Source organism: Pseudomonas sp. Marseille-Q5117, assembly GCF_946901175.1.
GTDB lineage: Bacteria > Pseudomonadota > Gammaproteobacteria > Pseudomonadales > Pseudomonadaceae > Aquipseudomonas > Aquipseudomonas iranensis.
On the sequence record NZ_CAMPPP010000017.1, the window covers coordinates 1 to 172,132 of the forward strand.

At 61.2% G+C, this 172,132-nt stretch carries 141 protein-coding genes and 5 pseudogenes; 69 read left to right on the forward strand and 77 right to left on the reverse strand.

The genetic code is table 11. The features are described 5' to 3' along the window. Positions 1 to 206: 206 nt before the first annotated feature. Positions 207 to 1,481, reverse strand: coding sequence for a lipid IV(A) 3-deoxy-D-manno-octulosonic acid transferase (gene waaA, locus OC605_RS22620; protein ID WP_262139597.1), 1,275 nt, complete (start codon positions 1,479 to 1,481; stop codon positions 207 to 209). Positions 1,482 to 1,492: 11 nt separating this feature from the next. Then, on the reverse strand, positions 1,493 to 2,389 hold the full coding sequence (locus OC605_RS22625) for a LysR family transcriptional regulator (RefSeq protein ID WP_133337229.1): 897 nt from the start codon (positions 2,387 to 2,389) through the stop codon (positions 1,493 to 1,495). A gap of 108 nt (positions 2,390 to 2,497) precedes the next feature. Between OC605_RS22625 and OC605_RS22630 the strand changes: the two genes are divergently transcribed. From OC605_RS22630 to OC605_RS22645, 4 genes are all read left to right on the forward strand, one after another. Beyond that, entirely contained in the window at positions 2,498 to 2,830 is a 333-nt protein-coding gene (locus tag OC605_RS22630) for a DMT family transporter (protein WP_016771980.1), read from the forward strand. 117 nt (positions 2,831 to 2,947) lie between these two features. Beyond that, positions 2,948 to 4,123, forward strand: a complete 1,176-nt coding sequence (locus tag OC605_RS22635; RefSeq protein ID WP_262139600.1) for an NAD(P)/FAD-dependent oxidoreductase — start codon at positions 2,948 to 2,950, stop codon at positions 4,121 to 4,123. Further along, positions 4,120 to 4,932, forward strand: a complete 813-nt coding sequence (locus OC605_RS22640) for an aldo/keto reductase (RefSeq protein ID WP_217879207.1) — start codon at positions 4,120 to 4,122, stop codon at positions 4,930 to 4,932. Before OC605_RS22635 ends, OC605_RS22640 begins: the two co-directional genes overlap by 4 nt. A 32-nt stretch (positions 4,933 to 4,964) precedes the next feature. Next, a complete protein-coding gene (locus OC605_RS22645; RefSeq protein ID WP_024011335.1) occupies positions 4,965 to 5,933 on the forward strand; it encodes a hypothetical protein in 969 nt (322 codons plus the stop codon). A gap of 78 nt (positions 5,934 to 6,011) precedes the next feature. On the opposite strand, the gene hldE is transcribed toward OC605_RS22645, so the two are convergent. The 3 genes from hldE to OC605_RS22660 form a co-directional block, all read right to left on the reverse strand. Continuing rightward, on the reverse strand, positions 6,012 to 7,433 hold the full coding sequence (gene hldE, locus OC605_RS22650) for a bifunctional D-glycero-beta-D-manno-heptose-7-phosphate kinase/D-glycero-beta-D-manno-heptose 1-phosphate adenylyltransferase HldE (protein WP_016771983.1): 1,422 nt from the start codon (positions 7,431 to 7,433) through the stop codon (positions 6,012 to 6,014). A 99-nt stretch (positions 7,434 to 7,532) separates the two neighbouring features. Next, positions 7,533 to 9,338 (reverse strand): lipid A export permease/ATP-binding protein MsbA, encoded by a 1,806-nt coding sequence (gene msbA / locus OC605_RS22655; RefSeq protein ID WP_016771984.1) that lies wholly within the window; start codon positions 9,336 to 9,338, stop codon positions 7,533 to 7,535. A gap of 15 nt (positions 9,339 to 9,353) precedes the next feature. Then, positions 9,354 to 10,526 (reverse strand): O-antigen ligase family protein, encoded by a 1,173-nt coding sequence (locus OC605_RS22660; protein WP_262139604.1) that lies wholly within the window; start codon positions 10,524 to 10,526, stop codon positions 9,354 to 9,356. A gap of 150 nt (positions 10,527 to 10,676) precedes the next feature. On the opposite strand from OC605_RS22660, the gene OC605_RS22665 reads away from it, so the two are divergent. Beyond that, positions 10,677 to 11,243, forward strand: coding sequence for a lipopolysaccharide kinase InaA family protein (locus tag OC605_RS22665; RefSeq protein WP_016771986.1), 567 nt, complete (start codon positions 10,677 to 10,679; stop codon positions 11,241 to 11,243). Here the strand turns inward: OC605_RS22665 and OC605_RS22670 are convergent. The 19 genes from OC605_RS22670 to OC605_RS22755 form a co-directional block, all read right to left on the reverse strand. Beyond that, the gene (locus OC605_RS22670; protein WP_186567555.1) at positions 11,238 to 12,332 is read right to left on the reverse strand and encodes a glycosyltransferase; all 1,095 of its coding nucleotides are present in this window, start codon (positions 12,330 to 12,332) and stop codon (positions 11,238 to 11,240) included. The two genes, OC605_RS22665 and OC605_RS22670, sit on opposite strands and share 6 nt — an antisense overlap. A 54-nt stretch (positions 12,333 to 12,386) precedes the next feature. Beyond that, positions 12,387 to 13,148, reverse strand: coding sequence for a glycosyltransferase family 2 protein (locus tag OC605_RS22675; protein ID WP_262139608.1), 762 nt, complete (start codon positions 13,146 to 13,148; stop codon positions 12,387 to 12,389). A gap of 54 nt (positions 13,149 to 13,202) precedes the next feature. Further along, positions 13,203 to 14,159, reverse strand: a complete 957-nt coding sequence (locus OC605_RS22680; RefSeq protein WP_262139610.1) for a glycosyltransferase — start codon at positions 14,157 to 14,159, stop codon at positions 13,203 to 13,205. 81 nt (positions 14,160 to 14,240) lie between these two features. After that, the gene (locus tag OC605_RS22685; RefSeq protein WP_262139612.1) at positions 14,241 to 15,641 is read right to left on the reverse strand and encodes a PIG-L family deacetylase; all 1,401 of its coding nucleotides are present in this window, start codon (positions 15,639 to 15,641) and stop codon (positions 14,241 to 14,243) included. Positions 15,642 to 15,649: 8 nt separating this feature from the next. After that, on the reverse strand, positions 15,650 to 16,546 hold the full coding sequence (locus tag OC605_RS22690; RefSeq protein WP_262139614.1) for an antimicrobial resistance protein Mig-14: 897 nt from the start codon (positions 16,544 to 16,546) through the stop codon (positions 15,650 to 15,652). Beyond that, positions 16,546 to 17,676: a glycosyltransferase gene (locus tag OC605_RS22695; protein WP_262139616.1), complete on the reverse strand. Its 1,131-nt coding sequence runs from the start codon at positions 17,674 to 17,676 to the stop codon at positions 16,546 to 16,548. The genes OC605_RS22690 and OC605_RS22695 overlap by 1 nt, the downstream gene beginning before the upstream one ends. Then, a complete protein-coding gene (locus tag OC605_RS22700; protein WP_007967355.1) occupies positions 17,660 to 19,417 on the reverse strand; it encodes a carbamoyltransferase in 1,758 nt (585 codons plus the stop codon). Before OC605_RS22700 ends, OC605_RS22695 begins: the two co-directional genes overlap by 17 nt. 225 nt (positions 19,418 to 19,642) lie before the next feature. Continuing rightward, entirely contained in the window at positions 19,643 to 20,191 is a 549-nt protein-coding gene (locus OC605_RS28230) for a DUF3800 domain-containing protein (RefSeq protein ID WP_410056016.1), read from the reverse strand. Beyond that, positions 20,146 to 20,541, reverse strand: coding sequence for a DUF3800 domain-containing protein (locus OC605_RS28235; protein WP_410056017.1), 396 nt, complete (start codon positions 20,539 to 20,541; stop codon positions 20,146 to 20,148). Before OC605_RS28235 ends, OC605_RS28230 begins: the two co-directional genes overlap by 46 nt. After that, positions 20,501 to 20,830: a YceK/YidQ family lipoprotein gene (locus OC605_RS22710; protein WP_371915143.1), complete on the reverse strand. Its 330-nt coding sequence runs from the start codon at positions 20,828 to 20,830 to the stop codon at positions 20,501 to 20,503. Before OC605_RS22710 ends, OC605_RS28235 begins: the two co-directional genes overlap by 41 nt. Before the next feature lie 180 nt (positions 20,831 to 21,010). Continuing rightward, positions 21,011 to 22,462 (reverse strand): lipopolysaccharide kinase InaA family protein, encoded by a 1,452-nt coding sequence (locus OC605_RS22715; protein WP_262139619.1) that lies wholly within the window; start codon positions 22,460 to 22,462, stop codon positions 21,011 to 21,013. Continuing rightward, the gene (locus tag OC605_RS22720) at positions 22,462 to 23,214 is read right to left on the reverse strand and encodes a lipopolysaccharide kinase InaA family protein (protein ID WP_262139621.1); all 753 of its coding nucleotides are present in this window, start codon (positions 23,212 to 23,214) and stop codon (positions 22,462 to 22,464) included. Before OC605_RS22720 ends, OC605_RS22715 begins: the two co-directional genes overlap by 1 nt. Further along, a complete protein-coding gene (locus OC605_RS22725; RefSeq protein ID WP_262139623.1) occupies positions 23,211 to 23,945 on the reverse strand; it encodes a lipopolysaccharide kinase InaA family protein in 735 nt (244 codons plus the stop codon). Before OC605_RS22725 ends, OC605_RS22720 begins: the two co-directional genes overlap by 4 nt. Continuing rightward, a complete protein-coding gene (gene rfaP, locus OC605_RS22730) occupies positions 23,945 to 24,751 on the reverse strand; it encodes a lipopolysaccharide core heptose(I) kinase RfaP (RefSeq protein ID WP_016771998.1) in 807 nt (268 codons plus the stop codon). Before rfaP ends, OC605_RS22725 begins: the two co-directional genes overlap by 1 nt. After that, on the reverse strand, positions 24,751 to 25,872 hold the full coding sequence (locus tag OC605_RS22735; protein ID WP_073471643.1) for a glycosyltransferase family 4 protein: 1,122 nt from the start codon (positions 25,870 to 25,872) through the stop codon (positions 24,751 to 24,753). Before OC605_RS22735 ends, rfaP begins: the two co-directional genes overlap by 1 nt. Further along, positions 25,872 to 26,933, reverse strand: coding sequence for a lipopolysaccharide heptosyltransferase I (waaC, locus tag OC605_RS22740; protein WP_262139626.1), 1,062 nt, complete (start codon positions 26,931 to 26,933; stop codon positions 25,872 to 25,874). The genes OC605_RS22735 and waaC overlap by 1 nt, the downstream gene beginning before the upstream one ends. A 1-nt stretch (position 26,934) precedes the next feature. Next, on the reverse strand, positions 26,935 to 27,969 hold the full coding sequence (gene waaF / locus OC605_RS22745) for a lipopolysaccharide heptosyltransferase II (protein ID WP_186567453.1): 1,035 nt from the start codon (positions 27,967 to 27,969) through the stop codon (positions 26,935 to 26,937). Positions 27,970 to 28,299: 330 nt separating this feature from the next. Further along, complete coding sequence (gene glnE / locus OC605_RS22750; RefSeq protein ID WP_262139629.1) at positions 28,300 to 31,239, reverse strand: bifunctional [glutamate--ammonia ligase]-adenylyl-L-tyrosine phosphorylase/[glutamate--ammonia-ligase] adenylyltransferase; 2,940 nt, start codon at positions 31,237 to 31,239, stop codon at positions 28,300 to 28,302. After that, positions 31,236 to 31,361 (reverse strand): hypothetical protein, encoded by a 126-nt coding sequence (locus OC605_RS22755; RefSeq protein ID WP_256205860.1) that lies wholly within the window; start codon positions 31,359 to 31,361, stop codon positions 31,236 to 31,238. The genes glnE and OC605_RS22755 overlap by 4 nt, the downstream gene beginning before the upstream one ends. 262 nt (positions 31,362 to 31,623) lie before the next feature. On the opposite strand from OC605_RS22755, the gene aceE reads away from it, so the two are divergent. From aceE to msrA, 5 genes are all read left to right on the forward strand, one after another. Beyond that, a complete protein-coding gene (gene aceE / locus OC605_RS22760) occupies positions 31,624 to 34,269 on the forward strand; it encodes a pyruvate dehydrogenase (acetyl-transferring), homodimeric type (protein WP_024011316.1) in 2,646 nt (881 codons plus the stop codon). 11 nt (positions 34,270 to 34,280) lie between these two features. Further along, entirely contained in the window at positions 34,281 to 36,251 is a 1,971-nt protein-coding gene (aceF, locus tag OC605_RS22765; RefSeq protein WP_262139632.1) for a dihydrolipoyllysine-residue acetyltransferase, read from the forward strand. Between the two features lie 277 nt (positions 36,252 to 36,528). After that, complete coding sequence (locus OC605_RS22770; RefSeq protein ID WP_262139634.1) at positions 36,529 to 37,926, forward strand: alkaline phosphatase D family protein; 1,398 nt, start codon at positions 36,529 to 36,531, stop codon at positions 37,924 to 37,926. Between the two features lie 254 nt (positions 37,927 to 38,180). Further along, positions 38,181 to 40,877, forward strand: a complete 2,697-nt coding sequence (locus tag OC605_RS22775) for a putative bifunctional diguanylate cyclase/phosphodiesterase (protein ID WP_056787453.1) — start codon at positions 38,181 to 38,183, stop codon at positions 40,875 to 40,877. A gap of 195 nt (positions 40,878 to 41,072) precedes the next feature. Continuing rightward, the gene (gene msrA, locus OC605_RS22780) at positions 41,073 to 41,738 is read left to right on the forward strand and encodes a peptide-methionine (S)-S-oxide reductase MsrA (protein WP_186567464.1); all 666 of its coding nucleotides are present in this window, start codon (positions 41,073 to 41,075) and stop codon (positions 41,736 to 41,738) included. 124 nt (positions 41,739 to 41,862) lie between these two features. On the opposite strand, the gene OC605_RS22785 is transcribed toward msrA, so the two are convergent. After that, positions 41,863 to 42,702 (reverse strand): 23S rRNA (adenine(2030)-N(6))-methyltransferase RlmJ, encoded by an 840-nt coding sequence (locus tag OC605_RS22785; protein ID WP_262139638.1) that lies wholly within the window; start codon positions 42,700 to 42,702, stop codon positions 41,863 to 41,865. A gap of 408 nt (positions 42,703 to 43,110) precedes the next feature. Between OC605_RS22785 and OC605_RS22790 the strand changes: the two genes are divergently transcribed. Then, positions 43,111 to 43,524 carry a hypothetical protein gene (locus OC605_RS22790; RefSeq protein WP_186567466.1) on the forward strand — a complete coding sequence of 138 codons (414 nt, stop codon included), beginning with the start codon at positions 43,111 to 43,113 and terminating at the stop codon, positions 43,522 to 43,524. 94 nt (positions 43,525 to 43,618) lie between these two features. Here OC605_RS22790 and OC605_RS22795 read toward each other — a convergent pair whose 3' ends face one another. The 4 genes from OC605_RS22795 to putP form a co-directional block, all read right to left on the reverse strand. Further along, on the reverse strand, positions 43,619 to 43,939 hold the full coding sequence (locus OC605_RS22795) for a hypothetical protein (RefSeq protein ID WP_101156523.1): 321 nt from the start codon (positions 43,937 to 43,939) through the stop codon (positions 43,619 to 43,621). Between the two features lie 326 nt (positions 43,940 to 44,265). Next, a complete protein-coding gene (locus OC605_RS22800) occupies positions 44,266 to 44,964 on the reverse strand; it encodes a DUF4123 domain-containing protein (RefSeq protein ID WP_410056018.1) in 699 nt (232 codons plus the stop codon). Between the two features lie 4 nt (positions 44,965 to 44,968). Next, positions 44,969 to 46,984, reverse strand: coding sequence for a type VI secretion system tip protein TssI/VgrG (tssI, locus tag OC605_RS22805; RefSeq protein WP_262139641.1), 2,016 nt, complete (start codon positions 46,982 to 46,984; stop codon positions 44,969 to 44,971). 350 nt (positions 46,985 to 47,334) lie between these two features. After that, on the reverse strand, positions 47,335 to 48,819 hold the full coding sequence (gene putP / locus OC605_RS22810) for a sodium/proline symporter PutP (RefSeq protein ID WP_262139643.1): 1,485 nt from the start codon (positions 48,817 to 48,819) through the stop codon (positions 47,335 to 47,337). Between the two features lie 458 nt (positions 48,820 to 49,277). On the opposite strand from putP, the gene putA reads away from it, so the two are divergent. Both putA and OC605_RS22820 read left to right on the forward strand, forming a co-directional pair. Continuing rightward, on the forward strand, positions 49,278 to 53,231 hold the full coding sequence (putA, locus tag OC605_RS22815; protein WP_262139645.1) for a trifunctional transcriptional regulator/proline dehydrogenase/L-glutamate gamma-semialdehyde dehydrogenase: 3,954 nt from the start codon (positions 49,278 to 49,280) through the stop codon (positions 53,229 to 53,231). Between the two features lie 260 nt (positions 53,232 to 53,491). Continuing rightward, complete coding sequence (locus OC605_RS22820) at positions 53,492 to 55,294, forward strand: acyl-CoA dehydrogenase (protein WP_262139647.1); 1,803 nt, start codon at positions 53,492 to 53,494, stop codon at positions 55,292 to 55,294. 141 nt (positions 55,295 to 55,435) lie between these two features. Here the strand turns inward: OC605_RS22820 and OC605_RS28240 are convergent, their stop codons facing one another. From OC605_RS28240 to OC605_RS22835, 4 genes and pseudogenes are all read right to left on the reverse strand, one after another. Beyond that, on the reverse strand, positions 55,436 to 56,281 hold the full coding sequence (locus OC605_RS28240; RefSeq protein ID WP_410056019.1) for a methyl-accepting chemotaxis protein: 846 nt from the start codon (positions 56,279 to 56,281) through the stop codon (positions 55,436 to 55,438). A gap of 21 nt (positions 56,282 to 56,302) precedes the next feature. Next, a pseudogene (locus OC605_RS28245) lies at positions 56,303 to 57,373 on the reverse strand (cache domain-containing protein); the annotation flags it as partial. A gap of 99 nt (positions 57,374 to 57,472) precedes the next feature. Next, positions 57,473 to 57,775, reverse strand: coding sequence for a cell division protein ZapA (locus tag OC605_RS22830; RefSeq protein WP_039756738.1), 303 nt, complete (start codon positions 57,773 to 57,775; stop codon positions 57,473 to 57,475). Continuing rightward, complete coding sequence (locus OC605_RS22835; RefSeq protein ID WP_016772015.1) at positions 57,772 to 58,002, reverse strand: hypothetical protein; 231 nt, start codon at positions 58,000 to 58,002, stop codon at positions 57,772 to 57,774. The genes OC605_RS22830 and OC605_RS22835 overlap by 4 nt, the downstream gene beginning before the upstream one ends. Before the next feature lie 342 nt (positions 58,003 to 58,344). On the opposite strand from OC605_RS22835, the pseudogene OC605_RS28250 reads away from it, so the two are divergent. From OC605_RS28250 to selO, 5 genes and pseudogenes are all read left to right on the forward strand, one after another. Beyond that, a pseudogene (locus OC605_RS28250) lies at positions 58,345 to 59,001 on the forward strand (MCP four helix bundle domain-containing protein); the annotation flags it as partial. A gap of 303 nt (positions 59,002 to 59,304) precedes the next feature. Further along, positions 59,305 to 59,904: pseudogene (locus OC605_RS28255) on the forward strand (methyl-accepting chemotaxis protein); the annotation flags it as partial. A 294-nt stretch (positions 59,905 to 60,198) separates the two neighbouring features. Beyond that, the gene (locus tag OC605_RS22845) at positions 60,199 to 61,941 is read left to right on the forward strand and encodes a potassium/proton antiporter (protein WP_024011302.1); all 1,743 of its coding nucleotides are present in this window, start codon (positions 60,199 to 60,201) and stop codon (positions 61,939 to 61,941) included. A gap of 34 nt (positions 61,942 to 61,975) precedes the next feature. Further along, entirely contained in the window at positions 61,976 to 65,329 is a 3,354-nt protein-coding gene (mscK, locus tag OC605_RS22850) for a mechanosensitive channel MscK (RefSeq protein ID WP_076565278.1), read from the forward strand. A 48-nt stretch (positions 65,330 to 65,377) separates the two neighbouring features. Then, positions 65,378 to 66,841 (forward strand): protein adenylyltransferase SelO, encoded by a 1,464-nt coding sequence (gene selO / locus OC605_RS22855; RefSeq protein ID WP_262139653.1) that lies wholly within the window; start codon positions 65,378 to 65,380, stop codon positions 66,839 to 66,841. 5 nt (positions 66,842 to 66,846) lie between these two features. Here the strand turns inward: selO and OC605_RS22860 are convergent, their stop codons facing one another. Both OC605_RS22860 and OC605_RS22865 read right to left on the reverse strand, forming a co-directional pair. Then, complete coding sequence (locus tag OC605_RS22860; protein ID WP_041477600.1) at positions 66,847 to 67,209, reverse strand: type II toxin-antitoxin system PemK/MazF family toxin; 363 nt, start codon at positions 67,207 to 67,209, stop codon at positions 66,847 to 66,849. Further along, positions 67,209 to 67,478: a hypothetical protein gene (locus OC605_RS22865; RefSeq protein WP_008077592.1), complete on the reverse strand. Its 270-nt coding sequence runs from the start codon at positions 67,476 to 67,478 to the stop codon at positions 67,209 to 67,211. Before OC605_RS22865 ends, OC605_RS22860 begins: the two co-directional genes overlap by 1 nt. A gap of 236 nt (positions 67,479 to 67,714) precedes the next feature. Here OC605_RS22865 and trxC point away from each other — a divergent pair, with 236 nt between their 5' ends. Next, positions 67,715 to 68,149, forward strand: coding sequence for a thioredoxin TrxC (gene trxC, locus OC605_RS22870; RefSeq protein WP_207807687.1), 435 nt, complete (start codon positions 67,715 to 67,717; stop codon positions 68,147 to 68,149). A 130-nt stretch (positions 68,150 to 68,279) separates the two neighbouring features. Here the strand turns inward: trxC and OC605_RS22875 are convergent, their stop codons facing one another. Beyond that, a complete protein-coding gene (locus OC605_RS22875; RefSeq protein ID WP_262139658.1) occupies positions 68,280 to 69,050 on the reverse strand; it encodes a ParA family protein in 771 nt (256 codons plus the stop codon). A 356-nt stretch (positions 69,051 to 69,406) separates the two neighbouring features. Between OC605_RS22875 and OC605_RS22880 the strand changes: the two genes are divergently transcribed. The 22 genes from OC605_RS22880 (at position 69,407) to OC605_RS22985 (ending at position 88,555) form a co-directional block, all read left to right on the forward strand. Continuing rightward, complete coding sequence (locus OC605_RS22880) at positions 69,407 to 70,132, forward strand: beta-ketoacyl synthase chain length factor (protein ID WP_130899559.1); 726 nt, start codon at positions 69,407 to 69,409, stop codon at positions 70,130 to 70,132. Then, positions 70,108 to 70,920, forward strand: coding sequence for a lysophospholipid acyltransferase family protein (locus OC605_RS22885; RefSeq protein ID WP_041477597.1), 813 nt, complete (start codon positions 70,108 to 70,110; stop codon positions 70,918 to 70,920). Before OC605_RS22880 ends, OC605_RS22885 begins: the two co-directional genes overlap by 25 nt. After that, positions 70,898 to 71,173 carry a phosphopantetheine-binding protein gene (locus OC605_RS22890; protein ID WP_039756723.1) on the forward strand — a complete coding sequence of 92 codons (276 nt, stop codon included), beginning with the start codon at positions 70,898 to 70,900 and terminating at the stop codon, positions 71,171 to 71,173. Before OC605_RS22885 ends, OC605_RS22890 begins: the two co-directional genes overlap by 23 nt. 9 nt (positions 71,174 to 71,182) lie before the next feature. Beyond that, on the forward strand, positions 71,183 to 71,437 hold the full coding sequence (locus tag OC605_RS22895; protein WP_016772026.1) for an acyl carrier protein: 255 nt from the start codon (positions 71,183 to 71,185) through the stop codon (positions 71,435 to 71,437). Continuing rightward, a complete protein-coding gene (locus tag OC605_RS22900) occupies positions 71,434 to 71,979 on the forward strand; it encodes a hypothetical protein (RefSeq protein WP_186567490.1) in 546 nt (181 codons plus the stop codon). The genes OC605_RS22895 and OC605_RS22900 overlap by 4 nt, the downstream gene beginning before the upstream one ends. Next, positions 71,976 to 73,655, forward strand: a complete 1,680-nt coding sequence (locus tag OC605_RS22905) for an acyl-CoA synthetase family protein (RefSeq protein WP_262139663.1) — start codon at positions 71,976 to 71,978, stop codon at positions 73,653 to 73,655. Before OC605_RS22900 ends, OC605_RS22905 begins: the two co-directional genes overlap by 4 nt. After that, positions 73,648 to 74,382, forward strand: coding sequence for a glycosyltransferase family 2 protein (locus OC605_RS22910; protein WP_262139665.1), 735 nt, complete (start codon positions 73,648 to 73,650; stop codon positions 74,380 to 74,382). Before OC605_RS22905 ends, OC605_RS22910 begins: the two co-directional genes overlap by 8 nt. Continuing rightward, positions 74,379 to 75,326, forward strand: a complete 948-nt coding sequence (locus OC605_RS22915; RefSeq protein WP_262139667.1) for a glycosyl transferase — start codon at positions 74,379 to 74,381, stop codon at positions 75,324 to 75,326. The genes OC605_RS22910 and OC605_RS22915 overlap by 4 nt, the downstream gene beginning before the upstream one ends. Beyond that, positions 75,307 to 76,851 carry a histidine ammonia-lyase gene (gene hutH, locus OC605_RS22920; RefSeq protein ID WP_262139669.1) on the forward strand — a complete coding sequence of 515 codons (1,545 nt, stop codon included), beginning with the start codon at positions 75,307 to 75,309 and terminating at the stop codon, positions 76,849 to 76,851. The genes OC605_RS22915 and hutH (OC605_RS22920) overlap by 20 nt, the downstream gene beginning before the upstream one ends. Then, complete coding sequence (locus OC605_RS22925; RefSeq protein WP_039756713.1) at positions 76,844 to 77,269, forward strand: acyl-CoA thioesterase; 426 nt, start codon at positions 76,844 to 76,846, stop codon at positions 77,267 to 77,269. The genes hutH (OC605_RS22920) and OC605_RS22925 overlap by 8 nt, the downstream gene beginning before the upstream one ends. Next, positions 77,266 to 77,868 carry an outer membrane lipoprotein carrier protein LolA gene (locus OC605_RS22930; protein ID WP_262139671.1) on the forward strand — a complete coding sequence of 201 codons (603 nt, stop codon included), beginning with the start codon at positions 77,266 to 77,268 and terminating at the stop codon, positions 77,866 to 77,868. The genes OC605_RS22925 and OC605_RS22930 overlap by 4 nt, the downstream gene beginning before the upstream one ends. Next, entirely contained in the window at positions 77,852 to 80,182 is a 2,331-nt protein-coding gene (locus OC605_RS22935) for an MMPL family transporter (RefSeq protein WP_262139673.1), read from the forward strand. Before OC605_RS22930 ends, OC605_RS22935 begins: the two co-directional genes overlap by 17 nt. Beyond that, complete coding sequence (locus OC605_RS22940; protein ID WP_262139675.1) at positions 80,179 to 81,342, forward strand: sodium:proton antiporter; 1,164 nt, start codon at positions 80,179 to 80,181, stop codon at positions 81,340 to 81,342. Before OC605_RS22935 ends, OC605_RS22940 begins: the two co-directional genes overlap by 4 nt. Beyond that, the gene (locus OC605_RS22945; RefSeq protein ID WP_262139677.1) at positions 81,329 to 82,576 is read left to right on the forward strand and encodes an NAD(P)/FAD-dependent oxidoreductase; all 1,248 of its coding nucleotides are present in this window, start codon (positions 81,329 to 81,331) and stop codon (positions 82,574 to 82,576) included. The genes OC605_RS22940 and OC605_RS22945 overlap by 14 nt, the downstream gene beginning before the upstream one ends. After that, on the forward strand, positions 82,573 to 83,298 hold the full coding sequence (locus OC605_RS22950; protein ID WP_262139679.1) for a class I SAM-dependent methyltransferase: 726 nt from the start codon (positions 82,573 to 82,575) through the stop codon (positions 83,296 to 83,298). Before OC605_RS22945 ends, OC605_RS22950 begins: the two co-directional genes overlap by 4 nt. Continuing rightward, complete coding sequence (locus tag OC605_RS22955; protein WP_262139681.1) at positions 83,298 to 83,909, forward strand: hypothetical protein; 612 nt, start codon at positions 83,298 to 83,300, stop codon at positions 83,907 to 83,909. Before OC605_RS22950 ends, OC605_RS22955 begins: the two co-directional genes overlap by 1 nt. Beyond that, positions 83,906 to 85,102, forward strand: a complete 1,197-nt coding sequence (locus OC605_RS22960; RefSeq protein ID WP_262139683.1) for a beta-ketoacyl-[acyl-carrier-protein] synthase family protein — start codon at positions 83,906 to 83,908, stop codon at positions 85,100 to 85,102. Before OC605_RS22955 ends, OC605_RS22960 begins: the two co-directional genes overlap by 4 nt. After that, positions 85,099 to 85,563: a hotdog family protein gene (locus OC605_RS22965; protein WP_073471610.1), complete on the forward strand. Its 465-nt coding sequence runs from the start codon at positions 85,099 to 85,101 to the stop codon at positions 85,561 to 85,563. The genes OC605_RS22960 and OC605_RS22965 overlap by 4 nt, the downstream gene beginning before the upstream one ends. Continuing rightward, positions 85,556 to 86,284: a 3-oxoacyl-ACP reductase FabG gene (gene fabG, locus OC605_RS22970; protein ID WP_016772040.1), complete on the forward strand. Its 729-nt coding sequence runs from the start codon at positions 85,556 to 85,558 to the stop codon at positions 86,282 to 86,284. The genes OC605_RS22965 and fabG overlap by 8 nt, the downstream gene beginning before the upstream one ends. Then, positions 86,284 to 87,510 (forward strand): beta-ketoacyl-ACP synthase, encoded by a 1,227-nt coding sequence (locus tag OC605_RS22975; protein ID WP_024011280.1) that lies wholly within the window; start codon positions 86,284 to 86,286, stop codon positions 87,508 to 87,510. The genes fabG and OC605_RS22975 overlap by 1 nt, the downstream gene beginning before the upstream one ends. A 29-nt stretch (positions 87,511 to 87,539) precedes the next feature. After that, positions 87,540 to 87,983, forward strand: coding sequence for an excinuclease (locus tag OC605_RS22980; RefSeq protein ID WP_262139687.1), 444 nt, complete (start codon positions 87,540 to 87,542; stop codon positions 87,981 to 87,983). 134 nt (positions 87,984 to 88,117) lie between these two features. Next, positions 88,118 to 88,555 (forward strand): excinuclease, encoded by a 438-nt coding sequence (locus OC605_RS22985; RefSeq protein ID WP_262139688.1) that lies wholly within the window; start codon positions 88,118 to 88,120, stop codon positions 88,553 to 88,555. Between the two features lie 145 nt (positions 88,556 to 88,700). Here OC605_RS22985 and OC605_RS22990 read toward each other — a convergent pair whose 3' ends face one another. Further along, entirely contained in the window at positions 88,701 to 89,603 is a 903-nt protein-coding gene (locus OC605_RS22990) for a LysR family transcriptional regulator (RefSeq protein ID WP_262139690.1), read from the reverse strand. A 118-nt stretch (positions 89,604 to 89,721) separates the two neighbouring features. On the opposite strand from OC605_RS22990, the gene OC605_RS22995 reads away from it, so the two are divergent. Continuing rightward, positions 89,722 to 90,996: an MFS transporter gene (locus OC605_RS22995; RefSeq protein ID WP_262139692.1), complete on the forward strand. Its 1,275-nt coding sequence runs from the start codon at positions 89,722 to 89,724 to the stop codon at positions 90,994 to 90,996. 176 nt (positions 90,997 to 91,172) lie between these two features. On the opposite strand, the gene hemE is transcribed toward OC605_RS22995, so the two are convergent. The 11 genes and pseudogenes from hemE to OC605_RS23050 form a co-directional block, all read right to left on the reverse strand. Further along, positions 91,173 to 92,240: a uroporphyrinogen decarboxylase gene (gene hemE / locus OC605_RS23000; RefSeq protein WP_016772044.1), complete on the reverse strand. Its 1,068-nt coding sequence runs from the start codon at positions 92,238 to 92,240 to the stop codon at positions 91,173 to 91,175. A 253-nt stretch (positions 92,241 to 92,493) separates the two neighbouring features. After that, a complete protein-coding gene (locus tag OC605_RS23005; protein ID WP_007909438.1) occupies positions 92,494 to 93,912 on the reverse strand; it encodes an FAD-dependent oxidoreductase in 1,419 nt (472 codons plus the stop codon). Between the two features lie 33 nt (positions 93,913 to 93,945). After that, positions 93,946 to 98,391 (reverse strand): glutamate synthase large subunit, encoded by a 4,446-nt coding sequence (gene gltB / locus OC605_RS23010; protein WP_262139694.1) that lies wholly within the window; start codon positions 98,389 to 98,391, stop codon positions 93,946 to 93,948. A gap of 350 nt (positions 98,392 to 98,741) precedes the next feature. Continuing rightward, positions 98,742 to 100,329, reverse strand: a pseudogene (locus OC605_RS23015) (AAA family ATPase). Positions 100,330 to 100,339: 10 nt separating this feature from the next. Beyond that, positions 100,340 to 101,440, reverse strand: a complete 1,101-nt coding sequence (gene aroB / locus OC605_RS23020; protein ID WP_024011271.1) for a 3-dehydroquinate synthase — start codon at positions 101,438 to 101,440, stop codon at positions 100,340 to 100,342. A gap of 152 nt (positions 101,441 to 101,592) precedes the next feature. Next, on the reverse strand, positions 101,593 to 102,111 hold the full coding sequence (gene aroK, locus OC605_RS23025) for a shikimate kinase AroK (protein ID WP_024011270.1): 519 nt from the start codon (positions 102,109 to 102,111) through the stop codon (positions 101,593 to 101,595). A 4-nt stretch (positions 102,112 to 102,115) separates the two neighbouring features. Continuing rightward, complete coding sequence (pilQ, locus tag OC605_RS23030) at positions 102,116 to 104,194, reverse strand: type IV pilus secretin PilQ (protein ID WP_122611068.1); 2,079 nt, start codon at positions 104,192 to 104,194, stop codon at positions 102,116 to 102,118. Between the two features lie 13 nt (positions 104,195 to 104,207). Next, entirely contained in the window at positions 104,208 to 104,732 is a 525-nt protein-coding gene (locus OC605_RS23035) for a pilus assembly protein PilP (RefSeq protein ID WP_160768498.1), read from the reverse strand. Continuing rightward, positions 104,729 to 105,352 (reverse strand): type 4a pilus biogenesis protein PilO, encoded by a 624-nt coding sequence (gene pilO, locus OC605_RS23040; RefSeq protein WP_137215140.1) that lies wholly within the window; start codon positions 105,350 to 105,352, stop codon positions 104,729 to 104,731. Before pilO ends, OC605_RS23035 begins: the two co-directional genes overlap by 4 nt. Then, entirely contained in the window at positions 105,349 to 105,915 is a 567-nt protein-coding gene (locus OC605_RS23045) for a PilN domain-containing protein (RefSeq protein ID WP_056787334.1), read from the reverse strand. Before OC605_RS23045 ends, pilO begins: the two co-directional genes overlap by 4 nt. Beyond that, a complete protein-coding gene (locus OC605_RS23050) occupies positions 105,915 to 106,979 on the reverse strand; it encodes a pilus assembly protein PilM (protein WP_024011266.1) in 1,065 nt (354 codons plus the stop codon). The genes OC605_RS23045 and OC605_RS23050 overlap by 1 nt, the downstream gene beginning before the upstream one ends. Before the next feature lie 219 nt (positions 106,980 to 107,198). Here OC605_RS23050 and OC605_RS23055 point away from each other — a divergent pair, with 219 nt between their 5' ends. Further along, the gene (locus OC605_RS23055; RefSeq protein WP_410056020.1) at positions 107,199 to 109,643 is read left to right on the forward strand and encodes a penicillin-binding protein 1A; all 2,445 of its coding nucleotides are present in this window, start codon (positions 107,199 to 107,201) and stop codon (positions 109,641 to 109,643) included. 319 nt (positions 109,644 to 109,962) lie between these two features. Here the strand turns inward: OC605_RS23055 and OC605_RS23060 are convergent, their stop codons facing one another. From OC605_RS23060 to rpmE, 3 genes are all read right to left on the reverse strand, one after another. Next, positions 109,963 to 111,231 carry a malic enzyme-like NAD(P)-binding protein gene (locus tag OC605_RS23060; RefSeq protein ID WP_016772053.1) on the reverse strand — a complete coding sequence of 423 codons (1,269 nt, stop codon included), beginning with the start codon at positions 111,229 to 111,231 and terminating at the stop codon, positions 109,963 to 109,965. 184 nt (positions 111,232 to 111,415) lie between these two features. Further along, entirely contained in the window at positions 111,416 to 112,198 is a 783-nt protein-coding gene (locus OC605_RS23065) for a thermonuclease family protein (protein ID WP_262139702.1), read from the reverse strand. A gap of 41 nt (positions 112,199 to 112,239) precedes the next feature. Continuing rightward, on the reverse strand, positions 112,240 to 112,461 hold the full coding sequence (gene rpmE, locus OC605_RS23070) for a 50S ribosomal protein L31 (protein WP_016772055.1): 222 nt from the start codon (positions 112,459 to 112,461) through the stop codon (positions 112,240 to 112,242). A 284-nt stretch (positions 112,462 to 112,745) separates the two neighbouring features. Between rpmE and OC605_RS23075 the strand changes: the two genes are divergently transcribed. Continuing rightward, entirely contained in the window at positions 112,746 to 114,965 is a 2,220-nt protein-coding gene (locus tag OC605_RS23075) for a primosomal protein N' (protein ID WP_262139703.1), read from the forward strand. Between the two features lie 118 nt (positions 114,966 to 115,083). Here the strand turns inward: OC605_RS23075 and OC605_RS23080 are convergent, their stop codons facing one another. Next, positions 115,084 to 115,206 carry a hypothetical protein gene (locus OC605_RS23080; RefSeq protein ID WP_016772057.1) on the reverse strand — a complete coding sequence of 41 codons (123 nt, stop codon included), beginning with the start codon at positions 115,204 to 115,206 and terminating at the stop codon, positions 115,084 to 115,086. Between OC605_RS23080 and argS the strand changes: the two genes are divergently transcribed. From argS to OC605_RS23125, 9 genes are all read left to right on the forward strand, one after another. Then, on the forward strand, positions 115,205 to 116,941 hold the full coding sequence (gene argS, locus OC605_RS23085) for an arginine--tRNA ligase (RefSeq protein WP_024011262.1): 1,737 nt from the start codon (positions 115,205 to 115,207) through the stop codon (positions 116,939 to 116,941). The two genes, OC605_RS23080 and argS, sit on opposite strands and share 2 nt — an antisense overlap. Before the next feature lies 1 nt (position 116,942). Continuing rightward, positions 116,943 to 117,653 (forward strand): SPOR domain-containing protein, encoded by a 711-nt coding sequence (locus OC605_RS23090; protein WP_016772059.1) that lies wholly within the window; start codon positions 116,943 to 116,945, stop codon positions 117,651 to 117,653. Between the two features lie 290 nt (positions 117,654 to 117,943). After that, positions 117,944 to 118,474, forward strand: coding sequence for an ATP-dependent protease subunit HslV (gene hslV, locus OC605_RS23095; protein WP_007968352.1), 531 nt, complete (start codon positions 117,944 to 117,946; stop codon positions 118,472 to 118,474). Between the two features lie 55 nt (positions 118,475 to 118,529). Continuing rightward, on the forward strand, positions 118,530 to 119,867 hold the full coding sequence (gene hslU / locus OC605_RS23100; RefSeq protein WP_122693250.1) for an ATP-dependent protease ATPase subunit HslU: 1,338 nt from the start codon (positions 118,530 to 118,532) through the stop codon (positions 119,865 to 119,867). A 153-nt stretch (positions 119,868 to 120,020) separates the two neighbouring features. Beyond that, the gene (locus OC605_RS23105; protein WP_133337328.1) at positions 120,021 to 120,398 is read left to right on the forward strand and encodes a gamma-butyrobetaine hydroxylase-like domain-containing protein; all 378 of its coding nucleotides are present in this window, start codon (positions 120,021 to 120,023) and stop codon (positions 120,396 to 120,398) included. Positions 120,399 to 120,655: 257 nt separating this feature from the next. Beyond that, a complete protein-coding gene (phaC, locus tag OC605_RS23110) occupies positions 120,656 to 122,335 on the forward strand; it encodes a class II poly(R)-hydroxyalkanoic acid synthase (protein WP_262139707.1) in 1,680 nt (559 codons plus the stop codon). Between the two features lie 94 nt (positions 122,336 to 122,429). After that, positions 122,430 to 123,284: a poly(3-hydroxyalkanoate) depolymerase gene (phaZ, locus tag OC605_RS23115; RefSeq protein ID WP_016772063.1), complete on the forward strand. Its 855-nt coding sequence runs from the start codon at positions 122,430 to 122,432 to the stop codon at positions 123,282 to 123,284. A 138-nt stretch (positions 123,285 to 123,422) separates the two neighbouring features. Beyond that, on the forward strand, positions 123,423 to 125,105 hold the full coding sequence (gene phaC, locus OC605_RS23120; RefSeq protein WP_056787316.1) for a class II poly(R)-hydroxyalkanoic acid synthase: 1,683 nt from the start codon (positions 123,423 to 123,425) through the stop codon (positions 125,103 to 125,105). A 30-nt stretch (positions 125,106 to 125,135) separates the two neighbouring features. Next, positions 125,136 to 125,756 (forward strand): TetR/AcrR family transcriptional regulator, encoded by a 621-nt coding sequence (locus OC605_RS23125; protein ID WP_024011259.1) that lies wholly within the window; start codon positions 125,136 to 125,138, stop codon positions 125,754 to 125,756. A gap of 254 nt (positions 125,757 to 126,010) precedes the next feature. Here the strand turns inward: OC605_RS23125 and OC605_RS23130 are convergent, their stop codons facing one another. The 3 genes from OC605_RS23130 to OC605_RS23140 all read right to left on the reverse strand — a co-directional run bounded on the left by OC605_RS23130 (position 126,011) and on the right by OC605_RS23140 (position 127,855). Next, positions 126,011 to 126,916, reverse strand: coding sequence for a phasin family protein (locus OC605_RS23130; protein ID WP_186567539.1), 906 nt, complete (start codon positions 126,914 to 126,916; stop codon positions 126,011 to 126,013). 10 nt (positions 126,917 to 126,926) lie between these two features. Then, positions 126,927 to 127,349, reverse strand: a complete 423-nt coding sequence (locus OC605_RS23135; protein ID WP_016772067.1) for a phasin family protein — start codon at positions 127,347 to 127,349, stop codon at positions 126,927 to 126,929. 230 nt (positions 127,350 to 127,579) lie between these two features. After that, the gene (locus OC605_RS23140) at positions 127,580 to 127,855 is read right to left on the reverse strand and encodes a polyhydroxyalkanoic acid system family protein (protein ID WP_016772068.1); all 276 of its coding nucleotides are present in this window, start codon (positions 127,853 to 127,855) and stop codon (positions 127,580 to 127,582) included. 154 nt (positions 127,856 to 128,009) lie between these two features. On the opposite strand from OC605_RS23140, the gene ubiE reads away from it, so the two are divergent. The 11 genes and pseudogenes from ubiE (at position 128,010) to OC605_RS28265 (ending at position 136,227) form a co-directional block, all read left to right on the forward strand. Further along, entirely contained in the window at positions 128,010 to 128,780 is a 771-nt protein-coding gene (ubiE, locus tag OC605_RS23145; protein ID WP_016772069.1) for a bifunctional demethylmenaquinone methyltransferase/2-methoxy-6-polyprenyl-1,4-benzoquinol methylase UbiE, read from the forward strand. Next, positions 128,780 to 129,403: an SCP2 domain-containing protein gene (locus OC605_RS23150; RefSeq protein ID WP_016772070.1), complete on the forward strand. Its 624-nt coding sequence runs from the start codon at positions 128,780 to 128,782 to the stop codon at positions 129,401 to 129,403. The genes ubiE and OC605_RS23150 overlap by 1 nt, the downstream gene beginning before the upstream one ends. After that, positions 129,400 to 131,004, forward strand: a complete 1,605-nt coding sequence (gene ubiB / locus OC605_RS23155) for a ubiquinone biosynthesis regulatory protein kinase UbiB (protein ID WP_110602570.1) — start codon at positions 129,400 to 129,402, stop codon at positions 131,002 to 131,004. Before OC605_RS23150 ends, ubiB begins: the two co-directional genes overlap by 4 nt. 121 nt (positions 131,005 to 131,125) lie before the next feature. Next, the gene (gene hisI / locus OC605_RS23160) at positions 131,126 to 131,527 is read left to right on the forward strand and encodes a phosphoribosyl-AMP cyclohydrolase (RefSeq protein ID WP_262139714.1); all 402 of its coding nucleotides are present in this window, start codon (positions 131,126 to 131,128) and stop codon (positions 131,525 to 131,527) included. Continuing rightward, on the forward strand, positions 131,520 to 131,852 hold the full coding sequence (locus OC605_RS23165; RefSeq protein WP_007909355.1) for a phosphoribosyl-ATP diphosphatase: 333 nt from the start codon (positions 131,520 to 131,522) through the stop codon (positions 131,850 to 131,852). The genes hisI and OC605_RS23165 overlap by 8 nt, the downstream gene beginning before the upstream one ends. Before the next feature lie 25 nt (positions 131,853 to 131,877). After that, complete coding sequence (locus tag OC605_RS23170; RefSeq protein ID WP_073471591.1) at positions 131,878 to 132,159, forward strand: twin-arginine translocase TatA/TatE family subunit; 282 nt, start codon at positions 131,878 to 131,880, stop codon at positions 132,157 to 132,159. Positions 132,160 to 132,169: 10 nt separating this feature from the next. Beyond that, a complete protein-coding gene (tatB, locus tag OC605_RS23175) occupies positions 132,170 to 132,613 on the forward strand; it encodes a Sec-independent protein translocase protein TatB (RefSeq protein ID WP_262139718.1) in 444 nt (147 codons plus the stop codon). Next, positions 132,610 to 133,401, forward strand: coding sequence for a twin-arginine translocase subunit TatC (tatC, locus tag OC605_RS23180; RefSeq protein WP_016772075.1), 792 nt, complete (start codon positions 132,610 to 132,612; stop codon positions 133,399 to 133,401). The genes tatB and tatC overlap by 4 nt, the downstream gene beginning before the upstream one ends. Then, positions 133,398 to 134,105, forward strand: a complete 708-nt coding sequence (locus OC605_RS23185) for a 16S rRNA (uracil(1498)-N(3))-methyltransferase (RefSeq protein ID WP_262139721.1) — start codon at positions 133,398 to 133,400, stop codon at positions 134,103 to 134,105. The genes tatC and OC605_RS23185 overlap by 4 nt, the downstream gene beginning before the upstream one ends. A gap of 322 nt (positions 134,106 to 134,427) precedes the next feature. Next, positions 134,428 to 135,372, forward strand: a pseudogene (locus OC605_RS28260) (methyl-accepting chemotaxis protein); the annotation flags it as partial. A 141-nt stretch (positions 135,373 to 135,513) separates the two neighbouring features. Next, the gene (locus tag OC605_RS28265; RefSeq protein WP_371262571.1) at positions 135,514 to 136,227 is read left to right on the forward strand and encodes a methyl-accepting chemotaxis protein; all 714 of its coding nucleotides are present in this window, start codon (positions 135,514 to 135,516) and stop codon (positions 136,225 to 136,227) included. Positions 136,228 to 136,482: 255 nt separating this feature from the next. Here OC605_RS28265 and mdoH read toward each other — a convergent pair whose 3' ends face one another. The 15 genes from mdoH to hutC all read right to left on the reverse strand — a co-directional run bounded on the left by mdoH (position 136,483) and on the right by hutC (position 156,212). Next, positions 136,483 to 139,053, reverse strand: coding sequence for a glucans biosynthesis glucosyltransferase MdoH (gene mdoH / locus OC605_RS23195; protein WP_186568633.1), 2,571 nt, complete (start codon positions 139,051 to 139,053; stop codon positions 136,483 to 136,485). Next, positions 139,046 to 140,827 carry a glucan biosynthesis protein G gene (locus OC605_RS23200; RefSeq protein WP_160768503.1) on the reverse strand — a complete coding sequence of 594 codons (1,782 nt, stop codon included), beginning with the start codon at positions 140,825 to 140,827 and terminating at the stop codon, positions 139,046 to 139,048. The genes mdoH and OC605_RS23200 overlap by 8 nt, the downstream gene beginning before the upstream one ends. A 350-nt stretch (positions 140,828 to 141,177) precedes the next feature. Beyond that, on the reverse strand, positions 141,178 to 141,615 hold the full coding sequence (dtd, locus tag OC605_RS23205; RefSeq protein ID WP_122601419.1) for a D-aminoacyl-tRNA deacylase: 438 nt from the start codon (positions 141,613 to 141,615) through the stop codon (positions 141,178 to 141,180). After that, a complete protein-coding gene (gene pip, locus OC605_RS23210) occupies positions 141,612 to 142,583 on the reverse strand; it encodes a prolyl aminopeptidase (protein WP_024011249.1) in 972 nt (323 codons plus the stop codon). The genes dtd and pip overlap by 4 nt, the downstream gene beginning before the upstream one ends. 267 nt (positions 142,584 to 142,850) lie before the next feature. Further along, entirely contained in the window at positions 142,851 to 143,654 is an 804-nt protein-coding gene (gene hutG / locus OC605_RS23215) for an N-formylglutamate deformylase (RefSeq protein ID WP_186568629.1), read from the reverse strand. A 10-nt stretch (positions 143,655 to 143,664) separates the two neighbouring features. Beyond that, positions 143,665 to 144,870: an imidazolonepropionase gene (hutI, locus tag OC605_RS23220; protein WP_262139727.1), complete on the reverse strand. Its 1,206-nt coding sequence runs from the start codon at positions 144,868 to 144,870 to the stop codon at positions 143,665 to 143,667. A 131-nt stretch (positions 144,871 to 145,001) separates the two neighbouring features. Further along, positions 145,002 to 146,534 carry a histidine ammonia-lyase gene (gene hutH, locus OC605_RS23225; RefSeq protein ID WP_262139729.1) on the reverse strand — a complete coding sequence of 511 codons (1,533 nt, stop codon included), beginning with the start codon at positions 146,532 to 146,534 and terminating at the stop codon, positions 145,002 to 145,004. A 116-nt stretch (positions 146,535 to 146,650) separates the two neighbouring features. Then, positions 146,651 to 148,174, reverse strand: a complete 1,524-nt coding sequence (hutH, locus tag OC605_RS23230) for a histidine ammonia-lyase (RefSeq protein WP_262139730.1) — start codon at positions 148,172 to 148,174, stop codon at positions 146,651 to 146,653. Positions 148,175 to 148,358: 184 nt separating this feature from the next. Next, positions 148,359 to 149,189, reverse strand: a complete 831-nt coding sequence (locus OC605_RS23235; RefSeq protein ID WP_042608737.1) for a glycine betaine/L-proline ABC transporter ATP-binding protein — start codon at positions 149,187 to 149,189, stop codon at positions 148,359 to 148,361. Continuing rightward, entirely contained in the window at positions 149,186 to 150,037 is an 852-nt protein-coding gene (locus tag OC605_RS23240; protein WP_016772087.1) for an ABC transporter permease, read from the reverse strand. Before OC605_RS23240 ends, OC605_RS23235 begins: the two co-directional genes overlap by 4 nt. 68 nt (positions 150,038 to 150,105) lie before the next feature. Beyond that, positions 150,106 to 151,074 carry an ABC transporter substrate-binding protein gene (locus OC605_RS23245; protein ID WP_133337353.1) on the reverse strand — a complete coding sequence of 323 codons (969 nt, stop codon included), beginning with the start codon at positions 151,072 to 151,074 and terminating at the stop codon, positions 150,106 to 150,108. 71 nt (positions 151,075 to 151,145) lie between these two features. Then, a complete protein-coding gene (locus tag OC605_RS23250) occupies positions 151,146 to 152,618 on the reverse strand; it encodes a purine-cytosine permease family protein (RefSeq protein ID WP_262139733.1) in 1,473 nt (490 codons plus the stop codon). A 149-nt stretch (positions 152,619 to 152,767) separates the two neighbouring features. Beyond that, positions 152,768 to 154,456 (reverse strand): urocanate hydratase, encoded by a 1,689-nt coding sequence (gene hutU, locus OC605_RS23255; protein ID WP_016772090.1) that lies wholly within the window; start codon positions 154,454 to 154,456, stop codon positions 152,768 to 152,770. Between the two features lie 476 nt (positions 154,457 to 154,932). Beyond that, the gene (locus OC605_RS23260) at positions 154,933 to 155,505 is read right to left on the reverse strand and encodes a HutD family protein (RefSeq protein WP_262139735.1); all 573 of its coding nucleotides are present in this window, start codon (positions 155,503 to 155,505) and stop codon (positions 154,933 to 154,935) included. Beyond that, positions 155,502 to 156,212, reverse strand: a complete 711-nt coding sequence (hutC, locus tag OC605_RS23265) for a histidine utilization repressor (protein ID WP_162999786.1) — start codon at positions 156,210 to 156,212, stop codon at positions 155,502 to 155,504. The genes OC605_RS23260 and hutC overlap by 4 nt, the downstream gene beginning before the upstream one ends. Positions 156,213 to 156,358: 146 nt before the next feature. Between hutC and OC605_RS23270 the strand changes: the two genes are divergently transcribed. Next, positions 156,359 to 157,723: a formimidoylglutamate deiminase gene (locus tag OC605_RS23270; protein ID WP_130927682.1), complete on the forward strand. Its 1,365-nt coding sequence runs from the start codon at positions 156,359 to 156,361 to the stop codon at positions 157,721 to 157,723. Between the two features lie 121 nt (positions 157,724 to 157,844). On the opposite strand, the gene OC605_RS23275 is transcribed toward OC605_RS23270, so the two are convergent. Continuing rightward, positions 157,845 to 158,414 (reverse strand): lipocalin family protein, encoded by a 570-nt coding sequence (locus OC605_RS23275; protein ID WP_016772094.1) that lies wholly within the window; start codon positions 158,412 to 158,414, stop codon positions 157,845 to 157,847. A gap of 29 nt (positions 158,415 to 158,443) precedes the next feature. Beyond that, positions 158,444 to 158,698, reverse strand: coding sequence for a hypothetical protein (locus OC605_RS23280; protein ID WP_016772095.1), 255 nt, complete (start codon positions 158,696 to 158,698; stop codon positions 158,444 to 158,446). Positions 158,699 to 158,980: 282 nt separating this feature from the next. Here OC605_RS23280 and OC605_RS23285 point away from each other — a divergent pair, with 282 nt between their 5' ends. From OC605_RS23285 to OC605_RS23295, 3 genes are all read left to right on the forward strand, one after another. Further along, a complete protein-coding gene (locus OC605_RS23285) occupies positions 158,981 to 160,873 on the forward strand; it encodes a methyl-accepting chemotaxis protein (RefSeq protein WP_262139739.1) in 1,893 nt (630 codons plus the stop codon). Between the two features lie 221 nt (positions 160,874 to 161,094). Then, a complete protein-coding gene (locus OC605_RS23290; RefSeq protein ID WP_101156736.1) occupies positions 161,095 to 161,367 on the forward strand; it encodes a type II toxin-antitoxin system Phd/YefM family antitoxin in 273 nt (90 codons plus the stop codon). Next, positions 161,364 to 161,696 (forward strand): type II toxin-antitoxin system RelE/ParE family toxin, encoded by a 333-nt coding sequence (locus OC605_RS23295; protein ID WP_262139742.1) that lies wholly within the window; start codon positions 161,364 to 161,366, stop codon positions 161,694 to 161,696. The genes OC605_RS23290 and OC605_RS23295 overlap by 4 nt, the downstream gene beginning before the upstream one ends. 1 nt (position 161,697) lies before the next feature. On the opposite strand, the gene OC605_RS23300 is transcribed toward OC605_RS23295, so the two are convergent. The 5 genes from OC605_RS23300 to OC605_RS23320 form a co-directional block, all read right to left on the reverse strand. After that, positions 161,698 to 162,300 carry a DUF924 family protein gene (locus tag OC605_RS23300; protein WP_262139744.1) on the reverse strand — a complete coding sequence of 201 codons (603 nt, stop codon included), beginning with the start codon at positions 162,298 to 162,300 and terminating at the stop codon, positions 161,698 to 161,700. Positions 162,301 to 162,303: 3 nt separating this feature from the next. Then, positions 162,304 to 163,314, reverse strand: a complete 1,011-nt coding sequence (locus tag OC605_RS23305) for a class 1 fructose-bisphosphatase (protein WP_039756611.1) — start codon at positions 163,312 to 163,314, stop codon at positions 162,304 to 162,306. A 292-nt stretch (positions 163,315 to 163,606) separates the two neighbouring features. Next, positions 163,607 to 164,971: a DUF3999 domain-containing protein gene (locus OC605_RS23310; RefSeq protein ID WP_262139746.1), complete on the reverse strand. Its 1,365-nt coding sequence runs from the start codon at positions 164,969 to 164,971 to the stop codon at positions 163,607 to 163,609. Then, complete coding sequence (locus tag OC605_RS23315; protein WP_262139748.1) at positions 164,968 to 168,549, reverse strand: DUF2339 domain-containing protein; 3,582 nt, start codon at positions 168,547 to 168,549, stop codon at positions 164,968 to 164,970. The genes OC605_RS23310 and OC605_RS23315 overlap by 4 nt, the downstream gene beginning before the upstream one ends. A gap of 251 nt (positions 168,550 to 168,800) precedes the next feature. After that, positions 168,801 to 171,251, reverse strand: a complete 2,451-nt coding sequence (locus OC605_RS23320) for a glycogen/starch/alpha-glucan phosphorylase (protein WP_016772100.1) — start codon at positions 171,249 to 171,251, stop codon at positions 168,801 to 168,803. A 259-nt stretch (positions 171,252 to 171,510) separates the two neighbouring features. Here OC605_RS23320 and OC605_RS23325 point away from each other — a divergent pair, with 259 nt between their 5' ends. Next, positions 171,511 to 171,948, forward strand: a complete 438-nt coding sequence (locus tag OC605_RS23325; RefSeq protein ID WP_262139750.1) for a YkgJ family cysteine cluster protein — start codon at positions 171,511 to 171,513, stop codon at positions 171,946 to 171,948. Positions 171,949 to 172,132: the final 184 nt, after the last annotated feature.

The window sequence follows — 172,132 nt, forward strand, 5'->3', positions numbered from 1 at the left end:
GCCGCGCCAGCCCATCCAGCCAAAGGCACGGCCATGAAAAATCTGGAATTAATCCACTGTGGCGAGGGGATTTATCCCCGTCCGGCTGCGCAGCAGTCGTAAATCCTGCTTGCCAGATCTGACTGAATCACCGCGCTGAATGGTTTTGGGGCTGCTTCGCAACCCAGCGGGGATAAATCCCCTCACCACAGTCATATTCCAAGCGACTATTGGATCAGCCGCGCCAAGCCATCCAGCAGCCGCTGCAATGCGCCCTGATTGCGCCGCATCACCGCCAGCCCGGCCTCGGCCATGCGCTGCGCATCACGCGGCAGTTCGAACAAGCGCTGCACCTCGACTGCGAGGCCTTCGGCATCATCCACTTCGGCCAACGCCCCGGCTTCGCGCAGTTGCGCGGCGATGTCGAGGAAGTTGAACAGGTGTGGGCCGCTGAGTACCGGTTTCGCCAGCGCGGCGGGTTCGAGCAGGTTGTGCCCGCCATTCGGCACCAGACTGCCGCCGACAAATGCGCTGTCGGCCAGGGCATAGAGAAACAGCAACTCGCCCATGGTGTCGCCAAGCAGCACGCGCGTCTGCGCATCGACATTGGCCCCGGTCGAGCGACGTACCGTGGCGAAATCTTCGCGCTGGCACAGGTCGAACACCGAATTGAAGCGCTCCGGATGACGCGGCACCAGAATCAATAATGCATCCGGATGATTGGCCAACAGGCGACGATGGGCGTCGAGCACCACTTCGTCTTCGCCTTCGTGAGTGCTCGCGGCGATCCACACGGGACGATCCTGTGCCTGCCACTGGCTACGCAGATCGGCTGCACGCTGCAACAGTTGCGGGTCGATAGTCAGGTCGAACTTGATCGAACCGGTGACGTCAACGGTTTCCGAACGCGCGCCGAGATCGCGGAAGCGCTGGGCCTCGGCTTCGGTCTGCACCGCCAACAGGCTCATCTCGGCAAGCATAGGCGCGGTGAGTTTGCTGAAGCGGCCATAGCCTTTGGCGGAACGCTGCGACAACCGCCCATTGGCCAGCGCCACCGGAATCCCGCGCTTGGCACACTGATGAATGTGGTTGGGCCACAGCTCGGTTTCCATGATCACCGCCAGTTTCGGCTGCACGTGATCCAGAAAACGTGCCGCCGCACAAGGCAAGTCATACGGCAGATAGCAGTGTTGAATGCGCGCCTCGTTGGCGAACAGTGCCTGAATCCGCTCCGAACCGGTCGGGGTCATGCAGGTCACGGTGATCGGCAGCGCCGGATAGCGTTCCAGCAGCGCGCGGATCATCGGCGCGGCGGCAATGCTTTCGCCCACCGACACCGCGTGCACCCAGATGCCGCCGGGCTGCAAGGTCGGCATGCCAAGAGTAAAGCGCTCGCCAATGCGCTTGGCATACGCCGGCGCCTTGCGCGCGCGCAGCCACAGCCGAATCGCCACCAATGGCAGCCCCAGGTAAAACAGCGCGGTGTAGAGAGTTCTATTCATGGCGGCGGAGTTTATCGGCTTTTGTCGCCGATCGCCCGCAAGTGTACGGCAAAACGTTCCGCCAGCCAGCGCGCGGCGGGGCCGAGCGGTTCGTCGCGGCGCCAGACCAGTTCCACCACAAGCGCCGGCGGCGTCCATTCACTGTCGAGCTCAATCATTTGGCCCTGATACGCCGAGTACTGCACAACGTGGCGCGGTAACCAGGCCCAGCCGAGATCCCGCACCAGCCATTCGGACATCACGTAAAAACTGTCGGCGCGCCACACCTGCGGGCTGGCCGGCTCGTTGCCGGGGTAGACGCTGGTCTGCGTCGACATCAGCAGTTGCCGGTGCTGCGCCAGTTGCTCGCACGTCACGTAAGCCTGCTGCGCCAGCGGATGATTGACGCCGCATACCGTGAGCATTTCGACGCGGCCAAGCACGCGGCGTTCAAGGGCTTCGGGGATTTCATCGTGATAGAACAGCAGGCCGAGATCAGCGCGACGCTCGACCAGTTTGCGCGCGACTTCGCCTTGGGCGGCGCTGGTCAGTTGCACTTCCAGGCTGGGAAACTGCTCGGCCAGTTCGCCGAAACTTTCCACCAGCGCCTGATACGGCATCGCCTCGTCCTGAGCCACCCGCAACTGCGCCTCCTGACCGCGCAGCATCGCCATGGCCCTGCCGTTGAGGCGCTCGCACTGGCGCAACACTTCGCGGGCCTCTTCCAGCAATGCCGCGCCCGCCTCGGTGAGCATCGGCTGCCGACCGCTGCTGCGTTCGAACAGGCTCACGCCCAAATCCTCTTCGAGCATCGCAACGGCGCTGCTGATCGCCGATTGCGCCTTGCGTTGTCGGCGCGCCACGGCGGAGAAAGACCGCTGTTCAGCGACATCGACAAATACCCGCAGCTGATCGAGATTCCATTGCATGCTTGCTACCAACCCATCTATAGAACAGATAGGTAATGACTTTACCCCATCTGAGCAATCCCTAAAATGTCGCCTCAGCAAGCAACGATTTATTTGAGGATCGAAACCATGAACGCCTACGTCTATCTGGCCATCGCCATCTGCGCCGAAGTGATCGCCACCGTTTCGATGAAAGCGGTCAAGGGCTTCAGCACTCCTCTACCGCTGATTCTGGTGATTGTCGGCTACGGGATTGCATTCTGGATGCTGACGCTGGTGGTGCGCACCGTACCGGTGGGCGTTGCCTACGCGGTCTGGGCGGGGATGGGCATTGTCATGGTCAGCGTCGCCGCTCTGTTCATTTACGGGCAGAAGCTCGACGTACCGGCGATGCTGGGGATGGCGTTGATCGTGCTGGGGGTCGTCGTGATTCAGCTGTTTTCGAAAACTGCCGGGCATTAAAAAGCAGCAGCAAGCTTCAAGCGGCAAGCCGCAAGCATTGCTGATTTGCTGGTCCGGGTTGCAGCTTGCAGCTTGAAGCTTGAAACTTGCGGCTTCTTCAAGCTCCGAGGTCGCTGCATGCCATCCGTTATTTCCACCGACGTTCTGATTGTCGGCGCTGGTGTCGCTGGCCTCTGGCTGAATGCGCGCCTGCGCCGTCAGGGTTTTTCGACCGTGCTGGTGGAAAGCGCCAGCCTCGGTGGCGGGCAGAGCGTGAAGTCCCAGGGCATCATCCACGGCGGCGCCAAGTACGCGCTGCACGGCGCACTGACTGGCGCTTCTGAAGCGATCGCCGACATGCCGCGACGCTGGCGCGAAGCGCTGGCCGGGACTGGTGAGCTGGATCTGTCCGGCGTACGTCTGCTGTCCGAAGCGCATTACCTGTGGTCGCCAGGCACTTTGGCCGGCAATCTGACCAGTTTCTTCGCCAGCAAAGCCGTGCGTGGCCGGGTCGATCAGGTCAAAGGCGACGAACTGCCGCCGGCTTTGCAAGACAAGCGTTTCAAGGGCAAGGTCTACCGTCTCGCCGAACTGGTAGTGGATGTACCGAGCCTGATCCAGCGCCTCGCCGACCTGGCGGGCGACGGTTTGCTCGCCGGTCAGGTTATCGAACCACTGCTGGAAGCCGGCGTGCTGGTCGGCCTGAAAGTCGACGGCCGTGAGATCCGCGCCCAGCGCATCGTCCTCAGCGCCGGCGCCGGTACTGCCGAACTGCTCGAAGCCTTGGGCCTGAGCCGTCCGGCCATGCAGCGCCGCCCCCTGCACATGATCCTCGCCAAAGGCCCCGGCTTGAAACCGCTGTACGCGCACTGCCTGGGCGGCGGCACCAAGCCGCGCATCACCGTGACCACGCATCCGGCGGCTGATGGTCAGTGGGTCTGGTACATGGGCGGTGACATCGCCGAAAGCGAAGGCGTGGCTCGCGAGCCGGCCGAACAGATTGCCACCGCACAGAAGGAAATCGCCCAGCTGCTGCCGTGGATCGACCTCAGCACCACGCGATGGGCGACCCTGCGCGTCGATCGCGCTGAGCCGCTGCAAACCGGCCTGACCCGCCCGGACAACGCGTTCCTCGCCGAGGAAGGTCGCTTGCTCGTCGGCTGGCCGACCAAACTGGCACTGGCGCCGGACTTCGCCGACCGCGTCATCGCTTCGTTGCAACGCGACGGCATCCAGCCGCAGGCGACTGAACCGCTGCCGCCGCTGCCGAAACCGCCGCTCGGTGTACCCGCGTGGGAGCAACTGCTGCCATGACCATCGCCACTCTGCACGAACTGCATCGCCCGCTGGGCAGCACCGGCCTGTCGGTGTCGCCGCTGGGTCTGGGCACGGTCAAACTCGGCCGCGATCAAGGGGTGAAATACCCCAACGGCTTTCAGATTCCCGGCGACGACGAGGCGCGCATGCTGCTGCGCCAGGCGCGGGATCTGGGCATCAACCTGATCGACACCGCGCCGGCCTATGGTCGCAGCGAAGAACGCCTCGGCCCGCTGCTGCGCGGTCAGCGACAGGATTGGGTGATTGTCAGCAAGGTCGGCGAAGAGTTTGCCGATGGCCTGTCGCGCCACGACTTCAGCGCTGCGCACACGCGAATGTCGGTCGAGCGCAGCCTGCAACGTCTGGAAACGGATTTCATCGATCTGGTCCTCGTGCACTCGGACGGCAACGACATGGCCATCCTCGAGCACGAAGAGGTCTACGCCACCCTCGCGGCGCTGAAGGCCGAGGGCAAGATTCGCGGCTTCGGTTTTTCCGGGAAAACCGTCGAAGGTGGGCTGAAAGCGCTGGAGCAAGGCGACTGCGCGATGGTCACCTACAATCTGAACGAACAAAACGAAAAGGCAGTCATTGACTATGCTGCTGCCCACGGCAAAGCGATTCTGGTGAAAAAAGCCCTGGCCAGCGGTCATGTCTGTCTGAGTCCGGGAGTCGATCCGGTGCGCGCCAGCTTCGAGTTGCTGTTCACTCAGCCCGGCGTCGCCAGTGCTATTGTCGGCACAATCAATCCGCTGCACCTCGCCCATAACGTAGCGACCGTTGCCCAGGTCCTGCGTAGTCACTGACGCCGCCCCGCGGCCTTAAGCCAGGAGCCGATATGCCGCGCACGCTCATCCGCAAGAACCCGAGCAACTTCAAGACGCTGCCGCTGTTCGTCGAAGCCACGCCCGAAGGCCTGAGCTATCAGAGCGTCGGCATGCCGCTGAACTTCGCCCAGACCCTGCAACGGCGTAAACCGGTCAGCGTTGCCGACAGCGAGCGCTTCGCACTGGAACTGGCCAACCTCGGCGTGTCCGTGCGCCTGACCCTGCATTGGCAGAACCGCGATTACTGGGTGCTGGTGCGCCAGCGTCGCCAGGATCGCGGCGACGTGGTACTGAAGCTGATTTCCGGCTACGTGCCGGCCCATGAGCTGAATATTCCGCTGCACACGGCGATTCAGGAAATTGCCGAAGAGTGCCTGCTGGAAACCCCGGAAGGCTGGCTCGGCGGGCGTTTCAATGACACCTGGCTGCCCGCGCCCTACTCCGCCGCGCTGCATTACCGCGAAGCGCTGCCGTTTCGCCTGACACCGCTGTCCGGTTCGGCACGGCCGGTGCGCTGCGCCAACCTGCAATTGCTGGAGCGGCCACGGGCGTACGTGCATTTGCCAACGGCGTCCCTGCAATTGATCTATGACCTGCGCCTGGACGTACCCAAGGAAGCCAAATCCCTGAGCCTGTTTCATGTCGACGAGCGCCTGGAAGGCGATCAACTGGTGGCGCGGCTCGATCGCAAACGGCCTGACCTGTATTTGATGCCATTGCACGACGGTCAGCCGCTGCCTGAGTTGTATACCCTGAAAAAGGATCAGCTGTATCCGGCGAGTACGCGCGGTCTGTATCTGGCTGAAAGCTTTGCCCGCCAGGATGGCTGGCTGGTGCGCGATGAGCGGATTCGCTGGAAGGACTGGTTGCGCCAACAGGGCCTGACGCCAGCGGAGAAGGCCACTGGACTGGCACGCCTGCGCGGCAAGGCCAGGCAGCTGCTGAAGAAAATCGTACCGCGCAAGAAAGTGAATTCCTGAAAAGCAAAAAGATCGCAGCCTGCGCCAGCGCCTGCACAATTCTGTTCAGGCGCTGGCGCAGGCTGCGATCTCTTGAGCTTATTGGCCGCGGATCTTTTCCACGATTGCTGTGGTCGAGCTGTTTTCCACCAGCCCCAGCACTTTCACCGTGCCGCCGTAAGCAGTGACGATATCGGCGCCGACCACCTGATCGATGCCGTAATCGCCACCCTTGACCAACACATCCGGTTTGACCTCGCGCAGCAGGTTTTCCGGCGTGCCTTCAGAGAAGCTGATCACCCAATCCACAGCGCCGAGACCGGCGAGTACCGCCATGCGGCGATCCACGCTGTTGATCGGCCGGCCCGGGCCTTTCAGGCGGCTGACCGAGGCGTCATCGTTGACCGCCACGATCAGACGGTCGCCCTGAGCGCGGGCCTGTTCCAGATAGGTGACATGGCCGGCATGCAGGATATCGAAGCAGCCGTTGGTGAAAACAATCCGCTCGTTGTGCGCACGGGCATCGTCAACCGCCAGCAGCAGCTGCTCAAGTCCCAGCACGCCTCGCTCCGAACCTTCTTCGCGCTGAATGGCGCGGCGCAGTTCCGGGGCGCTGATCGCTGCTGTACCCAACTTGCCGACGACGATGCCTGCTGCCAGATTGGCCAGCGCCACTGCGTGCGGCAGTTCTTCGCCTGCGGCGATGGCCGCGGCCAAGGTCGAAATCACCGTATCGCCGGCACCGGTCACGTCGAACACTTCGCGGGCGCGGGCCGGCAGGTGCAACGCCGGATGGTCCGGGCGCAACAAGGTCATGCCGTGTTCGCCGCGGGTCACCAGCAGTGCGCCGAGGTCGAGGTCCTGCATCAGCACGGCACCCTTGCTCACCAGTTCGTGCTCATCGGCGCAACCACCAACGATGGTTTCGAACTCGCTGAGGTTCGGCGTGATCAGGCTGGCACCGCGGTAGATCGAAAAATCCTTGCCCTTGGGATCGGCCAGCACCGGAATGCCTTTGGCACGAGCGGCCTGGATCAGCGTCTGATGATTCTTCAGTGCGCCTTTGCCGTAATCCGACAGCACCAGCACTTTGATGCCTTCCAGCAGCTCGTCGACCTGCGCGGCCAGTGCCAGCGCATCGGTGGCGAACACCTCTTCGAAATCGATACGCAGCAGTTGCTGGTGCCGGCTCATGACCCGCAGCTTGACGATGGTCGGTTGATGGGCGATGCGCTGAAACAGGGCTCGTACGCCCGCTCCCTTGAGACTGTTGCTCAGGCTGTCGGCGGCTTCGTCATCGCCGGTCACGCCCACCAGCGATGCCGGCGCACCCAGCGCGGCAATGTTCAGCGCAACGTTGGCGGCACCGCCCGGGCGATCTTCGATCTGCTCGACCTTGACCACCGGAACCGGCGCCTCAGGAGAAATCCGTGAGGTTCCGCCATGCCAGTAACGGTCGAGCATGACATCGCCGACCACCAAGACAGGGGCTTGATCGAATCGCGGCATCGACAATTTCATGGAGCAACCCACATACAAAATGAACAGGGGCGCGATATTAACAGGATCGCGCGCACCGGGAATACACGAGGGTGAGGCTGGCTCACCCTGGTCTGCAGATCACGCAATGTCTTCGGCCGGGGCATCCAGGCCCATCGCATGCAGACGCGCGTAGTAACCATTGTGGGCAAGCAGTTGGGCATGAGTGCCGCGCTCGACGATCTCGCCCTGATCCATGACCAGAATCAGATCGGCCTTTTCGATGGTCGACAAACGGTGGGCAATGACCAGCGTGGTGCGGCCCTTCATGACATGGTCGAGTGCCGCCTGAATGTGCCGCTCGGATTCGGTATCGAGGGCCGACGTCGCTTCGTCGAGGATCAGCAGTGGGGCGTTTTTCAACAGCGCCCGGGCAATCGCCAGACGCTGACGCTGGCCACCAGACAACAGCACACCGTTCTCGCCGACCTGGGTATCCAGGCCTTGAGGCATCTGCGCGATGAAGTCCATGGCAAATGCATCACGGGCGGCCTTTTCGATGTCCTCGCGAGGCGCGCCTGCGAGATCGCCGTAAGCGATGTTGTTGGCGATGGTGTCGTTGAACAGCGTCACGTGCTGGGTCACTTGCGCTACATGGCGGCGCAGATTGCGCAGGCGATAATCTTCGATCTCGACATCATCGAGCAGAATTTCGCCGGTCTCGTGGTGATAGAAGCGCGGAATGAGACTGGCCAGCGTCGATTTGCCGCTGCCGGAACGCCCGACCAATGCGATCATCTGACCTGGCGACGCGGTGAAGCTGATGTTTTTCAGCACTTCCCGTTCGGTGCCCGGGTAAGTGAAGCTGAGGTTGTTCACCGCCAGGTGGCCACTGACCCGATCACGCTCGATCGTGCCGGTATCGATTTCCGGTTCAACGTCGAGTTGCTCGAAAATGCTTTCAGCACCGGCCACACCTTTCTGGATGGTCGAGCTGACTTCGGACAATTGCCGGATCGGTTTGGGCAGCAAACCCGCTGCCGTGATGTACGCGACCAGATCACCGGCCGTTGCATCACCGCGCAGAAACAATACCAGGAACATCAGGACGGCCATGGCGGTGTAGATCACCAGCTGCAGCATCGGCGTATACACCGCGCCAGTCTTGGTCATGCGCAACTGTTTGTCGGTGTTGCTCTGGCTGGCCGCGGCAAAACGCTGCTGCTCATAAGCCTCGCCACCAAAACTGCGCACCACGCGATAGCCTTGAATGGTTTCCGAAGCCACATGGGTGACGTCGCCCATGGCCACTTGAATCTTCTTGCTCTGCTTGCGGAATTTCTTGCTGGTGTTGCCGACCATGAACGCGATCACGGGCAGGATCGCCAGCATCACCAGAGTCAGTTTCCAGTTCATCCAGAGCAGATAGGCGAACAGGAAAACCACGGTCAGGCCTTCGCGGATCACCACTTTGATGGCATCTGTGGCGGCGCCGGTGACCATGGTCACGTTGAAGGTGATGCGCGAGATCAGATGACCCGAGTTGTGGGTATCGAAATAGCGGTTGGGCAGTACCAACAGTTTGTTGAACAATTCGATACGCAGGTCATGCACCAGCCCCAACGAAACCCTCGCCAGGTAATAGTTGCCGAGAAACGAGCCAAGGCCCTGCCACGCTGCGATCAAAATGATCAGCAACGGCACAGCCATCAACAGCTGCACGTCTCGCAGATAAGGCACATTGGGAAAGAGCACCGCTTCGGGATTGCTCAGGCCATCGACAAAATACTTGAGAATCCCGGCCAGCATCGGTTGCGTGGAAGCAAAGATCACGAAGCCCACGATACTCAGCAGGAAAAGACCGATATAGGGTTTTACGTACCCCAACAGCCGAAAGTAGATTTTCAGGCTGGATTCCTGTTCCGCTTTGGGCGGTGCGTCAGTCATCGTAGAGCTCACTGGTTAAGAAGAACGCGAAATTTTATCACAAGCGCCGCCATTGGCCCGCGCCCATACCAAAACGCTGGCAAGCCCCAACGGCAGCCAGCTGATGAACCACTCGGCGCGCGGGGTGCCGGTGAGGCTGGCAGCGTCGAACTGCATCGCCAGTGTCGAGAACAGCCAGATACCGATGATCCCCCGGGCATACAGCGTTTCCCGAACTTTCCACGCCTGGAAAATCACGCCGAACCAGACGGCAGACCATAACAGCAGTCCCGGCAGACCCAGCACGATCGCGACATGGGTGAACAGGTTGTGGGCGTGATCGAAGGTCATTCCAGACCAGAGCACCCGATAGTCCCCACCCAGACCCAGCCCGCCCCAGGGGTGCTTGGCGATCATATCCAGAGAAGCCATCAGAATCTGCGGGCGATACGAGACCCCGCGCGCCAGCACCAACGGCTCGAACAGCCACAGCGCCGCAATCGCCACCACCAGTGCCACGGCTGCGACGATTCGGCTGTGCCGGTCACGGCACCAGATCGGCATGGCCAGGATGGTCAGAAACAGCGCCAACGCCGCACCGCGGCTCTGACTCATCAGGACAAAAACAACCAGCACCGTCAACGCCAGCGCCCAGATCCCTTGCCGCATCAGATCACGCGGCGCCCACAGGGCCAGCCACACGGCCGCGAGGCCGATGACATAGCCGCCGAGGATCGGATGCGCCAGCTCACCCAGACCTTCCACCCGCGCAGACCAGGCGTTGCCGTCAATGATGTAGAACCTGACAATCGCCACCAGCGCCGTCACCGCCAATCCCAGACCGCCCCACTGCATCAGGCGAATCAACCGCTCGGGGCGTCCGCTGGCAAACACCGGAAAAACCAGCAGGAACACCACGATGTACAACAGACGCTTGGCCTCGCGGCCCGTTTCCGGTGCGTTTGTCCATGCCAGACTGATCAGCGACCAGACCAGCAATCCGAGGAACGGCAGGTAGATCCAGCGTTGCTCGTAAAGCACTTCCCTGACGCGGTGCCGCGCAGACCAGCCCAGCACTAGCGCCGGCAACCAGACGAGAGCAACCAGCCCCTGCTGGTAAACCTTGTTAGTGGGCGCTACGGCAATGGCCAGTAAAAACCACAAGAGCCCCGTCGCCATCCATAGTTGCGCCCAACGTGTTTCCTGCATCAATCTGCTCCTGACAAGGGTTCGCCCATGCGACGCGGCATGGTTAAAATCGAAACTTTTCGGCATCATTGCCTGCTACAACACCCCGCACTTTCGACAAGGCTTCCTACGATGCGATGCTCCCGGCTCTCCCAAGCCGCTCTAGACCAAATGATCGACGCTGCCAAAGTGCTGGAAGCGGACAGCTACGGGCCGAAAGTCTACCTGCTGCAAGATGGAAAAATTCTCAAACTGTTCCGTCGCAAGCGGTTTTTTTCATCCGCTCTGCTGCGCCCCTATTCGAAGCGGTTCATCGACAATGCCGTCGAGCTGCAAAAACTCGGCGTACCGACCTTACAGATCCTGCAGTTCTTTCGCCTTGAAAAACCAGGCATGACCGCCGTGCTGTATGAGCCTCTGCCAGGGCAGACGCTGCGTCAGATCGCCAGCAAACAAGGGTTCGAGTGGAAGCAGGCATTGCCGGACCTCGCCGCCCTGATACGCAGCCTGCATCGCTCGGGCATCTATTTCCGCTCCCTGCATCTTGGCAACATCGTGGTCACGCCAGACAACCGCATGGGCCTGATCGATGTTGCCGACATGCGCTTTACCCGCGGACCGTTGCCAAAGCGCTTGATCAAACGCAACCTGCAACACTTCGCACGCTATATTGCGCGCGAAAAGCTGAACGACAGCTTTCCGATGCAGGCACTTGAGCGCGCGGTGTTGTCGTCATGAAAACAATGCGCGGGCAGCCTGGCTGAAGCTCGACCAGGCCTCGTCCGGAGCGAGCATCCGGTACTGCTCGGCATTGATCGCTTGAGATGAGGCACTGAAGGCGCGGTCGATGGCCTCGGCCCAGGCTTTCGTGTCATTGACCGGCGCATACCAGCCGGCGCTGCCCAGCTGTTCGCTGAACACCTCCAGATCGCTGCACAGCACCGGTACGCCGGCCATCACCGCTTCCTGCATGACCAGACCCAGGCCCTCCTCCAGCGAAGGGATGGCCACCCAGTCGAACGCACGATAAAGCTGCGCTGCTTCGTTCAGATGGCCGGTCAGCAAGACCTTCTCGTGCAAGCCAAGCGCGTCGATGCGCTGTTCCAGCGCCGCGCGTTTGGAGCCTTCGCCAACAATGACCAGGCGCAAGTCCGGGCGGGTGTCGAGTGCTGCGGCAAAGGCATCCAGCAGATAGCCGAAACCTTTTTCCGAGACCAGCCGCCCTACGGCGCCCAATACTGGCGCATCGCCTTGCGGCAAACCCAACCGTGTCCGGGCTTGCTCGCGGGTGAGCAGGTCAGCGCGAAAAGCCTCAGGATCGAACGCACTTCGCAGCGCGGTGACAGGCATCCGCAGATCGCGGGCCAGTGAATCGGCAAGGGTGCTGGAAACGGCAACCAATGTCAGCCGGGACGCAGGAATTGCCTGAAAGAGTGCCTGGTCGCCGGCATTCAAACGCGCCGAACCGTGGAAGATCACTACCGCGCGGATATGCGGCAGTTTCTTGAGGACCGGTAACAACGTGCGTGCGACACCCATGCCGTCCAGCAGCAGCAATCGAGCGTCACTGTCCACGAGCGCCTGGCGAAACCTCGCCCGCATCACGGGTTTGGCCAAACGCCAGAAATGCCGCCCCTTCAGGCGGGCTGACGATAACTGCCACTCCCGGACCTCACCGACATCCACGCCGCACTCGGCTCCCTGCCCCTGGAGGAGCCAGGTTTTGACCACCGCCGACGGCGCAGCCTGAGAGAGTATCTGCTGATGCACTTTATGGATTGATGCGAACGGAGCGCCACCGGCCCACATGATATTGAGAATATTCATCGGGCAGAAAGCCGTTGCACGGATTTGCGGGGACAAGCTGCGCGGTACTCGTACTCAGTTGATGAACCAGCCAATGCAGACTCCCAGCAACAGAAACAAGGCAAATTTGATCTGTTCGCGGCGATTGCGGCGCGCTTTGCGTTCACGCTCGACATCCGTTTGCACATGCAGACCGAAACCGGTGTGCATGACCGCGTCTGCCTCGAGTATCAAGGCGTCCCTGTTCAGTTGTGAGTAGCGCTGTGACAAGGCCTTCTCGCCACCATGACCGGCGAAAGGCGCACACAACCGATAGTCCTCGAGTCGACGCAACCCAGGGTTCAGCGAGAACCCCTGCCACTCCGGCTTGTCGGAAATCAGCGGATAACACGCGACGCCATCGACAATCTCGCGCGCGCCCAAATGGATGTAAGGACTGTGAACCCGCAGATCGTGATTATAGCTGCGCAACCAGATCTGCAGAATTTCCGGCCGGGCCTGCAGAACGGTCATCGAGTCTTCCACGAACCCTGGACGGTAGAACTCCCAGTCGTCTTCGCAATGAAAGATATAGGGTGTGCTGACCTGCCCGTAGGCCAGGTCGATCGATGCCAACTGGCCCAGCTTCGGACGATTGACGAAGATCGTGCAATGTTCTTTCCAATGAGCAGGCAGAATCCCGGCAACGCCTTCGTCGCCGGCATCTTCGGTGATGAACACTTCCCGAATGGGTGCCGTGTTGTACCGGTCGAAGCTATCGAGAGTGGTCTTGAGCAGATCAAGTCGACCGCAGCTGGTAACCACCAATGTAATCTGGCTTTCTTTGGAAAATTGCACCGAAATCTCGTTAATCAGAAGTCGCCAGCAATATCACTGGCTATATGACACTTGTCAAATGCCCACTTTCAGGCGGATTTTTTCCAGCAGACTCAGCGGCGCCCGCTCACGCAGCGGTGGCTCAAGCTCTTCAACGATGCGCTGACCGATCCGCGCGAAGCTGAACTGCTCCACCGCCAGTTCGCGACCGTTGTCAGCGATGCGTTGCGCCAGTTGCGGATCCTCGCGCAGCGTGGCCAGCTTTTCCTGCAACTGCGCGATCGTCTGATAGAACACCACGTTATGCATGTCCTGCAAACCCAGCGCTGCGTTTTCGGCGGCGCCTTGATCATAGGCCAGCAGAACGCAGCCGCAAGCCATCGCCTCGAAGTTCTTGATCATGAACTCGCCCATGCCAACGTCCGCGCTGACAAAAAAGCGGATACGGTTGAGCGTTTCCAGGTATTCAGCCCCGGACTTGGTCCGCGTCACCAGCAGCGGCTCGACCTGGCCCAATTCATCCAGCAGTGCCTTGCGGCCGCTGTAGGCCACACTGTTGGTACTGCCGACGAAGGCAAGTTCGATATCCCGCTCGCGCCCCAGGTCCTGCAATTGCGTCTGATCGTAGCCCTTGGGCACGAACACGGCGTCGAAGCCCTCCGAGCGCAGGCGCTCGGCCACCACGAAACCGGAACTGATCACCCGTGCCCACGGCAAACGCCGATAGTGCGCACTGAACTTGCCGGTGTACTTGCAGGGGATGTAATTCTGATAGGCGTCGTGCTCCAGAATCACCAGATTGGGGATGGTGCGAATAAATCCGACCTGCCGGATCTCCTGCTTGAAGCGCAGGAAAAACACGATGCGGTCATAGCGGGAAACGTCTACTTCGCGGCGAAAGTATCGACGCAGATTGCGCTGCTCGTCACCGCTCAACCAGCGCAGATCGCACTCACAATGGGCGGCGACACCCTCGTACAACCGATCGAGAATGGCCCGTTGATCTTTCTGCACCAGAAATAGAACTTTCATTGTCTTCCTTGCCGCAACAGCAACCCGAGCAAACCTGAACATGCCCGCCCGCAAGAAAGTCTTGCGCGGGCGCCTGTGTCGTTACAAACGCCAGAACAGTTCATGTCGCCGAACCGCCTTGCGGAAAAATTCGTTTTCGCCATAAGGCGAACCGGAGCGCCCAGCCAGTAATCGCTGCAGGCTGCGACGCAAGCGACGCTTGAACGGCGCAGGCGGCTGCAAGTCATGCATCATGCCCAGGGCCATGGCTTTGTCACGCTGCTGCTCTGCGGACAACGCCAGGCATACAGGCTGCACCGGCACGCCAGCATCAAAGGCTGGCGGCAGAGCCACGCCATCACCACTATTACCCATCGGCCACCGGTCGTTATCGTGCAGGTGGTTGGCATAACCGAGCAGCGTCGGCTGCCAGTCCAGACCTTTCAACACTTCAAGCACAGCCTGCTGCGCGCAGATGTGGTCAGGATGCGGGTCGAGCGCCGGATGCGGCAGCACGATGACGTCCGGACGAGCGCGCAGCATCGTTTCGCGCAGATCGGCCAGCAGATTGTTCCAAGTCGGCGCGCCATCGGCGTCCCCCGGGAGCACAAATGGATTGAATTGACGGAACAGGCGGGTATCGCTCAAGTCCGCTTCGCGCGAGCCCACAGGTAGATCCGGCCTGTCACGCATCGCGGCCAGTTGCAGGCAGAAATACCCGAACTGCACGCAGCGTTCCTGAGGGACACCGGCCCATTGCGGCACGGTGAGGCTGTCCCAGGCGCGCAAACGTCCCTTCAGCCGCGCGGCTTCGACCTTGCTCATGCCCATCTGCTGATAGTGTTCGGCCTCGATTTCACCAGCAGTCAGGGTAACGATCCAGGCTTCATCGGCCTGACTGTACAAGCCGAACGCCGCCAGCTCCGCATCATCCGCGTGAGGGGCAATGACCATGACCCGCTGACGACGGTAATCGGCGTGTCCCAGCGCCCACAGCACCGGCTCGCCCGACACTCGACAGAAACGGCCGCGCAGACGCAATACTCCTTCGGACAATGCTTGCGCCTGACCGCTGAGGTTCAGATAGCGCAGGCCGCCGACACCGCGTTCAAAAGTCTGCACGTCAGGATTGCCGCCGCCCGACAACTCGACGCGAGGATCAAGAAAACGTCCCAGCCAGGTACTTTTGACCCGCACAGCCAGGATCAGCATGGCGTCATCGCCCAGCATCACCCCTTCGTCCAGACGCAGCTGCTCGCCGTTCAGATGCACCTTCGGCTGCGGCGTGTACGGCGGGAAGCTGTATTGGTAATCGTCGCTCGGGGCGTAGAACAGATGATCGGCAAACCACGCTTCATGGGCGATCCAGCCGCCGATCAGCAACACCGGCGCCAGCCACCAGGCGACCAGCACGCTCAGCGCGATGATGGCGATCAAAGCGACCAGCACAGTCACGCGTTTATTGCGTCGATGGCGCTTGAGCAATTGCTGTTTGCGGCTCATGGTCTGACTCATACGGTGAAGACCGGCACAGGGTTGCACCAGCGATCCTTGTATTCACGGTCAGCGCGACCGAACGAAAACCGCAACGGCTTGCCGAGTGCCCGTGCATGTTCCCAGGCGCTTTGCGTATTGAGAAAGCTCAGCACGCTGCCGGGGCTGAACTCGCGGGTCTCGGGATCAACGCCGCCATTCACATATTCGACACTGATCCATTCCGGCGCCTCGACGCGGTAGACCAGTTGAATCGCAATCGGCGCATCGTTGAGGAAAATGACCGAGCCGATCAACAGCTCGCGCAGCAACTCGATGACCTCGGCCATGCGCGCCGCACCGGTGGCCGGAAAACCCCAACGGCGCTGGAACAGATCGCAGTACATCGCTGCCAGTTCAACGCTGGAAAACTCGCTGACCGCTCGCACCACACCGCCCGCTTCTTCCAGCAGGCGCAATTCGCGACGCTGGTTGTAGCGAAACTTTTTCGACAGTTCTTCCGGTGTGCGGGCCATGGCCAGTTGTTCAGCCTGCAACTTCAGGCCACTGAAACGGCTTTCGTTGAGCGCCGACAAATAGCGCGCCCGATGACGCAGCGGTGCCTGAGCATCTACGGCGGCAGGCAGAATCAGCTCGGCATTGCCGAGGTCGAACAGGCCTTTCTTGCCGTTGCGTTTGAGCACGTCCTTGGACAGCGCCAGATCGCGACCCCAGGTAGCGATGGCGGCTTTGATGTCGCCCTGCGGCTGCCAGGCCAGATAACGCACCGGGATCCCGGCCAGGTCCGCCAAGCGCTCGATGACCAGCGGATGCGTTGCGACACTGCCGCCATAACGCTGCCAGGCAGTGGCATAGGTCGAGGCGTCAACGGGCGACCAGCCACGTTCGCGCCAGCCTTGAAATCGGTTGAGCATCAGCCCCTCGTTGCCAGATCGGTAACTGGCGGCAGGCGCCAGAAGGTCTCGCGCACTGCACGGTCGGAGAAACGCTCATGCAGTCGCTCGAGCATCATCTGTGCACATTGACGACGCTGCGGCTCATCCATCGCGGCCAGGTGTTGCAGCCCTTGAGCCAGATGTTCGGCATCGCCGAGTGGAAACAGAATGCCCACACCCTCCACCACTTCCTTCGCCCCGCCGCAGGCGGTGGCCAGCAACGGTAAGCCGGCGGCCATGGCCTCCAGCAGCACCATGCCGAACGGCTCGTGATCGGAGCTCAGGGCAAATACATCGAAGGCGCGAAAGTAGTCACGCGCATCAGGCACCTGACCGAGAAACAACACTCGATCGGCAATCCCCAGCTCGCGCGCCAGAGCCTTGAGATCCTGCTCCAGACGGCCGCTGCCGAGAATGGCCAGCTGACTGTTGTCCGGCAGGCCCGGCAGCGCCTGGGCAAACCCGCGCAGCAACGTGGCCTGATCCTTGTCCGGGTGCAGGCGACCGACGTTGCCGACGATCCAGGCATCCGGCGACAGCCCGAGGATCTGACGCGCTTGCTCGGCCGCTACTTGACTGGCTTGCAGCGCCGGCACATCGATGCGGTTGTACAACGTCTGGATTCGGCTTGCCGGCCACTTCGGCAGGCAGCGACGCATGTCGTCGCGCACCGCATCCGACACCCCGAGCAGGCTCAGGCGCTTGCGGAAAATATGTGCGAAGAGCTTGCGCGTGCCACGCTGGTAATCGCCGAATGCGTGGTGCACACCAATCACCGGCAGCGAGGTGCCAAGCAAGGCGATATAGATCGGCTTGAAGCGATGGGCGATGCAAAGACTGAAATTGCGTGAGGCGACGATCTTGCGCAGATCGCCGATAGCCCCCAGTTTCAGGCCACGAATGGCTTTGGAGCTGTACTCCATGAACAACACTTCATCGGAAGCGCACGCTGCGGCCACCTCGCTATCGGCGGCCCCGGTGAGAAACACCGTGGTCACCCGATAGCCGGTGCCGGCGAACAGGCTGGCGTACTGCCGCGCGCAGTCCAGGAACGGCCCGTCATAGCCGTGACAGAACTGCAGCACATGGCGTTCAGCCGAGCGAGTCATAAGCGTTCGCGCCCTCTTTGACCACCAGAATGTCTTCCATGATCAGATATTGCAGGTCAGAGCCGAAAAACATGTTCAGCGCGTCGGTCGGCGAGCAGATCATCGGCTCGCCACGACGGTTGAGCGAAGTGTTAAGCGAGACGCCATTGCCGGTGAGGTTTTCCAGCGCCTTCATCATGTCGTAGTAGCGCGGATTGTATTCGCGCTTGAGCACTTGAGCCCGGGAAGTACCGTCTTCATGGACAACTTCCGGCACGCGGGTTTTCCATTCTTCGGCGACTTCGAAGGTGAAAGTCATGAATGGTGCCGGGTGGTCGATCTTGATCATCTGCGGCGCGACGGTGTCGAGCATCGACGGGCAGAAAGGCCTCCAGCGCTCGCGGAACTTGATCTGGTGGTTGATGCGGTCGGCGACACCGGCCACGCTCGGGCAGCCGATGATCGAACGGCCACCCAGCGCCCGCGGGCCGAATTCCATGCGGCCCTGGAACCAGGCTACCGGGTTGCCATCGACCATGATTTTGGCGATCTGCTCGGGCATGTTGTCGAGCTTGCGCCAGGTCGGCTTGTTCTCGTGACGGGCGCAGGCGGCAATCACGTCCTCGTTGCTGTACGACGGGCCGAGGTAGACGTGTTCCATCTTCTCGACCGGTACGCCACGGGCGTGCGACACGTAAGCAGCAGCGCCGACCGCGGTGCCGGCATCGCCGGACGCAGGCTGTACGAACAGCTCTTTGATGTCGTCGCGCGCGATGATTTTCTGGTTCAGCTTGACGTTCAAGGCACAGCCACCGGCGAAAGCCAGTTTGCCGGTTTCCTTGAGCACGTCGCCCAGGTAGTAGTCGATCATCTGCAACGCCAGCTTCTCGAACAGCGCTTGCATGCTCGCGGCGTAGTGGATGTAAGGCTCGTCGGCGATGTCGCCTTCGCGCTTCGGACCCAGCCACTCGATCAGCTTCGGCGAGAAGTAGAAGCCTTTGCCCTTTTCTTTATAACGACGCAGGCCGATGACGTTGGCGTAGTCGGTGTTGATCACCAGCTCGCCGTTCTCGAACGAGGCCAGACGCGAGAAATCATATTTGCTGGCGTCGCCGTACGGCGCCATGCCCATGACCTTGAACTCGCCGTCGAGCATCTCGAAACCGAGGAATTCAGTGATCGCACCGTACAAACCACCGAGGGAATCCGGGTCGAAGAATTCCTTGATCTTGTGAATCTTGCCGTTTTCGCCATAACCGAAAAAGGTCGTGGCGTATTCACCTTTACCGTCGATGCCGAGGATCGCGGTTTTCTCTTTGAAACCCGAGCAGTGATAAGCACTGGAGGCGTGGGCCAGGTGATGCTCGACCGGCTCAATCTTGATTTTCTTCGGATCGAAGCCTAGTTGCTCGAGGCACCAGACGATCTTGTTGCGATAGCGCTTGTAGCGACGGTTGCCCATCAGGATCGCATCGAGAGCACGATCCGGGGCGTACCAGTAGCGCTTGGCGTAATGCCAGCGGGCCTTGCCGAACAGGCTGATCGGGGCGAATGGAATCGCCACCACGTCAACGTCGGAAGGTTTGATACCGGCTTGCTCGAGGCAGAATTTCGCCGATTCGTAGGGCATGCGGTTCTTTGCATGTTTATCGCGTACGAAGCGCTCTTCCTCAGCCGCCGCGACCAGCTTGCCGTCGATGTACAAGGCTGCGGAAGGATCATGGCTAAGGGCGCCGGACAGGCCAAGAATCGTCAATGCCACAGGGGTCTAGCCTCTTTAGTCTGCATGCAGGCGCGATGCGCCTTGAAAATTGATGTGCCCTCGCACAGGGCGAGTGGCAGCTAAAGGGCGGGATTATAGCGTAAAAGCGCCCGCAAGCCTCTAGCAGGAACAGGCAGTCGCCACGTTGACACGCTTTGGACGTCGCAATAGACTCCAACGCAAATGGACTGGGGGATCCCGGTCGGCGCTAATGCCTCGGTGAGATCACCGGGGCTTTTCGCTTTCTGGAGGCGGGAAAATCTTCAAGCCCCAATTCTCGAAGCCTTCTCCAGCGTTTGTGCGCCCACCGCTGCAATAAAACTTGCGCTTGAGCACTTCGAACGCGCGGTTTTCCTGACCCGCTCTCAAGACACTCATACCAATGGGTCTCGCAACGAGGTCAGCCAGCTGTAAGCCGGTGGAATTGACTTGTTTTGTGGCAAAGACGATGTCGAACGGCAGTTGCACCCCCAACCGGTTCGCACCACCGCACATTCTGCGAAACTCTAACTCCAGCTCGTTATCTTCCCGCTTTCCTCGACGCTCAAAAATCACGTGCGTCGATGCATGGTCCTGGCCCTTCTCAAGTAAAAAATCGTAGAGAGTTTCCAGACAGAAGCCGAGCGCCAGGTGATACGGATTCTCCAGAGAACCCTGCTTTTCGCGAAGTGGAGCTTTGTCGATGACACAGCTGATCAAGACAAAATTGCTGGCCTCAATGATGCCGGTCAATTCGGCAAGAAACGCATGCTTATGCGCCTTTGAGGTAAACATACTAGAGAAAGCGCCTTTTCTTTTCTAATCTCAAGCTCATGCAGCCCGATCAGATCATGTCCCATGTGATTGAACTTGAACTTCTGAACGGCTGGGATGACCTTTTCGCAATAGTGGCGCTTATGAAAGACACAGAAAGCAAGTACGAAAATCGGATAGTAAGGGTCCAACCGCTGCATTCCGTGATCACCGCTTTCATCAATATAAATGACGAAGTCACTGTATCTCGCGTCGGTGTGTTGAGGCTCTACGCCTTCAAGAACCTCGCGCACCTCGCCCCGGTTTTCAAAAAGACAAAACTGCACAAAGTCACCCGCGATTGGGACGCCAATAGATACTGAGATTGCCATCCTCGATTTGCCGGTAAATCGTATAGGGCAAGGAAACGGTATCGAACACGGCGGACAGCGGAAGATCGAGTAACACAAAGGGCGCCAGCATGCCCGTAGGATCAGGCGGCGCATTCAGAGTGCAAAAATCGAAGGCCAGACCACTGTAGATGCGCGGAATCGATTGGCAGTAGGTCTTCTTTTTGCGCAGGTCACGGGCAGCATCGGCGTCGCCCTGTAAAACGGTCGAGACACTGCCACAGCCTGAGAGCACCACAGAAATTACGCCCAGCATCAGAATTTTTTTCATGCTCAAGATTCGCCCTCCGAGATCGTCAGGCAAATTAGCATCGAGCCCGAGCAGGGCACAGTTCATGGCTTCTGGAGAAGTTGTAGGACAGATCGCTGTATTTTGTCCGCTACTGCCCACAGACTCCGTTTCGCAGTGGACCGGGTCCTTTGCAAGAACCAGTCTGCTCGTGAGAAGGAATCACCCCGCGCTGGAGACTCCTTTCGGCAGCCGCTCATCAATGACCCGATACAACGCGCTACTTTCAGGCCAGTTGCGCATGAACCGCGCGCGATCGCGGGCGTAGGCCGGGGCGAAACTGCCAACCGAGGCGTGCTGACACATCGAGTCGAGATCGATCAGCGCCCAGCGATCCGTCTGCCAGAACAGGTTGTGGCCTTTGAAGTCGCCATGACTGATGCGCTCGGCGATCAATCGGGCAAACAATTGATCAAGCGCCAGCAACTCGGCTTCCGGCGCCTGGCCATTTTCCACGTACGGCGCAAAGCGCTCGATGATGTCCGGTCCCGGCAGGAATTCGGTCACCAGATAGGCACTGCGACGCAGCCACAAAAAACGCTTTTCCAGTACCGCCAGCGGTTTCGGCGTGGCAATGCCAAGGAACGCCAGGCGATTGCCTTCACGCCACGAATGCCAGGCCCGGCTCGGGCGCCAGAAGCGTTTGAGCCAATGGGCAAAATTCTTGATGTTGTAGCGCTTGATAACCAGAGCCCGCCCGGCCACTTCGACTTTGCCGACGCTGGCCGCGCCGCCGGTCTTGTACAGGTGCCCCTGATCAAGCAAGGCGTCAGCCTGCTCAAGCACCGGCAGCATGGCCGCTTCTTCTTCACGGCGAACGGCGCGCAGGGCAAATGCGCCGCGCTGCACGGCGAACAACGTGCAGTCGCGGCCAACCTTGATCACGTAATCCCTGAGTCGCCAGTTGCGCACCTTGTCGATCTGTTTTTGCAACGCCTCCAGCGGCAACGCATGCTCGCTGTTGCTCAGCAGGTAATACACCAGCAGTTCTTCGGTGAACGGTTCGAGTGATTTTGGCAACTGGGCGAAAAACACGCCGAGATTTTCCAGCACTTTCTGCCGGGACAAGGGCTGCCCCGCCGTTTCCGCACGAACGCCGGCGCCATCGATCAGGTACAACTGACCGCCGTGGCGCAGCAGATTGTCCAGGTGCAGATCTTCCTGCCAGAGTCCTTTGCCGTGCATCCGACCGATCGCATCCAGCGCTTCGGCCAGAACGGCGGTCTGCTCATCGGCCAGTGCCGGCAGAGACTCGACCTCGGCCCAGGCATCACCGAGGCTCTCGGCACCCTCGAGAAATTCGAACAGCAGCCAGCCACCCTCGCCGTCCTTCAGTCCATCGGCCAACAGCAGCGGCGTGGTCAGGTTTTGCGCAGCGAGCAGGCGCACACCGTCCAGCTCCCGCTGGAAATGCCGCGCAGCTTTGCTGCCGACCAATAACTTGGCCAGCACCGGCCGACCGCGCCAGACACCTGCGCCAACGTAACGCTGCCCGGGCAACACCCGCAGCAGGCTCAGCAACTGCAGATCCGCAGCACCGGCGGCGTCCGCCAGGGTCACGGTCAGTGGCAGTGCGGGTGCGCGCCCGGAGCGGGCCAGCTCGGACAATTGCATCAGCGGGTCTCCTTGTGGCTGCGCCGCGCTGTCAGTCGGGTCAGCCAGCTGTCGAGCAACGAGCTGTCAGTCGGCTGGTCGAGATAAGCCGCAAGCAATTGGCGCAAGTCGGCCTCGCTCCACTGCGGCGCGCGACGTTGCAACGGTTCCAGATCCTTGACCCGATCACGCATGCCGAACAGCAACGGCCGGGTTTTCTCCAGATCGATCAGTTGCGCCTCATAGCCGTCGCCGGTGGCGCGCAGGAAAATATGTTTGGGATAGAAACAGCCATGCACCTGACGTGCACCGTGCAGCCGCCGCGCCAGCAGTCCGCACGCCTTGAGAATCGCCGAATGCTGCGCGGCACTGAGCTGCGTCCAGCGCGCCAGCAGCGAATCCAGGTCGCTCCAGCCATCCAGGGCGCGGGTGAGCAGAATGGCGCGCACATCCCCGGCGACCTTGCGCTCACCGAAAAACGCCGCCTGCAACGCCGGAATGCCCAACTTGCGGTAACGGCTGATGTTGCGAAATTCGCGGGCAAAGCTCGGTTCGCCAAACGGCGCCTGCAAGGTCCGCGTCAGGTAATTGCTCTGGCGCTTGAGGTAATAGCCCTGGCCTTCAAGATCCAGGCGGAACACGCTGCTCCAGCCGCCTCCGGCAGTGTTGGGCTCATCCACAGCTTCAAGCTGTTTGGCCCACAGTGCGTCGAAATTGCCGAGACCATGGCGCTCCAGCAGTGCACGGTCCTGTTCGGCAAGAAAATCAGTCATTCGCGCCCCTCAAAAAATCTCACCACGTGGCGAATCCGTTTCTTGTCGGCGACATCAAGCCGATCACACTGGCGATATTGCTTGTAGAAGCGCAGGCGCTGGGTGTTGGACAGGTGATATTTGGCCAGCTTGTCGAGACAGGCCAAATCTTTGGTGATCCGGTACTTGAGCCAGAAGCCGCGCCAGAATTCGCCGTTGGGGCAGTCGATGAGGAAGATGCGCGCCTGATCGTCGATCAACAGGTTGCGCCACTTCAAATCGTTATGGGTGAACCGATGGTCGTGCATCGTGCGGGTGTATCCGGCCAATTGTCGGCTGACACCGTCAACCCAGGCGCGATCCTTGAGCCGGGGATCCTTGCGCTCGGCCAGCGCCGAGAGGTCTTCGGTATTGGGCAGCTCACGGGTGATCATCGCGCCCCGATCGTAGGCCGCGCCCCGCCGCTCCAGCCCCCAGGCCACCACCTCGGCAGTGGGGATGCCCCACTTGGCGAAGCGCTTGAGGTTCTGCCATTCCATTTTTACCCGCGGCTTGCCGAGGTAACGGCGCAGGCCCTTACCGGCGCCGACGTAGCGTTTGACGTAGTAATTGACGCCGTCGCGCTGCACCCGAACCACCTCCGACAGCGGATCGCGGGTCAGGCGTTCGCCCTGTAACGCAAATACCGCTTCGAGGCTGCCGAAGTCCTCGGCGAGTTCGCTGTACTGCGGTTCAAGTGTCCAGCCCGCCATCAGAGCGCATCCCCGTAACGCTGTTTGCGCGCGTAGAGCTTGTCGGCCTTGCCTTGCAGCCAGCTCAGCAGTGGCGCCTCTTCTGCCAGAATCTGCCGCAGCGGTTGCTGGAAATAGCCCTTGAGGAAACGCAGTTTGTCGCGGCGGGTCAGGCCAATGTCCAACGCCGAGAAGTACAGCGCCGCCAGATCCTTGTTGCGCCAGCGCTGAGTGATTTTCGCGCGGGTTTGGGCACGGTGCAGATCGATCACCGAGAGTTTGAAATCCTGCGGTGTGACCGGTTTGTCGGTGTGCAGCAGAAAATGGCAGATGTAGCAGTCGCGGTGATTGACCCCGGCGCGGTGCATCATCCCGGTCATCCGCGCGACTTCGGCAATCAGTGCGCGCTTGAGTGTTGGCTCCGGCGGCTGCTTGACCCAGTCAATGCTGAAGTCTTCAAGGCTGATGGTCGGCGCGAGTTCTTCGGTGACGATGAACGAATGCTGATCCGCCGGGTTGCGGCCCTTCTCGCCGTAGGCGACGGCGGTCATGGTCGGCACGCCGACTTCCTGAAGGCGCTGGATGGCCTTCCACTCTTGCCCGGCGCCGAGCACCGGCAGCTTGGCAGTCAGCAGATTCTTGAAGATTTCGCCCCAACCGATGCCACGGTGGATCTTGACGAAAAAACCATGGCCGTCGACTTCCGTGCGCAATGTCCGGCGCGCTTCCAGCTCGCGGTATACCTCGCCCTGCAAGCCTTCGACTGCGGCGAACGGGTCGCGTCCGGCCCAAAGGCTTTTGAACGGTTCAGCCAGCATCAACTTCATTAAGCGTGCTCCGCCAGAATCACATCCGCCGCGTGCTGCGGCATGCTGTAGAGGTCGGCCGTCTCGGCGAAGGCCAGACCGTTGCGGCTCCAGGCCGCACGTGCAGCGTCGTTGCTCAACATCTCGGTCAGGTATTGCGTCAGCTGCGCCTGCTCGAACGGCTCGTCCAGCACTCGCCCGGCATCGGCCTCGGCAATGTAATGGGCGTAACCGCAGACCGCGCTGACCAACACCGGCAAACCGGCCACCAGCGCTTCAAGCAGCACGGTGCCGGTGTTTTCGTTGTAGGCCGGGTGAATCAACAGGTCGGCGCCGAGCAGGAAACGCGGGATATCGCTGCGCCCTTTGAGGAAGGTCACATTGTCGCCCAGGCCCAGCGTCGCACTCTGCATCTGGAACAATTTGGGGTCATCCTGGCCGATTACAAACAGCCGGGTGCGTTTTCTCAACTCGGCCGGCAGCGCGGCCAGTGCCTTGAGGCTGCGATCGACACCCTTGGTCTTGAAGCCGGAGCCGATCTGCACCAGCAGCAACTCGTCGTCCTTGAGATTGAATTCAGCGCGGAAACCGGCGCGAATCTCATCGGCATTCGCCGGCCGCCGACGATCCTGAGCAATGCCCGGCGGCAGCAGGTGGAAACGCTCGAGCGGCGTGTCGTAATACTTGATGAACAGCGGCTGCTGCACTTCGGAAATCATCAGCACTTCGGTCTTCGCGTCCTTGGCGAACACCGCGCGCTCGTACTCGGCGAAGTGGCGATAGCGACCCCAGCGGCGATACAGCGAGTTGCGCAGGTTCTGCGCCTTGTCTTCGAAGCAGCCGTCGGCGGCGTAGTAGACGTCAAGGCCCGGCATCTTGTTGAAGCCGATCAAGCGATCGACCGGGCGCTTGGCCAGATCCGCTGCCATCCATGCGCTGAGCTTTTCATTGCGACGATGGTTGAAGAATGCCTTGACCGGCGCCACCAGCACTTCGAAACCCGGCGGCACGTCGCCTTCCCAGATCAGCGTGTAGACGCGAATCTGATGGCCGCGCTTCTGGCATTCGAGGGCGATGCGCATGAAATCGCGCTGCAAGCCGCCGAACGGGAAATATTTGTACAGGACGAATGCCAATTGCATCAACGCAGCTCCTCAGCCATTAACAACGTGCTCAGTCGGCTGGCGACACGCTCGGGGTTTACACGCGTGAAGCACAGTGGCTGTTCACGCTTGAGGTCAAACTGACGGGCATCCTGCGCGGTCGGTTGATAGGTACATTTTTTCTGCATGCAGGGCGCGCACGGGAAGTCGCTGGCCAGATGAATCTGCAGCTTGCCGTAGGCGCCGGTGAGGCCCGGGTTGGTCGGGCCGAACAACGAAATCGTCGGTACATCCAGCGCAGCGGCCAGATGGCCGAGCCCGGTGTCCACCGCCACGCAGGCTTGCGCGCCGGCGAGGACTTTGCCGACGCCGGCCAGATTGAGCTTCGGCAGCACTTCGGCGTGTTTGAAGCCGGCAGCGATGCGCTCGGCGCGGGCCTTTTCCTGCGGGTTGCCCCACGGCAGCTTCACGCCAACGCCGAGGTAGCCGACCCGCTCGGTCAGCTCGCGCCAGTAGATTTCCGGCCAGTGCTTGGTGTCCCAAGTGGTGCCGTGGAGGAACACCACGTAAGCGTTCTTGCGTGGCAACTCGACCAGTCGCTCGACGTTGAGGCCGTAATCGCCGAGGCCTTTGGGCAAGTCGTAACCCAGAGCGATGGCGAATAACTGGCGTACGCGCTCGACGGCGTGCTGGCCTCGGGCGACAGCGAGTTTGCGATCGTAGAAGCGCGCAACCATCGGCTCGCGCGCGGAGGTTTTATCGAGGCCGGCCACCGGGGCTTTGACGTAGCGGGTCAGCCAGGCACTTTTCAGCAGGCCTTGAGCGTCGATCACCAGATCGTATTTATTAGCGCGCACGCTTTGCTTGAAGCGTTTCCACTCGCCGCTGGTGATGGTTTTCCACAAATTCTTGCGCCAGCGGCGGATCGCCACCGGAATCACTTTATCGACCGCCGGATGCCAGCTCGGAATCTCGGCGAAGCCCTCTTCCACCACCCAGTCGAACTTGATGCCCGGGATCGCCCGTGCGGCGTCGGTCAGCGCTGGCAACGCGTGAATCACGTCGCCCAGCGATGAAGTCTTGATCAACAATACCCGCAAGTTAATGAACCTCGACCACGGAGCCCTGCAACTTCTGCAAGGCATCGTTGACCGCGTCCGGCATCAGCTGGCGCAGGCAGTTGTAATGGCCGAACCGGCAAGTTCGATCGAAGCACGGGCTGCATTCGATGCCCAGGCGCACGATCTCGACCTGCTCGGCCAGCGGCGGGGTGAAGCCCGGCGAGGTCGAGCCGTATACCGCGACCAGCGGACGATTCAATGCCGCAGCGACGTGCATCAGGCCGGAGTCATTGGACACAACGGAATCGGCGCATGAGAGCAGGTCAATGGCCTCGGCCAGCGAGGTGCCGCCGCTGAGGTTGACCGATTCTTCGCGCAGCCCCGGGATCAGCCGGGCGCGAATGTCTTCGCCGACCGCGTGATCGTTTTTCGAGCCGAACAGCCATACCTGCCAGCCTTCGCGGATGCGCGCTTCGGCGACCTTGGCGTAGTGCTCGGACGGCCAGCGCTTGGATTCGCCGAACTCGGCGCCGGGGCACAGGGCCAGGACCGGGCGATCAAGGGTCAGGCCGAATTTGGCCAGTGCCGCTTCGCGGGTCACCGGGTCGATTTGCAGACTCGGGCGTGGGTACGGCTTCGGCAGCTCGGCGTTCGCTTCGTAGGCCAGCGCCATGAAGCGCTCGATCATCAGCGGGTAACGTTCTTTGTCGAGAGTGCGCACATCGTTGAGCAGGCCATAGCGGAATTCGCCGCGCCAACCGGTGCGTTTCGGGATGCCGGCAAAAAACGGCACCAGTGCCGATTTCAGCGAGTTGGGCAGCAGGATCGCCTGATCGTACTGACCGCGCAGGGTCTTGCCGATGCGTCGGCGCGTCGCCAGTTCCAGCGCGCCGTGGCCGAGCGGGAAGCTCAAAGCCTTGCGCACTTCGGGCATGCGCTCGAGGATCGGCCGGCTCCACTCGGGCGCCAGCACGTCGATTGCGCATTGCGGGTGGCGCTGCTTGAGACACTGAAACAGTGTCTGCGCCATCACCATGTCACCGACCCAACTGGGCCCAACGATCAGAATATTCATGTGGTTTCCAAAAACGAGCCGGGGAGGCATTTACGCCTCCCCGCCTCGATAATTCTACAAACACTGTAGATCTACTGTGGGAGCGGGCTTGCCCGCGATGGGGTCTTCACATTCAACACTATTGTCGTCTGATACTCCGCTATCGCTGGCAAGCCAGCTCCCACAGGGTTTTGCATCTGTTTCAACATCTGCATTTCAGCGCAGATCACTGCGGGAGCGAGCCTGCTCGCGAATGGGCCAGTACATTCAAAACAAATGCCGACTGACACTCCGCCTTCGCGAGCAGGCTCGCTCCCACCTTTTGAATCTCATTGTCTTCATTGGCGCTTTTCAGCTTAGCCCCATCTCTTTCCATATCCGCAAAACCTGCCGGCGTTCGTCGGCAAACTGGTCGCCCGGTATTACCCCGGCGTCCTTCTGCAAGGCCTGCCGGTGGGCGGCGGAGCGGTAGGCCTTGTAGGCCTCGCGCAACAGACTGGCATCTTCGGCGGGCATCAGCCCTTCGTGTTCCAGCTCTTCCAGAATGCGGATGTTATCGGTCCAGCGCAGCAGCGGTGGATGGCTGTGCGACCACGCCAGGGCCGCGTATTGCACCATAAATTCAATATCGACGATACCTCCGGCGTCCTGCTTGAGGTCGAACGGCACGCCCGCGTCGAACGCATTCGCCGCCGTGCCGGCTGCGGTGCTGCGGGTGCCGAGGTTGTCGCGCATCTTGGCGCGCATCTCGCTGACTTCCTGTTGCAGTTTGGCCAGATCCCTAGGTTTGCCCAATACCTGCGCGCGGACTTTCTCGAAGGCCTGGCCAACATCCTGACTGCCCACCAGCACCCGCGCGCGCACCAGGGCCTGATGCTCCCAGGTCCAGGCTTCGTTTTCCTGATAGCGGGCGAACGCGCCGAGAGAACTCACCAGCAGCCCGGAAGCACCGGACGGCCGCAGGCGCATATCCACTTCATACAGCTGGCCGGAGTTGGTCTGCGCCGTGAGCAGGTGGATGATCCGCTGCCCCAGGCGCGTGAAGAACTGCGCGCCGTCGATGGATTTCGGCCCGTCGGTTTCCGCCTGCGGATCGCCGTCATGGATGAACACCAGATCCAGATCCGAACCATGCCCCAATTCGATACCGCCGACTTTGCCATAACCGACAATGATGAAGCCAGGATCGCACAGAGTGCCGTCGGTGCGCAGCGGCGTGCCGTACTTGGCCACAGTCTGCCGCCAGGCCAGCGCCAGCACCTGTTCGAGAATCGCCTCGGCCAGCCAGGTCAGGTAATCGCTGACTTTCATCAGTGGCAGGCTGCCTGCAATTTCCGAAGCGGCGACGCGCAAGCGGTGCGCCAGTTTGAAATGGCGCAGGGCTTCCATTTGCTGCTCGAGGTCGTCTTCGGGAATTCGCGTCAGACGTTCGCGCAACTCGGCCGCCAGTTCCGGCGCCAGCGGCGGCTTGAACAGCCGGCCCTCGTTGAGCAATTCGTCGAGCAGCAGCGGGAAGCGCGTGATCTGCTCGGCAATCCACGGGCTCGCCGCACACAGGGTCAGCAGGCGGCGCAGCGCGCCGGGGTTTTCCGTGAGCAAAACCAGATACGCCGAACGCCGCGCCACCGCTTCCACCAGTGGCAGCACGCGCTCGAGCACCAGATCGGGATTGTCATGCTCCACCGCTTGCGCGAGCAGTCGCGGAATGAACGCATCCAGACGTTCGCGTCCCAGCCGCTGCATCGCGCGCAGTTGCGGACTGCCGCGCAAACCGGCCAGCGCTTTCAGGGCTTTGCCGGCATCGACGAAACCGCCTTCCTGCAACTGCCGGCACGCGGCCTCTTCGTCCTGTTCTTCCTCCCACAGCGGCAGCCACTCACCACCGACCACCACTTCGCTTTCGCTGCCCTCTTCCTCATCGGGATCGGCGATCACCTGGGCGAAATGCCAGGCCACGCGCCCGCGCCAGTACATCAGTTGTTCATGGAACGCCGACCAATCGGCGAAGCCCAGCATGAAGGCGATCCGCGCCTGATCCTGAGCGCTGTCCGGCAGCATCTGCGTCTGACGGTCGGCAATCGCTTGAATGGCATGCTCGGTGTAACGCAGAAACTCGTAACCCTCGCGTAACTCACTGACCACCGCCGGCGGCAGATAGCCTTGCCCTTCCAGCGTGCTCAGCACCTTTAATAGAGGACGCTGTTGCAGGCTCAGATCGCGGCCACCGTGGATCAACTGAAAAGCCTGCGCGATGAACTCGACCTCGCGGATGCCGCCGGAGCCGAGCTTGATGTTGTCGGCCATGCCCTTGCGCCGCACTTCCTGCTGGATCAACTGCTTCATGGTGCGCAGCGCTTCGATCGCCGAGAAGTCCAGATAGCGCCGATAAACGAACGGCCGCAGCATATCGAGCAACTGCGTGCCGGCAACCTGATCGCCAGCCACCACCCGCGCCTTGATCATCGCGTAGCGTTCCCAGTCGCGGCCCTGATCCTGGTAATACTGCTCCAGCGCGTTGAAGCTGAGCACCAGCGCACCAGACGATCCATATGGACGCAGGCGCATGTCGACGCGGAAGACGAAGCCGTCGACCGTCATGGGATCCAGCGCCTTGATAAGACGCTGGCCGAGGCGGATGAAGAATTCCTGATTATCCAGCGAGCGTTTCACGCCGACGGTTTCGCCGCCTTCGGGGTAGGCGAAGATCAGGTCGATGTCGGAAGACAGATTCAGCTCGACCGCGCCGAGCTTGCCCATGCCGAGAATGACCATCTGCTGCGGCTCACCGCTGCGCCGGCCGGTAGGCGTGCCAAATTGCTCGCAATGACGGCTGTACAGCCATTGATAAGCCTGATCGATAGTGGCGTCGGCCATGTCCGAGAGGTCACGGCAGGTCTGTACCAGATCGGCCTGACGGGTCAGGTCGCGCCAGATGATCCGCACCTGATGGCGTGCGCGCTGGCGACGCAAGGCGCGGCCGAGTTCGTCCTCGCTCTGCGCGGCGTTCACAGCGGCGGCGATCTGTGCGCACAGCTCGCCGGGCGCAAACGCTCGATCAAGTTCGCCGGACGCCACCAGCGACAACAACATCAAAGGGTCACGAATGCTCTGTTCAATGACAAATTCGCTGGCGGCGCTGACGCGGGCGAATTGCGCCCAGCGCTCCGGCGTCCAGTTCGACAGGCCGTGATCGTCTTCAAGGGCGGCGACAGACGTACGGAACGACTGCTCGGATCGGCTGACCAACGGCAGGAGAATGGCGGGCAGTTCGGCAAGCACGGGCAGGGTCATGGTCTATCCTTGATCGGCGTATTGAGGGCCGCTTGTAGGGAATGATGAAAACCCGCTACGTGAAGGACTGTCGAACAAAAGTTAGAAATAGCTGAAATTTCTTCTTCTTTGGCATCCAGCATCAAACTTTCACCTTATTCGGATGGAAATCGACCCGCCTTAACGATTATTCTCACAACGCAGTCGGAGGCCACAGGCCTTTCATCTGTAGTTTTACTACTCGTCTATACATTCGAAAGGCTGAAATGCCGGAAGATTTGTAGTAAAACTACACGCCGCCGGAACAACCTGTCGGCAATCCAAGAATTTTAAATCGTCTGCCCACAAGGCCAGTCGCAAACTCAGGCAACCGATTCTGGAAGCCTTTCCGCCCTGGAGCAAGCCATGCAAGACCTCGATCCCGTCGAAACCCAGGAATGGCTGGACGCCCTGGAATCGGTTCTCGACAAAGAAGGCGAAGACCGTGCTCACTATCTGATGACCCGTATGGGCGAACTCGCGACCCGCAGCGGCTCGCAGCTCCCTTACGCGATCACCACGCCTTACCGCAACACGATCCCCGTTACCCACGAAGCACGCATGCCTGGCGACCTGTTCATGGAACGCCGCATTCGCTCGCTGGTACGCTGGAACGCGATGGCCATGGTAATGCGCACGAACCTGCGAGATTCGGACCTGGGTGGTCACATCTCCAGCTTCGCTTCCAGTGCGACCCTGTATGACATCGGCTTCAACTATTTCTTCCAGGCCCCGACCGACGAACACGGCGGCGACCTGATCTACTTCCAGGGCCACACCTCGCCGGGCGTTTACGCCCGCGCATTCATGGAAGGCCGCATCACCGAAGACCAGATGAACAACTTCCGTCAGGAAGTCGATGGTCAAGGCCTGTCGTCCTATCCGCACCCTTGGCTGATGCCTGACTTCTGGCAGTTCCCGACCGTATCGATGGGTCTGGGTCCGATCCAGGCGATCTACCAGGCGCGCTTCATGAAGTACCTGGAGCACCGCGGTTTCATCCAGCCGGGCAAACAGAAGGTCTGGTGCTTCCTGGGCGACGGCGAGTGCGACGAGCCGGAATCCCTGGGCGCGATCTCCCTGGCCGGCCGCGAGAAGCTGGACAACCTGATTTTCGTCATCAACTGCAACCTGCAGCGCCTCGACGGCCCGGTTCGCGGCAACGGCAAGATCATCCAGGAACTCGAAGGCGTGTTCCGCGGTGCTCAGTGGAACGTGACCAAAGTCATCTGGGGCCGTTTCTGGGACCCGCTGCTGGCCAAAGACGTCGACGGTATCCTGCAACGCCGCATGGACGAAGTCATCGACGGCGAATACCAGAACTACAAAGCCAAAGACGGCGCGTTCGTTCGCGAGCATTTCTTCAACACGCCTGAACTCAAGGCGATGGTGGCCGATCTGTCCGACGACGAGATCTGGAAACTCAACCGTGGCGGCCACGACCCGTACAAGGTCTACGCGGCGTACCACGAAGCGGTCAACCACAAGGAACAACCGACCGTCATCCTCGCCAAGACCATCAAGGGTTATGGCACCGGTGCCGGCGAAGCGAAGAACACTGCGCACAACACCAAGAAAGTCGACGTCGACAGCCTGAAGCTGTTCCGCGACCGCTTCGACATTCCGGTCAAGGACGAAGAGCTGGAGAACCTGCCGTTCTTCAAGCCAGAGCCAAACAGCGCCGAAGCCCGCTACCTCGCCGAGCGCCGTGCCGCACTGGGCGGTTTCGTGCCGCAGCGCCGCGCGCAGAGCTTCAGCGTACCGACCCCGGATCTGGACACCCTGAAAGCTATCCTCGATGGATCGGGCGACCGTGAAATTTCCACCACCATGGCTTTCGTGCGGATCCTCGCGCAACTGGTCAAGGACAAGGAAATCGGCCCGCGCATCGTCCCGATCATCCCGGACGAAGCCCGCACCTTCGGTATGGAAGGCATGTTCCGTCAGCTGGGTATCTACTCCTCCGTCGGCCAGCTCTACGAGCCAGTCGATAAGGACCAGGTGATGTTCTACAAGGAAGACCAGAAAGGTCAGATCCTTGAAGAAGGCATCAACGAAGCCGGTGCCATGAGCTCGTTCATCGCTGCCGGTACTTCGTACTCCAGCCACAACCAGCCGATGCTGCCGTTCTACATCTTCTACTCGATGTTCGGCTTCCAGCGTATCGGCGACCTGGCCTGGGCCGCTGGCGACAGCCGTACCCGTGGCTTCCTGATCGGCGGCACCGCCGGCCGCACCACCCTGAACGGTGAAGGTCTGCAACACGAAGACGGTCACAGCCACCTGCTGGCCGCGACCATCCCGAACTGCCGCACCTACGATCCGACCTACGGCTACGAGCTGGCGGTGATCATTCAGGACGGCATGAAGAAGATGACCGAAGAGCAACAGGACATCTTCTACTACATCACCGTGATGAACGAGTCGTACCAGCAGCCAGCCATGCCGGCCGGTGCCGAAGAAGGCATCAAGAAAGGCATGTACCTGCTCGAGGAAGACACTCGTGATGCGGCGCACCACGTTCAACTGATGGGCTCCGGCACCATCCTGCGCGAAGTACGTGAAGCGGCGAAGATCCTGCGTGAAGAGTTCAACATCGGCGCTGACGTGTGGAGCGTTACCAGCTTCAACGAACTGCGTCGCGACGGCCTCGCTGTAGAGCGCAGCAACCGTCTCAAGCCTGGCCAGAAGCCTAAGCTGAGCTACGTCGAAGAGTGCCTGAACGGCCGTAAAGGTCCGGTCATTGCTTCTACCGACTACATGAAGCTGTTCGCCGAGCAGATCCGTCAGTGGGTACCGTCCAAGGAATTCAAAGTCCTGGGCACCGACGGTTTCGGCCGCAGCGACAGCCGCAAGAAACTGCGTCATTTCTTCGAAGTCGACCGTCATTTCGTGGTGTTGGCAGCCCTGGAAGCACTGGCTGACCGTGGTGATATCGAACCCAAGGTTGTGGCTGAAGCCATCGCCAAGTTCGGCATCGACCCGGAAAAACGCAACCCACTGGACTGCTGAGGAGACATTTTGTGAGCGAACTCATTCGCGTACCTGACATCGGCAGCGGTGAAGGTGAAGTAATTGAACTGTTTGTGAAGGTCGGCGACCGCATCGAAGCCGACCAGAGCATCCTGACCCTGGAATCGGACAAGGCCAGCATGGAAGTGCCGGCCCCGAAAGCCGGCGTCATCAAGAGCCTGAAAGTGAAGCTGGGCGACCGTCTGAAAGAAGGCGACGAACTGCTCGAGCTGGAAGTCGAGGGCGCCGCTGAAGCGGCCCCTGCGCCTGCCGCCGCGCCTGCTGCGAAAGCCGAAGAGAAACCGGCTGCGGCCCCTGCTGCTGCCGCGCCTGCCGCTGCTCCTGCTGCCGCTTCGGTACAGCAAGTGCACGTGCCGGACATCGGTTCGTCGGGCAAGGCACAGATCATCGAGATTCAGGTCAAGGTCGGCGACAGCGTCGAAGCTGATCAATCGCTGATCACCCTGGAATCCGACAAGGCGAGCATGGAAATCCCGTCGCCTGCCGCCGGCGTGGTCAAGGCCATCAGCGTCAAGCTCAACGACGAAGTCGGCACTGGCGACCTGATTCTGGATCTGGAAGTGGCGGGTGCTGCGGCCCCGGCTGCGGCCGCTCCGGCTCAGGCTGCTGCGCCTGCCGCTGCCGCTGCGCCAGCCCCGTCGGCGGCTCCGGCTGCACCGGCCGCTGACAGCGTTCAGGACATCCACGTCCCGGACATCGGTTCGGCGGGCAAGGCAAAAATCATCGAAGTACTGGTCAAGGCCGGCGATACCGTCGAAGCCGACCAGTCGCTGATCACCCTGGAATCCGACAAGGCGAGCATGGAAATTCCATCGCCTGCCGCTGGCGTGGTCGAAAGCGTTTCGATCAAGCTGGATGACGAAGTCGGTACCGGCGACCTGATCCTCAAGCTGAAAGTCAAAGGCGCGGCTCCTGCGGCTGCCCCGGCTCCAGCTGCCGCAGCTCCGAGCGCTCCGGCACCTGCCGCTGCTGCTCCGGCTGCCGCTGCACCTGCTGCCGCTCCAGCCGCAGCGCCGGCTGCTACACCAGCGAAACCGGGCGCCAAAGTTCACGCCGGCCCTGCCGTGCGTCAACTGGCTCGTGAGTTCGGCGTCGAGCTGAGCGCCGTTGGCGCCAGCGGTCCGCACGGTCGCATCCTCAAGGAAGACGTGCAGGTTTACGTCAAGGCGATGATGCAGAAGGCCAAGGAAGCACCGGCCGCTGCTGGCGGCGCGACCGGTGGCGCGGGCATCCCGCCGATCCCGGTGGTCGATTTCAGCCGTTTCGGCGAAATCGAAGAAGTGCCGATGACCCGCCTGATGCAGGTCGGCGCTGCCAACCTGCATCGCAGCTGGCTCAACGTGCCACACGTGACGCAATTCGACTCGGCGGACATCACCGAGCTGGAAGCCTTCCGTGTTGCGCAGAAAGCCGTGGCCGAGAAGGCTGGCGTCAAGCTGACCATCCTGCCGCTGTTGCTCAAGACTTGCGCGCACCTGCTCAAGGAGCTGCCGGACTTCAACAGTTCGCTGGCACCAAGCGGCAAGGCGATCATCCGCAAGAAATACGTGAACATCGGCTTCGCCGTCGACACTCCGGATGGCCTGCTGGTGCCGGTGATCAAGAACGTCGACCAGAAGAGCCTGCTGCAACTGGCAGCCGAAGCGGCTTCGCTGGCTGAAAAAGCCCGCACCAAGAAGCTGTCCTCGGACGAGATGCAGGGTGCCTGCTTCACCATTTCCAGCCTCGGTCATATTGGCGGCACCGGCTTCACGCCGATCGTCAACGCGCCGGAAGTGGCGATCCTCGGTGTGTCCAAGGCTACCATCCAGCCAGTCTGGGACGGCAAAGCCTTCCAGCCGAAGCTGATGCTGCCACTGTCGTTGTCCTACGATCACCGCGTGATCAACGGCGCTGCTGCTGCACGCTTCACTCAGCGTCTGGGCAGTCTGTTGGGCGACATCCGCACCATCCTGCTGTAACCCAAGCGGCCCTCCGGCGACGGAGGGCCGCTTGCTGCACCCTTTCGAGCGCCACACGCTCGTACCTCAACCCCGTCAATTGACGGGGCTTTTTTTTGCCTGAAATAAACCGGATCGCGCCTCTTTCCTACAACCTGCGCTGACATCGGCCACAGGTCTGGTCCACTTAACGCCAATATTTTCTGTCGCCGCGCAACTAACCTCTGCTCAGGAAAGTTGAACCAACGCATAACACTTATTTATTTCTTATTACTCCAACTTTCGAATGGAATCGATCATGTTCAAACCAACCATCGGCCCCATCGTGGGCCATGCTACAACTAGTGAAGTACGAATCTTTATTCGCGGCGAACAACAGGACCGAAAAAGAGTGTTTGCCGGAGTACGTGCGCGTAAAGCCGGCGCGGAGAAATGGTCTAACAGTGTATTTGCACTTCTGAATGCGGCCAATGACATGTCGGGCGTACTGGTATTACAGGATCTGGACGCCGACTGTGAATACGAATATCAAGCCGGCTGGTTAAGCCCGATGAATCCGGTACACACCATCGACACAGTGGTGGAGTTTCCACTGCAATGGCCGCGACAGCTCTACCGCTTTCGTACCCGCACCGCGCAAGCCAGCCAGCCCCGGGGCTTTATCGTCGGATCTTGCCGTTATCTGCGGATCACCGCGGGCATTGCTTCGTTGCCGCAACTGGGCGATCGCATCTTCGGTTCGATCAGCCAACTCATCGAAAACAGCCAGTTACCGGTCAGCGCGGTGATCATGACCGGGGACCAGGTTTATGTAGATGACTTGAATATCATTGCGCCGGATCGCGAAGCGAAAGACATCCTGAAAAAGTATCGAACGGCATTCTCGCAACCGAATATTCAACGATTGATGTCCAATACATCGACTTACATGATGCTCGACGATCATGAAATAGAAGATAACTGGCCCGCCAATGCCAAAGAAGCGGACAAGCATTTATATCGCAATGCGTTGGCCGCTTATGAACTTTATCAAGCCAGTCACAGCCCGGTTTATGCATGTAACAACAATGGCCAGATCGATCGTCAGACCCTGCGGCATTACTGGTATCAGTTTGGCGACAGCGATATCGCCTGGTTCGTGACTGACAGTCGCACCCGACGCAACCTGTCGCAGGAGGACCGACGCATACTCGACGTCGAGCAGGAGGAGGCATTGCTGCAATGGCTTATCCACAGCCCGGCGCGGGTAAAGTTTGTGGTCACCAGTGTGATGTTCTATCCCGATCGCAAGCTCAACGGTGACGATGCCTGGAAAGCTTTTCCCGAGCAGCGTCTGCGCCTGCTGGAAACCATCCGCACTCACCGGATCAAGAACGTGGTGTTCGTCTCCGGCGACGTCCATGGCTCGCTGACCAGTCGCTTGAGTCACAGCGAGGACATCGATTTCGAGGTGCACACCATCGTGTCCTCGCCGCTGCACAACAGCAAATTGCTGCCGTATGCCAAGGCGTCGACATTCATCCTCGATCAACCGCTGGTGCGCACGGCGGCCGGGGATTATCGGCACGAGCTGACCAGTGCCGTGGTGAGCGAGGACAACTTTGCTCATGTGGTCGTCGAAGCTGACCGGATTCTGGTCAATTACCATGATCGCGATGGCAAGAAGTTACAGTCGATCAGTATGAAATTGCGTTGAAACACCAAAAGATCGCAGCCTTCGGCAGCTCCTGCATGGCTACGCGGCGCCTGCAAGAGTTGTTCAAGGCTGCGATCTTCTGCTCATTTCAGTTGTGCACTGGAGAAATGTTCACTGCAGCCGACATATTCTTATAGCACTTGGCCTTCATCTCTCTTGTCAGTCGGTGCCGCAATGATGCAACCTTGCCGCAGCCAACAGACAAGAGGGCGAGAGCCCGGCGCATTCAGCATATTTCCAAGCGAGTTTCCTTCATGAAGAGCCAGCCCGATGCCGCCAGCCGTATGGCGGCCGAGGTAGTGACGCAGTTGCCTGTGCCCTCGCGGCTCGGCATGCTGCGTTTCGAGCGCTTGAATGAAGCCAGTTGGGCGATGCTGTTCCTTGATCCCAACTGCGAACGCCAGTTCGGCCAGCCGGCCGTCGAGCTCTGCGCACTGGTTGGCTCGCCCTACGCCAGCCTGATGGAGCCCGAAGCGCGCTACCAACTGCATGACGCGATCCAGCAGCAGTTGAGCAAAAGCGCGCATTACGTGGTGCGCTACACCCTGCACACTGCCGCCGGCGCGTTGAACATCCTTGAACTGGGCGAAGCCTACAAACAGCACAACCGGCATTTGCTGCGCGGCTACCTGCTGGCCGTCGACGAGGTGTTCGACGAAACCCAGGCGCTGCCTTCGGTGGATCTGGAAACCCAGAACTCGCGCCTGCAAATCGCCCTTGAGCTGAACCAGCGTGCCCAGCAGGAACAACTGCAGCATCTGGAACGCGTGCGCGCCCAGCAGGATCTGATTCTGCTACTCGCACGCCAGCGCTACAGCACGCACAACTCGCTGCAGGAAGCCGCCGAGCTGATCACCCGCTGCGCCTGCGATATCTACGAAATCGACTGCGCCAGCCTGTGGAACCTCGAAGGCCAGCGCTTGCTGCCGATCTCCGCCTACCACCGCGCAACTCAGGAATACATCCTGCCGGAGCCGATCGATATCAGCGGCTTCCCCGACTACATGGAAGCGCTGCACAGCAGCCGCGCCATCGATGCCCACAACGCCATGCACGACCCGCGCACCCGCGAGATGGCCGAGGCGATGCGTCCGCGTGACGTCAACGCCATGCTCGACGCCAGCATCCGCGTCGACGGCCAGGTTGTCGGCGTGTTGTGTCTGGAACAGACCGGCGTCACTCGCGCCTGGCAGTCCGACGAAATCGCCTTTGCCGGCGAACTGGCCGACCAGTTCGCGCAGGTGATCAACAACCACAACCGGCGCACCGCCACCAGCGCCCTGCACCTGTTTCAACGCGCGGTCGAGCAGAGCGCCAACGCCTTTTTGCTGGTCAACTGCGACGGCGTGGTCGAGTACGTCAACCCGAGCTTCACCGCGATCACCCAGTACACCACCGAGGAAGTCCACGGTCAGCGCCTGTCGGAATTGCCGGCGCTGGAAAATCTCAGCGAACTGCTGTTCGACGCACCTTCGGCGCTGGCCCAGAGCAACAGCTGGCAGGGCGAATTCAAAAGCCGCCGCAAGAACCTCGAACCGTACTGGGGCCAGCTGTCGATTTCCAAGGTCTATGGCGATAACCGTGAGCTGACGCATTACATCGGCATCTACGAAGACATCACCCAGACCAAACTCGCGCAGCAACGTATCGAGCGCCTGGCCTATACCGACAACCTGACCAACCTCGGCAACCGTCCGGCATTCATCCGCAATCTCGATGAGCGCTTCGCCCGCGACAGCGATACGCCGATCAGCCTGTTGCTGGTGGACATCGACAATTTCAAGCGGATCAACGACAGCCTCGGCCACCAGACCGGCGACAAACTGTTGATCAGCCTCGCCCGGCGCCTGCGCAACAGCCTCAGCCCGAGTGGCAGCCTGGCGCGTTTTGCCAGTAACGAATTCGCCGTGTTGCTCGACGACACCGACCTTGAAGCCGGGCAGCAGATTGCCAGTCAGTTGCTGATGACCCTCGACAAGCCGATGTTCGTCGACAATCAGCTGATCAGTGTCACCGGCTCCGTCGGCCTGGCCTGCGCGCCGCTGCACGGGCGCGATCCGCAAACCCTGATGCGCAACGCCGGTCTGGCACTGCACAAGGCCAAGGCCAACGGTAAACACCAGTTGCAGGTGTTCACTGAAGCGCTGAACGCTGAAGCCAGTTACAAACTGTTCGTCGAGAACAACCTGCGCCGCGCCCTCACGCAGAACGAACTGGACGTGTTCTACCAGCCCAAGCTGTGCCTGCGCAGCGGTCGCCTGCTGGGCATGGAAGCGCTGTTGCGCTGGAACCACCCGGAACGCGGCATGATTCGCCCGGACCAGTTCATCAGCGTCGCCGAGGAAACCGGCCTGATCATTCCGATCGGCAAATGGATCGCGCGTCAGGCGTGTCGCATGAGCAAATCCCTGACCGCTGCCGGCCTGGGCAATCTGCAGGTGGCAATCAATCTGTCACCGAAACAGTTCTCCGATCCGGATCTGGTCGCCTCGATCGCCAACATCCTCAGGGAAGAAGCGCTGCCGGCCAATCTGCTCGAACTCGAGCTGACCGAAGGCCTGCTGCTGGAAGCTACCGAAGACACGCATCTGCAGCTCGACCAACTCAAGCGCCTGGGCCTGACCCTGGCCATGGATGACTTCGGCACCGGATACTCGTCGCTGAGCTATCTGAAGAAATTCCCGATCGACATCATCAAAATCGATCGCAGCTTCATCCATGAAATCCCCGACAACCAGGACGACATGGAAATCACCTCCGCCGTGATCGCCATGGCCCACAACCTCAAACTCAAGGTCGTCGCCGAAGGCATCGAAACCGCCGAGCAACTGGCGTTCCTGCGCCGACATCGCTGCGACGTCGGCCAGGGTTATCTGTTCGACCGACCGATTCCGGGTGACGAACTGATCAAAGCGCTCAAGCGTTACCCGCGCGGACCGCTGTGCCTCTAACGCGGACCTCTATGCAGATCCTTTGTGGGAGCGAGCCTGCTCGCGAAGGCGATAAATCCGTTGGCATCTTCGTCGCCTGACACCCCGCTTTCGCGAGCAGGCTCGCTCCCACAGTTTTGATGGTGCGAATTCCGGCATCATTCGGCACACTGGCGGTCTGACTTTTTACCTCCAACCTGACTGAGAGGAACGCTCATGGTTCTGCGCTCGGAAATTCTGGTGAACAAAAACGTGCTTCCAACCAAAGAACAAGCCCTGCCCGGCCGCGAAACCCCGATGACCCTGCCGGAAAAACACTTCGTCTTCGAAGACACCCCGCTGCTCGGTCCATTCTTTCAGGACGTCGACTTTGCGATTTTCGGTCTGGGTTGCTTCTGGGGCGCGGAACGACGTTTCTGGCAGCGCGAAGGCGTGGTCAGCACCGTGGTTGGTTACGCCGGCGGCTTCACGCCGAACCCGACGTACGAAGAAGTCTGCTCGGGCCTGACCGGCCACGCCGAAGTTGTGCTGGTGGTATATGACAAGGCTCAAGTCAGTTACGAAGAACTGCTGGCGATGTTCTGGGAACTGCACAACCCGACTCAGGGCATGCGTCAGGGCAACGACATCGGCACTCAGTACCGCTCAGTGATCTACGCCACCACCCCGGAGCAACTGGATGCCGCGCTGAAAAGCAAAGACGTGTATCAGGCGGAACTGGCCAAGGCCGGTCTGGGTGAAATCAGCACCGAGATTGAACAGGCGCCGACCGTGTACTTTGCCGAGGCGTATCACCAGCAGTATCTGGCGAAGAACCCTGAAGGTTACTGCGGGATTGGCGGCACCGGCGTTTGCATGCCTGCGAGCCTTGCGGGCAACTAACCCCGCCTGATCGTTCCCACGCTCTGCGTGGGAATGCAGCCCGGGACGCTCCGCGTCCTGACAGCGGACGCAGAGCGTCCATTGAGGCATTCCCACGCGGAGCGTGGGAACGATCGCTCGGCGATCAACTCTCGGCAATCAGCCAATCCATCTGCCAGCCACCCTGAGTCTGCCCCAGCTTCTTCGCCAACCACGGCAGCAACTCACGCAATTCTTCTTCCAGCCCCCACGGCGGATTGGCGATCGCCAGCCCGGAACCGTTCAGGCTGTTCGGCGTGTCCAGCGGATGCACCAGCAGCTCCACACGCAGCAACTTCGGTGCACCCGTGCCTGCCAGGTCCTGATAGAAACGCCGCAATGCACGCTGATCCTTCACCGGATACCAGATCGCAGCCACAGTCTGGCGCATGCGGCCGATGGCTTCTTTCATCGACGCCGCGCAACGCTGCATCTCGTCCAGTTGCTCGAACGGCGGATCGATCAGCATCACCGCCCGTTTTTCCTGCACCGGCAACATCGCCCGCGCCACATGCCAACCCTCGCCCAGATGCACTTTCACCCGACGGTCGCCGGCCATGTTGTCCTTGAGCAACACGCCATCTTCGGGATGCTTCTCGTTGAGCATCACCCGATCCTGCGGCCGCGTCAGCCGCCGCGCCAGCTCCGGCGAACCCGGGTAGTAGCGCAACTGGCCATCCGGGTTCATCTCGTGCAGCACCTTCATATAGTCGGCAGTCAGCGCCGGCAGGTCCGGCTGATCCCACAACCGCGCAATGCCTTCCAGGTACTCGCCGGTGCGATTGGCCTGATCGCCCTGCAAGTCATACAGACCGATGCCGGCGTGCGTGTCGAGATAGGCAAACGGCTGCTCCTTGCGCGACATCAGGGCGATGAGGCGGGTCAAGGTCAGGTGTTTGAACACATCGGCGTGATTGCCGGCATGGAAGGCGTGACGATAATTCATGGCTGCTCCTGCGAGGGCCGCAAAGTTTACCTTTTACCGGACGGCAAGTCAGGGGTTGGCGGCCGAGCGGACAAAAAGCCTGCCCTCACCCTAGCCCTCTCCCGGAGGGAGAGGGGACTGACGGTGGCGATCTTGCGAGTTACATCGACCTGAATGATCCACGTGATCTCAGGCTTGGCCAAGCGTAGATAAGCGCCCAAGTCGCAAGTCGTCACACGACCAGTCCCCAGAAAGAACACCACCATCCAGGCTTGGCCAAGCGAAGTTCACCACTGAAGTCGCAGGTCGGCGTACATCACCCAGACAACTCGGTCAGTCCCCTCTCCCTCTGGGAGAGGGCTAGGGTGAGGGGCTTTGCTTTTATGGCGTTAAACTGGCTAACCATGAACGACAGGAAGTCAAAAACTCATGCGATATCTGATCATCTGTTTACTCAGCCTTCTTGGCCCATACCTCGCCCTTGCCGACGAAACCCACATTGAACAGGCACGCCAGACACTAAAGAACTACGGGCTGGGCCACTGCATTCTGAAGCCATTCAACGAACGCTCAGCGCTGGAAAAAGACATTGCGCTGTCCGCCAATGCCTATTCATTCATGGGCAACGGCCTACATTCCATCCTGCAAGATGAAGACACGCTGCAAGTGCTGCACGATCCCTATAAAGAAACACTGAGCTACATATCGGCGGCTTACCAGCAGACCCCTTCACGCAGCAAACACTCAAATGAAAAAGTGGTGTTCCTTGCGTGCCTGAAGATCTACAACTCCGAAGCGTTCAACCGCTTTATCAAAACCCAAGATGCCTACATCTCTGACTGACCCCCCGATTTCAATCAATCAAAAGATCGCAGCCTTCGGCGGCTCCTACATGGGATAGGCGCTCACTCTGACGAAGGCTGCGGCCTTTCGATCTTCAGGCGGGCAAGCTGCGCAAGCGCTTGCCGATGACATCGAGCACATCACAGCCATCGCGCAATGGGATGGCGCACAGCAGGGCGAAGTCGCTGAGGATCACGGAGTCGCATTCGATCGAGCCGCGCATGCACATGTTTTCCAGGACCTGGACCACGGCGCGGATGCGGTGGTTGGCAGCGTCCATGAGGATGTCGAGGGGCACGTGGGTGTCGACGAACAGGCTGGGCATGTCGCTGCAATTGCCGGTGAGGGCCATGAAGCGGTTGTCGGGGTGAGGCGTGATTTTCTTGTAGGGCGGATCATGTTTTGTCGTTGTCATTCTTGGCATCCCTGAAGTTCTGAGTGGAGCCGCCATTGACCTTCCTACGGGTTTGGGTGGCAGCCATGTGCGGGAGTAGGAACTGAGAACTCCAAATCAGCCACGTCGAAACGTGTCCCGCACAAAGCCGCCGTCAACTTGTCATGAATACGCTTTGACCCTTGTATTCAGCCTGCGGCACTTATGCACTTCAGAGTTCGGGATCCTACCCCCTGCCACCGCTCTCGCGGCAACAACGAAAAGACTATCCCTGCAACTCACCACGCACCAGTTCATGAAAGCCGCCGCGATTCGAAGGAAACGTCCGAAGCGTTTGCCCCGAAATTTCACTCTGCCTCTGCCAGCAAAAACTCCAGAAGCGCCGATCGTGACGAATCTTCCGACATCGATAATTTGAAAAACTGCCCGACCTTGCAGCGCAAAACAGCCTCGGGAAACGCCTCGAACACGGCCGGTTGCTCCTCGCTCAGCCATTGCAAAGCATTGGCGATGCGTACGCTTGCATCAGTCTGCGCCAACAGCGATTGCGGCACGCTCCACCACGGAAAGACCCGCCCCGAAACCAGCGCACGGCCCCCGATTTCAATGGCCTGGCCATTGATCAAGGCTCGTGAAACGACTGGCAGCCATTGCGCGGGAATGACCTCGTCAGAGTGCAAAAGAGGCAGCAGAAACCGACCATCCCAAAAGCGAAAAAACACCGCTTTACCGTCCGGCATCAGCACTTGAGTCAGGCTGCGGAAATGTTCGACCAGCACGTCAAGATCCGCCGAAGACACCGCCAGCCACCCCCAGTCCCGCGATTCCGTTTCCGCCACCCAACGTAAAAACTCACTGTCCGCAGCGACAATTCCCACATAGGGCATCACCGCGTCCCACTCGGCATAAATGGTCTCGGCCCAGACCGGATTCGCCGTGCCCTGCCAGGCTTTGAAAGCATCGGCATCGCTGGCGCGGCTGAAAATTGCGAACAATTGCTCCGACGCATGCAGCGGTTGCCGCGCCAGCCATTGTTCGGGCGTCATTTGTTCAGGCTGCACAGACACCGTCCTTGCACCGCTCACACTCTTCGCAGAAAGGCGCATCACCTTTGAGACTCATGATCTGTGCGGCGGTGAGAACCGCCGCCGGTGCAGCGACCAGTTTCTCTGGCAAGCCCGGCACCAAAGGCGCAGCGCTGGTCGCCGCCATCGGCGCGCCACCCACAACAATCGGCACGCTGCTGAAAATGCCGCCGGGGCCGATGTTGATCCACTGTCCGCCGGCCTGAATCGTCGCGCTCGCGCCGCCATCAATGACCACTTGCTGGCCTGCGCTGATATGGATCTGCGCCGAGGCGCTGGTGGCCTGGCTGTTCACCCGAACCTGCCGGTCGCCGAGCACGGACAAATGATCATCCTGCCTGACTTCGGTCTGGCGCTGGCCGTGGGTGATGCGTTGCTCGTCGGCCTTGAGTTCATGCCGGGCGGTGCCGGTGACGAGCACACTGCGCTGATTATCGACCTGCAGCTGCTGGTCGTTGAGCACATGCTGGGTCCAGTTGCGCTGGGCACGCAGGTAGATTTCCTCGGCGCCTTTTTTATCCTCGATGCGCAGTTCGTTATAACCGCCACCGCCGGGACTGCTCTGGCTGCGGAACACGCTTCGGGTCTTGTCTGCCGGCAGATCCAGCGGCACAGGGGTCGCCGCATTTGGCAAACAACCCATGACCAGCGGCTTGTCGGCATCGCCATCAATGAAGCCGACCAGCACTTCCATGCCGACGCGCGGAATCAACACGCTGCCATAGTGATCGTGAGCCCAACCGGTCGCGACGCGCAGCCAGCAACTGGAGTGCTCGTTCAATTCGCCATCACGGTCCCAGGCCAGTTGCACTTTGACCCGGCCATATTCATCGCAATGGATTTCCAGATCTTTCGGGCCGGTGACCACGGCAGGTTGGTAGCCCGACATGCGCGGTTTTTCCGGGCACAGTGCCGGACGAAAGACCACGTCCCACGGCGTGGCGACGAAAGTATTGCGGTAGCCCTGGAAGGATTCGCCATCGCTGGTCACCGATTCCTCCAGCACCTGCGGCTGACGGCCGCGATGCTCGACACAGGTGAGCAACCACAGATCATTCCAGTCGCTGCGCGGGTGCTCGGTGAGTTGCAGAAAATGCCCGCAGACGAGTGAGGATTCGTCGCTGCTGCCCTCGGCCTGACGGTAATCGGCGACGTGCCGTTCCAACGCTCGCCGAGTCAGCTGTTTGCCGGTTTCACGATCACTGAATTGGCCGGGGAAGAGATAGTCCTCCAGCACCGGACGCTGCTCGCCGTCACTGCGACTTTCCAGAGACAGGCGTGGTTTTTCGAAGTTGTAGTCGCGCCGGGTGACGACGCTGGTACGGGTTTCCACGCGCACATTGAAACGCTGAATCGCCGGCGCGCCCGCCGACATGCCGCTACCCGGCAAATACAGCGTTGGCGCGGGCAGCTTGGGGAACACGGTCTGGTCGTCGCCGAATACCAGCAAATGGCCTTCGGGGCTGTGTTGAAAATGGTAATGAATGCCGACTTCGGCACACAGGCGCTGGATAAAGGCCAGATCGCTTTCGGCGTATTGCACGCAGTATTCGCGCTCCGGATATTCGCTGCCCAGGCGAAATTCAAAGGCATCGCGCAGGATCGAATGGTCTTTGAGGATCTGCGTGACAATTTGCGGCACGCTCTGATGCTGAAAAACACGCTGGTTGATGCGATGCCCCAGATACGTCAGACGCGGGACAAGGCTGAGGTGATAGCGTGTCAGACGTTTCCCGGAATCACCCTGTCCGACCTGATAAATCTGACCATGAATACCGCAACCCTGAGCATCGAAACTCAGAAACGCCTGACCATGCAGCAGGCTTTCCAGATCCAGGTCCGGCCGCTCGCTGACCAGTTCCAGCTCGAAGCGAAAGGGTTGGCTGATGGCTTCCCTGCCCGTGAACTCAAGGACTTTGAGGTCATGCCGGGCGCCTTCGAGGGTCAACGTGAAACGCGGTTGATTGGCAGGCGCGAACATCCGATGTCTCTCTGCAGTGTGAGGGCGGGCGATTCTGCATGAGGGGCAAGGGGTGCTGAACAGGTGACGGGAAATTCAGATTTGCCCTACGTGGGTTGCTGAAACGACCTTGTTAATTCGGCCGTTCGACTACAGACAATTCAATCAAACCTGCCACCCACCCTGTGGGAGCGAGCCTGCTCGCGAAAGCGGCATGTGAGTCAACACATTCATTGAATGATCAATCGCATTCGCGAGCAGGCTCGCTCCCACAATGGATTTCCACCGGATTCGAGAAATCTAAGGCACAAAAAAACGGCCCGCTTCCTCTAGGAAACGGGCCGTTTTCATGTGAGCCGAAGCTCAGTCGATCACTTGTTCAGATGGAAGTCTTTTTCCGCTGCCTCGAAACGCTCAACCATGCCGCGAGTCGGCTCACCCGCCTTGCTGACAAAGTAGATGGCCAGGCTGGCGAAGATGAAGCCCGGAATGATTTCGTACAGACCCAGCAGTTCGAAATGCTTCCAGACCACCACGGTGATTGCGCCGACCAGAATACCGGCCAATGCGCCATTGCGGGTCATGTCTTTCCAGACCACCGAAATCAGCACCACAGGACCGAATGCAGCACCGAAACCGGCCCAGGCGTAGGACACCAGGCCCAGTACGCGGTTTTCCGGGTTGGCAGCCAGCGCGATAGCGATCAGGGCTACCAGCAGCACCATGGCACGACCGACCCAGACCAGCTCCAGTTGCGAAGCGGACTTGCGCAGGAAGGCTTTATAGAAGTCTTCGGTCAGGGCGCTGGAGCACACCAGCAACTGGCAGCTCAGGGTGCTCATCACCGCCGCCAGAATGGCCGACAGCAGTACACCGGCAACCCATGGGTTGAAGAGGATTTTCGCCAGTTCAATGAACACGCGCTCCGGGTTCTCGGTCACAGGACCGGCCACTTCCGGGTGCGCCGAGAAATAGGCGATACCGAAGAAGCCCACCGCAACGGTGCCGCCCAGGCAGAGGATCATCCAGGCCATGGAAATGCGACGCGCCTTGGCGATCGACTTCACCGAATCCGCCGCCATGAAACGCGCGAGGATGTGCGGCTGGCCGAAGTAGCCCAGACCCCAACCCATCAGCGAGATGATGCCGATGAAGGTGGTGCCTTTGAGCATGTCGAAGTTGCTTGGATCTTGCGCTTCGATGGCGAGGAACGTGGTATCAACGCCGCCTGTGGCCAGCAGGACGATGATCGGCGTAAGGATCAGCGCGAAGATCATCAGCGTGGCTTGTACGGTGTCGGTCCAGCTCACCGCGAGGAAACCGCCGATGAAGGTGTAGGCAATCGTCGCCGCAGCACCGGCCCACAGCGCCGTTTCGTAGGTCATGCCGAACGTGCTTTCGAACAGACGGGCACCGGCGACGATGCCGGAAGCGCAGTAGATGGTAAAGAACACCAGAATCACGACCGCCGAGATGATCCGCAGCAAGCCGCTTTTATCTTCGAAACGGCTGGAAAAGTAATCCGGCAGAGTCAGGGCATCGCCGTTGTGCTCGGTCTGCACACGCAAACGGCCGGCGACAAACAGCCAGTTCAGGTAGGCACCGACGATCAGGCCGATGGCGATCCAGCTTTCGGACAGACCGGACATGTAGATGGCGCCCGGCAGGCCCATCAGCAACCAGCCGCTCATGTCGGAGGCACCGGCAGACAGCGCGGTGACGACGCTGCCGAGGCTGCGACCACCGAGAATATAATCGGAAAGGTTGTTGGTGGAGCGATAGGCCATCAAGCCGATCAGCACCATTGCTGCGATGTAGATCACGAACGTGATCAGGGTTGGATTGCTTACGCTCATTGAGTTACGCCCTGGCTTTGTTTTTATGTAGCGGCGGTGGTGAACCGCTCGCAAACGACGACGTTTGGCAGACGATCCGGGATCCCGCGCATTTAAGACTGATGTTTCCCCAGGAAAGCCATCAGCCGATGCACCGGGTTATTCCCGGTTGCACCTTGGCGGCGAATGCTATGCAACAAAGCAAATAAGGTGCAACCAGTTTCGCGAGAATTAGTTGCACCCATCCGGATTAATCGACGATCGCCCCGTTTTTGCTCCCTTTTGTCGCAGTCATGGCTCTTTGCTAGAAGCAAAAGCACCAAGCAGGAACAGCACTTTCGTACCAGAAAATATTTCCTGACGAGCTGCGTATTATTCCGGCAAAAAAAGGGTTGCACCCGGTTGCACCTCATTCAACGCACGGCTAATCTTGCGGCCAGCTGATGCCACGCAACTGTGGCAACCATGAGGATAAAAATATGGCTACCACCACCCTTGGGGTCAAACTCGATGACCCGACCCGCGAGCGCCTGAAGGCTGCCGCAACCTCGATTGATCGCACGCCGCACTGGCTGATCAAGCAGGCAATTTTCAATTACCTGGAAAAACTCGAGGGTGGTGCAACCCTGACCGAGTTGAACGGTTTGACCGCCAAAGACGCCGATGACGCAGGCGAAGTGCAGACCGATCACGCTCACCAATGCTTCCTCGAATTCGCTGAAAGCATCCTGCCGCAATCGGTTCTGCGTGCTTCGATCACCGCCGCCTACCGCCGCCCTGAGCCGGAAGTGGTGCCGATGCTGATCGAGCAGGCGCGCCTGCCGGCACCGATGGCCGAAGCCACCAACAAACTCGCGGCGACCATCGCCGAAAAACTGCGTAACCAGAAAAGTGCCGGCGGTCGTGCGGGCATTGTTCAGGGTCTGTTGCAGGAATTCTCCCTGTCGTCCCAGGAAGGCGTGGCGCTGATGTGCCTGGCCGAAGCGCTGCTGCGCATCCCGGACAAAGGCACCCGCGATGCGCTGATCCGCGACAAGATCAGCACCGGCAACTGGCATCCGCACCTGGGCAACAGCCCTTCGCTGTTCGTCAATGCCGCCACTTGGGGCCTGCTGCTGACTGGCAAACTGGTCTCCACCCACAACGAAGCCGGCCTGACTTCGTCGCTGAGCCGCATCATCGGCAAGAGCGGCGAGCCGATGATCCGCAAGGGCGTCGACATGGCCATGCGCCTGATGGGCGAGCAGTTCGTTACCGGCGAAACCATCGCCGAAGCGCTGGCCAATGCGAGCAAGTTCGAAGCCAAGGGCTTCCGTTACTCCTACGACATGCTCGGTGAAGCGGCACTCACCGAAGTCGACGCGCAGAAATACCTGGCGTCGTACGAACAAGCGATCCATTCGATCGGCAAAGCCTCTCACGGCCGTGGGATTTATGAAGGCCCTGGCATTTCCATCAAGCTTTCGGCACTGCACCCGCGTTACAGCCGTGCGCAGTACGAGCGGGTGATGGACGAGCTGTACCCGCGCCTGCTGTCGCTGACCCTGCTGGCCAAGCAATACGACATCGGCCTGAACATCGACGCCGAAGAAGCCGACCGCCTCGAGCTGTCGCTGGATCTGCTCGAGCGCCTGTGCTTCGAGCCGCAGCTGACTGGCTGGAACGGCATCGGTTTCGTTATCCAGGCTTATCAGAAGCGTTGCCCGTACGTGATCGACTACGTGATCGATCTGGCCCGCCGCAGCCGTCATCGCCTGATGATCCGCCTGGTGAAAGGTGCGTACTGGGACAGCGAAATCAAACGCGCTCAGGTCGAAGGTCTGGAAGGCTATCCGGTCTACACCCGCAAGGTGTACACCGACGTTTCCTACATTGCTTGCGCACGCAAACTGCTGTCGGTACCGGAAGTCATCTACCCGCAGTTCGCCACGCACAACGCCCACACCCTGTCGGCGATCTACCACATCGCCGGTCAGAACTATTACCCGGGCCAGTACGAGTTCCAGTGCCTGCACGGCATGGGTGAACCGCTCTACGAACAAGTTGTAGGCAAGGTTGCCGAAGGCAAGCTGAACCGTCCGTGCCGTGTGTACGCACCGGTCGGCACCCACGAAACCCTGCTGGCGTACCTCGTGCGTCGTCTGCTGGAAAACGGTGCTAACACCTCGTTCGTCAACCGTATCGCCGACCAGTCGATTTCGATCCAGGAACTGGTGGCCGATCCGGTGGCACAGATCGAGCAGATGGCCACCGTGGAAGGCGGTTTCGGCCTGCCGCACCCGCGCATTCCGCTGCCGCGTGACCTGTACGGTGCCGAGCGCGCCAACTCCAGCGGCATCGACATGGCCAACGAACATCGTCTGGCCTCGTTGTCCTGCGCCCTGCTCGCCACCGCGCACTACGACTGGAAAGCCGCGCCGATGCTCGGTTGCGCCTCCAGCAACGAAACGCCGGTCGCGGTGCTGAACCCGTCCGATCACCGCGATGTGGTCGGTCACGTTCAAGAAGCGACCGTCGAAGACGTCGACAACGCCATTCAATGCGCGCTGAACGCCGCGCCGATCTGGCAGGCCACCCCGCCGGCCGAACGTGCGGCGATCCTGGAACGTGCCGCTGACTTGATGGAAGGCGAGATTCAGCCGCTGATGGGCCTGTTGGCTCGCGAAGCCGGCAAGACCTACGCCAACGCCATCGCCGAAGTCCGCGAAGCGGTCGACTTCCTGCGTTACTACGCAGTGCAGGCGCGCAACGATTTCAGCAATGACGCCCACCGCCCACTCGGTCCGGTGGTGTGCATCAGCCCGTGGAACTTCCCGCTGGCAATCTTCAGCGGCCAGGTCGCTGCGGCATTGGCTGCCGGTAACCCGGTACTGGCCAAACCGGCTGAGCAGACTCCGCTGGTCGCCGCTCAAGCCGTGCGCCTGATGCTCGAAGCCGGCATCCCGGAAGGCGTGCTGCAACTGCTGCCGGGGCGCGGTGAAACCGTCGGCGCCGGTCTGGTTGGCGATGAGCGCGTCAAAGGCGTGATGTTCACTGGTTCCACCGAAGTTGCGCGCTTGCTGCAACGCAACATCGCTGGCCGTCTCGACAGCCAGGGCCGTCCGATTCCGCTGATCGCCGAAACCGGTGGCCAGAACGCGATGATCGTCGATTCCTCGGCTTTGACTGAACAAGTGGTGATCGACGTGGTGTCGTCGGCCTTCGACAGCGCCGGTCAGCGCTGCTCGGCACTGCGCGTGCTGTGCCTGCAGGAAGATTCCGCCGATCGCGTCATCGAAATGCTCAAAGGTGCCATGGCCGAAAGCCGTCTCGGCAACCCGGAGCGTCTGTCCGTGGACATCGGCCCGGTGATCGACGCCGAAGCCAAGGCGGGCATCGACAAGCACATCCAGGGCATGCGCGATAAAGGTCGCAATGTTTACCAGGTGGCGATTGCCGACAGTGAAGAGGTCAAGCGCGGCACCTTCGTCATGCCGACCCTGATCGAGCTGGAAAGCTTCGACGAACTGCAACGCGAAATCTTCGGCCCGGTACTGCACGTGGTGCGCTACAAGCGCAAAGAGCTGGATCAACTGATCGGCCAGATCAACGCCTCCGGTTACGGCCTGACGCTGGGCGTGCACACGCGCATCGACGAGACCATCGCCAAGGTGATCGACAACGTCAACGCCGGTAACGTCTACGTCAACCGCAACATCGTTGGTGCCGTGGTCGGCGTGCAGCCATTCGGCGGCGAAGGCCTGTCGGGTACTGGCCCGAAAGCCGGTGGCCCGCTGTATCTGTACCGCCTGCTGTCGACGCGTCCTGCCGACGCCATCGAACAATCCTTCGCCCGCGGTGACGCCATCGTCGCCCCGGACGTGCGCTTGCGCGATGCCATGAGCCAATCGTTGAACGCGCTGAAAGCCTGGGCCGACAACAACAAGTTCGCCGACCTGAGCACCCTGTGCGGGCAATACGCAGCGCAATCGCAGAGCGGCATCACCCGCGTGCTGGCCGGCCCGACCGGCGAGAAAAACAGCTACGCGATCCTGCCGCGCGAACACGTGCTGTGCCTGGCGGAAGTTGAAGGTGATCTGCTGACGCAACTGGCGGCGGTGCTGGCAGTGGGCGGTTCGGCGGTTTGGCCGGAAACCGAGCTGACCAAGGCGTTGTTTGCCCGCCTGCCGAAGGAAGTGCAGGCGCGGATCAAACGCGTTGCCGACTGGAACAAGGACGAAGTGGTGTTCGATGCCGTGCTGCATCACGGCCACTCCGACCAGTTGCGCGGCGTCTGCCAGCAGATCGCCCAGCGTGGCGGCGCGATCGTTGGCGTGCAGGGCCTGTCCCAGGGCGAGACCAACATTGCCCTGGAGCGTCTGGTGATCGAACGGGCATTGAGCGTCAACACCGCTGCGGCGGGGGGTAATGCCAGCTTGATGACGATCGGTTAAAACCGATAAACCGGGCACCTGCATAGGTGCCCGGCATAGCAACAATCCCTGTGGGAGCTGGCTTGCCAGCGATAGCGATTTTTCAGTCAACCATCAATGTTGAATGAACTGCCGCCATCGCTGGCAAGCCAGCTCCCACAGTTGTTTTCGGCGCCTGTTAAGTCCGCGCGCGGCTCCAACATCACGCTTATCAATCATCCTGTTCAGTCTTTATCAGCACGCCTAGACTCGGCCCAACCCCAATTTCCAGGTAGGCCGCCATGTCCGAGACGCTGCTCAGTTCCCGCAATCTGGCTTTCGAGCTGTACGAAGTCCTCGATGCCGAGGGCCTGACCCGGCGTGAGCGCTTTGCCGAGCACAACCGCGAAACCTTCGACGCCGCCATTGGCACCGCGCGCAATATCGCCGAAAAGTTTTTCGCCCCGCACAACCGCAAGGGCGATGAAAACGAGCCGCGCTATGAAGACGGCCAGGCCATTCTGATTCCCGAAGTGAAACCAGCGGTGGATGCCTTTCTCGAGGCCGGATTTCTTAACGCCGCACGCAGTTTTGAAGCGGGCGGCATGCAATTACCGACCCTGCTGTCGCAGGCCTGCTTCGCGCACTTTCAGTCCGCCAACGCAGCGTCGACCTCGTACCCGTTCCTGACCATGGGCGCGGCCAATCTGATCGAGAGCTTTGGCAGCGAAGAGCAGAAACAGCGCTTCCTGCAACCGATGATCGACGGACGTTTCTTCGGCACCATGGCCCTAACCGAGCCCCATGCCGGTTCATCGCTGTCGGACATTCGTACCCGCGCCGAACCTGCATCCGACGGCACCTATCGCCTGAAGGGCAACAAGATTTTCATTTCCGGCGGCGATCACCCGCTGTCGGAAAACATCGTGCACATGGTTCTGGCCAAACTGCCCGACGCCCCACCGGGGGTGAAAGGTATTTCGCTGTTTATCGTGCCGAAGTTTCTAGTCAACGACGACGGCAGCCTCGGCCAGCGCAACGACGTGCTGCTCGCCGGCTTGTTCCACAAGATGGGCTGGCGCGGCACCACATCGACGGCGCTGAACTTCGGCGATAACGGCGAGTGCGTCGGCTATCTGGTAGGCAAGCCGCACCATGGTTTGAGCTACATGTTCCAGATGATGAACGAAGCGCGGATCGGCGTCGGCATGGGCGCGGTCATGCTCGGCTATGCCGGTTACCTGTATTCGCTGGAATACGCCCGCGAGCGGCCGCAGGGTCGGGTGCCGGACAGCAAGGATCCGAGCACAGCGCCGGTGGCGATCATTCAGCACGCAGATGTCAGACGCATGTTGCTGACGCAGAAATCCTACGTCGAAGGGGCTTTTGACCTCGGCCTGTATGCCGCGCGCTTGTTCGATGACACCACCACGCTGGAAACCGAAGCCGAACGCAAACAGGCTCATGAGCTGCTGGATCTGCTGACGCCGATCGTCAAATCCTGGCCTTCGGAGTTCTGCCTCAAAGCCAACGAACTGGCGATCCAGATTCTTGGCGGCCACGGCTACACCCGTGAGTACCCGGTGGAGCAGTACTACCGCGACAACCGCCTGAACCCGATCCACGAAGGCACTCACGGCATCCAGTCGCTGGATCTGCTTGGGCGCAAACTGGCGCAGAACGGTGGCGCCGGTCTCAAGCAACTGATTCGATTGATCGCCAACACGGCCGAACGTGCCACTGCCTACGACTCGTTGACCACCCTGCGCGAACCGCTGGAAAAACTCGTGGCCCGCCTGCAAACCGTGACCATCGGCCTGCTCACCGATCTGGCCCAAGGCAAGGTCAACAGCAGCCTGGCGAACTCGGCGCTGTACCTGAAAGTGTTCGGCCACGCAGTGATCGGCTGGCGCTGGCTGGAGCAGGCGATCCGCGCCGAGGAAGGCCTGGCCAAAGGCAATTCGGCGGATGTCGACTTCTATAAGGGCAAGTTGCAGGCGGCGCGGTATTTCCTCACGTGGGAAGTGCCGGGTTGCCAGCATGAGCTGGACTTGCTGGAGGCGCGGGACGATACGTGTCTGGGGATGCGGGAGGAGTGGTTCTGATCCGGATTATGCGTAGTGGCTGATGCCGTCTTCGCGGGCGAGCCCGCTCCCGCAGGTATTGCGGCGTGTTCATGATGCGTGAACACCCCAGAACCCTGTGGGAGCGGGCTTGCCCGCGAAGAGGCACGAGCTGACGGAGCATCAACTCAACTTGAACCCACCCATCTGCGGCGCCAGATCATCCGCCAGCCGCTGCAACATCTGACAATCCTCACGACACGCACGAACCTCCCCCGCCGTCGCCCGTGCCAGATCGGAAATCCCCTGCACGTTGCGGTTGATCTCTTCAGTCACCGCCGACTGCTCTTCGGTTGCCGTCGCCACCTGATGGTTCATATCGCTGATGCGCTCAACCTGGCCGGTGATCGCCGTCAGCGACGCGCCGGTACGCTGGCTCGATTCAACCCCGGTACCCGTCGCGGCCTGGCCGGTGCGCATCGAAGACACGGCGTTCTCCGCGCCTTGCTTGAGGCTGCCGATCATCAGGTGAATTTCGTCGGTCGAGGCCTGGGTCCTGCGCGCGAGGGTGCGCACTTCATCGGCGACCACCGCGAAGCCACGGCCCATGTCGCCAGCGCGGGCAGCTTCGATGGCGGCGTTGAGTGCGAGCAGATTGGTCTGTTCGGAAACGCCACGAATCACCGCCAGCACCGAATCGATCGACGCCACTTGCTGCGCCAGCTCACCCACTGCGCCCGCCGCTAAGCCGATCTCATCGGACATGCTTTCGATATGACGGATCGAGCCACCGACCACTTCCCGTGCCTGCAACGCCTCATCGCGCGCGGTTTGCGAGGCAAGCGCGGCGTTGCCAGCGTTCTGCGCGATTTCCTGCACGGTCAGGCCCATTTCGTGGACGGCGGTGGCTACCATGTCGGTCATTTCCTGCTGCCGGCCGGAACGCTCGGCGGTGTTGTCCACCACCGTCGCCACTTGCCCTACGGCCGTGCGCAGGCGCTCGCTGGTGGTCAGCACTTCGCCGATCATCGCGCGCTGGCTGTCGAGGAAACGGTTGAAGCCGCGCGCCAGGTCACCCAACTCATCGGCACGGCTGGAATCTAACCGGTGAGTCAAATCTCCACCACCGCTACCGATGGCCACCAGTGCCCGTGTTACTTGTCGAATCGGTCGCACCAGCCCCTGCGCCAGCCACACCACCAACGCCAGGCAGACCAACGCCACCACCAGACCGATGCCGCCACTCATCCACATCGCTTTCCGTGCTTCGGCGTAGATCTGCGACTGCGGCACTTCGGCCACCAGGGTCCAGCCGAGATCGCGCAGCGGCAGGCTGAAGGCGAGGAAGTCTTCACCGTCGCGCTGGAAGCTGCTGTTGACCGCATCCTTGTGCCCCATCAGCGCTTGTGCCGCATTGGCACCGATCTGCTCGGTCAAGGTGCGTTTGCCGCTGAACTGCGCCTCAGGATGGACCTGAATCAAACCATCGGAACGCACGAGATAGACTTTGCCGCGCTCGCCGAAACTGAAGTTGTGAATCAGCTCCGACAGCTCTTTCATGCTCAGCCCGAGCCCGGCGACCCCGACAACTTTGCCGGCCTGCTCGACCTTCAGATCGATGAACAGGGCCAGCTCGCCAGTGGCGCCGTCGTTGTCGATATTGAGGGTGCGCGGCTGATTGCTGTCGAGAAAGGAATAGAACCAGGCGTCGGCCGGTTTGGCGCGACTGAGGGTGCGGTCCAGGCCTTTTTCGGTGATGTAGTGATTGGATTCGGTGCCGATGATCAGCGCAGTGAAGGCCTTGTGTTCGGCGCGGATGCCTTCCAGATACTGCGCGAAGAGCGCAGTTTTGCTGCTGTCCTCGCCTGTCGCCAGCCAGTCACGCACCATGGTGTTACTGGCGATGTCCTTGGCGGCGGTGAGCGGTTGCACCAGGATGCGTTCGATATCGTTGCGCGTCGCTTCAATGCTCGACGGCAGCGCTTGTTCGACCAGATAGCTCTGGGCGAGGCGGTTGACCACCAGGGTATAAATGCCAACCACAATCACGATGCTGATCAGCAGGGCCGCGCCCATGCCGAGAATCAACTGCCACTGAATACTGCGTCGCCACCACTGCATGGAGCACCCCCAAGGAATAAGTGGCCGAAACACTGCAACAGCCGTGCCGATTGTATACAAGCCAACCGACAATCTATTCCCTGGTTGTGCGCAACTTCATCAGCCCTGACTGATGGTCTTGGCAATGGTCTCGACCGTGGCGCTGACTTGCTCTTGATAACGCTCGAGTTCTTCTTTGTGCTGCTTCTTCATTTCGATCTGCTGCGAGCACAGATTCATCGCCGCCAGCACCAGCAAACGGTCGCCGATCAGCGTCGGGTATTTGCGTTTGGTGTCTTCCAGCGCTGCCTTGAGCATCATCGCCGCATCCAGCAGGGTCTGTTCTTCCCCGGCCGGTGCCTTGATCGAATAGTCCTCGCCGAGAATGGAGATGACTTTTACCCCTGCTGTGCCGTGGTTCATGCGCTGACAGGACCGGCATTGACGCGATCAACCAGCGCCTGAATGCGCGCGGCGGTGGCGCCGTGTTTTTCTTCCTGCTCCATCAGGTTCAGTTGCAGGTTTTCATTTTCATCCTTGGCCTGGGCCAGTTCCGTGGACAGGGTCTGGTTGGTCTGCAGCAAGGTCTGGTTCTGTTGCACCAGGTCGCTGACGAGCTGTTCCAATTGGCTGAGGGATGCTTCCAACATTTTGATCTTCCAAGCGTTTTTCAAAGGGCGCGTACGATAAAGAAAAGTCACCACGGATGCCAGGGTTAAACCGGCGCAAGGCCTTGATTTTCCTGGGGGCAAGCGTTCTCGCGAGTTTAAAAGACTGTGATTGGTCGATCTGGTTCCTGCACTTCGTCGCTCAAGCCTGTCTGCGACAAATACGCACACCACCTCAAGACTTTAGTCGTATGACCGATAAGTCACCCATACAGCAGTCTCAGCCCGCATGGATGCGGCCCTTTTCGGTATCCGCCCATGTCCCTTCGCAATATGAATATCGCCCCACGGGCGTTCACCGGCTTCGCCCTGATCGGCGGCCTGATGTTGATCCTCGGCGTGTTTGCGCTGAACCAGATGAGCAAGATCCGCGCGGCCGGCGAAGACATCGCCACCGCCAGCGTGCCATCGATCAAGGCCCTCGATGAATTCACTCAACTGACCCTGCGCCTGCGCGTGCTCTCGTATCGCCTGCTGATCAACCGCGAACCCGACGTGCAGCAGAAAACCATCGAGCTGTTCGACCTGCGCAATCGCCAGATCGCCGATGCGCAACGCGCATACGAGCCACTGATCGAAGGCCCGCAGGAGCGTGCGGCGTACGATCAGTACGTGCAATTGCTGGCGCAGTACCGTCAGCTTGAAGAACGCATGAAAACCCTGTCGCGCAACAACCAGATCGCCGAGTTGCAACAGATGCTCAACAGCGATTTGCTGAGCAATTCGGAAGCGGTGAATACCGCGCTGGCGCGCTTGCTGGAGATCAACACCCAGCAGATTGCCGAGACTGATCAGGGCGCGAAGGATCAGTATTCGCTGTCGTTCGATCTGGTGGTGACCCTGCTGGTGATCGCCAGCGGCCTGACCCTGCTGTTCGCCTGGTTGCTGACCGTGAGCATTACCAAGCCGATTTCCAAGGCACTCGAGGCGGCGGAAACCATCGCCGAAGGCAACCTCACCCAGCCGATCCATGTCGATGGCGAAGATGAAGCCGGGCGCCTGCTGGCGGCGATGGCGAAGATGCAATCGAAGCTGCGCGACACCCTGCAGCGCATCTCCGGTTCGGCCACACAGCTTGCGTCTGCTGCGGAAGAGCTGAACAGCGTCACCGACGAAAGTGCGCGCGGCCTGACCCAGCAGAACAACGAAATCGAGCAGGCCGCCACTGCGGTCAATGAGATGACCAGCGCCGTCGAGGAAGTCGCGCGCAACGCGGTCAGCACTTCGGAAGCCTCGAAAAACGCCACCACTTCGGCGGGCGACGGTCGTGATCTGGTGCAAGAAACCGTCAGCGCCATCGAACGCATGAGCGCCGATGTGCAGAGCACCGCGTCGCTGATCGGCGACCTGGCCAATGAATCCCGCGACATCGGCAAGGTGCTCGACGTGATTCGTGGCCTCGCCGACCAGACCAACCTGCTGGCATTGAACGCAGCCATCGAAGCGGCCCGTGCCGGTGAGGCCGGTCGTGGTTTCGCCGTAGTGGCGGACGAAGTGCGCGCACTGGCCCATCGCACCCAGCAGTCGACCAGCGAAATCGAACGCATGATCGGCAGCATCCAGAGCGGCACCGAACACGCCGTGGATTCGATGCGCAACAGCACCGAGCGCGCCGAATCGACCTTGAATATCGCCCGTGGCGCCGGGATGTCGCTGGACACCATCAACAGCGCCATCGTCGAAATCAACGAGCGCAACCTGGTTATCGCCAGCGCCGCCGAAGAGCAGGCGCAGGTGGCGCGGGAAGTCGATCGCAATCTGGTCAACATCCGCGATCTGTCGGTGCAGTCGGCGACCGGCGCCAATCAGACCAGCGCAGCAAGCAATGAGCTGTCGCGCTTGGCGCTGGACCTTAACAACATGGTTGGGCGGTTCAGCCTGTAACACACCTCGCTTGAGCTTCCCCTGTGGTGAGGGGATTTATCCCCGTTGGGTGGCGAAGCCGCCCCAAAAGCAGCGTATGCGGTTCCCTTTAAGGATCCGCGTACGGCGGTTTTACGACGGCTGCGCCGCCGAACGGGGATGAATCCCCTCGCCACAGTCATCATTCGCCGCATTTTCAGGGTGATTCTGCAGAAAAGCTTTTTGACAGCATCACATTTCAACAGGTTAGAATCGCTGGCACGCAGACTGCATGGTCAGTTTGTGCCTCGTCTTTATGCTTCTGGAGTACTGCCTTTGAATGCGACGACCATCAACAGCCTGTTCTTGATCGGCGCGTTGCTGGTAGGCGCAAGCATTCTTGTCAGTTCTCTTTCTTCACGTCTCGGCATTCCGATTCTGGTCATCATTCTCGCGGTCGGCATGGCGGCCGGAGTCGATGGTGGCGGGATCATTTTCGATAACTACCCGACGGCCTATCTGGTCGGCAACCTCGCCCTGGCAGTGATCCTGCTCGACGGCGGCTTGCGTACGCGGGTGTCGAGTTTCCGCGTGGCCTTGTGGCCGGCGCTGTCGCTGGCCACGGTCGGGGTGTTGATTACCACCGGGCTGACCGGCATGGCCGCTGCGTGGCTGTTCGACCTCAATCTGATTCAGGGCCTGCTGATCGGCGCCATCGTCGGCTCGACCGACGCCGCTGCGGTGTTCTCGCTGCTCGGCGGTAAAGGCCTCAACGAACGAGTCAGCGCCAGTCTGGAAATCGAATCCGGCAGCAACGACCCGATGGCGGTGTTTCTCACCGTGACCCTGATCGACATGCTCGCCAGCGGCGAAACCGGCCTGCACTGGAGCCTGCTGACCCACCTGATCCGCGAGTTCGGCATCGGTGGTGTGATCGGTCTGGGCGGCGGTTGGGTGATGCTGCAACTGGTCAATCGCATCAATCTCGCCGCTGGGCTCTATCCGATCCTGATCATTGCTGGCGGTCTGGTGGTGTTCGCGCTGACCAACGCCTTGCATGGCAGCGGCTTCCTCGCTGTCTATCTGTGCGGTCTGGTGATCGGCAACCGCCCGGTGCGCAGCCGCCACGGCATTCTGCACATGCTCGACGGCATGGCCTGGCTGGCGCAGATCGGCATGTTCCTCGTGCTGGGCCTGCTGGTCACGCCCCACGATCTGCTGCCGATCGCCCTGCCCGCCCTCGGTCTGGCATTGTGGATGATCCTGTTCGCGCGGCCGCTGTCGGTGATGGTCGGCCTGCTGCCGTTCAAGGCCTTCCATGGTCGTGAAAAAGCCTTTATTTCCTGGGTCGGCCTGCGCGGCGCGGTGCCGATCATTCTCGCGGTGTTCCCGCTGATGGCCGGCCTGCCGCAAGCGCAGCTCTACTTCAATCTGGCGTTCTTCATCGTGTTGGTTTCGTTGCTGGTGCAGGGCACGAGCCTGCCGTGGGTGGCCAAGCTGCTCAAGGTGACCGTTCCGCCAGAACCCGCGCCGATATCCCGAGCGGCACTGGAAGTGCACGTCACCAGCGAGTGGGAACTGTTCGTTTACAAGCTCGGCGCGGAGAAATGGTGCATCGGCTCGCCCCTGCGTGAGCTGAAAATGCCCGAAGGCACACGCATCGCGGCGCTGTTTCGTGGCCAGCAACTGCTCCATCCGTCGGGTAGTACGGTGCTGGAAGTCGATGATTTGCTGTGTGTTATTGGCCATGAACACAACTTGCCGGCCCTCGGCAAACTGTTCAGCCAGGCACCGCAACGCGGCCTCGATCTGCGTTTCTTCGGCGACTTCGTGCTCGAAGGAGACGCCCAGCTTAAAGCGGTTGCAGCGCTGTATGGCTTGCCGGCCGAAGGCATCGATCCGGACATGACTCTGGGCGCGTTCATTGCGCAAAAAGTCGGGGGTGCCCCCATCGTCGGCGACCAGGTGGAGTGGAACAACACCCATTGGACGGTGGCGGTCATGGACGGGAACAAGATCGGCAAAGTGGGCGTCAGATTCCCCGAAGGAAGTCGCCCGGGCCCCGGACTCTTCCTCTAAACTGCTCCCACTCTCACTTGCTTGACCGGTCTCTATGCCTACCCTGCGCTCCTTTTTCGCCGCGGCCCTGCTGGGCCTCAGTCTTGTCGTCGGCCCGCTGCATGCTGCCGAACCACCGTCCAGCGATGCCGTGCAGGCCAGCCTCGACAAGCTGGCCGACAGCAAACTGCCGGACGCCGACAAGAAGACCCTGCAGACCGTCCTGCAGAACACCCTCAATCAACTGAACAACCAGCGTGATTACGAGCAGAAGCTGATCGATCTCAAGCGTCAGCTGGCCAACGCGCCGAAGCAGACGATTGAAAATACCCGCGAACTCAGCCGCCTCAAGGCCACCGCACCGGTGCCGGTAGCGCAGCGCTTTCCGAAAGAGTCGATCCAGCAACTGGAGCAGATCCTTACCGATCGCTCGACGCAGCAGAGCGATCTGCAAAAAGCCCTGGCCGAAGCCAACAGCCTGATCATCACTGCACAGACTCGCCCCGAGCGCGCTCAGGCGGAGATTTCCGCCAGCCAGACGCGCATCCAGCAGATCAACACCATCCTCAAATCCGGCAAGGACACCGGCAAAACGGTCACCGCCGAACAGCGCGACCAGTTGAACGCCGAACTCGCCGCACTCAATGCACTGATTCCGCTGCGCCGCCAGGAACTGGCCGGCAACACCCAGTTGCAGGATCTGGGCAATGCCCAGCACGATTTGCTCTCGGAAAAATCCGATCGTCTCGACCGCGAGATCCAGGAACTGCAAACCCTGATCAACCAGAAGCGTCTGGCGCAGTCGCAGGAAACCGTTACCCAGCAATCGATCGAAGCGCAGAAGGCCGGCGGCAGCAGCCTGCTGGCGAGTGAGAGCGCGACCAACCTCAAGCTTTCCGACTATTTGCTCAAGAGCACCGACCGTCTCAACGAAGTCACGCAGCAGAACCTGCAGACCAAACAGCAACTCGACACCCTGACCCAGAGCGATTCGGCGCTGGACGAGCAAATCAACGTGCTCAAGGGCAGCCTGCTGCTGTCGAAAATCCTCTACAAACAGAAGCAGGCGCTGCCGCACTTGAAGGTCGACCGCGACCTCGCCGACCAGATTGCCGATATTCGCCTGTATCAGTTCGATGTCAGCCAGCAGCGGGAGCTGCTGAGCAATCCGGCGACCTACGTCGACAATTTGCTGGCCACCCAGCCGCCTGAGCAGGTCACCCCGCAATTGCGCAAGAGCCTGCTCGATCTGGCCAACACCCGCGCTGATCTGCTCGAGCGGCTGAACCGCGAGTTGAGCGCGATGCTCAACGAATCGATCACCCTGCAGCTCAACCAGAAACAATTGCTGAGCACCGCGCAAAGCCTGCGCGCGACCCTCGACGAACAGATGTTCTGGATCCCCAGCAACAAGCCGCTGGACGTGGAATGGATGCGCGGTGTGCCCGAGCGCCTGGAGCGGCAGGTCAATACCTTGCCCTGGGCGTCGAGCCTGAGCGAGCTGGCTGACGGCCTGACCCAGCGGCCATTGCTGTTCTTGCCTCTGGCGCTGCTGATTGGCGCCCTGTTGTGGCGCCGCAAGGCGCTGTACGGACGCCTCAACAAAGTTCACCAGGACATCGGCCACTTCAAGCGCGACAGCCAGTGGCACACGCCGCAGGCGATTCTGATCAACATCCTGTTGGCGATGCCGGTGGCGCTGGGTCTGGCGCTATGCGGTCTGGCCTTGCAGATCGACGCGCGCGGGCAGAACGCCAATATGGGCGCGGCGCTGTTGCAGATGGGCCAGGCCTGGCTGGTGTTCTACACCGCATACCGGATTCTTGCGCCGGGTGGCGTGGCGGAATTGCACTTCCGCTGGGAAAAACCGCAGGTCGAGTTCCTTCAGGGCTGGGTGCGTCGATTGGGCCTTGTGGTCATGGCGCTGGTGGCCGTGGTGGCCGTCGCCGAATTGCAACCAGCGGCGCTGGCCGATGACGTGCTCGGCATGCCGGTGGTGCTGACCTGCTACGCCTTGATGGCGTGGCTGCTCAGTCGCCTGCTGATCAGCAGCCCGACGCACCAGAATGCCTCGCTGTTCCGCAAAGCCGTCGGAGTGATGTTCACGCTGCTGCCGATCGCCCTGTTTGTCGCGGTGTGCTTCGGCTACTACTACACCGCGCTGAAACTCAGCGACCGCTTGATCAACACCCTGTACCTGCTGATGTTCTGGCTGGTGATCGAGGCGACCTTCGTGCGTGGCTTGAGCGTTGCCGCGCGGCGTTTGGCTTATCAGCGCGCACTGGCCAAACGGCAGGCGGCAAAAGAGGCCGGCGACGGCGAAGCGGTGATCGAAGAGCCGACGCTGGACATCGAAAAGGTCAACGAACAGTCCCTGCGCCTGATCCGTCTGGCCCTGCTCGGCGGTTTCATCGCGGCGCTGTACTGGGTCTGGTCGGACCTGATTTCGGTGTTCTCGTATCTGGACAACATCACCCTCTACGAATACACCAGCGGCACCGGCGCCAACATGAGCATGGTGCCGATCAGCATCGGCGACATGCTCGGCGCGCTGATCATCATCGGCATCACCTTCGCGCTGGCGCGCAACTTGCCCGGGCTGCTCGAAGTGTTCGTGCTGTCCAAACTCAATCTGGCCCAGGGCAGCGCTTATGCGACAACCACGCTGCTGTCCTACGTGATTGCCGGCGTCGGTTTTGTCACCACCCTGTCGACCCTCGGCGTCAGCTGGGACAAGTTGCAGTGGCTGGTGGCAGCGCTGTCGGTGGGCCTCGGTTTCGGTATGCAGGAGATCTTCGCCAACTTCATCTCCGGCATCATGATCCTCTTCGAACGCCCGGTGCGGATCGGTGACACCATCACCATCGGCAACCTGTCGGGCACGGTGAGCAAGATCCGCATCCGCGCCACAACCATCACCGACTTCGACCGCAAGGACATCATTGTCCCGAACAAAACGTTCATCACCGGGCAACTGATCAACTGGTCGCTGACCGACACCATCACCCGCGTCACGCTGAAACTCGGCGTCGATTACGGTTCGGATCTGGACCTGGTCAAGGAACTGCTGCTCAAAGCGGCCCGGGAGAACCCGCGTGTGCTCAAAGAACCTGAGCCACACGTGTACTTCCTCAACTTCGGCGAAAGCACCCTCGACCACGAACTGCGCATGCATGTGCGCGATCTCGGTGACCGCAACCCGGTGCTGGATGAGGTCAACCGCTTCATCAATCGCGAGTTCAAGAAGCAGCACATCAACATCTCGTTCCGGCAGATGGAGGTTTATCTGAAGAACCTGCACGGCCAGGAATACAAGATGGTGCCTGTGGAACCCGAGAACAAAACCATCGTGCCGATCGTCGACGGGCAGAAACCGTTGCCGGAACCGCCACCGAGCAAACTCGACTAACCGACATGGTCCCAGCAGAATGCTCGGACATTCTGCTGGAGCCGGCCCGTGAAAGCCCTCGACGAACTGACTTTCGACAACCGCTTCGCCCGCCTGGGCGACGCGTTCTCCGCGCACGTGCTGCCCGAGCCGATCGACAATCCGCGGCTGGTGGTCGCCAGCCCGGCCGCTCTGGCCTTGCTCGATCTCGATGCGGCCAGCGCCGACACCGAAGAATTCGCGCAGCTGTTCGGCGGCCACAAGCTGTGGGCCGACGCCGAGCCACGGGCGATGGTCTATTCCGGGCATCAGTTCGGCGGTTATACCCCGCAACTGGGCGACGGGCGCGGCCTGCTGCTGGGCGAGGTGTACAACAACGTCGGCGAGCATTGGGACCTGCACCTCAAGGGCGCCGGGCAGACGCCGTTTTCGCGCATGGGCGATGGCCGCGCGGTGCTGCGCTCGTCGATTCGCGAATTCCTCGCTTCCGAAGCGCTGTACGCGCTGAACATCCCGTCTTCGCGGGCCGCCTGCGTTATCGGCTCCGACACGCCGGTCTGGCGGGAAAAGCAGGAACGCGCGGCGATGGTGCTGCGTCTGGCACCGAGCCATATCCGCTTCGGCCATTTCGAATACTTCTACTACACCAAGCGCCCCGAGCAGCAGAAACAGCTTGGCGAGCATGTGCTGGCGATGCACTTCCCCGAATGCCTGGAGCAACCGGAACCGTATCTGGCAATGTTTCGCGAGATCGTCGAACGCAACGCCGAACTGATCGCCAAGTGGCAGGCTTATGGCTTCTGCCACGGCGTGATGAACACCGACAACATGTCGATCCTCGGCATCACCTTCGACTTCGGCCCGTTCGCCTTCCTCGATGACTTCGACGCGCATTTCATCTGCAATCACTCCGATGATCAGGGCCGCTACTCGTTCAGCAATCAGGTGCCGGTGGGCCAGTGGAACCTCAGCGCGCTCGCCCAGGCGCTGACGCCGTTCATCAGCGTCGAGGCCCTGCGCGAAACCCTCGGCTTGTACCTGCCGCTGTTCCAGGCGCACTACCTCGACCTGATGCGCCGCCGCTTCGGCTTCACCACCGCCGAGGACGACGATCAGCAACTGCTGGAAAACCTGCTGCAACTGATGCAGAACAGCGGCGTCGACTACACGCTGTTCTTCCGCCGCCTCGGTGAAGAGTCAGCCGAACAGGCCATCGCCCGCCTGCGCGACGATTTTGTCGATATCAAAGGTTTCGATGCCTGGGGCGAACGCTACGTCGCCCGGGTCGGCCGCGACGGCAATGCCGATCAGGCACAACGCCGCGCACGGATGCATGCAGTCAATCCGCTGTACATCCTGCGCAATTATCTGGCGCAAAAGGCTATTGATGCGGCGGAACAAGGGGATTATGCCGAGGTACGCCGACTGCATGCGGTGCTGAGCAAACCGTTTGAGGAGCAGCCGGGGATGGAGGGTTACGCCGAGCGGCCACCGGAGTGGGGAAAGCATTTGGAGATCAGTTGTTCTTCGTAGGCGCTTCAGCTTAGCGGGTCGATTGCACTGATTACACGGTCGACGATGTCAGACATTGTCACGTCATCCAGTCGCTCGATGAATTTGGCCGTGCCGTCTCGTACCCGTTGTTCTATGTCAAAACTGCGAACCTGATTACACACCGCTACACCATTGGTTTCGTGGCCAGTAATGGCGACCGCCAAACCCATATTCCGGCTGAAATTCCCACCGCTAGTAACAGGCACCGTCATGCTCACGCCCAATGCGTTGATCTCTCTGGGCGTGATCACCACAAAGCGATGTCTGTTCATCATCTCCCGCCCCGCCACTGGGTTTGGATCAATCCAGTAAACGTCACCCCGCTGAGGGGGCTGTCGGCGCACCATCAACCCAGCTCCCGGCCGACAGAATCACCTTCAAGGGTCTCGCTAGTCTGGGCGTTAAGTTTCTGCAATTCTTCTGCGCCTTCGAGTAGCTCTGACAAACTATAACGCTTACGCGTAGCGGCTACGGCTGGACGAGCAATCAGTTCGCCATCGACCACATTCAGCTCTAGCTGTGCGCCAACCTCCAGATGCAACAACTTTAAAAGCGTGGGCGGAATCGTAATGACGGCAGCGCCGCCTTGGCGGCGTATCTTGGAAGTTACGGACATTATGTCGCTCCGATTTGATGCATAGGAATCATCGATTCCTGGACTAGTGCAACAAAAGTAGCACGCAGATAAAGACAAAGCGATCTCCTCACGACAAGCGTAAAACGCCGAATTGGTCTTCAGACTAGCCATCGATCCCGGAACTGTTTTGAGAAAAATGTGAGCAGTTGCGACATTGATAAGTTGGCAGATCGACTCCAACTCAGTTCTATAGACTGCCTATCAGAGAACCAATCATGACCACCCCACTCCTCATCCCCTGCCCCTCCTGCAACGGCGTCAACCGCATTCCAGCCGAGCGTCTCGCCGATCAACCCAAGTGCGGACGCTGCAAATCTGCGGTACTGCTGAGCAAGCCTTTCGAACTCAAGCAAGGCGATTACGCCAGTCAGATCAAGGGCGATCTGCCGTTACTGGTGGATGTCTGGGCGGAATGGTGCGGGCCGTGCAAGTCGTTCGCGCCGGTGTTCGAACAGGCTGCGGCGCAGTTGGCGGGCAAGTGTCGGCTGGCCAAGCTCGACAGCGAAGCGAACCAGCAGTTGTCGGCGCAGTTGGGGATTCGCTCGATTCCGAGTCTGATTCTGTTTAAAAACGGCAGGGAAGTGGCGCGGCAGAGCGGTGCGTTGCCATTGCCGCAGTTGATGGCATGGCTGCGTAGCCAAGGCATCTGACCCAACACAGACCACCCTGTGGGAGCGAGCCTGCTGGCGAAGGCGGTCGATCATTCAGCGCCGATGTTGAATGTGCCGGCCTCTTCGCGAGCAGGCTCGCTCCCACAGGATTTGCGTGTGAGTCGGGGAATCAGTGGTCTTCCAGCAGATTGTGCAGTTCCACAAACTGCTGGGTCAGCTTGTGCCGTGGATCGAGGTGGATCAGCGGCATGCTGGCCTGGTGCGACTCGCGCATGCGCACCGAACTGCTCAAATACACCGGCAACACCGGCAAGCCTTCGGCAATCAGCTCATCGAGAATCTGCTGTGGCAGGCTGGCCCGCGCCTGAAACTGATTGACCACGATGCCTTCGACTTCCAGGCCTTCGTTATGGTCGTCCTTCAATTCCTCGATCTCGGCGATCAGTCCGTACAGGGCCTGACGTGAAAAGCTGTCGCAGTCAAAGGGGATCAACACTCGATCCGCGGCAATCAGCGCCGATACCGCGTAGAAATTCAGTGCTGGCGGGGTATCGAGATAGATCCGGTCGTAGTCTTCCGATAGCTCATCGAGCAACTTACGCAGCTTGTTGATCTTGTGCTTGGCCTCGAGCTTGGGCTGCAGGTCGGCCAGTTCGGCGGTGGCGGTGATGATGTGCAGGTTGTCGAAAGGGGTTTCGTAGATGTCCGCCTGATTCTTTTTCGAGAACGGCCCTGAAGACAGGCTCTGTTTGAAGAAATCGGCGATGCCCATCGGAATGTCATCGCCGGTGAGCCCGGTCAGATACTGAGTGGAATTGGCCTGGGCATCGAGGTCGACCAACAACGTGCGATAACCCTCGCTGGCGCTGACCGCCGCCAGATTGCAGGCGATGCTGGATTTGCCCACGCCACCTTTCTGATTGAACACCACGCGCCGCATGACCAAACCTCCGTGTATCAAAGAATGACCGAGTGTAGTTGGCGGTGACCGCGCTTCGCTACCTTCACCGACATGGACTACGTCGTCAGGTGTAAAAATCGACGCCCAGGCATGGAAAAAACCGCCAGCCATCCCAGAGACACCTGACAGACACGCCGCGTCAAATCTGGATAATGGCCAAGTGATAGCCATGCAGCGAACCGCTCGGTACATTTTGTTGGGCAAAATGTAACCAACATTTGCTACACACCCGTCGCACCGGGATAATGCGCGCCACCCGGCGCCCTGCGCCAAGCCAAGCCTGCTGCGGCGCTGGCGACTCAACGCGTCAACGAAAGCCCGCAGGGGCGGGATGAATGTCCGTGATCAACTTCAACATCGCCCAATGGCGCGCGTGGGCCCCGGGGCTCGACAGCGTGGACGCCTGGCAGGCCTGGAGCCGACAACCGGTCGTGCTGCAGAGCAGTGATGCCGCGCCCGATGTGTCGTTTCTGCCGGCCATGCAACGCCGTCGCCTCAGCCGCCTGGCGCGGATGGCCTTCAGCGTTGGCTGGCCGCTGGCCGAAGGCCGGGACCATCTGCCACTGGTGTTCGTCTCGCGGCACGGCGAAACCCCACGCACATTCGAAATCCTCCGCGATCTGGCCACCGAACAGCCCTTGTCGCCCACCCAATTCAGCCTTTCAGTGCATAACGCGATCATCGGTTTGTGGTCGATCATGCGCGGTGAAACCAGCGAAATGACCGCCCTCGCGGCGGCTGGCGATGGCCTTGAACACGGCATGCTCGAAGCAGCGGCACTGCTTGATGAAGGCGCCCCGGCCGTGCTGTTGGTAATCACCGAAGAGCAGCCGCCGGAGGCGTATTCGCAGTGGGTCGATGATGTGCCGTTCCCTTATGCGCTGGGTTTATTGCTCACGCCCGGTACCGACTGGCGGCTGACCCTGAACAGCAGCACCGAAACCCGGTCCAAGGCGCACTGGCCGCACGCGCTCAACCTGCTGCGAACCCTGCTCGGCCAGCAAACTGACTGCCAACATGCGTGGAAAAATCGTGTATGGACCTGGCATCGCAACCCGTGACCGCTAAACACCGCGACGCCTACTACTGGCGCCTGCTGGCCACTGCTGCGAGCTTCGCCTTGTTCGGGCTCGGCGGGCTGTGTCTGCGCCTGCTGGTATTTCCGCTGCTCGGCTGCCTGCCCGGTGACGCGCTGGTCCATCGCCTGCGCGCGCGGCGTACGGTCAGTCGCTTGTTCTGGTTTTTCGTGCGTTTCATGGCTCGCACCGGGGTGCTGACTTATGACATCGAGGGGGCCGAGCGGCTTGGCCGACCGGGGCAGATGATCATCGCCAACCACCCGTCGCTGATCGATGTGGTGTTTCTCATCGGCCTGGTGCGCCACGCCAATTGCGTAGTGAAGAAAACCCTCTGGGAAAACCCGTTCACCCGTGGCCCGCTGCGCCGCACCGAGTACATCAGCAACGACGGCAGCATGGATATGCTCGACGCCGCCGCGCAGTCGTTGCAGGACGGCCAGACCCTGATCATCTTTCCCGAAGGCACGCGCACCCAGCCGGGGCAGGCGCCGGCCTTTCATCGGGGGGCGGCGGCAATTGCCCTGCGCGGTGCGAAAATCGTTACCCCGGTGATCATCAAGGTCAGCCCGACCACCCTGACCAAAGCCGAGCCGTGGTATCGCATCCCCCATCGCCGCGTGCACTTCAGTTTTCGCGTGGGGGCCGATATAGACCCACAGACCTTCGCCGCGCAAGGCCCCGCACCGCAGGCCTCGCGCAAGCTCAACGATTATTTGCATGACTATTTCATTAAGGAGCTCGCCGCAGATGAGCGAACTGAACACCGCTAGCCTGGTGCGTGACATCAAACTGCTGATCATCGACGCCTTGGGCCTCGAAGACATCAGCCCCGAGGACATCGGCGACGAGCAGACATTGTTCGGCGAAGGCCTCGGCCTGGACTCCGTGGACGCGCTGGAACTGGGTCTGGCGATCCAGAAAAAATACGGCATCAAGATCGACGCCGATGCCAAAGACACCCGCAACCATTTCACCAACGTGGCCAGCCTTGCGGCATTCGTCACGGCAAAACAGGCAGCTTGAGACCGGACCATGCAAACTCGTGACGATATCTTCAACACCCTGCGCGATGCCCTGGTCGAGCTGTTCGAACTGGATCCGGCTCGTGTAAGCATGGACGCCAATCTGTATCAGGATCTGGAAATCGACAGCATCGATGCGGTCGACCTGATCGATCACATCAAACGCCAGACCGGCAAGAAAATCGCCGCCGAAGAGTTCAAATCGGTGCGCACCGTCGGTGACGTGGTCGAGGCGGTGTTCCGTCTGGTTCAACCGGCCGCATGAGCCGACTGATCGGCCTGGGCCTGCTGCTGGCCGGTCTGCTGTACCCCTTTGCGGTGTATTTCGGCATGGAGCATTTCGCCCCGTGGCAATTTGCGCTGCTGCTGGGAGGCCTTTGGCTGGCGCGTGCCCTGACTGGCGAACGCAAGCCCGGCAGCCTGTGGATGGCATGCGTTGCGATCGGGTTCTGCCTGCTGCTGGCGGTGTTCGACAGCCCGCAGCTGCTGCGCTGGTACCCGGTGCTGATCAGCGCATTCATGCTGGTGCTGTTCGGCGCCAGCCTGAAATACGGCCCGCCAATGGTCGAGCGTCTGGCGCGCTTGCGCGAGCCGGAACTGCCGCAGGTTGCCATTCGCTATACGCGCAAGGTGACGCTGGCCTGGAGCGTGTTTTTCTTCTGCAACGGTTTGTGCGCTGCCCTCCTCACCCTGTGGGCGCCGCTGGATTGGTGGATGTTGTACACCGGCCTGATCTCCTATGGATTGATCGGCCTGATGTTTGCCATTGAATGGCTGATACGACAACGGGTAAGAGGCCGTACATGAATTGGATAAAACTTGAGCAGCTGTTGCTCAAGGCACTGCCGGCACGGGCGATCTGCCAGGCGCCGGCACTCGATCACACGCAACTGCGAGCGCAGGCCTTGAGCGTCGCCGCGGGTCTGCAAAGCCGAGGCGTGAACAGGCTGGCCGTGCATCTGGAAGATGCCGCCGACCTCGCCATCGCCCTGCTCGGTGCCTGGCGTGCCGGCGTCAGCGTGTTGCTGCCGGCGGATCTGCAAGCGCAGACGCGTCAGCGCTGGTCGCAGGAAGTCGATCTATGGCTGACCGACCAACCCGGCGACGTCCAGTTGCACGACTTCACTCAGCCCGGCCTGGCCGGTGCAGAACTGGATCTCGATCAATGCCGCCTGAGCCTGTGCACTTCCGGTTCCAGCGGCGAACCCAAGCGCATCGACAAGACCTTGCGCCAGTTGGCCAACGAGGTCGAAGCGCTGGAGCAGTTGTGGGGCGCAGACCTCGGTCAAGCCTGCATCATCGGCAGCGTCGCCACGCAACACATCTATGGCCTGCTGTTTCGCGTGTTGTGGCCATTGTGCGCCGGGCGTCCGTTCGTGCGCCGGCAACTGGCCTTTTCCGAAGACCTGCAACGCGCCAGCCGCGAATACCCGGCCTTCGCCTGGGTCGCCAGCCCGGCGCTGCTCAAGCGCATGGGCGACAACCTCGACTGGCCGGCCCTGAGCGCAGTGCGCCGGGTGTTTTCCTCCGGTGGTGCGTTGCCACCAGAAGCGGCGCAAAGCCTGCACCAGCGCTTGCAGCAATGGCCGACGGAAATCCTCGGCAGCTCGGAAACCGGCGGCATTGCCTGGCGACAAGGCGAGTCGTTGTGGCAAGCGTTCGCTGGCGTCGAACTGAGCCAGGACAGCGACGGCGCCCTGCTTATTTCTTCGCCTTATCTGCCTGCCGGCCATGTCGAACACAGCGCCGACGCCGCGCGCATTGCCGCCGATGGTCGTTTTGAACTGTTGGGCCGACTGGACCGCATCGTCAAACTGGAAGAAAAACGCATCTCGTTGCCGATGCTTGAGCAGGCCTTGGCAGCCCATGACTGGGTCGCCGAAGCGCGCCTCGGTGTCGTGCAGGAAAACCGCGCCTCGCTCGGTGCGCTGCTGGTGCTCAGCGAAACGGGCCTGTTCGCCCTGCGCGAGCACGGCCGCCGTGGCCTGACCGAGACCCTGCGCAAACATCTGAGCCAACATTGCGAAGCCCTCGCCCTGCCCCGACGCTGGCGCCTGCTGCGGCAAATGCCGTTGAACAGCCAGGGCAAACTGGCGCAAGCCGACGTCGAAGCGCTGCTGCTGGCCGCACGGCCGAAAGCCCCCGAAGTGCTGGAGCAGAGCGCAAGCGACGGCGAATGGAGCCTGCAACTCAGCGTGCCGCCGGATCTGGCCTACTTCAGCGGACACTTTCCCAAGGCACCGGTGTTGCCCGGGGTGGTGCAGGTGGAGTGGGCGCTGAATCTGGGTCGGCAGTTGTTGAAGCTGGACGGCGCGTTTGCCGGAATGGAAGTGCTGAAATTCCAGCAACTGGTGCGCCCGGGTGATGAAATCCAGCTGCATCTGCGTTTCGATGCCGAGCGCGGCAAGTTGTATTTCGCTTATCGCAATGACACGGCGACGTGTTCCAGCGGACGCATTCTCCTGGGGACTGCCCATGCATAACCCCTGCGCCGTAATCCCGGTGTACAACCACGAAACCGCAATTACCACCGTGGTCGATGCCCTGCTTGCACAAGGTCTGCCGTGCATTCTGGTGGACGACGCCAGCGAGCTGTCCTGCGCGCGGGTGCTCGACACTCTGGCCGAGCGCGACAGGGTTTTTCTGGTGCGCCTGACGGCCAATCAGGGCAAGGGCGGCGCGGTGATGACCGGTCTGCGCGAAGCCTCGCGTCTGGGTTACAGCCATGCTTTGCAGGTCGATGCCGACGGCCAGCACGATTTGCACGACGTCGCGCGCTTCGTCGGCGAATCCCGCGCCCATCCCGAGGCGATGATCTGCGGCTATCCGCTGTTCGACGAGAGCGTGCCGAAAGGGCGTTTGTACGCACGCTACCTGACCCACGTGATGGTGTGGATCAACACCCTGTCGTTGCAGATTCGCGATTCGATGTGCGGCTTCCGTGTCTATCCGCTGGCGCCGACTCTGGCGGTGATTGACTCGGCGAAAGTCGGCAAACGCATGGATTTCGACTCGGACATTCTCGTGCGTCTGGCCTGGCGCAATCAGCCGATGCGCTGGCTGCAGACCAGCGTGCATTACCCGTTGGACGGTGTATCGCACTTTCGCCTGTTCCACGACAACGCGCTGATTTCCAGCATGCACACGCGGCTGTTCTTCGGCATGTTGCTGCGTTGGCCGCTGATTCTCTGGCGGCGGTGGAAACCATGAGCGAAGAAGTCGACAAGAAGCACTGGGCCGACCGCGAAGAGCGCGGCAGTTTCCTGCTGATGAAATTCACCGCGTTCGCCGCCAAAGTCCTCGGCCGCCGCCTGCTCAGTCCGTTGCTGTACGGCATCGTGCTGTATTTTTTCCTCTTCGGCCGCGTCGCCCGGCGCAGTGCCTGGCAGTACCAGCAGCGGCTGGCCGAGTGGAGCCAGCGCGACGACCTGCGTCCGAGCCACTGGCGGGTGTTCGGCCAGTTCATGACTTTCGCCGATTCGCTGCTCGACAAGCTCGACGTGTGGAACGGCAAGCTGAGCATCGAGCAGATCGAAATCATCGATCCGGCGCTGCTGCGCAAGCAGTTGCGCGGCAGTCGCGGGCAACTGCTGGTCGGCGCGCATCTGGGCAATCTCGAAGTGTGCCGGGCGCTGGCGGAGATCGGCGAAAAGGTCACCATGAATGTGTTGGTGCACACCAAGCACGCCGAACAATTCAACCGCTTGCTTGGCGAGGCCGGGGCGACCAATCTGCGCCTGATCCAGGTCAGCGAACTCGACCCGGTGATCATGCTGCAACTGCACGAACGGCTGGAACGCGGCGAGTGGCTGGCGATTGCTGGCGACCGCGTGCCGCTGCACGGCGGGCGCAGCGTGACGGTGGACTTTCTCGGCCATCCGGCGCCATTTCCGCAAGGCCCGTGGTTGCTGGCCGGCCTGCTCAAGTGTCCGGTCAATCTGCTGATGTGTCTCAAGCAACCCGACGGCCACTATCGCCTGACCCTCGAACCGTTCGCCGACGCGGTGGTGTGGACACGCCGCGAGCGCGAGCAGGTCATTCATCAGTGGGCCACTCGCTACGCGCAGCGCCTGAGTCACTATTGCCTCGAAGCCCCGCAGCAATGGTTCAACTTTTACCCTTTCTGGAAGACCGATGACGACGCCAACCCATGAGCCGGTAACCTTCGGCGAACGCCCTTTGCGCATCGAAGACGTGCTGGCCCTGGCCAACCGTCAGGCGCCGGTGCAGTTGCAGGCTGACGCCGACTATCGCGAGCGCATCGCCAGGGGCGCGCGGTTTCTCGATTCGCTGCTGGACAAGGAAGGCGTGATCTACGGCGTCACTACCGGTTACGGCGATTCCTGCGTGGTCGCGGTGCCGCTGCATCACGTCGAGGCGCTGCCGCGTCATCTCTACACCTTTCATGGTTGCGGCCTGGGCAAACTGCTCGACGCGCAGGCAACCCGCGCGGTGCTGGCGGCGCGTTTGCAGTCGTTGTGTCACGGCGTTTCCGGGGTGCGCGTCGAACTGCTCGAGCGTCTGCATGCTTTTCTTGAATACGACATCCTGCCGCTGATTCCCGAAGAAGGCTCGGTCGGCGCCAGCGGCGATCTGACGCCGCTGTCCTATGTCGCCGCAACCCTGTCCGGCGAGCGTGAAGTGCTGTTCCGTGGCGAACGTCGTCAGGCTGCCGACGTGCATCGCGAGCTCGGCTGGGCGCCGCTGGTGCTGCGCCCGAAAGAGGCGCTGGCGCTGATGAACGGCACGGCGGTGATGACCGGCCTCGCCTGCCTCGCCTTCGCCCGCGCCGATTATTTGCTGCAACTGGCCACGCGCATCACCGCGCTCAACGTCGTCGCGCTGCAAGGCAATCCGGAGCACTTCGACGAACGCCTGTTCGCCGCCAAGCCGCATCCGGGGCAGATGCAGGTCGCCGCGTGGCTGCGCAAGGATCTGGCGATCGACGCGCCGACCGCCCCACTGCATCGTCTGCAGGATCGTTATTCGCTGCGTTGCGCGCCGCATGTGCTCGGCGTGCTGGCCGACAGCCTGAACTGGCTGCGCGGCTTCATCGAAACCGAGCTGAACAGCGCCAACGACAACCCGATCATCGATGCCGAAGCCGAGCGTGTTCTGCATGGCGGGCACTTCTACGGCGGGCACATTGCGTTCGCCATGGACAGCCTGAAAAACCTCGTGGCCAACGTCGCCGATCTGCTCGATCGGCAATTGGCGTTGCTGGTCGACGAGCGCTACAACCACGGCTTGCCGAGCAACCTCTCCGGCGCCCCCGCCGATCGGGCGATGATCAATCACGGCTTCAAGGCTGTGCAGATCGGCACCAGCGCCTGGACCGCCGAAGCGTTGAAGAACACCATGCCGGCCAGCGTGTTCTCGCGCTCCACCGAGTGCCACAACCAGGACAAGGTGAGCATGGGCACCATCGCCGCCCGTGATGCGATTCGCGTGCTGGAGCTGACCGAACAGGTCGCCGCCGCCACGCTGCTCGCCGCCAATCAGGGCGTGTGGCTGCGCGCTCAAGCCGCCGATGCGCGCCCGCTGCCGCCGGCACTGGCAGCGATGCACGAAGAGCTGGGCAAGGACTTCCCGCCGGTCATCGAAGACCGCGCGCTGGAAGGCGAACTGCGCCTGTGCCTGCAACGCATCGCCGCGCAACACTGGAGGCTGCATGCGTAGTGCCGGAGTGCTTCACGCCGATACCGAGATTCTGGTGCCGTTTTTCGACGTCGACACCATGCACGTGGTCTGGCACGGCCATTACGTCAAATACCTCGAAGTGGCGCGCTGTGCGCTGCTGGACAAGATCGGCCATAACTACACGCACATGGTCGAGTCGGGTTACGCCTGGCCGATCATCGACCTGCAACTGCGCTACGTGCGCGGCGCGGTGTTCGGCCAGCGGCTGAACGTGCGCGCCAGTCTGGTCGAGTGGGAAAACCGTCTGAAGATCAATTACCTGATCACCGACCTGCAGACCGGCGAACGCCTGACCCGCGCAAGCTCCGTGCAGGTCGCCGTCGAAGTCAGCAGCCGCGAGATGCAACTGGCTTCACCCAAAGTCTTCACCGATGCCGTGGAAAGGATGCTGCGATGAATGTGTTTTTCAGAAGCCTCGGCGCGTTGACGCTGCTGGCCGTGTCGTCATGGGCCAATGCCTTCGACCTGCAACAACTGAGTGAACAACTGGCGAAACCGGATGTTATCCACGGCCAGTTCATTCAGGAAAAACACCTGCGCGCCCTGCCGCAGCCGCTGATCAGCAAGGGCAGCTTCGTCCTCGCCAAAAATCATGGCCTGCTGTGGCTGTTGAAAACTCCGCTGCAACAGGATTACCGCATCACCGCCAATGGCATCGCCCGCCGTGACACCAACGGCTGGCAACTGCTGCCGAACAAGAGCGCCGGCGCCGAGCAGAACCGTTTGTTCCTCGCCGTACTGCAAGGTGACAGCAGCGGTTTGCAGCGGGATTTCGAACTGGCCCTGAGCGGCACGGCGCAGCAGTGGCAACTGACTCTGACGCCGCGTTCGATGCTGCTCAAGCAAGTGTTCAAGCAGATCAATATCGATGGCGGCGCCCTTGTGCAAACCATCGAGCTGCTGGAAACCCAGGGCGACAGCACCCTGCTGCGCATGCACGACAGTACGCCCGAGCAACCCTTGAGCGAAGCGGAGCAACATGACTTTGCCGAGTGAACGCAAGCTGCCCTGGCTGTTTCTGAGCCTGCTGCTGGCCGTCGTCGCGCTGGCTGCCTGGCAGTGGCGCGACGGTGCGCCGCTGTCGGCCAATCTCATGGAGCTGGTACCCGGCACCAGTCCAGACGCGCTGGAAGTGCGCGCCGAACAGCGCATGCAAGAACCGCTCAATCGCGAAATGCTGGTGCTGGTCGGCCACGCCGATCGCCAGCAAGCGCTGACCATGGCCCAGCAACTGGGCGAACAATGGCAGGCCAGCGGTCTGTTCGAAACCGTGCAGTGGAACCTGCAAGCCGACTTGCCGGCGCTGCGCAAGCAATTGCTGCAAGGGCGTTTGGCGATGCTCTCGGCGGATGATCGGCAGCTACTCAGCGAGCACCCCGACGCGTTCATCCAGCAGCGGGTGCAGGCGCTGTTCGATCCGTTCAACGGCTTCACCCTGGTGCCGAGCCAGGACGACTGGCGGGGCCTGACCGGGCGCATCCAGAACAGCCAGCCGAAACATGGCGCAGTGCAACTGGACATTGGCAGCGGCGCACTGGTCGCCGAGGCCGACGGCAAGAGCTGGGTGATGCTGCGTGCGCGCACCACCGGCAATGCTTTCGACATGAACCTGCCGCTACAAGTGGCAGAGCTGCTCCAGCACAGCCGCGAGCAAGCGGCGCAAAGCGGCGTGCAGTTGCTCGCCGCCAGTGGCCTGCTCTATGCCGCCAACGGCCAGCAACAAGCCACCCGCGAAATGACCTGGGTCGGCGGTGGCGCGACGGTCGGCATTCTGCTGTTGCTGCTGTTGGCGTTTCGCCGCTGGGGCGTGCTGCTGGCATTTGTGCCGGTGCTGGTCGGCATGCTGTTCGGCGCGGTGGCCTGCGTGGCGCTGTTCGGTCACATGCATGTGATGACGCTGGTGCTCGGCTCGAGTCTGATCGGCGTTGCCGTCGATTACCCACTGCACTATCTATCCAAGAGCTGGAGCCTCAAGCCCTGGCGCAGCTGGCCGGCCCTGCGCCTGACCTTGCCGGGGCTGACCCTGAGCCTGATCACCAGCGTTATCGGCTACCTGGCGCTGGCCTGGACACCGTTCCCGGCGCTGACGCAGATCGCCGTGTTCTCCGCTGCCGGTTTGCTCGGTGCCTATCTGTCGGCGGTCTGCCTGCTGCCGGCGCTGCTGAAAAATGTCCAACTGCGCCCGGCGCAATGGCCGCTGCGCCTGGCCGAACGCCTGATTCATCTGCGTGAGGCGCTGCTCGGTTGCATTCGCACGCCCGCGCTGCTGGCCCTGCTGATCGCCTTCTGCGTCGGCGGTCTGATGCAGTTGCAGAGCAAAAACGATATCCGCCAATGGGTCGGCGCGCCGCAGCATCTGACCGACGAAGCGCAGACCATCGCGCGCATCACCGGGTATCAACCGACCAGCCAGTTCTTCCTGATCCGTGCGGCCAATCAGGAGCAATTGCTCGAGCGCCAGGCAGCGCTGAGCGAGCGCCTGCAGCAACTGGTCAACCTCGACAAACTGCAAGGCTATCTGGCCCTCGATCAACTGGTCAGCGCGCCGAGCCAGCAACAGCAAGTGCGCGAATCACTGAACAAGCTGCCGTCATTCTGGCAACCGCTGCTCGATCTCGGCGTGCCGGTGGCTGCGTTGCAAAATGAATTGCAGCAGTTGCAGACCCTGCCCGCCGAAGACATCGACGCCGCGCTGGCCGGCCCGCTCGGTGAGCCGTATCGGACACTGTGGCTTGGACCGACTGAAGACGGCGTCGCAGCGATGACCAGTTTGCAGGGCTTGAACAATCCGTCGTTGTTGCGCGTGCAGGCGCTCGATTTGCCGGGGGTGGTGCTGGTCGATCGCCTCGGTGATCTGAACAAGGTGTTCGCCGCCACGCAGATCAGCGCCGCCGAACTGAAACTGGCCTCCTGCGTGTTGATCGTGCTGGTACTGATGCTGCCGTTCGGCCTGACTGGCGCACTGCGCATCGTCGCCCTGCCACTGCTGGCGGCGCTGTGCAGTCTGGCCAGCCTCGGCTGGCTCGGTCAGCCACTGACCTTGTTCAGTCTTTTCGGCCTGTTGCTGGTGACGGCGATCAGCGTCGATTACGCAATCCTCATGCGCGAACAGGTCGGCGGCGCAGCGGTAAGTCTGCTCGGCACCTTGCTCGCCGCCGTCACCACGTGGCTATCGTTCGGCCTGCTGGCGGTCTCCAGTACGCCGGCGGTGAGCAATTTCGGCTTGTCGGTAAGCCTCGGCCTGGCGTTCAGCTTCATGCTCGCACCGTGGGCCGGGCGCCATGAACCGGTTGCGGAGCCAGCGGCATGATGGTTTTCGGCTTCTGGTTGCTAACCATGGCGCTGTTTGCCCTGGCGACCCGGGTCGGCCGTCACTTCGGCCTGATTCCGATCGTCAGCCAGTTGCTGCTGGCGAGCTTCGGCTTGCCGTTGCTGATGTACTTCTGGATCGAACCGGGCTGGCAGCTCAGCGGCGCGCAACTGATCGCGCCGCACTGGCTGAAAGATCTCTACAGCCTGAGCTTCGCCTTGCTGCTCGGGCACATCCTCAGCGATGTCATCGATCTGCGTCTGGATCGCCAGAGCGTAAAAATCGCTGTGCCGAGTTTTGCCGTGCCGTTCGCTTGCGGGTTGGCGGTCGCGTATTGGTTGCTGCCGTCGCAGCCGTGGCTCAACGCACTGGCCATCGGACTGGTCTTCGCGATTACGGCGATCCCGGTGTTGTACCTGTATTTGCGCCACATCGATTACCCGCCCGCTGCCACCCGGCGTCTGGTGCAAACCGCGATCCTTATCGATCTGACCTGCTGGACGCTGTTCGGCCTCGCCCAAGGCAGTCTGCACTTGAGCAGCCTGTTGCTGCCTGTGGCCATGGCCGGCGTGCCGCTGCTTTTGCGCCTGCTGCGCGTGCGTCGCCCTCTGACCTACAGCCTCGGCTTCTTCGCCCTGCTGGTCATGGCCGAGCATTACAAACTCAACGCGCTGATTTTCGGCATCGGCTATCTGCTGTGCATGGCGCTGCTGAAAGTGCCGTTGGTACTGCCGTTGCCGGCACGCTGGATGAGCCGCTTGCAGACGTGGATCGCGATCCCGCTGATCCTCACCTTCGGCATCGTCCAGATCGACGTGCACAGCGCCCTCGCCAGCCTTGGCGCCGGGCAGTGGGCGGCGCTGCTGCTGTTGCCGATTGCCAGTAAACTGCTGGGCAACTGGCTCGGCCTCGGTTGGGCTGGCGCCTCGTTCGCGGGTGCCAGCCGCTGGCGCGAAAGCGTACTGCTGAACATTCGCGGCCTGAGCGAAATCGTCTTTCTCAATCTGTTGTTGCAACAACAGCTCATCACCCCGGCGCTGTATTTCGCGCTGATGCTGATGGGCCTGATCGCGACGCTGCTGCCGGCCCTGATCGGCCTGCATCGCGCGCCCCTGAATCTGAACAGTCCCTTGCCCCGGAGCTCACGTGCCAATCGTTGAAATGGAATCCCGTCAGGTCGTGATCATCGGTGCCGGCCCGTCCGGTGCTATAGCCGCTGCCCTGCTCAAGCGCAAGGGCCACGATGTGCTGGTGCTCGAGCGCCAGCACTTCCCGCGCTTCTCTATCGGTGAAAGCCTGCTCAGCCATTGCCTGGATTTCGTCGAAGAAGCCGGCATGCTCGACGCCGTCAACGCCGCCGGTTTCCAGCGCAAGACCGGCGCGGCGTTTGCCTGGGGCGAGCGCTACAGCGCTTTCGATTTTGGCGACACTTTCACCGCCGGCAAGCCGACCACGTTCCAGGTGCAGCGCGCCGATTTCGACAAGTTGCTGGCCGATCAAGCGGCACTGCAAGGCGCGGAAATCCGCTATGGCGATGCGATCGTCAGCGTCGATTTCGATCAGGCGAAGCCACTCCTTGATGTACGCCGCGAAGATGGCAGCGAGTACCGCGTCGAAGCCGATTTCGTGCTCGATGCCAGCGGCTACGGCCGCGTGTTGTCGCGTCTGCTGGATCTGGAAGCACCGTCGAATTTCCCGGTGCGCCAGGCGGTGTTCACCCATGTTGAAGATCACATCGACAATCCGGCGTTCGACCGCGAAAAGATCCTTGTCACCACCCATCCCGAGCATCGCGATGTATGGTTCTGGACCATCCCGTTCAGCAACGGCCGCTGCTCGGTGGGCGTGGTGGCTGCCGCCGAGCACTTCGCCGGTCGCGATGCCGATCTCGATGTCTGCCTGCGCAGTTTTATCGCCGAGACGCCAAGCCTCGCCGGGGTTCTGAACAACGCGGTCTGGGACACCCCGGCGCGCACCCTCGGCGGCTACGCGGCCAACGTGAAAACCCTGCACGGCCCGGGCTTTGCGCTGCTGGGCAACGCCGCAGAATTCCTCGACCCGGTGTTCTCCTCCGGCGTGACCATTGCCATGCGTTCGGCAAGCATGGCCGCCGGCGTGCTGCACCGTCAGTTGCAGGGTGAAACGGTGGACTGGCAAAGCGAATTTGCCGAGCCGTTGAAACGCGGCGTCGACACGTTCCGCTGCTACGTCGAAGGCTGGTACGCCGGCACTTTCCAGGACGTGATTTTCTATGAGGACAGCCAGGCGGAGATTCGCCGGATGATCTGCTCGATCCTCGCCGGTTACGCCTGGGACGAGCGCAACCCGTTTGTCAGCGAAGCGCGGCGCCGGCTGAAGATGATTTCCCAACTCTGCGCGCAGGACACCCCATGAATTACCTGAGCGACAGCTACGTCGAGGAAACCCGCTTCGGTCTCTGGTTCCTGCGCAGCCACACCTGGCAGCACCATGTGCTGCGTGTGGCGATCAACGACCTGCGTGGTTTGTTCAGTGAAGCGCTGCCGGAACACCCGGTGCTGCTGGACGCCGGTTGCGGTCAGGGCAAGTCGTTCGGCCACCTGCGCCAGACCTTTGCCCCGCAGCGCCTGATCGGCGTCGACGCCGACCCGCACAGCCTGCAACTCAGCGCCGAAGAGGCCACGCGCCTGGGCATGCCAGTCGAGTTGATCGGCAGCGATTGCGCCACGCTCAACGTCGCCGATGCCAGCGTCGACCTGCTGTTCTGTCACCAGACCTTCCATCATTTGGTCGAGCAGGAAAAGGCCCTGGCGGAGTTCTATCGCGTACTGAAACCGGGCGGCTATCTGCTGTTCGCGGAGTCCACCGAGGCTTACATTGATACCTGGGTAATTCGCTGGCTGTTCCGCCATCCGATGCATGTGCAGAAGAGCGCCGCCGGCTATCTGCAGATGATCCGCGAGCAGGGCTTCGAGTTTGCCGAGCGCAATGTTTCCTACCCGTATCTGTGGTGGAGTCGGTCGAAGGATTTTGGTTTGCTGGAGCGGTTGGGGCTGAGCAAGCCCAAGCAGTTCGGTGAGCGTGAAGAGACGCTGGTGAATGTCGTCGCGCGCAAGCCATTGCAGGAATCTGTCTGATGTACGGCTATCGATCTGAACACCTGAAACCCTGTGGGAGCGAGCCTGCTCGCGAAAGCGGTGTATCAGTCAGCAAAGGTGGCGAATGTCAGATTGCATTCGCGAGCAGGCTCGCTCCCACAGGGTTTGCTGCATGGCTGACGATCGTTTTGTCAGCCTTGCTGTTGAGTGCCTGCGCCGGCCAGCCACCGCTGCCAGCGGCCGAACCAACACTGCCCCTGCCGCTGCAACTGCACATCGAGCGCGAGCAGGCCGGGCAGCGTCAGGACTGGCTGCTGGTGATCCAGCGTGAAGGCGCCGGCACGCGCTGGTCGATGATGGATCCGCTGGGCATTCCCCAGGCCCGCCAGCAACTGATCGACGGGCATTGGCAGGCCGATGGTCTGCTGCCGCCGAACCCGGAAGCGCGGGAATTGTTCGCCGCATTGCTGTTCGCCCTTACGCCGTCCGCCGAGTTGCTGCGCAACTATCCCGACGCCCGGCAACAGGCCGATCAGCGTTCACTGCCGGCGCGCTGGAACATCCGCTATTCACAACCGTTGAGCTTCCAATTGAATCTGCCCCAAGGCCCGCACTATCGCGTTTCCCAGTTAGGTGAATCGACGCCATGACCGCTTACCTGAATGCCCTCGGCGTGATCTGCGCCCTGGGCCGCGACAAGTCTGAAGTCGCGCGCAATCTGTTTGCCGGCGACTGTTCGGGCATGCGCCGCGAGTCCGGCTGGGTCGCCGAGCGTGAGCTGCCTGTCGCCGGCGTGCACGGTGAATTGGCGCCGATCCCGGCCGAACTGATCGAGCACAGCAGTCGCAACAATCAGCTGCTGCTGGAAGCCGCGCTGCAGATTCGAGACGACATCGATCGTGCGATCCAGACCTTCGGCCGCGAGCGCATAGGCGTGGTGCTCGGCACAAGCACCTCGGGCATCGACGAGGCCAGCCGGGGTCTGGCGCATTACATCCGCGAACAGCAATTTCCTCCCGAGTACGACTATCGCCAGCAGGAACTCGGCGCCCCGGCGAATTTTCTCGCCGAATGGCTGCAACTGAGCGGCCCGGCCTACGTGATTTCCACTGCCTGTACCTCCAGCGGCCGCGCGCTGATGAGCGCCCAGCGCCTGCTCGATCTGGGCCTGTGCGATGCGGTGCTGTGTGGCGGCGTCGACAGTCTGTGCAAGCTCACGCTGAACGGTTTCTCTTCGCTGGAAGCCGTTTCAGATGAACGCTGCAATCCGTTTTCCGCCAACCGCAACGGCATCAATATCGGCGAGGCAGCGGTGCTGTTCGTGATGAGCAAACAGCGCGGCGAAGGCCCGGGAATCGCCCTGCTGGGGACGGGCGCGAGCTCCGATGCGCACCATATTTCCGCGCCGGAGCCGAGCGGTCGTGGCGCTCTGCAAGCGATGCAGAAAGCCCTTGGCCGCGCGCATCTGCAAGCCGGGCAAATCAACTACCTGAACCTGCACGGCACCGCGACCCAGCACAACGACGCGATGGAAAGTCTGGCGGTCGCGGCGCTGTTTCCCGAAGGCGTCGCCTGCTCGTCGACCAAACCGCTGACCGGTCACACCCTCGGCGCGGCCGGCGCGCTGGAAGCGGCGTTCTGCTGGCTCAGCCTGAGTGCCGAAAACCCTGAACAGGCGTTGCCGCCACACATCTGGGACGGCCAGGCCGATCCCGCGCTGCCGCCACTCAAGTGGGTGACCGCGAGCGAACGCCTGACGTCCATTGCACCGCGCTACCTGATGAGCAACTCGTTTGCCTTCGGCGGCAACAACGTCAGCCTGATTATCGGAGACGCACCATGAGCCACTGGCCGCTCGCCGAACTGCTGCCGCATGCCGGCGACATGATCCTGATCGACGCCATCGAGCGCTTCGATGACGAGCAGATTTTCACTCGCCTCACGGTCAAGCCCGACGGCCTGTTCAACCTGCCCGACGGCAGTCTGCCGGCGTGGGTCGGCGTCGAGCTGATGGCGCAGAGCGTCGCCGCTTTCGCCGGTTGCCACGCCCGGCAAAAAGGCAATCCGCCGGAGCTCGGCTTTCTCCTCGGCACGCGCAAATTCGAGTGCAACGTCGAAGCCTTTGCGCCCGGCAGCGAGCTGACCATCCATGGCCTGCGCTCACTGGAAGACGACAACGGCATGGGCGTATTCGAATGTCACATCCACGGCGACGGCATTCATGCCAGCGCCCGGCTGAACGTGTTCCGTCCGCCGCAAGCCAATCAATATCTGCAACAGACAAAGGAGTCGCACGATGACTGAATCCGTACTGGTCACCGGCTCCAGCCGGGGCATCGGCCGCGCCATTGCCTTGCGTCTGGCGCAGGCCGGGCACGACATCGTCCTGCATTGCCGCAGCGGCATGACCGAAGCCCAAGCGGTGCAGGCCGAAATCGAAGCGCTGGGCCGCCGCGCACGCATCCTGCAATTCGACGTCGCCGACCGTGAAACCTGCAAAAGCATTCTCGAAGCCGATGTCGAAAATCACGGTGCCTATTACGGCGTGGTGCTCAACGCCGGGCTGACCCGCGACGGCGCGTTTCCGGCGCTGAGCGATGACGATTGGGACGTGGTCCTGCGCACCAACCTCGACGGTTTCTACAACGTTCTGCACCCGGTGATGATGCCGATGATCCGTCGTCGCGCCGCCGGGCGCATCGTCTGCATCACCTCGGTGTCGGGCCTGATCGGCAACCGTGGCCAGGTCAATTACAGCGCCTCGAAGGCCGGCGTGATCGGTGCGGCAAAGGCGTTGGCGATCGAGCTGGGCAAGCGCAAAATTACGGTTAACTGCGTCGCCCCTGGCCTGATCGACACGGCCATGCTCGACGAAAACGTGCCGGTGGAGGAGCTGATGAAAATGATCCCCGCGCAACGCATGGGCACGCCGGAAGAAGTGGCCGCTGCGGTGAATTTCCTGATGTCGGCGGAAGCCTCGTACATCACCCGCCAGGTGCTGGCGGTCAACGGAGGCCTGTGCTGATGAAGCGCGTCGTCGTCACCGGCATGGCCGGCATCACCTCGCTGGGCAGCGACTGGCCGACCATTGCCGGCAATTTCGCGGCCAATCGCAGCGGCATTCGTCGCATGGACGAGTGGGATCGCTTCACTGAGCTGAACACGCGTCTGGCCGGGCCTATCGATGACTTTCTCGTGCCGTCGCACTGGACCCGCAAGCAGTTGCGCAGCATGGGCCGGGTTTCGCGACTGGCGGTCGGCGCGGCGGAAAAAGCCTTGGCTGACGCTGGCCTGCTCGGTGACGAATCGATCAAGGACGGGCGCATGGGCGTCGCTTGTGGTTCGTCCACGGGCAGCACTGACGAAATCAAAGCGTTCGGCAACATGCTGCTCAACTCGGTGGCCGAGGGCCTGAACGCTAACTCCTATGTGCGGATGATGCCGCACACCACCGCCGCCAATATCAGCATTTTCTTCGGCCTCACCGGCCGCCTGATTCCGACGTCCAGCGCCTGCACCAGCGGCAGCCAGGGCATCGGCTACGCCTATGAGGCAATCAAGTTCGGCCGCCTGCCGTTGATGCTCGCCGGCGGCGCGGAAGAACTCTGCCCGACCGAAGCCATGGTCTTTGACGCGCTCTACGCCACCAGCCTGAAAAACGATGCACCACAGACCAGCCCTCGCCCGTACGACAAGGGCCGCGACGGTCTGGTGATCGGCGAAGGTGGCGGCATGCTGGTGCTTGAAGAGCTGGAACACGCCCTCGCCCGTGGCGCGCACATTCACGCGGAAATCGTCGGTTTCGGCAGCAACGCCGACGGCCAGCACACCACCCGCCCGGAACAGGTCACGATGCGCCGCGCCATGGAGCTGGCCCTGGAAGATGCCGGCCTCACCCCGGACGCCATCGGCTATGTGAACGGCCACGGCACCGCGACTGAACAGGGCGACATCGCCGAAACCCTGGCCACCAGCAGCCTGTTCGGTGAGCACATGCCGATCAGTTCGCAGAAGAGTTTCCTCGGCCACACCCTCGGTGCCTGCGGTGCGCTGGAATCATGGTTCAGCATCGAGATGCTCAACAGCGACCGCTATGTGCACACCTTCAACCTCGACGAGGTCGACCCGCACTGCGGCAAGCTCGATTACCTGCGCGGCGAATTCCGTCAGATGCATCACGACTACGTGATGAACAACAATTTCGCTTTCGGCGGCGTCAACACCTCGTTGATCTTCCGCCGCTGGGCATAACCGAATCAATTCAGGTCAAGGAGACCTACATGCACTTCAACAAACTCGCCGCTGTCACCCTGCTGCTCTGCGCCCTGCCAGCGGTCAGCCAGGCCCGCGACACGGCGGTCTACCTGCCATTCGACAAAGCCGTCGCCGAAGCCACCCGCTCCGGCAAGATCGATGGCAGCGTGAAATTCTATCTGGCCGGCAACACCCCGCCGGGCAAAGTCACCGTGGTCAGCCCCGACGCCGTGACCAACAAGAAAACCAACGCCTTCAACAAATCCGATGAAGTCGCCTGCGAGTGGGTCGCCCAATCGGCAATCATCAGCCTGCACCAGGCCGCGAAAAACGCCGGCGCCAACGCCGTGACCAACATCGTCAGCTTCTACAAGCGCAACGAGCGCAAGGACGCGCAAACCTACGAATGCCACGCCGGCGCGATCATGGCGGGCGTTGCGCTGAAGGGTGATCTGGCGAAGGTTCAGTAAACGCCAGAAATGACAAAGGGCGCCGTTTGGCGCCCTTTTTTTTGCGGTGATTGAACAGCATCTACACTCGCTGATGCAGGTCGCAGCACCGTAACCTGCCCTCGCAGTCTCTTTCACCGTCAAAGGAGATGACCATGCAAGTGAAAGCCCTGATCGCCGCAGCGCTTTTCGCGCTACTGCCCAGTGCCAGCCATGCCACCAACCTCATGTACATGCCTTTCGAAACCGTGCTGTCGGACGCGATTCGCGCCGGTCGGCTGGATGGCAGTGTGAAGTTCTACCTGATCGGCAACGGGCCGCAGGGCACTCAGCAGTTGCTGCGCCAAGGGGTGGTCAGTGATTTGAAAACCAACGGCTTCAACAAGAGCGATCAGGCTTCCTGTGAATGGGTGCTGCAGTCGAATCTGATCAAATTGCAGGCTGATGCCAAGCGGGTCGGGGCGAATGCGGTTGTGAATATCGTCAGTTACTACGACCAGCATGTGCGCAAGGATTTGAATACCTACGAGTGCAGGGCAGGAGTTTTTGTTACCCGGGTGGCTTTGAAGGGGGATTTGGTGCGGTTGCCTTAGTCAGCATTCTGGGTTTTCTGCGCTGCGGCTTCCGGCGTCTTCGCGAGCAGGCTCGCTCCCACAGGAGATAGGGTCATCGGCAACTTCGGTTTTGACCCGAGATCAACTGTGGGAGCGAGCCTGCTCGCGAAAGCACCAGCGGCCTTCACACCGTCAGGGGCTCAACCTTGCGCGTCAGCAGTTCGACAAACGCCTTGGCCATCGGTGATTTCTGATCTTTGCGCTGCACCAGCCAAACCGCCGAAATCGCTTCGGGATCGAGCAGCGGACGGTAGACCACGCCGGCGATGCGCATGCGTTGGTAGGACGCTGGCAGCACCGATACACCCAAGCCCGCCGCCACCAAACCGATGATGGTCATCGCCTCGCCAGCCTCTTGGGCAAAGTGCGGGCTGAAGCCGGCGTCACGGGCCAGATTTAGAAGTTGCGCATAGAGTCCGCTGCCATAGCTGCGCGGGAAAAACACGAATGGCTCCAGCGCCAGCGCCGAGAGAAACAGGCCTTCGTCGCTGCCTTGGGCCAACGGATGCTTGGAACTGAGCACCGCCACCAATGGCTCGCGCATCAACTCCACAACACTCAGTGAATCCGGCAATCCGAGCGGGCGCATGATGCCGACTTCGATCGACTCGTCCACCAAGGCATCGGCGACCATGGTGCTGCTCATTTCGCGCAAATTCAGATGCACCGCCGGAAAGCGCTGACGAAAGGAAAAAATCGCCTGCGGAATGGTCGAGTTGAACGGTGCCGACGAGGTGAAGCCAATCTTCAACTCACCCAGCTCGCCAAGTTGCGCACGGCGGGCGACGTCCGCGGCCTTGTCGACTTGTGCCAGCACCAGCCGCGCCTCCTGCAGAAACAGGCGACCGGCCTCGCTCAACTCGACCCGACGATTGGTGCGCTCGAACAATCGCGCGCCGAGCTGTTGCTCCAGCGCCTGAATCTGTTGGCTCAGTGGTGGCTGGGAGATGCCCAGCACCTGTGCGGCCCGGCCAAAATGAAGTTCTTCGGCGACGGCGATGAAGTAACGCAGATGACGCAGTTCCATAGGATTACCATTAGGTCGCTGAAGCTATCAAACAGGTCGAACAATATATTGGATAGAAACATTAGCCAGCTATATGATTTTTTCATTGCCTGCCCGGCTGCGCTCTCTGAGGTCTGAAGTGAAAACTGCTGTCGCGCCCCTTGCCCACGAAATCCCGCCCCCTGCCGACGGCGATGCCCTCGCTGAGCCGCAGGAGATCTACATCGAAAAAGGCACGCCGGCGTTCATGCGCACGGTGCTGGCGCTGTTCTGTGGCGGCTTTGCGACGTTTGCCCTGCTCTATTGCGTGCAACCGATGATGCCCCTGCTGTCCCACGAATACGGGATCAACGCGGCGCAGAGCAGTCTGATCCTTTCGGTGGCGACCGGCATGTTGGCCTTCGGTCTGCTGATCACCGGGCCGATTTCCGACCGCATCGGCCGTAAACCGGTGATGGTCGCGGCATTGTTCGCTGCCGCGTTATGCACCATCGCCAGTTCGATGATGCCGAGCTGGCACGGCGTGCTGATCATGCGCGCATTGATCGGCCTGTCATTGAGCGGTCTGGCAGCGGTGGCGATGACCTATCTGAGCGAAGAAATCCATCCTCAACACATCGGCCTGGCGATGGGCTTATACATCGGCGGCAACGCGATCGGCGGGATGAGCGGGCGCTTGATAACCGGCGTGCTGATCGACTTCGTCAGCTGGCACACGGCGATGCTGGTGATAGGCGGTCTGGCGCTGGTCGCTGCGGCGGTGTTCTGGAAGATCCTCCCGGAATCGCGCAACTTCCGCGCCCGCTCGCTGCACCCGCGCAGCCTGCTCGACGGCTTCACCATGCACTTTCGCGACGCCGGCCTGCCGCTGCTGTTTCTTGAAGCGTTTGTGCTGATGGGCGCGTTTGTCACGCTGTTCAACTATATCGGCTACCGCTTGCTGGCGGCGCCTTACAACCTGGATCAGGTGTTTGTCGGTTTGCTCTCGGTGGTCTACCTGTCCGGTATCTACAGCTCGGCCAAGATCGGCTCGCTGGCGGACAAACTGGGGCGGCGCAAAGTGCTCTGGGCGACGATTGCACTGATGTTCGCCGGACTGGCACTGACCATGTTCACTTCGTTGTTGCTGGTGATCGTCGGCATGCTGGTGTTCACCTTCGGCTTCTTCGCCGCGCACTCGGTGGCGAGCAGCTGGATCGGCCGGCGCGCGCTGACCGCCAAGGGTCAAGCGTCGTCGCTGTATCTGTTCAGTTATTACGCCGGGTCGAGCATTGCCGGGACGGCGGGCGGGGTGTTCTGGCATCTGGGCGGGTGGAACGGGATCGGCTTGTTTATTGGTGCGTTGTTGCTGATTGCCCTGCTGGTGGCGTTGAAGCTGGCGAAGTTGCCGCCGTTGCAGGGCGTCAGAGCCTGACATAAAACCCTGTGGGAGCGAGCCTGCTCGCGAATGCACTGTGTCAGGCAACATCAGTGTTGAATGACACACCGCTTTCGCGAGCAGGCTCGCTCCCACAGTTGATCTGTGTCCGACATTGGATCGTGCAAAAAAAAACGCCCGGCATTGGCCGGGCGTTTTTTATTGTGCGCTGATCACTCGTGATACTGAGCCGACAGCTCATGCACCGCACGCAGGAACGCGCCGGCATGTTCTGGATCGACTTCCGGCGTAATGCCGTGGCCAAGGTTGAACACATGGCCGCTGCCCTTGCCGTAGCTGGCGAGGATGCGCCCGACTTCAGTGCGGATCGCTTCCGGTTTGGCGTAGAGCACGGTCGGGTCCATGTTGCCTTGCAGCGCGACCTTGTCGCCGACACGGGCGCGGGCGTTGCCGATGTCGCAGGTCCAGTCCAGGCCGAGGGCGTCGGCGCCGGCTTCGGCGATGCTTTCCAGCCACAGGCCGCCGTTCTTGGTAAACAGGATCACTGGCACTTTGCGTCCGTCGTTCTCGCGGATCAGGCCGCTGACGATTTTCTTCATGTAGGCCAGGGAGAATTCCTGATAAGCCGCCGCCGACAGGTTGCCGCCCCAGGTGTCGAAGATCTGCACCGCTTGCGCACCGGCCATGATCTGGCCGTTGAGGTACGAAGTCACCGACTGCGCCAGTTTATCCAGCAGCAGATGCATGGCTTGCGGGTTGTCGTAAAGCATCGCTTTGGTCTTGCGGAAGTCTTTCGACGAGCCGCCTTCAACCATGTAAGTCGCCAGTGTCCATGGGCTGCCGGAGAAACCGATCAACGGCACACGACCGTTGAGTTCACGGCGGATAGTGCTGACCGCGTCCATCACGTAGCCGAGGTCTTTGTGCGGATCCGGGATCGGCAGGGCTTCGATGTCGGCCAGGGTGCTGACGACTTTCTTGAAGCGCGGGCCTTCACCGGTCTCGAAGTACAGACCTTGGCCCATGGCATCGGGAATAGTGAGGATGTCGGAAAACAGAATCGCCGCGTCCAGTTGCGGGTAGCGGTCGAGCGGTTGCAGGGTGACTTCGCAGGCGAACTCCGGATTCATGCACAGGCTCATGAAGTCGCCGGCATGTGCGCGGCTGGCGCGGTACTCCGGCAGGTAGCGACCGGCCTGGCGCATCATCCACACAGGGGTGACGTCAACGGGTTGCTTGAGCAGGGCGCGGAGGAAACGGTCGTTCTTCAGGGCAGTCATGTCGGCATCCGGAAAAAAAGTGCGGGCATTTTCTCAGAGCGCGAGGCAAAAGGCACGGATGTGGGTCAGCCTTTTGTCTATCGGGTCAATTTGTCGCGCTGGAACACGATTTTCCGCAACACCCTAAAACAACTGTGGGAGCGAGCCTGCTCGCGAAGAGGCCGGCACATCCAACATTGAAGTTGGCTGACAGACCGCTTTCGCGAGCAGGCTCGCTCCCACAGGAGTATTGCGTTTGGCTCAGGCGCCGGGGTTAGACACCCAGGTAATCGAGGATCCCTTCAGCCGCATTGCGCCCTTCAAAGATCGCCGTCACCACCAGGTCGGAACCGCGCACCATGTCGCCACCGGCGAAGATTTTCGGGTTGCTGGTCTGGTGCTTGTACTGACCTTGCTCAGGCGCAACAACGCGGCCCTGGCTGTCGGTCTGGATCTCGAACTGTTCGAACCACGGTGCCGGGCTCGGACGGAAGCCGAAGGCGATGACCACGGCGTCGGCCGGGATGATCTCTTCGGAGCCCGGGATCGGCTCGGGGCTGCGACGGCCACGGGCGTCCGGTTCGCCGAGACGGGTCTCGACCACTTTGACGCCTTCGACCTTGTCTTCACCGACAATGGCGATCGGCTGGCGGTTGTAGAGGAATTTCACGCCTTCTTCCTTGGCGTTCTTCACCTCTTTGCGCGAGCCGGGCATGTTCGCTTCGTCACGACGATAAGCGCAGGTCACCGACTTGGCGCCCTGACGGATCGAGGTGCGGTTGCAGTCCATCGCCGTGTCGCCGCCGCCGAGTACCACGACCTTCTTGCCTTTCATGTCGACGAAATCTTCCGGCGACTTTTCAAAGCCCAGGTTGCGATTGACGTTGGCAATAAGGAAATCCAGCGCGTCGTAAACGCCCGGCAGATCCTCACCGGCAAAACCGCCTTTCATGTAGGTGTAGGTGCCCATGCCCATGAACACCGCATCGTACTCGGCGAGCAGTTGTTCCATGGTCACGTCTTTGCCGACTTCGGTGTTGAGGCGGAACTCGATGCCCATGCCGGTGAAGACTTCGCGACGATTGCTCAGCACGGTCTTTTCCAGCTTGAACTCGGGGATGCCGAAGGTCAGCAGGCCACCGATTTCCGGGTTCTTGTCGAACACCACCGGAGTTACACCGCCACGCACCAGCACGTCGGCACAACCAAGACCCGCCGGGCCTGCGCCGATGATCGCGACGCGTTTGCCGGTCGGCTTGACCTTGGACATGTCCGGGCGCCAGCCCATGGCGAACGCGGTGTCGGTGATGTACTTCTCGACCGAACCGATGGTCACCGCGCCGAAGCCGTCGTTGAGGGTGCAGGCACCCTCGCACAGACGATCCTGCGGGCACACCCGGCCGCAGACTTCCGGCAGGGTGTTGGTCTGGTGCGACAGCTCGGCGGCCTGAAGGATGTTGCCCTCGGCGACCAATTTGAGCCAGTTGGGAATGAAGTTGTGCACCGGGCACTTCCATTCGCAATACGGGTTGCCGCAACCCAGGCAGCGGTGGGCCTGATCGGCCGACTGCTGGGGTTTGAACGGTTCGTAGATTTCAACGAACTCTTTCTTGCGTTGACGCAACAGTTTCTTCTTCGGATCCTTGCGCCCGACATCGATGAACTGGAAGTCGTTATTCAGACGTTCAGCCATTGTTAAAACCTCATCAAACTCTTCAGGCGCATATCACTGCGGGTTGGCACGAGTGCTGGAAAGCAGGGTTTTCAAGCTGGCAGCCTTGGGCTTGACCAACCAGAAACGCCGCAAGTAATCGTCGAGGTTCTCGGCGAGTTCACGACCCCACTCGCTGTCGGTTTCGGCGACGTACTCGTTCAGCACGTTTTGCAGGTGGCTGCGATAGGCTTCCATCGCCTCGCCGCTGATCCGCTGGATCTCCACCAGTTCGTGATTGACCCGGTCAACGAAGGTGTTGTCCTGATCGAGCACGTAGGCGAAACCACCGGTCATGCCAGAACCGAAGTTGTAACCGGTCTTGCCCAGCACGCAGACGAAACCACCAGTCATGTACTCGCAGCAGTGATCGCCAGTGCCTTCCACGACGGTGTGGGCACCGGAGTTACGCACGGCGAAACGCTCGCCTGCGGTGCCGGCGGCGAACAACTTGCCGCCAGTGGCGCCGTACAGGCAGGTGTTGCCGATGATGGCGCTTTCCTGAGTCTTGTAGACGCTGCCCTTCGGCGGCACGATGACCAGCTTGCCGCCGGTCATGCCTTTGCCGACGTAGTCGTTGGCGTCGCCTTCCAGGTACATGTTCAGACCGCCGGCGTTCCACACACCGAAGCTCTGCCCGGCCGTGCCTTTGAAACGGAACGTGATCGGCGCTTTCGCCATCCCTTGGTTGCCATGCTTGCGCGCGATTTCGCCGGAGATCCGCGCGCCGATCGAACGGTCGCAGTTGCAGATATCCAGCTCGAACTCTGCACCGCTGAGGTCGTTGATCGCCGACGCGGCCAGCTCGACCATCTTCTCCGCGAGCAGACCTTTGTCGAACGGCGGGTTGCGCTCAACGCCGCAGAACTGCGGTTTGTCCGCCGGGATGTGATCGCTGCCCAACAGCGGCGTCAGGTCCAGGTGATGTTGCTTGGCGGTCTGGCCTTCGAGGATTTCCAGCAGATCAGTGCGACCGATCAGCTCTTCGAGGGAGCGCACACCCAGTTTGGCCAGCCACTCACGGGTTTCTTCGGCGACGTAGGTGAAGAAATTCACCACCATGTCGACGGTGCCGATGTAGTGATCCTTGCGCAGTTTCTCGTTCTGCGTCGCGACGCCAGTGGCGCAGTTGTTCAGATGGCAGATGCGCAGGTATTTGCAGCCCAGTGCGATCATCGGCGCGGTACCGAAGCCGAAGCTCTCGGCGCCAAGGATCGCGGCTTTGATCACGTCGAGACCGGTTTTCAGGCCACCGTCGGTCTGCACCCGGACTTTGCCGCGCAGGTCGTTGCCGCGCAGGGTCTGGTGGGTTTCAGCCAGGCCGAGTTCCCAAGGTGCGCCGGCGTACTTGATCGAGGTCAGCGGCGAAGCACCGGTGCCACCGTCGTAGCCGGAAATGGTGATCAGGTCGGCATAGGCCTTGGCCACACCGGCGGCGATGGTGCCGACGCCCGCTTCTGCTACCAGCTTCACCGAAACCAGCGCCTGCGGGTTGACCTGCTTCAAGTCAAAGATCAACTGCGACAAATCTTCGATCGAATAGATGTCGTGGTGCGGCGGTGGCGAAATCAGGGTCACGCCCGGCACTGCGTAACGCAGCTTGGCGATCAGCCCGTTGACCTTGCCGCCCGGCAGTTGCCCGCCCTCGCCCGGCTTGGCGCCTTGGGCGACCTTGATCTGCAGCACTTCGGCGTTGACCAGGTATTCCGGAGTTACACCAAAACGGCCAGTCGCAACCTGCTTGATTTTCGAGCTCTTGATGGTGCCGTAACGCGCCGGGTCTTCACCGCCTTCGCCGGAGTTGGAACGCGCGCCGAGGCGGTTCATGGCTTCGGCCAGGGCTTCGTGAGCTTCCGGCGACAGTGCGCCCAGCGAGATACCGGCGGAGTCGAAGCGCTTGAGCACCGACTCCAGCGGCTCGACTTCACTGATGTCCAGCGGCGTTTCGAGGGTCTTGACCTTGAACAGGTCGCGAATCATCGACACCGGACGGTTGTCCACCAGCGAGGTGTATTCCTTGAACTTGGCGTAGTCGCCCTGCTGCACAGCGGCTTGCAGGGTGTTGACCACGTCCGGGTTGTAGGCGTGATATTCGCCACCGTGGACGAACTTCAGCAGACCGCCCTGCTGGATCGGCTTGCGCGGACTCCAGGCTTCGACGGCGAGCGCTTTCTGCTCGGCTTCGATGTCGACGAAACGCGCGCCCTTGATCCGGCTCGGCACGCCACGGAAGCTCAGCTCGCAGACTTCTTCAGACAGACCAATGGCCTCGAACAGCTGCGCACCACGGTACGAAGCGATGGTCGAGATACCCATCTTCGACAGGATCTTGAGCAGGCCTTTGGTGATGCCCTTGCGGTAGTTCTTGAACACCTCGTAGAGGTCGCCCAGGACTTCACCGGTACGGATCAGATCGCCCAATACTTCGTAGGCCAGGAACGGATAGACCGCCGAGGCGCCGAAACCGATCAGCACGGCGAAGTGGTGCGGATCGCGTGCAGTGGCGGTTTCCACGAGGATGTTGGAATCGCAACGCAGGCCCTTCTCGGTCAGGCGGTGGTGCACGGCACCGGTCGCCAGCGAAGCGTGGATCGGCAGCTTGCCCGGGGCGATATGGCGGTCGCTGAGGACGATCTGGGTACGCCCGGCGCGCACGGCTTCTTCAGCCTGATCGGCAACGTTGCGGATCGCCGCTTCGAGGCCGAGGCTTTCGTCGTAGTTGAGGTCGATGATCGCCCGTTCGAAACCCGGACGGTCGAGGTTCATCAGCGAGCGCCACTTGGCCGGCGAGATCACTGGCGAGCTGAGGATCACGCGCGAGGCGTGTTCCGGCGACTCCTGGAAAATGTTGCGCTCGGCACCGAGGCAGATTTCCAGCGACATCACGATCGCTTCACGCAGCGGGTCGATCGGCGGGTTGGTGACCTGCGCAAACTGCTGACGGAAATAGTCGTACGGCGTGCGTACACGCTGGGACAGCACGGCCATCGGCGTGTCGTCGCCCATCGAGCCCACGGCTTCGTAACCTTGCTCGCCAAGCGGGCGCAGCACCTGATCACGCTCTTCGAACGTGACCTGATACATCTTCATGTACTGCTTGAGCTGGTCGACGTCGTAGAAAGCCGAACCGTGGTCGTTGTCTTCCATGGTCGCCTGAATGCGCAGGGCATTCTTGCGCAGCCACTGCTTGTACGGATGACGGGATTTCAGACGGTTGTCGATCGCATCGGTATCGAGGATCTGCCCGGTCTCGGTGTCCACAGCGAAGATCTGGCCAGGGCCGACACGGCCCTTGGCGAGCACGTCTTCGGGCTGGTAGTTCCACACGCCGATTTCCGAGGCGAGGGTGATGAAACCATTCTTGGTGGTGACCCAGCGCGCCGGACGCAGACCGTTACGGTCGAGCAGGCACACCGCGTAACGACCGTCGGTCATTACCACGCCGGCCGGGCCGTCCCACGGCTCCATGTGCATCGAGTTGTACTCGTAGAACGCACGCAGATCCGGGTCCATGGTTTCAACGTTCTGCCACGCAGGCGGAATGATCATGCGCACGCCACGGAACAGGTCGATGCCACCGGTGACCATCAGTTCGAGCATGTTGTCCATGCTCGATGAGTCGGACCCGACACGGTTGACCAGCGGGCCGAGTTCTTCCAGATCCATCAGATCGTTGGTGAACTTGGTCCGCCGGGCCTGCGCCCAGTTGCGGTTACCGGTGATGGTGTTGATCTCGCCGTTGTGGGCGAGGAAGCGGAACGGCTGCGCCAGCGGCCATTTCGGCAGGGTGTTGGTAGAGAAGCGCTGGTGGAACACGCAGATTGCGGTTTGCAGGCGCTCGTCACTCAGGTCTGGATAGAACGCGGCCAGGTCGGCCGGCATCATCAGGCCTTTATAGATGATGGTCTTGTGCGAAAAGCTGCAGATGTAGTGGTCGCTGTCAGCGGCGTTGGCCACCGACGAACGGCGACGGGCGCTGAACAGCTTCACCGCCATGTCCTGATCGCTCAGGCCTTCGCCGCCGATGTAGACCTGCTCAATCTGCGGCAGGCGTTCAAGGGCGAGGCGGCCGAGGACGCTGGTGTCGATCGGCACTTTGCGCCAGCCGATCAGTTGCAGGCCTTCGGCGAGGATCTCGCGGTTCATGTTCTCGCGAGCGGCTTCGGCCTTGGCCGGATCCTGATTGAAGAACACCATGCCCACGGCATATTGCTTGGGCATATCGACGCCGAAGCTTTCCCGGGCAATGGCTCGCAGGAAGGCGTCGGGTTTTTGAATCAGCAGACCGCAACCGTCACCGGTCTTGCCGTCGGCATTAATCCCACCGCGGTGGGTCATGCAGGTCAGGGCCTCGATGGCCGTTTGCAAAAGGGTATGACTGGGCTCGCCCTGCATATGAGCTATCAGGCCGAAACCGCAGTTATCCTTGAATTCATCTGGTTGGTACAGACCTGCTTTCATAGACACTTTCTCACCAGGCTGCCTCTACTCGAGGCAAATTTCTTTTCAATTCAACCACTTGCGTTCCGCGCCGAACGTACGCCGGCTTAGCGGGGGCAAAAGGGTGGTCATTGTACACAGCGACACAGAGGCTCACAAATTTGACGACGAACTGTCGCAAATTCATGTCGCATTTGTGAAAGGTTTAAAGCGATCTGCTGTGCTAGTCAAAACTTTTTTAATTTTGACCGCAACGACTCAAAGACTACTGTGACGCAGACACCACAAGGCACGCGACCTGTGAAGGCGGCGCGCACTCGTAGAAATTTTGAGGTGCTTGGAGAGGCGGCCTGGGTAAGGCCGCCGAATCTTCAGCGAGTTGTTGCCAGTTCCTGTTGGACGCTGGCGACAGTGCGAGGCCAAGGTTTACCAGCCTGAACCTTCGCTGGCAAGGCCTTGATGGCAGAAACGGCCGCATCACGATTGGCAAAGTTGCCGTAGGTGATCACGTAAAGCGGCTTGCCATTGAGGACTTTCTTGAAATAACGGTACTCGCCGCCCTGCTCCTTGACGAAGTTCTGCGCGGCGGTCTCCGAGCTGGTGCCGAGAATCTGCACGACATAGTTGCTGGTCGGCTGAACGGCGTACCAGCTGCCACCGGCAGCCTTGGCCACGGTAACGGGCTTGTCGGCAGGCTTGGCCGGAGCAGGAGCCGGTTTCGCAGCTGGCGCCGGGGTGGCCGGAGCAGGCTTGGCCGTGGCGATCTGCGTCGGTGCCGGGGTTGGTGCCGGTTTGGCGGCAGGAGTTGGAACCGGTGTCGGCGCGGGACCGGCCGGAACGCCAGCAGGGCGGCGCGGAGGTGGTGACGGTCGGCGGCGTATCGCTGGAGCCTTCCAGCGACACGCCGTCGTCGCCTTCGGTGATGCCACCGGCGGCTTCCGCCAGCGGGCCACGCATGACCGGCTGCGAGTTGCCGACCAATGGCAGCGGCATCGGCTGAGTGTTGCCGGCGAATTCGACGGACGGGTTGGCGCCGTTCGCTGCGCCCTGACCCAATGGCAATTGCGCCTGTTCATTGGCCGGAGCACCGGTGGTCGGTGCCTTGCTGCGACCCGGCATCAGCCAGGCGGCGGCAACCGCGACCACAACGACGGCGGAAATCGCCAATACGTGTTTCTTCGGCATGTTGAACCCCATACTTGGACGCTTGACCGCGGAGCGGCTGGCAATCATGACTTCGATCAGTGCATCGCGAGCGACCTGGTTGATGTTGCCCGGCCAGCCCTCGGAGCTTTCGTGAATATCAGAGATCTGATCTGCGGTGAAAAGTTCGACACCCCGGCCCGCGCCTTCCAGCCGCTGGTCGAGATATTCGCGGGTCTCTTCTTCGGTGTACGGCTGCAATTCGATGACGTGAAAACGCTCTTCTTCGAGCTGCAATGCCTCGAGCTGGGCGATCAGCGACGACTCGCCGAACAGGAACACATGCGGACGACCTTCCGGCGTGCCGGCGCCGAGCGCCATCAACGCTTCCAGCGCGGACTCGTCGAGCTGCTCGGCATCGTCCACGAGCAGATAGACTTCCTGCCCGGTCAGACCCAGTTGCACCACCTGCTCGAGAATCGCGCCGACTTCGGCCTGAGCGACATCCAGCGCCTGCGCCACCTGGCGCAGCACGCCGGCCGCATCACCGGCGCCACGGGCGGAAACCACCACGCTCTGCACCGATTGTTTATTGGTGCTGGCCACCAGCGCCTGCCGCAGCAGGGTCTTGCCGCTGCCCTGCGGGCCGGTGACCACCAGCAGCAACTGGCTGTAACGCGCCAGGTGATGCAGTTGACCCAGCACCGGTTTGCGCTGGGCCGGGAAGAATTTGAAGCCCGGCACCCGTGGCGCGAACGGGTCGTGACTTAACTGGAAATGGCCGAGAAACGCCTCGTCGGCATGCAAACTAGTCATCGGAATCGTTTTAACCTTTAAGCTGAGCCAGGGCGCGGTAATCCGCTCCCAGCGTGGCCTGTAGAACCTCTTTCGGATAATCGTCGGTCACTACCGCTTCGCCCATCCGGCGCAGCAGCACCAGGCGCAGACGACCGTCGATCACTTTTTTATCAATTGCCATGTGTTGGAGAAAATCGGCTTCGGTCATTTCTGTCGGCGGAACGACCGGCAAGCCGGCGCGCTGGAACAGACGAATGCCGCGATCACGCTCCTGCTCGCTGATCCAGCCCAGGCGCGCGGACATTTCCAGCGCCATCACCGTGCCCGCCGCCACCGCCTCGCCATGCAGCCAGACACCATAGCCCATGTGGGTTTCGATGGCGTGGCCGAAGGTGTGGCCGAGGTTGAGCGTGGCGCGTACGCCGGTTTCCTTTTCATCGGCACCGACCACCGCAGCCTTGGCCGCGCAGGAACGCTCGATCGCATAGGTCAGCGCGGTCTGGTCCAGCGCGCGCAGAGCGTCAACGTTTTCTTCCAGCCAGGTCAGGAACGGCTCGTCGCAGATCAGGCCGTACTTGATGACTTCCGCCAGGCCCGCCGACAACTCGCGCTGCGGCAGGGTTTTCAGCGATGCGGTATCGATCAGCACCACGTTCGGCTGATAGAACGCGCCGACCATGTTCTTGCCCAGCGGATGGTTGATGCCGGTCTTGCCGCCGACCGAGGAATCGACCTGCGACAACAGCGTGGTAGGAATCTGGATGAAATCGACACCGCGCTGATAACAGGCAGCCGCGAAACCGGCCATGTCGCCGATCACCCCGCCGCCCAAGGCGATCACGGTGGTACGGCGGTCGTGACGCGCGGTCAACAGACCGTCGAAAATCAGTTGCAGGGTTTCCCAGTTCTTGAAGGCTTCGCCATCAGGCAACACCACCGAGATCACCGAGAACTGCGCAAGGCTGCGGGTCAGACGTTCGAGATAGAGCGGCGCGACGGTTTCGTTGGAGATGATTGCCACCTGCCGCCCGTGGATATGCGGCGCCAGCAGTTCCGGCTGATCCAACAGACCTTCGCCAATATGAATCGGGTAGCTGCGCTCGCCTAGATCGACCTTGAGTGTCTGCATGTGTCCCCACAGTGAAGATGGAAGCAGGCATCCTGCCCTGAAATTATTGGTGTTCTGCGGCCTGTAGCGGTATGACGCCGCTCGCCCGGCATCCGCCACACCCTCGGCGGACGCTGACAGGACGCCGAGGATAGCGCATTTCGGACGATGCTTTAACGGGGCGGCAACTGCGCGAGGCGGTCGAGAATGTCGAGCACCACCATGCGTGGCGGCCGCTCGTCGGTTTCCACCACCAGATCGGCAATTTCCCGATAAAGCGGATCACGGATCTCGAGCAGGTCGCGCAAGGTTTTCGCCGGATCGGCGGTACGCAGCAGCGGCCGATTGCGATCGCGGGAGGTGCGGCCGACCTGCTGCTCGACGGAGGCGTGCAGATACACCACGCGCCCGCCTTCATGCAGGGCCTTGCGATTGGCATCACGCATCACTGCGCCGCCGCCGGTCGCCAGCACCACGCCATCGAACGCGCACAGCTCGGCGATCATCGCCTGCTCACGGTCACGAAAGCCGGGCTCGCCTTCCTTGTCGAAGATCCATGGGATATTGGCACCCGTGCGCAGCTCAATTTCCTTGTCGGAATCCTTGAACGGCAGGCGCAGCTCTTTGGCCAGCAATCGGCCGATGGTGCTTTTGCCAGCACCCATCGGTCCTACAAGTATCAAATTTCGCACAGAATCAACGACTCACAGCAATCGCCTGGTTATTCATGATACGCGGAGTGAGAAATACCAGCAGCTCGGATTTTTTCTCCGAAACCACATCACGCCGGAAAAGGCGGCCAAGATACGGCACATCGCCAAGAAATGGCACCTTATCTACGACCTTGCTTTGAGTATTTGAAAAAACACCGCCGATTACGATGGTCTCGCCGTCATTTACCAGCACTTTGGCGTTGACCTCGTTTTTCTTGATCGGCGGCACATCCTGCACTTTGTTCAGGTAGTCCGGCTCATCCTTGGTGACCTTGACCTCCATGATGATGCGGTTGTCCGGGGTGATCTGCGGAGTAACTTCCAGTGACAGCGAAGCCTCCTTGAACGACACCGAGGTCGCGCCGCTGGAGCTGGCCTCCTGATAGGGAATCTCGGTGCCTTTGAGGATCTTCGCGGTTTCCTTGTCCGAGGTGACCACCTTCGGCTGCGAGACGATTTCACCGTTGCCGGTCTTTTCCATTGCCGTCAGTTCGAGATCCAGCAGCACGTTGTCGGTGATGAACGCGATGCCGATCCCCGAAGTATTATTGACCGTGCCCATGTCGACGAACGGCGAGTTGGTGCCGGTGCTGCCCGGCGTACCGATAGTGCTCGACGAACCGTTGACCCCGGAGGCGTTCCAGTTGCCCTTGTTCTGCACCGAACCGCCCCAGCGCACGCCCAGGCTCTTGTCGTAATCGACGTTGGCCTCGACGATGCGCGCCTCGATCATCACCTGGCGCACCGGAATATCCAGCTGCGCGACGATCCGCCGGAGTTCGTCGAGGCGATCCTGGGTCTGGTAGGCAATGATGTTGTTGGTTCGCTCATCGACGGTAATCGAACCGCGCTCGTCGACCTTGGCCTCGGCACTGGTCACCGACTGGAACAGCTTGGCGATGTCCGCTGCCTTGGCGTAATTGACTTGCAGCAGCTCACGACGCAGGGGCGCCAGCTCGGCGATCTGCTTCTGCGATTCCAGTTCCTGACGCTCGCGAGCGGCAATTTCATCGGCCGGCGCGACCAGCAGCACGTTGCCGATCTTGCGCTTGTCCAGGCCCTTGGTTTTCAACACCAGATCCAGCGCCTGATCCCACGGCACGTTCTGCAGGCGCAAGGTGATACCGCCCTGCACCGTATCGCTTGCTACGAGGTTGAGGTTGGTGAAGTCCGCGATCAGTTGCAGCACCGAGCGCACGTCGATGTCCTGAAAATTCAGTGACAGCTTGTCGCCGACATAGGCCTGACGGTCGGCGTTGCGCTTTTGCAGGTCGTCGATGCTCATCGGCCGAACGCTGACGGTGAGCTTGTTGTCGGTCTGAAACGTGGAGTAGTCGAAGGTGCCGCTGGGCTCGACACTGATCACGGTGCGATCGCCGGTGAGCGCTGCGTTGACGAACTGCACCGGGGTGGCGAAGTCCTTGACGTCGAGGCGCACGCGCAGCTTTTCCGGCAATTGCGTGCGGGCGAAGCTGAGGATGATCTTGCCATCGTGCTCCTGGATATCCGGGGCGATGGTCGGATCAGAGAGGTCGATGACTACGTTGCCCTCACCCTCGGTGCCGCGCTGGAAATCGACACCGCGAATCGCCCTGCTGCGTTGCGCGGCTGGTCTGGCAGGTGCCGCAGCGGCCGTGGCGGCACGCGGTGCAACGGCAGCCGGGCGCGGCGCAGTCGCGGAAGCGCCCTGACCGACCACCACAAACAGATTATTGCCCTCGACCCGCGTGCTGTAAGGCGCCAGCTGCGTCAGGCTGACAATCAGCCGCGTGCGATCCTTGGCTTCGGCCACCGTGGCCGTGCGCGCGTTGCCGCTGCCCAGATCAAGATTCCTGTTGGCCAACTGGCTGGTCACGCCCGGCAGATCCAGTGCAATGCGCGCCGGCGACTCGGTTGTGTAGCCCTTGGGCTGTGGTGGCGGGCCGTCGAACGACAGCTTCAGTTCGACGCGGTCACCCGGCAGCGCGGCAACATCCAGCGCTTTCAGACTGGCCGCCATTACCATCGGTGACACCAGCGCTATCCATAGCGAAAAACCGAGGGTGGAGAAAATCCTGTTCATTGTTCGACTTCCACTATGAGTGCTCTTTCAAAGGAATGGTGCGCGGCCGCTCCAGCCAGGCGCCGGCGCCGTCGGGCACGATCTCGACGACATCGACCTGGGTGGCGCTGATGGCGACGATGCGGCCGTCGTTGCGGCCCAGGTAGTCGCCGACCTTGAGACGATGCACCCCGCCTGCACCGCGCAGCAGCGCGAACGAGCCCGAGGCATTGGCGATCGTGCCGACCATTTCGAACTGCTCGATGTTGAACCCTTCAAGGTATTGCTTGACCCGGTTGGGGTCAGGTTTGACGTTGCGCGAGCCGTGCTTCTGCCCGGCCAGATCGACCCGCGCCTGCCGCGAAAACGGGCTGCGCAGGTTGGCGGCGCTGTAAGTGAATGTGGGGTAAGACCGGAATGTCGGCGTTGGTTCAATCTTGCCCGCCGGGCGCAGGCGCACTTCGTTGAGGTAAGCGTCGAGGTCGCTGAAGTCATCGCCGCCACCGCAACCGCTCAACGCCAGCACCATGGGCAGGACGAGATAACGAATCGGGGTCATTTCTCCAGCCCCTTGTCGTTATAGCGGTACGTCTTGGCAAGAATGCTCATGCGCAGCTTCGTCCCGCCCTCGGGATTGGCCGGCGCCAGTTCGAAATCGTGCAGAGTCACAATTCGCGGCAGGCCGGCGACGCCGCTGACGAAGGTCGCGAGGTCGTGATAGGCACCGGTCACGGTGATCTGGATCGGCAGTTCGATGTAGAACGGCTGGGTCACTTCCGGCAGCAGCTTGATTTCCTCGAATTCCAGGCCGCTGCCCAGACCGGTGCGGGTGATGTCTTCGAGCAGGCCCGGCACTTCGGTGTCGCTGGGCAATTGCCGCAGCAGCACGCCGAAGGTGTTTTCCATTTCCTTCATTTGCTGGGTATACAGCTCAAGGTTCGCCGACAGCCGCGCCTTGCTGGCGAATTGTTCCTTGAGGGTGATTTCTTCTTCGCGCTTGAGGTCGAGCTGATTTTCCATATCACTGATAAAGAAGTAATAGCCAAGCGCGAGGATCAACACCATCACCAGCGCACCGCACAGGGTTTTCACTGCCGGTGGCCAGGAGCCGATGTTGCTGGTGTCGAGGTCGTTGAAATCGATGTTGCGCAGGCCCTGCAGCCACTCGGAGGCTTTCATTGCTCGTCCTCCACAACCTTGGGCTGGGTCTGACGAACGGTCAGCTGGAAGACATTGGCCTGTTCGACCTGATCAGCGCTGGTGGCCTTGACCTCATTCAGGCTCGGCGCATCGAACCAGTCGGACGCGTCGAGATTGCGCATCAGCTCGGAGACCCGGTTGTTCGACTCCGCCGCGCCACTGATGGACAAGGTCTTGCCGGCCATTTTCACATCGGTGAAATACACGCCGTCCGGCAGGGTACGCGCCAGTTGGTCGAAGACCCGCCCGCTGATCTGCCGGTTGCCCTGCAGATCCTGGATGATGCGCATGCGCTCGACCAGTTGCTGGCGGCGCGCCTTGAGCTCGCTGATCTGCTTGATGCGTTCGTCGACCACGGCGATCTGTTTGCCGATGTAATCGTTGCGCGCCATTTGCCGCTCGATGGCCGCGGTGATGATCTGGTCGGCAATCAGCACCGCGCCGATCGAGCCGGCCAGCACGCCGATCAGGACCAGCAGAAAGCGCTTGCGCCGCTCTTCGCGGCGCTCCTCGCGCCAGGGGAGAAGGTTGATCCGCGCCATCAGTCGAAACTCCTGAGCGCGAGCCCGCAGGCAATCATCAAGGCTGGCGCATCACTGGCCAGCGCCCCAGCATTGACCTTGCTGCCTAAAGCCATGTCGGCGAACGGGTTGGCGACCTGCGTCGGCGTGTCCAGACGCTGTTCGATCAGACGGTCCAGGCCGGGCACCGAGGCGGTGCCGCCGGCGAGCAGGATATGATCCACCGCGTTGTACTGGCCGGAGGCGAAGAAGAACTGCAGCGAACGCGAGACTTGCTGCACCAGCGCCTCGCGAAATGGCTGCAAGACCTCGCTGACGTAATCGTCAGGCAGCCCGCCCTGCTTTTTCGCCAGGCCCGCCTGTTCGACCGTGAGGCCGTAGCGGCGCTGAATCTCCTCGGTGAGCTGGCGTCCACCGAACAATTGCTCGCGGGTATAGATGATCTTGCCGTTGTGCAGGACGCTGAGAGTGGTCATGGTCGCACCGATGTCGACCACTGCCACGGTCAGGCGCTCCTGGGAGGCCGCCAGATGCGTTGCCAGCAGGCCGAACGAGCGCTCCAGCGCGTAGGCCTCGACATCCACCACCCGCGCGGTCAGACCGGCGAGCGCCAGCGCCGCTTCACGCACCTCGACGTTTTCCTTGCGACAGGCGGCGAGCAGCACGTTGACCCGTTCCGGGTTGCGCGGCGAGACGCCCTGGACTTCAAAGTCGATGGCGACTTCGTCCAGCGGATAGGGAATGTATTGGTCGGCCTCGATCTTGAGCTGGTTTTCCAGTTCGTCGTCGGACAGCCCGGCGTCCATCTCGATGACCTTGGTGATCACCGCCGAACCCGCCACTGCCACCGCCACGCTCTTGACCCCGGTACGCGCCTTGACCAGCAGGCGGCTCAGTGCCTGCCCAACGCCCTCGAGTTCGGCGATGTTCTTTTCGACCACAGCGTTCGCCGGCAACGGCTCCACCGCATAGGCCTCGACCCGGTAGCGCTCGCCCTGACGGCTCAGCTCCAGCAGCTTCACCGACGTGGAGCTGATGTCGATCCCCAGTAACGCATTGGTCTTTTTATTGAAGAGTCCCAGCACTACCAATTCCCTATGACTTTCCGTGAGTTACGGACTCTGTAATACGCATTGCGTTCCTTCACCCCCGTCTTGACAGAAGCGCCAATGACGCCTCCGACGGAAAAGTGCTTATAATGCCCAGCGATTTTTTCCGCTTTTTACTGCCCGCGCGGATGGCTCTGTGTGTAACCGCAGCCCCGTGCCAAATTCATTCTTTGCCCTGGATGTCCAAAAGCCTTGATTCGTCTGCTGAAATTTTTCGGTTGGTCCATCGTCGCCGTTTTCTGCGGACTGCTCTTAGGTCTCAGCGGCGCCTTTCTTTACCTTAGTCCGGGTTTGCCGTCTGTGGAGGCGCTGAGAAGCATTCAGTTGCAGATTCCTCTGCGCGTCTACAGCAGCGACAACAAGTTGATCGCAGAATTTGGCGAAATGCGCCGTACACCGATCCGTTTCGCCGACATTCCGCCCAATTTCATCAATGCGTTACTAAGTGCTGAAGACGACAATTTTGCCAATCACTATGGCGTCGATCCGAGCAGCCTGATGCGCGCGGCAACGCAATTGGTCAAAAGCGGACACATTCAGTCCGGTGGCAGCACCATCACCATGCAGGTGGCGAAGAACTTCTTCCTTACCAGCGAGCGCAGCTTCTCGCGCAAAACCACGGAAATCCTGCTGGCCCTGCAGATCGAACGGCAACTGACCAAGGACGAGATCCTGGAGCTGTACGTCAACAAGATCTACCTGGGCAACCGTGCCTACGGCATCGAAGCGGCGGCGCAGGTGTATTACGGCAAATCGATCCGTGACATCAGCCTGGCGCAGATGGCGATGATCGCCGGCTTGCCGAAAGCTCCGTCGCGCTTCAACCCGCTGGCCAACCCGGCACGCAGCAAAGAACGCCGCGACTGGATCCTCGGGCGCATGTACAAGCTTGGCAAGATCAGCGAAGCCGACTACACCGCGGCGATCAACGAGCCGCTGAACGCCAGCTACCACGTGCCGACCCCGGAAGTGAACGCACCGTACATCGCCGAAATGGCCCGCGCCGAAATGGTCGGTCGTTATGGCAGCGAGGCCTACACCGAAGGCTTCCGCGTCACCACCACGGTGCCGAGCAATCTGCAGGAGATGGCCAACACCGCGCTGCACGAAGGTTTGATGACCTACGACCAGCGCCACGGCTACCGTGGCCCAGAGTCGCGCCTGCCAGGCAAGACCCGAGAGGCCTGGGCCAGCGAACTGACCAAGCAGCGCACCATCAGTAGTCTCGAACCTGCGATCGTTACCCAAGTCGATAAAACCGGCCTGCAAGTGTTGACCCGCACCGGTGAAGAGCACGTTGCCTGGGACACGATGAAATGGGCGCGACCATTCCTCAATACCAACAGCATGGGCGCCAACCCGCGCCAGCCGTCGGATGTCGCGCAGGTCGGTGATCTGATCCGCGTGCAGCGCCAGACCGACAATTCGCTGAAATTCAGCCAGATTCCCCAGGCTCAGGGCGCACTGGTGTCGCTGGATCCGCAGAACGGCGCGATCCGTTCGCTGGTAGGTGGCTTCGCTTTCGAGCAGAGCAACTACAACCGCGCCATGCAGGCCAAGCGTCAGCCGGGCTCGAGCTTCAAGCCATTCGTTTACAGCGCCGCGCTGGATAACGGCTACACCGCTGCCAGTCTGGTCAATGATGCGCCGATCGTGTTCGTCGACGAGTACCTGGACAAGGTCTGGCGACCGAAGAACGACACCAACACCTTCCTCGGCCCGATCCGCCTGCGTGAAGCGCTGTACAAGTCGCGCAACCTGGTGTCGATCCGCCTGTTGCAGGCCATGGGCGTGGGCAAGACAATCGACTACATCACCCGCTTCGGCTTCAACAAGCAGGACCTGCCGCCGAACCTGTCGCTGGCACTCGGCACCGCAACGCTGACACCAATGGAAATCGCCACTGGCTGGAGCACTTTCGCCAACGGCGGCTACAAGATCACCCCGTACATCATCGACAGGATCGAAAGCCGTAACGGCGACACGCTGTTCGTCGCCAACCCGCCGACCGTGCCACAGGGAGGTGCGGCGACCGACGGTATCGCTGCGCCGGCTACCGAGTCGTTCACGGTCAATGCCGCTCCGGTTGCCGGTGAAGCGTCGGGCAATCCGGCAGTGCCGCAAGCGCCGGCCGTGGCCGAGCGGATTGTCGATGGACGTACCACCTACATCCTCAACAGCATGCTGCAGGACGTAATCAAACTCGGCACCGGCCGCCGTGCACTGGCCATGGGCCGCAGCGACATCGCCGGCAAGACCGGTACCACCAACGAATCGAAAGATGCCTGGTTCTCCGGTTACAACGCTGATTACGTAACCACGGTGTGGACCGGTTTCGACCAGCCGGAAAGCCTCGGACGCCGTGAGTTCGGTGGCACCGTGGCGCTGCCGATCTGGATGAATTACATGTCGGCCGCGCTGAAAGACAAGCCGCCACATGTGCAGCCTGAGCCAGAAGGTCTGCTCAGCCTGCGGGTGGACCCGGTCAGCGGCCGCGCCGCGACGCCGAGCACGCCGGGGGCGTACTTCGAACTGTTCAAGGCCGAAGACACTCCGCCATCGGTGAACGAGCTGGGCAACGGCGCCGTACCGGGCAGCCCGCTGCCGGCGGATGAGCAGGCGCCGATCGATCTGTTCTGATGCTGAGCTAATGAAAAGCCCCGCCTTCGTGAGAAGTGCGGGGCTTTTTATTACCCGAAGATCAAAAGCCCCTCACCCTAGCCCTCTCCCAGAGGGAGAGGGGACTGACCGAATTGTCTGGGGTCAAACACCGACCTGAAAGTGTGGTGTCGATTATGGATTCAAAACCATACATTCAGGTCGGCGTAGCTCCCAAGCGTCCCCCAATCAGTCCCCTCTCCCTCTGGGAGAGGGTTAGGGTGAGGGGCTCTTGATCTTCAGACATAAAAAAGCCCCGACTCTCGCGAGCCGGGGCTTTTGTTTGAAGCGCTACAACGACTTAGCCGTTGAACACGTCATCCACGCTTTTCAGCGGGTAGTTCTTCGGATAAGGCAGGGTGGCCACGCCGGTCTCGATCGCAGCCTTGGCCACGGCGTCGGAGATCAGGGTGATCAGGCGCTTGTCCATTGGTTTCGGAATGATGTACTCACGGCCGAATTCCAGCGGAGCACCGCCGTAGGCATCGCACACGTCCTGTGGAACAGGCAGTTTGGCCAGTTCGCGCAGGGCGTTGGCGGCGGCGACTTTCATTTCTTCGTTGATGCGCTTGGCGCGAACGTCCAGGGCACCACGGAAGATGAAAGGGAAGCCCAGCACGTTGTTGACCTGGTTCGGGTAGTCCGAACGGCCGGTGGCCATGATCACGTCGCTACGGGTGGCGTGCGCCAGTTCCGGGGAGATTTCCGGATCCGGGTTGGAGCAGGCGAAGACGATCGGGTTGGCCGCCATCGACAGCAGGCCTTCGGCGCTCAGCAGGTTCGGACCGGACAGACCGACGAATACGTCAGCGCCTGCCAGTGCGTCTGCCAGGGTGCGCTTCTCGGTAGCGTGGGCGAACACAGCTTTGTACTGGTTCAGGTCGTCACGGCCGGAGTGGATCACGCCGGTACGGTCAACCATGAAGATGTTTTCAATGCGAGCGCCCATGCTCACCAGCAGTTTCATGCAGGAGATGGCGGCAGCGCCGGCGCCGAGGCAGACAATCTTCGCTTCCGGCAGGGTTTTGCCAGCGATTTCCAGGGCGTTGATCATGCCCGCAGCGGTCACGATCGCGGTGCCGTGCTGGTCATCGTGGAACACCGGAATATCGCACTGCTCGATCAGAGCGCGTTCGATCTCAAAGCACTCTGGCGCCTTGATGTCTTCCAGGTTGATGCCACCGAAGGTGATGGAGATGCGCTTGACGGTGTCGATGAAGGCTTGCGGGCTTTCCGAGTCGACTTCGATGTCGAATACGTCGATGCCGGCGAAACGCTTGAACAGTACGCCCTTGCCTTCCATTACAGGCTTGGAAGCCAGTGGGCCGAGGTTGCCCAGGCCGAGAATCGCGGTGCCGTCGGAAATGACTGCCACCAGGTTGCCCTTGCCGGTGTATTTGTAGGCCAGTTCAGGATCGCGAGCGATCTCGCGTACTGGTTCAGCTACGCCGGGGCTGTAGGCCAGCGACAGGTCGCGGGCGGTAGCAGTGGCCTTGGTGAGCTCGACACTCAGCTTCCCCGGACGAGGATTGGCGTGGTATTCGAGAGCGGCAGTTTTCAGATCAGACATTTTGGCATTCCGCTTTTTTACTGTTGGACAGACTGGTCAGCGAGGATACGCGCCTCGCAAAGTCCCCACAAGACTGGGCAGTCACCGCTGTCAAGCGCCCTGCCCTACGACTTTGGGCCAAGAGCCACGGCGCACAAGGGCTGGACTGTTCACAATCAACCGTAAAAATGTCTACAATTTTTCTTCAGCGCGATACCTGCAGCATCGAAGGATCGGTCAACGGCAGCAACCAGCGCGCCTGACCTTTTTGCAGACCACCGCGCCGGGATCGGTCAACCACCCAGCCACGGGCCTCGATCTGCCTGCCTTTCAATGCTTGCAAGCCAGCACTGTCAAATTGTCCGAGCAGATTGGGTGCAACCCGCAATACAAGCGTGTCCTGCAACTCGATCCAGATTCCGCCGCGATTGCGCTGCACCTTGCTCACCCGACCGCTGACTACGGCGAAGCCCGAACGCTGGATCTGCTGCGCTTTCTGCACCGGCGATTGCCGCCAGAGACCAAGCCCGGCTCGTCGCGCGCTGCGTTCGGCGGCCTGTTGGCAGGCGACCAGATCGACGTTCGGCGCCACCGCAACCTGAAAACCCAGGCCAGCGGCAAGCATCTGCGCTTCGAGATTGGCACCGCTGACACTGTAAACATGCGCCAGCGTACGGCCGTAATGGTCTTTCGCCTGCTTGCCGGGTCGCAGACCGACCCGGCCGCCGCTGTCATCGACCAGCGCTTGCAGGCGTTTGCGCGCTGCCACGGCGAAGGGTTCGTCGCTGCGGCCCTGCTTGCCCAGCTCCGGCGTATTGAGGCCGATCATGCGCACGCTGCGGCCGTCGCTCAGGCGCAGGGTGTCGCCATCGACCACCCGCTGCACGCTGACGCTGGTCAGCCCTGCGGGTGCCGGGCAGAAAGCCTGGGCGGCGGACAGCCAAATCGCAGACACAAAAAAGGCGCCCGCAAGGGACGCCTTTTTCATCAGTCTGGAGAAGTCGAAGCGACCATCCAAAATGATCAGCCTCAGGCTTTTTTGCCGACGCCGAAAGTAGCGAAACGGTCTGCGAACTTCTGCACACGGCCGCCGGTGTCCAGAGTCTTCTGCTTACCGGTGTAGAACGGGTGGCATTCGTTGCAAACGTCGATCGCCAGGGCTTTGCCGTAGGTCGAACGAGTTTCGAACTTGTTACCGCAGCTGCAGGTAACAGCGATTTCCGGGTAGTTCGGATGGATTTCGGCTTTCATGGTGTCTTCCTCAGGCTAGCGTGCCGCCATCCAACACTATTGTTGAATACCGCACGTAATTAGGCCGCGGATTCTACCAGACCTTTTCAATCGCGCAAGCTGTCACCGAGACCGACCGTCTGCTAGGCTCCCGGCCTTGAACGCACTTCCCTGTGGGAGCGAGCCTGCTCGCGAAGACGCCAGGTCAGTCGACACATGTGTTGCCTGACCCACCGCCTTCGCGAGCAGGCTCGCTGCCACAGGTCATGCATATCCGATCATTTTGCGTATCGAGATCCCCCCGCGTGCCCGACGCCATTCTGCGCCTTGCCCTGCCTTCGCCTTTGCGCCGCCTGTTCGATTACCGGGCGCCGGCCGGGGTGCGGCGCGAGCAATTGCAGCCGGGCATGCGCCTGCGGGTGCCGTTCGGTCGGCGTGAGATGATCGGGATTCTGGTCGAGGTCACCGACACCAGCGAGGTGCCGGCAGAAAAACTCAAGCCGGCACTGGCCCTGCTCGATACGACATCGCCGCTGCCGCCAGCGCTGTTCAAGCTGTGCCTGTGGACCGCCCAGTATTACCAGCACAGCCTCGGCGACACCTTGAACTGGGCCTTGCCAGTATTGCTGCGTCAGGGCGAGTTGGCCGAGGCCCGGCAGGAACGCTTCTGGTCGATCGCCCCCGGTGCGAGCGTTGACGACCCGCGAGTGGCCCGTGCGCCACGCCAGCGCGAGGCGCTGACCACGCTGGCCCAGCATCTTCACGGCGTCGCCCATCAGTTGTTGAGCAAACTGATGCTGAGCAAGGACAGCCTCGATCTGCTGCTGGCCAAGGGGCTGGTGCAGGTCGAAATCCGCCGCCACGCCCCCGGCGTTCGCCATGAACACTGGCTGGCGCAACCGGAGCTGCCGCTCAACAGTGAACAGCGCGCGGCGTATCAAGCGATTCGCGCCGGCTTCGACAGTTATCACGCCTTCCTGTTGGCCGGCGTCACCGGCAGCGGCAAGACCGAAGTCTATCTGCAACTGATACGCGAGACCCTCGAAGCCGGCAAACAGGCCCTGGTACTGATTCCGGAGATCAACCTCGGCCCGCAGACCCTGGCGCGTTTCGAACAGCGCTTCAATGCGCGCATCGCCCTGCTGCACTCGGCGGTAAATGATCGCGAACGCCTGGAAGCCTGGCTCGCCGCCCGTGATGGCGAGGCCGACATTATTATCGGCACCCGCTCGGCACTGTTCACGCCGATGAAAAATCCCGGGCTGATCATCATCGATGAAGAACACGACGGCTCCTATAAACAGCAGGAAGGTCTGCGCTACCACGCTCGCGATCTGGCGCTGGTACGCGCGCGGCAGGAAAACATCCCGATCGTGCTCGGCTCCGCCACGCCGTCGCTGGAAAGTCTGCACAACGCTTACACCGGCCGCTACGGCCTGTTGCGCCTGAACGAGCGCGCCGGCGGCGCCAAGCAACCGCGCTTCCTGCGTCTGGACGTCAAAAGCCGTCCGCTCGACAGCGGTATTTCCGGGCCGATGCAGCAAGCCATCGGCCAGACCCTCGCCAACGGCCAGCAGGTGCTGGTGTTCCTCAACCGGCGCGGCTTTGCCCCGACCTTGCTTTGCCACGATTGCGGCTGGATGTCCGAGTGCTCGCGCTGCGATGCGCGCATGACCGTGCATCAACGTTGCGGCGAGTTGCGCTGTCACCACTGCGGCAACGTCGAGCGCACACCGCGCCAATGCCCGAAATGCAGCAAGGTCGATCTGCGCCCGGTCGGCGCCGGTACCGAACGCGCCGAAGAACGTCTGGCGATTCTGTTCCCGGATTACCCGGTACTGCGCGTCGATCGCGACAGCACCTCGCGCAAGGACGCGATGAATCAGCTGTTCGCGACAATCCAGAAAGGCCAGCCGTGCATTCTGGTCGGCACGCAGATGTTGGCCAAAGGGCACCACTTCCCACGGGTGACGCTGGTGTCGATTCTGGATGCCGACGGCGGCCTGTTCTCCGGCGACTTCCGCGCCAGCGAGCGCATGGCGCAACTGATCGTCCAGGTCGCCGGGCGCGCCGGGCGGGCTGAGGAACCGGGCAAGGTGATCATCCAGACGCACCTCGCCGACCATCCTTTATTGGTGCAACTGACCGAGCAGGGTTATTTCGCCTTCGCCGAACAAGCCTTGAGCGAACGCCGCGCGGCCGGGTTGCCGCCGTTTGCCCATTTGGCGCTGTTGCGCGCCGAAGCGCACAAGCCGGGGCAGGCGGAAGGTTTTCTCGATGAAGCGTGCAGCGCGGCCGAACGCCTGCTGGCCGAATTGAGTCTGAGCGGCATCGAGCTGCTCGGGCCGGTGCCGGCACCGATGGAGCGCCGCGCCGGGCGTTATCGCGCACAACTGTTGTTGCAGGCGACCGCCCGGGCGCCGTTGCACCGCTTGCTGGCCAGCTGGATGCTGGTGCTGGAGCAGATGCCGAGCGGGCGGGCGGTGCGCTGGTCGCTGGATGTTGATCCGGTGGATCTGTATTGAGCTGAAGATCCCTTTCGCGAGCAGGCTCGCTCCCACAGTGGATCAGCGCCGTACATACCTTGTGGGTCTTGCGCAAAACCTTGTGGGAGCGAGCCTGCTCGCGAAAGCGGACTTTTTGTCACCACATATCCACATCCTGCCTGCTAAGGTTGGCAAGCCCGTCTTCGCAACGGATAATGCCCAGTTTTTCCACCCGCGCATCGATGCGCCCGCCGCGCTTGCGGTCGAAAGAGAAGACCATGAAAGACACCATTCGCCAGCTGATCCAGCAAGCCCTCACCCAACTCGTCAACGAAGGTGTGTTGCCTGAAGGCCTGACGCCGGCGATCCAGGTGGAGAACGCCCGCGACAAGACCCACGGCGACTTCGCCAGCAACATCGCCATGATGCTGGCCAAGCCTGCCGGCATGAAGCCACGCGATCTGGCGGAGAAAATCATCGCCGCACTGCCCGCTGACGAAAACGTCACCAAGGCCGAAATCGCCGGCCCGGGCTTCATCAATTTCTTCCAGAACACCCAGGCACTGGCCTCGCGCCTCGACGCCGCACTGGCCGACGCCCGTGTCGGCGTGCGCAAAGCCGGCCCGGCGCAGCGCACCGTGGTCGATCTGTCGGCGCCGAACCTGGCCAAAGAGATGCACGTCGGCCACTTGCGCTCGACCATCATCGGCGACGGCGTGGCCCGGGTGCTTGAGTTCCTCGGCGACGAGGTGATCCGCCAGAATCACGTCGGCGACTGGGGCACTCAGTTCGGCATGCTGATGGCTTATCTGCAGGAAAACCCGATCACCAGCGACGAGCTGTCCGACCTGGAAAACTTCTACCGTGCGGCCAAGCAGCGTTTCGACGAGTCCGAAGAATTCGCCGACCGCGCCCGTGGCCTGGTGGTCAAGTTGCAGGCTGGCGATGCCGAATGCCTGGCGCTGTGGACCAAGTTCAAGGACATCTCGCTGTCGCACTGCCAGAAGATCTACGAACTGCTCAACGTCAAACTGACCATGGCCGATGTCATGGGCGAAAGCGCCTACAACGACGACCTGATCAATGTGGTCAACGACCTGAAAGCAGCGGGCATGCTGGTCGAGAGCAACGGCGCCCAGTGCGTGTTCCTCGACGAGTTCAAGAACGCCGATGGCGATCCGCTGCCGGTGATCATCGTCAAGGCCGATGGCGGTTACCTGTACGCCACCACTGACCTCGCCGCCGTGCGCTACCGCAGCGGCAAGTTGAAGGCTGATCGCGCGCTGTATTTCGTCGACCAGCGCCAGGCCCTGCACTTCCAGCAGGTCTTCGCGGTGGCGCGCAAGGCCGGTTTCGTCACCCATCCGATGGAAATGGAACACATGGGTTTCGGTACCATGAACGGCGCCGATGGCCGTCCGTTCAAGACCCGTGATGGCGGCACCGTGAAGCTGATCGACCTGCTGACCGAAGCCCAGGAACGTGCCTACAACCTGGTGAAAGAGAAGAACCCGACCCTGGCCGAAGACGAGTTGCGCAACATCGCCAAGGTTGTTGGCATCGGCGCGGTGAAATACGCCGACCTGTCCAAGCACCGCACCAGCGACTACAGCTTCAACTTCGACCTGATGCTCAATTTCGAAGGCAACACCGCGCCGTATCTGCTGTACGCCTACACCCGCGTGGCCGGTGTGTTCCGTAAACTGGGCAAGGACTTCAGCGAAGTCGACGGCCAGATCGTCCTCGAAGCGGCGCACGAGCAGGAGCTGGCGGCGAAGCTGGCGCAGTTCGGCGAAGTGCTGAACAACGTCGCTGAAAAAGGCACGCCGCACATTCTCTGCACCTACCTGTACGACGTCGCCGGCCTGTTCTCCAGCTTCTACGAGAACTGCCCGATCCTCGCCGCCGACACCCCGGCGCAGATGCAGAGCCGTCTGCGTCTGGCCGCACTGACCGGTCGCACCCTCAAGCAAGGCCTGGAGCTGTTGGGTCTGGAAACTCTGGAGCGTATGTAAGTTGGCTGCCAAGAAAAAACCTGCACCCAAACGCGGCGCCAGTCGCTATCAGGCCCCGGCGAAACAACCGATTCCGGGCTGGCTGTGGATGGCCATCGGCCTGACCGTCGGCGCGTTCATCGTGTTTCTGATGAAACTGGAACCGGGCAAGGGCAGCGACACGGTCAAGCGCGAGAAAGTCGAACAGCAGCAGAAAGCGTCGAAGATCGCCGAGGCCAACAAGACCCCGCCGAGCCCGACGCAACCGGTGAAGCCGAAATACGACTTCTACACGCTGCTGCCGGAATCGGAAGTGATCGTGCCGCCGGACGCGGTACCGGAGAAGACCCTGCCGACGCCGCAAGTGCCGGCCATCCCGACCACGCCGGTAACCCCGGCCGAAGCGGCGAAGATCGACACCGCACGGGCTCAAGCGGCTCTGGCCGGGATCACGCCGCCGCCAGCGCCACCGGTGAGCAAAGCCGCCCCAGTGACCAAGTTCTTCCTCCAGGCCGGTTCGTTCCGCAAGGAAACCGATGCTGACAAGGTACGTGCGCAGATCATTCTGCTCGGCCAGGCCGTCGCGGTGGAGTCCGGTACGGTCAAGGATGAAACCTGGTACCGCGTCTTGGTCGGGCCGTTCAGCAACCGCGAACAACTGACCACGGCGCAGAAACAACTGGCTGGTGCCGGATTCAGCAACCTGTTGTTACAACAACGTCAGAGCCGCTAAGGCTCTCAGAGGTCAGCTGCAACTTGCAGGTGACCTTCAAACTTTGTGGTGAGGGGATTTATCCCCGCGGGGCTGCAAAGCAGCCCTGAAACCAGCCATTGCGGTGCAGCAGGCATACTGCAAATGATGGTCTCGCGACTGCTTCGCAGCCTAACGGGGATAAATCCCCTCGCCACAGTCATCACACACACCATTCGTCTCCCATCGCCCCTGCCGGTTGAAATCCCCTCCAGCACCCCCATATGAATGGGCATAAGGCATTTTCGCCCCGCTGCGTGGAGACTCTTCCCTTGACCACCATCGTTTCAGTCCGCCGCCACGGCAAAGTCGTCATGGGCGGCGACGGCCAGGTTTCTCTCGGCAACACCGTGATGAAAGGCAACGCCAAAAAGGTCCGTCGCCTGTACCACGGCCAGGTCATCGCCGGTTTCGCCGGTGCCACCGCCGACGCCTTCACCCTGTTCGAACGTTTCGAAGGCCAGCTCGAAAAACATCAGGGTCACCTGATCCGCGCCGCCGTCGAACTCGCCAAGGAATGGCGCACCGACCGCTCCCTGAGCCGCCTCGAGGCGATGCTCGCGGTTGCCAACAAGGACGCCTCGCTGATCATCACCGGCAACGGTGACGTGGTCGAACCCGAAGATGGCCTGATCGCCATGGGTTCCGGCGGCGCCTACGCGCAAGCCGCCGCCAGCGCCCTGCTGAAAAAGACCGACTTGTCAGCGCGCGAGATCGTCGAAACCGCTCTCGGCATCGCTGGCGACATCTGCGTATTCACCAACCACACCCAGACCATTGAGGAGCAGGATCTCGCTGAATAAGCCTGTTGCGGCCCATGTGCCACGGCTTGTTTCTGCTTGAGGACCGTCAATTACTATGTCCATGACTCCCCGCGAAATCGTCCACGAACTCAACCGCCATATCATCGGCCAGGACGATGCCAAGCGCGCCGTCGCGATTGCCCTGCGCAACCGCTGGCGCCGCATGCAGCTGCCTGAAGAGCTGCGCGTTGAGGTGACCCCGAAGAACATCCTGATGATCGGCCCGACCGGTGTCGGTAAAACCGAGATCGCCCGTCGCCTGGCGAAACTGGCCAATGCGCCGTTCATCAAGGTCGAAGCGACCAAATTCACCGAAGTCGGTTATGTCGGCCGTGACGTCGAGTCGATCATCCGTGATCTGGCCGATGCCGCGATCAAGATGCTCCGCGAGCAGGAAATGACCCGCGTACGCCACCGCGCCGAAGACGCCGCCGAGGACCGCATCCTCGACGCGTTGCTGCCGCCGGCACGCATGGGCTTCAGCAACGAAGAAGCGCCGAGCTCCGATTCCAATACTCGTCAGCTGTTCCGCAAGCGTCTGCGCGAAGGTCAGCTGGACGACAAGGAAATCGAGATCGAAGTCGCCGAAGTCTCCGGCATCGAAATCGCCACGCCGCCGGGCATGGAAGAGATGACCAACCAGCTGCAATCGCTGTTTGCCAACATGGGCAAGGGCAAGAAGAAGTCGCGCAAGCTCAAGGTCAAGGAAGCGCTGAAACTGGTGCGCGATGAAGAAGCCGGGCGTCTGGTCAACGAAGAAGAACTGAAGGCCAAGGCGCTGGAAGCGGTCGAGCAGCACGGCATCGTCTTCATCGACGAAATCGACAAAGTCGCCAAGCGCGGCAATGTCGGCGGCGCCGATGTCTCCCGTGAAGGCGTACAGCGCGACCTGCTGCCGCTGATCGAAGGCTGCACCGTCAACACCAAGCTGGGCATGGTCAAGACTGACCACATCCTGTTCATCGCTTCCGGTGCGTTCCACCTGAGCAAGCCGAGCGATCTGGTACCGGAGCTGCAAGGTCGTCTGCCGATCCGCGTCGAACTCAAGGCGCTGAGCCCCGAAGACTTCGAACGCATCCTCAGCGAACCGCACGCCTCGCTCACCGAGCAATACTGCGCGCTGCTGAAAACCGAAGGCCTGAACATCCAGTTCCAGCCCGAAGGCATCAAGCGTCTGGCGGAGATCGCCTGGCAGGTCAACGAGAAAACCGAGAACATCGGTGCCCGTCGCCTGCACACCCTGCTTGAGCGTCTGCTCGAAGAGGTGTCGTTCAGCGCCGGCGACCTGGCCAGCGCCCACGATGACAAGGCGATTCTGATCGACGCCGAATACGTCAACAGCCACCTCGGCGAATTGGCGCAGAACGAAGATCTGTCCCGTTATATCCTGTAAGCCATACTTACAGCGGTAGCGGACCCTGTGGGAGCGAGCCTGCTCGCGAAGAGGTCGTGTCAGGCGGTATCAATGCCGTCTGACCCGCCGCTTTCGCGAGCAGGCTCGCTCCCACATTTGAATCAGGGCCGCCCACACATCGGACGCCAGCCCATGAATCGAATCCCCACCGACATCAAACTGCACAAAGCCTCGAAAACCCTGACGCTCACTTACGCGTCCGGCGAGGAATTCACCCTGCCCGCCGAGTTCCTGCGCGTGCACTCCCCCTCCGCCGAGGTCCAGGGCCACGGCAAACCGATCCTGCAATTCGGCAAGCTCAACGTGGGTCTGAGCAAGCTGGAACCGGCTGGCAACTATGCACTGAAACTGACCTTCGACGACGGTCACGACAGCGGCCTGTTCACCTGGGAATACCTCTACGAACTCGGCAAGCGCCAGAACGAACTCTGGGACGATTATCTTGCCGAGCTGCGCGCTGCCGGAAAATCCCGCGATCCGAACGAGTCGTTCGTCAAGCTGATGCTCTAGGCCGTGGCTCTTGCTCTTTAGAGGGCATTTTCTAACTTCATCTGTTTGAATGCTCCGCGCATACGGCCCCGGATCGGCCGCTTGCGAAAAAAATTAAACTCGGGTAACCAATGGAGCTGGCAAGTTCCCTGCAGTGCTCTACGACTGTAAAGCAGCTATGCAGAATCAACGGTCACCCGAGCAGTAGTACCCGGCATTGGCTGTGGAAGCGACAGCGTGAAACCGGGTACTCGTCTCAGGACAATGGAGCGTCGTAGATGAGTGACAAGAATAACGATGACCTGAAGTACCAAGCCTCGGAAAACACTCTGGGGCTTAACCCCGTCGTCGGGCTGCGCGGAAAGGATCTGCTGGCCTCTGCTCGAATGGTGCTGAAACAGGCCATCAGACAACCGATTCACAGCGTCAGGCACGTGACTCATTTCGGCCTCGAGCTGAAGAATGTCCTGCTGGGCAAATCCGCGCTGCAACCGGCCGGTGACGACCGCCGTTTCGCCGACCCGGCGTGGAGCCAGAACCCGCTATACAAACGTTATCTGCAAACCTACCTGGCCTGGCGCAAGGAACTGCATGCCTGGATCGATGACAGCAGCCTGTCCCCCAAAGACATCGCTCGCGGCCATTTCGTCATCAACCTGATGACCGAAGCCATGGCGCCGACAAATACGGCGGCCAATCCGGCGGCGGTCAAACGCTTCTTCGAAACCGGCGGCAAGAGCCTGCTCGATGGCCTCTCGCATCTGGCCAAGGATCTTGTGCACAACGGCGGCATGCCGAGCCAGGTCAACATGGGCGCGTTTGAAGTCGGCAAGAGCCTCGGCATCACCGAAGGCGCGGTGGTGTTTCGCAATGATGTGCTGGAGCTGATTCAGTACCGGCCGATCACCGAGCAGGTCCACGAGCGCCCGCTGCTGGTAGTGCCGCCGCAGATCAACAAGTTCTACGTTTTCGACTTGAGCCCGGACAAGAGCCTGGCGCGCTTCTGCCTGCGCAACAATGTGCCGACCTTCATCATCAGCTGGCGCAACCCGACCAAGGCCCAGCGCGAATGGGGTCTGTCGACCTACATCGAAGCGCTGAAAGAAGCCGTCGACGTAGTCACCGCTATAACCGGCAGCAAAGATGTGAACATGCTCGGCGCCTGTTCCGGCGGCATTACCTGCACCGCCCTGCTCGGCCACTACGCCGCGCTCGGCGAGAACAAGGTCAACGCCCTTACCCTGCTGGTCAGCGTGCTCGACACCACCCTGGACAGCGACGTCGCCCTGTTCGTCGATGAGCAGACCCTGGAAACCGCCAAGCGCCACTCCTACCAGGCCGGCGTGCTCGAAGGCAAAGACATGGCCAAGGTCTTCGCCTGGATGCGCCCCAACGATCTGATCTGGAACTACTGGGTCAACAACTACCTGCTCGGCAACGAGCCGCCGGTGTTCGACATCCTGTTCTGGAACAACGACACCACTCGCCTGCCCGCTGCGTTCCACGGCGACCTGATCGAGATGTTCAAAAACAATCCACTGATCCGCCCCAATGCACTGGAAGTGTGCGGCACGCCGATCGATCTCAAGCAGGTCACCGCCGACATCTTCTCGCTGGCCGGCACCAACGATCACATCACGCCGTGGAAGTCCTGCTACAAGTCGGCGCAGCTGTTCGGCGGCAAAGTTGAATTCGTGCTGTCGAGCAGCGGCCATATCCAGAGCATCCTCAACCCGCCGGGCAACCCGAAATCGCGCTACATGACCAGCGAAGAGATGGCGGCGACTGCCGATGACTGGCAGGAAAACTCGACCAAGCACACCGATTCCTGGTGGCTGTACTGGCAGGCATGGCTGGCCGAGCGCTCGGGCAACCTGAAAAAGGCCCCGACGAAACTGGGCAGCAAAGCGTACCCGGCAGGCGAGGCTTCGCCCGGCACTTACGTACATGAGAGATAGCGGCAAGTTTCAAGCTGCGAGCGACAAGCTGAGCGGGTTCTGCTTGAAGCTTGCGGCTTGCAGCTGCTCCCAACTGACCCGAAGGGTTTGACCCATGCCGCAACCGTTCATATTCCGCACCGTCGATCTGGATGGCCAGACCCTCCGCACGGCGGTGCGTCCCGGCAAGCCTCATTTGACGCCTCTGCTGATTTTCAACGGCATCGGCGCCAACCTGGAGCTGGTGTTTCCGTTCGTCGCAGCGCTCGACCCGGATCTGGAAGTGATCGCCTTCGACGTGCCCGGGGTCGGCGGCTCGTCGACGCCGAACCGACCGTATCGCTTCCCCGGCCTGGCCAAACTGACGGCGCGGATGCTCGACTATCTCGACTACGGTCAGGTCAATGTGATCGGCGTGTCGTGGGGCGGAGCCCTGGCGCAGCAGTTTGCCTACGACTACCCCGAGCGCTGCAAGAAACTGGTGCTGGCGGCCACTGCAGCCGGTGCGGTGATGGTCCCCGGCAAGCCGAAAGTGCTGTGGATGATGGCCAGCCCGCGCCGCTACATTCAGCCATCCCATGTGATTCGCATCGCGCCGATGATCTACGGCGGCTCGTTCCGCCGCGATCCGACGCTGGCGGCCAGCCATGCGGCGAAAGTGCGCTCGGCGGGCAAGCTCGGTTACTACTGGCAGCTGTTCGCCGGCCTCGGCTGGACCAGCATCCACTGGCTGCACAAGATCCATCAGCCGACCCTGGTGCTGGCCGGCGATGACGACCCACTGATTCCGCTGATCAACATGCGCATGCTCGCCTGGCGCATTCCCAACGCGCAGTTGCATATCATCGATGACGGCCATCTGTTCCTGATTACCCGCGCCGAAGCGGTGGCGCCGATCATCATGAAGTTTCTCGAAGAGGAGCGTCTGCGCGCAGTCATGCACCCGCATCCGACCCCGCTGGGCGGCTGATCGCGGCGGCCTGCTTTATGCAGCACTTTTCAAACCAAGCGCGCGGCAGGACGCCGCGCAGGCAGCAACCGGTAACAGCGTCTATGGTGATCTGTTCGGTGAGTGTGTTTTTGCCCTGAGACGAAGGAGTGTTGAGTCATGCGCGAAAAACCAGCGACGGGCGTGGTGCCCAGCCCCGCCGTGTTTATCAACGCCCAGAGTGCGATCGCCGGTCTGCGCGGCAGGGATCTGCTGTCGACACTGCGCAGCGTCGCCGCCCACGGCTTGCGCAATCCGTTGCACAGCGCAAAGCATGCGCTGAAGCTTGGCGGACAGTTGGGCCGCGTGCTGCTCGGCGAAACCCTGCACCCGACCAATCCGCAAGACAGCCGCTTCGCCGATCCGGCGTGGAGCCTAAACCCGTTCTACCGGCGCAGCCTGCAGGCGTATCTGGCCTGGCAGAAACAGGTCAAGAGCTGGATCGATGAAGGCGACATGAGCCCTGAAGATCGTGCCCGTGCGCACTTCGCTTTCACCCTGCTCAATGACGCCGTAGCGCCGTCCAACACTCTGCTCAACCCGCTGGCGGTCAAGGAGCTGTTCAATTCCGGCGGGCAGAGTCTGGTGCGTGGCCTGAGCCATCTGTTCGATGATCTGCTGCATAACGACGGCCTGCCACGGCAAGTGACCAAGCAGGCGTTCGAGGTCGGCAAAACCGTAGCGACCACCACTGGGGCTGTGGTGTTTCGCAATGAAATGTTCGAGTTGATCCAGTACAAATCGATGAGCGAAAAGCAGTACGCCAAGCCGCTGCTGGTGGTGCCGCCGCAAATCAACAAGTACTACATCTTCGACCTGAGCCCGCAGAACAGCTTCGTCCAGTACGCCCTGAAAAACAGCCTGCAGACCTTCATGATCAGCTGGCGCAACCCTGATGTGCGCCATCGCGAATGGGGCCTGTCGAGTTACGTCGAAGCAGTCGAAGAAGCGATGAATATCTGCCGGGCGATTACCGGCGCGCGTGAAGTGAACCTGATGGGCGCCTGCGCCGGCGGCCTGACCATCGCCGCTCTGCAAGGGCACTTGCAGGCCAAACGGCAACTGCGCCGGGTCGCCAGCGCGACGTATCTGGTCAGTCTGCTCGACAGCCAGATCGAGACCCCGGCGACGCTGTTTGCCGATGAACAAACACTGGAAGCGGCCAAGCGTCGCTCGTACCAACGAGGCGTGCTCGACGGGCGCGACATGGCCAAGGTCTTCGCCTGGATGCGCCCCAACGATTTGATCTGGAGCTATTTCGTTAACAACTACCTGCTGGGCAAGGAGCCGCCAGCCTTCGACATTCTCTACTGGAACAACGACAACACCCGGCTGCCGGCGGCGCTGCACGGCGATCTGCTGGACTTCTTCAAGCACAACCCGCTGATCCACGCTGGCGGTCTCGAGGTGTGCGGTACGCCGATCGATCTGCAGAAGGTCAATGTCGACAGCTTCAGCGTCGCCGGCATGAACGACCACATCACGCCATGGGACGCGGTGTATCGCTCGACCCTGCTGCTCGGTGGCGAGCGACGTTTCGTGCTGTCCAACAGCGGCCATGTGCAGAGCATCCTCAACCCGCCGAGCAACCCGAAAGCTGCCTACGTCGAGAACGCCAAACTGAGCAGCGACCCGCGTGCCTGGTACTACGATGCCAAACACGTCGACGGCAGCTGGTGGCCGCAGTGGCTGGAATGGGTCGCGCAGCGCTCCGGCGCCCTGAATGAAACTCGCACCACCCTCGGCAATCCGAACTATCCACCGATGGAAGCGGCACCCGGCACCTATGTGCATGTGCGCTGACGCTCAACCGAAATTTTCTAAGAAGACTGGATGAAAACCCGCGACCGGATCCTCGAATGTGCACTGCAACTGTTCAACGAAAAGGGTGAGCCGAACGTTTCCACCATGGAGGTGGCCAACGAAATGGGGATCAGCCCGGGCAATCTCTACTACCACTTCCACGGTAAGGAACCGCTGATTCTCGGTCTGTTCGAACGCTTCCAGCACGAGCTCGCGCCCCTGCTCGACCCGCCGCCGGACGTGGAGCTTGCACCGGAGGATTACTGGCTGTTTCTGCATTTGATCGTCGAGCGATTGGCGCAATACCGGTTCCTGTTCCAGGACCTGTCGAACCTCGCCGGGCGCCTGCCGAAACTGGCCAAGGGGATTCGCAATCTGCTCAATGCATTGAAGAGAACGTTGGCCTCTCTGTTGGCGCGGCTTAAGGCTTCGGGGCAACTGGTCAGCGATACCCAGGCCTTGGGGCAACTGGTGGAGCAGGTGACCATGACGTTGCTGTTCTCGCTGGATTATCAGCGAATTCTGGATCGCGAGGGTGAGGTCCGCTTGGTGGTTTATCAGATCATGATGCTGGTGGCGCCGCATTTGCTGCCGCCAGTGAAGGTGGCGACAGAGCGGATGGCTCTGCAATACCTTGAGGATCACGACTGACACGAAAAGCCCCTCACCCTGACCCTCTCCCGGTGGGAGAGGGGACTGATTGGGGGATGTTCGCGAGCTACGCCGACCTGAGCGAGCTTCTTTGAATCGATAATCGACTCGATTTTTTCAGGTCGACGTATGACGCAGGACACCTCGGTCGGCTCCCTCTCCTTGGGGAGAGGGCTGGGGTGAGGGGCCGCTTGGAATGCACAAACAAAAACGCCCGACCTTCACAGGCCGGGCGTTTTTGATTTGCCCTGAAATCAGGACTGACTGGATGGCGTCGACGGTGTCGATGCTGCAGTCGGGGTAGCGGCTGCCGTAGGTGCCGCAGCGGAGTTTGCCGCGTTGGCCGGAGCTGTTGGAGCAGTCGATGGTGCGGCGGCCGGTTTCGGCGCAGCGGCTTTCGGCGCGGCCGGTTTTTTCACTGCTGGCTTTTTCGCCGCAGCCGGTTTGGCCGCAGGCTTCGCAGCGGGTTTGGCGGCAGCGGTCTTCGCTGCTGGCTTGGCCGCTGGTTTCGCTGCAGTTTTAGCCGCAGGTTTTGCTGCTGCTTTGGTTGCCGGTTTGGCAGCGGCCTTGGCGGCAACCGGTTTGGCTGCCGCTTTGGCCGCAGGCTTGGCGGCTGCCGTTTTGGCCGCAGCTTTCGCAGCCGGTTTTGCCGCCGCTTTGGCCAGTGGCTTGGCCGCGGTTTTCGCCGCAGGTTTGGCCGCCGCAGTTTTAGTGGCAGGTTTCGCCGCAGCGGTTTTCGCCGCCACAGGCTGAGCTTTCAGACCGGTGAGTTTTTCGATCTGCTTGGTCAGCGTGTCGACCTTGGCGTTGAGCGCCTTGACCTCATTGCGGCTCGGCACACCCAGGCGCGAAATCGCGCTGTTCAGGCGCTTGTCGAACGCGCCTTCCAGCTCGTCCCACTTGCCCATGGCGCGGTCTTTCACGCCGCTGATACGCGACTTGGCCGAGGAGGTCGAGTCCTCGACTTTCTTGCCGACGGCAGTCTTGGTGAGCTTCTCGGCTTTCTCGCCGTCTTTGACCAATGCATCGAAGAGTTTGCTGCCGTCAGTGTCGATCTTCGAGTACACGCCTAAACCAGCCAGCCAGATTTTGCGGGAGTAGGACTCGACCTTCCCGACCCACGAGCTGCTTTCTTTATCGGTGTTCTTTTTGCCAGCCATCCCGTTCTCCTTAAGATTTTCGCGCGACGCGTTCGAGCAATGCCGTCAGCTCATCGAGCTTAGCAGAGAGTGCCTCAACGTCATGTTTAGACGGAATGCCGATCCGATTCAAGGCGCTCGCCACACGGTTGTCGAAGGCCTTCTCGACCTTGTCGAGCTGAACTTCAACGCGACCCTTGAACGAGCTGACCTGAGTGGCCGCGTCATCGATCTCGGCGTTTGCCGCGAGGAGTTTTTCGCTGACGGCTTTTTTGCCTTTCTTTTCAACGGTTTGACCGGCGGCCACGAGCTCCTGAAAGTACTCGCTGCCCTCCTGGCCAACCTTGGTGTAGGCGCCCAGGCCTGCCAGCCAGATCTTGCGGGCATAGGATTTGACGTCGCTCAGGGTAGAAGTCGGAGCGTCGATTTTTTTCTTCAAAATGACTTTGGCCATGGTGCACCTCACGCGCAGAAGGTTTGAGGAACTGCCGGACGAGTGTCGGGCTCAGGCACAAAGTAGGGAGAAAAATTAGAAAGGGCACCCTAACCAGCGGGAGCAACTCTAAACAAATGTGGGAGCGAGCCTGCTCGCGAATGCGGTTTGTCAGCCACGGATAATCTGACTGAAAGACCGCTTTCGCGAGCAGGCTCGCTCCCACAGGGGACTGGATTTCAACCTGGAAATCAGGCCAGGGCTTTGTCGAGGGCTTTCTCGATCTCGGCTTTGATCATGCCGCTCATGGCCGACATCATCAGGCCCAGCTCGACGTCAACCCTGATCGAATCGTCCGCCACGTGCACTTCACCTTTCACGCCGGAGCGCTTGAGGTTCAAGGTATCGCCCGACCACTGCGGCTCAAGGCCGTATTGTTCGTTGAGCTTTTTGGCCAGTTTGTCGGCCTTTTCGCGGGCGGCGTCCTTGCCCAGAGTGTGGGCGCGCTCAACACTGATTTTGGCCATGGAATGACTCCTGATGATTGAATGGCTGACGTTGAATCTTGACCGCATCTGCGGCAAATCGTCCCGAAGGTTGCCCATCTTACCTTTAGCCATTCCAAGACAAAGCATGGCTTGGGGATTAGAATGTCGCGCATTCTCTTTTGGTGACAGCGATATGACTGATCAGCGCAAAGGCAGCGATGCCGAACCCACCACTCACTTCGGCTTCAAAAACGTTCCGGAAAGCCAGAAAGCGGAAAAAGTCGCTGAGGTTTTCCATTCCGTAGCCGCTAAATACGACCTGATGAACGACCTTCTGTCGGGCGGCATGCACCGTCTGTGGAAGCGTTTCGCGATCGAGCTTTCCGGCGTGCGCAGCGGCAACCGCGTGCTCGACATCGCCGGTGGCACCGGCGACCTGACCCGCAAGTTCTCGAACCTCGTCGGCCCGACCGGCCAGGTCGTGCTGGCCGACATCAACGAGTCGATGCTCAAGGTCGGCCGTGATCGTCTGCTCGATCTGGGCGTTGCCGGCAACGTCGAATTTGTCCAGGCCGATGCGGAAAAACTGCCATTCCCGGACAACCATTTCGACTGCGTGACCATCGCCTTCGGCCTGCGCAACGTGACGCACAAAGAGGACGCGTTGCGTTCGATGCTGCGCGTACTCAAGCCCGGCGGTCGTCTGCTGGTGCTGGAGTTTTCCAAGCCGACCAACGCGCTGATGTCGAAAGCCTACGACGCCTACTCGTTCGCCTTCATGCCGCTGATGGGCAAGCTGATCACCAACGATTCGGAAAGCTATCGTTACCTGGCCGAATCGATCCGCATGCACCCGAATCAGGAAACCCTGAAGTCAATGATGGTCGAGGCCGGTTTCGACCGCGTGACCTATCACAACATGACCGCAGGCATCGTCGCCCTGCACCGCGGCATCAAACCCTGATGTTGCTCACCGGGCTGCTCGCCAGCGTCGAACTCGGCCTCAACCGGGTGCTGCGTCTCGACAGCACGGCGCTGCCGCGCCTGGCGCATCTGACCGGCAAGGTGATTGCCGTCGACTGCCGCAGCCCGGCGCTGCAACTGTTCATCCTGCCCAGCGACGAAGGCTTGATGCTTGCCTCGCAGTGGGCAGCGGATGTCGATTGCACGTTGCGCGCACCGGCCTCGAGCCTGGTGAAACTGGCCCTGAGCAAAGACAAGACCGCCGTGCTGCACGCACCGGAAGTCGAGCTCGATGGCGACAGCGGCGTGCTGCTGGAGCTGGCCGGCGTACTGCAGGATCTTGAGCTGGACTGGGAGTACGAACTCTCGCGCTGGCTCGGTCCGGTCGCCACGCAACTGCTCGGTGGTCACCTGCGCAGCCGCGCGCGCTGGTATCAACAAGGATTTGCCAGCCTCAACCAGAATCTTGCCGAATACCTCGCCGAAGAATCGCGCACCCTCGTCGGGCAGCGCGAAGCCGAAGCGCGATTCAGCGAACTGGACCGGATCAAACTCGATCTGGAACGACTCGAGGCGCGTTTCGAGCGCCTTTCCCGATCCCTCGACCCAAGCGATAACGCATGAAGCTGCTTGCCGTCCGCCGTCTGTTGCGCATCCAGCGCGTCGTGATCCGCTACCGCCTCGATGACCTGCTGTTCGATCTGCCACTGCCCTGGTTCCTTCTGGCCGTGCGCTTTTTGCTGCCGTGGCGCTGGCTGCCGCGCAAGCCGCTGGAACTCAATCGTGGTGCGCGCTTGCGTCTGGCGTTGCAGGATCTGGGGCCGATCTTCATCAAGTTCGGGCAGATTCTTTCGACCCGCCGCGACCTGTTGCCGGAAGACATCGCCGATGAGCTGATGCTGCTGCAGGACCGCGTGCCGCCGTTCGATTCGCAAGTGTCGATCAAGCTGATCGAAGAACAGCTGGGCAAGAAAATCAGCGAAGTGTTCAGCCGTTTCGACGTTGCCCCGCTGGCCTCGGCCTCGGTGGCGCAGGTGCACGCGGCGCAGCTCAAAAGCGGCGAAGAAGTCGTGGTCAAGGTCATTCGCCCAGGCCTGAAACCGATCATCGCGCAGGATCTGGCATGGCTGTTCATCCTCGCCCGCGCGGCGGAAAAATTCTCTGCTGACGCGCGCCTGCTGCACCCGGTCGACGTGGTGCAGGATTACGAAAAGACCATTTACGACGAACTCGATCTGTTGCGCGAGGCGGCCAACGCCAGCCAGTTGCGCCGCAACTTCGAAGGTTCGCAGCTGCTTTATGTACCGCAAGTCTATTGGGACTGGTGCCGGCCGAAAGTGCTGGTGATGGAGCGCATCTACGGCATCCAGGTCACCGATCTGGCGACCCTTGCCGACCAGCGCACCGACATGAAGATGCTCGCCGAGCGCGGCGTGGAGATTTTCTTCACTCAGGTGTTCCGCGACAGTTTCTTCCACGCCGACATGCACCCGGGCAACATCTTTGTCAGCACGGTCAATCCGTGGAGCCCGCAATACATCGCGATCGACTGCGGCATCGTCGGCAGCCTGACCCCGGAAGACCAGGATTATCTGGCGCGCAACCTGTTCGCGTTCTTCAAGCGCGACTACCGCCGCGTGGCGCAGTTGCACATCGATTCGGGCTGGGTGCCGGCGGAAACCAAACTCAACGAATTCGAAGCGGCGATCCGTACGGTGTGCGAACCGATCTTCGAAAAACCGTTAAAAGATATTTCATTTGGCCAGGTGCTGATGCGCCTGTTCCAGACCGCTCGCCGTTTCAACATGGAAGTGCAGCCGCAACTGGTGCTGTTGCAGAAGACCTTGCTGAATATCGAAGGCCTCGGTCGTCAGCTGTACCCGGATCTGGATCTGTGGAACACCGCGCAGCCGTTTCTCGAGCGCTGGATGCGCGAACGCGTCAGCCCGAAAGCCTTGCTGGGCAACGTGCAGAGCCAGCTGGAGCAGATTCCGCACCTGTCGAACATGGCCCGCGATCTGCTCGAACGCATGTCGCAACCCCACGCCAAAGACCCACCGCCGCCGTGGCGCAAACGCAAGGACGACTGGTTCCTGCGCCTGCTCGGCTGCGCGCATCTGGCCGGCGGCGCGATCCTCGCAGCGGGTGGTCCGTTGACCGATTGGTCGCACTGGCCCGCCGGAATCATGATCGCGGTCGGTTTGTATCTGGTCGTTCGCCGATAGCACGAATCAGCTGCAAGTTATAAGCTGCGAGCCTCAAGCTTGACGCTACAAGCACACCGCAACTGCTTTTACTTGCAGCTTGAAGCTCGCAACTCGAAGCTGCTTCTGTCAGGAATTGAAGATGAAAAACTGGCTGGACGAGATCAAGTGGGACGCTGACGGCCTGGTGCCGGCGATTGCCCAGGATCACAAGACCGGGCGCGTATTGATGATGGCCTGGATGAACCGCGAAGCGCTCGAACTGACCGCTGCGGAGAATCGTGCAATCTACTGGTCACGTTCCCGTGGCAAGCTGTGGCGCAAGGGCGAAGAGTCCGGCCATGTGCAGAAACTGCACGAGATGCGCCTGGACTGTGACGCCGACGTGATCATCCTGATGGTTGAACAGATCGGCGACATCGCCTGCCACACCGGCCGTCAAAGCTGCTTTTACCGGGTCTTCGAAAACGGCGACTGGAAAACGGTCGACCCGGTTCTGAAAGAACCGCACGCTATCTATTCCGCAGGACACACACATGAGTGACACACTCACCCGTCTGGCCGAAGTGCTCGAAGAGCGCAAAGGCGCAGCCGCCGACAGTTCGTATGTCGCCAGCCTGTATCACAAGGGGCTGAACAAGATTCTGGAGAAAGTCGGCGAAGAGTCGGTCGAAACCATTATTGCCGCCAAGGATGCCGCGATCAGTGGCGATTGCAGTGATGTGATCTACGAGACCGCCGACCTGTGGTTCCACAGCATGGTCATGCTCGCCCAACTGGGGCAGCATCCGCAGGCCGTGCTGGATGAACTGGATCGTCGCTTCGGCCTGTCCGGACACGTCGAGAAAGCCTCGCGTCCGTCCGCCTGAACAACTTTTAGAGAGGAATCGCCACATGGGCATTTTTGACTGGAAACATTGGGTCGTCATTCTGATTGTCGTGGTGCTGGTATTCGGTACCAAGAAACTGAAAAACCTCGGCACCGACGTTGGCGAATCGATCAAGGGCTTTCGCAAAGCCATGAACGACGACGAAAAACCGGCCGAACCGAACGTGACCCCGCCGGCCCAGCCAGTGCCACCGGTGCAGCCGCAGACCACCGCTCAGGCCAACCCGCCGCACACCATCGACGTGCAGGCGCAGAAAGTCGAAGAGCCGATCCGCAAAGACGTGTGAGCACTGACTAATGTTTGGTATCAGCTTCTCTGAACTGCTGCTCGTCGGCCTCGTCGCCCTGCTGGTGCTCGGCCCCGAGCGTCTGCCGGGCGCTGCGCGCACCGCCGGTCTGTGGGTCGGCCGCCTGAAGCGCAGCTTCAACGCGATCAAACAGGAAGTTGAACGTGAAATCGGTGCCGACGAGATCCGTCGGCAACTGCACAACGAACATATTCTGTCGCTGGAGCAAGAGGCGCGGAAGATTTTCAATCCGAACCAGCAGGAGCCGACGCCGGTCGAGCCTGTGGGCGAGCAGACGATTCACAGCGCTGCCGCTCCGACTCCTGCACCTGTTGTAACACCGCCAGGAACCGCGCCGATTACCACAGACACATCGGTTGAACACGTAGCGCCCTCCGCCGCGCCGACTACACCAGCGCCTCAAGACCCTACACTGCCGCCGCGAGCCCCATGAGCGATCTTCCGGAAAACGACCAGCACATGCCGCTGGTTTCACACCTCACCGAGTTGCGCACCCGCCTGCTGCGTTGCGTGGCGGCGATCTTCATTATCTTTGCCGGACTGTTCGCGTTCACCCAGCAGATCTACACATTCGTCTCGACGCCGCTGCGCCAGTATCTGCCGGTCGGCGCGACGATGATCGCCACCGACGTGTCGTCGCCGTTCCTGACGCCGCTGAAACTGACGATGATGGTTTCGCTGTTTCTTGCGATTCCAGTGATCCTGCATCAGATCTGGGGCTTTATCGCGCCGGGCCTGTACAAGCATGAAAAACGCGTCGCGGTACCGCTGCTGATCTCCAGCATCCTGCTCTTCTACATCGGCATGGCGTTCGCCTATTACTTCGTCTTTCCGCTGATCTTCAAGTTTTTCGCCGCTGCCACCCCGGCCGGCGTGGAAATGATGACCGACATCGCCAGCTACCTCGATTTCGTCATGACGCTGTTCTTCGCCTTCGGCGTGGCGTTCGAGATCCCCGTGGCCGTGGTCCTGCTGGTGTGGATCGGCGTGGTCGACGTCAAATACCTGAAGAAGATCCGCCCGTACGTGATCATCGGCTGCTTCGTGGTCGGCATGATCCTGACCCCGCCGGACATCTTCTCGCAGACCCTGCTGGCTGTGCCGATGTGGATGCTGTTCGAGATCGGCATCCTCTTCGGCGCGCTGGTCAGCAAGCGCGAACGCCCGGACGAAACGCCGGCCGACGACCACAACGACCAGCCGCCAGCGACTCAGGCATGAACCTGCTGCTGCTCGAAGAGGCCGACTTCATTGCGGCCGACCGCGTGATCCTGCGCGACCGGCGCCTGACCCACATGCAGGAAGTTCATCGCTCGGAAGTCGGCGACAGCCTGCGCGTCGGACGCATCAACGGGCTGATGGGTTCGGCCGAGTTGCTGCGTCTGGAAGCGGGCGAAGCAGAGTTGCGTGTCAGCCTTGATCAGCCACCGCCGGCCAAGCTGCTGCTGACCCTGGTGCTGGCCCTGCCCCGGCCGAAAATGCTCCGCCGCGTGTTCCAAACCGTCGCGACCATGGGCGTGGCCAAGGTGATTCTGGTCAACAGTTATCGCGTGGAGAAAAGCTTCTGGCAGACGCCGTTTCTGGAGCCGGAAGCGATTCGTGAGCAGTTGATCCTCGGGCTGGAGCAGGCTCGCGATACGGTGCTGCCAGAGATCGTCATCGAAAAGCGCTTCAAGCCTTTCGTTGAAGATCGCTTGCTGGCGATCGCCGAGGGCACCCTCGGCCTGGTAGGCCACCCCGGCAACTTCCCGCCCTGCCCGCGCGCCCTGAACGAACCGGTGACCCTGGCCATCGGCCCCGAGGGTGGCTGGATTCCTTCCGAAATCGATCTGCTGGCCAAATCCGGCCTGCAACCGGTGCAACTGGGCGAGCGCATCCTGCGCGTCGAAACCGCCGTCACCGCCCTGCTTGCACGCCTGTTCTGACGCAACACCGATCCTGTGTAGGAGCTGCCGAAGGCTGCGATCTTTTGATCTTGTTTTAAAAGCAAGATCAAAGGATCGCAGCCTCGTTGCACTCGTCAGCTCCTACAAGCCCCTACAGTCGCAGACAAGTGGCGTTACAGATTGCCATCACTTAGCCGATACAGCCCCTATAAGTCCAATTAAGTGGTCCGAAGGGAGTGGTCGCATGTACCGTTGGTTAGCCGAGAGTCTTGGAAATGTCAGCGTCAAACGCAAGTTGGGCATCGGTTTCGGCCTGGTGCTGTTGCTGACGCTGTTGATCACTTTCACCGGCTGGACCGGCATGAGCGGCATCATCAGCCGTGGCGACAAGCTCGGCTTCATTTCCAGCCTCAACGAGCTGACCAAAGACCTGCGCCTGGCGCGCATGGACTACGACATGCGTCGTGGCGAACAAGGCCCGGGTGCGGTCAATGAATTGCTCAACAAACTCGAAAGCGGTCTGCAATCGGCACGCGGCATGATCGAGCAGCCATCCGATGTGGCGATGGTCGATCAACAGCTTGCTGCGGTCGCCGAATACAAACGCGCTTTCGGCGAAATGACCCAGGCCACCGTCCAGCGTGAAGACGCGCGGAGCAAGCTTGGCGCCAATGCCGATAATGCCGTGGCCAAGGTTGGCGAAGTCGAAAGTGCGCTGCTGCAAGGCGACAGCGTCGCCCAATACAACGCGGTGATCGAGCTGAGCAAACTGTTGCAGCAGGCGCGCTATCAGGTGCGCGGCTACACCTACAGCGGCAAGGCCGACGCCGAGCAACCAGCGCTGACCGCTATCGACAACGCCCTGAAAAACCTCGAAAGCCTGCCGACCCGCGTGCCGGAGCAGCACATCGCCAACCTGCAGCAAGCCACCGACTCGCTCAAGGCTTACCGCGCCGCTGTCGCTCAATTCCGTGATTCGCAGGTCAAGAACACTGCTGCACTGGCGAACATGTCGGCTCAGGGCGAGATCCTGATGTCGGTCAGCAAGAAGCTCACCGAATCGCAAACCGTGGTGCGCGACACCGACGCCGCCCACGCCAAGAACATGCTGCTGATCGCCACCGTGCTGGCGCTGGTGTTCGGTTTGCTGGCAGCGTGGATCATCACTCGGCAGATCATCATTCCGCTGACCCAGACCCTGAAAGTCGCCGAGCGCGTGGCCGCCGGCGACCTGACCCACGACCTGGTTTCCCTGCGTCGCGATGAACTCGGTCAATTGCAGCGCTCGATGCAAAGCATGACCCAGGGCCTGCGCGAGTTGATCGGCGGTATTAGCGACGGCGTCACGCAGATCGCCAGCGCCGCTGAAGAGCTATCCGCGGTGACCGAGCAGACCAGCGCCGGGGTCAATAATCAGAAGATCGAGACCGATCAGGTCGCCACCGCCATGAACGAAATGGCCGCTACCGTGCAGGAAGTCGCACGCAACGCTGAAGAAGCTTCCGAGGCCGCTGTCGCCGCTGATCAACAGGCCCGCGAAGGTGACAAGGTCGTCGGCGAAGCCATCGCCCAGATCGAACGTCTGGCGGTCGAGGTCGGCCACTCCACCGAAGCCATGGGCGAGCTCAAGCGTGAAAGCGACAAGATCGGCAGCGTCCTCGATGTGATCAAGTCGGTGGCCCAGCAAACCAACCTGCTGGCCCTCAACGCCGCCATCGAAGCGGCCCGCGCCGGTGAAGCCGGACGTGGTTTCGCCGTGGTTGCCGATGAAGTGCGCAGCCTCGCCCAGCGCACGCAGAAGTCCACCGAAGAGATCGAAGAGCTGATCGTCGGTCTGCAAAACGGCACTCAGCAAGTGGCGACGATCATGGACAACAGCCGCAGCCTGACCGACAGCAGCGTCGAACTGACCCGGCGTGCCGGTGGCTCACTGGAGAGCATCACCCGCACCGTCTCGGCGATCCAGGCGATGAACCAGCAGATCGCCGCAGCCGCCGAGCAACAGAGCGCCGTGGCCGAAGAGATCAACCGCAGCGTGCTGAACGTGCGCGATGTGTCCGATCAGACCTCGGCAGCGAGTGAAGAGACCGCAGCGTCCAGCGTCGAGCTGGCGCGGTTGGGCACGCATCTGCAGATGCTGGTCGGCCGCTTCAAAGTCTGAGTTGATGCACAACCTCGGTTCGCCAGTAACCGAGGTGATGCCATTCGCGAGCAGGCTCGCTCCCACAGGGGAAACGCATTCCAAGGTGGGAGCGAGCCTGCTCGCGAAGGCAGCGGCGCGGTTTGCGCATCGTAGTTAACGGGCGCGCCAAACTGGCGACGGATGCTTTGCACTGGTTTTAGGTCTGATCGGGTTTGTTCGCAGATCAACAGCGGACATAAAAAACCCCGCTGAATCAGCGGGGTTTTTTTCTTATCAGGCCGGCTGAGCCTGCAGGCTCACCGGTCGCAGCGGCAGCAACGGCGCATGCGGATCGGCTTTCACCGAAGCGCGCCAGGCGTCCAGCCACTCAGCGTGACCTTCGGCCCAGACCTGCTCATGCAGGCGTGCCAGTGCGACAGGGTCGCTGAGCAGTTGCAGACGATCATGGTTGTTCAGCCCGGCCGGGCCGACCTTGATCGCGTGTCGCACACGTTCCTGACGCAGCCACTCGATCGGCTCGGCCTGGCCGTGACGCGAGGTCGCCAGCGAGCACGCCAGGGCGTTCTGCTGTGGATCGACCACGGCGCGGACGAAGCCGTCGTTGAGGGCGTGATAGCGGTTCTCGTGGGTGTACTGATCGGTTGCCAGCAAGGCCTGTGGCGGATTGTATTCCTCAGGGATGAGGAACAGGCTCTCGTCACGGGTCTTCAGGCCCAGGCCGACACGGCTGGAGATCACCGATACCGGGATCGACAGCATCAGCGAACCGACGATCGGTACCAGCCACCAGAGGAAGCTCGGGTTCAGCCAGATCACCAGCAGCGCCCACAAGAAACCCAGCAACGTCTGCGGACCGTGGCGCTTGACCGCTTCGCTCCACGGCGTCGAGTCGTCGTCACGCTGCGGCGAGTTCCAGGTCGCGGCCCAGCCGAGGAACGCGGCGAGGACGAAGCGGGTGTGGAAAATCATCCGCACCGGCGCCAGCAGCATGGAGAACAGCATCTCCAGCAGCATCGACAGGGTCACCTTGAACTTGCCGCCGAACTCTTTCGCGCCCTTGGCCCAGATCAGGATGATGCTCAACAGCTTCGGCAGGAACAGCAGCACGATGGTCGTCGAGAACAGCGCGATGGCCTTGTCCGGGTGCCATTGTGGCCACAGCGGATAGAGCTGACGCGGTTCGAGGAAATACTGCGGCTCCATCAGCGTGTTCACCGCCAGCAGCGCGGTCGACAACACCAGGAAGAAGAACCACAACGGCGCCGACAGGTAAGACATCACGCCGGTGAGGAACACCGCGCGGTGCACCGGGTGCATGCCCTTGACCAGGAACAGGCGGAAGTTCATCAGGTTACCGTGGCACCAGCGACGGTCACGCTTGAGCTCGTCGAGCAGGTTCGGCGGCAACTCTTCGTAACTGCCCGGCAGGTCGTAGGCAATCCACACGCCCCAGCCGGCACGACGCATCAGCGCAGCTTCGACGAAGTCGTGGGACAGGATCGCACCGGAGAACGCGCCCTTGCCCGGCAACGGCGCCAGAGCGCAGTGGTCGATGAACGGCTTCATGCGGATGATCGCGTTGTGACCCCAGTAGTGGGATTCACCCAACTGCCAGAAGTGCAGACCGGCGGTAAACAGCGGGCCGTACACGCGGGTCGCAAACTGCTGCATGCGCGCATACAGGGTGTCCATGCCCGACGCACGCGGCGCGGTCTGGATGATCCCGGCGTCCGGCGTGGCTTCCATCAGGCGCACCAGACTGGTCAGGCACTCGCCGCTCATCACCGAGTCGGCGTCGAGCACGACCATGTACTTGTAGTCACCGCCCCAACGACGGCAGAAGTCGTCGAGGTTGCCGCTCTTGCGCTTCACACGACGGCGGCGACGGCGATAGAAGATCTTGCCGAAGCCCTTGGCCTCGCGGCAGACATCCAGCCAGGCCTGTTGCTCGGCGACGCAGATATCGCTGTCGTTACTGTCGCTGAGGACGAAAAAGTCGAAGCGATCCAGATCACCGGTGGCCGCTACCGATTCGAACGTCGCACGCAGACCGGCGAATACACGCGGCACGTCTTCGTTGCAGATCGGCATCACCAGCGCAGTACGCGCATCTTTCGGAATCGGCTCGTTACCAGCGCTTTTCCCGGAGATACGGTATTTATCGTGGCCGGTGAGCAACTCGAGGAAGCCCATCAGCGCGGTCCAGAAACCCGCCGACACCCAGCAGAACAGAATCCCGAACAGAATCAGGATACTGGTTTGCAGTGCGTACGGCAGCACTTGCGTGGCGGTTTGCAGCAGCGGCTGATGCAGGACTTCTTCCAGATCGACGAACGACCAGCCCTGGTACGGCATGATGCCTTTCATGTACCAGCCGGCAACGATGGTCTGGCCGAGCATCAGCAGCAACAGAATGTAGCGGCGGATCGAACCGACGGTGCGCCAGCGCGCGGCCGGCAGGACGTTTTCGTCTTTTGGCGGCTGCGGCGGATTGGTGCGACCGGTCAGACGGCGCCAGCCACGCACCAGGATATTGGTGCGCCATGGCTCCGGCACGACCTTGGTGCGGCGGATCGGCGGCGTCGCCTTGAGGCTGACCCGACCACTGGCGTCGAGCACCAGCATTTCCGCTTCAGCCAGTTCTTCGGCAGTGCTCAGGGTCAGACGCTTGCCCACCGAAGCCTGGGCGGCTTCGGCAGGGGCGTCGAATGTCGAGGACGACAGGCGTTCATGCAGCTCGCTGAACGACTGGCAACCCGCGAGTTCCGCGCGTTGCTCGTCGGTCATCGGCAGATGCGCCAGATACTCGGACAGAGTCTCTGGCTGTACTGGTGAATTACTCATCGGCAGGCAACTGATAGCTCCAGGTCTCGGTCAGGACTTCTTCAGTCGGCGCCGATTCCGGTGTGGCTGGGGCCGCGTCGGCAGCGACTGGCTGCTTGGCGTCTTTGTTGGCCTTGTCCTTGGCGTCGGCTGCGGGCTTGGCTTCAGCCTGTTTGGCTTCGGCGGCCTTGGCTTCCTTGTCGAGTTTTTCCTGTTGCTTGGCGGCAACCTTGTCAGCCTTGGCAACCGACGAGTTGGACGCCGGCACCGATTTGCCCAGATCTGCGGTGACCACTGGCTGAACCAGGGCGGCACGCATTTCGGTTGCCTTGCTCGGATCTTTGATCTTCATCCGCAGGGTCAAGCGCCAGCCCTTGGTTTCCGGGTTGTAGCGCACGCTGTTCTCGACCAGTTCGGCGTTGTCACCGACGCTGACCTGACTGCGCACGTCGGCATCCGGCGTCAGTGCCGCCAGCGATGGACCTTCGAAGTCGACCAGATAGGCCACGCTGCCATCGGGCTGACGGATCAGGTTCGATTGCTTGACGTCACCGGTCGAACGCAGGGTCTGTGCCACCCAGGCGCTGTCCGGCGCGTGAAGTGCTGCTTCGTCCATGGTCCAGTGCATGCGGTAGGCGAAGTCCAGCGGCTGGCCTGGCTCCGGCATTTTTTCCGGGCTCCAGAACGCAACGATGTTGTCGTTGGTTTCGTCAGCGGTCGGAATCTCTACCAGATCGACAGTACCCTTGCCCCACTCGCCCTTCGGCTCGATCCAGGCACTTGGACGCTTGTCGTAGCGGTCGTCGAGGTCTTCGTAGTGGCTGAAATCACGGCCACGCTGCAGCAGACCGAAACCACGCGGGTTCTCGACGCTAAAGTTGCTCACAGCCAGATGTTTCGGGTTGTTCAGAGGGCGCCAGATCCACTCGCCGTTTCCGGCATGGATCGACAGACCGCTGGAGTCGTGCAGTTCACGACGGTAGTTGAGCACTTTCGACGGCTGGTTGGCGCCGAACAGGAACATGCTGGTCAGCGGCGCGATACCCAGTTTGCCAACCTTGTCACGCAGGAACATCTGCGCTTTGACGTCGACGATGGTGTCGCTGCCCGGGCGCAGGATCAGACGGTAGGCACCAGTGGCACGCGGCGAGTCGAGCAGAGCAAAGATCACCAGGTGCTTGTCGCCCGGCTTGGGCTGCTGAATCCAGAACTCGCGGAAACGCGGGAACTCTTCACCCGACGGCAGCGCAGTATCGATCGCCAGACCACGGGCCGACAGACCGTAGGTGTGGCCCTTGCCGACGACGCGGAAGTAGCTCGCGCCGAGCATGGTCATGATCTCGTCTTGCTTGTCGGCCTTGTTGATCGGATACAGCACACGGAAACCGGCGTAGCCCAGTTGCTCGGTGGCTTTCGGATCGAATTTCAGATCGCCGAAATCGAAGCGGCTCGGATCGTATTTGATTTCCGAGACAGTGTTTGCGGTGATTTCGTTGATTTTCACCGGCGTATCGAAATGCATACCCTGGTGATAGAAGGAGAGTTTGAACGGCGTCTTCTGATCGGCCCACTCAGCCTTTTCGGTGAGGAAGCGGATCTTCTGGTAGTCCGCGAACTTCATTTCGCGGAATTCGTTCGGCAGGTTGCTGCGCGGGGCTTCGAACTTCTGCCCGGCCAGCTCTTTGGCCTTGGCCGATACGTCGTCAAGATTGAACGCCCAAAGCTGACCGGCGCTGAGCAGGCACAGGAGCGCCGAACCCGCTACCAGAGCACTTCGCATGCGTTTGGCAGACATTTTTGCTGCATTACAGGGACTAACAATCACGAGCAACCCTCGCCGAAAACAGATCAATAAACCAACGGCCAGATGAAGTGCCTGTAGGGTTTTCGGAAGTAAAAAACCGACCTTTCAGGGCACCCTTGCCAAGTTGGCGAGCATTGTTCCGACTCCGCCGGGGCAAAATGATTCCCCAATCGGATCCAGACAAGTCTCTACCTAAGTCAAAACGGATCAACGAATGTCGATCCCCGCAGCGCGCGATTATCTAGTAGCCCGGATGACAACGCATCAGGGGTAACAAAGTATTTATCGCGAAAACAGCCTAAAAACAGTCGAAATTGCCGAAAAACATGTTTCAGGCACTGTCAGGTCTGTAACAGGAAGGTTACCGGGCCATCGTTGACCAGGTGCACCTGCATATCGGCGCCGAATCTACCTGATGCCACAGTGCCATGCACCTGTTTCGCCTGACTCAATAAATAGTCGAACAATTCTTCACCCAGCGCCGGCGGTGCGGCCGTGGAAAAGCTCGGACGCAGGCCGCTTTTGGTGTCGGCGGCGAGGGTGAACTGAGAGACCAGCAGCAACCCGCCACCCACATCCGCCAGGGACAGATTCATCTTGCCCTCGGCGTCACTGAATACTCGATAGTTAAGCAGCTTATGCAGAAGTTTGTCGGCGCTGGTACGCGTGTCGTCGGGTTCTACCGCAACCAGCACCAGCAAACCCTGATCGACCGCGCCGACTACCTCGCCGGCGACCTCTACCCGCGCGCCGCGTACGCGTTGCAACAGCGCCTTCATGCTTCTTCGAGTGGCAGGTCGAGCAGGCGCTGGGCCATTTTGCTCGCGGCGCGCACCAGCGCATCGGTGATGCCCGGCTCGGACGCGGCGTGGCCGGCGTCGCGGATCACCTGCAATTCACTGTTCGGCCAGGCCTGGTGCAATTCCCAGGCGTTGTCGAGCGGGCAGATCACGTCGTAGCGACCGTGGATGATCACGCCGGGCAGATGAGCGATCTTGCCCATGTCGCGGATCAACTGGTTCGGCTCAAGGAAGGCGTTGTTGGTGAAGTAGTGGCATTCGATCCGCGCAATCGACAGCGCGCGCTGCGGCTCGGAGAAACGATCGACCACCAGCGGGTTCGGGCGCAGGGTCGCGGTGCGCCCTTCCCAGGTCGACCAAGCCTTCGCCGCATGCATCTGGGCGATCTGATCGTTGCCGATCAGGCGTTTGTGGAAAGCGTTGAGCAGGTCGTCGCGCTCGTCCAGCGGGATCGGCGCGATATAGTCCTGCCAGTAATCGGGGAACAGACGGCTGGCGCCGGCCTGATAGAACCATTCGATTTCCTGCGGACGGCAGAGAAAGATCCCGCGCAGAATCAGGCCATGCACCCGCTCCGGGTGGGTTTGCGCGTAGGCCAGCGCCAGGGTCGAACCCCATGAGCCGCCGAACAGCACCCATTTTTCAATGCCCAGGTGTTTGCGGATGCGCTCAAGGTCTTCGACCAGATCCCAGGTGGTGTTGTTTTCCAGGCTGGCGTGCGGGGTGGAGCGACCGCAGCCGCGCTGGTCGAAGGTGACAATGCGATACAGATTCGGATCGAAATAGCGTCGGCTCTGGGCGTCACAGCCGGCGCCGGGGCCACCGTGGATGAACACCACCGGTAAACCCTCCGGCGAGCCGCTTTCATCGACGTACAGCGTATGGGTGTCATCGACAGCCAGATCGTGCCGGGCGTGGGGTTTGATCTGCGGAAACAAAGTCTGCATTGCGCGCTCCGTAAGGGGTCGAGGTCATCCCTGGGGGGACTCGTATTATTCTGCCGTTGGGCATCATAAACCCGATTTGCGTCAATGAGCATGCTCCGGGGCCTGATCGTTCCCACGCTCTGCGTGGGAACGCCTCTTGGGACGCTCCGCGTCCAGTGACGCGGAGCGTCACGGGCTGCATTCCCACGCAGAGCGTGGGAACGATCAAATTCGGCCTGGTTGTCGGCTGAACGGACGTCTTCGCGAGCAGGCTCGCTCCCACAGGGGTTAGGCGCTGTAGTGAGATTTTGCCCAGGCCAGGTAGCCCTGCAGCAATTCCCTGAGCACCACCCGCGTCGGCTCCGCGAGGTCGGCGCGGTAGCGGAACGGTTCGAACTCTTCCATGTAGGTGGACTGGCACAGTTCCAGCTGCACGGCGTGGATGTTCTGCGCAGGGTCGCCGTATTGGCGGGTGATGTGTCCGCCCTTGAAGCGACCGTTGAGCACATGGGTGAACTGCTCGTGCTGCGCGCAGATCGCTTCCAGTTGACTGGCCAATTGTGGATCACAGCTGGCGCCATTGAAGGTGCCAAGGTTGAAGTCTGGCAGTTTGCCGTCGAACAGGTGCGGGATGATCGAGCGGATCGAGTGCGCATCGAACAACAGCGCGTAGCCGAATTCGGCTTTCAGTCGCGCCAGTTCCTCCTGCAAGGTGCGGTGATACGGCGTCCAGATCTGCTCCAGGTATGTTGCGCGCTCCTCTTTCGACGGCTCCTGCCCCTCCTCAAACAACGGAATGCCGTCGAACAACGTCGCCGGATACAACCCGGTGGTCGCCCCGGCATACAACGGCTTGTCGTCGGACGGCCGGTTGAGGTCGATGACGAAACGCGAATACTCGGCAGCCAGGGTGCTGGCGCCCAGTTCCTCGGCAAAATCGTAGAGCTGCGGAATATGCCAGTCGGTGTCCGGCAGGCTTCTCGCAGCGGGGATCAGCCCGGCCTCGACCGTTGGGGTCAGACGCACACCCGCATGGGGCATGCTGATCAGCAGCGGCACGCGGCCTTGTTTGAAACTCAGAACCTTGTCCACAACCGTTCTCCTACAGATTCGATTCGACGCCGTGACGCACGACGCGCTTGTCCAGATCGCCACCGAGCCAATAGGCCAGATCCGCCGGACGCTCGATGTCCCACGCGACAAAGTCGGCGACCTTGCCAACTTCCAGCGAGCCATGGGTCTGCGCCATGCCCAACGCCTGCGCGGCATGGATGGTCGCTCCGGCCAGAGCTTCTTCCGGGGTCATGCGGAAACAGGTGCAGGCCATGTTCAGCATCAGGCGCAACGACAGCCCCGGCGAGGTGCCGGGATTGAGGTCGCTGGCGATGGCGATCTTCACCTTGTGTTTGCGCAGCGCGTCCATCGGCGGCAATTGGGTTTCGCGCAGGAAGTAGAACGCGCCCGGTAGCAGCACGGCGACGGTGTCGGCGGCGGCCATGGCGATGGCATCGTCCTCGTCCATGAATTCCAGATGATCGGCGGACAAGGCTTTGTAGCGCGCGGCGAGGCTGGAGCCATGTAGCGAGGACAATTGCTCGGCGTGGAGTTTCACCGGCAGACCGAGTTGTTGCGCGGCGACGAACACCCGCTCGACCTGCTCCGGCGAAAACGCCAGGTATTCGCAGAACGCATCCACGGCATCGACCAGACCTTCGGCGGCAAGGGCCGGGAGCATCTGCTCGCAGACCAGATCGATGTAGTCGTCGGCGCGATCCTTGTACTCCAGCGGCAACGCGTGCGCCGCCAGGCAAGTGCTGCGCACGCTGATCGGCAGCTCTTCGGCCAGGCGCCGGATGACCCGCAGCAGCTTGCGCTCGTTGGCCAGATCGAGACCGTAGCCCGATTTCATTTCCACCGTGGTCACGCCGTCGCGCATCAGGCTTTTCAGGCGTTTGGCGGCGCTGGCGAACAGCTCGTCCTCAGTGGCGTCGCGAGTGGCGCGCACGGTGCTGGCGATGCCGCCGCCCTGCGCAGCGATCTCGGCATAGCTGACGCCTTGCAGACGCTGCTCGAACTCGCCGCTGCGGTTGCCGCCGAACACGGTGTGGGTGTGGCAGTCGATCAGACCGGGGGTGACCCACGCACCCTGCAAATCATTGACCGCCGGGTATTCGCCGGACGGCAATTGGGTGCGCGGGCCGATCCACTCGATCAGCGTGCCGGACGTCACGATCGCGGCGTCCTCGATGATCGAATAGGCGCCGTTGGCCATGGTTGCGACGTGGCAGTGTTGCCAGAGGGTTTTCATCCCGGTTCCTCTTATAGTGATCGTTCCCACGCGCAGCAAAGGAATGCAGCCCGTGACGCTCCGCGTCACTGGACGCGGAGCGTCCCTTGAGGCATTCCCACGCAGAGCGTGGGAACGATCAGTGGGTAGGGTTAAAGGCTCGGCAAAAGCTTCGCCGGCACCAGCTCGGTCAAACACCGCGACGCCAGCAATTGCGTCGCCGCATTGATGTCAGGTGCAAAGAAGCGGTCCTTCTCATAGAACGGCACTTCCTTGCGCAAAATCGCCCGTGCCTGTTCCAGCTTCGGCGAGGTCTTCAGACCGTTGCGCAGATCCAGGCCCTGCGCCGCCGCCAGCCATTCCACGGCGAGAATGCCGCGAGTGTTCTCGGCCATTTCCCACAGACGCTTGCCCGCCGCTGGGGCCATCGATACGTGGTCTTCCTGGTTGGCCGAGGTCGGCAGGCTGTCCACCGAATGTGGATGGGACAACGCCTTGTTTTCGCTGGCCAACGCCGCAGCGGTGACCTGGGCGATCATGAAACCGGAGTTCACCCCGCCATTGGCCACCAGGAACGGCGGCAGTTGCGACATGTGCTTGTCCATCATCAGCGAGATGCGCCGCTCGCTCAGCGAGCCGATTTCAGCGATGGCCAGCGCCATGTTGTCAGCGGCCATGGCCACCGGTTCGGCGTGGAAGTTGCCGCCGGAAATCACGTCGCCTTCAGCGGCGAATACCAGCGGGTTGTCGGAAACCGCGTTGGCTTCGACCGCCAGCACTTCAGCGGCCTGACGGAACTGGGTCAGGCAGGCGCCCATGACTTGCGGCTGGCAGCGCAGCGAGTACGGGTCCTGGACCTTGTCGCAATTCTGGTGCGAGGCGGAGACTTCGCTGCGCTCACCGAGCAGATCGCGGTACGCGGCAGCGGCATCGATCTGACCTTTCTGCCCACGTGCAGCGTGAATGCGCGCGTCGAACGGCGAGCGCGAACCGAGCACGGCTTCAACAGTAAGACTGCCCAGCGCCACTGCACCGGCAAACAGATCTTCGCCTTCGAACAAACCGCGCAGCGCAAACGCCGTGGAAACCTGAGTACCGTTGAGCAGCGCCAGACCTTCTTTCGCCGCCAGGGTCAGCGGCGTCAGACCAGCCACTTTCAGCGCTTCGGTGGCTTCAAGCCATTCGCCCTTGTAGCGGGCCTTGCCCTCGCCCAGCAGCACCAGCGACATGTGGGCCAACGGCGCCAGATCCCCCGACGCACCGACCGAACCTTTCAACGGAATATGCGGATAGACCTCGGCATTGATCAGCGCGATCAGCGCATCGATCACCTGCCGACGGATCCCGGAAAAACCCCGGCTGAGGCTGTTGACCTTGAGCACCATGATCAGTCGCACCAGCTCATCGCTGATCGGCTGGCCGACGCCGGCCGCGTGCGAGAGCACCAGCGAACGCTGCAGGTTTTCCAGGTCTTCGCTGGCGATGCGCGTCGAGGCCAGCAGGCCGAAACCGGTGTTGATGCCGTAGGCGGTGCGGTTCTCGGCGAGGATCTGTTCGACGCAGGCGACGCTGGCCTCGATCTGCGCGCTGGCGCTGTTGTCGAGGGTCAGTGTGACCGGGTTCTGATAGACGTCACGCAGTTGGGCCAGGCTCAGTTGGCCGGGGATCAGGTTCAGCGCAGTCATTAAAATGCTCCTGTCAGGCATTGTTATTAACTACCAGTCGCTCCGGAGCATTCCGTTATCCGTCGCTTCTCGTCTTGTGAACGATCCACGCCTTGGCACGCTGGTATGGGTAGTTGTCAGTGCAAGTTCGGTAGGACGTTGTGCGGCAGATTCGGGTTTTTCAACACGGTCGCAGCGGCGGCGATATCCGGCGCCAGCCAGCGATCCTGATCGTAGGCGGGGACCGTTTCGCGCAGCAGTTTCCACGCGCGGTCAGTGCCCACACCAAAGCGCTGTTCCTTGAGGAATTCAAACGCCTGCGCCGCCAGCAGATATTCAATCGCGAGGATCTGCGTGCAGTTTTCCAGCGCACGATGCAGCTTCAGCGCGGCGTTGGTGCCCATGCTCAGGTGATCTTCTTGCAGGCCCGAGGTGATGTAGTTATCGAGCACCGCCGGTTGCGCCAATTGGCGGTTTTCCGCACACAGCGATGCGGCGACGTATTGCACGATCATCATCCCCGAGTTGACCCCGGGATTGGCCACCAGAAACGCCGGCAAACCGCTGACGTGCGGGTTGACCAAGCGATCGAGACGGCGCTCGGCGATCGAGCCGATTTCGGCCATGGCAATCGCCAGCAGATCCGCCGCCATCGCCACGGATTGACCGTGCGGATTGGCCTGCGACATCACCCGGAAATTGTCCGGCGTGCCCAGCAGTAACGGGTTGTCGGTGCAGCCGTTGAGTTCGGCTTCGACCTGTTTGATCGCATGCTCCAGTTGATCACGGGCGGCGCCGTGAACCTGCGGGATCGAACGAATGCTCAGCGCATCCTGAGTGCGAATGCCTTTGCTCGCGGCGATCACTTCGCTGCCATCGAGCAAGGCGCGCAGGTTGTTGCCGACCTGCTGCATGCCCGGATGCGGCTTGAGCGCAATGATCTCGGCATCGAACGCATCGATCTGGCCGCGCTGGGCTTCGAAACTCATCGCGCCAATGACATCGGCCCATTGCAGCAGCCGCGTAGCATCGGCAATCGCCAGGCAGCTGAGGCCGGTCATGCACGGCGTGCCGTTGACCAGACACAAGCCATCCTTCGCGCCGAGCTGCACGGGTTGCAGGCCCTCCTCGGCCAGCGCCTGTTGCGCCGAAATGATCCGCCCGCGATAGCTGACATTGCCAACGCCCAGCAGCGCGATGCCGATGTGCGCCATGTGCGTCAGGTAACCCACCGAACCCTGCGACGGCACCTGCGGGGTGATGCCGCGATTGAGCAGCGCCAGCAGCCCTTCGACCACGCGCCGATGCAGGCCGGATTTGCCGTGGCTGTAGTTGTGGATCGCGGCGCAGATGATTGCGCGGGTCTGCTCGTCGCTAAGCACCGGGCCAACACCGCAGGCATGGCTGAGCAGGGTGTTGCGCGAGAGCTGGCTGAGCTGTTCGTCTTGCAGCGAGACGTTGGACAGACCGCCCAGACCGGTGTTGACGCCATAGGCGCGCTCGCCGCTGGCGACGATGCGCTGAACGATGGCCTGAGCGTTGTCGATGCGCGCCCAGGTGTCGCTGGACAGTTCCAGCGGCGCACTGTGACGGGCGACAGCGACCACGTCCTGCCAGCGCAGAGGGCTGCCGGTGATAACGATTTTTTCAGCCTGGGACATCTTTAACCTCATACCAATTCTGTTGATGCCGGTAACCCTGTGGTGAGGGGATTTATCCCCGTTCGGCTGCGAAGCAGTCGTAAAACCGGCCACCGCGGTCTGTCTGACAGATTTGCGGGCATGGTTTGGGGCGGCTTCGCCACCCAACGGGGATAAATCCCCTCACCACATAGGCCACTCAGCGTCACACCACCGCCGCGCGCCGCTGTACGAACCGGTCGACATACTCATCAGCCGGCGAATGCAGGATCTCTCTTGGCGTACCCACCTGGATCAACCGGCCATCCTTGAGAATCGCGATGCGATTGCCGATGCGCACTGCTTCGTCGAGGTCGTGGGTGATGAAGACGATGGTTTTGTGCAGGGTCTTTTGCAGCTCCAGCAACTGGTCCTGCATCTCGGCGCGGATCAGCGGATCCAGCGCACTGAATGCTTCGTCCATGAGGATGATGTCGGTGTCCGCCGCCAATGCACGGGCGAGGCCGACGCGCTGACGCATGCCGCCGGAGAGCTGGTGCGGGTATTTGTTTTCGTAGCCTTTGAGGCCGACGGTGTTGATCCAGTGCAGCGCGCGTTCGGCGCAGACCTGCTTGCTCTCGCCGCGCACTTTCAGACCGTAGGCGACGTTATCGAGCACGGTCTTGTGCGGCAGCAGGCCGAAGCTCTGGAACACCATGCTGATCTTGTGCCGACGAAATTCGCGCAGGGCTTCCATGTCGTACTGCAGGATGTCCTCGCCATCGACCAGAATCGCCCCGCTGGTGGGGTCGATCAGGCGATTGAAATGCCGTACCAGGGTGGATTTGCCCGAGCCGGACAGGCCCATGATCACGAAGATTTCGCCGGTGCCGATGCTCAGCGACAAGTCGTTCACGCCGACCACGCAACCGGTTTCGTTGAGCACCTGATCCTTGCTCTTGCCCTGGCCGACCATGGCCAGCGCATCCTTGGCGCGGTTGCCGAAAATCTTGAAGACGTTGCGTACTTCGATCTTGCTCACGCTTGCGTTGCTCATTTGCTCACCTCGTGGCGTGGCCGACCGTACGCTTGAGTGATGCGGTCGATGACCACCGCGAGAATCACGATCGCCAGCCCGGCTTCGAGGCCACGGCCGACGTTGAGGGTCTGAATCCCCACCAGCACGTCTTCACCGAGGCCGCGGGCGCCGATCATCGAGGCGATCACCACCATCGACAGGGCCATCATCGTGGTCTGGTTGATCCCGGCCATGATGCTTGGCAGCGCCAGCGGCAGTTGCACGCCGAACAGTTGCTGCCAGCGGTTGGCGCCGAAGGCGTTGATCGCCTCCATCACTTCACCGTCGACCTGGCGAATGCCCAGATCAGTCAAGCGAATAAGCGGTGGCGCGGCGTAGATCACCGTGGCGAAAATCGCCGGCACCTTGCCCAGGCCGAACAGCATCAGCACCGGAATCAGGTAAACGAAACTCGGCATGGTCTGCATGATGTCGAGCAGCGGCATCAGCACCGAACGCAAGCGATTGCTGCGCGCTGAGAGGATCCCCAGCGGGATGCCGATCAGCACCGAAATGATCGTCGCGACCATCATCAGCGCCAGGGTCTGCATGAGCTTGTCCCAGAGGCCAACCGCACCCACCAGAAACAGCAAGCCTACAATCACGGCGGTGGTCACGACTTTGCGCGTGGCGTGCCAGGCGATGACACCGACGATTGCCAGCATCAACCACCACGGCGCCGCACGCAGCAAACCTTCGAGACTGACGATGGCCCACAGCAGCGTGTCGGAGATATGCCGGAACACGTCGCCGTAGTTGGTCACCAGCGAATCGACCCAACCGTTGACCCAGTCGGCGATGGAAAAGGTAAAGCTTTCGGGAAACATAAGGGACTCTCAATCAAGGGGTTGCGATCAAGCGTCCGGCTGCCGTGCTGGCAGCCGGGAAACCTGACCTACAAGGCCGCGTCGATTTTCTTGGCTGCGTCGTCGCTCACCCATGCGTGCCAGACTTCAGGATGTTCCTTGAGGAAGATTTTCGCCAGTTTTGCCGACTCGATACGTTCCTTGGCCATGCGCCCGAGGTTCTGATTGAGCAGGTCGATCGGCAGGTTGACCTTTTCCAGCACGGCGACCAGTTCCGGGGCTTCGTCGTGGAAGGTTTTCGACAGGCCGACCTTGATGCTGACGGTCTTGTCGACGCCGGGTTTCTCTTCCAGTTTGACCGCGTCGATCTGGCCCATCAGCGGCGTCGGCGACCAGTAGTAGAAGAGGATCGGCTCGCCGCGCTTGTAGCTCGACAGCACTGCCGCATCCAGCGCGGGGCCTGTGCCCGGGCGGAAGTTGGTGTAGCTGTTTTCCAGGCCGTAACTCTTGAGCATTTCGCTGTTGTCGAGCTCGCAGGTCCAGCCGGCCGGGCAGTTATAGAAGCGGCCCTTGGACGGCTCTTCGGCGTCCTTGAACACGGCGGAATACTTGCCCAGATCAGCGATGTTTTTCAGGTCCGGGGCTTTCGCCTCGAGCTTGCGCTTGGCGTCGCCTTCGATCACGTAACGCGGCACATACCAGCCTTCGACCGCGCCCACCACCGGCGCGCCGACGCCGATGACCTTGCCGGCCTTCTCGGCCTTGTTCCAGACCTCGCTACGGCCGACCCACTCTTCGGCGAACACTTGAATATCGTTACTGCTCAGGGCGTTTTCCATGGTGATGGAATTGCCCGGCAGGCTGTCGGTCTTGCAGCCGTAACCTTTCTCCAGCACCACTTGCATAACGTCGGTCAGGAGCATGCCGCTTTCCCAGTTCAGCCCGGCGAATTTCACCGGTTTGCCCGATTCGCACCAGCCGGCGGCTTGCGTCGCACCGGCACTGGCCAACAGGCCCATGGACAGCAATGTGGTCAGCAGGGTCTTGTTCGATTTCATTGTCGTGACGCTCCTAATCATGAATGGGCTTACGGCAGTTCAAGAGGCATCCAGCCTGGTCCACGTCCAGATCAGGCCTGCGCCGCAGCGCGACCGGCCCCGCTCGTTTTTGCTTGTTGGGTGCTGTTCTGCTCGACCGGCAGAATCAGGCGATCGGGCACTGCGCTGTGCCATTTATTCGCGCAGAAGTAATAGACGGCGGCCGGGAGAACCAGACCGATGATCCAGGAAATGTCCACATCACCGAGGGCGGCCACCAGCGGCCCGGTGTAGAACTTGGTCGAGATGAATGGCAGCTGCACCAGCACGCCGAACACATAGACGCTGATACCGAGCAGGTTCCAGCGGCCGTAGCGGCCGTTCGGATCGGCCAGCGCCGGCACGTCGTAACGCTCGCGGGTGATGCAGTAGTAGTCGACCAGATTGATCGCGCTCCACGGGGTGAAGAAGGCGAGCAGAAACAGGATGAACGACTTGAACGCACCGAGGAACGAGTGCTGCCCGAGCAGGGCAATCAGGGTTGCCGCGCCGACAATGAACAGCACGAACACCAAGCGCTGCATGCGGGTAACCGTCAGGTGTCCTTTGAAGCCACTGATGATGGTGGCGATGCACATGAAGCTGCCGTAGGAGTTCAGCGTCGAGATGGTCACCTTGCCGAACGCGATGCTGAAATACAGCAGCGCGGCGGTGGCGCCGGTGCCGCCTAAACCAACGATGTAAGCGACTTCGTGACCGGCGAATTGACCGTTGGCCGAAGCGGCGGCAAACACGCCGAGGATCATCGCCACCTGGGCGCCGATCACCGAGCCTGCGCCAGCGGCGAAAAAGGTTTTCACCGATGAAGTGGCGCTCGGCAGGTAACGCGAGTAGTCCGCTACATACGGGCCGAAAGCGATCTGCCAGGACGCCGCCAGCGACACCGCCAGCAGAAAGCTGCTCCAGCTGAAATGACGAATCTGCAGGAGCGCACCAACGTCGGTCTGGCTCATCAGCCGCCAGAACAGGAACACAAAAGCGATCACGCCAATCACGCTGGCGACGCGGCCGATCCAGTGGATTACCCGATAACCGAGCACCGTGACCAGCACGATGACACTGGCGAAAATCAGGATGCCTACACTGTCGCTGACACCGAACAACTGCCCCAGCGCCTGCCCGGACAGCACCGTACCGGTGGCGGTGAAACCCAGGTACATCAGGCATACCAGCACGATTGGAATTGCCGCGCCATAAACGCCGAATTGCACACGGCTGGAGATCATCTGCGGCAAGCCCAGTTTCGGCCCCTGCGCGGCATGCAGCGCCATCACGCCACCGCCGAGCAGTTGGCCGATCAAAAGACCGATCAACGACCAGAACACATCACCGCCAAGCACCACGGCCAGGGCCCCGGTGACGATCGCGGTGATCTGCAGGTTGGCGCCCATCCACAGGGTGAACTGGCTGAACAGACGACCGTGTCTTTCCGCTTCCGGGATGTAGTCGATCGAACGCCTTTCGATCAACGGAGTACTGCCTGCACGTTCGTTGTTAACCGCCATGATTCAACCTCTGTGGATTGCTGTTCGGGTTCACTGAAATTCCTCTGTGGGAGCGAGCCTGCTCGCGAATCGGGTGTATCAGTCACAGCAGTAGCGACTGACACGACGCCTTCGAGAGCAGGCTCGCTCCCACATAAAACCAGAGCGTGTTACCCGCCAGTGATCATCGGCAGATTCAGCCCCTGCTCTTTCGCACAGTCGATGGCAATCTGGTAACCGGCATCGGCATGGCGCATGACGCCAGTCGCCGGGTCGTTATGCAGCACGCGAGCGATGCGCTCGGCAGCCTCATCGGTACCGTCGCAGACGATCACCATCCCCGAATGCTGCGAGAAGCCCATGCCGACACCGCCGCCGTGGTGCAAGGAGACCCAGGTCGCGCCGCTGGCGGTGTTCAGCAGCGCGTTGAGCAGCGGCCAATCGGACACAGCGTCGGAACCGTCCTGCATCGATTCGGTTTCGCGGTTGGGACTGGCTACCGAGCCGGAGTCGAGGTGGTCGCGGCCGATCACCACGGGTGCCGACAGCTCACCGCTACGGACCATTTCGTTGAAGGCCAGACCGAGCTTGGCGCGCTGGCCCAGACCGACCCAGCAGATACGCGCCGGCAGACCCTGGAAGCTGATGCGCTCGCGGGCCATGTCCAGCCAGTTGTGCAAATGCGCGTCGTCGGGGATCAACTCTTTGACCTTGGCGTCGGTTTTGTAGATGTCCTGTGGATCACCCGACAGCGCCGCCCAACGGAACGGGCCGATGCCACGGCAGAACAACGGACGGATGTAGGCCGGCACGAAGCCCGGGAAATCGAAAGCGTTTTCGACGCCTTCTTCCTGAGCCATCTGACGGATGTTGTTGCCGTAGTCGAAGGTCGGAATGCCTTGCTTCTGGAACTCCAGCATGGCTTTCACATGCACCGCCATCGACTGCTTGGCTGCCTTGATCACAGCGGCCGGTTCGGTCTTGGCGCGAGCGCGGTACTCGTCCCAGCTCCAGCCGGCCGGCAGGTAACCATTGAGCGGATCGTGGGCGCTGGTCTGGTCGGTGACCATGTCCGGGCGCACGCCACGCTTGACCAGCTCCGGCAGGATTTCCGCCGCGTTGCCGAGCAGGGCGATGGAAATCGCTTTGCCTTCTTTGGTGTATTTGTCGATGCGCGCCAGAGCGTCGTCGAGGTCTTTGGCTTGCTCATCGACGTAACGGCTTTTCAGGCGGAAATCGATGCTGACCTGCTGGCATTCGATGTTCAGCGAGCAGGCGCCGGCCAGGGTGGCGGCCAGCGGTTGTGCGCCGCCCATGCCACCGAGGCCGGCGGTGAGCACCCAGCGCCCCTTGAGGTCGGCGTTGTAATGCTGGCGCCCGGCTTCGACGAAGGTTTCGTAGGTGCCCTGAACGATGCCCTGGCTGCCGATGTAGATCCAGCTGCCGGCGGTCATCTGGCCGTACATGGCCAGGCCTTTGGCGTCGAGTTCGTTGAAGTGTTCCCAGCTCGCCCAGTGCGGCACCAGGTTGGAGTTGGCGATCAGCACGCGCGGCGCGTTGCTATGAGTCTTGAATACGCCGACCGGCTTGCCCGACTGCACCAGCAGGGTTTCGTCGTCGTTCAGATTAGTCAGGCTTTCAACGATCTTGTCGTAGCACTCCCAGTTCCGCGCAGCGCGGCCGATGCCACCATAGACCACCAATTCTTTCGGGTTCTCGGCGACTTCCGGGTCGAGGTTGTTCATCAACATGCGCAGCGGCGCTTCAGTCAGCCAGCTCTTGGCGGTCAGCGTGTTACCGCGTGCGGCGCGGATCTGCACGTCACGAAACTTGTTGCTGTTCTGGGTATTGTCAGTCACGAAAAAGACTCCTCAGCGATCAATTCAAACCAACCCTGGCAGTGGGCAGCAGCCTGCGCGCTGTGCTGCGCGACAAGCGAATCAGTGGACGCTGCGGAGAGTCTCGACCGACTCATACGCATACGTCTTTACTTGTACATACAAGCATATGCAATCAAGCGGCCAACTTGCTGGAAGACTGTTCAGGAAAAATCACGTGCATGGCTGGAGAGCGCCTGAATCGAGGGTTCTGGCGTGGTTGAAATTTTCCGGGAGGAGATTCTGAGGAGATGCGGCTGGGCCAAGTGAGCGTGGTTTTGCGCCACGCTGGGGCGTTCGGTAACAAGTTGGTGCGTGGAGGGAAACAAGAGTGGGGATGGCTTTTGTGGCGAGGGGATTTATCCGCGCCGGGCTGCGCAGCAGACCGCTTTTTTAAATCAGGAATGGGGCCGCTTCGCGACCCAGCGGGGATAAATCCCCTCGCCACAGGGGTGTGTTCAGTTCTGGAGGAGTTCGATCACGCAGCATGCGGCGTTGGTGGAGACTTCGACCAGCCCACTGTTACCGTCCAGTTGCAGACAATCATGCCGACCGAGCTGCGAAACGCCGTCGCCAACACGCACGTCCATCCGCTCACTGACACTGAACACCAGCACCGTCGATGCCGAGCTGAAGAACCGCTGCTCACCGTCCAGCCACTGCAATCGCGCGCTGTAACGTTGCGGCGCGTAGATCAGATTGAAGTCGCGAATCGCACCGCCGAGCAAGGTGCAGGACACCTGACTTTCGCCGCTGAAGGCGAACGGGTCCAGCGGTAACAGTGGGCGGGTATCGTCACCGTCGACGCACAAGGTCATGCCGTCGCCCTGCAACACGGTGATCACTCGCTGGTAACCGGCGAATGTCGAGAAACCGCCCGATTCGGTGATGTCGGCAATCGACAGACGCCAGCCGAAACCGTCCAGGCCAGCGCCGGCATCACGGGTGATTTCCTCGGTGCTGCCGCCGCCGTTTTTCCACGGCATGCGCGGGTAGCCTTCGGCGCGTAGAAGCTTCACTTGATAATTCATTTATGAAAGCGCCCTTCCAGACGATGACGCGAGCCCGGGTGGATCAAACGCGCCGCCGTCACGGGTTGACGCCCCGACCAGGTTCGCCGGCGTATCAGCAGACACGGCTCGCCCTTTTCGATCTGCAGCAACTTGCACTCCGACGGCTCGGCCAGAATCGCTTCGACCACGTGCTCGCCTTCGGTCAGCGGTGCGACCTGGTTGAGATAGGCGTAGGGCGTTTGCAGGGTGAAGTCCTGCTTGAGGTATTCCGGCGCGACCAGGGCGTTGACGAAACGGTCTTCGATTTGCACCGGAATGCCGTTTTCGTAGTGCACGATCAGCGAGTGGAAGACCTTCTGGCCTTCGCGCATGTCCAGCGCCAGCGCGCGTTCGGAACCGGCGGCCTCTTCTTCGAGGGTGATGACCTGGCAGGTATGGCGATGGCCGCGCGAGGCGATTTCATCGGCGATGTTGTGCACCTCGAACAGCGCGGACTGGCTCTTCGGCTCGGCGACAAACGTGCCCACGCCTTGCATGCGCACCAGCAGGCCGTCGGCGGTCATCTCGCGCAGGGCGCGGTTGATGGTCATGCGGCTGAAGCCGAGCTGGCTGACCAGTTCGCTTTCGGACGGCACGCGGTAGTGCGGCGGCCAGTTACCGCTGTCGATCTGCTGGGTGATCATCTGTTTGACGCGGGCGTACAAAGGCGCCGGACTGTCGCCCATGTTCGCGGCCAACGGAGAAACTGGAGGCGGAGTCGGCACGGTTGATCCCTGTTCATTGGATGAAAGTGACTAGCTTGCCGGAGTTTACCGGGCAGGCAAACGTCTGTATATGTATATACAAATAACACACGATGGGGTGCCGAACGATGTCCGCCTTCTTTGCCGAACGCGCACTGCTGCCTGAGGGATGGGCCAACAATGTACGTCTCGAGGTCAGCGCCGATGGCTTGTTGACCCGAATCCAGGCCGATTCCAGCGCAGACGGCGCCGAACGCCTGCGCGGGCCGTTGCTGCCGGGAATGCCCAACCTGCACTCTCACGCCTTCCAGCGCGCCATGGCTGGATTGGCCGAAGTGGCCGGCAACCCCAACGACAGTTTCTGGACCTGGCGCGATCTGATGTACCGCCTCGTCGGAAAAATCAGCCCCGATCAGCTCGGCATCATCGCCCGTCAGCTGTACATCGAAATGCTCAAGGCCGGTTACACCTCGGTTGCCGAATTTCACTACGTGCACCACGACAGCAACGGCCAGCCGTACGCCGATCCGGCGGAACTGGCGTTGCGCATCAGCCAGGCCGCCAGCGAAAGCGGCATCGGTCTGACCCTGCTACCGGTCCTCTACAGTCATTCCGGTTTCGGCGGCCAGACGCCCAACGATGGTCAGCGTCGCTTTATCAACAGCACTGAAAACTATCTGAATCTGCAAGCGCGGTTGCAGCCGTTACTGGCGCAGCAAAAGGCGCAATCGCTGGGCCTGTGTTTCCACTCGTTGCGTGCGGTGACGCCGCAGCAGATCAGCGAAGTGTTGGCGGCCAGCGACAAACAATGCCCGGTGCACATCCACATCGCCGAGCAGCAGAAAGAAGTCGACGATTGCCTGAGCTGGAGCGGTCGCCGTCCGTTGCAATGGCTCTACGAGAACGCTGAAGTCGATCAGCGCTGGTGTCTGGTCCACGCCACCCACGCCAACCCGCAAGAAGTCACGCTGATGGCCAACAGTCGCGCAATCGCCGGGCTGTGCCTGACCACTGAAGCGAATCTGGGCGACGGGATTTTCCCGGCGGTGGACTTTCTTGCCCAGGGCGGGCGCATGGGCATTGGCTCCGACAGCCATGTCTCGCTCAGCGTGGTGGAAGAGTTGCGCTGGCTTGAATATGGCCAGCGCCTGCGCGATCAGCGGCGCAATCGCTTGTATGGCGCGCAGCAGCCGATGGTCGGTCGCACCCTGTATGACGCGGCGCTGGACGGCGGTGCACAGGCACTGGGGCAGCCGATTGGCGCGTTGGAAGTGGGCAAGCGCGCGGACTGGATTGTCCTGGATGGCAACGATCCGTATCTGGCGACGGCTTCGGGGGACGGGATTCTCAATCGCTGGCTGTTCGCCGGCGGCGATCGCCAGGTGCGCGATGTGCTGGTCAATGGTCAGTGGGTGGTGCGCGATGGCCGGCATGCCGACGAAGAGCAAAGCGCCCGAGCCTTCACCCAGGTCCTGCGCGATCTCTTGGGCTGACCCAAAACCAAACTGTGGGAGCGAGCCTGCTCGCGAAAGCGGTGTATCAGTCCATATTCATGTCGACTGATACACCCTCTTCGCGAGCAGGCTCGCTCCCACAGTTGGTTTGTATCGAGGCTTAATTGGACGTCTTGGCCATCTGCCGATCCGACGCCCGCCAGATCAGGCGTGTGGTGTCGTAACCCTGCTGACGCGCCTTGCTCAGCAATTCTTCACGCACTACACCGTTGACGGTCGGTGTGCGTGACAGCAGCCACAGGTACTTGCGACTCGGATCGCCGACGATGGCGGTCTTGTAATCGTCGCTGACGTACAACACCCAGTACTCGCCCTTCGCCACACCCGGCACCAGGCGCGAGAACCAGTTATCGAATTCGACCCAGAGCTTGTCGGTCTTGCCCGGCACTTGTGGATAAGCCGTGCCCTTGGCCTCTTCCCACTGCCACTCCGGGGTCAGGCAACGATTGAGCACGCCGACATTACCGTCAGGCTTGAGGGTGTAATGGGCTTCGGATTGCGCGCAGTGGCGCTGGAAGTACATCGGCAAGCGTGCCAGTTCATACCAGGTGCCCTGATAACGCTTAAGATTGACGCTGTTGACGGTCTTGGGCGCCAACGGGTCGACGCCGGAAGTGGCGCAGCCAGCCAGTACCAGGCCAGCAAAAAGGATCAGCAATAACCGCTTCATTTTTTTCTCCGTGGGCGCGAAGCCCCGGTTTACTTCAGGCCTTGGCCGGAAAACATCAGCACTTTGTCACCGGCGTATTGCACGCTGATAAAGCTGTTCTTGTCGCCCCAGGTACAGCTGGACATACCGAGCGCGCCCGAGCAATCAGTGGGCTTGCCGAGAAGGGTTTCCACTTCGGACTTGGCCATGCCGGCCGAGAGCTTGGAGTAGTTTTCCTGATTGACCTTGCTGCATGCGGCCAACAGCACGCAAAACGACAGCAGGGCGATAGATCGCAGCGACATGGTGAAACTCCTGGAACGAGGGGGGATGGCATGGTGCCAACCAGAAGCTTAGAAGAGAAAAGTGTCATCTGGTTCCGTGACCGAACGCCTATTTATCAGCCCGCCCGTCCGGCTTTTGCCGGTAAATCAAAAACTTTGTGAAGCCGTCGAGCATTTCGTCGACTTTCCCTGCAAACGCCTAATCTTTGGCGCGGCGCGGTCGAAAATAAGAGCAGCGCAACGCTGCCGAATATGGCAAATTGCCGCCCTTTCCTGACCAGCCCCTTCGCGGTAGTTCATTCGATGACCAGAAACATGAAATTCAGCCACAAGATTCTGCTGGCTGCTGCCCTTGTGGTGGCCGTAGCGTTCGCCTGTTTCATCTTCTTCAACGACTATCGCCAGCGTCAGGCCTTGAGCAGCAGCACCGAAGCGACCATGCAGGAGCTGGGCAGCCTGACCACCAGCAACATTCAGACGTGGCTGGAAAGCCGCATTCAGCTGCTGCAATCGCTGTCGCAGCAAGTCGCCGTTGACGGCAACGCGCCCGCCAGCCTCAAGCGCATCATTGACCTGCCCGCCTACACCGGCAATTTCCAGCTCAGCTATTTTGGCGGTGCCGACGGCGTGATGTTCTCGGTGCCGGCCGGCAACCGTGCGCCGGACTACGATCCACGGGCGCGCGGCTGGTACAAAGCGGCCAACAGCGCGCAGCAGACCATCGTCACCGAACCGTACATTGCCGCTTCGTCGGGCAAGCTGGTGATCACCGTCGCCACCCCGGTACAGCGTCAGGGCCAGATGCTCGGCGTGGCCGGAGCCGACATCGATCTGACCAGCGTCAGCGCGATCATCAACTCGCTGAACTTCGGCGGCCACGGTCACGCATTCATCGTCAGCGCCGAAGGCAAGATCCTGATTCACCCGGACAGCAAGCTGGTGCTCAAGACCCTCGCCGAGGCCTATCCAAACGGCGCGCCTCAAGTCAGCCCGGGCCTGAAAGAAGTCGAGTTCGACGGCAAGACCCAGTTGATTTCCTTCACTCGCGTCAACGGAGTGCCATCGGCTGACTGGTACGTGGCGCTGGTGCTTGATAAAGACACCGCGTTCTCGATGCTCAGCGAATTCCGCACCTCGGCGCTGATCGCCATGGTCATCGCCGTGCTGATCATCATCGGCCTGCTTGGCATGCTGATTCGCGTGCTGATGCAGCCACTGCTGACCATGGGCCGCGCGATGCATGACATCGCTGAAGGCGAAGGCGACCTGACCAAGCGTCTGGTGATTTACGGCAACGATGAATTCGGCGCGCTGGGCACTTCGTTCAACCGCTTCGTCGAACGCATTCATACGTCGATCCGCGAAGTGTCCTCGGCCACCGGCCAGGTCAACGAAGTCGCCCTGCGTGTGGTCGCTGCCTCGAACTCGTCGATGTACAACTCCGACCAGCAGGCCAGCCGCACCAACAGCGTCGCCGCCGCGATCAATCAGCTCGGCGCCGCCGCTCAGGAAATCGCCCAGAACGCCGCCCTCGCCTCGCAGCATTCCAGCGATGCGCGCAGCCTCGCGGTCGACGGCCAGCAGGTGGTGGATAAAACCATCCACGCCATGCAACAGCTGTCGGCAAAGATCAGCGATTCCTGCGGCAACATCGAAACCCTTAACAGCAACACGGTGAACATCGGTCAGATTCTCGAAGTGATCACCAGCATCTCCCAGCAGACCAACCTGCTCGCACTCAACGCCGCCATCGAAGCCGCGCGCGCCGGTGAAGCCGGACGCGGTTTCGCCGTGGTCGCCGACGAGGTGCGCAACCTCGCGCACCGCACCCAGGATTCGGCGCAGCAAGTACAGAAGATGATCGAAGAGTTGCAGGTCGGCGCACGTCAGGCAGTAACCATCATGACCGAGAGCCAGCGCGAGAGCGAAAGCAGCGTCGGCATCGCCAACCAGGCCGGCGAGCGTCTGGGCAGCGTGACCCAGCGCATCGGCGAAATCGACGGCATGAACCAGTCGGTGGCCACCGCGACCGAAGAACAGACAGCCGTGGTCGAGTCGATCAACGTTGATATCAACGAGATCAACACGCTGAATCAGGAAGGCGTGGAGAACTTGCAGGCGACATTGCGCGCCTGTTCGGATCTTGAGCAGCAGGCGGCGCGGTTGAAGCATCTGGTCGGCAGCTTCAGGATTTAAACTGCGGGCTCAGGCCTCTTCGCGAGCAGGCTCGCTCCCACAGGTATCTCCGGTGGGTACACAATTTGTGTGCACCACCAAATCCTGTGGGAGCGAGCCTGCTCGCGAAGGCGGCAGCAGCGACGAAAACGTTTCGAACTGAAATACGCTTGGTCAGCCCGCACAGACTATGGACCAAATTAAGACTAAACTCAGCCCTGTTCAATTTGGCAGGGTTCATCATGAAGCTTTCTTCGCAAATCAAACCGATCAGTTATCTGAAAAGCCATACGGCCGAGATCGTCAAATCAATCACTGAGAGCCGCGAGCCGCTGGTAATTACCCAAAACGGTGAAGCCAAGTTAGTCGTTATGGATGTGAAGAGTTTTGAAGAGCAAGAAGGCACGATGGCCTTGCTCAAATTGTTGGCGATGGGTAATCGGGAGATTGAGGAAGGCAAGTTCAATGACGCTCAAGATGTCTTTGCCGAACTGGATAAGGCCGATCATCAATGAGTTTAAAGGTGGTTATCCTTCAGTCCGCTCAAACAGATCTCAAAGAAATTCGCACGTACCTCGTCAAAGAATTCTCCAGCCAGATTTGGCAAAACACCTATGCCGATCTCAAAATTTCGATTCTTGGTCTTGCAGATCTGCCTTATTCAGGATCGATTCCCGAAGAGATCGAAAAGCTCAATCTCGGCCAGTATCGGCAAATCATTTCAGGTATGAATCGGATTATTTATGAGGTGCGAGAAAAAACGGTTTTTGTCCATATCATTGTCGATACGCGAAAAAGCCTGCCGGCACTGTTGATGAAGCGGCTTCTACGAGGCAATCCTTGATTTAGAACCGGGATCCGGGTTGACCAAGAAACTCCAACTCCTCAGCCGTAGACTCCCGCCCCAACACCGAATTGCGGTGCGGAAATCTTCCAAACTGCGCAATCACCTTCCGATGCCGCTCGGCATAGTCCAGGTTATCGGCAAACACCGCCCGCTCCGACTCTGGCTGTTCAGCCACCAATTCAATAAATCTGGAAACGGCTTCGTTCTGCACCGCGAGGTTTTCGCAGTGTTCGAATACCAGATAAATGAATACCCGCTGAATCGGTTTCAACTGCCGATCGAAATCCGCTGCAATGCCTTGGGCGACGAGCTTCTGTGCGAGCAGATCACCGGAAAACGCTTTGGGGGTGTCGCGATAGATCATGCGTGGCAGTTGATCGAGCAACAGCACCACCGCCAGCCAGCCTTCGGGACATTGCGTCCACTCGGTCAATTCGCCGGCCAGGGCCTGATCGACAAAGACCCCGAAACGCGTCTGCGCTTCGAGGTCTTGGCTGTTTCGCTTGCCGAACCACAACTTGCCCTTTTCGGCCGCTACTTCGCTGGCTGATTCGGCGTGTCCGAACCACCAGTCGAGCAACGGCTGCCAGGGCGCGTGCATGGTTTATTCCTTGTGGTACGCCGTGGCGCGGGCGACTTCTTCTTTCGAACCGAGGAACACTGCTACGCGCTGGTGCAGGCCTTCCGGCTGGATGTCGAGAATGCGCTGGTGACCGTCAGTGGACGCGCCGCCGGCTTGTTCGACGAGGAACGACATCGGGTTGGCTTCATACATCAGGCGCAGCTTGCCCGGTTTCGACGGCTCGCGGCTGTCGCGCGGGTACATGAACAGACCGCCACGGGTCAGGATGCGGTGGACGTCGGCAACCATCGCCGCGACCCAGCGCATGTTGTAGTTCTTCTTCAACGGGCCTTCTTCACCGGCCAGCAGCTCGCCGACATAGCGCTGCACCGGGGCTTCCCAGTGACGCTGGTTGGACATGTTGATGGCGAATTCCTGGGTGGTTTCCGGGATAGTGATGTCTTCGTGAGTCAGGACGAAGCTGCCCATTTCGCGATCGAGGGTGAAGCCTTTGACGCCGTCGCCCAAGGTCAGCACCAGCATGGTCTGCGGGCCGTAGATGGCATAGCCGGCGGCCACTTGCTGGGTGCCTGGCTGCAGGAAGGCTTTTTCGTTCAGCGGCTCGTTCTGGCTCAGGTATTCGTTCGGGCAACGCAGTACCGAGAAGATCGTGCCGACCGGGGCGTTGATGTCGATGTTCGACGAGCCGTCCAGTGGGTCGAAGACCAGCAGGTATGCGCCTTTCGGGTATTTGCCCGGGATCTGGTAGGCGTTGTCCATTTCTTCGGACGCCATGCCGGCCAGGTGACCGCCCCATTCGTTGGCTTCGAGGAGGATCTCGTTCGACAGCACGTCGAGCTTCTTCTGCACTTCGCCTTGCACGTTCTCGGTGCCCATGCTGCCCAGAACACCACCCAGGGCGCCTTTGGACACGGCGTGGCTGATTTCCTTGCAGGCACGCGCCACCACTTCGATCAAAAAGCGCAGATCGGCAGGAGTGTTGTTGCTGCGGGTCTGCTCAATCAAATAGCGACTCAAGGTAACGCGGGACATGGACGGCTCCGGTGGAATGGGGGGCGGAAAACCCGCGCAGTTTACAGGGAGTCTGAAAACCTAGCGAGCAAAGACGCCGGCTAACGTGCGCCTGGGTGTATTTGCCTGTATGAGACGTGATTGTCGGTGGAGAGTTCAGGTGTGGGATTGAGCGTAGTTCGGTTCGGCATGAGCGATTGAAGATTTTCAGTGTCTGCCCGGGCGCTTTCGCGAGCAGGCTCGCTCCCACAATGGAATGCATTGCCCTGTGGGAGCGAGCCTGCTCGCGAACGGCGCAAAGCGCCGGCCATGCTCAGGTATTGGCAGGCGGCTTGCGCAACAGGCTGAACGCCATCGCCCCGAGAAACACCACACTGAGCAGCAACACCGCCCACAGCCCGAACTTCTTCCAATTAGTCCCGGCCACCGCAGCCGTCGTCGCCGTTGAGGTTTGCGTGGCCACTGCTTCGTCCTGCACCGTCGCCTTGCCCAGGCTAGCCAGCTTTTCGGGCTTGAAGTCCGGAATCAACGTTGCCAGTGGCAGGTTCGCCGTTTTCACGGTGGCATTGCCCAAGGCCAGGCTGTACGGCCCTTCGCCCCGGGCGAGGAAAATCACCTGCGTGGCGCGCACGGCATATTTCAGGTCCGGCGCCTGCTCACCCAGACCGCCGCCGCGCTCATCCACGGTCAGCTTGAGTTGCTGCACGGTCTGCCCGGACAGCGGGATTTCGTTCTGCACCACGTCCTGATTGTTCTGGCTCAGGCGATACAGCAAACCGCTGCTCAGCGTCTGCCACGGCAAGTTGCTCTCGCGCCGGCCGGCCAACGTGACCGGCGCCAGACTGTTCGGCTGCTTCAGCTCAATCTGCACCCGCTCGACATTCAGCCCCATCGGCAACTGCCAGATGTATTCCCCGGATTTGCTGCTGCTGCCGGCCACGCTGGGCGACCACACCAAAGGCAGCGGCAGGTTGCGCGGGTCGCTGCTTTTCAATTGCGCCGACGTCAGGACGGGTGCCGAACCCGGCGACTCCCACAGCAGGCGCACATAGCGCGCGGTCTGCCCCGGCAGGGTCACTTCGTGCTGTTCGATGCGCTCATCGGAAAAGGTCAGCCGTGCCACCTGGCCCTCGCCCCATGACTGCCAGTGCTGCAGATCGTCGCTGGCCTCGATGCTGAAACGCTGGAAACCGTCGCGCTCGCTGGTCCAGTCGAGGATCAACTGCTGCAACGGTGCCTTGATCGCACTGGCATCGAGCAGCCAGCCGCGCAGCACTTCTTCGCCCGCCTCCAGTTGCGAGGACGGTTGCACTTCGACCAGGGTGCCGTTGGTGGTCGACTGCACGCGCACATTCGGCGCGCGCTCGCTGGCGTCGGCAGCGTTGTACAGCGGGAACCACTTGACCTCATGCAGCTTGCCGTCGTCGCGGGTCTGCGCCGACTCGCGAGCCAAGGCGTAGGCCTGCGCTTCGCCGGCGGCGTTGAACACACGCAGGTCGCTGAGATCGGTCTGGCGCGCCTGCAATTGCGCGCTCAGCGGCAGGTCGAGGCGATACCACGGGCCATTGCCGCTCACCGTCAACGGCACTTGCGTGGTGAAGTCCGCCGGTTTCTCCTGAGCGCCAGCGACTATCACCACGCCCAGCGCCAACCACCCCAGATTCAGCATGCGACTCAAGATGCAACTCCTTCGGTTTCCGGCGCGGGTTTGTCCGCCGCCGGTTCGGCCTCGACGCGTTTGGGTGGCAGCGGCGCGAAGTAGCCGACCACCAGCAGCAATACGCCGACACCGATAAACGAGACGATCCGGGCGAGACCGCCACGGTTGCTCAGTTCGACAAAAATCAGTTTGGCCACCACCAGCGCTATCAGCGCCGCGCCGATCAGCCACACTTCGCGGCGATGGCGCAGATGGCCGCCGATCATCAGTCCCAGCGCCATCAACGTCCAGACGATCGACAGGCCGGCCTGCACCAGCATCGACGCGAGCAGTTGATCAAGCTCGAACGGGATGCCGGCCCAGTGATGCGCTGCGCGGGTGACCAGCGCGGTGCAGAAGGCGAACAGCGAAACTCCGGCGATCATCTGTGTGGCGTGGTCGGCATGATCCTGACGGATCGACAACTGCGCAACGGCGCTGCGCGACCAGACATAAACGCCGAACAGCGCAAACAGCAGCCCCAGCTCCAATGGGTTGAGCAGCGGCACGTAAGGCAACGGTTCGGCATTGCCATCGCTGACGCCATTGGCCAGCCAGAACCACGCCAGCATCAGCACCGCCAGCGGTGCCGCCGCATACAAGCGGTACTCGCGGGCAAACGCGGACACCGGCCACGGCCACGTACGGGGAGCAGCCATCAGCAACAGATAGAGGCTCGGCAGAATCGCCCAGCCCAGCCAGCGCCACGCGTTGTACTGCTCGGACAACAGCAGCAGGCCGTAACGCAACTCCAGCGCCAGCACGCCAATCAGCAGCCAGCAACCGAGCACATGGGCCGCGCTCAATGCGCGCGCCGGCAAGATCGACGCCAAGCGGCGCAGGCTGAAGAAGTGCACCGCGAACAGCGCCGGCCACGCCAGCCAGCCGAAGTCGGCGGCCGGGTGGTAACGCAAATGCCAAGCGCCGAGCAAAACCAGCGACGCCGCAGGAATCAGTAAGGTGCAGAGCAACCCCAGCGCCGGCCATTTCAAGCGCAGTGACAACAGCGTCCACAGCGCCAGACTGATCGCAGCGACCAGCAGCAACAATGTGCCTTGCAGGTTCGGCGAGGCGAAACGCAGGATTTCGCTGACCCACGCCAGCGTCCACCAACCGGCGCCCCAGACCAGCAGCACTTGCGACAAGCGCTGCAAACTCAAGGCATCAAAAGCCGTGGCATGGTTGCCCAATTGCAAGCGCCACGCTCCGATCAGCGCGGCCAGCCCCAGCACCAGCGGTGTCCAGAAGCCGCCATGGGCCAATGGTTGCAATCCTTCGCTAGACAATGCCCCGAGCCATTCGGGGCCGGCGAGCAGAAACGCCGCGCCGCCGACCACCTGCAACAGCAGCCCGAAAACGAAACTCAGACGCTGTTGCAGGTACAGGCTCAGCCAGATGATCAGCAAACCGCTGGCCGCCCACACCGCGCTCGCGGTTTGCCACGGCAGCACGAACAGCACCGCCAGATTGATCAGTACCAAGCCGGCCAGCAGCACCACCGACAAGCCGCGCAGCAGGCGCACATCGCCGCGCACCATCTCGTCCCGCGCCGCCAGCAGCATGCCGCCAATCAAGGCCAGACCGATCAGGGACGCACTGAGCAAACCGCTCCAGCCAGCGCTGAACACCGCCGTCGAATCTTCGCCGGCCGTTTGCAGGCGCAGCAGGAACAACGCGCCGCCCAGCAACTGCACGGCGAACGCGGTGAACAGGAATGTGCGTGATTGAATCCGCAAGCCGACAAACAACGTTGCCAAACCGGCCAACGCCCAACTGATCGCCGTGCCCTGGATGAACAGGAACAACGGCGCCAGCAGATAAAGGAACGTCAGGCCCAGACACGCCAGCACTGGCAGGCCTTGCCTTTCCCACGGCGATGTTTGCTCGGGCGTAGCCTTGCGCAGTTGGAGGAAACTGAACAGCAGGGCGGCGCCGAGCATCAGCGCGCCCAGCGGTGCGCCGTCGAGCAGGCTGCTCTCGCCGGGCTGCAACTGGCTGAGAAACGCCAGCGCCGAACCCAGTTGTAGCAGTAAGGCAAAGGCCCGTGCGAACGGTCGATGTTGACGCAAACCGAGCCAGAAAATCCCTGCACCTTCCACGGCCCACGCCGCAGAAGTCCAGCGCGCATCGAGCCCCAGCGGAATCGCCAGGCTGGCAAAAATCACCCCCAGCGCCAGGCAGGTTTCACCCAGCAGCATCGCGCGCCCGCCCATCAAAACTTTGGCCAGCGCCATATAGATCATGCCCAGCGCCAACGCACTGAACGCCGCCGCAAATTCGAGGTGCTGGACCAACGCAAACTGCAAACCGAAGCCAATGATCGGCGGGCCGAACAGCATGGTGCCGTCGACATAATCACCCTTGCGGGCCGACCATTGCAGCAGCGCCTCGCGATCAGCCTCCGCCGGAGCATCCTGCAGGTCGCGCAATTTGCGCCGGGCGAACAGCAGGCCGATGGCGAGGTACATGAGGAAAAACACAATCAGGAACGGCTCGGTGCTCCACAGCAGTTCCGGCGTGTAGGAACGCAGGCCCCAGGCGAATCCGATACCGAAGGTGCCGACGAAACCGATCAGGTTGAGCAGGCGCCAGGCCTTGAACCAGGCGATAGCAAGAATGCCGGCGTTGAGCAAGGCGAAATAACTGAACAGTGCGACGTGATTGCCTTCGCCGGTAGAAGTCAGAATCGGCGCGGCGAAACCACCGAGTGCCGCCGCTGCGGCCAACCCCAGCGCGTCCTGAGTAATCGCCAGAATGGCCGAGAACACCGTCACCGCGACCAGCAAACCGAGTGCAGCGGACGGATCAAGCAACGGATGCAGACGCATCGCCGCAAACACCGTCAGGTACAACACCGCGATCCCGGTGCCTTGCAGCATCAACGCATAGTTGCTGTTGCGTCGGCGCAGCCACCAGCCCAGCGCAAGCAGAGCCAACGCCGCTGCCGCGACGCCGGCGTAACGCAACTCGATCGGCACCACCATGCCTTCGGTGGCGTAACGCAGTAAAAACGCCAGACCGAAAAACAGCAGAACCACACCGACGCGCAGCACGGTGTTGCCTCCGAATAGCCAGTTGCGCGCAGCGCTGATGCCGCGTTCGATCAGGTTCGGGCCACGGGGTTCGGCGGGTTGTTGCGGTAGTGCAACGGGAGCCGGTTCGGCGCGCCAGACATCGGCCGGCAGCGGCTGGCTGGGTTCGCGGGCGACGGCGGAAATCGGTTCGAGTTCGGGAGGCAGTTCCCAGATCAGTTCAGGGGTCGGAGCAGCCTGCTCAGCCACGTCGACGGGTGCGGCGACTGGCTCGGCTTCAGGTGACGGCGCGGGCGCATGCGAGGGCGATCCCTCCAGCACAAACAGCCGCTGAGCCACGCCTTGCAAGGCTTCGCGCACCTGCTCGAGTTGACGCTGTTGCTCCGCCGCCTGCGAGCCAAGGCGCGCAATGCGCAGCGCCTGGCCGATGACCAGCCCCAGCAGCGCACCCAACAACGCGCCACTGAACGACTCGTCGAGCAGTCCACCGAGCACCAGCCCGATCAACATGAACATCCATTGCATGGTCGATATCCCTAAGCAGCCCCGGGGCGGGGCGAGTCCGGCGATGGCTTCAGTCTAGGCACAAACCGTGTGGGAGCGAGCCTGCTCGCGAAGGCGGATTGTCAGCCAACATTTCTGTTTAAGTCGACGATCGCTTCGCGAGCAGGCTCGCTCCGACAGGGTACGGCGGTGATTGATGCCTTCTAACCGGCGCTCAGTATATCGATCCGGCCCAACAAACGTTGGGCCTTGCGCAGATTTGTCGGGGAAAGTTACTCCAACGCTTTCCAGATATCCGTGGCGTACTCGCGAATCGTCCGGTCGGAAGAGAACCAGCCCATCCGCGAAGTGTTGAGCACCGCCGAACGCCACCAGTTCTGCGAGTCGTGCCAGTGCGCATCGACACGCTTCTGCGCTTCCCAGTAGGAGTCGAAGTCGGCGCAGACCAGGAAGCGGTCATAGTCGATCAACGAGTCGATCAGACCGGTATAACGCGAGGTATCGTCCGGCGAGAACACACCGCTGCGAATCGCTTGCAGCACATCGTTCAAACGATGGGAGGCGGCGATGTCGGGTACGGCGCTGAACTCGTGGTTCTGCTTGCGCGCTTCAACCTGTTGCGCACTGAGACCGAAGATGAACATGTGCTCGGCACCGATGCGCTCGCACATTTCCACGTTGGCACCGTCGAGGGTGCCGATGGTCAGCGCGCCGTTGAGGCCGAACTTCATGTTACTGGTGCCCGACGCCTCGAAACCGGCGGTGGAGATCTGCTCGGACAAGTCCGCCGCCGGGATGATGCTCTCGGCCAGGCTGACGTTGTAGTTAGGCAGGAACACCACTTTCAGCAGGCCACGCACAGTCGGGTCATTGTTCACCACCCGAGCGATGTCGTTGGTCAGCTTGATGATCAGCTTGGCCTGGTGATAACTCGCCGCCGCTTTACCGGCGAAGATCTTCACCCGTGGCACCCAGTCGACTTCCGGCTCGGCACGAATCGCTTGGTACAACGCCACGGTGTGCATCAGGTTGAGCAACTGACGCTTGTATTCGTGGATACGTTTGACCTGCACGTCGAACATCGCCGCCGGATTGACCGCGATCCCGAGGCGCTCGTGAATCAGATAGGCCAGCGCCTTCTTGCTGTGCAAACGCTGCTCGGCGAAGGCTTTGCGGAACGCGGTTTTCTCGGCGAACGGCTCGAGTTCGAGCAGGCGCTCTTCAGGATGATCGAGCAGGTCCGGGCCGAGGGCATCGACCAGCATCGAAGTCAGTTCCGGGTTGGCCTGATAGAGCCAGCGGCGGAAGGTGATGCCGTTGGTTTTGTTGTTGATCCGCTCCGGATAGAGCTTGTGCAGTTCGGCGAACACGGTTTTGCGCATCAGCTGCGTATGCAGACCGGACACGCCGTTGACGCTGTGGGAACCGAGGAACGCCAGGTTGCCCATGCGCACCCGGCGGCCGTTGTCTTCTTCGATCAGCGACACCGCGCGCAACACATCGAAGTCATGAATGCCCTTGGCCCGCAGCGAGTCGATGTGCTGCGCGTTGATCAGGTAAATGATCTGCATGTGCCGTGGCAGCATGCGTTCCATCAGCCCGACCGGCCAGGTTTCCAGCGCTTCCGGCAGCAACGTGTGGTTGGTGTACGACAACGTGTCGACAGTGACTTGCCATGCTGCGTCCCACGCGACGTCGTAGACGTCGACCAGTTGGCGCATCAGTTCGGCCACCGCAATCGAGGGGTGAGTGTCGTTGAGCTGGATCGCCGCGTGGTCACCGAGGGTCAGTACCGAGGTGTGCATGTTGCGGTGACGGCGCAGCAGATCCTGCAGCGAAGCGGCGACGAAGAAGTATTCCTGACGCAGGCGCAGCTCTTGCCCGGCTTCGGTACTGTCGGCCGGATAAAGTACGCGAGAAATACTTTCGGCGCGGGCCACTTCCGCCACGGCGCCCAAGTGGTCACCGGCGTTGAAGCGTTCCAGGTGCAGGTCTTCCATGGCGCGGGCCCGCCACAGACGCAGAGTGTTGACACTCGCCCCGCGCCAGCCGACCACCGGCGTGTCATAAGCAATTGCGCGCACGGTTTCCGCCGGCGACCAGACCTGACGAGTCTTGCCGGAAGCATCGGTGACGGTTTCGACGCTGCCGCCGAAGCCGATCGGGTACGCCACTTCCGGCCGTTCGAATTCCCAAGGGTTGCCGAAATCCAGCCAGTGTTCGGTCTGTTCCTGTTGCCAGCCATCGACAATCGCCTGACGGAACAAGCCGTGCTCATAACGAATGCCATAGCCATGGCCGGCGATGCCGAGGGTCGACATGCTTTCCATGAAACACGCCGCCAGACGACCGAGGCCGCCGTTGCCGAGTGCCGCGTCGGGCTCCAGCAGGCGGATGCGCTCCAGATCGACGCCCAGTTCGGTCAGCGCTTCACGGGCGACGTCGAGCAGGCCGAGGTTGCTCAGGCTGTCGTAGAGCAAACGGCCGATGAGAAATTCCAGCGAGAGGTAATAAACCCGCTTCTGGCCTTTGCGATAGATCTGTCGGGTGTGGTCCATCCAGTGTTCGACCATGTGATCACGCGCAGCCAGGGCGATGGCTTCGAACCAGTCATGGTCGAAGGCGTGATCGGGGTCTTTGCCCACGGCGTAGGTGAGTTTGGTCAGGACGGCGTCGCGGAACGCGGCCACCTCTGCTTCGCGAACTAGTGGTTCTTGAGTCATCAACAGGACCTCGAGCGAGCGGGAATTTTCTGAGCCTAGACGGTCTGACCGGCGCTAACGGCTCTGGTTCGGCAGTATTTGCGCGGACTGTGCGCCAGTGCGACATAACCCTGGCGGATGAGCCAATGAATGCAGGGGCCGTGCCGTCCTGTCGGGCAAAATGCGGCCGCTGCGAAAATATCCGGCGAAAGGTTGTTCAAAATTCCACCGCTCCCGGTATGATCGCGCGCCCTGATGCATACACGCCTGGTAACACCCGATGATGAAGCCCAACCTGATCGCCGCCGCCGAGATTGATCGTCTCGATACGTGGGCCAAATATTCGGCACCGATGTGCGGCTCGTGCATGTCCAGCTGCTGCACGCTGCCGGTCGAAGTGAAGATCAAGGATCTGGTGCGCATCGGCGTGGTCGACGAGTTCGAACTGGGCGATCCGCCAAAGAACATCGCCAAACGTCTGCAAAAGGAAGGTCTGGTCGAGCGCTTCAATCAGAAGTCGGGAATCTTCACCCTCCAGCGCATGAGCAACAACGACTGCTATTCCCTGGATCGAAAACCCCGCCTGTGCACCATTTATGACAAGCGCCCGGACACCTGCCGCAACCACCCGAAGATCGGCCCGCGGCCGGGGTATTGCGCGTACAAGCCGAAAGAAGTCGAGCGGGTGCAGAATTTCCGGGCGATTGAGAAGTTTTAACAGCAAACCCTCACCCCAGCCCTCTCCCTGTATGTACCGGACACATGGTGGACAGGTGTTCGGAGACATGGTGGACACTTTTTAATAGGCACATTGCTCATCATCAAGGAGATGACCTGTGTCCTGGCAAGAGGCATCCACCATGCAACTTCGTACAGAGTTTGTGCGTTTAGCTCGGCAAGAA

Excerpts from the sequence above, each read along its gene's own strand:
- waaA (WP_262139597.1), bottom strand. The coding sequence starts at position 1,481 with ATGAATAGAACTCTCTACACCGCGCTGTTTTACCTGGGGCTGCCATTG.
- OC605_RS22625 (WP_133337229.1), bottom strand. The coding sequence starts at position 2,389 with ATGCAATGGAATCTCGATCAGCTGCGGGTATTTGTCGATGTCGCTGAA.
- OC605_RS22630 (WP_016771980.1), top strand. The coding sequence starts at position 2,498 with ATGAACGCCTACGTCTATCTGGCCATCGCCATCTGCGCCGAAGTGATC.
- OC605_RS22635 (WP_262139600.1), top strand. The coding sequence starts at position 2,948 with ATGCCATCCGTTATTTCCACCGACGTTCTGATTGTCGGCGCTGGTGTC.
- OC605_RS22640 (WP_217879207.1), top strand. The coding sequence starts at position 4,120 with ATGACCATCGCCACTCTGCACGAACTGCATCGCCCGCTGGGCAGCACC.
- OC605_RS22645 (WP_024011335.1), top strand. The coding sequence starts at position 4,965 with ATGCCGCGCACGCTCATCCGCAAGAACCCGAGCAACTTCAAGACGCTG.
- hldE (WP_016771983.1), bottom strand. The coding sequence starts at position 7,433 with ATGAAATTGTCGATGCCGCGATTCGATCAAGCCCCTGTCTTGGTGGTC.
- msbA (WP_016771984.1), bottom strand. The coding sequence starts at position 9,338 with ATGACTGACGCACCGCCCAAAGCGGAACAGGAATCCAGCCTGAAAATC.
- OC605_RS22660 (WP_262139604.1), bottom strand. The coding sequence starts at position 10,526 with ATGCAGGAAACACGTTGGGCGCAACTATGGATGGCGACGGGGCTCTTG.
- OC605_RS22665 (WP_016771986.1), top strand. The coding sequence starts at position 10,677 with ATGATCGACGCTGCCAAAGTGCTGGAAGCGGACAGCTACGGGCCGAAA.
- OC605_RS22670 (WP_186567555.1), bottom strand. The coding sequence starts at position 12,332 with ATGAATATTCTCAATATCATGTGGGCCGGTGGCGCTCCGTTCGCATCA.
- OC605_RS22680 (WP_262139610.1), bottom strand. The coding sequence starts at position 14,159 with ATGAAAGTTCTATTTCTGGTGCAGAAAGATCAACGGGCCATTCTCGAT.
- OC605_RS22685 (WP_262139612.1), bottom strand. The coding sequence starts at position 15,641 with ATGAGCCGCAAACAGCAATTGCTCAAGCGCCATCGACGCAATAAACGC.
- OC605_RS22690 (WP_262139614.1), bottom strand. The coding sequence starts at position 16,546 with ATGCTCAACCGATTTCAAGGCTGGCGCGAACGTGGCTGGTCGCCCGTT.
- OC605_RS22695 (WP_262139616.1), bottom strand. The coding sequence starts at position 17,676 with ATGACTCGCTCGGCTGAACGCCATGTGCTGCAGTTCTGTCACGGCTAT.
- OC605_RS28230 (WP_410056016.1), bottom strand. The coding sequence starts at position 20,191 with ATGTTTACCTCAAAGGCGCATAAGCATGCGTTTCTTGCCGAATTGACC.
- OC605_RS28235 (WP_410056017.1), bottom strand. The coding sequence starts at position 20,541 with ATGGCAATCTCAGTATCTATTGGCGTCCCAATCGCGGGTGACTTTGTG.
- OC605_RS22710 (WP_371915143.1), bottom strand. The coding sequence starts at position 20,830 with ATGAAAAAAATTCTGATGCTGGGCGTAATTTCTGTGGTGCTCTCAGGC.
- OC605_RS22715 (WP_262139619.1), bottom strand. The coding sequence starts at position 22,462 with ATGCAATTGTCCGAGCTGGCCCGCTCCGGGCGCGCACCCGCACTGCCA.
- OC605_RS22720 (WP_262139621.1), bottom strand. The coding sequence starts at position 23,214 with ATGACTGATTTTCTTGCCGAACAGGACCGTGCACTGCTGGAGCGCCAT.
- OC605_RS22725 (WP_262139623.1), bottom strand. The coding sequence starts at position 23,945 with ATGGCGGGCTGGACACTTGAACCGCAGTACAGCGAACTCGCCGAGGAC.
- rfaP (WP_016771998.1), bottom strand. The coding sequence starts at position 24,751 with ATGAAGTTGATGCTGGCTGAACCGTTCAAAAGCCTTTGGGCCGGACGC.
- OC605_RS22735 (WP_073471643.1), bottom strand. The coding sequence starts at position 25,872 with ATGCAATTGGCATTCGTCCTGTACAAATATTTCCCGTTCGGCGGCTTG.
- waaF (WP_186567453.1), bottom strand. The coding sequence starts at position 27,969 with ATGAATATTCTGATCGTTGGGCCCAGTTGGGTCGGTGACATGGTGATG.
- glnE (WP_262139629.1), bottom strand. The coding sequence starts at position 31,239 with ATGACCCTGCCCGTGCTTGCCGAACTGCCCGCCATTCTCCTGCCGTTG.
- OC605_RS22755 (WP_256205860.1), bottom strand. The coding sequence starts at position 31,361 with ATGCTGGATGCCAAAGAAGAAGAAATTTCAGCTATTTCTAACTTTTGT.
- aceE (WP_024011316.1), top strand. The coding sequence starts at position 31,624 with ATGCAAGACCTCGATCCCGTCGAAACCCAGGAATGGCTGGACGCCCTG.
- OC605_RS22770 (WP_262139634.1), top strand. The coding sequence starts at position 36,529 with ATGTTCAAACCAACCATCGGCCCCATCGTGGGCCATGCTACAACTAGT.
- OC605_RS22775 (WP_056787453.1), top strand. The coding sequence starts at position 38,181 with ATGAAGAGCCAGCCCGATGCCGCCAGCCGTATGGCGGCCGAGGTAGTG.
- msrA (WP_186567464.1), top strand. The coding sequence starts at position 41,073 with ATGGTTCTGCGCTCGGAAATTCTGGTGAACAAAAACGTGCTTCCAACC.
- OC605_RS22785 (WP_262139638.1), bottom strand. The coding sequence starts at position 42,702 with ATGAATTATCGTCACGCCTTCCATGCCGGCAATCACGCCGATGTGTTC.
- OC605_RS22790 (WP_186567466.1), top strand. The coding sequence starts at position 43,111 with ATGCGATATCTGATCATCTGTTTACTCAGCCTTCTTGGCCCATACCTC.
- OC605_RS22795 (WP_101156523.1), bottom strand. The coding sequence starts at position 43,939 with ATGACAACGACAAAACATGATCCGCCCTACAAGAAAATCACGCCTCAC.
- OC605_RS22800 (WP_410056018.1), bottom strand. The coding sequence starts at position 44,964 with ATGACGCCCGAACAATGGCTGGCGCGGCAACCGCTGCATGCGTCGGAG.
- tssI (WP_262139641.1), bottom strand. The coding sequence starts at position 46,984 with ATGTTCGCGCCTGCCAATCAACCGCGTTTCACGTTGACCCTCGAAGGC.
- putP (WP_262139643.1), bottom strand. The coding sequence starts at position 48,819 with ATGAGCGTAAGCAATCCAACCCTGATCACGTTCGTGATCTACATCGCA.
- putA (WP_262139645.1), top strand. The coding sequence starts at position 49,278 with ATGGCTACCACCACCCTTGGGGTCAAACTCGATGACCCGACCCGCGAG.
- OC605_RS22820 (WP_262139647.1), top strand. The coding sequence starts at position 53,492 with ATGTCCGAGACGCTGCTCAGTTCCCGCAATCTGGCTTTCGAGCTGTAC.
- OC605_RS28240 (WP_410056019.1), bottom strand. The coding sequence starts at position 56,281 with ATGATCGGCGAAGTGCTGACCACCAGCGAGCGCCTGCGCACGGCCGTA.
- OC605_RS22830 (WP_039756738.1), bottom strand. The coding sequence starts at position 57,775 with ATGAACCACGGCACAGCAGGGGTAAAAGTCATCTCCATTCTCGGCGAG.
- OC605_RS22835 (WP_016772015.1), bottom strand. The coding sequence starts at position 58,002 with ATGTTGGAAGCATCCCTCAGCCAATTGGAACAGCTCGTCAGCGACCTG.
- mscK (WP_076565278.1), top strand. The coding sequence starts at position 61,976 with ATGCCTACCCTGCGCTCCTTTTTCGCCGCGGCCCTGCTGGGCCTCAGT.
- OC605_RS22860 (WP_041477600.1), bottom strand. The coding sequence starts at position 67,209 with ATGGTGCGCCGACAGCCCCCTCAGCGGGGTGACGTTTACTGGATTGAT.
- OC605_RS22865 (WP_008077592.1), bottom strand. The coding sequence starts at position 67,478 with ATGTCCGTAACTTCCAAGATACGCCGCCAAGGCGGCGCTGCCGTCATT.
- trxC (WP_207807687.1), top strand. The coding sequence starts at position 67,715 with ATGACCACCCCACTCCTCATCCCCTGCCCCTCCTGCAACGGCGTCAAC.
- OC605_RS22875 (WP_262139658.1), bottom strand. The coding sequence starts at position 69,050 with ATGCGGCGCGTGGTGTTCAATCAGAAAGGTGGCGTGGGCAAATCCAGC.
- OC605_RS22880 (WP_130899559.1), top strand. The coding sequence starts at position 69,407 with ATGTCCGTGATCAACTTCAACATCGCCCAATGGCGCGCGTGGGCCCCG.
- OC605_RS22885 (WP_041477597.1), top strand. The coding sequence starts at position 70,108 with ATGGACCTGGCATCGCAACCCGTGACCGCTAAACACCGCGACGCCTAC.
- OC605_RS22890 (WP_039756723.1), top strand. The coding sequence starts at position 70,898 with ATGAGCGAACTGAACACCGCTAGCCTGGTGCGTGACATCAAACTGCTG.
- OC605_RS22895 (WP_016772026.1), top strand. The coding sequence starts at position 71,183 with ATGCAAACTCGTGACGATATCTTCAACACCCTGCGCGATGCCCTGGTC.
- OC605_RS22900 (WP_186567490.1), top strand. The coding sequence starts at position 71,434 with ATGAGCCGACTGATCGGCCTGGGCCTGCTGCTGGCCGGTCTGCTGTAC.
- OC605_RS22905 (WP_262139663.1), top strand. The coding sequence starts at position 71,976 with ATGAATTGGATAAAACTTGAGCAGCTGTTGCTCAAGGCACTGCCGGCA.
- OC605_RS22910 (WP_262139665.1), top strand. The coding sequence starts at position 73,648 with ATGCATAACCCCTGCGCCGTAATCCCGGTGTACAACCACGAAACCGCA.
- OC605_RS22915 (WP_262139667.1), top strand. The coding sequence starts at position 74,379 with ATGAGCGAAGAAGTCGACAAGAAGCACTGGGCCGACCGCGAAGAGCGC.
- hutH (WP_262139669.1), top strand. The coding sequence starts at position 75,307 with ATGACGACGCCAACCCATGAGCCGGTAACCTTCGGCGAACGCCCTTTG.
- OC605_RS22925 (WP_039756713.1), top strand. The coding sequence starts at position 76,844 with ATGCGTAGTGCCGGAGTGCTTCACGCCGATACCGAGATTCTGGTGCCG.
- OC605_RS22930 (WP_262139671.1), top strand. The coding sequence starts at position 77,266 with ATGAATGTGTTTTTCAGAAGCCTCGGCGCGTTGACGCTGCTGGCCGTG.
- OC605_RS22935 (WP_262139673.1), top strand. The coding sequence starts at position 77,852 with ATGACTTTGCCGAGTGAACGCAAGCTGCCCTGGCTGTTTCTGAGCCTG.
- OC605_RS22940 (WP_262139675.1), top strand. The coding sequence starts at position 80,179 with ATGATGGTTTTCGGCTTCTGGTTGCTAACCATGGCGCTGTTTGCCCTG.
- OC605_RS22950 (WP_262139679.1), top strand. The coding sequence starts at position 82,573 with ATGAATTACCTGAGCGACAGCTACGTCGAGGAAACCCGCTTCGGTCTC.
- OC605_RS22955 (WP_262139681.1), top strand. The coding sequence starts at position 83,298 with ATGTACGGCTATCGATCTGAACACCTGAAACCCTGTGGGAGCGAGCCT.
- OC605_RS22960 (WP_262139683.1), top strand. The coding sequence starts at position 83,906 with ATGACCGCTTACCTGAATGCCCTCGGCGTGATCTGCGCCCTGGGCCGC.
- OC605_RS22965 (WP_073471610.1), top strand. The coding sequence starts at position 85,099 with ATGAGCCACTGGCCGCTCGCCGAACTGCTGCCGCATGCCGGCGACATG.
- fabG (WP_016772040.1), top strand. The coding sequence starts at position 85,556 with ATGACTGAATCCGTACTGGTCACCGGCTCCAGCCGGGGCATCGGCCGC.
- OC605_RS22975 (WP_024011280.1), top strand. The coding sequence starts at position 86,284 with ATGAAGCGCGTCGTCGTCACCGGCATGGCCGGCATCACCTCGCTGGGC.
- OC605_RS22980 (WP_262139687.1), top strand. The coding sequence starts at position 87,540 with ATGCACTTCAACAAACTCGCCGCTGTCACCCTGCTGCTCTGCGCCCTG.
- OC605_RS22985 (WP_262139688.1), top strand. The coding sequence starts at position 88,118 with ATGCAAGTGAAAGCCCTGATCGCCGCAGCGCTTTTCGCGCTACTGCCC.
- OC605_RS22990 (WP_262139690.1), bottom strand. The coding sequence starts at position 89,603 with ATGGAACTGCGTCATCTGCGTTACTTCATCGCCGTCGCCGAAGAACTT.
- hemE (WP_016772044.1), bottom strand. The coding sequence starts at position 92,240 with ATGACTGCCCTGAAGAACGACCGTTTCCTCCGCGCCCTGCTCAAGCAA.
- OC605_RS23005 (WP_007909438.1), bottom strand. The coding sequence starts at position 93,912 with ATGGCTGAACGTCTGAATAACGACTTCCAGTTCATCGATGTCGGGCGC.
- gltB (WP_262139694.1), bottom strand. The coding sequence starts at position 98,391 with ATGAAAGCAGGTCTGTACCAACCAGATGAATTCAAGGATAACTGCGGT.
- aroB (WP_024011271.1), bottom strand. The coding sequence starts at position 101,440 with ATGCAGACACTCAAGGTCGATCTAGGCGAGCGCAGCTACCCGATTCAT.
- pilQ (WP_122611068.1), bottom strand. The coding sequence starts at position 104,194 with ATGAACAGGATTTTCTCCACCCTCGGTTTTTCGCTATGGATAGCGCTG.
- OC605_RS23035 (WP_160768498.1), bottom strand. The coding sequence starts at position 104,732 with ATGACCCCGATTCGTTATCTCGTCCTGCCCATGGTGCTGGCGTTGAGC.
- pilO (WP_137215140.1), bottom strand. The coding sequence starts at position 105,352 with ATGAAAGCCTCCGAGTGGCTGCAGGGCCTGCGCAACATCGATTTCAAC.
- OC605_RS23045 (WP_056787334.1), bottom strand. The coding sequence starts at position 105,915 with ATGGCGCGGATCAACCTTCTCCCCTGGCGCGAGGAGCGCCGCGAAGAG.
- OC605_RS23060 (WP_016772053.1), bottom strand. The coding sequence starts at position 111,231 with ATGTCTGATCTGAAAACTGCCGCTCTCGAATACCACGCCAATCCTCGT.
- OC605_RS23065 (WP_262139702.1), bottom strand. The coding sequence starts at position 112,198 with ATGAAAAAGGCGTCCCTTGCGGGCGCCTTTTTTGTGTCTGCGATTTGG.
- rpmE (WP_016772055.1), bottom strand. The coding sequence starts at position 112,461 with ATGAAAGCCGAAATCCATCCGAACTACCCGGAAATCGCTGTTACCTGC.
- argS (WP_024011262.1), top strand. The coding sequence starts at position 115,205 with ATGAAAGACACCATTCGCCAGCTGATCCAGCAAGCCCTCACCCAACTC.
- OC605_RS23080 (WP_016772057.1), bottom strand. The coding sequence starts at position 115,206 with ATGGTCTTCTCTTTCGACCGCAAGCGCGGCGGGCGCATCGATGCGCGG.
- hslU (WP_122693250.1), top strand. The coding sequence starts at position 118,530 with ATGTCCATGACTCCCCGCGAAATCGTCCACGAACTCAACCGCCATATC.
- OC605_RS23105 (WP_133337328.1), top strand. The coding sequence starts at position 120,021 with ATGAATCGAATCCCCACCGACATCAAACTGCACAAAGCCTCGAAAACC.
- phaC (WP_262139707.1), top strand. The coding sequence starts at position 120,656 with ATGAGTGACAAGAATAACGATGACCTGAAGTACCAAGCCTCGGAAAAC.
- phaZ (WP_016772063.1), top strand. The coding sequence starts at position 122,430 with ATGCCGCAACCGTTCATATTCCGCACCGTCGATCTGGATGGCCAGACC.
- phaC (WP_056787316.1), top strand. The coding sequence starts at position 123,423 with ATGCGCGAAAAACCAGCGACGGGCGTGGTGCCCAGCCCCGCCGTGTTT.
- OC605_RS23125 (WP_024011259.1), top strand. The coding sequence starts at position 125,136 with ATGAAAACCCGCGACCGGATCCTCGAATGTGCACTGCAACTGTTCAAC.
- OC605_RS23130 (WP_186567539.1), bottom strand. The coding sequence starts at position 126,916 with ATGGCTGGCAAAAAGAACACCGATAAAGAAAGCAGCTCGTGGGTCGGG.
- OC605_RS23135 (WP_016772067.1), bottom strand. The coding sequence starts at position 127,349 with ATGGCCAAAGTCATTTTGAAGAAAAAAATCGACGCTCCGACTTCTACC.
- OC605_RS23140 (WP_016772068.1), bottom strand. The coding sequence starts at position 127,855 with ATGGCCAAAATCAGTGTTGAGCGCGCCCACACTCTGGGCAAGGACGCC.
- ubiE (WP_016772069.1), top strand. The coding sequence starts at position 128,010 with ATGACTGATCAGCGCAAAGGCAGCGATGCCGAACCCACCACTCACTTC.
- OC605_RS23150 (WP_016772070.1), top strand. The coding sequence starts at position 128,780 with ATGTTGCTCACCGGGCTGCTCGCCAGCGTCGAACTCGGCCTCAACCGG.
- ubiB (WP_110602570.1), top strand. The coding sequence starts at position 129,400 with ATGAAGCTGCTTGCCGTCCGCCGTCTGTTGCGCATCCAGCGCGTCGTG.
- hisI (WP_262139714.1), top strand. The coding sequence starts at position 131,126 with ATGAAAAACTGGCTGGACGAGATCAAGTGGGACGCTGACGGCCTGGTG.
- OC605_RS23165 (WP_007909355.1), top strand. The coding sequence starts at position 131,520 with ATGAGTGACACACTCACCCGTCTGGCCGAAGTGCTCGAAGAGCGCAAA.
- OC605_RS23170 (WP_073471591.1), top strand. The coding sequence starts at position 131,878 with ATGGGCATTTTTGACTGGAAACATTGGGTCGTCATTCTGATTGTCGTG.
- tatB (WP_262139718.1), top strand. The coding sequence starts at position 132,170 with ATGTTTGGTATCAGCTTCTCTGAACTGCTGCTCGTCGGCCTCGTCGCC.
- tatC (WP_016772075.1), top strand. The coding sequence starts at position 132,610 with ATGAGCGATCTTCCGGAAAACGACCAGCACATGCCGCTGGTTTCACAC.
- OC605_RS23185 (WP_262139721.1), top strand. The coding sequence starts at position 133,398 with ATGAACCTGCTGCTGCTCGAAGAGGCCGACTTCATTGCGGCCGACCGC.
- OC605_RS28265 (WP_371262571.1), top strand. The coding sequence starts at position 135,514 with ATGAACGAAATGGCCGCTACCGTGCAGGAAGTCGCACGCAACGCTGAA.
- mdoH (WP_186568633.1), bottom strand. The coding sequence starts at position 139,053 with ATGAGTAATTCACCAGTACAGCCAGAGACTCTGTCCGAGTATCTGGCG.
- OC605_RS23200 (WP_160768503.1), bottom strand. The coding sequence starts at position 140,827 with ATGTCTGCCAAACGCATGCGAAGTGCTCTGGTAGCGGGTTCGGCGCTC.
- dtd (WP_122601419.1), bottom strand. The coding sequence starts at position 141,615 with ATGAAGGCGCTGTTGCAACGCGTACGCGGCGCGCGGGTAGAGGTCGCC.
- pip (WP_024011249.1), bottom strand. The coding sequence starts at position 142,583 with ATGCAGACTTTGTTTCCGCAGATCAAACCCCACGCCCGGCACGATCTG.
- hutI (WP_262139727.1), bottom strand. The coding sequence starts at position 144,870 with ATGAAAACCCTCTGGCAACACTGCCACGTCGCAACCATGGCCAACGGC.
- hutH (WP_262139729.1), bottom strand. The coding sequence starts at position 146,534 with ATGACTGCGCTGAACCTGATCCCCGGCCAACTGAGCCTGGCCCAACTG.
- hutH (WP_262139730.1), bottom strand. The coding sequence starts at position 148,174 with ATGTCCCAGGCTGAAAAAATCGTTATCACCGGCAGCCCTCTGCGCTGG.
- OC605_RS23235 (WP_042608737.1), bottom strand. The coding sequence starts at position 149,189 with ATGAGCAACGCAAGCGTGAGCAAGATCGAAGTACGCAACGTCTTCAAG.
- OC605_RS23240 (WP_016772087.1), bottom strand. The coding sequence starts at position 150,037 with ATGTTTCCCGAAAGCTTTACCTTTTCCATCGCCGACTGGGTCAACGGT.
- OC605_RS23245 (WP_133337353.1), bottom strand. The coding sequence starts at position 151,074 with ATGAAATCGAACAAGACCCTGCTGACCACATTGCTGTCCATGGGCCTG.
- OC605_RS23250 (WP_262139733.1), bottom strand. The coding sequence starts at position 152,618 with ATGGCGGTTAACAACGAACGTGCAGGCAGTACTCCGTTGATCGAAAGG.
- OC605_RS23260 (WP_262139735.1), bottom strand. The coding sequence starts at position 155,505 with ATGAATTATCAAGTGAAGCTTCTACGCGCCGAAGGCTACCCGCGCATG.
- hutC (WP_162999786.1), bottom strand. The coding sequence starts at position 156,212 with ATGGGCGACAGTCCGGCGCCTTTGTACGCCCGCGTCAAACAGATGATC.
- OC605_RS23270 (WP_130927682.1), top strand. The coding sequence starts at position 156,359 with ATGTCCGCCTTCTTTGCCGAACGCGCACTGCTGCCTGAGGGATGGGCC.
- OC605_RS23275 (WP_016772094.1), bottom strand. The coding sequence starts at position 158,414 with ATGAAGCGGTTATTGCTGATCCTTTTTGCTGGCCTGGTACTGGCTGGC.
- OC605_RS23280 (WP_016772095.1), bottom strand. The coding sequence starts at position 158,698 with ATGTCGCTGCGATCTATCGCCCTGCTGTCGTTTTGCGTGCTGTTGGCC.
- OC605_RS23285 (WP_262139739.1), top strand. The coding sequence starts at position 158,981 with ATGACCAGAAACATGAAATTCAGCCACAAGATTCTGCTGGCTGCTGCC.
- OC605_RS23290 (WP_101156736.1), top strand. The coding sequence starts at position 161,095 with ATGAAGCTTTCTTCGCAAATCAAACCGATCAGTTATCTGAAAAGCCAT.
- OC605_RS23295 (WP_262139742.1), top strand. The coding sequence starts at position 161,364 with ATGAGTTTAAAGGTGGTTATCCTTCAGTCCGCTCAAACAGATCTCAAA.
- OC605_RS23300 (WP_262139744.1), bottom strand. The coding sequence starts at position 162,300 with ATGCACGCGCCCTGGCAGCCGTTGCTCGACTGGTGGTTCGGACACGCC.
- OC605_RS23305 (WP_039756611.1), bottom strand. The coding sequence starts at position 163,314 with ATGTCCCGCGTTACCTTGAGTCGCTATTTGATTGAGCAGACCCGCAGC.
- OC605_RS23315 (WP_262139748.1), bottom strand. The coding sequence starts at position 168,549 with ATGCAATGGATGTTCATGTTGATCGGGCTGGTGCTCGGTGGACTGCTC.
- OC605_RS23320 (WP_016772100.1), bottom strand. The coding sequence starts at position 171,251 with ATGACTCAAGAACCACTAGTTCGCGAAGCAGAGGTGGCCGCGTTCCGC.
- OC605_RS23325 (WP_262139750.1), top strand. The coding sequence starts at position 171,511 with ATGATGAAGCCCAACCTGATCGCCGCCGCCGAGATTGATCGTCTCGAT.